Raw genomic sequence first — 230,686 nt, 5'->3', positions numbered from 1 at the left:
AGGAATTTGAAATGAATGTGAAGGCGGTGTCCGGAACCAGTGCCGGATCAATAGTAGGCTATATGCTTGCTGCCGGGCTTAAAAGTCACGAAATGGCAGACATCGCCAAAAAGCATAAGTTTTACTCGGCTTTTAAAATGTCGCTTTCAAAAATCGGCTTGGTGAGCATGGAGAACCTAACTACGATTTTCAAGAAATTTATCGATGTCGAGGAATTTGAAAATCTTAAAACGCCATTTTATGTCGCGGTATCCAATCTAAGAACTGGCGATGTGGAATATATTCACAATGGAAATATTCACAATGCCGTAGTGGCTTCCTGTTCTATTCCAATGATCTTTTCTCCGGTGAAAATCAAAAATGAATTATACGCTGACGGAGGCTTGACAGATAATCTGCCAATTAAACCCCTTGAGGATTTTGAATATGATATAATTGGTGTAAACATCATGGGCGATGGATCCGGTAAAACGCCGGATTCCTTTGCAAAATTGGTGGATCGAACGATTGATATTGTAGCATGGCAAAACACAAAACACGCACTGAATAAATGCAGATACCCCATAAATATTATTGAAGCTCAGAAATATGGTATTTTTGATTTTAAGAAAGTCGATGAACTGGTAGAATTGGGTTATAATGAAGCTTTGAAAATATTTAAAAAGGAACCTGATTTTGTCTGATTTGTTGGCCTATTAAAGATTAATCCTCTTGCATATTTCTTATGAATAGGCTTTTATCCATTTGCGTGCTGATCGCAGTATTTTCCTGCAACAAGGAATATAACAAAGTTCCGAATGACCTTGATTTACCAATTATTTCAGGTGAAGAAGCCTGGCAGGACATCGCGAACAACAAAGTAAGAGTTTATTATTTTTTATCCCCTGAATGTCCTCTTTGTCAAAATTATGCCGTAGCCATGAGGGAATTGAAGAATAATTTTCCTCAGATAGAATTCGTTGGCATCGTGCCGGGAAAAGAATACAATAGCGAACAAGTAAGGAAATACCTAATTCGTTTTGGATTGGAATTTAATACTTATTTCGATCCTGACTTTGAGCTAAGTAATGCCCTTGGTGCAGAAATAACGCCGGAGGCTTTTTTATTGGATCAGAATGGCAATGTGCGCTATTCCGGAGCTATTGATAACTGGGCTATTTCACTAGGCCAAAAAAGAACCGTAATTACAGAAAGATATCTTGAAGATGCCATTGTGGCGACGCTTGAGAATCGCGAGATTAAAATTAAATCTACCAGCGCTGTGGGATGCTTTATTCAATGAAAAATTACCCTTCTTTTCTAATCATCTGTTTGTTTTTTCTTTCCTGTTCAGAAATTGGAAAAGATAAGAGAGGGGCTGATCAGGAAAAGGTTGAAAAAATAGCTCAAGTCATTGAAAACCCAACTTTCAGCGAACATATTGCCCCTTTTTTTTATAATAATTGCATGCCTTGTCATAGGCCGGGGGAAGCAGGTCCTTTTTCATTGATTACCTATAAGGATATTAAAAAAAGATCAGAGACCATTCAGTTTGTAGTCGAAACACGCTATATGCCACCCTGGCCTGCTGATCCAAACTACAGACATTTTCTGGGTGAGAAATATCTGGAGGAAGAGGAAATTCAAACCCTAGTCAACTGGATAGACAATGGAATGCCAATTGGAGACAGTACTGCAATTCCCGAACCACCAACATTTCCGACAGGCAGTCAATTGGGTGAACCCGATCTCGTTATTGAAATGGAGGATTCATTTTTAATAAAAGGCATCAATGTGGATCATTTCGTTTTTATTAAAATACCTTTTGAGCTTGAAAAAGACACTTTTGTGAGATTAATGGAATTTGTGCCGGGCAACAGACAACTGGCTCATCACATGAATGGCCATCTGATTAATTATACTTCACACAAAAAATCAGATCATTTTGCAGGTGAAAAAATCGTTTTTCCCGACTCGCTGGGAACACGCAATGCCTATAAAGTGATGGGTCTTCTTAACGATGATGGGACCATGCCTGAGATACGCACCTTGGTTTGCAATTATTTACCCGGTGTTTCTCCTGTAGCCTATCCGGAGGAGATCGGAGGTTTTAAAGTCAGTAAAAAAGCCGCATTTTTTATGCAGGACATGCATTATGGGCCAACGGCGGTGGATCAATGGGATAAATCAAAGATCAATATCTTTTTTTCCAGAAAAAAACCCGAAAGAATTCCGCATGAAACGCAAATGGGCACGCTGGGAATATCTCCTGTAGAACCCGAACTGATCATACCACCGGATACCATAATGACTTTTTATACAAAATATCAGGTGCCGCAGGATATTTCACTTCTTATGGTGAATCCCCACATGCATTTGCTTGGTCGAAAGTTTAAAGCCTATGCAGTAACATTAAAAAAAGATACCATTCCGCTAGTAAAAATTGATAGTTGGGATTTTCGCTGGCAGTTTTATTACAAATTTCCTAAAATGATAAAAATTCCGGCTGGGGCTACCTTAGTTGCCGAGGGATTGTTCGACAATACAGCGGATAATCCTTTTAATCCCTTTTTTCCTCCACGAGAAATCAGGGAGCCGGATCATAGCATGAAAACCACAGATGAGATGTTTCAATTTATATTTACTTATTTACCTTATCGCGAAGGAGATGAAAATATCAGTCTGGAAGTAAATAATATTTAAACTAATAATAATTACTTATGTCACTTACCGATTCTAACATGATGCCTTTGAAAACAGGGGCTCCTGAATTTGAAATCATAAATACCCTGGATCAAAAAAAATACACATTTGAAAGTTTAAAAGGAGATAAGGGTACACTTGTATATTTTATCTGTAATCATTGCCCTTATGTTATTCATGTGATTAATGAATTGGTAAAAATTTCAAAAGTGTACGAAAAAAGGGGAATAAAAACCATCGCGATATCTTCCAATGATATCGAAAAATACCCTGAAGATTCGCCGGAGAAAATGAAGCAATTTGCTGAAGTGCATCGATTTGCATTTCCCTATCTCTTTGATGAAACACAGCAGGTGGCCAAAGCTTATTATGCCGCATGTACCCCTGATTTATATTTATTTGATGCTAATGATAAATGCTTTTATCGCGGCAGATTGGATGAAGCAAGACCGGGCAATGATAAACCGGTGGATGGCAAAGATTTGAGAAATGCTTTGGAGCAGCTACTCAATGGCAAGACTCCGCCAATGGATCAGTTTCCAAGTGCCGGATGTAATATCAAATGGAAATAAATCAGGATTTCAACTCATTCAGAGCAACTTTGAGCTCAGAAAAAGCCAGCTGACATAACTGATCCAACTCAGTAATTTTCTCTTCGATTTTAGCGATATCTGTGCCTTCATTGGCATAATCTTCCAATGCAATGGTAATTTCTTTACCATTTTTAATTCCCATGAATGTCATGGAGGGTTTCATTTTATGAGATATTCTGGCAACCATGTTATAGTCCTTATTTTCAAAGGAGCTTTTCATTTCCTCTAAGAAAGAAGGTGTTGAACTCAGAAAGAGCTCTACCATCTCCTGAACAAAATCCTTGTCGTTTGAACTGTATTGGTGCAAATAGGCTAAATCGGTTATTGCCATAATATTAGTTTTGTTCTTCTTCCATTTCTTTTAAATAGCGATACAATGTTGATTTACCAATGTTTAATTTTTTAGCAACCAACAATACATTATCATCGTATTTTTTTAGAAAATGGCGAATAATATTAAACGTGTAATCTCTTAAGCTCTGTTCTTCCAATAGGAAGTTTTCACTTTTATCAATACTTGTAAATGTAATATCTTCTGATTTAAGTTTTTCTCCATCTGACATTACAGCTGCCAATTCTATCACCGCTTTTAGCTCTCTCACATTTCCCGGCCATGAATAGGCCATTAATTTCTTTCTTGCACTTTCTTCAATATTAATTGAGCCCATGTTATTTTCTTTGGCAAATGAGTTAAGAAAATGTTTGGCCAGTATCAGAATGTCGGAACCTCTTTCGCGCAAGGTTGGCAGGGTAATCGGTAAACCGAGCAAGCGATAATAAAGGTCTTCCCTAAAATTTCCTTTTTTAATTTCCTCGGCCAGATTCCGATGCGTGGCAACCAATATTCTGACATTTAGCTTTATTGTTTTGCTTCCGCCAACCCGAGTTATTTCTCTTTCCTGTAACACCCTGAGCATTTTTGCCTGGAGATTGATATCCATTTCGCCGATCTCGTCAAGAAAGATGGTCCCACCATTGGCTTCTTCAAATTTTCCTTTTCTCTGAGTAATGGCACCCGTAAAGGCTCCTTTTTCATGACCGAATAACTCGCTTTCGATCAGGTCTTTGGGTACAGCTGCGATGTTTACAGCTACAAATGCTTTGTTTCGCAATGCCGAATTGTAATGAATGGCTTTGGCAACAACTTCTTTTCCCGTGCCCGTTTCTCCGCTGATAGAAACGGTTATGTTTGTATGAACAGCCTTTTCCAATAATTTAAAAATGGCCTGCATGGAAGGACTTTTGCCTATAATGCTTTTTTCAAACTCGTATTTATGCGCTATTTCTTCGCGTAAATGTTCGATTTCATGTTCGAGTTCATTGGTTTTTTTGGCCTTGTTAATGGAATTGAGCAGTCTGGTACGAAGGTCTTCTTCTTTGCTGATGTAATCGAAGGCGCCCTCTTTTATTAAGGCAACCGCAGTTTTAACATCTTCCTGTCCTGAAATGATGATGACAGGAATTTCCTTGTTATAGTAGTTTATTTTTTGAAGCAGTTCGCCCCCGCTAAAATCCGGAAGCGAGTAATCCAGGGTTATCAATGAGGGTTTTTCCGGTAGAGCATTGAGTAAATCTTTGCCATTTTCAAACATCCTAACCTCGTGCTCGGGATCTAATTTTAGGGTGTACTCCAATACTTTGGAAAAGCTGGGGTCATCCTCAACCGCAAATATTTTAAAGCCTTCAATGTTTTTCATAATGGGAAAGAAACACAAATTTTCCCATATTGGGAAGCTAATTCTATTTTTTTGGACTTATTTTATAAAATATAGAATGAATCAGAAACGCTGTTTAGAAATTCTTGTTTATTAGACATGCTAAAAATTGCCTGGTCCGAGGAGTACCATCATCCCTTACCCAAAAATCATCGATTTCCGATGGAGAAATATTCTCTCATTCCGGAGCAGTTAAAATACGAGGGTACAGTTTCGGATTCTAACTTTTTCATACCCAAACTGCTTTCTGAAAAAGATATTTTGGCCGTACATTACGATTCCTATTGGGAAAAATTAAAAAAACTGAAACTCAGCAAATCGGAACAAAGAAAAACCGGTTTCCCTCTCAGTGCAGAATTAGTAAGGCGGGAATTGATCATTACGCAGGGGACCCTTGATTGTGCCAAATACGCATTGAAATTTGGCTGTGCCTTTAATGTGGCAGGTGGGACGCATCATGCATACAGAGACAGGGGAGAGGGTTTTTGTTTGCTTAACGATGTAGCCGTCGCATCTCAATATTTACTTAATTCCAAGGTCTTGGGGAAAATTCTGGTCGTTGATTTAGATGTTCACCAGGGCAATGGAACGGCAAAAATATTTGAAAATGAAGAGCGGGTTTTCACCTTTAGCATTCATGGTGAAAAGAATTATCCCATGAAAAAAGAAGAATCGGATCTGGATATTGAATTGGCTGATGGTACCGGCGACAGGGAATACTTAAAGGCACTAAAAGAAAACCTTCCTAAACTCATCGACTCAGTTCAGCCGGAAATTATTTTTTTTCAAAGTGGAGTCGATATCCTTTCGACGGATAAACTGGGCAGATTGGGATTGTCCAAAGAGGGTTGTCGGCAAAGAGATAAATATGTCTTTGAACAGGCAAAAAGTAATGATATTCCAATTGTGGTTACGATGGGTGGCGGTTATTCAGAAAAAATTTCCGACATTGTGGATGCGCATGCCAACACCTATAGATTGGCGCAGGAAATTTATTTTTAATTGTTTTCACGACGCAGATATTATTTTTTTCGCTGGTTGGGCATGCCACTCATACTCATTGGGATCATGTTTTGGATCAAATTATTTGAATCCAAAATGGGATTATCCTTTTCGGATTACGGTGTGTTTCCGAGAAGCTTTTCAGGTTTAAAAGGGCTCTTTTTCGGCCAGTTCATTCACGGGGATTGGGAGCATCTGATATATAATTCCATACCTTTTCTACTTTCAACTGCTGCCTTGTTTTTTATGTATCCACGCGCTGCCATTAATTCATTTATGCTATGCTTTTTTGTACCCGGTGTGTTCGTTTGGCTGTTTGCAAGGGAGTCTTTCCATATCGGTTTGAGTGGTGTTAATTATGCCTTATTGGCTTTCCTTTTTATATCGGGAATCATACGAAGAGACCAGCGACGGCTTGCCATTTCAATGCTTGTCGTTTTCTTGTATGGATCCATGATCATTGGACTCTTTCCTGTTAAGGAAGGCGTTTCATTTGAAAGCCATATTTCAGGCTCAATTGTAGGTGTTATTCTGGCTATTGTTTTCAGAAAGTCGGATCCGAGGAAGAAATACAACTGGGAAATTGAGGAGGAGAATCGAACTGAGGAAATAGATAGGCATTTCGATAATTGAAAAAATTAAATTGAGACTTCAATCCCGAACCCCGCCCCCGCAATAAATGCGGGGAAATGCGGGGAAATACGGGATTAGAGTAACGAAAACTTTTGGGGTTTTACCGTTAATATTAAAACAAGGCCATAAACTCTTCCGTTATTCCAAGACTTGCTTGCCCTGAAGACCGAAAGTTCTTCATGGGTTCTTGGAATCTCGAAAAATTGGCTAAACATCAAGTCTCCAATTTTCGGCTACTATGGAATCTCGAAATATGATTTACAAAAGACTCAAATGTGTTTCTATTTCAGAGCGAAGTGCCTGTCATGAAGAGATGCAATCTTCTTTATGGAGGAAACTCTTTATTTGTTCTTATTAATTCATGAAATGAGACTCTTCCTAAAAAAATCATGACCCATTCAGACAAACTTTTACTCTGAAAGAGGAAAATCCCTTTAACTTATTAGCGAAATTACTCTTCGAACAAATCCTTTTCCGCATTTAAAGTCGGCATTTAAGCGGATTAGATGGCTGTAAAAATGTTGTTCTTAAATGGATTTGTCCCGAAACAAAAACTTCAAAAACCTTTTCCTTTCTTCTCCACTTGAATATAAATCTCCAATGGTATTGAAATAGGTTTTAATTAATCCCTTCTTCTTGCTATTTGGCTTTTTCTGTGTGTCTGCTCTCTGTGATTTTATTTTTTCAATGGCTTCATCCCTGAGTTTTTCAACATTCTGGAATTTTTCACCTTCGCTTTCTGACATGATGGAATCGGCTCTTTCAAAACGCTTTTTTGAGCTCTCCTTATAGCCAATTTGTTCTTCCAGCAATCCGAGATTATTCAGAGCAATGGCATCTTCGGGATCAAGCTCAATGCATTTCTCATAGTTTTCAATGGCTTCGAAAACCAATCCGGCTTTGGCTTGTACGAAAGCAAGACTTGAATAGCGGTATGGATTTTTATCATCCAGATCAAGTGCTTTTTGAAAGTCTTCAATGGCATTATCGAATTGTTTCAGATGTACCTTGGTCACTGCCCGCTCCGATAATAGTTCAGCATCTGTAGGAAGTAAATTGCACGCTCTGTCAAGGTCTTCCAATGACTTTTGGTGATCATCCAGTTTTCTGTGACTTATTCCCCTGGCGTAGAGTGCCTGTACTTCAAATGCGTTGAATGCAATATATTCGTTGAGCTCTGAGACGGCTTCTTTGAAATTGCCCTCTCTGAAATTTTGAATACCTCTGTTTAATTTGTCGTCCATGAAATTTTAACAATTCTAATAGAAAGGAGTTCTATTTTTGAATACGGAGTAGTGAATTCGGATTTCGGAGTACGGAATACGGAGTATGGAATATGGAATACGGAGTACGGATTTTTAATCTTCAATTACCTTCAATTTCACACTCCACGCCCCACACTTTATCAACTCAGCCCTTCAATCTGCCCATCTACCATATCGATGTGCAAAGCCTGAGGTTCTTTTGGCAGACCAGGCATACGCATAATATCTCCGGCAACGGCTACAATAAATCCTGCTCCTTCATTGATGATCAGTTCGCGAATCTCAATTTCAAAATTCCCATCATGTCCCGGATTTTTAGGATCATCCGTAAAAGAATATTGTGTTTTGGCAATGCAGATCGGAAAATGCTGCAATCCCAACCTGGCTATTCTCTTGGAGTTTAGAAATGCTTTTTTAGAAAGTACAGCTCTTTTTCCACCATAAACCTTTTGAACAATAGCATTGAGTTTATCCTGAATGGAATCGTCATTATTATAAGTAAATTCAACCCCTTTAGATGCATCATTTTCAATAACATTCACCACTTTTTCTGCGAGTTCAACGGCGCCCTTTCCCCCTTCTACAAAGCTGTTATTAATGGCAAGTACATGGCTTTTTTCATTGGCCCATCGTCGCATATAGTTCAATTCCTCGTCCGTATCAAAATAATATTGGTTAAAGGAAATAACGACTTTTTGGCCGAGTCTTTTGAGGTTATCCAGATGTTTTTCAAGATTTCTCAATCCTTTTTTGATCCCTTCGAGATTTGGTTTTTTTATTTCCTTTTCGTCTACTTCGCCGTGTAGTTTCAAGGCTTGCGAGGTAACCACCATCACCGTGGCTTTCGGATAAATTCCTCCCATTCTGCATTTGATATTGAGAAATTTTTCGGCACCCAAATCCGCACCAAAACCGGCTTCTGTAATGACATAATCGCTAAGTGACATGGCCATTTTTGTGGCGATCAGTGAATTGCAACCATGCGCGATATTGGCAAAGGGTCCTCCGTGAATTATGGCCGGTGTGTTTTCTGTGGTTTGAACGAGATTGGGTTCCAGCGCTTCTTTGAGTAAAACCACAATTGCACCGCCAATTTTTAAATCCTTTACTCTGAATGGTTCTCTGTTTGCATCGTAACCGAGAATTATCGAATCAATTCTCTTTCTGAGATCAATGTAATCTTTGGAAAGACAAAAAACTGCCATGATCTCCGAAGCAGGTGTAATGTCAAAACCGGACTCATTGGCCACACCATTGGTATTTCCACCTAGCCCGGATACAATAAAACGCAATGAACGATCATTAACATCGAGCACACGTTTCCAGACGATCTCCTTTAATTGCTTATCTGTGCCCTGATTTTGGAATTGATAATTATCGAGTAAGGCCGTAATGGTATTATGAGCAGAAGTAATTGCATGAAAATCACCCGTAAAATGAAGGTTAATCTCTTCCATGGGCAAAACTTGGGCATAGCCCCCACCTGCAGCACCGCCCTTCATCCCAAAACAAGGTCCGAGGGAAGGTTCTCTTAAAGCTACGATGGATTTTTTACCTATCTTATTTAAGCCTAAAGTCAATCCTACAGAAGTGGTGGTCTTTCCTATGCCCGCTTTGGTAGGCGTCATGGCAGTCACAAGAATCATGTTTGACTTTTTTACTTTATCCTCGTCAATTAAGTCCAGAGGTAGTTTGGCTTTATAATGGCCGAATGGTTTTACTTTCTCTGAAGGAATTTTGAGTTCCTTAGCAATTTCTGAAATATTTTTCAGCGTCGCCGACCGCGAAATTTCTATATCCGATTTCATTGCGTATATTGTTTAGGTCCCGATTTGTGTCGGTATATACAAATCAATGGAATTATATGTGAAATTAAAATAACTCAAAAGTTCTGCAATAAATTTAAGATAATCCATCTGATTAAAAATATGCAATCACAGGCCACCATTTTAAGATTTGGTCATAGCTAGTAATTGGTATATGCAATTCTCAAAGTCAAACCTTGAATTCTGTCAACTTCAGATATCCAATACCTGGTAGTGGGATTATCGCTAATTGCTAAATAGGGAAATATTTCAAGAGACCATGATCTGTTCTTATTTTTATCGGAATAATATTCCCATGTCATTCCCGTCTGAAATATGTACTCAACAAAATTTTCATTCAAACTAAACCCCACCCTTGAAAAAAAACCTCTTCTAAGTATTTTGTCGTTATTGTTTGGATGTTTTTTTCCATAGGCTGTGAATCCGGAAAAAGCAGATACTGCAATGTGAGTTTTAATCTTTGATGGACCTTGACGATTGCGGCTTTCGTATTCCAAGATTGCGGCTGTTCTTACTCCTCCACTTAAGGTAAAAAAGAACTGATTACCGATTCCTGCTTTAATGTGAGCATCGATAGGACCAATACCAAAAAATCCAATTCCTCCTCCAAAACGATCACCGTATTCTTCCAAATTAAGATCCACAATCGCATAAAAAAAACTTATATACTCATTTGGTTCCAAAACTTTTTGAATTCTATTGTGCTCAATAAGTATTTTGCCACCCATTTTACCTTGTAAAACTTTGGCTACAATCGTATCATTGTTTGCTAAAATCAGATGTTGTTTACGGACTTGAGAATATGAAAGATTGATTGCGAGAATGGAAACAATTAGAATAAGGAAAAACGATTTCATTGCAATGCAAACTCTTGAAACATGGATAATTAGTAATTATAATTGATGTAATAATAGAAATTCTATTCTTTAATTTTATTTATCAATTTAGATACAATATTTATTGCATGCTCTCTGGAATTCTCAATAAACCATTTATTGGTTTTTAATCCCCCGCATACAACCCCTGCTAAAAACACATTTTCCACATTGCTTTCCTGGGTTTTTTCATTGTAGACAGGTGTATGAAATTCATCATCATGAAATTTTATACCTATGGCCTCCATCAAACTGAAATTGGGTTGGTAACCGGTCATCGCAAGAACAAAATCATTATCAAATGTTAAAGGCCCATCGGGTGTAATTATATCAGCTTCATATTCCCGGATTTCTGTTATTTCAGAATTGAAATAGGCTTTTATTGAACCTTCTTTGATGCGGTTTTCAATATCGGGTTTTACCCAGTATTTTACCGAATCGAGGAGTCCTGTTTCTCTTATAACCATCGTGACTTCAGCTCCTTTTCTATAGGTCTCCAGCGCAACATCGACCGCCGAATTGGCGGCACCTACCACAATTACTTTTTGGCCAAAATAGGGATGAGGCTCATCGTAATAATGTTTTACTTTGGGGAGTTCTTCACCCGGAACGTTCATGAGATAAGGAAAATCGTAAAACCCTGTCGCCAGTATGATAGATTTGGAATGGTATTTATTTCTGTTGGTGAAAATCTCAAAATCTGAGGAAGATTTTTTCACAGCTTCCACTTTTTCATACAATTTGAGTTGGAGATTCCATGAAGAAGCCACTCTCCTGTAATATTCCAATGCTTCAAAACGATTTGGTTTATTACCATGGGATATAAAAGGCACTTCACCAATTTCCAATCGCTCTGAAGTTGAAAAGAAGGTCATATTAAGCGGATAGTTGTAAATAGAATTAACCAGACAACCTTTGTCGATGATCAAATACGTAAAACCCGCTTTTTTAGCCTCAATACCACATGCCAAACCAATGGGGCCGGCCCCAATTATAATTACATCATAGCTTTCAGTCATGTATCAGAAACGCTTTGGAATTAGAAATGTTAAAATTCAATTTTAGTATTTAGAGTAAAGGCTTTTCCCCTTTTCCGAGTGTTCAAAATCCTTAACATGGACCTTTAGAAAATTTACCAATTCATCTTTGCTGCTTGCCTCCTTCATAATCCGGTGAATATCCAATGATAAGTTCTCAGTATCCAGATTGTTTTTTTGCATTTTAACAATGCCCAGCATATTAAATTTATTGTTGATGAGTTCTTCTTCGTCAGAATAAAAACTTTCCTCTTCTTTTTCTCCGCTTGTGTTCGTATTACTTAAGTATACAGGATAAAATTCATCTTCAATATGATAATTCATGGCTTCATCCAGATCGCGAAAATATTTGGCTTTAAAGCCCAGTACTTCGAGGAATATTTTAACCGTATGTTCAAAACTTAAAAGGTGACGATGTTGCTCAAATTTTGGCACTAATAACTCACCACTTTGGCTTAGAAATTGAGCTGCAATACAAATATGAGCGGCTTCATAACCGGAAATAAAATAGCGTTTGATATTTAAGGGGCATGGAAGAGGTTTTTGCTGATTATACAAATGTTCATAGCCTTCCAAAAGACTTCCATTTGAAAAAAGCACATTTGGGAATCTCGCACTGCTGATATGCACTTTATCCTGATAAGAAGAGAGAATATTTTCCATCAACTTTTTACTTGCACCCATTATGCTAACGGGTTTATTTGCCTTGTCGGTCGATACGGAAAAGTAATTTTTTGGTGGCTTATTCATTAACAATTCCAAAAGCCTAATCTGATTTTGGACATTGTTTTCAAGAATAGAAAGCGTGCTGTTTAAATCACTTTCGGTACGCACGTGTTTTAGAGCAGCAAAGTTTGCGATGTAATCAAAGGCCTTATTTTCCTCATAAAATTTTTTAAATATCGGACTGCCAAAATCCAGAGATACAAAATCCAATTTGGTGTCATACCTGTTTTTTGCTTTGATCTGTCTTGAAAGCTTGGTCAATGAATTTTCATCGCGATCCACGATGCATATTTTTTGAACCGGATAGCGGAGCAATTCCAATACATAGTGAGATCCTATTGTGCCCGCTCCACCTATGACAAGAATTGATGCATCTTTTAATTTATCAAGAAGTTGATCTTTGTTTTTTTGAAGTTCACTTATAAAAATACTTCGGTCTCTTTCCAGAATTTTACTTATGATTCTTTCTTTCTGTGATTTGAGCATAGTTCAAAAATGCAGAAAGATTTTGAAATTGATTTAAACTTTAAATTCGTGAACAGACAATTTTTATTTTAATAAATAATCACTTAGCCTGATTATTTTCGCCCCATGAATTATTTGTCGGTTGATCGTATTTCAAAAAGTTTTGGCGAGCGCATTCTTTTTGAGAATGTGAGTATGGGCTTGAGCAAAGGCGATAAAATGGCACTGATCGCCCCCAATGGTGCAGGGAAATCAACCTTGTTAAAAATTTTAGCCGGAAAAGAGAGCGCCGATAGCGGGGAAGTGGCCTATCGTCAGAATTTAAAGGTATCCTTTCTCAATCAGGATCCGGAATTCAAAGGACATCTGAAATTGTCTGAATTTATAAAATCTGCTCATTCTGATACGTTGAGACTCATCGAGGCCTATCACAAAGCAGCCGAAAAACAGGCTGAAGACCCAAGTCCCGAAGAACAAAAAGAGTTTGAGAATTTATCCCATGAAATGGAGGAAAAAAATGCCTGGGATTACGATCGACAATTAAAATCACTGATCAATCTATTTGGATTGGATGATCTTGAAATGGAAATTTCTGCATTATCAGGAGGGCAAAAGAAAAGATTGGCTCTCGCTATGCTTTTACTTGATAATCCCGATCTGATAGTTCTGGATGAACCGACCAACCATTTGGATATAGAAATGATCGAATGGCTGGAAGAGTATTTATCGGCATCGCACATTACCCTCTTGATGGTTACTCACGACCGCTATTTCCTCGACAGGGTTTGCAATCAGATTTTGGAGCTCGAAGATCAAAAAGTCTATATCCACAAGGGTAATTATTCCTATTACCTGGAAAAGAAGGCATCGAGAGAAGAAGCGCAGGCTGCAGAAGTGGCTAAAGCCAAACAACTGATGAAAAAGGAACTGGACTGGATCCGTAGAATGCCAAAAGCACGTGGTACCAAGGCCAAATACAGAATCTATGCATTTGAGGCGACAAAAAACAAAGCCAAATCCGGTAAGAAAGAAGTGGACTTCAATCTCGAAGCCAAAATGCAAAGACTGGGAGGCAAAATTCTGGAATTGAAAAAAGTCTCCAAAGCATTTGATGATCTACAGATACTGAATGACTTCACCTACACCTTCAAAAAAGGAGAAAGGATTGGTGTGGTCGGGCCAAATGGAGTAGGGAAAAGTACATTTCTCAATTTGATAGCAGGAGAGCTGGAGGCAGAGTCCGGAAAAATCATTCCGGGACAGACACTCAGCATCGGCTATTATACCCAGAGAGGCATCCGCTTTAAAGAAGAAGATAAGATGATTGACATCATCACCAAAATTGCTGAAGTCATAGAAATGGCAGATGGAAGCAAAGTGTCCGCTTCGCAATTCCTGAATATGTTTCATTTTCCACCAAAACAACAGCAGACGCCTGTCAGCAAATTAAGTGGGGGAGAAAAAAGACGTTTGTATTTGCTTACCGTAATAATTAAAAATCCAAACTTTTTGATTCTCGATGAGCCCACCAATGATCTGGATATTTTAACATTGAACAGGCTTGAAGAATTTCTTCTCAATTTTAAGGGTTGTCTTTTGATGGTTTCTCACGACAGGTACTTTATGGATAAGCTGGTCGATCATTTATTTGTATTTGAGGGAGAAGGCAAAGTCAGAGACTTTAATGGTACCTATAGCGATTACCGAGAAGATTTACTCGAGAGAAAGGAAAATGAAGAAAAGGCCAAAGCAGAAAAAAAAGTAGAAAATGCCGGCGTAAAAGCTAAGGATTCTGAGAAATCAAAAAAGAAACGCAGTTATAAGGAGCAGATTGAATTTGAGGCTTTGGAGAAAGAAATTGAAAATCTGGAAGTGGAAAAAGCGGACCTGGAAACCAGGTTATCGTCAGGAATAGAGGATTATGAAAAGATCACCAAAATATCCGAGCGCATTGCTGAAATCATGGATTTATTGGACGAAAAAATGATGCGCTGGATGGAATTGGATGACCTGAATTAGAAGTGATACACTAATAGAACCCGTCACTCCAATAAAGTAATTGAGATTCCATGAATACCCTTCAGGTATCTTGGAATGACGTAAACGGTTGTGGTCGACTTATTAAAATTTAGCTGTACTCTATCAAAAGAACCCGTCACTCCAAGACGCGAGTTCTTGGAGTCTCCTATAAAGAAACTGAGATTCCAAGAACTCCCTAAAGGAGTCTTGGAATGACGGAAGCGGTTGTGGCTATACTGCAGCAAATCATCAATACTCTCACAAAAGAACTCGTCACTCCACCCTGTATTAAATACTGGGTTGGAGTCTCCAAAGATCCGAGATTCCAAGAACGCCTTACAGGAGTCTTGGAATGACGGAAGCATTTTTTAGTTCCAACTTAAAAAATCCTTGGATTTCAAGCCCAAATGGAGATTTTTGTAAAAAAGTGGGGAAAAGTGGTAAAAAGTGGTTGTAAAAACCATATTTATATCTATTTTTGTCATAGTGACATTGGACTAAATGTCCATATGCCTGATTACCAAGCACTATGGTTTATTTTGCAAGTGAATATGAAGTAAAGATCGATGCCAAAGGCAGAGTGGTTCTCCCCGCAAAGGTGAAAGCCAATCTTCCTCAGGAATCCGGCACTAACATTGTGCTGTCGCGCGGTTTTGAACCTTGCCTGGTGCTTCGCCCACAATCAGAATTCTTTAAAATACTCGAAAAACTACAGGGGCTGAATCAATTTGATGCAGCTAACAGAAACTTTCAAAGGAAAATGCTCAGTGGTTCTACCGATATGGAATTGGACTCCAATGGGCGCTTTCTTATTCCAAAAACCATGATGGCCTATGCACAGCTTGAAAAACAAGCAATAATCGTCGGTATGGGCGACCGTGTGGAAATATGGAATCCTAAAGTATACGACCGCTTCCTCAACGACGACCCCGAGGAATTTGCACGTATGGCACAGGAAATATTTGCCGAAGATCCCGATAAAAACTCTGAAAGTCTGAAATAATGGAATATCATCAGCCAGTCATGCTCCGTGAATGTGTCGAAGGACTGCAGTGCGGCGGCGGCGGCACCTTTGTAGACGTAACTTTCGGTGGTGGTGGTCATAGCAAAGCCATTCTTGAAGAAATGGATGGGGGTAGACTCTATGGTTTTGATCAGGATTCTGATGCTAAAAAGAATGCTTCTGAAATCGAGGATACTCGTTTCACTTTCGTGGACGCCAATTTTCAGCATCTTAAAAAATACCTAAGACTTTATAAAGTGAAAGAAGTAGATGGCATCCTAGCCGACCTCGGCGTATCAAGCCATCAATTTGATGTAGCAGACCGGGGATTTTCATTTCGGTTTCCTGAAGCAGAACTGGATATGCGAATGGATGCAAAGGCCGGCAATTCCGCGGCTGAAATTCTTAACAGCTATGAGTTCAACGATTTAAGGAGAATCCTAAGAGAATATGGTGAACTCAATAATGCGCATAGAATTGCAAAAGCCATTGTTGATGCCCGTGGTGAAAAAGAAATTAAAACAGTTTCGGACTTATTATCAATTATCGACCCGATATGTCCGATAAAAAAACAAAATAAATACCGCGCTCAGGTTTTTCAGGCCTTGCGAATGGAAGTGAATTCTGAAATAGACAGTTTAAAAGAATTATTGATCCAATCCGAAGAAGTATTGGTTTCCGGTGGCCGTATGGTTGTAATGTCCTATCACTCGCTGGAAGATCGATTGGTTAAGAATTTTTTCCGCAAAGGAAAATTTGAGGGCGAAGATGAGAAAGATCTTTATGGCAATGTGCTGAAACCCATGGATGAGGTCAACAGAAGACCAATAATACCGGGTGATAAAGAAATAGAAATGAATCCCAGAGCGCGAAGCGCAAAACTGAGAATCGCTAAAAAAAGATAATTATGGCTACGAATACTTTCAAAAATTCAAGTCGTACAAATTCCATCAGCATTTTTCAGATGCTTGAAAAGTGGATTGGAAGAGAGTCATTTATAAGTAATGGCATAACGGTAAATGTTGTCCCCATTGCAGCTTTTATGATCGGCATGGGTCTTTTCTACATAGGCATCACCCATAGTGCAGAACGAATGATCCGCGAATACGACCACTTGAAACAGGAAGTGGATGACCTGAGAACCGACTATACCACCCTCAAAGCCGATTACATGTACAGCAGTAAACAGTCGGAAGTGGCTCGCAGGGTAAAAAAGCTGGGACTAAAAGAAAGTCAGCAACCCCCATTTAAAATACAGCTGGGTAAAGAGTGAATATTAAAAAATCCATATTGCTAAGAGCTCGTGTTGCCTTTATAATGGTAGCACTTTTTGCATTTGCGATCATGTTCAGAATTCTGCACATACAGATTAAGGACGGTCAAAAGTGGAAAAAGATCTCTGCCAAAAATGCGGTGCAATACAAAACCATCAAGGCTACCAGAGGAAACATTTATTCGGACAATGGCAGCCTGCTTGCTACTTCTTTGCCTTTTTATAAAGTTGCCATAGACCCAACTGTAATTGAAGTTGAAATCTTCAATCAAAAAATAGATTCGCTTTCCATCTTACTCGCCAATTATTTCAAAGGTGGAACAGCGCTCGACTACAAAAAAAGAATCACCAATGCGCGACTGAAAAACCGTCAATACCTTTTGCTCAGCAGAAAACTGATCAATTATCAGGATAAAAAAATGATGTCGAAATGGCCTGTTTTCCGAAATGGAAGGCTCAAAGGCGGGGCCATATTCCAAAAAGTAGATCAGCGCTTTAAACCTTTTGATTATTTGGGTGAAAGAACCATCGGATACATCAATGAAAATAATAAAGGTGCCGGACTGGAATACAGTTTTAACAAATTACTGGCCGGCCAAAACGGTGAGGCTCTTTTCAGAAAAATGTCGGGAGGGAGTTGGAAACCTGTTTTTGACGGGAATGATATTAAAGTAAAACACGGTTTGGACATCAAAACTACCATAGATATCAATATCCAGGATGTGGCTGAAGCCAGTTTAATGTATCATTTAGAACAACACGGCGCCGATAAGGGCTGTGTCATCCTGATGGAGGTAAAAACAGGGGAAATCAAAGCCATGGCCAATCTTCAAAAACTTAAAAGTGGCCGATACGGGGAGACCTACAATTTTGCTGTGGGAAATCAGGGATTGACCGAACCCGGCTCAACCATTAAGCTCGCTTCCATGATGGCCCTTCTCGAAGAAGGTGCATTATCCATAAGCGATAGCATTGAAACCGGAAATGGTATTTATTCATTTTTTGACAATGCCAAACCAATGACCGATGCAAAAGAAGGCGGTTATGGGAAACTCACAGTAAGAGAGGCATTTGAGAAATCGTCTAATATTGGAATTTCGAGATTAGTTTATGATCATTTCATGAATGATCCACAACGCTTTATAGATTATCTCCATCAGTTTGGTTTATCCAAACCACTCGGATTTCAAATCATAGGTGAGGGCGTACCGAGAATAAAAACTCCCGAAGATCAAAGCTGGTCGGGAATTTCTCTTCCCTGGATGTCAATTGGTTATGAACTGGAGCTGGCACCCATTCACACACTGGCTTTTTACAATGCCGTAGCTAACGATGGCAAATTGATTCAGCCTATAATCGTAAAACAGGCTTTAAGGGCAGACAGGGTCATTGAAAACTATTCTTCAAAAACCATCCGAAAGAAAATTTGCTCTGATGAAACGCTAAAAAAATTGCGCACACTACTCGAAGGCGTGGTAGAAAATGGAACAGCCAAAAACATTAAACATGCAGACTACAAAATTGCCGGAAAAACGGGGACAGCACAGAAATTGAAAGACGGAAAATATGTGAAACAGTATTATACCTCATTCGCAGGTTATTTTCCTGCAGAAAACCCCAAATATAGCTGTATTGTCATCATAGATAATCCAAAAGGATTTAGAAGGTATGCAACTGATGTGGCTGCTCCGGTATTTAAAGAAATTGCCGATAAGATATATTCTCTGGACATTCAAATGCACGAAGAGATGGAAGAAGAAAACAATTTGACACCCGGGTATTTCCCGGTAATTCAAGCGGGCTACCAGGCTGATTTGCAGTTTTTGCTCAACAGATTGGGTGTTTCAAATCACGGATCCACAGATCAGGAATGGGTACAGGCAAAAGCAGTTCAAAACTCCATTAAATGGAAGGAGAGAAAGATAATTGAGGGACTTGTACCGGATGTGTATGGCATGACTCTCCGCGATGCCATTTATCTATTGGAAAACCGTGGTATGCGAGTTCGATTTGAGGGAAAAGGCAGGGTAAAAAGCCAAAGTATAAAAGCAGGAAAAAAAGCAATTGATGGAAGTGTAATTGAATTGAAACTAGGTTGAAAGCAAGTTTAAAAGACATATTGTACAAAGTTTCCCTTGTTGGAATATCAGGAGATACATCTGTCGGGATTGACGGTCTTACGCTAGATTCCAGAAAGGTTAAAAAAGGATTTCTTTTTGCCGCTTTAAAAGGAACACAAAGTGATGGACATGATTTTATCCAAAAAGCTATCGCCAATGGAGCCATTGCAATTCTTTGCGAGGATATGCCTGAAAAACTCTCGGAAAATACCACATATATCCAGGTTAATTCAGCTTCCAAAGCACTGGCAATTGTAGCCTCGAATTATTTTGGAAAGCCTTCTTCAAAACTAAAGCTGGTTGCTGTTACCGGCACCAACGGAAAAACTACCTGTGCTTCATTATCCTATCAATTATTCAGGAGTCTCGGATACAATGCGGGCTTACTATCCACGATCAAAATTCTAATTAATGAAGAAGAAATAGAGGCGACCCATACCACGCCGGATGTCATTAGAATAAATGAATTAATGGCTGAAATGGTTAAAAAAGGCTGCACACATTGTTTTATGGAAGCGAGTTCTCATGCACTCGTACAGGATAGAACTTTTGGCCTGGATATCGATATAGCTGTTTTTACAAATATTTCAAGAGATCACCTCGATTATCACAAGACTTTCGATGCCTACATAGAAGCCAAGAAAATTTTATTTGACAATCTCTCAACAAAAAGCGTTGCACTGATCAATAAAGATGATAAACGCGGAATGGTAATGGTTCAGAATTCCAGAGCGGATGTCAAAACTTTCAGTCTTCAAAGGATGGCTGATTTCAAAGCCAAAATTCTGTCCAATACATTCCAGGGATTAGAATTGGATATTGACGGACAGGTGGTATGGTTTGGACTTATCGGTGACTTCAATGCCTATAATTTACTTTGTATTTACGCCATTGCTGTACTTCTTGAAGAACAACCCGAAGATATTCTTGAAAACTTATCAAGTCTGAATAATGTAGAGGGTCGTTTTGAACGATTGATTTCCGAGGAAGGAATTTTTGCAATCGTAGATTATGCGCATACACCGGATGCCCTGGAAAATGTGTTAAATACCATTAAAAAGGTTCGAAACGGAAATGAAATGGTGATTACAGTGATTGGCTGCGGTGGCAATCGCGACAAGGGGAAACGGCCAATTATGGCCAATATCGCCTGTAAATTATCCGATAAGGTAATTTTTACTTCTGATAATCCACGTGATGAAGACCCTATGCTCATCATCAATGAAATGGAAAAAGGTGTGAGCCCGACTGATCTTAGAAAAACATTAAAACAAGTCGATCGATTTGAAGCCATTAAAACAGCATACAGCCTCGCAGAAAAAGGCGATATCATTTTGGTGGCCGGTAAAGGGCATGAAACCTATCAGGAAATAAAGGGTATTCGAAATCATTTCGATGACAGGGAAAGCTTAAAACAAATTTTTGAATTGAATAAAAGCAGAAACTAGTGCTTTATCATCTATTTGACTATATCGAGCAAAATTTTAACCTTCCGGGAGCCGGTCTCTTCCAGTTTATCTCCTTCAGAGCCTTTATGGCTGCTATGGGTTCATTGCTGATCGCGATGTTTTTTGGTAAGAGCCTTATAGGTGTATTGAGAAGAAAACAAGTAGGAGAATCCATACGTGATCTGGGTTTGGAAGGTCAGATTGAAAAGAAAGGTACACCAACCATGGGTGGAATAATTATCATCATGGCCATCGTTTTACCTTCCATTCTCTTTGCCAAGCTCGACAATATCTACATCCTGCTTTTATTGCTTTCAACGGTATTTATGGGGATGATTGGATTTATAGATGATTACATCAAAGTTTTCCAAAAAAACAAAGAAGGCCTTTCCGGAAAATTCAAGGTCATTGGACAGGTCACCCTCGGGTTAATCGTAGCACTTGTAATGTTTTACAACGATTCGGTAGTGGTTCGAGAATATATCAATGACATCGGTGAAGTGGTGTCTTTTTCTGAATCTACAGATTACAGAGATATCAAATCGAGTATCACGACCATTCCATTTGTAAAGCATAACCAATTAAATTATTGCAATATTCTGGGCTTCAGTGCAGATTGGGCATGTTTGATTTATATTCCCTTAGTGATTGTTGTAATTACCGCCGTTTCCAATGGCGCCAATATCACTGATGGACTGGACGGATTGGCAGCGGGAACTTCTGCCATTATTGGCTTGACTTTGGCCATTTTGGCCTATGTTTCGGGTAATGCCATATTCGCTGATTACCTGGATATTATGTTTATTCCTCACAGTGGTGAACTGGTAGTATTTTGTGCTGCTTTTGTTGGAGCTTGTGTTGGATTTCTTTGGTACAACTCACATCCCGCCCAGGTATTTATGGGAGATACGGGAAGTCTGGCGCTTGGAGGAATAATAGCAACCCTCGCTCTTGTAATTAGAAAAGAATTATTGATTCCAATTCTATGCGGAATTTTCCTTGTAGAAAATTTATCAGTGATTATTCAGGTCTTTTATTTCAAATACACCAGAAATAAATACGGAGAAGGACGCAGAATATTTAAAATGGCGCCTCTGCACCATCATTATCAGAAAATGGAAATGCATGAATCCAAAATCGTATCGCGATTCTGGATAGCAGGAATTCTGTTGGCAATTTTAACACTCGCAACCCTTAAGCTCAGATAATGACGAAGAGAATTACCATATTGGGCGCAGGTGAAAGCGGAATTGGTTCAGCAATTTTAGCCAAAAAACTGGGCTATAATGTTTTCGTATCGGATAAAGGAAGCATTTCTAAAGAATACAAAAATGAGCTTTTGGAATTGGAATTGGATTTTGAGGAAAATCAACATTCTGATTTTCAAATTCTTGAAAGTGAGATTATAGTAAAAAGCCCGGGTATTCCTGAAAATGTGGCAATTGTACAAAAGGCCAAAGAAAAAGGAATAGAAATTATCTCAGAGCCCGAATTTGCCAGCAGGCATTACAATGGAGAAATTATAGCAATCACAGGAACAAATGGCAAGACAACTACAACACTACTCACTTATCACCTTTTAAAAGAAGCAGGTCTCAATGTCGGATTGGCCGGCAATGTTGGAATAAGTTTCGCAAGACAAGTGGCCACAGAAGTGTTTGACATTTATGTCCTTGAGATAAGCAGTTTTCAACTTGATGGAGTTGTGGATTTTAAACCAAATATCGCCGTCTTGTTGAACATTACACCGGATCATCTCGATCGCTACGATGGCGTATTGCAAAACTATATCAACTCAAAATTCAGACTCATTAAAAACCTGGATCGCGCAAGTCATTTCATTTACAATTTTGATGATGATATAATCAAGTCAAATTACAAGGAAGGCCAACAATTTTTCAACTGGCCGATAAGTCTGAAAGAAGATAACAAAGCTGCTTTTATAGTAAATGAAAAGAAAATCGGATTTGATTGTCATGGAGGTTATCATTTGGATCTGCGTGAATCGCCATTGATTGGAAAGCACAATGTCTATAATACCATGGCCGCATTTATTGCCGCTCGTCTTTGCGGATTGAATTGGGAAGTCATAGAAAGGGGATTAAAATCATTTAAAAACGCAGAACACCGACTGGAGGAAGTGGCGGTTATTGATGGTATTAAATTTATTAATGACTCAAAAGCAACCAATGTAGACTCTACTTTTTATGCGCTTGAAGGACTTTCAGCTCCGATAATATGGATTGCCGGTGGGGTAGACAAAGGCAATGATTATAAGGTATTAAAGCCCTTTACTGAAAAAGTCAAGGCGCTACTTTGCCTTGGTCTTAAAAATTCAAAATTGAAAACGGCATTTAAATCCAAAATTGACAAAATCGAAGAATTTGACAATGTAAATAAAGTAGTGAAAAGGGCTTATAAAATGGCTAAAAACGGTGATACTGTATTGTTATCGCCGGCCTGTGCAAGCTTTGATCTTTTCAAAAATTATATAGACAGGGGGGATCAGTTTAAAAAAGCGGTTCATGAACTAAGAAAAAAAGAATTGAGCGCAAAATGAAAGAAGGATTAAAAATATGGGTTGATAAAAATGTCAAGGGCGATCCGGTGATCTGGTTTGTGACGATTATTCTTGCCTTGATGTCCATACTTACGGTATACAGCGCTACAGGAACTCTGGCCTACAGAAGTATGGGAGGCAACACAGAATATTACCTTTTCCGCCATACCTTCCTTGTTGTTTTGTGCTTTGGGGCTATGTGGTTGGCGCATAAACTCGATTACAGGTATTATAAAAAACTATCGCTGTTTGCATTGATAGCTTCAATTCCGCTTTTGCTTTACACATGGCAGTTCGGTGTGAATCTCAATGAAGCCTCAAGATGGATTCAAATTCCATTTATAAATACAACCATTCAGCCATCTGACCTGGCCAAACTCGCTTTGATCATTCATCTGGCCGGAATGCTTTCAAAACGTCAAAATAATATTGAGGATATTAAATCCTATTTCATACCAATGCTATTATGGTGTGGGTCCATATGTGGTTTAATAGCTCTAACCGATTTTTCTTCGGCAGTATTGCTTTTTCTGACTTGTCTTCTGATCATGTTTATAGGTAGGGTACCAATTAAATACCTGGCCATGCTCGTTTTGATCGGTACCCTGGTTGGCTCACTTGCATTTGCCTTTGGACAAAGGGGCAAAACAGTGGTGAGCAGAATTGAAAACTATCTGGATCCCGAGGAAGTATCCTATCAGGCGGAACAATCTTATATCGCAATTGCAACCGGAGGAATTGTTGGAAAAGGGCCCGGTCGAAGCGATCAAAGAAATTTTTTACCACATCCATATTCGGATTTCATTTATGCCATTGTCATCGAGGAATACGGTATTCTCGGTGGTTTCTTGATTGTGATTCTATTTCTCACACTATTATACAGAGGGATGGTGACTGCAGCTAATTCCAGTAGGGCATTCGAAGGATTATTAAGTACAGGCCTGAGTTTCTCTCTTGCCTTACAGGCATTGATAAATATGGCCGTTGCGGTGGGTTTAATTCCTGTAACCGGTCTTCCATTGCCCCTGGTAAGCATGGGAGGCACCTCTTTATTATTTACCGGACTTTCAATAGGAGTCATACTGAGTGTAAGCAGAGGTGATACTGCAGTTTTTGAAAATAAAAATGTCAAACGCGTCAATGCAGAATAATTCCGGACCATATCGCTTTTTATTTAGTGCCGGGGGCACAGGGGGCCATATCTTCCCTGCTATTTCTGTTGCCGATGCACTAAAGGAAAAATATCCCAATTCAGAATTTCTATTCATCGGAGCAAAAGACCGCATGGAAATGGAAAAAGTACCTGCAGCAGGTTATGAAATTGTAGGACTTAATATTTCGGGAATAGCGAGAAAAGCAAGTTTTAAACTACTAATCTGGCCTTTTAAATTGATAGGTAGTCTAATTCAGGCGATGAAAGTTATTCGAAAATTTAAGCCAAATATGGCCCTAGGATTTGGTGGATTTGCCAGTGGCCCGGCCATCTACATGGCGTCGCTACTGGGCGTAAAAAGCATTATACAGGAACAAAATTCATACGCAGGCATAACCAATCGCATACTTTCTGGAAAAGTGGAAAAAATATGTGTAGCCTATGATAATATGGATCAGTTTTTCCCATCAGGAAAGGTGGTAAAAACCGGAAATCCTGTAAGAAAAGATATTGCATTTTTTAAAGATTATCACGAAGAAGGTCTGTCGCACTTTGAGCTGGATGCTTCCTTTCCGGTATTATTTGTATTTGGTGGTAGCCAGGGTGCACTGGCTATCAATGAAGCCATTTACGCTAATCTGGATGATTTACTATCAGCTAATTTTCAAATAGTCTGGCAGTGCGGCAGAACCTTTTTCCCAAGAGCTCAGAAACTTATCGAAGAGCGAAATTTATCCAATAGGATAAAAGCATTTGAATTTATTCTGGATATGGAAAAAGCTTACCAGGCAGCAGATATTATTGTTGCAAGGGCTGGAGCAATATCTATTTCAGAATTGTGTCTTGTCGGTAAACCTGTGGTTTTTGTGCCATTGCCGAGCGCTGCTGAAGATCATCAAACCAAAAATGCTATGGCTTTGGTTGAAAAGGATGCTGCTCTAATGGTAAAGAATAGTGAGGCTAAAGAAAAACTGGGTGAAAATATTCTAAAAATTAAAAATGACCCCGATTTATCATTGAGACTTTCTCAAAGTATTAGGGAACTGGGTATCAACAATGCGACCGATTTGATTTTAAAAGAAGTCGATAAAATTCTCGCTGTATGAAGTTTGATAATATACATAGCGTCTATTTTCTGGGAATCGGTGGAATTGGTATGAGCGCATTGGCACTTTGGTTCAAATCGGCGGGTAAAAATGTAAGCGGATACGACAAAACACCCACCAGAATCACCGAAAATCTTGAGCAAAAAGGCATATCAGTGCATTTTGATGAAAACATAGATAAGATTCCCGATACGGTAAAAAAAGACACTGAAAATTCACTGGTAATTATAACTCCTGCCATTCCTTCAGATCATAGTGAAAAGTTGTGGTTTGAGGAAAAAGGAATCAAGCTGAGAAAACGTGCAGAAATACTGGGATTGATTTCTTCGGCCTTTCCATGCATAGCCGTAGCCGGAACGCATGGCAAAACCTCAGTTTCTTCAATGATTGCCCATTTACTAAAAAATTCAGGAAGAAATGTCACTGCTTTCGTCGGAGGATTGATGAAAAATTACCAAAGCAATGTCATTCTGGGAAATGCACAGGCGGAAACACATTGGGTAGTAGCAGAAGCCGATGAGTTTGATCGCTCTTTCCTTCACCTGCATCCTGACCTGGCCATTATAACTTCTGTTGAAGCGGATCACCTTGATATTTATGGAAAAGAAGATTCATTAAAGGAGTCGTTTAGAGAGTTTGCTTCGAGAATCAGAGGCAATGGAAAGCTTTATGTGCAATCAAAATTCGTCAATGACTTTAAGGATCTCAAGGGAATATCAATTTCAGATTACAATCTGGAAAACGCTACTATTCACGCAGAAGATCTCTTTGTAAGTCCGGATCAATTCAGCTTTACCTATGTGGATGATAAGGGAAAAATCGAAAACCTCGAATTATACATTCCCGGATTTCACAATGTTGAAAATGCATTGGCTGCGATTTCAGTATGTAAAAATTTCAGTTTAAGCGATGAAGAGATCAGAAAAGGAATCGCGAGCTATAAAGGGGTTAGCAGGCGTTTTGATTTGATTGTTAAAAGCGAGCAGATTATTTATATCGATGATTATGCGCATCATCCTACAGAAATATCGGCCTTATTGAAATCTGTTCGAAGAATTTATCCGGGGAAAAAGATTACGGCCATTTTCCAACCTCATCTTTATACCCGCACCAGGGATTTTGCCAAAGGTTTTAGTGAAAGTTTAAGTCTTGCGGATAGGGTAATTCTACTTCCTATATATCCGGCGCGGGAAAAACCAATCGAAGGTGTTGACTCAGCCATGCTTCTCGAAGAAATTCATACGGATGAAAAGGACGTGCTTACAAAAGATGAGGCTTTAAAAGAAGTGGAAAAATTAAACGATGGGATATTACTAACTGTAGGTGCCGGAGACATTGATCAATTAGTACCAAAAATAAAGACGGTATTGAATGGCTAAGATTAAATTAAATATCGACGGACTTAAGCGCAGTTTGAATCAACTTTTTCAAAAGCCTGTGAATTTGATATTGACCTTTTTATCAATGGTGGTTCTCATCAGTTTTGTTGGTAAAAAGCACAATACTCGATTGGTTGATGATGTCAAAATCACCATTCTGGATGAAGATGATAATTTTTTCCTCGATGATGTGGACATTTTTAATCTAATGACACTCGATGGAAGTGAATGGGTTGTGGGTCAGGAAATCGGGCTGGTGGACTTAAAAAAACTGGAGACTCGACTAAACAGAAATCCATATCTACGCAAGACCGAAATTTTTATAGATATGAAGGGGGTGATTAATGTAAAGGCATGGATGAAAAAACCATTGGCACGAATAATTCCAAAACGAGGAGCACAAGCTTACCTATGTGAAGATCATAGTCTAATGCCATTGAGTCAAAGGTATTCATCCAGAGTAATGCTATTGCGCGGGCAGGGAGTGGATTATATTATAAACGAAGACAGTCTCAAAAGCGAATTTGGAAAGCAACTCATCCGCTTTATTGAAACGGTTGATGCAGACCCTTTTTTGCAGGCACAAATTGCTGAAATAGAAATTGAAAAAGACAAGGAAATAATACTTTACCCACAGGTGACCAAACAATACATAGAATTTGGAGAGCTCAATGATTTTGAAGCGAAAATTGAAAAGCTCAATATTTTCTACAGTGATATTCTGCCTTACAAAGGTTGGAACACCTATGATAGAGTTAGTTTAAAATTTAAGAATCAAATAGTCTGTGAATAAAGATTACAATTATGGCACAAATGGAAGATAAAATCGTAGTTGGTCTGGATATAGGAACAACAAAAATCGTCGCGATAGTTGGGCGGCAAAATGAATATGGAAAACTCGAAATTCTCGGTATGGGTAAGTCTGTTTCGGAGGGTGTTATCCGCGGCATGGTTACCAATATCGACAGAACAGTTCACGCCATCAAAAGCGCAATTGAACAGGCTGAAGAGCAGGCGGGAATTGATATTCGGGTAGTTAATGTCGGCATTGCCGGTCAGCATATTCGTTCTTCAATCCATCATGGCGGTATGACACGTAAGGATGTAGAAACGGAAATCACGGTTCAGGATGTAAAATCTTTGACTCAGGATATGTACAAAACCGTGATTCCTCCCGGTAGTGAAATTATTCACGTAATGCCTCAAACCTACACAGTAGATTATGAGGAAGATATCGTAGACCCGGTAGGTATGACCGGAGCTAGGTTAGAAGCCGATTTTCATGTTATCACAGCACAGACTAATGCCATAAATAATATTAATAAATGTGTAAAACGAGCAGGCCTCGATATAGAAAACTTAATCCTCGAACCCATAGCTTCCAGCATGTCGGTTTTGAGCGAAGAAGAAAAAGAAGCAGGTGTAGCTCTCGTGGATATAGGTGGCGGTACCACAGACATCGCCATCTTCCACGAGAATATTATCAGACATACTGCTGTGATTCCTTTTGGTGGAAATATTATCACGCAGGATATTAAACACGGCTGTATGGTCATGCAAAATCAAGCCGAATTATTAAAAACCCGTTTTGGAAAGGCTTTAACCGATGAAGCCAATGATCTGGAGATTATATCCATTCCCGGTTTGAGAAACAGGCCACCAAAGGAAATATCCATTAAAAATCTGGCGGGAATTATTCAGGCCAGAATGGAGGAAATAACCGAATTGGTCCATTCTGAAATTATTTGTTCCGGTTACGATCAAAGACTGGCCGGTGGAATTGTCATCACTGGTGGCGGTTCACAACTTCAGAATATCAATCAATTGTTTGAATACATGACCGGTATGGATTGTCGTATCGGATATCCTAATGAGCATTTAGGAAAGAGTAAGATCGAATCTGTAAAAAGCCCAATGCATGCCACCGGTGTCGGACTGGTTCTGGCCGGTTTCAAAGCGTTGGATATGAGAGATAAATCGCACCAATTGGCAGAGAACAGGCAAAAAGATAGACCTGCATTTACCGATGGTGGTATTTTCAAGAAAATTATGGAGAAGACTAAAAAAATTCTCACGGATGACCTCGATGAGGACGTTCGCTATTAATCAAGCACCTAAAAATTTCAATTATGGCTGATCATTTTTCATTTGATATTCCCAAGCAGCACAAATCCATTATCAAGGTCATTGGCGTTGGTGGTGGGGGTAGTAATGCGGTGAGTCACATGTACAACCAGGGGATAAAAGACGTAGAATTTATTGTATGCAATACAGACATGCAGGCATTAAAAAGCAGTCCTGTACCGAGTAAAATTCAGATTGGGATGCACCTGACTGAAGGTCTCGGGGCAGGGGCCAATCCGGAAAAGGGAAGATTGGCTGCACAGGAAAGCAAAGAAGAGATTCGCGAACTTCTTAGTAATGGTACCAAAATGGTTTTCATTACGGCAGGAATGGGCGGAGGTACCGGTACAGGTGCAGCTCCTATTATTGCAGAAGTTTGCAGAGATCTGGGAATCCTGACCGTTGGTATTGTGACTAAACCCTTTGGTTTTGAAGGCAAAAAGAAGAAACTATTTGCCGAAGAAGGTATTTCATTGATAAAAAAACATTGCGATACGGTTCTGGTGATTCTAAATGACAAATTGCGTGAAATATCGGGTAATTTATCCATTCGGGATGCATTTGGACAAGCGGATAATGTTTTGACCAATGCAGCAAAAAGCATTGCTGAAATCATTACAGTTACTTCCGATATCAACGTGGATTTTGAAGATGTAAAAACGGTGATGCAAAATTCTGGCGCTGCAGTGATGGGCTCCAGCATTACAGGAGGCGAAAGCAGGGCGCGACGAGCTGCTGAAGAAGCCCTTTCCTCTCCTCTTCTAAACCAAACCGAAATACATGGGGCTAAGAAAATACTTCTTTCCATCCGCTTTGGTGAAGAAGCCGAACTAACCATGGATGAATTAAGTGAAATCACCGATTATATCGAAGAAAAAGCCGGTGATGAAGCTGAGGTTATTTTCGGACAAGGACTGGATTCTACTCTGGGGGAAAATATCTGTGTAACCGTGATTGCGACGGGTTTTGATGAAAATTCCAAACAATCCGGATCTTACGATTTTGAGGAAAAAAGGAAAGTCATCGACATGGATTCCGGAAAGGAAATAAATGCCGAAGATGAAGAACCGAAAGAAGAGGAAGAAAATAATTCCACAATTTATACCGATGATGAGGGTTTGGAAAATGATACACCCGCATCGAATCCGGCGAGGAGAACTCATGAATGGGATATTCAGCAAGGATCAATTCCCTTTGATGAAGAGCCAACTATTCGAAGACGAAGTCCCGAAGAAGTCGAACAAGAGAAACCCGGGGCACCTTATGCGGAGTCTGTTTCAAAGGATCGTTTGATCAGACAGGCATTGGAAAGACGCAAAAAGCTGGAAAATAAATCACTCAATGGCCAGAATGGTTTAGAACCCGATGAGTTTAAAGAGCGTCTCGAAAAACCCGCCTATCAAAGGAAAAAGGTAGAGTTTAAACCTGTACCCGAATCTTCTGAAAGGAAAATTTCGAGATATAATCTAAACGATGATAATGAACTTCTTGGAGACAACAAGTTCTTACATGACAATGTAGATTAATGCTCTGCTAAGATTTGATTTAATGTGCTTGGATAAAAGACTGCTTCTCTTGGAAGCAGTTTTTTTTTGTAATTAAATTACCTCAGCCAGGCAATCTACACAAACTTTAACGATATGATAGGCTTTGTCAGATGATTCTTCATCAAAGGGGCTGTCATCTTCTCCCGGATCAAGCGTGGCGGTGACAAAATTGTGCAAATACTTATTTGGTATATATGCAAGGGATAAGTCTTCATCGTCAAGCAATTCACTTGTTCTGGCCACCTGATCTATTTCATCCAATATTTCCTGTTGTCTTGTTTCACATTTATCAATGATTTTATTTGAAACCATGAACATATTGGGATTTTCAGTTGAAATAACATAATAAATGATCATCATAATGGTGATCACATCATTTCTCTGATCTTCATCATCCAGATCTTCCAGTTTCTCATTTAAAAAGGAATAAAGATCAGGCTGTTCCTTCTCAAATGTGTCTAGAAGCTTTTCGTATTTGGCATCGCTGAGTTCTTCAATATAATCTATTGCTTTTTCCAGCTTTTCGTCATTGATTCTCGCCATCTTAAAATGTTATTAATGAATTTGCTTGTTCCTTTAAAATTTGCTCGTACAACCTATTTATAAATTTCCCTTCTCTAAAATTTTTTTCAAGGGATGAAAGCCGTGGACGAAATGCTAAAACATTTGTCCCCATATAACTTAGAATATCGGATAAATGTGAAAGTGCCAAAGCGCCTCCCTGATCTCCAGCAGAAAGGCCGACAAGCGCCGCCTTTTTATTTTTCAGACTATTAGGGTACTCCAGTCCATCTATAAATGCTTTTAATACGCCCGGAAAAGAACCATTGTACTCGGCAACAATGAAAACAAATTTGTTAAATGAATCCACCCTTTCCTGAAACTGATTGAAATTTTCGTTCTTACCTGAATTTTCATATAAGGCAGAAAACAAAAAATCTTCGGGTAAACTTGACAGATCAAGAATTTCAGCTTTTACTCCTTTTTCTTCCAAAATAGATTGATAATACTCCGCCAATTGAATTGAATAGGAGTTATTTCTGTTGGTTCCCGATATGATTAAAATGTCAGACATAGAATTCGCTGTTCAAAACAAGTCAAAGAAATGAATAATACAAATCGGATAGAATTTATTTCAAAATACTTTTTTGAATAACGATTTGCGTAATCATATAATAACACATCGAAGTTCTATGTTCTCTTAGGTCTCAATTTTGGTTTAATTATTATTTTTTATCCGATATCTATAATTTCACGCTTCGAAAGAAACCCGAATGAATCGAAAACTGACAAATGCAATACGTTTTGTGATGGACGAACTCTTGCCTCCAGCTATCAGAGATAATAAATACTTTATGTATCCATTCTTTTATATCTGGTTTAAAGGACAAGGTTTGGATATGGCAATGAACTTTAAATCAAAGGTTTACAGCTTTACTGAAGAAGATTACGAAGAGCTGTACAAAACGCAGGTTTCACTGGCCAGAGACAGGGTGACAGACCTTAATGAGCCCAGTATTAAGTTCATGTTAGAAAACCTTGATCCCGAAGCAAAAACGATAATCGATATCGGCTGTGGAAATGGTTACTGGTTGAGCAGAATAGACAGAAGCAAATACGAGATTGCGGCTTGTGATATAAAAAATAATCTGAAACATGTGGATTGTCCCTTTCATGAAGGAAATCTTGAACATTTGCCTTTTGAAGACAATGCATTTGATATTGTAACCTGCCATCATACCCTTGAACATGTGATGGATTTACCCAAATCAATCAGAGAATTAAAAAGGGTGGCCAAAAGACAAGTGGTGATCGTCGTACCCAAGCAGAGGTATTTTTATTATACGCTTGATCAACATATCAATTTCTTTCCCTTTAAGGAAGTTCTTGAACATACAGTAGGAATTGAAAAACATACTTGTACCAAAGTTTGGGGAGATTGGGTGTACATTGGTTATCCTAAAGATTCCGATTTAGATAAATAGTCATTTTGAGCGAAAAAGAATTCCCATACGAATTATCACTGATCATTCCTTTTTACAATGAGAAGTCGCGTGTGCCCCTTCTTTTTGAAGGCTTGATCAATTTTTCTAAAAAATACAATCACAAATACGAAGTTATTCTCGTAAATGATGGGAGTAAGGATGGAGGAGAGGAATTAATAAAAAAACATGAGCATTTCAAGGAACTAGAAAGCTCAGAGCAGATTCGAATCATCAGCCTTCCCGGAAACTCAGGAAAAGGAGGCGCATTAAAAAAAGGTGTAGCTGATGCTGCGGGAAGATTCATTTTGACGGTTGATTTTGATATGGCTACCGATCCCATGACGATTGAGGATTGGAAAAAGTCAGAAGGCGGCAAATACCAGGAAAATGAAATCTGGATAGGGTCGAGGCCACATCCGAAATCGCAACTCAAGGAAAAACCATTAAGAAAATTTGTAGGTATCGTTTACAATGCGATCATCAGGTTATTTACCGGATTGCATATCAAAGACACGCAATGCGGATTTAAATTGTACCCTTCGGAAATCGGCAAATTGCTTTTTGAGGAAATGAGAATAAAAGGCTGGGCGCACGATGTGGAAATCCTAAGGCGTGCACATTTATTGGGAATACCGATAAAAGAACTTCCAGTAGTGTGGAAAGCCGTTGATGAAAGCAAGGTGAGCGTAGTCAGGGATTCGATAAAAATGTTTCTTCAAACCTGGCATATCGCCATTGGCTTGTTTATATATTGGGCTTTCATTGTTCCTGTAAAGAATTTTTCTAAAACGGCCTTCGGATATATAGAGACTGCCAAATTCCCGACTTATGATAAATTCAGAACCGAAGCGATTTACCGTTTTGTCTTTGTTGTGCTTTCCATATTTATCTTGTTTCTTATGCCATATTTGAGCAAGGATTATGGCATTTCAGGTGATGAATGGATACAAAATGATTATGGACAAAAGATATACAATTACTATTTCCTTGGCGACGATGCTGTCCTAAGCGAAGAAGAAAGATCTCAGGGATATGAGAAGATAAAATATTACAGCGGCGGCTTTGAATTGCTATCAGCCATTATTTACAATGCTATCGATGCGGAAAATATCTGGAGAGTTCGACATTTTCTAAATGCACTTTTTGGTGTTCTGGCTTTTGTGTTTACCGGATTGGTAGCCAGAGAAATTACCGGAAGTTGGCGAACAGCAGTATTTGCACTTCTAATGGTTATCCTGACCCCGCGTTTGTTTGCCCATTCAATGAATAATCCCAAGGATATTCCATTTGCGGCAGCCAGTATTTTCACGCTTTACTATATCATACGTTTTGTTAAAAGATTGCCAAAACCGGCTTTCAGGGACATGTTCTTTGTTTCCCTTGGCATTGCATTGGCCTTGAATATTCGTATTGGTGGATTATTACTTTTCGGATACATCGGGTTATTCTCCCTTATTCAAATGATATTGCTGAACCGAAAAAAGCAATTCGACTGGTCCAAGGATTTTGGTCGAATATTCAAATACGGCCTGATCATGGCTTTTTTCTCTTATTTTCTAGGAATTATTTCCTGGCCTTACGCTTTGCAATCGCCATTGACCAATCCTTTTGAGGCACTGAGTAAAATGACCAATTACGATACAATCGTTACAGTATTGTATAAGGGATTACAGATTAAATCCGATCAATTACCATGGTCTTATGAAATACACTGGATGGCCATAGCCAATCCATTGGTCATTTTAATTGGCCTGGGGCTTTTTGTGCTACTTTCTTTTAGACTTTTTAAAAAGTACAGCGCAATGGAACTGTTCATGGTAGCTTTCGCCATTGTATTTCCAATCTTTTATGCGATTTATCAGGATTCAACGGTGTACGATGGTTGGCGACATTTTCTATTTGTTTGGCCTCCCATTGTTGTCCTGGCAGCATTGGCATGGAATGAACTGGTCAGTATGCCTAAAAAAGCGGTTTCTTATGCTTCAGCAGCAGTTTTTGTTATAGGTTTGGCGCTTCCACTAAAATGGATGATAGCATCGCATCCCAATCAGATTGTCTACTTCAATGAAGCTTTTGGTGGTCTGGAAAATGCATTTGGAGAATACGAAACCGACTATTACATGAATTCTCTGAAACAGGGCGTAGACTGGCTGGTAGAAAATGAAAAGCTCGCCGAACGTAGTGATACGGTGATAATTGCTTCAAATTGTTACAAAGAAGTCAGGGAATATTTAAAGCTGGTATCTCCAAATTTACGATCAAGGTATTTGCGTTATGAAGACCGAATAAGTAAAGATTACGAATATGGGATATTTATTTCGCGTTTTACCGATAAGTCACTAATTGAAAATAACTGGCCACCTGAAGAACTTGTGTTGCACAATGTCGAAGAAAAAGGAGTAGTACTGACCACCGTATTTAAAAAGAAAATCGATTTGGATTTCAAGGCTTATCAGGCATTGAAAAATGGAAATGCACAAAAAGCAATTGAAGATTTTCGATCTTATTTAAAAACCGATTCTAAAAATGAAGTAGTTTGGCAATATCTGGGAGATGCTTATGCTTCTTTAGGAAATACTGACGAAGCACTAAAAGCTTATAATGAATGTCTTCAGTTGCACAAAGGAAATATGCAGGCATTGGAGAAAATGGGCAGGATATTTATGGAACAGAGAAAATACAATGCGGCCTTAAAAGTGTATCAACGAATGATTGAATATCATCCCGAGCAGGTGCAAGGTTATTATTACTCTGCCATTGCCCATTTAAATCAGGGAAATGCTGCTTTGGGTATTCAGTTTTTGAATAAATCAGTAGAGGTTCAACCGGCATTCCGTCAGGGTTATCTGACATTGGCCAATATATACAGACAACAAGGCAATGAAGCCCTGGCCAATCAATTTCAGCAAAAGGCACAGCAAATCGGGCAGTAGATAATCTTCGTTTACATTCAGTGAACTTTTTGTAGATAAAATTCCCCAGTGCACTTTATTTTACACATAGAGATATCTATAACATTGCATAGAAATCTTTTCCGCGCCTGGCATGTGTTTTTCTTTATGTACGTAAAAACAATATTATGAAAACGACAAAAAGTGATTTAATAAAAACATTATTTAGCTCAGTATTTTTTTCAATACTAATATTAGGATTTTCAGGAAAAATCTTCGCTCAGGAGAAAAGTGAAATGAAAAAATCGCTTAATCAGGCAAAAGAAGAGACCCTGGAAGAAATGAAGGTATTGCAAATCAAAATAGACGACGCTTTGGATGATCTAAAAAAACGTCTGGATATGAGCGAAGGAACAGCTACAAAAGCCTTAGAGGAGACCAAAGAGGAATTGATCCTAAGTAAAGAAAAACTCGAGGGATCAATGAAAGAGGCCAAAAGTGTAAATAATGATAATTGGGGTAATGTCAAAAAAGATTTTGACGAGGCCTATACTGTTTTGGAAAAGGATTTTGAGTCATTGCAAGCCAAAATGGAAGAATTGTTTGATGATTCGAAGTAAACTCCATTTAATCTAATGAAAAAAAGCTCTATCAATCTTGATAGAGCTTTTTTTATTTAAAGCATTTTAATCCTCAATATTTAATTTATACCAGTCGATATTTCTTGTAAAATACATGGTCAAAGCAAGAATTAGTGTCAAGCCTATACTGCCAAACAACAATGCATAATCCGCAATTTGTAAGGTGATAAACAGAAATGTATAAATCCCAGTCAGAGCCAGGACTAAGAGATAGCTCGATTTTTTGGCTTTAAAAACACTCAGGGAATACAAACTGATCATCGATACAATGGCTGCTGTGGACAAAATATAAGCCGTATTAAAATGCAAATGTTCGGAAAGCGAAACAAGCAAAATATAAAACAGGCACAATGATAGTCCGACCAAGGCGTACTGAAAAGGGTGAATTTTTCTTTTGTTTACAATTTCCACAAGAAAGAAAATCAAAAAAGTCAGGGCGATGGTCATGATACCGTATTTAGCCGACCTATTCGATTTTTGATAATCATCAGCCGGAATAATCAGGTCCACGCCAAAGGCGGAGGTATTTATTTCAGCTAAATAACTATTGTCAATCCAGGATTGGGGAAAGTTTCTATTTAGTTTTAGTACCCTCCAAATAGCTTCAAAGCCATTTTCATCCAGGATTCTCTCATCCGGCAGGAAGGTGCCTTTAAAACTCGGCGATTTCCAACTTGATTTTAATTTTACTATGCTAGTGCTTCCCAGAGGTGCAAAAGAGATATTTGTACTTCCCTGAAGACTGAGTTTTATAGCATAATGGATTTTAGCTTTGGATTTTTCTGAAATATTTAAGTTTTGAATATTAATTCCAGAAGGGATAATAGAATTGATTTTCGATCCTGAATTTACATTTAGAATTTTACCATTCCAGTCAAAGTCAATTTTGTTTTTTATGCCTCTCAGGTCAGATATTCCAATCGTTAAAAAGGCCTGCTTATAGAGTATGTCTTTTAAACCGGTTCGGTCTATTTGCTCAGGAATTTCGAAATAGCCTTCAATGGTTAATTCGGAAGAATAAACCGCTACTTCATAAATTCCCCTTCGAAGCAATTTGGGTTCTACGTTCCCGGTGATATTGAGTTCTTCGGGTAAAATATTCCAATATCGTGTAATGGATTCAATTTTATCTTCATTTTGATATTGATAAATCAAGGGAATAGTCAGGATTGGTCCGGATATTTTTTGAGAATTGGCCCATTTGGAATTAATATCTTCAGCTACCTCCCGATTAAGGTTTTCTCTTTCCCGAATTATATCAAATATCATGGAAAGTGGAATTAGGAGCAATAACATAAGTATGGTGATCGTCACCAATTTCAACATGACCGAATTTTTTATCCAGTTGTTGATTTTGTCAAAGATGGATTGTTCATTTTTCATTTTAATGAATAAAAGTACTTTGAAATACAAAGCGATTGTTGAAAAAAATAGTGTTTATTGTTTCAATTTCCGGCAAAAGGCGATCCGAAAATTCCTACGGCCAATTCGGCCCAAACCAATACAAATACAGCAAAAATGGCAATGAAGGCTATTATACGCAAGGATATTTTTCTCACTTTTCGCAATATCAAATCTGCTAATATTCCGAATCCGGAAAGCAGTAAAGCCATAACGATAAAATCATTAATTGACCAGTTGACTTCATCGCTCAATTGCATGGCGACCAGCGGGATAAGAAGCAAAAAGGCTACAATTCCCAAAACGATTTTTATTCTATTGATTCTCATAATTTGTAATTTATTTTAATAATTGTTCAATGGCATTGATATGTTTTTTAAATGTGTCTATACCCGATTTAGTGGCATAATATTTTGTATTTGGTTTTCTGTCGAGAAATTCTTTCCTGACTTTAATAAAATCCGCATTTTCCAGATTTTTCAAATGACTCGCCAGGTTTCCATCAGTTACATCCAGTAATTCCTTTAGCGAATTGAAATCCATATAATCATTGACTACCAGTGCAGACATAATTCCCAATCGAATCTTATTCTCAAATGCCTTATTTAAGTCTTTAAGTATATCTTTCATTACTTATAGCGGACCTGCATTATAATTCCATATAAAATATGCATTAGCCCAAAACCCAGGGACCAAAACAAAAGACCATGACCAATAAAGTTAATTGCAATAAGTCCGAGAATTATCTGGATTAAACCCAGACTGCGGATTTCATGCAATGTGAATTTACTGGCATTGACCAGGGCCAGGCCATAAAAGATCAATGTTAATGGAGCAAGTAAGGCTAAAAAGCCTTTAAAGAGTAGCATTAAACAAAGAATACCACCTGTCAGCAATGGAATAAACAAATTAACAATTAGCCTTTGAGTTTGGTAATCCCAGACTTTTTGATTTTGAGATTTTGTTTTTCTTACCGTGAAAAAGACAGCCGCTGATATAGCTGCAATTAGAGTGGCCAGCGCAATAAGTACAAGCGATTCCACATTTCGAATCGGGACAAGGCCTTCCAGCAGTTTTATTCCCAATTGCTGAGAATATACCATTTTATGGGCTGCATAAGCACCAATTAAGGCAATTACACCCGCTGAAATCCCGGACATTCCACTTAGTGAAACAAACCTGGAGGAGCGGTTCATAATCTCCTTAATGTCTTCGAGATCTTTTTTATATTTTTCTTCTTTCATAGAAAGTACTTTGAAATACAAAGTAAATATATAATTTTATTTAAAAACAAAAAAAAATAGACGTTTTGATTTTATTGGAGATATATTTTATCTAATGAATTTTTGTGACGTTATTTCTTCAAAGTCACATTAAAATTCGGGGCTTCCACAAGATGGAATGTGGCTGATGCCAATTTAATTTCACTTCCTTCTGTTTCAACATGCTTTAAAATAGTTGTAAATAGTCTTGTTTTGGTGATTCTGCGTTTTTTATATTCTACTACATAACGCAAAGTAAATTCAACCCAATTATCATTAGCAATTAAGGAGACCATTGGTTCAGTCTGCGCTTCCTCTAAACGATATTTTTGCTGTAACTCCATCCATCTTTCTTTTGACATAGTAGAAAGTTCACCTCCAACTTCCTTGCCTACTTTTTCAAATAATTCGGTGGCTTTATCGTAATTGCTGCCAAATTGAACAGGAATCTTTATTTCATCCCAAAGAAATGGGAACCCTCCTGAATAGTTAAAAACAGGCTCTTTAAATACAAAGCTATTAGCAATCATGACAATTCTTCCATTGTACAAATCTCCGTCAACCCACTGTCCGGTTTCCATGATTGTTGTCCTCAATACCCCAATGTCCATGACATCACCTTTTATCCCACCGAGTTGAACCCTATCTCCGGATTTGTAGAATCCACCAAAGAGTATTGCAAGCCATCCGGCAAATGAAGCAATCACCTCTTGAAGTGCGAATGCGATACCTGCACCTGCTACGCCTATAGCAACCGTCAGCCCTCCTAGTTTATCGCTAAAGACGATTGTTATTAATACTATTGTTAAAAAATAACCAATAAATCCACCGAATTTATTTGCCCTGTATCGGTTATCTATGTCTTTTATTTTTGAGAATAACTGTTTTTGAAGTGCTTTTACAATAATCCATATAACTGCTATACCTAAAAAAATTGTTGAAATTTTCCCTACAGTTGGGTCAAAAAGGAATTTTTGAATTTGTTCTTCCATATCAATTATTGTTTTACTAAGTATTGCATCAGCTTTTCCCCCTCGGGAAGCATCAGGGTGGAAGCTACCAATCCCACACCTTTCTGAAAATAGGACCTGATTCTGGCATCGCCCATTTCTGTCTCTATCACAAGGCAATGGTTAAACGTTTTTTCAGGTGTAATCAATTTTTCATCTGTTGAACGAATAACCGAGCTGCTTTTTTGGCCATCGGCTTCTGCCGTCCAGGATTTGCCTATTTCCAAAGGATGCGCTGCAATAAGGATGTGTTCTTTAGCCATTTTGGCATTGGCTAAACCATATACCAAGCCATTTTCACCATTTCTTAAATAGGACGTTTGTATAACATCAAATTGGTTTTCATCTCCTATTGAAGTTTGCAACACATAATAGCTCTTACCTTCAATAATTTCCTGTTCTTCCAGAATTTTAATTCTGGACTGGCTTCCCGATGCTGAAATAAAATCATCGCTGTATTGGTATATCCAGGTCTTGCCTTTTATTAGGGGTAATAATCATTTTTGGGCGAATACCTTTCCGGTAAAAAAGATTAAGAAAAATAGTAACAGAAGATTCTTCATAGCATTTGAAAAATCGAATTTAAATCTAAAATATAAATCCTATGCTATGCGGCGAGATATAATTTGCTATACCCCTTGTTTGTATTTTTTTAAGACTCGCAATGCTCGAAGCGTATTCCATCTGCTTGGTTTCCCGGCCTTTTCCATTACAAAATGCACTTTTCCCGGATGAGCAGCCTGCATATTCCATGTGCGGTTTTTGTTTCTTTTTATTAACAATTGGTCCAGGGCTTTTGCCATATTATTATCCCACTTGTGATCTGAATATTGAAAATAGTCAAGGGCCCGAAGTATATCGTATTTCCATCGGCTTGGATATGCTAATTTTAAAAAGTCTTTTTTAATAATTTTTCCACTATGATCGGATAGATAAAATTGATGTAACAAAATAAATGCTTCAGCACTTGTTTTGGCTTCAAGTATTTCTGTTTTGCGATAGTTAAATCCTGATTTTAGAAACTCATAGAATCCTTCAAGAACTGATATTGTGGTATGCAATGAGCTATGTCTGGCACCACTTCTTGTTGAAATGCAATTAAAACCTCCGTCGGGCATTTTCTCATTCAAAATGCTATCAACAATTGACTGCAATTTGATTTCATCCATTTTAAAATAGGAAGCATAGTTTAAAAACATGGCATTTACACAAACATCGCTGTGGGTGCTCGTTGATGGACCCAATGGAATTCCTCCATCTTGTGCTTTTCCCTGATCCATTACACTGGCTATGCTTTCTCTCGCAATTTTATTATTGGCAGCAAGATTTAGATTACGCAAATCCAGCAGTGTATAATGGCTGGAGATCCATTTTGGTTGGTAAAATGCTTCTCCCCAATAGCCTTTGGGATTGCGTTTATTTAAGAATTTTTCTCCCCAACCTTCATTTGCGATTCTATTTTGAAGATCCTTTCTTACATTTCCGAGTAAATCGCGATGTACCTGATACTGAATCGAGACATCTCCCTGCAGCAACCAATCGATGATTTCATTATTATTCATTGTATGACTTTTAAATCAATATTTCAAAACCGTATTTCTTCCAGTTCATCTTATTATTTTGATTCATGCCTGTTTGGAATTCAAAATCTACAAATAATTAGAATGGTAATAATAGCAAGGGGGGAACCTAAAAATCAAATGCACAATTTAAATGTTCAGTACCCCATGACTCGGAAATGCACAGGGCGCTTAAAAATGAGAATTGAAAATTAGTACGTAAGTATTATCAGATCTGATGAATTTGCTATAAATCCTTTAAAAAATGCACCAATTCATCTTCTTCCCAAAAGCCCACCTTCTTGTGAAATTGACGGGATTCCGTATCACTGAGCCATGTATCCGATCCTATTTGACTGCAAGCCATTTCCTTGCACCAGGATTCGCCACGCTCCATTAAAGCCTTGGCTATTCCCTTTTTTCTGAAATTATCTTCAACAAAAATCCCTTCAAGGTAACCTGTCGGACTGCCTTTTGCACCTTCTACATAGTCTTTGCGAATTGAAAATACAGCAAATCCGGCATAATTAGATTTTTGATCTTTGGCAATCCATATTTTTTGATCTTTGGAATTAAGCGATCCGGTAAGCAAGCCTTTTAATTCCAGTTCATTGCTGTCCTTAAAAAGCTTTATTGCCATTTTCAATAGCTCATCTAGATCTGATTCCCTGCAATTTGAAATGGAAAATTCGTCCATTATTCAGCTTTCTGATTTTATCTTTTTAATCATTCTAAGATATTCAAATGCATGGAAATCCAAAGTCTTATTTTTTTAGTTTTGAATTTAGTTCTTGGCTATTAAAATTGTATTCCTTTTTCAAAAATTACCCTTTCCTCCTCCACATTCTTTCTATATTTTTAGATTAAATGATCTATTATAATTTCACTCTTTTTGAAATCGGGAAAAACGATTCTAGCCCCCGCAGTTTTCAATTTCCCGTTCTGATGGTGATCAATCCCAATAAAATCTATTCCTAAATTCTTACAGGTTTTGAAATCCCATAAACCATCTCCAAAATAAATGATTCGTTCAATGGAATTTATATGGTTTTCATTTAATTGACGGATGGCATCGCTTAAAATATCTTCTCTTTTTTTAAAATGAGAACAGTTTGAGAATGCATATTCATTTATATCGATGCCAATGGCCTCTAATTTTATAAGCGCCGAATTCTTCCAGCTACCGGTGGCAATTCCTACAGCAATTCCCAAATCATCCTTGAGCAATTCGATAAATTCCAAAGCGCCATCTATTTCCTTAAATTGATCTTTACCATTAATAGCCTCGTGTTTTAACAATCGGGTAAATTCTGAAATCATATTATAATATTCTTGCTCTGTGGGATATCTAGACTGCTCTTTAAGAATTATCTCTTCATTTAATCCCCAGTCTGTTACGTTGTGAAATTCAGACCAATCGGAATTCGAAATATCAATACCAAAGACCTTTTTGAATGCTGATATAAAACATTTGTCATCCACTTTTGTGCTATCGCAAATTGTGCCATCTATGTCAAAAATTACGGCTGTCATTTGAATTTCATTACAATTGGAAGAGTATTCAATTATAAGAAATCCTCAACTTCCCGATAGGTGTTCATTTTAACGGTGAATTGTATGAGTAGTGGCAGATTGCGTGGTAGTTTCCTGTCAAACCGCTACGCTGTTTGAGTGGGCTAAAAACCTTAAAATTAAACACATCGCCTGCCATTACTTATACAAAATGTTGTGGGTAGTTTTTAATTTATTTATTTCTCATTTTCTGTCAGAATACCAGTAAGTAAGCATTTTATTTCCAATTAATTTAACAAATCTTTTGGGCAAAATATAATTAAGCAAAAGTAATATTGGAGCAATAAATCCAGAAACAAATAGTCTTAGCATGGACCTTAAGTTATACTCACCTTTTCTACCTGAAGTCAATACTGGATAAGTACTTAAAACAGAAAATTTCTTGTTCTTTTTCTTTCCATATTTTTTTAGTCTGATAACAAAATCAATTTCCTCATATGCATATAGATTTGAACTAAAGCCATTAATTTCTATAAATGCATCCTTTTTACATAAAATAAAAGCTCCACCTGAAAGCTTGAACAACCTATAAAATGGATTCATTCTCTCTAATCTAAGCTTGTTGAATAATGTACCATCAATAACTTCAATTGTTGTACCACATCCAATATATTTATTACTATCAATCACTAACAATAATTCCTTTATTAATCCCTTATTAGGGTATGAATCGGCATCTACAAAAATCAACCAGTCGCCCTCAGCAACTTCTGCTCCTTTATTTCTTGCTTTAGAAATTTGATTATCCGGTTCAAATACTACTTTTGCTCCATTATCCTCTGCAATTGCCCGTGTATTGTCTGTTGAATTATTGTCACAAACAATTACTTCCCAGTCCGATTGCTTCAATTCTATATCCGAAAAAACCTTAGTAAGATTCTTCAAAGTAGATTCAAGATATTTACTTTCATTATATGCTGGAATTATGATTGAAAATATCATTTCTAAATTATCATATTAAGTTAATTGCTCAGGCTCTTGGTTAAATTACCCACAACGGTTTGCATATGGCTTGTGGCGGTTTCGAAGAACTTACCTGCCTACCGTGAACGAACTTGGCTACGGAGCGAAAACCTTGCTGGCAGCCGTTCACCCACCATAAGCTATATGTGTTGTTGTGGGTATGTGCTATTATTTTTCATTGTCTTCAAACCATGGATATACATAGTCTTCAGTTGTCCTTAATTTCTCTTTTAGTTGTTCTTTATTCCAATCAATTCCTGAATATTCAGACCGTTCAAACAAGAGATTGTAAGCCGATTGATGAAAACCTAATTCATTGAGTGTTTTAAAATGTTCAATTGCCAAATCTTTAGTTAAAGGCTGATCAGGATATTCAATTTCGAGTAGCTGAAGTAGTGTGTCATTCACAAATTCCATATCTGCCCTATCAGAAATAGCTTCGGGAGTAAGGAAAGTCATGTACGTGGATTTAATGTCTTTTAATATTTCATAAACCACAGTGTCATTTTTTTCCTTTTGTCTTCGCAACCAAAACTCTCGATAATATTTGACATCAAGGTCTTTGTTATCAAAAGCTATTATCAGGCTGTCAATTAGATTGTATGGCTTGTTTTTAATATAAATTCCTTGAAGTATTAAAGGGTTGTCATTAAGTCGACTTCCAATTAAGTCCATGTATCCAAACTTTTTGAAAGTCTCATGAATTATTTTAAGGTTTTCAGGCTTACGAATCCAATCATTGGTTGTCCAATCTCCATGTTTTAGGTCAAAGAAGGTCGGTTGAGATTCTACATAATAGTCTCTTGTTTTCTTGTCGTTCTGTGAACAACTGAAAAGTGTCAGAATGCTTACTGTGAATATGTAGATTTTCATTGCATTACCCACAACGTCTGTATAAAGTGCATAAATCGATTACAAACGTCTACAAACGTTTAATTCCAGATAAATTTAATAAAAAGGAGCAAAGGATATTTTCATTTTTGGTTTTTTGATTTATTAGGGGCAAAAGGAGCGTATGGATTTTTAAAACGTTTAAAGCGTTTCTAATTTAAACTCAACTTAATCCAAGGCAAATGCCCGGGCATTTAACAACTATAAACCGAGCAATAACAAAATCCCAATTATCAAAAAAACGATCCAGCCCGGATGTTTGGCTTTAGTCGCTCCTAAAACAAAAAATCCTCCCAGAAACATGGCTAAACTTATTACTGAAACAAAAATTTGGGTTATGGCGGGACTAAATAGATGGATGTTAAGCGCAATATAAATTAGAATTACTCCCAGGCTAAATCCAAAGACTGAGCACATATGCCATGTCGCCCAGATGATTCGCAAATGCCTTTCTTTAAGTCCTTCGTTTACGATATTCGGTACGATTTGCCCCTTTTGTCTCTTTTCTTTGAAAATTAGGACTTCACCTAATATTGAATGCGCAATGCCCAATGGAAAACAGAGAATTCCTGCAAATAGAAAATAAAGGTTCATTGATCTAAATGAGTTGCATTATTTAATCTGAAAAACAAGGTGGGTTTTTCATTTTCCAATCTTTCTTCTACCATTGTCATGCCCAAACTTAAGGCAACATTTTGTGATTCTCTGTGAATAGAATCTGTAGCTGCGATGATGTATTTAAAACCCAGCTTATTAAATGCATAATCTATGATGGCTTCCGAGGCTTCTTTTGCAAATCCTTTCTTGGTGAAATCCTTTAAAAGTGCGTACATCAATTGTGGCTGATCTTCATCAAAAAAATGCCATAATCCTGCATAGCCAATGATGTTATTATTTTCTTTTGCTCTGATTTTCCATAAACCGTAATGGTCTCTTTTAAAATGTTCTTCATTTAAATCAATTATTTCTGCGGCTTTTTCTTCTGCAATTATTTCGTCATCCCATAAATACTTTCGAATGAAAGGATCCGTATTTATTCGGTGAAATAATGCTTTATCTGATCTTTCAAAAGGAATTAATTCCAGCCTTTTGGTTTTGATAATAGCCATGGCTTAACAACGGGCCGTTTTGCGTTTTTTGCCAACTCTTCCTTTTTCAATTACTTTATCAATATAGGCGCTGGCAAGGGGGACTTTGCAAGCAGTACCTCCGAGTTCAACCTCAACTTTGCCAATTGCTGCCGCCACTTCTTTTGACTTTTCAGTGAGGGCTGAAACATAAGTTCCTACGGAAATAACAAAGCCATTCATGGCATATTTTTCCCTGTTTTGAGCATTGTGAATTTCTTTTTCTACTCTTTCCAATAATTCAACATAGCACTCTATATCCAGATTTTCATCTTCATTGACCGCCGAATAATAGGCCAGGGTACTCCAACCGGCCGCGGCGATATTTTCTTTTTCGGAATTGATCCATTTTAATCCCAATTCAAAACCATATTTAGTTTCCGCTGCCACCCAGGGGACAGTGTATTCGCTCAGATAATACCAATAAGCCTTTGCCACCCAATCTTCCAATTGATCTTTACTGATTTGATTTTCATCGGCCATTAATCCGGCCAGGTACATGGCATCTGAGTTTCCGCTTGCATAGAGTTCAAGCGATAAATCATGATTCTTTTTGGTCTTTTTTAATATTTTCTTGAGATCCTGAACTTTGACGCCAAAGAAGGGCTCTTTAGCCCCATGCTTCATCAAGGTGTTCTTTGTTTGTTCATCTCCATAAGATGCCAGCTCTTTTAAAATTTCATTCGCAGTCATTTTTATCTGTGATTAAAACCTGCTTTAAATTATTGATTTTTTACAAAAACTTATTCGGCTTTGATGGGCTGCACATTGGTTCTGTAAAGCAGCCATTGTTCATTTTCTTTTTTCCAGGTTTCCACCAGAGCTGCTTTTGAACTTGAAGTACTGCCATCCGGCCCCAGATAGGTTTCAGTTACAATTCTTCGAACATGGCCCAGACCATTTGCGATATTTATTTCAATGAATTGTTGAGATCTGTCAGAAACTCGCCATCCTTCATCAAACCAATCTCTAATGCCTTCTACCCACATGACTTTATTATTGATTACATCACTGCCAATGGTCCAGCGGGTGAAATCTTCACTTAGAAATGAAGCATAAGCATTTGCCCCTTTTCCATTTACAGAAGTACTTTCTGAGAAATTTTCTATAGTCTTTATTATTTCTTTATGATCCGAATTCCATGGCTCCTGAGCCTGAATCATTGAGCAATAAAAACAGAGAAAGATCAGGGCTGAATTTTTTTTGATTTTAATCATGATTTTTGAATTTGGCTTAAAAACAGATCCTCCAATTAATAGAAGATGGCCATTAAATATAGCCTTTAATTATCCCGGTCTCCTACCGTTTATCAATTCCTCCACTTCGAAAAGCTGCGATAATCGCATTTATGGTCAAATGGATTTGATTTCGAAAATTTTTTCCGATTGTTTCCTTTTTAAAAATTCCGGGCTGGTCTTTAAAAATAAATTTCTGCACCAAATCGCCATTTCGTTTTCAAAATGCGCCATTTTACCCATGGTCCGGCTGATATTGACAATAAAATGTGCTTTGGCTTGTCTGATTTTCTGGTATTCGAAAAAGGCTTTTTCACTTTGATTATGTTTAAGACAATTGGCTAAAACAAAGGCATCCTCAACACCCTGGCAGGCTCCCTGACCCATATTGGGACTTGTAGCATGGGCAGCATCCCCGATTAGACAAACATTGTTTTTAAACCATTTTTTAACAGGTTTTAAATCGGATATAATAGATTTGTGAATGCTTTCTGTCGGGGTATTTTCAATGAGTGTTTTGACTAAGGGATGATATTTTACAAAATATAAGGCCAGCTGCTCTTTGGCGTATTCATCCGGATTTTGTTTAAATGTTTTAAGTGCATACCAATAGACTTTATTGTCTTGAATCTGAACAAATCCAATCCTATCGCCTTTTCCCCAGGCTTCATTTAGCTCGTTTTTGAATTTTTTGGATAAATTAAACTCAGCAATTCCCCGCCAACATATTTGATTAGTCCAACGAATCGTATTTTCAGAAAAGAGTTGATTTCGAACGATAGAATTTATTCCATCAGCTGCCAGCAATAATTCAGAATTATGCTCTTTCTTATTGTTAAAACGCAGCTTGAGGGTATCGTTTTGTTTGACGTCGATAAGCTCATACCCGGTTTTAAGGCTTTCGACCGGAATGTTATTTAACAATATCTCCTGTAAAATGCCGCGATGAATGGCAATGTTCTTTACCTTGTATTTTTGCTCGAAATGATTAAGATCAACAATTGAAATTGGCTTTAATTGGGAATCCGTGATTTTTATAAATGAAATGACATTGCCAGCTTGTTCTATCTGATTTTTAAGACCTAGCTTATCAAAAACCTGCATGGCATTATTTGCAAGGATTATTCCTGCACCCAATGGTTTTATTCTATCTGCCTGTTCAAAAACATTGACTTTAAAGCCATTTTGATTAAGAGCTATAGCGCTTGTTAAACCGGCAATTCCTGCCCCTATAATATCAATTGTCAACTTTTAAGAATTAATTATTTAAATTCTACTCTGATAAGTAAATAGTTCATAGTATCGACCCTCCTTCGCAATCAGTTGATCGTGGGTTCCTCTTTCGATTATTTCTCCATCTTCTATTATCAGTATCTGGTCGGCTTTTCTTATAGTGCTCAGTCGATGGGCGATGACAAATGTTGTTCTGTTTTTCATTAGTCTTTCCAAACTTTTCTGAATAAAGGTCTCGCTTTCCGTATCCAGATTGGAAGTGGCTTCATCGAGAATTATAATTTTGGGTTTGGCCAGTAATGCTCTTGCGATGGATATTCTTTGTCTTTGCCCTCCCGAAAGTTTTACGCCGCGCTCACCAATTACTGTATCCAGTCCATCTTCAAAACGATCGGTAAATTCATTTACATAAGCCCCTTGCACGGCTTCTTCCAGCTCCTCTACATTGGCATCGGGCCTTGGGAATAGAATATTTTCACGTATCGTACCCTCAAATAAAAAGTCATCCTGTAATACGACTCCCAGATGCTTTCTGTAAGATTCCAGGTCAACTTTTGACAAATCCCGGCCATCAATTGTGATTATTCCGCTCTCCGGGTTTAAAAAAGTAGCAGCTAAACCGGCAATGGTGGTTTTACCTGAACCTGAACTGCCAACAAGTGCTGTTACGGATCCTTCCGGTGCCTCAAAGCTGATGTTTTTAATGACTTCTTTATTCTCAATATAGCTGAAGGACACATTCTCAAAAATGATATCTCCTTTCAGCGATTGCAATTTTATCGGCCTATTTTTATCGACTTGTTCCGGGTTCATTTGCATGATCTCCTCCGTTCTGTCGAGTCCGGCAAATGCTTCGGTCAGCTGTGAGCCTATATTGCTCATTTGCACAATAGGAGCGATCATAAAACCCAGATAAAGGGTAAATGCAAGAAAATCACCGAAAGTCATATCGCCCTGAATAATAAAATATCCGCCAATTCCCATGATTCCTGTACTGGCCAATCCGAGCAAAAAAGTCGATGAGCTGGTTACAAAAGCTGTGGCTGTTAAACTGGCTTTTACATTTTCAAACAAGCGTCTGGCGCCATCTTCAAATATGGAGTTTTCCTGCTTTTCAGCATTAAATCCTTTGATGACTCTTACACCATTTAAAGTTTCAGTCAAACGGCCGGTCACTTCTGCGTTGAGCTTACCGCGATCTCTAAAAATCGGTCGGATTCTTCCAAAGGCTTTGAGCGCAATAAATGCAAAAATCCCTACAGGAACCAAGACAAAAAAGGTCATGGCCGCACTGATATTGATCAGAAGAAAAAGCGAAATTATAGCCGTCAGTGTACCACCGACCAATTGCACTAGCCCAGTACCAACCAAATTGCGAACTCCTTCCACATCGGTCATTATTCTGGAAACCAATTCCCCGGATTTATGATCGTCAAAATATCGAATGGGGAGGGAGAGCACCTTTTTTTGTACACGTACCCTCAGCTCGGAAATCAGGTATTGGGCTTCAACGCTTAAAATTCTTGTTAGGAGAAAAGAGGTGACTGCCTGAACAATGATCGCTGAAATTACCACCAATAGCAGGATTTTCAACATGGGGATATCCTTATTAACAATTACATCATCGATAAGATATTTGCTGGCTCCCGGAAGTACTAAGGATGCCAATCGACTGATTACGATAAGAACCAATCCTATGCCTATGGTTTTTCTTCTCGGCCATATTATTCTTTTAAATGCCCATCCAAATGTGACATTTTTCTTTTTTTCACTCATTGCGGCAATTTAATGATATTCAATTCAAAAGCTGAAATAAGTAGGAGCACATTTATTGATGGTTTGCGGCTTTTTCTATCATTCCTCAATACCGGTTTTGAAGCCATGTATTCGCGATAGAAAAATATTAAAAACAATTGATTCAATTAAGCCTGTTACAAATCCTATGATAAAGGCAATGGCCGGCATCCCAATTATAGCGCCAAACGCCAAAATCGTTCCAATGCTTAAGCCGGTTGTTTCATCAGTACTTATAAAATCAAATGTTACAAGGCTGTCTATAATAAATCCTCCAAATGAATAAATGATACCGGCGAACAAACCAATTTGAGAAAAGAGTATAGCCTGAAATACTGCAAAATCGAAGACCTTTATTTTTTGCGATTTTTTCATGATTTCCAATGGATAATTATTTCTTTCAATTATTTAATATCATCGGGAAAGTGCCCCTTATGTCTTCCTTTATCAAATTTCTTCTTATTAAAGTCAGATGATTTTCCTCTGGGAATGCTCAAACTTTTCCAGTTGTTCGAATACATTTTGCCGATAAATACAATTTGTCCGACGTGATAGGCATAATGTGCCAATTGTCTGTTGATGGCATCGACTATGCTGTGTTCCTGATTTCGAATATATATTTTGGTGTTAAAATTATCTACGTTAATGCTGTCCAGAGCATTAAATAGACAATGCCAGCCTTCTTCCCATCTTTGATTTAATTCTTCTTTGTTTTTAATCACCGACTCAAATTCCAGATCGCGCTGCCGCCATGTTTTTTCTCCATCCGAGTTTAAAAAATCCGTCCAGCGGGAAAGCATATTACCCCGGAGGTGATTGACTATAATGGCTATGGAATTGCTTTCTTCATTGTATTGTTTAAATAAATCTTCCTCGATCATTTGATCAAATGTTTTTTCGGCGAGGGACTTATAGTATTTGAATTGTGTTTTGATATTTATCAAATAGTTCTCAATCATGTGAAACCCATTTTAAAACAAAGTGTAAAACAAATAAGAAAGCAAATTACCACTTGCATGCGCCAACCAACCGGGTAAAATCGATCCATTGGCTTGTTTTTCATTCAACCAGGTGATGACCATTGCCACTGTAAAGGGGAAAATAAAAATTAAGAGCAGAAAAAGAATATTTTGAGTTATTGTAAGAAATAAAAGACTGTGAATCACACCAAAAAGAACGGCCTGGAGCAAATTTCCTTTGTGAAAACCAAGCATCGAAATAAATCTTTTTGCAATAAAACCTCGAAACAGTATTTCCTCTGCCAATGCGGTTTTAAATATTGCTGCCATTGCAATTAAAATAAAAGTATTCACCCCAATCCCCATGGCTTTAAATTTCCCGGTCATACTTTTGGGATTGTTCATGGCATCCGTTAGTTCCGGTGAGTTGTGAATTAAAAGGAGCAATAGCACCATCAGGGGAATTGAAAAAGCAAGCGCATAAATCAATGGCTTGATCGGACTTTTTATCAATCCGATATAATTGAGGAAACCGCTTTTATTCTTATAAAAAAACCTGTATCCGATATAGGGTATTAATGTAAATACAGCCAGCTGAAGGGCGGTTGAAATTATCTCATTAAGCATGATCAATCTGAGTTATTTTGAGCAATCCGGTTCCAGATGTCAAGGTAGATTTTCCATTCCCCATTTACTTTTTTCCAAACAATCACATACTTTCCTTTCCAAAAGCTGATTTCGCCATCCTTTCCTTTGGTTTTGCCTTCATAATAACCGTGATCTCTGGCTTCATCATCATAGATTCTAATTTCCAGAGGCATCACTTTATGATGAACAATTTTTGTATCCTCGGGCATTTTCCAATAATTAATGATCGCATCCCGGCCTTCAATAATATCCTTGTTATTGGGAAATATTTTACCATCCTCGGTATAAGAATTTGCTAAATTTTTTAAATCCTCATTGATTACATATTCGGAGAACAAAACTGAATTTTTAAGAATCTGATCGATTTCAGAAGAGTCGCCGATTAGAATTTGAGAATGTGCGGTTGTGGAAATTAGTCCCAGGATGAGGGTGATTATTAAATTTTTCATCTAATAAATCTAATCAAAAACTTAGTATGACAAATATTGAAATGCTCAAATATTCACAGTAATATGCTGTAAATGAATAAATTATTAAAACTGTAAAAAGACTTAGAGCGGTTGTTTTTAGCCAATAAATGATTTTAAAAACTCCATTTTACCCTTGTAAAAATGCTATTGACCAGGTTCTGGTATTTACCTTTAAATTTTACAAAATACAATTGGCCTACAAGATCGAGATCCCAATTTGAAGCTATGGAATAGGTCATACTCGGCATGATAAAAAGAAGATCGGCCTCAAAACCGTAAATAGCCGCTAATCCGGGTGAAATCAGGGGGGTCACAGGATAAGTAACCTGATAAAAGCCTGAATACCTTGTAAGCATCAGATTTTTTGCGCTAAAATTATTGCCGGCCAGGCTATTGGTATTTTCCAAACCGATGATACTACTTCTGCCATTGCTGTTGATTAAAAATGATCCGAGCATATAAATTCCATTTTTAAAGGAGTAATCAACACTTGCCGATAAACTCAAAACATCGACGGTGTCATAAATTTTTTCTCTGTTGAGGAAATAACTGGCCTCGCCTTTGAATCCGGCTGTTTTTAAATTACCCGCCCAACCTATGCCGGCCACATAATCATCGCGAAAAACACCTCCTAAAACCTGAATATCATAGGAACCCTTATTGAATTTGTACATCAAAGCAGCAATATGCTCATTTTCAGTTCTGCCCGGCGCATAAGCCAATTCAATTTTGTTTCCGCTACCAAAATAATTCTGTAATCGAATGGCATCATTTCCGGGGCGTTCTTCATAATCAAAATCGACAAAATTAAAAGCGTTAAAAATATCATTGGGGTTCCACACTACATTCATTCCCCAATTTATTCTTTGTCTCCCCGCTTTGGCTTCAAAATTTCCATCGACATATCCTATCCAGGCTCTGTCAAAAATACTATGCGCAAAGGCACCGGAATGTTCCATCCATATAAACGAAAGATCGAGATAGCCCGGATCCATATCAATCATCTCCTGATAAAATGGATTGAGTCTTACTGTTTCACCATAAAAAATTCGATTTCGCATTTCGACCCTTGCGCTTAGTTTAGAATTCAGATCGTATTGCAGATTCAACCTATTGTGTATGAAATTGTCAGTGATCAGTGAGTCTCCCGGCAAAAAATTGAGAATGCTCATTTGTTTCACATATCCTCTTAATGTAAATGGACTATTGCCGGATTGTGCAAATAATAATCCATTGAGAAATAAAAAGAAAATTATAAAAAGCTTATCGCCTTTCATCTGAGATTATTTGCCCGTCTTCCAGCGTTATAATTCTTGTGGCTTTATCCATAACCCTTTGATCATGCGTTGAGAAAATAAAGGTGGTATTTTCTTCGCGGTTAAGTTTATGCATTATGTCAAGGAGGTTATTCGTACTTTCAGAATCCAGATTGGCGGTAGGCTCATCGGCAAGAATAAACTTTGGTTTTGAAGCCAGAGCTCTTGCCACGGCCACCCTTTGTTGTTGGCCTCCGGAAAGCTCAAGAGGTTTTTTGTTTATTTTGTCTTCAAGGCCTACTTCTTTGAGCAATGAAGTGACGCGTTCATCTCTTTCTTCTTTAGGGGTTTTTTGCAAAAGCATTATAAATTCTGTGTTTTCCCTTGCAGTCAATACGGGAATAAGGTTATAGGACTGAAACACAAATCCAATATTTCTCAATCTAAATTCAATCAGCTGATTTTCCGACATTTGTCCCAGCTCGGTATCAGCAACTTTAATACTACCTTCTGTCGGCCGGTCCAATCCTCCGATAATGTTTAACAAGGTAGTTTTACCTGAACCAGAAGGGCCTACAACTGCTGTAAATTCACCTTCTTCAATAACCAGATCCACACCTTTCAATGCATGAACGGGGACTGCTCCCTGATAGATTTTTGTCAGGCCTTTAGTGCTTATTATTGCCATAATTATATTTTTCTTATTGCTTCTACCGGTTTTAATTTTAAAGCTTTTCTAGCAGGAAAAACGGCTGCAATCAATGCCATTATCAAAACCATAAATGCCACATCAACATACCTCGATGCATCGAGGGCGGGATAAATTGTACTTCCAAAGCCAAAATCATCATATACGGCGGCATTGACATTGATACCGACATTTCCAAAATATGAAATGCTCAGCCATGACAAAGCCAACCCAAGCGGACAGCCAATCATTGTCATGATCACGGTTTCAATCATTATCATCGAGAAAATCCTTCCTTTGGTCATACCAATGGACATCAGCATCCCTATTTCCCTGGTTCTTTCCAAAACAGCCATATACATGGTGTTGATAATACTAAATAGCAATGCCAGCAAAATGATACCGACGAGGACAAAAAGATATACATCCATCGCTTCTACCATATAGCGCATTCCGGATGCAATATCGAGCCATGGAAGCACCTCCAGATTGAAATATTTTTTTTGATATTTTGAAGCTAACGTTTCGGCCAGGTCATGATCATTGACTTTGACCGCAATTTCATGGCATTCCTCCTCAGTCATGTTCATCAGCCTTCGCATGTCATTAATTTTCACAAAGACATTCAATTTATCGTATTGCCCGTTATTTGATTTGTAAATACCGGCCACTCGAAAAGCCCCTGCTACTATTTCTCCGTTTATATCCTGAAAGGTGAGCACCATCTTTGACCTCAGGTTGACCTTAAATGTTTCTGCAATTTCCCGGCTGATTATAATCGGATTCCTTTTAATGCCTTCGAAATAAGCGCCTTCTTTAATTTTCTGATCCAGTTTAGTGACAATGGCTTCCTTTTCAGGATCGACTCCAGATACTTTTACCGAACCGTTTTTGTTGGCCGTACCCAGCATTGCCAATGCAATAACTCTTGCCGAGGACTGAATTACATTCGCATCTTCTGACAGGTCATTTTGAATTTCCACGGTATTGTGAATGATCTGTTCGGCTTTCATATCATCGCGAAAACCTTCCACATGAAATTGGAAGTGAGACATTTCCATTTCAATGACAGAATTCACTTTGGAAATCATCATTCCTTCTACGAAAGCTGAGGCAAATATTCCAGCCCATAGTCCCAGTCCGATTGCAGTTATTACAACAAAACTTCGAACTTTACTTCTCCATATATTTCGCCATGCAATATTGAAAATCATATCAGCTGTTCATTTCATCAATTGCTTTAGTGCCAAGTAGTTTAACAAAAGGATAAATACCAATAATAATTGCCACGATTGCAATTACAATGGCCTGCTGTATAAAAATAGCGGGGTCCATACTTGCATAAAGGACCGGTTCCATTCCGTATTCCTCGGCCATTTTTGCCACATCCTCTCCGTAGCGAATTGGGAAAATCACAAAGTAGTAACATACCGGAAATGCTCCGATAATTCCAATAATGGAACCGATTACAGAAATTATAAATACTTCAATAAATACAACTGTGGCTAACTTCACGCGTTTCATACCGACTGCAATTAAAACCCCAAATTCATGTCTTCTTTCAGCCATCATCATCAGCATTGTACCAAAAATTCCAAAAGAAATAACCATGTAGAGGATAAACATAAAGACATAGCCTTCAACACGATCGGTCTTTATCATATCAACCAGGTCCGGGAAAAGCTCCTTCCAATGCATAATCTCATAATCCTCGGAAATCTCTGATTTTAAAACCTGAGCCAACTCTACGCCTCGTGAAGCAGTTTCAGTTTTTATCACCAGATTGTTTATTAAGTTATCTGCACCAAATAATCGTTGGGCTTCGTTTAAAGGAAGAAACACCAATTGCTTGCTCAATTCCGGAGATCCGAATTTCACGATGCCTTTTACCGGGTATTTTCCTGCAGCACTTACACCTTGAAAACCCTGTCCAAGAAGTATGAGTGTGTCATTTGGTTCTAATTCCAGATAATCCGCAAGGCCATTTCCAATCAGAATAGACCGATCTTTATTGTTAAAATAATCGCCTGAACTGAGTCTTTGATCCAGTTGGGAGTATTGCTTTTCCAAATCGGGATCAATTCCTATAACCATTACCCCTTTGGTCATTTCCCTGGTTGCGCTTAGAGCAAAACTTTCAAGACGTGGAAGGAAAATGTCATTGTCGGAATAATGCTTCAAAATGTTTAGCAAGGAATCTCCAGGTTTAAAGCTGTAATCTATTGTTTTTTCATCCCAGTAATCTTTGCTGTGCACCTGAACAAAACCGGTAAAATCTCCTGCTGTAGTCTTGATCATATTATCATAAGTTCCTTCCTTCATACTCATCATCAGGCTTGATAGAATGACAGCAAAAAAGATAGATGCCAGGGTAATGGCAGTTCTGCGTTTATTACGCCAGATATTTCTCCAGGCCAGTTTTAAATAGAGCATCATTTTTACAACCTCTTCATATTTTGGGTAGTGAAAAAGTTGTCGGATATATCAATATCAAATTCGAGGTCATTGTAGATAATCACCGTTTTTTGGCCTTTCTTTTCCACAGGAATCATTTCCATACGGGACGGGAGTTTTTTGCCGTCAAAAATCTTAACCAATGAGCCCGTCATGATATTGACAAGGTATTCATCCTCATCATAATACTCAGTCCTCATCTGCATGTATTCTATTTTGTCTACCCAGATTTTGATCCTGCCCCAAACCACAGGAGCATCCGGTTTTGGAATTAATTCTATGACATAACAAGTGAAACCTTCAATAGTGGAATCCTTTAAATAACGGTGTTCATAATCTGTAACGATCGAGGATTGCTTAACCAAATCATCATTGGTAAAATCGGTACCCATCCAGGATTGCATCATCATGGAGGGCGGGAGTTTAATATTTCGGTCGATCGACGGAACCCAGTTCCAAATCTCCTTATCGCGTTTTAAAAAAACCGTTCCTTTATCCCTTGCCGGAGAATTGATCAAAGTAATTGAATAATCATCGCCTTTGGACCAAGAGGTGAGCGTCATTTCCCTGGTCCATTTTGGCCTTACAATTTCTATGGTCATGTTGGCCTTTGAGCTGTTTCCACGGATTTTTTCATCAACTCTTCTAATAATTTCTTTGGCATCCTGTGAGAAACCGGATGTGCAAAATATTAGGTTGAGAATAAAAAAAATGTTCAAGGTTTTCATTCACAATAATTTATTGGTTGATTGCTAATACTAAAGTAATGTAAAAATTTTAGGCCAATTATTGACTTAGATCAGGAATAGGAAATTTATGAAGACTTCCGTCTTCCATCCTCCATTTCCTATTTCTCCCAAATAGCATCCGTGTAATAATGCTTGCAATCGAATAAAAACTCTTTGTGTTTGAATCCCGAAGCATTGGCCAAATGTTCAATGTCTTCCTTACTATATTTTTGAGATATTTCTGTGTGTATGAATTCCCAGGCTTTAAAAGAATAGGTTCTGTCGGTTGCTCCTATAAACACCTCCTGATCTTTTTTACTCACAATATAGCTTCTGGCCTGTTTTTCAACGGGATCATAGGTCGGGTAATGCAAGAAATTTTCTCTTTGAAAATTTGCATCCAGTTCTTCGTTTATTCTATCTAATAAATTCAAATTAAATTCTCTGGTGGCACCCTGGGAATCGTTATAGGCTCTTCGAATGATATTTGGATCTTTGACCAAATCAAATCCTATCATCAGAAGATCTCCTTTATTGAGGTTTTTGGCTATTAGTCGTAAAAATTCAACATCCTTACCCTTTCTAAAATTGCCAATATTAGATCCTAGAAATAAGACAACTTTTCGATTTTTATCATTTATCTGCAAGTCATGCAGTTTCTCAAAATAATCACCCACTATTCCTTTAATTCGAATGTTTGGAATATCTTTCTTTACGTGTTTTTCTAAATATGCAATAACATGTTTTGAAATATCTATTGGCATATAAGTAAAATCAAGATCTTTCTTTACAAAGTTTTGAAGAAGCACCTTTGTTTTCGTCCCATCCCCGGCACCGAGTTCAATGAGCTCAAAGGTTTTATTCTGATCTGAGAAAATACCGGCAATTTTTTCACTTTGGGAATTAAAAATCTCGAATTCGGATCTGGTCAGATAATATTCCGGACTCGCCATTATAGCCTGAAATAATTTATCTCCCTTTTCATTGTAAAAATATTTGGAGGGCAGTCTTTTTGGATGATCAGATAAGCCGGAATGAACTTCCTGAGCAAATTGGGTTGATTTTTCCTTAGAATTAGCGATAAGCGTTTAAATATCTTTTGCAAGTCGGATTCCTGAGAATTGCCATTGCAAATTGGGTTGAAAGAAATTTCTGTAAGTTGGACGAATGTGGCTTTTAGAAGTTGCGCAGGAACCGCCTCTTAAAACCATTTGATTGATCATAAATTTACCATTGTATTCTCCAAGCGCCCCTTTGGCTTGTTTATAACCCGGATAGGCCAAATATGCACTGTTACACCATTCCCAGCAATCTCCGTAAAACTGATTATTCCCATCGGCCATCGGCTTGAATTCATTGCTTTCAACAAAATTTCCCTTATCTATATCCCCGTAATCCATGCAGGCTATTTCCCATTCGGCTTCATTTGGCAATCTTTGTCCTTTCCAGCGGGCAAATGCATCCGCTTCATAAAAGCTAACATGAGTCATGGGTGCGTACCAATCGATTTCCTGTTTGCCATACAATGTAAAATACAACCACTCACCACCTTCCTGAAACCAATATAGCGGTGCTGTTATATTATTGTTTTGAATCCAATCCCAGCCATCAGAAAGCCATAATTCAGGATTTTTATAAGCACCTTCAAGAATAAATTCCATGAACTCGGCATTATTGACAAGACGGTCAGCAATACTAAAGGCTTGAAGAAATACCTTGTGTTTGTTTCTTTCATTATCGAAGGCAAATTCATCTCCATTAAAACCAATTTCATATACTCCCTCATCAAATCTGTAATAGGAGATGGGTCTTGATTTTAAATTGGATTTTTGATAAGCCTCCTTGTAAGCCGGGTAAAGTGGGGCCTGATTTAATATATATTTTATATCACAAACAAGAAGCTCCTGATGCTGCTGTTCATGATTGAGTCCGACTTCAATAAAATGAACCAGCTCTTCATTCTCGATTCCCGCATCAATCAGTTTTACCATGTGATTATCCACATGGCTACGATAATTAAGGATTTCTTCAACACTTGGTCGGGTCATGGTGCCACGGGAAGGTCGAATCATTCTATCTCCGGCCGTATTGTAATAGCTGTTAAATAGAAAATTAAAATCCTTGTGAAATATTTTATAATCCGCTGAATATTCTGAAAGTATAAATTTTTCAAAAAACCAGGTGCTATGTGCCAAATGCCATTTTGGCGGGGAAACATCAACCACCGGCTGAGCAACATAATCCTCAGTTCTTAATGGCTTGCACAAGTCTTTGGTAAAATTTCTGATCTCCAGATATCTTTTGGAAGTAATCTGATATTTGTTCGAAGTAAGTTCCAATTGTTCTATTTAAACATAAAATAACTTTGAAAGATTGGCCAAAGCAAAATTTTTAATTCAATTAATTGATCAAATCAGTATAAAATGGCTTATTCATTTAATTTTGAATGAAATTGCACAATTTATATTGAGAAAATTCTGTTTTATAGCATTTGCCATCAGTTTGATATTTATAACTCAAAGCAAAGCGCAATCGCTTCCTGATGTAATCAATGATGCAGATTCAATACCCCATCCCAAAAATTTCATAAAGACATTGTTCAGCAAGGGTTTTATTGTAACCCCTGTTATTTTTTATACACCCGAAACCGAGTTTGGGGGTGGCTTGGTAAGTTTTTATTCATTTCGTTTGAGTCGCGATTCAGTTCAAAGGCCTTCCAGCATTCGCGCTGCCCTGGTGATGACAACAAGAGGTCAGTTCGTGTTTGATGTACCGTTTATGATTTCACTTGTTAAAAATAAATACGTACTCGACGGAAAAGTCAACCTGAGAGAGTTTCCCTATGATTATTACGGGATTGGGAATAATATCAATCTTGACTCCCTTGAAAGCTATACTTACACTACGGTCAATCTCGAATTGGATGTGTTAAGAAGATTAGGGAAAGGAATATTTCTAGGGCCAAGATTCAACTATGAAGATTACCAGGTCCCAAAGATCGAAGAAAATGGTTTGCTTCAAAATTCGGAGGTGCTCGGCAAAAATGGTGGAGTGATATTCGGTGTTGGCGCTTCTTTTTTAATTGACCGCAGAGAGAATATCTTTTTTCCTGAGAAAGGCTATTATTTTCAATTCAATTCAATTTACTACGATCCGGCTTTTGGAGGTGATTTTGAATTTTACGATCTGGAAATTGACGCCAGAAAATATTTTAGATTAAAGGAAGATATGGTCATTGCCACACAGGCCTATACGAGAAATGTATTTCAGGAAGCACCTTTTTTAAGATTGGCGCAGCTGGGTGGAAAGAGAATCATGCGCGGTTATTATGAAGGGGCCTACCAATCCAATCGCTATATCGCGATTCAATCCGAGTTTAGGTGGATTTTCTATAAGGGTTTTGGCATGGCTGCCTTTGCCGGTATAGGAGCTGTATCTGAAAGCATAAGAGATATCAATGAAGATCCGCGTTTTTCATACGGCGGAGGCCTTCGCTATAGATTTAATAAAAAAGAGAAAATATCAGTGCGATTTGACTACGGTTTTGGTAAAAACACCAACAATTTTTATTTCACAATAGGGGAGGCTTTTTAATTTAAAAACATTGAATAACTCTTGATATTCAACATAGAAGTATTTAATTCTAATTCTGAATTAATCATAAATTTGTGACTTAATCCAAATATTTTATGTCAGGACATAGTAAATGGGCAACGATAAAACGAGCCAAAGGTGCTAAGGACGCCAAAAGAGGGAAAATATTTACAAAACTTATAAAAGAAATACACGTGGCCACCAGAACAGGTGGTGATGATCCGGATGCCAATCCAAGATTGCGTTTGGCCGTTCAAAATGCCAAGGCCGCAAACATGCCCAAAGACAATATTGAAAGGGCAATTAAAAAAGCCTCAGGAGTGGATTCTGAGGATTATATTGAAACTACCTATGAAGGATATGCGCCAAACGGGGTAGCCGTAATGGTGGAATGCACAACGGATAACAATAACAGAACTGTACAAAATGTGCGATCCATATTTAATAAGTATGGCGGAAATCTCGGAACCAATGGTTCGGTAGATTATCTATTTGAAAGAAAAGGTGTATTCACTTTAAATCTTCCTGAAAATTTTGATGAAGATGAATTGACCCTGGAATTAATCGACGCCGGTGCTGAAGATGTTGATTTTAATGAAAACATGGCCATAGTCACTTGTGCCATGGAAGATTTTGGACAAATGCAGAAAAGTCTGGACGGATTAAATGTTGAAATTGAAAATGGAGAGCTTCAACGTATTCCAAGCACAACTGTGGAATTGAGCGATGAGGAAGTGAGTTCGGTCATCAAATTAATCGATGCCATGGAAGATGACGACGATGTCCAAAAGGTTTATCATAACCTTGAGATTTCAGAAGGCCAGGAGGGTCTGGTGTAAAAAAAAGCGGATAGTATAAACTACCCGCTTCTATTGAAATTCAATAAGATTTAAGGACTCATTCCTTACTCCGTATTGTTGACTGGTTACTGTTTATCCTACTTTCTCAATCAAGTCAGCAGTTCTTGCGGAATATCCCGCTTCGTTATCGTACCAGCCGACCACTTTGACCATTTTACCTTGTACTGCAGTTAATTGAGAATCAAAAATACAGGAATGAGGATTGCCGATAATATCTACCGAGACTATTGGATCTTCAGTGTATTCGATGATTCCTTTCATGGCTCCATTGGCTGCAGACTTTAATACGGCATTAACTTCTTCTGCAGTTGTTTCCTTGCTCACCATACAGGTAAGGTCGGTTAATGAACCATCAGGCGTTGGAACACGCAAAGCAATCCCGTCGAGTTTTCCTTTGAGATGAGGCAGAACTAAACCTACGGCTTTTGCGGCACCGGTTGAGGTTGGGATAATTGAAAGTGCAGCAGCTCTTGCACGTCTTAAATCTTTGTGCGGAGCATCCTGAATTCTCTGATCCGCTGTATAGGCGTGGATGGTACTGATAAATCCCTGCTCCATTCCAAAAGCATCATCGATAGCCTTGGCCATTGGTGCAAGACAGTTGGTTGTACATGAAGCATTCGACATAATGGTTTCAGAACCTGTCAAAGTAGAATCATTTACACCTAAAACAACCGTTGGTATGTTCCCTTTTGCCGGGGCAGAAATAACTACTTTTTTGGCGCCAGCCTTAATATGGCTTCCGGCTCCTGCTTCATCCACAAAGCGACCGGTAGATTCAAGAACCACATCAATATTATATTCTTTCCATGGCAATTGAGCAGGATCCTTTTCAGAAAGAATCTTAATTTGTTTTCCATTGACTTCAATGCCTTCGGCCCATGTTTTAACTGTCCCGTTAAATCTGCCGTGCACTGAATCGTATTTTAAAAGATGCGCCAAAGTTGCGTGATCGGTAAGGTCATTGATAGCGACAATTTCCGTTTTTCCACTTTCAAGTAAATTCTTAAATGTCAGTCTTCCTATTCGGCCAAATCCGTTGATGGCCACTCTAATTTTGCTCATGGTATTTGGTGTTTATTTCTAAGCCGCAAATGTACAATGTTCGATATCATAATACAATTGCAGAAAAAAATTGACAAGGATTACAATTCAAAAAATAAAATTGACGATTTTTTTTGTCTAAACGAAGTCTAAATTTATATTTGCAGTCCCAAAAACAAACGCTCCGTTCGTCTAGGGGTTAGGACGCCAGGTTTTCATCCTGGTAACAGGGGTTCGATTCCCCTACGGAGTACTTGTCCCGAACCGTTTTTGCGTTAAGCAAGAACGGTTTTTTTACTTAATCATACCTTAATATTTTTTTTCTGATCCCCTTTGATTTTAGCAAAATCTGGTTCCTGGACGGTCAGGTGCGAGATTCGAGATATGAGATTCGAGTTTCGCAATTTTTTATGAATTTTGAAAGAGAAATAATACTATACCTTCTTAACCCATTACTCGAATCTAGACAGCAGCTGACACTCATAACTGTTTTAATTCCATTTTCATTTTCACACAATTTTCTCAATCATCATTCCTGATCCATTCCTGAAAAAAATCCCGTGATTACTGATAATTTTATTTTTTGAAATTCAATGCGATACAATTAATCCTTGTTTTTTTAGCAGATCCATTTTTTTAATTTAAATAAGTATTTATCATATTACAGTGAAAATTTTCTAATCTATTTTAACCAGGTATTGAAGCTTTTACTTTTTCTGTTTAATTCACTATTTATTAACCTCATGACTCAGGCAGAACCACCGGCAGAGGTTATTTTCTACAATACAAGCATCGAGATTTCAAATTCAGGAAAAACGGTTTTAAACGAAATTCAAATTCAAATCAACAATGAATCCGGCCTTGATTATTCACAATTGGCTTTTAGCTATAAATCTGATGATAAACTTAAAATCAAATCAGCTCAAATTCTGGACATGCAGGGAAATGTTATGAAAGAATTAAAAAAATCAGATTATAAAAAAAGCTCTGATTATAATTCCGGCTCATTTTATGAAGACTCGGAAATGATAAAATTCGATCTTCACTATAACAGTTTCCCCTATCAGATCAAATACGTATACGAGAGGCAAACGAAGGAATATTACACTGTTTCAAATTGGTATCCCTACATTGACGATGAAATTGTACATCAAAATTATCAGTTAAAGTTAAGTCTGCCATTCGACTATAAAGTTAATATTAAAGTCCAGGGCAATTTTGATACATTAATAGAGAATGGCTCCGGTCAGATTTTTTACACCTGGAAATCAATCGAACCCCTTTCATACAAAGACGAAAAATATGCACCGGATTTTTATGATTATGCAGCGCATATAAGCATAATTCCGGAAGAGTTTGTTTATGATGTCAGCGGCTCTCAACGAACCTGGAAGGAATTTGGAGATTGGATATATGATTTGAATAAAAACCTTGATGAGCTTACATTTTCTGACAGTTATCAGGTCAAACTTTTAACAGATACTATCGACAATACCATTGATAAAATTCGGGTGCTGTATCATTACCTTCAGGACAATACCCGCTATATTAATATTCCGCTTGGAACAGGGGGCATGAAGCCATATCCGGCCAAATATGTTTGTGAAAATAAATACGGTGATTGCAAAGCACTTAGTATATATATGCAAGCGCTTTTAAAAGAAGCAGGTATCAAATCATATACTGTTGATATTATTGCCGGTGACCCTCATGAAGAATTGGATACCAGTATGCCCGGGCAATTTTTTAATCATGTTATTCTTTGTGTACCGGTAAATGGAGATACAATTTGGCTGGAAAACACAAGCCAAATCAACCCTTTTAATTATTTAGGTCCATTTACTCAAGGACGTTGGGCCTTATTAATTGACTCCGGAAATAGTCATTTGGTTAGGACCCCTTCTATGGATACCTCCGATGTACTTTGCAGTTCCACTTTACAATTTAAACTTCGAAATAATAAAGAAGCCAAAGTAGACCTGACTTATAATGTCAGAGGGGCAGTTTTTGGTTATTATAATTATGCCCATTCAAATATTTCAGAAGAGGATAATAAAAAACGAATATTGAGAGTCTTAAAATTTGATAAAGCGGAGATTGAAAAATTTTCAATTAACAAATACAATAGAGATGCCAGGTCAATAAAAATAGAAGCAGAGATAAATCAGAAGGATGCCTTTAAGAATTTTGCCAATAAAACGGTCATTTACCCTGAAAGTATTGGGTTCCCAAAAATGGAAAGTCCTGAAGAACGAGAACATCATCTGGAAATAGAATATCCAATTTTCAAAATTGACACATTCATTTATGATATTTCAAGTTTGAATTACACGGATATTAAGTTACCGGAAGACAAGTTTATCAAATCCGAATTCGGCAGGTATAAGTGTAATACCAAGCAATCGGGGAGTGAAATAGTACATATCAAATTACTTCAGATAAACAGAGGGAAATACCCAAAAATAAAATACTCTGATTTTTATTCATGGATTGAAAGTTCCAAAGATTTCGACAAGGATTTTAAAATTATATTAACCAATAATTAATACCATGCGACTCCTGTTTCTATCATTTCTTTTTTTATTTATAACTGCTAACATTAGTGCCCAACATTCACGTGTTTGGGGTCAAATCAACAAAGAAGATTGGGATCTTGAAGTATTTGAAGATGACTCTGATGCAGAAGCGATTGTCCTTTATGATGTTGCCCATTCAAAGTTTATCGACATAACAGAAGAGAAAGGAAGTTTCACGGTATATGGTTACAATATTGAATTTACCAGAAAGAAGAGAATAAAAATTCTGAAGCAATCCGGTATTGAAAGAGCTAACTTAAGTATTGGAGTATATGAGGCTAAGGGGGAAGGCGAGAAATTTCGATATCTAACAGCCCATGTTTACAATAGGGATGAAAAAGGTTCAATTCAAAAAACAGAACTCAATCAGGAATCAATTTACAAAGAGAAAATCAATGATAATTTCAGTCGCTATAAAGCGGCATGTCCGGATGTAAAAGTTGGAAGTATCGTTGAATATACTTACACACTTGAATCTCCTTATAAGTTTAATTTGTACGACTGGGAGTTTCAAACAGATATTCCGACATTATACAGTCAGTATCGAATTGACATGATTCCTTTTTATGAATACAATTTTATCGCCCAGGGTTTGGATAAATTTGACTATCACACCAGTTATCAGGCCGATACAAAAAGAAGCAGCAAGTATTACGGTGTAGATTTTTATGATGTGATAAATGTATATGGAATGTCAAATATCCCCGCTTTTAAAGAGGAATCATTTATTACAACTAAAGACGATTATCTCATGAAAATGGATTTTCAACTTTCAAAGTATCAGGCTTCTAAAACTACGAAAAAGGAAGTAATGAGTACCTGGCCAAAGTTGTGCAATGATTTAATTCAAAGTGAAAGATATGGCTCATACCTTAAGGATGCGCGATCAATAGCAAAAAAAATACTTGCAAAAGATATTGGTGAGCTCAGCTCTGATAAAAAAGAAAAAGCCCGTCAGATAATTGAATATGTAAAAATGAACTATACCTGGAATGGAAATTATTCCTATTCTTCAACCCAGAAGGCTAAGAACTTTTATAAAATTAGAAAGGGTTCTTCTGCCGATATCAATCTATTTACCGTCTCCTTATTGCGCGAGGCAGGCCTAAAATCTCGTCCGGTAATTTTAAGTACCAGAGGACATGGGAAAATAAAATTCAATTATCCATACATGAGTTTTTTTAATCATGTTATCGTATTTGTCATGGAAGAGGAGTTTAAGTATCTGGCTGATGCCAGTGAAAAACTCATAAGTTACAATCGAATTCCTGTCAATTGTATGAATTCAAGAGGATTGGTGGTTTCTGCAAATTCCGATGACTGGGTTGATCTGGAAATAAATGCGAACAGTCAGAATAAGATTGTTTTAAATTTAACTATCAACCCTGATAGTCTTAAATGTTCTGGAAATGTCACAATACAGGCTTTGGAGTATGCTGCTTTTTACAAAAGAGATAATTACAAAGATGATACGGATGAATTGAAAGATTTTTTAAAGAAGAATGGCTTTGAATCGGATAAAATAAAGAGTATAAATTTCGACAAATTGGAAATGCCATATGTCGTCGCAGCACAAGGTAATTCTGAAATTGAAAGTATTGAAGATGATTTGATTATAAAGCCCTTTTTGGATTTTCCTTATTTGGAAAACCCATTAAAACTAAAGACCAGAGATTATCCGATTGATTTTGCCTTGACAAGGGAAGATCAATTGGAATCTACAATTATAATTCCGGATAATTATAAACCCTATGAATTACCCCAAGCAGTAAGTATTGATAATAATTTGGTCAAGATTAATTTGGATTATAAGCAAGAAGGGTCACAGTTGATTGTTAATGGATTATATGCTTTCAAAAAAAGTATATATGAACCAAATGAATATTCCACGATTAAAGAATATTTTCAAACTATTGTAGATGAATTCAATAAGGAAATCGTTTTGGTTAAAAAATAGATTTCTAAATTAGCAGAAACCTGTCCCTATGTCTGAAAAATTTATTCTCAACAATGATCAGATCAATCAGAAAATCAAGCGAATGGCTTATGAAATCTATGAGGATAATTACAATGCCATACAAATCACAATTGTGGGAATAGAAGGGCAGGGCCTGGCTTTTGCCAAAGCGCTTCACAAGGAATTGGAAAAAATATTTCCTATAAATTATACTTTGATTCCGGCTGCAATTGATAAAAAGAATCCTTCGGCGTATAAACCCGGGTTGGAGAAATACAAAAAAAACATAGAAAAGAATGCTTTAGTCATAGTGGATGATGTCTTAAACTCCGGCAGAACCATCATGCATACCATACAGCCATTTTTAAGTTATAAACCCTCCAGTGTTCAGGTTGCAGTTTTGATCAACAGAGATCATAAAAGCTTTCCGGTGCAGGTAGACTTTACAGGTCTCAGCCTGGCCACAACCATTCAGGATCATGTGTCTGTCAACCTCAATAAAAAAGGCGCCTATAGCGCCTCATTAAAATAATTATTGGAAAAAGTCCTTCATCTTATGGAAGAAGCCTTTTTCATCCCTGCCGGGGGCAGGTTGGAAATTGGGAGAATGCTTTAAAGTATTCAACATCTCTTTTTCTTCCGGACTGAGGTCCTTTGGTGTCCATACATTCACATGGATCAATTGATCGCCCTGGCCATATCCGTTTATATCCGGAATCCCCTTTCCTCTCAATCGCAGTATTTTACCCGATTGGGTTCCCGCCTGTACATTCACTTTTACTTTTCCGTCAATTGTAGGTACTTCAACGGAGGTTCCCAATGCGGCATCAGGGAAATTCAAGTATAAATCGTAAATGACATTTGTACCATCTCGTTTTAAGTTTTTATCTTCTTCTTCTTCAATTAAGATCAAAAGATCACCGGGAATACCTCCACCGGGAGGTTCATTGCCTTTACCGCTCATGGAAAGTTGCATACCATCCACTACACCGGCCGGTATTTTAATTGAAACCACCTCTTCGGCACTTTTTAAACCCGAAGCGTCTACTCCATTGGGTCGTTTGTCAATTATCTTTCCCGAACCCTGACAGCTAGGACAGGTGCTCGCTGAAACCATTTGCCCCAACATGGTATTTACCACTTTTTTTACCTGGCCGCTTCCATTACAACTCGGACAGTTTTTAAAAGAAACGCCATCGGCTACAAGCATTCGCTTGACTTTCAGTTTCTTTTCAACCCCATGAGCAATCTCCTTGAGATTTAGTTTTAATTTAATTCTGAGATTACTTCCTTTTCTGCGTCTTCCGCCACCGGATCTTCCACCTCCAAAAAAGCTGTCAAATGGGCTTCCACCACCTCCGAAAATATCTCCGAATTGAGAAAAGATGTCCTCCATGCTCATGCCTCCGCCGCTGAATCCACCGCCTCCGGCGCCCATTCCGGCATGTCCGAATTGATCGTAACGAGATCTCTTTTCGTCGTTGCTCAATATTTCATAAGCCTCGGCAGCTTCTTTAAATTTTGCCTCTGCTTCTTCATTTCCGGGGTTTTTATCAGGGTGATATTTAATGGCTATTTTTCTATAAGCCTTTTTAATTTCATCCTTTGTGGCTTTCCGGTCTACACCTAATATCTCGTAAAAATCTCTTTTTGCCATTGCTTGTTCTTTATTGGCCAATTACCACTTTGGCGTATCGTATCACTTTATCATTGAGCGTATATCCTTCCTCTATCACATCGACGATCTTGCCTTTTTTCTTTTTTTCTTCGACAGGTATCTGAGTAATGGCCTCGTGCTTTTCTGTATCCAAAACCTCTCCTTTGGATTTCATTTTTTTGACACCCTTGCTCTCAAGCGTTTTTAAAAATTTATTATATATAAGATCGACTCCTTCTTTTATGGCTTTAAGATCTTTGGCTTCCTTAAAAGATTGTTCCGCCCGTTCAAAATCATCGACTATCGGAAGAATATCAACGAGTAACCTTTCATTTGCATTGCTGATCACTTCGTATTTTTCTTTATTGGTGCGTCTTCGGAAATTTTCAAATTCCGAGTAAAGCCTCAAATATTTGTCTTTATACTCATCGAGTTCTTTCTGAAGCTTTTCTTCCTTTGGGATGTCTTCTTTTTCGATTTCCTCCTCGTGAACGGCAAAATCCTCCTCATTGGTATTGTCTTCAAATAGCTCGTGTTTTTCCTTTTGAATGACCTCTTCGTGTTCTAACTCTTTCTTTTTTTTATTCTTCGCCATATTTGTTAAAAAATCTAATGATCTTGAGGGTGCAATATTTTTGCCAATCCCTAATCTGTGCCACTTTGACAGTCAATTGATAATATTCCACAATTCATCTTTTAATTTTTGAATATTGAATTGTGTTACGGATGATATAAAAATAACCGGAATATCCGCTTTTATTTCGGCCTCTAATTCTTCCATTAATTCCTGATCCAATAAATCGGATTTTGTAATAGCCAAAAGTCTCTTTTTGTCCAGAAGATCCGGATTGTATTGTTTGAGCTCATCTAATAGAACCTTATAATCTTCATTGACATCCATGCTATCTGCAGGAATCATAAACAGAAGAACAGAATTTCTTTCGATATGTCTTAAAAACCGTGTTCCCAGACCTTTTCCTTCTGCGGCACCTTCAATAATCCCAGGTATATCCGCCACTACAAAAGACTTATAATCACGGTATTCAACGACCCCTACATTTGGTGTAATGGTCGTAAAGGCATAATTGGCAATTTTTGGCTTGGCGGCAGAAATTACCGATAAGAGTGTTGATTTTCCGGCATTGGGAAATCCGACCAATCCTACATCGGCCAATAGTTTTAGTTCAAGAACAAACCATTCTTCCTGTCCGGATTGCCCCGGTTGTGAATAAAGCGGCGCCTGATTGGTAGAACTTTTGAAATTGGTATTTCCAAGACCGCCCATTCCGCCTTCTACAAGTATTTGCTCTTGGCCCTCTTCAGTTATTTCAAATAATACTTTTTCTGATTCGGCATGTTTTGCAACCGTTCCAAGCGGTACTTCGAGAATAATATCTTCACCTTGCTTTCCTGTTCTGTTTCCTCCTTCGCCATGGCCGCCATTACCTGCAATGACATGTTTGCGGTATTTCAAATGGAGTAGAGTCCACATTTGGGTATTCCCTCTCAGAATAATATGTCCACCACGGCCGCCATCGCCTCCATCAGGCCCTCCTTTAGGGACAAACTTTTCTTTTCTGAAGTGAGTTGAACCGGCTCCCCCCTGACCTGAACGGCCACAGATTTTTACATAATCTATAAAGTTGGGAGAAGACAATGCTTATTCCTTGTCTAACAGCGAAACAATATTGCCAAAAATCTCATCAATATCCCCAACACCATTTACAGAGTGCAGTCTGCCTTTTTTATCGTAATAGGGGAGAACATGTATGGTTTTATTGAAGTATTCGTTGATCCTTCTTTGAAGTTTATCTTCACCGTCATCGCTGCGATTTTCAAGGGTTCTCCTTTTGGCTATTCTTTTGCGAACCTCTTCTTCACTGACGTCGAGTGCTATGACTTTATTTATTTTTGACCCCTGTTCATCCATAAAGGCATCCAGGGCTTCTGCCTGAGGAACCGTTCTTGGAAAACCATCGAATAAAAAGCCGGCGGCTTCCGGATGTTTATCGACTTCTTCTTTAAGCATGGCTATGGTGATTTCATCAGGTACCAATTGCCCGCTATTCATTATTTCTTTAACCTTTTTACCTAATTCAGTATCGTTTTTGGTGTGCCAGCGAAACAGGTCTCCGGTCGAAATATGAACCATGCCATACTTTTCGATGAGTTTCTCACTTTGTGTTCCTTTTCCTGCTCCCGGTGGGCCAAAAATTATGATGTTCATCATCAGAAATTTGATTTAAAGTCGGCAAAATTACAAACAATAATGTGATTTGAGGATTTTATTTAATGGAATTGACATTTAGTGTTCGATAGCCATTATTTAATAATGATAAACCTCAATAAATACATACAAAAATCAATGTCATATGCTGAATACCACAACTTTTTTGAAAGTCTGGTATATGAAGAAAAAACCAATTGGCATGAACAAAGCGAAGAAATGATCAATTTCACAAAATTGAATTTTCAACGTTCAAAACGCATCCATAAGCAATTCAGGATAAAGAGTAGACTTTTGGAAGAAGTCAAAAAATTGGATAGAAGGATTACATGGCTGGTGATCACCGAACCATGGTGTGGAGATGCAGCCCAAAACCTACCGGCTTTTCATGAAGTAAGTCAATACAATGATTTTTTAAATTTGAGATTGGTTTTAAGAGATGAAAATCCTGAATTGATCGATATTTTTCTGACGAATGGTACCAGAAGTATTCCTAAAATTATCCAATTGGATGAAAATTTGAATATAATAGTTACCTGGGGACCGAGGCCTGAACCTCTTCAAAAAATGGTATTGGAATTTAAATTAAAACCATGGACCGAAAAGCAAAAATTCTATGAAGATGTGCAGAGTTGGTATAATAAGGATAAAAGTATGACCTTGCAGAACGAAATATTAGCCTTATTGCAAAATATTTAAATGTCTAAAAAAGCAATTATAGCAGGATCAACAGGATTAGTAGGTTCTCATCTACTTGATATTTTACTAGAAAAAGGTGATTACGAGAGAATTGTGACTTTTGTACGAAGACCCAGCGGCATGAGTCATCCGGTTTTAAGAGAACGTCTGGTTGCATTTAAGGATTTGGACTCCATGGAGTTTAATAATGAAGTGGACGATATTTATTGTTGTTTGGGTACAACCATGAAAAAAGCAGGCTCGAAAAAAAAATTTATACAAGTCGATTTTGATTACCCCTTGAAATTAGCTGAAATAGGATTGCAACATGGTGCAAAACGAATGTTCATCGTATCCTCGATGGGAGCCAATAGAAGGAGTATGTTTTTCTACAGCAGAGTTAAAGGTAAAATGGAAGAGGCTATATCCAAATTGCCATTTAAGACGATTGGAATATTTCGACCGGCATTGATACTCGGCGAAAGAAAAGAAACCAGATTAGGTGAAGAAATAGCAAAAAAAGTCACTTCAATCATAGACCCGATATTGCCCAAATCAATGTCAAAATACAAAGGTGTTCAGGCCAGGGACATTGCTAAAGCCATGATTGAATTCTCCAAACTGAATAAGGAGGGCGTACACATCATTGAAAGTGATAAAATAAGAAAAGGGATTTCTACTTGAGAAATTGCCGAAACATGTTGATCATGTCACTCGGATCGTCTTCCGTCACCTTATAGTTATCCGGAATATCAAAAGCACTCGATGAAATGCTTGTTTCATCTATCTCGCTGGCAATGAGGGTAATTTCACGGCCAGTTTGAGAGGTGGTGATTACCTTGAGAGGAAATCCTTCAAAGGCTCCAAAAAACATATCCGGGGTACTTTCTACCAAACTTTTAGGGAAGTCAATGTTAATTTCCTTTGTGACCCAAACTTCATTGGTAGTGGTTTTACCTTCTTCTGTACTTTTCACGATAAATTTTTCCACCGAATAGCCCAATATCTTATCCTTCTCATTGGTTGTTTTAATCTCGGAAGTGACTTCAGAAGCTTTTTTTGCCAATTTTGAATCTTTGCCTCTAGCCATTTTATAGGCAAGCTGACTTGATTTCATCAGCAAGTAACCTTCGTCTTTCTGACCGTCGAATATCATTCCTCCAAAGAGTGTAGATGAAAGGCCACCTTCAGTGGTAAATATTATCCTGTTTTTTTTGATTTTAAAATGGTATTTCTCCGGAGCAAGAGATTTCATTTTACCTGTTTCATCATTATTGATGATTACATCAAAATTAATTACCCCTTCAAAACGATCATCCTTTTGACAACTGCTATTGACCAGGATCAAAAGGAAAAACACGGGCCATACATAAACATGACCTGTAATTCTTTGAATGTGTTTATGAATTAATCTCTTGAGCAAAATTTGATTTGGATAATAAAAACGCTCCTAATTATTCTTAATTACCACCATTAGGCAACATAGCATTAAACATACTAAAGTCAAAATCCTGGATTCTGTAACCTGTTGGAATTTCAAATGCCGAAACATCGACAGGTTCTTTCCTGACATCGGCAACTTCAACCAGCATATTCGTATTATTTTGACTAGTGATGGCCTTCATCGGAAATCCTTCTACACCTTCAAGAAATATATTTCCAGTGAGATTTGCCAGGTTAGTAGGTTTAGAAATAGTGAATTGATCGGTTGTCCAAATGGTGATTACTGTACTTTTGCCTTGTTCTTTTGCAATATATTTGGTGCATTCATAACCCGCGATGGTTTCCTTCTCACCGGTATTGGTGATTTCAAATTTTGTAGCGTGCTCCTTGGAATTTTCATCAAAATCTGCAGATTTCAATTTAAATGCTGTCTGGAATGCATCTGAAATAACATATGCTGTCTTGTGATCGCCATCAAAAATAAAACCGCTCATCAATGACGTAATCTGACCGCCGCTAGTTTTACCTCGCATATTGTGACCCTTTATTTTCAATTGAATTGATTCGGGAAATGCTTTGGAGTACCTGTCAAATTCCTCTCCGGAAATTTTCACTTTGAACTGTATGGTACCTTCAAAATCCTGACTCATTACGCTTAGACTTAGGAAGGCGCCAAGAAGGATAAATACTAATTTTTTCATACTATATAATATTTGATTCTATTACTCCAGGCAATATTCATTCCAGGATTATAAACCCCGAAATTATGCCAAACAAGGCAATTAAAAAAAGAAATGATTAATATTTAAATAAATCGTACTACTTATTGCCAATTATATTTGATTCATTACACTTTGGAACACATACAAGTATATGCATTATTGTTTTGTTTCGATAAAATCTTCGTATGAAAATTGTTTTTTTCAGCAATAGATTTAAAAGTATGGAAGTCAATAAAAAGCCAGTCAAAAGAGTCGCCTTTAATGTTTTTATAGCTCATGGTGTATTTTACTTCTCCGTAATAATTCTCATGATTCAATTCAAAATTGCCAATTTCATCTTCAAACATGTATATGATATCAGACGAGTCAAAAATCAGAATACCATCATCATTTAGCAATTCAGTCACTTTTTGAAAGAATAATCCTAACTTATCAATCGTTCCGGTAATCCCGATCCCATTCATCAACATTAAAATGGTATCGTATTTTTCAGAAGTCAAATCGAAAAAATTGATCTTTCTCGCTTTTTCAAGGCTCCTTTTTTTCATCACTTCTACCGCGCCCTCTGAAATATCAATCGGATAAACATCTAAGCCTTTGGTTTTTAAATATTGGGAATGAGCACCGGCTCCTGCTCCCACATCCAATACTTTTCCTTTGCAATGCTTTAAGGCCATTCTTTCGACTTCCGGCATTTCCAAATAAGTTCTAAAGAACTGTTTGACCCATAAGTTATCTTCTTCTCCGAGACTGGAGGCGACTTTTATAAATTCTCTTTTATTTCCGGAGATATAATCTATAAGTGCAGCACCCAAAGGATCTTTTTTCAATATTTTGGACTTTTGATTCAGTAGACAAAAATGGATATTTTAACTCAAATGGCATTGGGAGGCGCGGTCTCATCGCAAATCTTAAAATCGGAAAATCCAAGAAGGGCGATTTTTTTGGGTGCGATTATAGCTGCAATTCCGGATTTGGATATGTTTCTGATGTTTAATGTCAGTGATTATGAAGAATTGATCTTGCATCGTTCATTTTCGCATGCCGTTCTTCCGTTTCTGCTATTGTCATTTCTAATAATATTCTTTAACCGCTATTTACCGATTGTAAAAAACACCAGCAATTTTCGACTCTTCATCTGTATTTTTCTCGTATTGCTCAGTCATGCTTTTCTCGATTGTTTGACCACCTGGGGCACCCAACTTTTCTGGCCACTCGATACGAGAATTGCCACACAAAGTATATATGTAATTGATCTTATATACTCTTTTAGCCTCGGTTCGGGATTGGCACTACTATTCGTATTTCAAAATAAAAACTGGGCCTTTAAAACCAATCGTTGGACATTGTTATTGTCTTGTACTTATTTAGCTATGCTTTTAGCTTACCAGGAATATTTTAAAGTTTTAATTAGAGAAGAAGCAAGATTTGATGAGGCTCTTAGGGTAGCCACGCAACCGGTACTTTTTGAACCTTTTAAATATAGAGCTGTAATTGAACATCCCGATACATTCTATGTATCGCATAGCGCAATAAGCGTATTTCAAACAGATGAGCTTGATTATTACACAATTCCAAAAAACAAATATTACTTTATTGAAATCTCGGAATTAATCGATTTGTATCCCTTATTTAATTTGAGCAGAGGTTATTTGAGTATTACAAAAAAAGATTCGAATTATTATGAAATCAATGATTTGAGATACGGACCACAAAATTGCCGATCGGAGAATTACAATTCGATTTTCAGCTATTATATTCGTGTAGAAAACGATTCAGTTATTTTTAGCCAAAATATGAGAACCTCAAAAAGACTGGAAAAAATGATGCGAAAAGTATTTCTGTAATTTCAGGGGATATAAAAGTCAAATACAATATCATTCATGCATTTAAAATGCCCTTTGGGGCACTTATTATAACCTATTTTTGAACAAGGTCTGCACGAAATTTTATTGTTTTCAAGCACAGTGAATTTCGTTTGATAAGGGTACATACCAAAAGATGGTATTGTATTCCCCCAGATGGAGAAAACATTCTTCTTAAAAGCCGCAGCAATATGCATCATTCCGGTGTCATGTGTAAAAACATGACTTGCTTTCCTAATTAAATCCGCACTTTGATTAATGGAAAACCTACCACAAGCGTTAAATACTTCAGTTTTTTTACCCAATTCCTTCAATCCTTCTTCATAGGAGGCATTTTCTTCTTTTCGTTCAAAAAACTCTTCTATAATTTTAGCATTGGATGCATCTTCCGGACCACCAATTAGAACTATGGGTTTGTTGATCTTGTCACAAAGTTCGATCATCCTTTCAACAGGCAATTTTTTTGTATTGAACTTGGCGCCAATTACAAAGGCAACGTATTTTTTTCGGTGGCTTTCAGGTAGCCATTCTTTTTCGATTTCATCTTTTTCATCGATAAAATATTCCAAACCCAAATTGTCGTTTTCAACACCCAACGCTTTTACCGTATCCATATATCGATCGACAATATGAACATTTGGAAGCTTATTGACTTTAAAGTTAACCAGAAGCCATTTTTTGAAATTGACCTTATTAAAAGTGTAAGTGGATTTAATCCCTAAAGCCAATTTTAATCGTTTGGTTCGGATATTATTGTGGAGGTCGATGAGTATATCAAAATTTTCTTTTTTTAGTTTTTTAACCAGGGTAGAGAATTTATCGTCTAAAAGGTGAATACCGTTTAAATAAGGGTTGGCAGAAAGAATATCTGAATATTGGGCCTTGGTGCAATAATGAATCTCGGCATTTAACTGATTTTTCAAAGTTCTTATGACCGGAGTTGTCAAAACGATATCTCCAATGGAAGAAAATCTCACAATTAGAATTTTCATCAATCAGGCCTTTGATTTCTTTTTTGAAAAATAGGACTCCACATCTTTTGTACTTAAGGTATTAAATGTTCTGTCTTTGGTCAGGCCACCTTTTCTTCCAACACAAACACCATAATGCATGTCTTTGTAACCTTTTATTTCATGTGCGTCCGGATTGATGCTCAACCATAATCCTTTTTCTATGGCATATGAAACCCACTCCCATGATAAATCCAAACGCCAGGGATTTGCATTAATTTCAATAATCACATCGTTTTCTGCACAGGCATCAATAATCATTTTATGATTGATGGGATATCCTTTTCGTTTTAATAACAACCTTCCCGTTGGATGGCCTAAAAAGGTAGTATATGGATTTTCTATTGCTTTGATTAGTCTTGCTGTAGCTTTTCTTTCATCCATACTTAATCCGGAATGAATACTTGCAACAATAAAATCAAAGGACTTAAGAACATCATCCGAATAATCCAGGGAGCCGTCATTTAAAATATCCGATTCAATGCCTTTAAATATTTTAAATGCTGACATTTTTTTATTTAGCTCATCAATTTCTTTATGCTGCAGAATAATACGACTTTCATCGAGCCCGTTGGCATAAAAGGCTGATTTTGAATGATCGCTGATTCCGAGGTATTCAAGGCCCATTTCTTTTGCAGCCCTGGCCATTTCCTCTAAGGTATTACGTCCATCAGAATAGGTGCTGTGATTGTGAATTGTTCCTTTGAGGTCCTGATCTTGTAAAAGTTCATTCAATTTACCTTCCTTCATCAATTCCCACTCATTCATTCCTTCCCTGAGTTCTGGAGGAATCCATTCTGCACCAAATGCAGTGTAGACTTCACTTTCTTCTTGAAAGGATGTCTTATTCAAAAACTCTCCAAAACTTTGCCCTTCGGCATTGCTTTTATTGAAATGATCAGCATCACTGTTTAAATAAATTAATCTATTACCAAAATCGGCTTTGTCTGCAAATAAAAATTCAATAGCCAGCTCTTTTTCTTTAATAATCCCTTTAAGAGAAAAAGGTCCGGAAGTTTTGAAATTCAGATCAATTCCCGGCATGGTTTCTAATTTATCCAGCAATTTATCGTAATCGGCAATAACCAGAAACTGCAATAATTCGACCACCTCAAGTAACCGCGCTGCCTCGCCTGCCAATTCGATTCTTTCCACTTCAGGCTTAAGTTCTTCAAGAATTATTTCTGCGATATTTTCAGCTTCTGCATAATATACTTTTCCACTTTGCTCTTTGGCAAATAGCAAATAATCCAGAATTGCTTTCTGTGTTTTATCGCCAAACCCTTTCCAATCGGCCAGTTTGCCTTCCTTTGCCGCATTTAGTAGCTCATCTTTATTTTGAATATGGTATTCCTTCCAAAGTACCCTTATTTTTTTAGGGCCAACACCTTTGACATCGAGCATTTCAACGATACCCTCAGGTGTTTTTTCTAATAGTTCATTGAGCTCCTTAAATGATCCATTTTCTAAGATACTCGCGAGTTTGTCATTCAGATTTTTACCAATACCATCTATATTTTGCCACTCTTCAGGTGCTGTTTCAGCAATAGAAACCGGAATTTTCTCAATATTGAAGGCCGCATTTTGATAGGATCTCACTTTAAATGGATTTGCTTCATGCAATTCCAATAGTTTTGCAGCTTTTTGAAGTATTTTAGAGATGCTCTTATTGTCCAAGTGTTTTCGTTATTTGGTGCAATATTTGGTAAAGATAATTATGTAAACTTGTTTCAAGAATTTGAAATTCACAATATGAAAATATTACAAAGTATAATCCTCACATCGCTTGTGTTTATTTTAATAGCCCCCTCTTGCAAAAAAGAAGAAGCAGAAGAGAAAAGCTTCGATTTTGATTTGTTAAAAGAGCAGGTTTGGTATTTTGCCGGTGAGGAAACAAGTGGAGATACAATTTATTACAGACCAGAGACGTATGATTTTCCGATGTCAAGAGGTAGAGAAGGGTTTAAATTAAAAGAAGAGGGCAAAGTATTATATCATGCGATAAGCCCTACAGATTTTCCTATGAAATTTGAAAATGCCAAATGGTCATTTGATGAAGGAGTTTTAACAATTGAAATTCCGGGCAATGAATACGCTCAGCCCAGAGTATTGCAGTATCGCATATTATCACTTGATAAAGAAAAACTTAAGGCCATCGCGATTTATTAATTACCTAAACAATTACTAATTTTGCCGAAGCCTCATGGAGAAACGCTGTATTCTCGACACCAGACAACTGAACATAACGCTTAGCCGGCTGTGTCAGGAACTAATTGAAAATTATTCCAATTTTGAGGATACCGTTATTTTGGGAATGCAACCCAGAGGAACTCTTTTCGCTTCCCGTATTCAAAAAAGAATTAAAGATTTATTAGATAAGGAAATTGCCCTTGGTCAATTGGATGTGACCTTTTACAGGGATGATTTCAGAAGAAAATCTGAGCCGATCAAGGCGAGCAGCACTGAAGTTCCATTTTTAATAGAAAATAAACACGTAATTCTTGTAGACGATGTATTGTTTACCGGCCGCTCGGTGAGAGCCGCACTAGATGCGATGATTGCTTTCGGGAGACCAAAATCTGTGGAGTTAATGATTCTAATAAATCGAAAAAACTCTCAGGAATTACCAATCAAACCGGATTATATTGGAAGAACAGTAAATACTTTGAACTCACAAAGAGTAAAAGTGCAATGGGATGAAAAGGATATTAAAAATAAAGTTTGGCTTATAGATTTAGAAGAAGAATAACATGACAAATCTGAGCGTCGATCATCTTTTAGGAATACACGAACTGAATAAAGAGGATCTACATTTAATTTTTGAAACTGCAGATAACTTTTTAGAAGTTATTAATCGACCTATCAAAAAAGTCCCATCGCTCAGAGATATTACCATTGCCAATGTATTCTTTGAAAATTCCACAAGAACCAGAATATCCTTTGAGCTTGCGGAAAAAAGGCTTTCGGCTGATGTGGTCAATTTTTCGGGTTCATCGAGTTCATTGAAGAAAGGGGAAACGCTTCTTGATACCGTTAACAATATTTTGGCAATGAAAGTGGATATGATTGTGATGCGACATTCCAGTCCCGGAGCATGTCATTTTCTTTCAAAAAATATTGATGCGGCAATAATAAATGCCGGCGACGGAACACATGAACATCCGACACAGGCACTTTTAGATGCCTATTCTATAAGAAAGTCTTTGGGTCAGATAAAAGGGAAAAAAGTGGCTATAATTGGAGACATTACACATTCAAGAGTGGCATTATCGAATATTTTCGCATTAAAAAAATTAGGTGCGGAAATAATGGTTTGTGGTCCGAATACTTTAATTCCAAGATATATTGAAAAACTAGGGGTTAAAAAGGAATTGGATTTAATAAAGGCCCTGGAATGGTGTGATGTTGCCAATGTTTTGCGAATTCAGCTGGAAAGACAAAAGGCAAAATATTTTCCTTCGCTTAGAGAATATTCACTCTATTACGGAATCAACAAAAATATTCTGGATCAGCTGGATAAGGAAATTCTGATAATGCACCCCGGACCCATCAACAGAGGAGTGGAAATTGACAGCGATGTTGCTGACTCGGATCACAGCATTATCCTCGACCAGGTAGAAAATGGGGTGGCAATAAGAATGGCTGTCTTGTATCTTTTGGCGGGAAAAGTCAAAAACTCTTAAAATTAAATTGTATTTAGCTGCCGCTGAACTTTATCTTTGCAATAAATCAAATACAAATAATGAAATACCTTAACTCTATCATTGAAACCATTGGAAATACACCTTTAATTAAATTAAATAAGGTCAACAGGGGAATAAAAGGGACCATTTTAGTCAAGGTTGAATATTTCAATCCGGGTAATTCAATGAAAGACAGAATGGCCATTAAAATGGTAGAAGATGCTGAAAAGGAAGGCAAATTAAAACCGGGAGGGACCATTATCGAGGGTACTTCAGGCAATACCGGGATGGGGCTGGCCCTTGCTGCCATTGCCAAAGGTTATAAATGTGTTTTTACATTAGCTGATAAACAATCCAAAGAGAAAATCGACATCCTTAAAGCCATGGGGGCGGAAGTTATTGTTTGTCCTACCAATGTGGAGCCTACTGACCCGCGATCGTATTACTCTGTTGCAAAAAAGCTCAATGAGGAAATTGAAAACTCTTTTTATCCTAATCAATACGATAACATGTCGAATACGAAAGCCCATTATGAAACTACCGGGCCTGAAATTTGGAAGGATACTGAGGGAAAGATTACACATTATGCCGCCGGAGTAGGTACTGGAGGATCCATGTGCGGAACAGCCCAATACTTAAAAGAGCAAAATAAAGAGGTGGTTACTGTTGGTATTGATACTTATGGATCGGTATTTAAAAAATACAAAGAGACCGGCGTATTTGATGAAAAAGAAGTTTATCCCTATTTAACCGAAGGTATCGGAGAGGATATTCTTCCAAAAAATGTTGACTTTTCTGTGATTGATCATTTTGTAAAAGTAACAGATAAGGACGGTGCAATTATGGCGAGAAGGCTGGCACGTGAAGAAGGATTGTTCATTGGGTGGTCTTGTGGTTCTGCAGTGGCCGGAGCCCTCGATTACGCTAAAGAAAATTTAAAAGAGGAGGATGTCATGGTAATTATACTACCAGACCATGGTACGAGATATCTGGGAAAAGTATATAGCGATGACTGGATGAAGGAAAGAGGATTTTTAGAAAACCGACAGTTTTCTAATGCAAGAGAAATCGCTGAGCGACAAGGTAAATTAATTACAGTATCCAAAGAAGATAAGGTTTCGGATGTCATCAATCTTCTTAATAAAAAGGCCATATCTCAAATTCCCGTTCAAAACGGACACAATGAAATCGTAGGGAGTATTGTGGATTCGCGACTTTTAAAGAAAATCATCTCCGACCCGGAACTAAAAAACAAAAAAGTAGAGGATGTGATGGAAGAACCCTTCCCATTTGTGGCTATGGATACCACTGTTGATACTTTATCTTCAATGATTAGTAAACACGGAGCATTACTGGTAAGAGATGAATCTAACACGGTACACATTATAACAGAAGCTGATCTTCTTGCAGAAGCGGTTAGAAACTAAAAAAAAGCGGAAGATTTAATTCCTCCGCTCATTTACTTATTTTTTATCTTTTAGTTTATCTGTATCAGGACTGACTATTTCGTTCCCGTCCTTGTCGAGTTCCTTGACAGGAAAGCCCAATTTTTCTAAATCTGTTTTTATAACTGATTTATCTCCCACAACAATGATATTCATTTTATCGGGGTCAAGGTATTTTTTGGCAAGCATATCCAGTTCCTCTTTCTTAATATTTTGTAAGATTTCATTTTGCTTCTGTGTGAAATCATCTTCCAGATTATATGTTATGATTCTTCGAAGAAAGGATGCTTTTTGATAAGGAGATTCATAGGACAACGCTTCTCTTTGACCAATGGAATTTTTCATAAATTCCAATTCCGAATCCGTCATTCCGTTTTGGTAATAGTTTGAAATCTCACTCATAAATTCATTCACTGAAGCAGCAGTTGCATCAAGTTTTACGCCTGCATAAGCCGTAAATGTTCCATCGTATTTATCTGCACTAAAACTGGAACGGGCTCCATAAGTATAACCTTTATCTTCTCTCAAATTCATGTTGATTCTTGAATTAAAGAAACCTCCTAAAGGGTAATTACTTAAAGTGGTTTTGTAATATTCACCCGTTGCATCGTAGGTCAGGCCGGTGTACTTTCCAATTCTGACCTGAGACTGAGCCGATTTTTCTTTATCAACCAAATACACTGTGGTATTCTCCTGTATTGGAATTTTAAATTCCTTGGGAATTTCAACCGCTTTGCCATTCCATTGTTGAAAACTATTCATTAAAGGAATGATTTCTTCTTTTTCTACCTGCCCCACAACTACAATGTTTGCTGTGGAAGGGGAGAAGACTCTTGCATAATATTGTTTGACATCAGCCAGACTAATATTTTCAACAGTTTCGGTAGTACCTATTGAAGGAATCCCCAATATGTTGTTCTGACCGTATAAAATTTTATTATAAACCTTCGTTGCTATTGCCGGAGCCTGTGTATTTTGATTGGCAATATATTCGAGTTGCTGCTTTTTTAAACGATTAAAATCTTCTTCTTTAAAACCCGGTTGAAATAAAATTTCATTGGCCAATTCCATTGTTTGACCCAGGTATTTTTTCAGAGTCCTTATATTGACAGTAATTTGATTATCTGAAGCCCTTACAGAGACTGAGCTTCCCAATAATTCCAGGGCTTTTGCCATGTCTTCCGCACTTCTGTTTTGCGTTGACTCGTTCATCAAGCTGGTCATAAGATTGGTTATTCCTGCCTTGGATGGATCCTTTGCTTCCAATCTTTGTCCACCTTCCAAAGTCAGAAGAATATTTACAACGGGAATTTCATTGCTGCTTGTGCCGATGATTGGAATATCATTTTGCAATGCATGACGCCAGGTTTCTGGAATGGTAATTACCGGATTTTCACCTGATGGAGGTCTAACACCTCTGTCAAAATCATCTTTGGGTTTATTATAGACTAAATCCGAATATTCATCCGGACCTGCTTTGTAATTCGATTTGTCAATTTCAAAATTGTCATCTGCGGCTATCAGGTCCTTGGCGCCTTCAGGATATACACTCAAAATAACGGAGGCTTTGCTTTTGATATATTTATTATAGGCATTCATTACATCCTCGGTTGTTAGATTTTGATATCTCTCGAGATCTTTTTGAATGTAATTTGGACTTTCTGTGAAAGTTGCGTATTGAGCGAGCTGAGATACTTTTCCACGAACAGTGGAAAGACCAAAAATCACCGATGATTCGCGCTGGGCAGCATATTTTCTTACATCCTCATCTTTCACACCCCTTTCTTCAAATTCCTTGAGTGATTCCCTGAAAACTTTTTCAATTTCTGCTAGCTGTGTACCCGGATTGGCGAGGGCCAACATGGTAAATTCACCTGAAAGTTCGTAACAGGGTTGAAAGGCCGATGCCTGTACAGCTTTTTGAGTTTTGATTAAGTTTTTATGAAGAATCGAAGTTTGTCCTCCACCAATAATACTCGCAAAACAATCAATGGCTGCTTCATCTTCATGATAAACCGGAACGGTAGGCCAGGTCATTCGAAGCATTGGAAATCTAATCTGATCTTCATAAGAAACATATCGGTCAGATTCAATCGTAGGAATCATCTTATCCATGTTTTTAACTTCGGGCCCCATTGGAATACTTCCAAAATATTTTTCTGTAAGTGCCAGTACATTTTTAGGATTCACATCACCGCCAACGGTTAAGGTGGCATTGTTGGGTCCGTACCAACGCATGAAAAATTTCTTTAGGTCGTTAACATCAACTCTGTTCAAATCTTCAATATATCCTATGGTCAACCATGAATATGGATGCCCATATGGATATAGATTTTTGGAGCTGTACTCTCCTGCAAGGCCATATGGCCTGTTGTCGTAGTTTTGGCCTCTTTCATTTTTTACAGTAGCGCGTTGGATTTCAAATTTTTCCTGAGTTACAGCGTCTAATAAATAGCCCATTCTGTCGGCTTCGAGCCATAGTCCAATCTCCAATTGATTAGAAGGTAATGTTTCAAAATAATTGGTTCTGTCTTTATTTGTGCTACCATTGAGAGTTCCACCTGATTCATTCACAATTTTAAAGTGTTCATCATCGCCGACATTTTCAGAGCCCTGAAACATCATGTGTTCAAAAAAATGTGCAAACCCGGATTTGCCAATTTCTTCTCTGGCAGAACCTACATGGTATGTTACATCTATATGAACGACCGGATCGGAATGATCCTCGTGTATGATCAGTGTTAATCCATTATCGAGAATATATTTCTCATAAGGGATGACAAGTTTGTCTGTAGATTGGGCGACTTTTTCTACCATTTTGGTATCAGCATTTGACTTAGACCCCATGGTAAAAATGGCTAAAGTGACTAGTGTTAATATTTTCTTCATTTTTATATAGTTCGTGTTTCAATTTCTAGATTTCTTTTAAAGCTCAGTACTTAAAATACTCTAAAGGTCAATAATGTTTGTCAGGAGTTTTTATTTGTGTTTTTACGGTTCAAAAAATCATGCATAATTTGAAAACAATGTTCTTTCAAATCTTTTTCAGTATAATTTTCAGGTGACACAGGTTCGAGAAACTGAATCCTGACTGTACCGGGTTTTATTGAAAATGGCCCGGATCTGGGCATTAAATTTATGGCATTTTCAATGACCATTGGTTGAATATTAACATTTAATTGTTTCGCCAATCTGAAAGCTCCATCATAAAATGGTTGCAAAAGGGTATCTCCACGGTTCATAGTGCCCTCCGGAAAAATCAAAATAGATATATTCTTTGCAATGGTTCTTCTCAATTCATCAAAACTCTTTTTGCGACTCTCCTGACTGCTCCTGTCTACAAGAACTACATTCATTCTGTAAATCCAGCCAAAAATCGGGAATTTGGTCATTTCAATTTTTCCCAGCGGCCGGCATTGTCCATTCATGGCAATTGCAAATGCGGGAGCATCCAAAAATGACGTATGATTGCTGATGACAATACTTGCATTGTTTTTGTCTATTTTTTCTCTGCCCTTTACCCGAAAATAAATGAAATTCATCCAGCTGAATAAATAGGACCATACTTTAAGGAAAAAGTAGGCTATATCTCCGCCAATCTTTAAACCAAAAATATAAGGGATTAGCAGTAATGGCAGAATAACAATCATCCAGAATGTAAAAACGATTGCAACCCAGACCATGTATATGTATTGAAGTATGCGCATCGCGCAAAAATAGATAAGAAAATGAATTTAGTTTTTTTAGAAAATGCTCGACAGGGAATCTATTCTAGGAGCTATATAATGGATGAAAACTGACGCAAGATCATCATTTTCTTGGGGCGATGATTTGCCAAGCTGAAATCATAGCATTAACTTCGAAAATCAAAAACACAAACAATATGAAAAGATTTTTAATTCTCACCATCTTAGTTCTTGGATCGTATATCATTAAGGCTCAAGGACTTGATCTTGCTCTTAATCAGATTACCATGTCTGACTTCGTAAATTTGAATAATACTCCAGTTAATGCTGAAGCGGTAATTAGAAATATTGGAAACGTGACTGTCAATTCATTTGACGTAGGAATGAGCGTTGATGGCGGCGCGGCTGTGGTATTTCCAATTTCAGGATTGACCTTGGCTCAGGGTGAAAATTATAATTTAACAAGATTAAATGCATGGAATCCCGAAATGTTGGGTCGATATACAATTACCATGTGGGTAACAAATATAAATGGTGGTTCAACGGATGTTAACAACCTAAACGATACTCTTTCGAAATCGGTTGAAGTTTATGATGAATTTGTAAGCAGAGATGCCTTTCACGAAGTATTTACTTCTTCTACCTGCGGTCCTTGTAATCCGGGCAATGTAAATACTGATAATGTATGGAATGGTAGTTCGCGTACACCTGTAATTATAAAGTATCAGATGTCATGGCCTGGAACGGGTGATCCTTATTATACCACTGAAGGAAATGCAAGAAGAAATTATTACAATGTTAATTCGGTTCCAAACATGCAAATTGATGGTGGTTGGAATGGCAATTCCAACTCTTACACCAATGCAATTTTAGAATCCTATTCAGATATTCCGGCATTTCTTGAAGTTGAAAGTAATTTTACCGTGACCGGAAAAACCGTTGATATTAATTTAGCCATCAAACCATTAAAAGACCTGAAAGGAAATAACAAATTACATTGTGCGATTATAGAAAAAACAACTTTTAACAATGTAAAAAGCAATGGAGAGACAGTATTTCATGATGTAATGAAAAAAATGGTGCCAAATGAGAATGGAACCTATGTCGGAAATATATATACCGGTCAGCCTTTGACATATGAATTGAGCTATACTTTTCAGGGTAATTATAGATTACCTTCAAATGCCACGAATCCTATAAATCATTCTACTGAACATTCGGTTGAGGAATTTACGGATCTAGGCGTAATTATTTGGGTTCAAAACGTTGGCTCTAAGGACGTATTCCATGCTTCTTACAGTACGGATAAACAAACCAATCTCGATTTGTCATTTGCATCAATTACAACAGCTGAAAATGTACTGGTAAATGAAAATGCCAATATTGAAGGTATAATTGTAAATAATCAGAATACACAAATCAATTCATTTGATGTAGTTTACAGAATTGATGGTGGAACAGAACAAAGAGAAAATGTAAGTGGGGTTTTGCTGTCAAAAGGTGACTCAATGACTTTTACACACTCTACTCAATGGATGCCAGCCAGTACCGGCTTGCATAAAGTTGAGGTCTGGATCGATAATATTAACGGTGCTGGTCAAAATACATCTGATGACCTCAGTGTCAATGATGAAGCACATAAATATGTTATTTCATCGACGACATTGGGCAATCTTCCGGTTTACGATATTGCAAAAACAGTTAATGTATATCCGAATCCAAGTAAGGGAATTGTACACATCAACTCAATATCGCATATGGCCAAATCAGTAGAGGTTTACACAATGACGGGCGAGTTGATTACTAAGAAATCAATGGGAACTAAGGGAATTTTTGATCTTGATCTCAGCAATGAAAATTCCGGACTCTATATATTGAGATTCCAAACCGCGGATGGCGTATTTAGTAAAAGAGTTGTAATTAAATAATAAGGAGATAATAATAAAACAAAAGCCGGCATTAGCCGGCTTTTTTTATTGTATTTCAAATTTGGAATAACTTCGATGGCCTATTTTTTCCCATTGACAGTTTTCGACTTTTGCAGCGGGTGGTCCCGTTTTACACCATTCTATTAAGACTTCAATATTATTTTCAGAACCCTGTGCTTCAATTAATACAGAGCCGTCACTTTGATTTTTTACAAAGCCATTTAAAGATAGCTGTCTGGCCTTCGCCTTTGTCGAGGCCCTGTAAAACACACCCTGGACTTTGCCTTCAACTACTATTCGGACGTTCATTAGTCCTGTTCGACTTCTTTTTGTCTTCTTTTTTTAGTTTTATTATCTTCTTTTGAAGGCACTCCATTGATTACATCTCTGATCTTTTTTTCAATTTCCTCCGCCAATTCAGGATTATCGATTAAAAGATTCTTCACAGCATCTCTTCCTTGACCAAGTTTGTTTCCCGCATAAGAAAACCAGGAACCCGATTTTTGTACGATATCCAGTTCTACTCCCATATCGAGAATCTCACCTTCTTTGGAAATACCCAATCCGTACATAATATCAAATTCAACAACTTTGAAAGGCGGGGCAACCTTATTCTTCACTACTTTTACTTTAGTCCTGTTTCCCAATACATTATCAGCAGCTTCCTTAATCTGACCTATCCTTCGAATGTCAAGTCGTACAGAGGCATAAAATTTAAGGGCGTTACCACCGGTTGTGGTTTCTGGATTACCAAACATTACCCCGATTTTTTCTCTTAATTGGTTTATAAAAACGCAGGTACAGCTTGTTTTGTGAATTGTTCCTGTCAATTTCCTTAAAGCCTGCGACATCAACCTGGCTTGAAGTCCCATTTTACTATCACCCATTTCTCCCTCTATTTCACCTTTGGGGACCAAAGCCGCCACGGAGTCAATAACAATAATATCGATGGCACCTGAACGAATCAAATGTTCTGCAATTTCCAACGCTTGCTCACCATTGTCGGGTTGAGAAACAAGTAAATTTTCCAGATCAATACCCAGTTTTTCAGCATAGGATTTGTCAAAAGCATGCTCAGCATCAATAAATGCAGCAAGACCACCTTTTTTTTGAGCCTCTGCAATCGCATGCATTGACAAAGTTGTTTTACCGGAAGATTCTGGTCCGTATATCTCAATTATACGCCCTCTCGGAAATCCTCCAACGCCTAAGGCAAGGTCTAATCCCAGAGATCCAGTTGATATTGCCGGAATATCTACAACGTTCTCGTCATTGAGACGCATGACAGTTCCTTTGCCATAGGTTTTCTCAAGTTTATCTATTGTTATTTGTAGTGCTTTAAGTTTTTCTGAATTTTCGGCCATTTTCCTGCTAATTTGAAGTGAAATTACAACTATATTGGAAATTTATTTATTTCGTTTTGCAAATAAGTCATATAAGTGTGCAGTCTATCTGCGCAGCCTGATGAAAATGAAAAAAGTTTGGTTTTTGTTCTTCATTTTTCTTGTCGCTTTGATTTCCGAACTATCCGCACAATTGGATAATTCAGGACTGTTTTATGATTTTAGAAATATGGATTCTTCTCAAGTAGGAGATCTGAATTTGGAGATCTACGGATTGGCTTTCAATAAAAATAATGAGTATTATGAGAAAACGGTGACAGGTTACACCTTATTTGGCCACCTTTTTAGACCTGAAATTTCATATCATCTTCATAAGGATTTCTATGTTAAAGTTGGGATTATTACGAGAAAGGATTTTGGAAACAATGATTTCACATTAACTCAACCTACATTTTTATTAAGATATGATTATAAGAAATTCAAATTTCTCTTTGGTACCATAAGGGGACCTCTTGAACATAATTACGTTGAACCATTATATGATTTTGAGAGAATCGTTTCGGATAATCCCGAAAATGGTTTACAGGTGCTTTTCAATTCCAAATATTTTGATGCTGATGGATGGATTTCCTGGAACAGAACCATTTACGACAGATCTCCTTTTCGGGAGGAGTTTAATGGCGGGGCTTCCGGAAGTGTTAAATTTGTTAATAATGAATCATATAAACTCAGCATTCCATTACAATGGGTTGTTACACATCTCGGAGGTCAAATTGATGATGATCCTCAACCTGCAAGAACTGTGTATAATTTGGGAAGTGGGTTAGATGTCTTTGCAAAAACAGGCGAAGGTTTTATCAATTCTCTAAGGTTCCAGGGATATTTTCTTACATTCAACTCTCTTGAATCTACCGAATTAATAATTCCCCCTTTTAAAGACGGTTATGGATATTATCTCAATTTGACCATTAATTCACATATGGGTTCTGTAATGTTGAGTTATTGGAATGGAGATGAGTTCAGTGCCTGGAATGGAGGTGCATTATATCAGTCTACCAGTCAAAATTGGAGGGAACCCTTTGCTTTGCAGAACCAGAGAGAAATAATCATTTTGAGACTCCTTAATGATATCAAGCTCAAAAATAATTTGAGAATCCTTCCAAGGATGGAACCTAATTACAATATCAGAGATAATAAATGGGGATTGTCATTCGGACTTTATGTGAGATTTCAGGAATATTTTAAACTTCTGAATATTAAACCAGGCAATAATTGAAATATATTTTTCTTTTCCTTGGCTTAATTCTTTTATTTTTTTTGGTCTCAAATTGGAATAATGTTCACTATGGATTGGTCCAGTTAAAAGGACAAATTAAAATTCTAATGGCAGCGCAGGAACTTGATGAAGTTCTTGTCTCCGATGAATTTCCCGATTCATTAAAAATTAAATTGAAAATCATAAGGGAGATAAAAGAGTTTTCAAATGAACATCTTGGATATGAAAAATCGGAGAATTACACTACGGTTTACGATCAAAAAGGGAAAGACATATTGTGGATTGTCACTGCATGCCCGGAATTTGAATTAAAAGCATATGAATGGCGATTTCCATTGTTCGGTACTTTCCCTTACAAGGGATTTTTTGATTTGGATGTGGCATTTCAGGAAGCAGAAAAGATAAAAGAAAAGGGATACGATACCAATATCCGTTCAGTAAGCGGATGGTCTACCTTGGGCTGGTTCAAAGACCCGATTTTATCAAGGATGCTTGAAAAATCCGAAGGCGATCTTGCTAACACAATAATACACGAATTGACTCACTCTGAAATTTTTATAAAAGACGAGATAGATATAAACGAAAATCTCGCAACATTTGTCGGTGATTATGGTGCTTTAAAATATCTAGAGCTGAAATATGGAAAAGATCACCGCATTTACTTTGAATATTTCAATGAACTTGAAGAAGAAAAAGAATTCACAGAATATGTAATTGAAGGTGCAAAGGCTTTGGACTCTTTGTATAATACATTTGATGAAAGTATTGATTCAACAATCAAATCAAGTTTAAAAAGGATATTTATTGATCGTTGGGTAACTGGAATTGACACTTTAAAATTCAAATCGTATAGAGGATTTAGAATCAGGGCGTTAAAAGATTTACCAAATAATACATTTTTTATGTCCTATCTGAGATATAACTCGATGCAAAACTCATTTGAACAGGAATATCTGGCTTCGGAATATCTTTCTTTTCAAGAATACGTTGACACATTAATTAACAGGTATGCTGAAAATTAATTTGGTACGGTTTTTAATGTATATGCTGTATGAGGGCTAAATTCATAATATTCTTATCTGTAGTTCTTTTTTGTGCACTTACTACAATGGCACAAAAGAAAATTACTTCAATTCCTTTTAAAAAAGGAGAAGAATTGAAATTCAGAGTACATTATGGATTGATCAATGCGGGAGAAGCCACTATTACGGTTGACGATAAATTGCATGAAATTGAAAATAATGAATGTTATCAGGTCAATGTATTCGGTAGAACCACAGGGCCCTTTGACTGGGTTTTACGTGTTCGCGATACCTGGAGAACTTTTATTGATAAAAATTCAGTAACGCCAGTAAAATTTTACCGGCATATCGAAGAAGGCAATTATTTTACGGAAGAGACCACTTATTTTGACCCTGATCGCAAAATTGCTACTGTAACTGAAAGAAAAAGGAATGGTTATAAAAAATTCAACAAGGAATACAGCATAGAAGAGTATACTCAAGATTTGATTTCGGGTTTTTATTATATACGGGCTTTGGATTTTAATAATCTGAGTCCCGGAGAATTGATTCCGGTTAATACTTTTTTTGAAGATACTTTTTATAAAGCTGAGGTGAAATATTTAGGCACCGAAGAAATTAAAACCAAATTTGGCAAAAAAAATACGCATGTATTCACGCCAATTATCCCAAATAATGAGCTTTTTGAGAATGGGGCAAATACGATTTTAGTTTATTATTCTGATGATAAAAACAAAATACCATTAAAAATAAAGGCTTCGATGTTCATTGGGGCTATTGAATGTGACTTAAGATCATACAAAGGACTAACCGAAAGACTCTGATTTATATTAATTAACAATTAATTAAATTTGATTCATTTAAATTCTCTTTAGTTTTAAACTTTAAATCAAATACTATCAAAAGCATCAAATTTTTATACTTATTCGTTATTCTTCTCTTATCTGTAAATCTTTCAATTTCAGCTAAGCAAAAAATCAAAGGAAAAATTGAAAATGCCCAGAATGAACAAATCATTCTGTATGAGTTTTTTGGATCTCAAACCTTACCTGTTGATACGGCAGAGATGACATCAGGAGAATTTACATTTGAATATTCTGAAAACATTCCAAGGGGCTTTTACAAAATTGGATTTGGTCAGGAGGGCGGTAAAATCTTGATTATTGCCGATGAGAATATCGAAATCAAAGGGAAAAAAGGTCAATTGGCGAAAGCAGAAATTCTGAACTCAAAAGAAAATGAGCTATTTATAGAATATCAGAAAATAGTATCAACAAGTAATTCGGGCATACAATCAATAAATCAAAGGGTATCAAAAGCCCGTTCGGATTTTGGGAATAATCAGGAACAGTTTGAAGCAGCGATTAATAAAATAAGGTCAGATTACGATACACTTGTAAAGTGGCAACACATCGAATTTAAAAAATTATACGAGGCGAATCCAAAAACATTCGTTGGAAAGATCAGTAATTATTTTGCAAGAGAAGAAGGAGAGGGCCCTGACCAATATTTGGGATTGAATGAATTGAATGATCCCGAATTGCTTAGAGGAGATATGTTTAAGACAAAATATCTGATTTATTATCAGCAATTTCTTGGTTCAAATTTTCAGGTTTTAAAAAATAAATCCCAGGAAATGATCAGAACAAAGATCGATGGTCCTTCAAAGGAAATTCTATATGCCGCAATAATCGAATCATTTGCACAATCCGACAAAGCATTTGCTGGAAAAATATCTAAAGCCTATCTCAATGAATTTCCAAATTCAGACATAGCTAAAGCTTATTTTTCATCATTTCCTCAGGGGCCACCCGACATTGGAGATGAAGCACCTGATATTTTGCTTGAAAATCCTCAGGGAGAACAAGTTGCATTGTCTTCTTTAAGAGGGCAGGTGGTACTGCTGGATTTTTGGGCTTCCTGGTGTGGACCTTGCCGAAGGGAAAATCCAAACGTAGTCAGGACTTATGAAGAATATAAAGATAAAGGCTTCACCATTTACAGTGTATCTCTGGACAACAGTAAGGACAAATGGGTAAATGCAATTCAAAAAGATAATCTGAGTTGGGAAAGTCATGTTTCAGATTTAAAAGGCTGGCGATCGCAGGCGGCCGCCTTATATGGTGTAAGGGGAATTCCTGCTACATTTTTATTGGATCAGAATGGTGTAATTATTGCAAAAAACCTCAGAGGATCCAGTCTGGAAAATAAGATAAAGGAAATATTAGGAGCAAACTAGTACAGCAATGAGTGACAAATCAAAGCATAAAATTCTGGTGGTTGAGGATGAGTCGGACATAGCAGAAATGCTTGAATACAATCTTGAAAAAGAAGGTTATAAGGTTAAAATCGCCGGAGATGGCAGGGAGGCCGTCGAAGTGGCTGCAAGTTTTATTCCTGATATTGTGCTTCTGGACATTATGATGCCTGTTATGGACGGGGTAGAGGCATGTCGGTTAATGCGCGAAAATCCGGACCTCAATGGCATGTACATTATATTTCTCACTGCCCGGGCAGAAGAATACTCAGAAATAGCTGCCTTTAATGTTGGAGCGGATGACTATATTGTAAAACCAATTAAACCACGGGCTTTGATGAGCCGGATCAAGGCGTTTTTCAGAAGAGAGGTCAAGGACAATAAGAAGAATGAGAAAATCACCATTGGTAAATTGGAAATTGATAAATCCAGCTATTTGGTAAGCATCGATGGACAATCCGTTGTTTTGCCAAAAAAGGAGTTTGAGCTGCTTTATTTTTTAGCTCAGAACCCAAATCAAGTATTTAGCAGAGACGATCTTTTAAAAAATATATGGGGAACCGATGTTTATGTTTTGGCTAGAACCGTTGATGTGCATATTCGAAAAGTAAGAGAGAAAATTGGAAGTGAATACATTTCTACTGTAAAAGGCGTGGGTTATAAATTTGATGAAAATATAAGCTGATGGATGTTAATTCGCGGGCAACAGCTTTCCTGCTTGCGGCGACTATTTCGCTTGTCACCACGGCATTTCTTTCCTTAATTGAAGGGACCTCTAGTGTCGCTTTATTGGTGGCTGGAGCCATTTCCTTTTCCTGTACATTCTTACTCTGTTATCTGACTTTGGAATTTTTAATCTTCAAAGAAATTAAAGATATCCATGAGGTCTTGAATGAATTAAAAAATGAAGAATCATTTGAAGATGAGATCGACCAGGATTCGAGAGCTCAAATAAACCCTTTAAAAAGAATCAATCAGAAAATTAAAAGCTTTGCATCCAATAAGCAGGCTGAAATTGAGGCATTGAAAAGGACCAATCGTTTTAGAAGGGAATTCCTGGCAGATGTATCGCATGAATTAAAGACTCCGATTTTTGCTGCACAAGGATTTATTTACACCCTGCTGGAAGGGGCGGTTGATGATAAAAGAATCAGGATGAAATTCCTGAAAAAGGCTGCAAAAAGTTTAGATGGTCTCGACAGATTGGTGAAAGATCTACTTACTGTTTCTCAAATGGAAATAGGAGCGATTACCATGCAAAAAGAAATATTTGATATTCGGGCCCTGGCTTTTGAAGTACTCGATCAATTGGAAAGAAAAGCCTCAAAACAGGGGACAAATATTGTGATCGATGAAGAAAATAAAAATCCGGTATTTGTGATTGCTGACAAAATGAGGATCAATCAGGTAATTACCAATCTTTTGGAAAATGCTATTAAATACGGCCGGGAAATTGAGGGATTTGTCCAAATAAGTTTTAGAAACAAACAGGATTTTGTTGAAGTGTCCGTAAGGGACAATGGTGCCGGTATTCCTCAGGAACATTTGAATAGAGTATTTGAAAGATTTTTTATGGTAGATAAAAGCCGCAATAAAAACACATCAAAGAAAGGTTCCGGACTCGGTCTTTCAATTGTAAAGCATATCATTGAGGCCCACGGATCTGAAATTCAAGTGGAAAGTAAACTGGGAATTGGAACAGTTTTTACTTTTAATCTGGAAAAAGCGCTAAAAGAGAAAGTCAAAAAAGAGAGTGTCGAAGAGATTTAAATTAGCCGATTCAATTGTATTTGAGAATGATCATTATTTTATAATAAATAAACCAATATCCTATTCGGTATTGGACGATCGCTCTGACTCCAATTTACCCTCCTTACTTGAACTTGCAAAAGAGTACAATTCAAATGCCCAGGTCTGTCATCGATTGGATAAGGAAACGAGTGGAATTCTGGTTTTTTCTAAATCGGCGGACGCGTATAAAAATCTTGCTTTACAATTGGAGCACAGAGAGGTTGCGAAAATATATCATGCCATTGTTCATGGAAGACATAAATTTGAAGAAAGAGTTGTAGAACTTAATTTGAGCCATTCATCCGGGATAACTAAAGTTGACAAGGCAGGTAAATTTTCCTCCACCATCATTGAGACTATTTCAGTACTTCATCAATTTACACTTGTAGAATGCATGCCGCTTACCGGACGAACCCATCAAATTCGCGCACATTTAGCATATTTAGATGCACCAATAGTCGGGGATGAAAAATATGGAGGCCAGGCCTTTTATTTGTCTTCAATCAAAAAGAAATTCTCCATTGGAAAATACGATGAAGAAAAACCGCTTTTAGCCAGAACAGCATTACATGCGTTTAAAATCAAGTTCATGGATTTAGATCGAAAGGATATTCTTGCTGAGGCTCCCTATCCCAAAGATTTCCAGGCCAGTTTGAAGCAGTTACTAAAGTCAAAATAAATTGAATTTATTCTTGAATTGTGGTTTTGGTTTTAATTAAAATGTCCCTACATTTGCACTCCGTTTTTTCGAAACGCGTAAATTTATTCGAGATTTGAATACTTTAAGTTACACAACGAAGTCACAGAGAAAAGAAGATGTCCAAAAGGATTGGGTCATTGTAGACGCTGATTCCCAGGTACTAGGAAGACTTGCTTCAAAAGTTGCCTCAATTATCAGAGGTAAGCACAAAGCGAGCTTCACACCGCATATAGATGGTGGTGATAATGTGATTGTGATCAATGCTGAAAAAATCAGATTGACCGGAAAGAAATTAGAAGATAAACAATACATCCGACACACTGGTTATCCGGGTGGACAGAGGATAAGTACTCCAAAAACTGTTTTGGCAAAAACGCCTGAAAAGGTTGTAGAACGAGCGGTGAGGGGAATGCTTCCTAAGAATAAATTGGGTCGCAAGATGTTTACCAATCTTTATGTGTATGCAGGAACGGAGCATCCGCATGAAGCGCAGAAACCAAAAACATTAGAACTTTAATCTATGAGCGTAATAAACTCACTCGGAAGAAGAAAAACCTCAATTGCCAGAATTTACATGAAAGAAGGCAAGGGGAAAATTGAAGTCAATAACAAAGATTATAAAGAATACTTTCCTACAGAAGTACTTCAATTAATTATCAACCAACCATTTGAACTTACAAATACCAAAGGGAATTACGACCTTCATGTAAATGTAAGAGGAGGTGGATTTAATGGTCAGGCTGAGGCCGTAAGACTCGCAATTTCTAAAGCACTAGTTGAAATTGATGAAGAAAACAGACCATTGTTAAAGAAAGATGGCTTACTTACCAGAGACCCAAGAATGGTTGAAAGAAAGAAATACGGTAAGAGAAAAGCAAGAAGAAGTTTCCAATTCAGTAAACGTTAATTCTTAAATGAAGGAAGTAACATATAAAGAACTTTTAGATGCAGGTGTACACTTTGGTCACCTGACAAGAAAATGGAATCCAAAAATGGCTCCGTACATTTTCATGGAGAGAAATGGGATTCATTTAATCGATCTAAATAAAACTCTGGCCAGCATGGAAGCTGCAGCCTTTGCCATAAAAAATGTAGTGAAATCCGGAAGGAAAGTAATGTTTGTAGCTACTAAAAAACAGGCACAGGACGTCGTTGAAACTGAAGCCAAAAGACTTAAAATGCCATACGTTACAGAAAGATGGTTAGGCGGAATGCTTACCAATTTTGTAACAGTGAGAAAGTCGCTTAAAAAAATGCAATCGATTGAAAAGCTCATGAAAGATGAAGCGTTTGAAAATCTTGCGAAAAGAGAGCGATTGATGAAAACCAGGGAGAAGGAAAAACTTAAAAGAGTTTTAGGTGGTATAGAAGATGTCACAAGACTTCCGGCAGCACTTTTTATAATTGATGTTAAGAAAGAGCATATTGCCGTAGCCGAAGCTCAGAAATTAAACATCCCGGTATTTGCAATGGTCGATACCAATTCGGATCCGGATGTGGCTGATTTTCCAATTCCTGCCAATGACGATGCTTTTAAATCTATCAATCTTATCATTTCTTACATAGCTTCTGCAATTGAAGATGGTTTGGATGAAAGAAAGAAAGAACGTGAGGAGCAAAAACTCAAGGAAGAGGAAGAGCAGAAGATAAAAGAGGATAAAGGCGAAGAAGTTGTTGAAGAAAAAGAATCAACAGCGAAAGAGTCTTAAACAAACCCTTGAAAATTCATAATAAGAAATTAAAACATTGGGTTTCGCGACTCAATGTTTTTTTGTTTAAATCATAAAAATTTAAAAAATGTCAGTTAGCGCTAAAGAAGTTAATGAATTAAGAAAAGCAACAGGTGCAGGGATGATGGACTGCAAGAAAGCACTTGTTGAATCAAATGGCGATTTTGATGCCGCAGTAGAAATATTAAGAAAGAAAGGGCAAAAAGTTGCAGCGAAAAGGGCCGATAAGGAATCTTCTGAAGGTTCGGTTTTTGTCAGCACCAGTTCGGATGGAAGCGAAGGTTTTATGATAGCCTTGAACTGCGAAACGGATTTTGTCGCAAAAAATGAAGAGTACGTAAAGCTCGGCGAAAACATCATCAATAAGGTCGCCTCTGAAAAGCCATCAAGTGTTGAAGAAATCATGGCTTTAAGCATTGGGGGTAGATCAGTCAATGAACATATTACTGACATGATTGGTAAAATCGGTGAGAAAATAGAGATCAGTGCCTTTGAACATGTAAAAGGAGAGAAGGTAGTGCCCTATATTCACCTGGGCAGCAAACTCGGTGTTTTAGTAGCTATGGAAAATACAAATGGCGCATCTGTTGAAGATGCTGCCAAGGATGTAGCTATGCAAATTGCTGCTATGAATCCGGTTGCTTTGGATAAAGACGGTGTTGATGCTGAAATTATTCAAAAAGAAATTGAAATCGGTAAAGAACAAGCCAAGGCCGAAGGTAAACCAGATAACTTATTGGAAAAAATTGCCATGGGTAAGCTCAATAAGTTTTACAAAGAAAATACGCTTTTAAACCAGGATTTTGTGAAAGATGGAAGCATGTCTGTTTCCAAATATCTTGATTCAGTTTCGAAAGGTTTAACTGTAACCGATTTTAAAAGAGTCTCAATCGGTTAATAATTTTTTGCTTAATGAAAAGCCTCTTATTATCGAAATTGTTCGTATAAGGGGCTTTTTTAATGGATCATTGATTTTCGCAGTTGATAGCCATCACTGCTGGGATTAAACAAAGGAATGATAATATCATTCTTAACTTTTGCTTTGAATTCAGCTTTTCCTCTCAAAACCATTTCCTTCCCATCTCTGAAAATTTCTATTTTCACCCTGTTTTCATTTCTAAAACCCCCTTTGGCCGGTAGAATTATTTCATTTAAATCAAATGTACTTATCTGTGTGTCATTATTAATGGATAAGATTATATCACCCTTTTCAAGGCCTACATTATTTTTTCCGGCTGAGGTGCAAACGTATTTTTCAATTTCAGGGAAATAGGTGAGATGTCCTCTTTTCATAAAGGATTTATGAATTTCTCCTTTTCTAAAAAATTGCCAGTCGATCAACTCAAAATAACTTTTTAAATGAAACTGATCGATTCCCAATACATATTTTTCCAATACAATTTTAAAATCCTTGCTGTGACCTTTTGCAATTAGACTTATAAAACGATCCGTTGGAAAAGCATCACTCTCATATGTTTTGTGAATATTTAAATATTCCTGAAGTAAGCCATTGTATCCATTGGATTCATTCAATAATACAATATCCATTATAAGTGCTGCGATTACTCCCCGATTACTTAAAACATCATAGGCCTTTAGATTATTCTTAATCTGAATTTTTCCTGATTGTGAACTAAAATCTTTCCCCAATTGAATCAAACTGTAACTGGGTTCTTTCAGACTCCTGCTGACTTTTTTTTGAATCGTTTGGGTGAAATAAGACTCTGAAATCAATTTATTTTTAATCAGACATATCAAGGACAGGTATTCGGTTACAGCTTCATAATACCAAAGGTGGATAGAGTGCTTGCCATTTTTAGGATCGAGATAGGCCCAGCTTGAATCATGACTGTGTATGGGGCTCAACCATCTGAATAATTGCCACATGCTGTTTTCTATAATTATGGTTTTTTGCTGGTATTCATCAAATGACTTGTCGACCATTACAGTTATGGAATTTTTGTAAACCGCCGAAACAGGAAGTTTATTTGATCTATCAAGGGATGCTTCCGAAATATTGAATTCAAAATTTTGCGGTAAATTCTTTCCCGTAGTTTTTTTAAAAGCCAGTACTATTTGTTCAATAATTGATTGAATTTCAAATTCATCTAATTTATTGAATCGACCAAGTAGATTTATGTGAAAGTCAATTGAGTCACTAATGGTTAATTGTTTGGCATAAGTACTGTATATAAACTCATCTATATCCAGGTACTCTTCAAAGTCAATTCTCTCAATAGTGGAACTGTCTTTAGAAATATCATCTTTAATGGCTATTCTATGACTTAACTCCGGTTTATCAAGAAAGGGATAAAAGAGGCTCGGGTAGATTAGTGCGCTCTTACCTGAAATAATTGTACTACGCAATGGCAGATTAATATATTCAGGAAATTTAGAGGCATCAATAAAGTATTCCCAAAAGGCAACCTTTTCTTGAGGAATAAACCTATCATCTGAGCTATTTACCTTAATTCTTTGATTGTTTGAATCGTAGGCTTTTGGCTTTGAAATAAAGGAGTGTTTTAAAAGTGGGAAATAGCAAAGTCTGGAATAGCGTCTGAATTGAATGGGGTCATTGCGAAATCCCTCAGGTGGAATGTAAGTGGCCTTGAATTTCGAACCCCTTGCATTGCTGAGGTTAACTTTTAGTTCATCGAATTGTGAATGCGCACTTTCAATCAAGAATAAACTCAATAATATTGTGCAAAGGACAAATAATACTTTTGTATTTGTCTTGAAAAGTGTCATTTAAGGATTCTATTCAGAACTAATGGTCACACCTTTCAAATGTATAGTTTTTTCTTTGTCTTTGGCCTTGAGTGGGATTAAATAATGAGAATAGTTTTTACCCTTTTCAGTTTTTTTATGAAGCGACCCATTAAAAATTGCTTCGGGGATAAAATCGAGATCTTTTATAAATTCCAATTCACTATTGCTGTCCAATGTATATAATTTTCGCTCTGATTTATACTTATTTAACAAATACGATTGGTTTTCGATATAGTCGTGATAGAACAACCAGGAGCCACCGGCTTTGCTTAAAATGATTTCATCAAACTGACGTTTTTCTTTATCGACCTGAATTAATTTTTGTTTATCTGGAAGATATACGTAAATGTCATTTTGCGTTGCAAAAAGGTCTATATCAATTTGTTTTTTTCTTTGTGAAAACGGGTAATAAATCAATGAATTATCCTGCTTAGTTAGCTGGAGAGCAAATTCTTTTTTAGTCTGCGAACTTTTTACAATTTGAAATTCACCCCTATTCAATGGCAGAGAATAATAGGCCAGTTTTTCATATGCCATGTTGCTGTTATTACCGGCATACATTCCATTTATAAAAAGGTTGTTGTTTCGAATCAAACAATTAATGGTTTGATTTTCACTTACTAAATAAAAAGAGGAATCATCTTCCGGTATGATTTTTTCAACTTTCCAATCTGTAAAAATGGAATCTACGATCAGATTTTCTTTATTGTAGAGAATTACCAGACTTTGTTTTTGAAAAGATGAATTGACCAGCCCGATTGAAAAGTTCTTTGAGATAAAACTGAAATTTTCCAGTTTGTAATTTTCATGTGAGAACACAAGATTATCTTCCGGATTTTCATTTTTTGAACTTCCGGCAAAAGTGAATGATGTTAGTATCAGGCCAAGACTTAAGAGTAAAAGTGATTTACGCATATAATCGATCGTAGGTAATAATTTCAATTTCGAATGAAAAGTTCAGATTCCATCTCAATTTTCTAATAAATAAATTTTCCCTTCATAATAATTCATTTACCTTTTACTAAAAAAATTTGAAAAGATGAATTAAAACCTATGGTTTTTAAATAGAAAATTCAGATATTACTGAATTGTATAACAACAAACAATAATTATTTTTTCTGCTGCATGCCTTTTGAAAAGCAACAAACAATTTCTGACCAGCTTTTTCAGTTAATTGATAATCTGAACGACAGCATTATTATCATTGACCTCAACGGAGAGGTATTGTATTGGAATAAAGGTGCAGAAAATATCTTTGCGATTCCACGTGAAGAAATGATAGGCAAAAGAGTTGAGGAAAGAAATCCCGATTTTAAAATTGAGAAGATAGCTGAGCGTTTACAGGAAGGTGAAATTTCAGAACTGCGATTAGACTGGAAACTCGAAAGAAGTGATGGGAAGGTGCTCTGGCTGGATGTCTTACTGACTCCAATGTTTGATGAGTACAACAAAGTGATTGCCATAGCAGGAGTATCCAAGGATATAACAGATCGCAAAAAAAATGAATTATTGCTAAATCGTTTAAATGAGGATTTACATCTTGCAGTAGACACTGCTGAATTGGGGATTTGGGAGATGGATCCTGAAACCAATAGAATAATTTGGAATGATGTGCTTTTAGATATCTATGGTATCAGTAGGGAGCAATTTGAGATAGATTATAATTTTTGGACCACACTTGTATTTCCCGAAGACTATGAATTGGCTTTGCAAGCCATGGGAAAAGTATTTCAGGGAGAGGAAGTTTTTAATATCGAGTTTCGCATAAAAAGACCGGACGGAGAAGTGAGATGGATCAATGGAAGTGCAAGGCCAATAAATGATGAAAAAGGAAGACTTGTAAAGATTATAGGAATTAATAGGGATTACACTGACATCAAAAGTCATCAAATATCACTTTCAGAAAAAAACGCTCAATTAAAGCAGGTCAATGAGGAAATGGATTATTTTGTTTACAGCACCTCACACAATTTAAGATCTCCATTGTCATCAACCTTGGGAATTGTAAATCTGTTACGGCACGATATTGACAATGAAACAAAATTGGCTTATCTGGAATTGATTGAAAAATCAATTGTAAGACTGGATGAAACCATCAGGGAAATAACGGATTATTTTCAAAACACCAGAAGTCCCATAGGAGTCAGGCAGGTCGATATCGAAGATATAATAGTAACCATCGAAAAAGATCTTGAAATGACATCCTTCGGTGAAAAAAATATTTTAAAGAAGAAAATAAATCTTGACAAACAAATAAGTGGCGATCCTATACGGATGAGGATTATCCTGTTAAACTTGATTTCCAATGCCTTTAAGTATAGCAAGAAAAGCGAAAGGATATGTCATTTTGAATGTACAGTCAAAAATAACAAACTGCAATTTATCATCGAAGACGAAGGTATTGGAATTCCAAAAGAAGAACTACAGAATATTTTTAAAATGTTTTACCGTGCTTCCAATTTTAGTTCGGGATCAGGATTGGGATTGTATATCGTCAAACACTCGGTGGAAAAGCTAAAGGGTAAGATAAAAGTAGAATCTGAATTGGGGAAAGGTTCCAGATTTACTATCGAAATTCCAATTAAATCAGTTTAATTCTTAACCTATATTATTTGGCATTCAACTAACACAATTGTGTGGTTGACTAATTAATTATTGAAAATGGTATTCAGAATTAAGTGGACTGAGTGCACCGAAGCTTGAGCTAGTAGAACTAGAAATGAATTAAGTCGAATATTGAAATAAAAGCTTGCCTTCTTTGCTTTCGCGTAGCTTTAGCGAAGCAAAGCGCCCTAAAGGGCTATGGCAAGCGAAGGTGGAGCCGGTGGGAGTCGAACCCACGTCCAGACAAGGAAATCCAAGGCCGTCTACATACATAGTTGTCAATTTAGTTTTACCATAAACCCGGATGACAACCTCCTAGTTTATGGCTAGTTGCGATATTTTCGCACTGACTTGGCAACATGGGTCAGCACTAGTCTTGCGTTTCGACACCCCAAAATCCCGCCAGCAAGGCGTAGGCAGGTGAGATGTGGCCTGATTCTGGTTTATTGCCAAAATCAATTAAGCCTCTATTCTGAATTCAATTCAGAATTAGGCGGCCATGGCGTAATTAGATTCGCCAAGTAAAAATCGAGTATATTGATTGCGGATGTACACTCTTCACCCGGTATGCAAGCATTGCATTTTGCCTTCCTGTCAAAACCGGTCGGCCCCAAAATATCAAAGAACTTTGCAAAGGTATGTAATTTGTTTTTCCCTAAGCTGATTTAATCAATTCAAAACTAATACAGCAAAAGTGGAAAAAATGTTCATAATTTATTCAGGCACCTTAGTCCTTTTTACTATTTTCGAAACATGGAAAATTTTGTTGTATCCGCTCGTAAATACCGACCTGTTAATTTCGAAGAAGTTGTCGGACAGGAGCACATAACAACAACCCTAAATAATGCGATTGAGCACAACCATTTAGCGCAGGCACTATTGTTTTGCGGACCCAGAGGTGTGGGTAAAACTACCTGTGCAAGAATCCTCGCCAGATTAATTAATGACTTTGATGAAAAAGGAGGGGAGGGAAATAGTACAGCATTGAATATTTATGAACTCGATGCCGCTTCCAATAATTCTGTTGATGATATTCGGAATTTAATCGATCAGGTTCGCTACCCACCTCAATTTGGAAAATACAAAGTTTACATCATTGATGAGGTTCACATGCTTAGCTCTCAGGCATTTAATGCATTTCTTAAAACGCTTGAAGAACCACCGCCCTATGCCATATTTATTTTAGCTACTACTGAAAAGCACAAAGTACTTCCAACTATATTATCAAGATGTCAGATTTTTGATTTCAACAGAATTGGAGTTAGTGATATTTCCGGGCATCTTCAAAATATTGCTGATAAAGAGAAAGTAAGCGCTGATGCAGAGGCATTGCATCTGATCGCTCAAAAAGCAGATGGTGCACTTCGTGATGCACTTTCATTGTTTGATCTTATGGTGACCTATTCATCTGATAGCAAAATATCCTATCAGGATGTGGTTTCTAATTTACATATTCTGGATTATGACTATTATTTTAAGATTACAGATGATATTTTAAGCTCGAATGTTGCTGGAATCCTCACTTCATTTGATGAAATCCTAAAAAAAGGATTTGATGAACATAATTTTATCCTTGGCCTTAGCGAACATTTTAGAAATCTGATAATGGCTCGAGATAAAAATACCATTTCCTTGCTTGATGTCACCGAAAAGCTCGCTGAAACCTATAAATCGCAAGGTCAAAAGGCCGATTATTCATTTCTAATGACAGCCCTTCACCTGGGCAATCAATGTGATCTAAATTTTAAATCTGCCAAAAACCAGAGATTGCATGTGGAAGTAGCGCTAATGAAGATGGCGCACATTCCGTTTCTACTTGATGGAGAGGCTTTGAAAGAAGAAGCCTCAAAAAAAAAAGTCCTGAGTCTAAGCCAGAATTAGACAATTCCTCAAATCAGGTCTTTGAAAATTTCTCTGAGTCTTACGGCAGTGAGCCCGATGAAAAAAACATTGACGAATTTCATTCTGATGATTCCAATTTGATGGAATCTACCAGTGAGAAGGACAAGGAAGATAAAAAGGAAAAGGAAAACAAAATATCGAAGCCTCAAGCACAAGAGAAAGTCAATGTTGAGAAGGAAAACATCCTTGGCTCTAAATCACAAATCAAAGCGAAAATAAAACCTATTGTTAACCTTAATGATTTTAATAACAAGACTGAAAAAGAGGAAGAAGAAGATGATTTCGATTTTGTAGATGAGAATTACACTGATAAGGATATTCGAAAAGCCATAACAGAATACACCAAAGTATTAAAAGCCAAAAATAAAATAGGCGAAGCCAAGCTTCTTCAAAAGGAATTTGAGTTTGAAAAAGGAAAACTTTACATAATAATCGACAGCCCTGTCGATGAAGCCAGATACAATGATATCAAATCGGATTTATTGTTATTTCTCAGAAAAAAGGTAAAAAATAAAAGCCTTCAGATGGAAATAAAACGGATTGAACTTGAAAAAGTAAAGACTGTTTATACTCCTCAGGAAAAGTTTGACTATCTGTCGCAAAAAAACCCCGCCTTGATAGAGCTAAAAAAGAGATTAGGTTTAGAATTTGAGTTTTAAAATCCTAAATTCACGCTCCATTTTGTTAAACACAATATCATTATAAGATGTCAGAAAAAATAACCATATCCAATGGTAAGTTAAACGTACCAGATAATCCTATAGTCCCATTTATAGAAGGTGATGGTACCGGTCCCGATATTTGGGCCTCATCAAAAAGAGTGTTGGATGCTGCTGTGGAAAAAGCCTATAGTGGAAAGCGAAAAATAGATTGGAAAGAAGTTTTCGCTGGAGAGAAATCTTTTAATAAAAACGGATCCTGGCTTCCGGAAGAGACACTAGAAGCATTCCGAACCTATTTAGTTGGTATTAAAGGACCTTTGACAACTCCGGTAGGTGGTGGAATCAGATCACTAAATGTTGCCTTAAGACAGGAATTAGATCTTTATGCTTGCGTAAGGCCGGTAAGATGGTTTGAAGGTGTGCCTTCACCGGTAAAGGATCCAAGCAAAACGGACATGGTCATTTTCAGGGAAAATACCGAAGATATTTACGCCGGTATTGAATACATGCACGGGACTCCGGAGGCTGAAAAAATTAAGAAGTTTTTGAAGGATGAGATGTCTGTAAATAAAATCAGATTCCCGGAGACTTCTTCAATTGGAATAAAACCTGTCTCCAAAGAAGGAACCGAAAGATTGGTAAAAGCAGCCATCGATTACGCTATTGCAGCAAAGAAACCTTCAGTAACTCTGGTGCACAAAGGAAATATTATGAAGTTTACCGAAGGCGCCTTTAAAAAATGGGGCTACGATATTGCTGAAAAAGATTATTCCGATAAGGTATTTACCTGGCAACAATACGATCAGATTGTTGAAAAAGAAGGGAAAAGTGCAGCAGACAAGGCGCAAAAAACAGCCACTGACGCAGGTAAAATATTAATCAAAGATTCAATAGCAGATGCATTTTTGCAACAAATTTTATTGAGACCTTCGGAATACTCAGTTATAGCCACATTGAATCTTAATGGAGATTATGTTTCTGATGCACTTGCTGCCATTGTAGGCGGAATAGGGATTGCACCTGGTGCAAATATCAATTATACCACCGGCGCAGCAATATTTGAAGCAACACATGGAACTGCACCAAAATACGCAGGTCAGGATAAAGTGAATCCCGGTTCTGTGATATTGTCAGGTGCATTGATGTTGGAGTATATGAACTGGAAAGAAGCAGCAGACCTGATTTACGCATCACTTGCAAAAACAATTGCTTCTAAAAAAGTGACTTATGATTTTCATAGATTGATGGAAGGGGCAACACTTCTAAAGTGTTCTGAATTTGGTACTGAAATCATTAAAAATTTATAATTAATACAATCAAGAATTAAAAAAAAGCTCATTGTTAATCAATGAGCTTTCTCATTTTTATATCTCCCTAATATTCGGATCAAACCATGAGGCGTATTTGACATAATTCCTGGCCGTTCTCTCAAATACATCTGACCTTTTACTATCTACATTTTTTAGAAATTTAGCCGGAATTCCTCCAAAAATGGACCCTTCTTTAACAATTGTATCTTCCAAAACAACGGAACCAGCAGCTACAATAGAATTTTGATGGATTATACTGCGGTCCATAACAATTGCCCCCATACCGATCAGAACATCATTTTCAATTTCACAACCGTGTACAATTGCATTGTGGCCTATTGACACTTTATCTCCAAGTATGGTTTGTGTTTTTTTATATGTACAATGCAATACTGCTCCATCTTGAATATTGCATTGTTTCCCAATTCTTATTGAATTTACATCTCCTCTAATGACCACATTGAACCAGATAGAACAATTATCTTCTATTTCTACATCTCCAACTATAGTGCAATTCGGAGCAAGGAAACAATTTTTACCAATTTTAGGAGTTTTTCCCTTTACGGGTAAAATTAATGCCATTTGCGCTTTTTTATTATTTTTGAGTTACAAAACAAAATTGTAGATAATCCTAAGATCGGATTTTAATGAAGAAATGAAAAGACAAGTCCTGAATTTGTCTTGAATCTACTTAAAATTCATTATTACTTAAATTAAGTCTAATAATGTCTGACATGAAACCAGATTATAAACCTGAAGAATACGGTTACGTAAAGGATGGGAAAGTTTTCAGAAAAGCTTTCTTAAAAAATAAGGACCTTGAAATAGGCATTGTCCGCGAAACCAAAGAAAAAAGCATCCAGTATTTTGTCGAACGATTTCTCAGTTTACAAGAAAAAGTTGAAGAATTAGAAAAATCTGTAGATGAAGCCACCAATAAAGGTTCGTTTTTGATGAAACTCCTTCACATGAAGGATAAAATGGCAACCTATAAGGGCATCGGTGATTTTGAAGCATTGATAGAACGTTTGGACAAAATAGAATCCAGGCTTCAGGAGAACATTGCTGAAAACAGAATTAAAAATCTCGAAATCAAGGAGGCACTTTTGAAAGATGCCCTCGCGCTTAAAGACAGTAAAGACTGGGAAGAAACAGCCGAAAAAATGAAAGAGTTGCGCCTTAATTGGGTAAGGACGGGGGCTGTAGTCGAAGATAAACAGGAAGAACTTGAACAGACCTTTCACAACACTGTAAATCATTTTTTTGAGGAAAAGAAGAAATACAATGAACAAAAGAGGAAAATCATTGCAGAAAGGTCAAAACAGTATAAATACTTAATCTCCCAGGTAAGGAAATTAATGTATGAGCAGGATAAGGATGTGATAATTAATAGGATTCAGGGAATTAAGAAAGATTGGGAAAGTATTGGTGAAATTCCGGAAAGGCTGATGAAATCACTGGAAGGTAAATTAGCCAAGAGCATACAAAATCTTAAAAATCCAAAACGAAGGAGACGAATTGGCCAGCATCAGGGAAATAATCGAAGAGATTTTCAAAACAGGCCAAATTATCGCGAAAGAGATAGCAGCCCCCGAAGGCAAGGTTATCAAAGCAATGAAAGGAATGAAGAAGAATTTAAAATACTACACGAACAAAAGTCTAAACTTTTAAGTATGGCGCTAGAACTAAAAGAGTTGCCAATTGACAAAAGTTTACCTTTGGCCAGAGAGCTTCAGGATAAATGGTTAAAATCTGGCAAATCATCAGCTCCTGAAATACGAAGTATTTATAATAAATTCAGGGAAACCATTGCCTTGATCTTTGAAAAAAATCACCTTGAAACTGAAATAAGGAAAAAACATACTGTTTTTTCCGGAAAAAGTAAGACAGAACAAAAAATTATTCGTATATCTACTTTAAAGGAAATGATCAGGAGAGATAAAGGTGAAATAAAATTATTTGAAGATAATCTTAATCAATCCGGGGTCATGGAAAATCAGGATAGACGCAGTCAGGACCTGATTTCTAAACTTAGAGGGCAAAAGTTCCGGTTAAAAATAAAAGAGTCGCTCTTGAATGAAATTGAGTAGAATTAGCGATCATTTTCAAAACAATTTTAAATAACGGAACAAATAAATTTAGCAAGCGTTGCTTAGTTGTAATTAAAATTTATTTTTGCGCTCAAATTTAAAGCCAGCAAAAGAATTACATATGTATTGGACGCTAGAACTTGCTTCTTATCTTGAAGATGCCCCATGGCCTGCAACCAAGGAAGAACTTATTGACTTTTCAATAAGATCAGGTGCACCTATGGAGGTGGTAGAAAACCTTCAGGAACTGGAAGATGATGGCCAACCTTTTGAAAGCATAGAGGAAATATGGCCTGATTACCCAACAAAAGATGACTTTTTCTTCAATGAAGACGAATACTAGCCTGTGTTTTGGCTGAATTAGAAATAATAAACCTAAGCTCCGGTTATGACGATGTCTTAATTAATGAACTGAGCTTATCCACTTCTCATCCCGGTACCTTTTGCATTTTAGGTAAAAATGGATCTGGGAAAACCACTTTATTAAAATGTATTGCTCAACAACAGCCCTATAGAGGATTAATTAAATGGGGAGGAATTGATTTGAAATCAATATCCGTTTCTGAAAGGGCAACAAATATTTCATATCTGCACCAAAAAAATTCAATATCAATTAATTTAAAAGTTAGTGAATTGGTTGTAATGGGCAGATACCGATTCAAATCCGTTTTTGGAAATTACAATTCAGAAGATTATAAAAAAGTTGATTTCTGGTTAGAAAGACTGGGTATACTTAGTTACAGAAATAGTTTTTTTCAGGAATTATCCGGGGGTGAACAGCAATTAGTGTGGATCTGTCAAAGCTTTATACAGGAAACACCGATTATTGTTCTGGATGAACCTACATCTCAACTGGATTTAGAAAACAAAAGAAAAGTTTTTGACCTTATTTCGGAGCAAAGCAAGCAGGATAAACTTGTTGTTCTTGTTACACATGATATAGAATATTTAAAAAATATTAAGGGAAGCTTTATAAATCTAACCTCAGGCGATCTAAGTTTGAAAGAAATCACCGAGGATGAGTTGACAAATCAAAGGGAAATACTCGAAGATCCTAAGCTTTTAAAATAGCTTCCGCCAATAGTAAATCTTCAGGATAGGTTATTTTGATATTCAATCTTCCACCTTCAACCAGATTAACTTCGAATCCCGCATTTTCCCAAACCCCGGCATCATCGGTAAAGGATTTATCTTTAGCGTTTGTGTAAGCTTTTACTATCTTTTTAATATCAAAGGTTTGAGGTGTTTGCATTAATTTATAGTTGTTTCTGTCCCGGGCAAATGACTTATTCCTATTCGTTTCCCTGATAGAGTCTTTTAAGGAAATGGCTGCTACTCCTGAACCTGTTTTTTCCGCGCTTTCATAGCAATCCTCAATAATTTTAAGACTTAGAAATGGTCTTACCGCATCGTGAATTGCAACTATTCCCTCTTGATCATCTATTAAGGCCAGGGCATTTTTTATAGAATCAAATCTGGAAATTCCACCTTTCACCAATGTAATTTGCTGATTTGGTAAATATTCATTCTTAATTTCTTGCCATGAATTAAAATACTCTTCCGGCAAAGTGAGAATGAGATTTATAGAAGAATTAAATGCAATAAATTTTTCAATTGTATGAACAATTATTGGCTTTGAACCAATTTTAATAAATTGTTTTGGTGATTCGGTGCCCATTCTTTGGCCCGTACCTCCCGCTGTAATTATTGCAAAATACACCGTTTAAAATTAGACGATAAGCATAGCATCGCCATAAGCCAGAAAACGATACTTCTCTTTTATGGCTACCTTATATGCTTCTCTGATTTGCTCGTATCCACCAAATGCACAAGCCATCATGTAAAGTGTTGACTCAGGCGTTTGAAAATTGGTCACCATGGCATTGGCAATTTTAAAATCATATGGAGGGAAAATAAATTTATCCGTCCAACCGGCATTGGTCTTTAATCGATTACTGGCCGATACTGAAGATTCAATGGCACGCATTGTTGTAGTACCTACTGCACATACCCTTTTTTTATCTTCTATTGCTTTATTGACAACATTACAGGTATGAACGGGAACTTCAAAATTTTCAGAATCCATTTTGTGTTTGGTCAAATCTTCAACATCAACTTCCCGAAAACTTCCAAGACCTACATGCATCGTAATTGGGACAATATCAATTCCTTTTATTTCAAATCTCTTTACAATTTGCTTAGTAAAGTGTAAACCGGCACTCGGTGCGGCCACCGCTCCCTTATTGGATGCGAATATTGTTTGGAAACGTTCTTTGTCTGTCTCAGAAGCTTCTCTATTTATATATTTTGGAAGAGGAGTAAGGCCCAGGGCGTTAATTGTTTTATAGAATTGTTCATCCTCTCCATCGTAAAGAAAACGTATCGTCCTTCCTCTTGAAGTTGTATTGTCGATCACCTCAGCGACCAATTCTCCTTCACCGAAATACAATTTGTTACCTACTCTTATTTTTCTGGCGGGATCAACTAATACATCCCAAAGTCTGGCTTCCTTGTTTAGTTCTCTTAAAAGGAACACTTCAATTTTGGCACCTGTTTTTTCCTTGTTTCCATATAATCTGGCAGGAAATACTTTAGTATTATTCATTACCATTACGTCACCGTCATCAAAGTAATCCAATATATCTTTGAAGACTTTGTGTTCAATTTTACCAGACTCTTTATGGACAACCATAAGTCGCGACTGATCTCTTTCATCAGCAGGATTTTGAGCAATGAGTTTTTCTGGCAAATCGAATTTAAATTCAGATAATTTCATAAGTATTTTTAAGGAATGAACCCGGTTAAAAAATGAGGTCGCAAATTTAACAAATTGAGTTAATAATTCTATATTTCCGTAATAGGTCAATTCACATGTTTCTATTTCTCCGTTTGAGTTACGAAAGTTTTCGATTTGCCTTTCAGGCTTTGAAGGCCAATTTGCTAAGAACCATTTTGTCTTTGTTAGGGGTTACTATTGGAATTTTTGCCATTATAACGGTATTCACCGTTGTAGATTCATTGGAAAAAAGTGTAAAGGAAAGTCTCAGTTTTTTAGGTGATAAAGTAATTTATATCGAAAAATGGCCCTATGAATTTAAACCAGGTGATCCCTGGTGGGATTTTCTAAAACGCCCCGTTGTTGAAATTGAAGAATTTGATCTTTTGGGAAAGCGTCTTCAAAATTCCAGCGCCATTTCATTTTTTGTAGTGCGTGGATCTGTCAATTCAAAATACAAAAACAGCAGCACTGATGAAGCCGCTTTGCTCGGTGTTACCTTTGAACAAAATAAAGTTTCAGATATACGTATTGATGAGGGACGGTATTTTACTCAAAGAGAAATTGATGCTGCTGTAAACGTGGCCATTATAGGATCAAAAATTAAGGAGCAATTATTTGGCGACCGGGAAGCACTGGGAAAGACCATTAAAGTTGTAAATCGAAAATTCTATGTAATAGGAGTTATGGAAAAACAGGGTGAAAATATCTTAAATGCCCCGAGCAATGATACAAATATTTTTATTCCACTTGGCTCTTTTACGAAAATTTTCAAAATCAAAGGTCGAGGAGGAACCATGCCCAGAATTGCAGTGAAGGGATTTGAAGATGATTTGGGATTAATTGAACTGGAGAATGAAATACGCGGTAACATGCGCAGAATTCGTGGTTTGAAGCCAAAGGAGAAAGACAATTTTGCGATTAACCGTCCTGAAATGCTGGCCAATATAGTAACCTCAGTATTTGATGTAATTGGGATTGGCGGTTGGATTATCGGTGGCTTTTCAATTTTGGTAGGCGGTTTTGGTATTGCCAATATTATGTTTGTATCTGTAAAAGAACGAACTAATCTAATTGGAATTCAAAAATCACTGGGAGCAAAGAATTTCTTTATATTATTTCAATTTTTATTTGAAGCTCTCTTTTTGAGCATAATTGGCGGAGCTGCGGGATTGTTACTGGTTTATCTGGTCACTTTTGCACCAACAGGTGCATTGAATCTCACGCTTTCGTTTAAAAACATAGTCCTCGGCCTGGGAGTAGCGGGAATTGTAGGTGTTTTTTCAGGAATTTTCCCTGCAGTGGTCGCAGCACGGCTTGATCCTGTAATCGCAATTAGGTCAAAGTAAATTAATTTATTCGTATATAATTTCTGCTTCTTTCCTTTAGCAATTGCAAAAGTATTTGCCAGAGATCTTCGTATTGCATTATTTCCAATTCTTCGAAAGCTTCTGCTCTACCTTTAAAGCGTTTGAGTTTCTTTAAATAATTCTGAGATTTTTCTACCGTAACCTTGTAATTAAATCCTGTTTGATGTGCTACCTGCAACAATCGCAAGAAACTTTGCAATCTTTCATTTCCCGAACGACTAATTTGCTTTCCAATATACTTTTTCATCTCATCCATTCTTATGTGCAGCTCTTCAAAGTCATTTTCCTTTAAGAGGTGGAAAAAATGGATTATTAATATGGCAGCATTGTATCCGAACATGTTTTTATTGAATTCCGGGATTTTACCTAAAAAGCTTTGAATTTGAAATTTAGGCTTATGATCCGGTCTTACGAATGCAAAATAACCTTGGTATATGTACCATCTTTCACGGGCCAGTTCTGATTGAATTCTAAAAAATACATTGGATTTGACTTCATCCAATACTTCTCCGGCCTTATTAAAATTCCCGGTGCGCATACAGAGAATGAAATAGTTCTCCATAAATGTAAACCAGTTATTATTATCCTTATTGAAGTATTTAAGGCTTTTCTTAACATGTTTTTTGCCTTCTTCAAATTCCTTGAGATTCAAACAGGCTATGATCTTATTTAAAGCTATTTCAGATCGCTTTGTCTGGAGTACAGAATTAGAATCTTTTGAATAACTTTTCTCTGTGTCATTGCACAATTTTAAAAGTGATTCAAAATCTGAGCTCAAGGCGTAATAATTTGATTTAAGTCTGAATTCTGTTAATAATAAATTCGGTGTATTGTATTTTTTTCTTAAATCTTCAATTTCCTTTACCCAGATTTTGAATTTGTTAACAAATCGTCTTTTATTGACAAGGGATTTTAGAATGTTGCACATCGAGGCGTACAATAAATACTCAGCTCTTTTCTCTGCCGCGCTAATTTTTTCATAGCGAATAACCATGTTGTTGACCGTTTCAAATTTGGATAGGTTTCCGGAATAAGAAATTTGATTTCGCCAAAGGCTATAGGATTCCAAAAGTTCAGCAGTAAAATGATATTTCTCTGCTAATTTTATTGTCCTCATTAACAACCATTCAGCATTTTCTTTATCACCTTCTCGCAGCAATATTTTTATCTGCAAAAGATTTTTTCTTACCTCATACTCTACCTGTGAAAATTGAGGGTGTTTGTCATTGTCATAATTTAAAAAAAAGAGGTTGTGAAAGAGGGCGTCTTTTAATTTTGACCTTAATTTAATGTAATTTTTGTCAGCAGTATCTGTATTAAATATTTTTTGAGCGGCGTGTCTTTCATCTTTGTACTGAGCAGTTTTTAGCCCTGTATAGAGGTCGTGAACCCTGAGATCATCGGATTTTGCATTCTGACTGCTAAGAATAACTGCATTCCTTTTACCCTTTTTTCCTATTATATTAATTAACTGCTGTAAATCCATCTTAATTTTCTGAAAGGTTCAGCCCGAAAATTAGTTAAACATACATTATTTACAAACTTGCTGTTCTATTGCATGGAACTATTGTATATAAGTGTGTTTTTTAAAATATTGATAATCAATTGATTGGAAAAAAATAATGGTTTTTTTCTGATGATAATTTATCAGAAAAGAGGTCAATAAAAAAAGTTATCCACGGTGCAGATAACTTTTCTGGATGATTACTATCGTGTAAACTAAAAAATCGAAATTCTTTCACAGCGATGTGCTGATCCATATTTCAGATGTTAAACTTAACATTTTCTTTCAAATCCACATAAAAATAATTTTGTTTTTTTGAAATTAATTATGGAATGAATTAAATATAAATAGCTGTTTTTCAATGCTGTCGAATATTTTTTGAGACTTTATTGTTGGGGCTTATACTTGCAGTAGATTCGATAAACTTATCCATTCGAATTTATTTGTAATTCTGAATTTGGTTTTTCTTAGCTTTCTTCTTGGGAAATATTTTGGAGGTTTTTTTAAAGTGTCACGTCGTTTGAAACAAAGAATTTTTCTTTTTTTTATTACATGCTTCTTTTTGGTTGTAGGCCAAAACATTCTTGAGGCTCAGAATGAATTAATTCCAAGAAAGAGTTCAAATGGAAAATACGGGTTTATCGATAAGAGCGAATCGTTTATAATCAGCCCTAAATTTGATAAGGCATTTTCGTTTAAGGTAGGAAAGGCCAAAATTATAACCAATGGGAAGTGGGGATTAATAAATATAGATGGTGAGTACATTGTAAAACCTAAGCTTAACTATATCGGCTGGAGCAATGATGGTTATTATCAATGGAACAAAAACAACCTCTCATTAAGTAATAACCTGATCCCTCCAAAGAAGATTTTTTATCATGATGAAAATGGACTCTTGGCATATTTAAAAGATAAACATTGGGGTTTGATTTCAGCATCTGGACGGCTGTTCAAAAATGAATGGGATAGTCTTGAGTATGGCCAAGGTGGGCATTTTGCAGTGTATAGAAACGATAAGAACTGGACCTGGATAGATATAAATAATAAGGCTCCAAAAGAACAATACTATGATGAGGTTATTCCTTTGAGCAATGCCCTGATTGCAGCTAAGAACAGTTCTGAAAGGGCTTATAAACTATTTAATTATGAAGGGACTATACAATCTGATAGTGTTTATAGAATCGTTGAAAGTTTAAATTCGGAATATATAAAAGTAAAAAATCAGATGCTTTGGTATCAGTTGGATTCAAGAGCAAATCCGATAGATGAAAATGGATATGAAGAGATCAGGTATGTAATAGGAAACAATACTATGCAGTATCTACCATCCAGCCCGTGGATTGAGTCAGACGCTGATTTTAAAACAAACAAGAATCTAAATTTTGAAATTAAAAATGAATTGGCAGATGATTTATTCATAATTGAAGAAGGCCCGAATTATTTTATCTGGAATTGTAAATCATTAAAAAAGTTTAATATCTCTGATGGTGATTCAATTGTTTTTAGCAAACCCTATGTTAAAATTTACCATTCAAAAGCTCCTCAATTTCAATTGCTCTCAAAAACGCTTAATATTCTTTCAGATGATATATTGGATTACAAAACAATAAATGAAAGCAATTTAATACTCTATAAAACTAAAAATGAAAAGTGGACCCTAAGGGACTTATCTGCAAATTCTGCAATTGTATCAAACATAGATTCGAGTTTTTTCAAATTTTCTGAAAATGAAATAAAACTATGTCGAAGCGGGAAATACGGAACATTTGATTTAGTTAATAAAAAATGGATTCTCGACCCTGTTTATAAAAATGTAATTAAGATCAACGATACATTGAATTGTAGCCTGGATTCCGATTCTATTAAGTTTTTCGGTAAAACCGGGTTTCTTAATTCAATGGGTCAAATCGATTCGGTAATTTCTGTAAATGATTCGGTAATCGCCTTAAAAAATAAATCAAACAAGTGGACGCTTCACAATTTGAAGTTAAATAAAATAATAAATGAGGAATTCCAAGACATTTCAATAAATGGGCCTTTCTCCATAATTCTTAAAAAGCAAAGTGCTTGGGTATTGTACAATTCCGATAATTGGAAAAAGATATTACTAAATTCTTATGATAGCATAAGCTCATTCCAAAACGGCTATTTTGTAATTAAAAAAAATTCCAAACTAGGCATTATTGATACCAATGGTAATTTTACTTTTCAATTGAGTGATTACTACAATGATCTCTATTCTTATGACACGAAAAGATGGCAGGTTTATAGAAACGGTCTATCCGGAATTGTTGATCATAATGGTGTTTTGAAGATTTCAACCCAGTTCGAGAATTTCGACAGTCAGGTATTCAATTATATCCCATTTAAGTTTCGCTCTAAATGGGGCCTCCTGGATCAAAAAGAAAGATTTATCCTCCAACCTTTAAATGATAGCCTAGAAGTGCTTTCTGAAAATTTTGTTCAGGTTTGGAAAAATCAATTGACTGGGATTAAAAACTTGAATGACAAAACTTTAATACCAATAGAGTTTCAAGCTATTATTCCAACTAAATTCGGTTCGTTTATAGTTAAAAAATCAGATAAATATGGATACTACGACGAAAATGCACAACAGATCAGGCCGGTATCCTATGATGAAATAAAGCAGCTTGATGTCGATCTAATAGCTTTGAAAAAGAACGATTACTGGCAGCTGATTAATTCTAAAGGTGAATTGGTAATTGACAAAAAGTTTGCAGCTATTTACAAATGCAATGACAGACTTTTTTATAAAGAAAAGAAGGCCTGGATTATGAAGTCCCTGGATTAATTTTTTAATATTTTGATCTCTTGACCAATCGACAAAGAGAGATTATTTAATTGATTCCATTCAACAAGTTCCTCCACCTTAACATCGTATTTTTTGGAAATGGAATACAAGGTTTCTCCGGCACTCACAGTGTGAATAAAAGATGTATTTTCGGACTTTAATTCTTGATTTGAATCTGATGTGTTTTTTTCTAAATTTTCCTTAATTGAAATTTCCTCAGCTTCTGTTTCAATATTTTTTTCCACAGGTAATGCGCTAGTATCCTTTTCTAATTTTTTATTTAATGAATCAGTTAAGATCTCGTTTGCTTTGTCTTCAGATAAGTTTACTTCAGGTGTATCTGATTGAATTGACTTAAGCGAATCGCTCTGTTGTTCAATTACTTTAATAGTGTTTTTTACTTTTACATATTCGATTTCTGCATCCTTAGGCATTTTCTTTCTCAAATACAAAATTCTGCCTGTTTTTGGTTCTTCGCCTAATTTAAGCCGGTTTTTTCTTACCAATGATTTTTTCTTAACACCGTATTTTTGAGAAATTTCCCATAAACTTTCTCCTTCTTTAGTTATATGTCTGCTGATTTTACTTCTGCTATTCTTTGGTTGTAGATAATAAACCATATTGGAAACAATTTCTTCGCCAGGAATCATATCGTTGTATTTTAACAATTGGTCTTTGGTAATTCCGCCACGTAAGGCAAGCGTAACCGGACTATCACCTGAATTGGATAAAATTGCTTTCTTATTATTTATTTTCAGAATTATTCTAATGGTAGGATTGACGACGCGTCGATTAGCTATTCTCGTTATTTCCTGCGGATCGCTTTCTTCCAGCTCGATAGTAATGGTCTCAAGATTTTGATTTTTGTTATCGGCGAGTCTGGATTCTCCCGGAATCATTACATAATAGGATTCACGGTAGGATGGAAGTCTGCTTCTGTTTAACCAGATATTATTTTGCTCCAATATATCGAGACTTACAAAATTATTATTGGCGATATCGCTCAATTTCTCTCCGCTATTAACTAATACAGGTCTTAATTCTTCAATTTCAAAAGCAGGCTTTCTTTTTAGAATATCTTCATAAGCAATAATGTGCGCTAGAAATTTCATTACATACCAATAGGTATCTTTGTCTATAGTCATTTTTTCTGCACCAAAAAGAGATTGATCAACAGATCTTTGAGTACCCCCAAGACCCATTTGATATGATTGACAGGTATAAACCCAATTTTTAAGGTAGAAGTAATTTTTTTTCAAATATTTTGCTGCTCCCTTAGTGGAATAAATGATGTGTTTCCGTTCATCGGCATCATTTTCTACAAATAAACCGACTTCTCTGGCTGTAAAATCTTTGAATTGCCAAAAACCGACTGCATTTGAACTTGAAACGGCGTCCGCGCTAAAGCCACTTTCCTGAATGCATAAATATTTAAACTCATCCGGAACACCTTCTTCATAAAATATTTTACTAATGATTGGAAAATATAGATGTGCTTTATCAGCTACTTTCTGAATGTATTTGTCATTTTTATGCAACTCGTCAACGTGATCCTGAAGGATTTTTTGTGCCCCACTCGTAATTTTTAGTTTCATATTTCCCAGTTCCATATGTGATGGAACCTGCGGGATTTGTGAAAAGGACTTACACAAAATAAAAACTAAAACAATAGTTAATGTCTTCTTCATTTTTTTCTTAATATCATCAGGCCGTCTCGAATGGAAAGGAGCACATTTTCTACATTATTATCAGCCTGAACCAAGTCATTGAATTCCTGTAAGGCTTTAGTGCTTTTATCTGCTTTCTGATCGGTTATTTTACCACTCCACAATACATTATCAGCTATAATTAGTCCGTTTTTTGACAGCCTGGGCATGCATAATTCGTAATAATTTTTATAATTGACTTTATCGGCATCAATAAAAATTAAATCAAACTCTTCTTTAAGTTCAGGAATAATTTCAATGGCGTTTCCATTTAAATAATTGACAGAATCGGCAATTCCGGCTTCTTTGAAATATTTTTCCACCATTGCTTTTAATTCAATATTCTTGTCGATAGTATAAATTTTCCCTCCTTCCGCCAATCCCTCTGCCAGGCAAATAGTGGCATAGCCGGTATAGGTTCCTATTTCCAGAATGCGTCTGGGTTTCTGTATTTTTGATATGAAAGAAAGGAAACGACCCTGCACTTTGCCTGAAAGCATCCTGGGCATCATTACTTTTAAATTAGTTTCGCGGTCCAGATTTTTAAGTAAATCACCTTCACTGCTCGTATGCGCATCTATGTAAGTGAGAAGTTCCTGGGAAAATAGTTCCATTTAGTTTTTAGGAAGAAATGTCAGAATATTGAATTTATCTTCAATGAGATATTTATTGGCAATTTCAAGAAGTGTATCTGAATCAATTGTTTTAATTTTTTCAAATATTTCATTTAGGTCTTCAATTCTATCCATATCAATCAGACTACGTCCCATCATGAGCATAAAACTCACGTTATTTTCTTCGGCAATTGCAATTTGACCCATCAGTTGTTCTTTGGCCATGTGCAATTGTTTAATTCCAAGCCTATTTTCTCTTAGTCGTTTCAATTCTTTGAAAATCAGCTTTTTACTTTTTTCCAATTGCGATCTTTCAGTGCTGAAAGAAATATTTAGATGACCTGTGTCGGTATAAGTATTAAGACTTGCATCGATATTATACACCAAACCGTATTTTTCCCTGAGGCTTAAATTCAATCTGGAATTAAGCGCAGGTCCTCCTAAAATATTAATTAGAAGAAAAAGCGGAAGTCTTTCTTCATTTGAGTAGGAGAGTGCTTCCTGTCCTATCACGCAATATGTTTGGCTTATATTTTTTTGTTCCTCCTTGATTTTTACTTCACTTGATAAAAAAGCGGGTCTTTTTGGAAAATTTATTTTTTCAGGAATTTCATTAAAATACTTTTCAAAATATCGCTTAACCAGAATCGGTGAAATACTGCTTACAACACTAATTACCGTTTTATGAGTATTTAAATTTTTCCCAATGAAATTTACAATATCGGACTGGCGAAAATTCTTTATGGTATCAGGATAGCCAAGGATATTATGCGCAAGGGGATGACCTCGGAACAAGAGCTCTTCAAAGTCATCATGGATAGAATCTTCGGGGCTGTCATAATACATACCCATTTCTTCAAGAATGACACTTTTTTCTTTGTTGATTTCTTTTTCGGGGAAAACCGAATGAAATGAGATATCTTTTAATAGTTCTATCGATTTTTCAAAATGACTATCAAGTGTACTGGCGTAAAAACATATTTTCTCTTTGGTAGTGTAAGCATTAATTTCACCGCCAAGTGATTCCAGTCTGTTGATTATATGAAATGCTTTTCTTTTTCTTGTTCCTTTGAAAGCCATATGCTCCCAAAAATGCGCCATCCCACATTCCAATTCATTTTCATCGCGGCTACCAACATCGAAAAATATACCGCAATGCGAGACTTTAGTGTTTCTGACCTTTTTATGAATCAGTCGAATTCCATTTTTTAATGTATAAATATCAATCTCCATCGCGGTTTGCCCAATTTTCACAAAGATAAACTTAATTTCACATCGATAAATCCATTATTTGAAAGAACAATATTGTGCAAAAGGATTTAAAACGCATTTTAATTATTCAGACAGCCTTTATTGGCGATGTGATTCTTGCTACCCCACTAATTGAAGCTTTGTCAGAAAAGTTTCCTGATGCCAAAATTGATTTTATTTTGCGAAAAGGAAATGAAAATCTTTTAAGGAATCATCCGGAGCTCAATGAGGTTATTGTTTGGGACAAGAAAAGAAAATATCAATCTTTATTTGAGGTTATTAAATCAGTAAATAAAAAGGGCAAATACGATCTCCTTATCAATTTGCAAAGGTTTTTTACCACCGGTTTAATGTCTGCGCTAATCCATGCCGATCTTAAAATTGGATTTGATAAAAATCCTTTGTCTTTTTTTATGGATACCAGGATCAAACACGATATTGGAAACTCCAGACATGAAGTACAACGAAATTTTGAATTGTTAATTCCTTTGGGAATTACGGATACGGATCAATTCAAAGTCAGACTTTATCCGGACGAGGATGACCATGTGAAAGTTAAAGACTACTTAAATGATTCCTATATAACAATTTCTCCTGCATCTGTTTGGTATACAAAGCAATTGACTAAAGAAAAATGGATTGAACTCATAATTTCACTTCCGGATGAAATCGGTATTTATTTATTGGGAGGTCCTGATGACCGGCAAATTTGTGATGAAATAATATCAAAAGTAAATCGCGGGAATATTTTGTCCTTTGCAGGCCAAACCAGTTTTTTACAAACAGCTGTTTTAATGAAACATGCCGTATTAAACTACACGAATGATTCAGCCCCAATGCATATTGCGAGCTCTCAAAATGCAAAAACATGTGCTGTATTTTGTTCGACAGTTCCTGATTTTGGATTTGGACCATTATCCGAATTCAACCGGATTGTACAGGTAGAAGGACTGGAATGTAAACCATGTGGATTGCACGGTTTTAGGGCCTGCCCCAAAGGACATTTCAGGTGTGCAAAGGATCTTGAAATAAAAAATCTTTTGAATGCTTATTACGATGCGCTAAATTTCAATTTTGAATAGAATAAACAAGCCTAGATGAAGTATAAGGATATAGATTCCAAACTCTTTATAAAAAACAGAGAAAGGTTCAGAAAAGAAATTAAAAAAGACAGCGTAGCTATTTTTCACTCCAATGATATAATGCCTACCAACGCTGACGGCACACTTCCTTTTAAACAAAATAATGATATTTTTTGGATGTGTGGAATAGATCAGGAAGAATCCATTTTATTAGTGGCTCCAGATGCGCCCTATTCCTATTATAAGGAAGCTCTATTTCTTAGAGAAACCAATGAAGAAATAGCTATTTGGGAAGGTCACAAACTAACGAAAGAGGAAGCAAAGAAAATCTCAGGTATCGAAAATGTATTCTGGATTTCAGAATTCGACACAATTTTCAAAGATGTGGCGACCAATAGTGAGAACATTTATTTGAATACCAACGAACACTTGAGAGCCAAAGTTCTTGTGGAAACAAGGGAAAGAAGATTTATAGATAAATGTCAAAAGGACTATCCACTGCATAAGTATGAAAGACTGGCGCCGATCATGCACAAATTACGATCAGTAAAAGATCCAATTGAGATTGAAATAATGCGTGAGGCTTGTTCAATTACAGAAAAAGCATTTAGAAGGATTTTGAAATTTGTAAAACCAGGAGTAAATGAGTTTGAGGTAGAGGCGGAGATTTTTCATGAGTTTTTGAGAAATGGATCAAGGGGGCCTGCCTATTCTTCGATCATCGCTGGTGGCTTTAGCAGTTGCGTATTGCACTATGTAGAAAATGATAAACCGCTAAACGATGGAGATATTTTATTGATGGATTTTGGTGCTGAATATGCCAATTACGCTTCTGATATGACCAGATGTATCCCCGTTAATGGTAGGTTCACAGAAAGACAGAAGCAAATTTATAATTCAGTATTAAAGGTGATGAAAGAAGCTAAAGAATTGTTAGTCCCGGGTAACAACTGGATTGACTATCACAAGGAAGTTGGAAAAATAATGGAATCTGAATTAATAAGTTTGGGACTGCTTGATGCTACTGCAGTTAAGAATCAAGATCCTGAATACCCATTGTATAAGAAATATTTTATGCATGGAACTTCTCACTTCATTGGACTTGATGTTCACGATGTAGGCAATAAATACCACCCTTTTAAAGAGGGAATGGCATTTACATGCGAACCGGGAATTTACCTAAGGGATGAAAGTCTTGGCATAAGAATTGAGAACGATATAATTGTGTCAAAAGATGGCCCAATTGACTTGATGGCTTCAATACCGATTGAAGTTGAGGAAATTGAGGACCTTATGAATGAAAAATAAAATAGTAGCTTATATTTGTTTGTAAGGTTTTTAATAAAAAAGAGACAACTTTTTTTAGTCTTTCACTTATAATAGATTATAAAAAGAGTTTAAATTAATTTGATTGATAAATATGAAGGACAGATTTCTTCTTATAATATTTACTGCATTCATCATTACAAGCAATTCATTGGCTCAGTCATCAGTTGGTGAATTCTTTGCTAAAGGTAAATCAGCTCTTGATCAGAGCGATTATATAACAGCAATTGCTGAATTCACGCATGTATTAAGTATTGACCCTGAAAATGGTGAGGCCTATTTTCTTAGAGCGAAAGCAAAAGATGAGTTGGCCAAGCAAATTGGTTTTTCTGACACTGAATTATGTCATGATCTGGTAAATGCATTGAATTATGGAAGATTGGAAGCCATGGATCTTCTTGAAGAAAATTGTATGGGTTTCTGTTTTACTATGAAAAATGCCTTTTTTACTCCAGAAAATGTATTTTGTGCTGATCTTTCGAGCAGTGTTCTTACCGAACTTCCACATAATCTTGAAGAGCTTACTCAATTGGTAAAATTGAATTTATATAATAACAAAATTGTATCGCTCTCAGATGATATTGCAAGTTTGGGGGAATTAGTTGATTTAGATTTGAGTAGTAACAAACTGACAAGTATCAATCCAAAAATTAAAGAAATAGAGTATCTGCACTGGCTTAATTTGAATAAAAATGAACTTAGAGATTTACCCTCAGAATTTGGTGAATTAAAAAATCTTAAGGCTTTGTATTTGAGAAACAATTATTTTGAATCTGTTCCTGTATCGATTTCCCGTTTAAATAATCTTAAAATATTGGACCTGTCAGTTAATCAGTTGACAACTCTTCCCATTGAAATTGCTAATCTTAAAAATTTGGATGAACTGATTTTGGTTGGTAATAAAATACCCCCTTCAGAACAGAAGAAAATCCAGGCATTGCTCCCAAATACAAAAATTTACTTCGATAAAGAAAATTAGTAAGTGGATATACGAAATTCATCCAAAGCTCCCGAGCCGGTTGGCCTTTATCCTCATGCCCGAAAAGTAGGGAATTTGTTATTTCTATCAGGTGTAGGACCAAGATCAAGGGGCACAAAGGAAATTCCGGGTGTTGAACTTGATCAAAACGGGAAAATTACATCCTATGATATTCGAAAACAGTGCATATCCGTATTTGAAAATGTAAAATTAATATTAGAAGATTGCGGTAGTTCCTGGAATCAACTCGTAGATGTGACCGTTTTTTTAACCAATATGGACAGCGATTTCAAGATATACAATGAGGTATATGCTGAATATTTCAAATCGAATCAGCCTTGCAGAACTACAATAGAAATAAATAAGCTTCCTACCCCTATTGCTATTGAGCTGAAGTGTATTGCGACAATAGACTAACAGGATATTTTTTGCAATGAATCAAGTTTGGGAATAATTTCCCCAAGATTTCTGATCTTTTGAAATTCTTTACACGCTCTTTTATTTTCTCCTTTTTTTAACCAGCACAATGCAAGCACAAAATGAGCCTCTGAATCATTGGGGTTCAGGAATGTTGCCCAGCGACTGGCTATCAAAGATGAATCCACCTGATTGAGCGTATAATAAATCTTTGATTTCTCAAGAAACACATCGAAGTCTGATGGCGGATGATTTTTTGGATTTATAATGGCCAAATACGCTTTGCCATAAAAATCTACATAATTGCCTACAATTAGCTTGGTAGCTCTTTCATAATGCTTTAAAGAAGAGTTGTAGTCACCTAAATCATAATTGTAGATATGCCCCAATTCCTTGTGAGCAGTTAAATTATTTGGATTGGCAATTAAAAGGTTGTTTAAAACAGAAATAGCAACGTCTGTTTTGCCAAGATTTCTGTAACAATTCGAAATTCTTGTGTAAATACTTGCATTTATTTTTGATTTGTTCTCTAGTATCAACTCCAAATGATAAAGCGCTGAATCATAATTTTTGACCAACATTTGCTCACTGGAAATGGAATCAGAAAATTGAAAATACTGATTTTTTAATTGAAGGACTTCTTTAGTTGTAGAGCTGTAATGTATTGAATTTAATAAGTTAATTGCGTTTCTAAATTCATTCCTTGCAAATGCCTTTTTTGATTTTGAAATCAGGTCACTTCTTTCCCTCATTCTATTTTCATAATTTTTTTCAAGTCTGGATTCATTCAATTCCGTTAATACCTGGAAAAGAATAATGCCAAGGCCAAAAAAGCCTAAAGTCACCGCATTGTAGTATTTCTTCTTTGTTTTGGATTTCCTGTAATTGGATTGAGTCGCAGTTCTTCTTCTGGAATAGGATTGACTTGCTCTATAGCTGGTATAAACCGGATTTTTTGGCTTGTTGTATTGATATCTCAGAATGGCATCGTACCTTCTTTTTCTTGACTCATCTGAAAGAATCTGATAGGCATGATTGATTCTCTTGAATTTTTCTTCGGTACCTGAATCTTGCTTATTTATATCCGGATGATATTTAAGCGCTAATTTTTTAAAGCTCTTTTTAACCTCCTGTATTTCTGAAAAAACAGGTAATTCTAATATGGAGTATAGATTAGCCAAATTGTTATTTCCTATACTAAACAGAACTCTGCAGCAATGAGTTTATTCCTCGGCTTTAATAACTTTTAATCCAACTGAATATAGCTCAGGAAGCGAGTCTACACGCATATAATGAACAATATTAAAATAATATTTTCCGGTGTAAGGAAATTTAAAGTTTCTCAAAGAAACGAACTGATGATCATATCTATCTCCAAAACCACTTCCATAGGGTTTACCGGATTTTTTATCCATTAATATTAATTCCTGTAATCCTGAACTTATAGTACCACCGCTACTGTCTTTTAAGGTATAATTGAGGTACATATTATAATAAGGATAATCAAGGCCATTTCTTAAGGTATATACAATATTGTAAACACCAGTAGTATCTTTTACATCAAAGTCAAAAAGGATATTGTGCTGCGAAGCCCATTTCCCACTACTGAGGTCAACGTTATTCTGATAAACCGTATTTTCACCACAGGCACTCAGAAATACTATAATTACTAAACCGAAATAGCAGCTTTTAATTTTCATTCTTTTTTTGTTGGAAGCGTTTATGCTTATTTCTTTTTTTCTTTTTCTTATTCGATTTGTATTTCCTGTCCAATGCCTCTAAATCGTTGCTGTTTGTATCTGCGTCAAGACTTTTTCTTTTTTGATCATCACTGATGTCGGAATCAGTCAATTGATCTGGGTATATACCATTTGAATTTTGTTTTTGAATTTCAACAACTCTTTCTATATCTACTGAATGCCAGATATTTTCGCCTTTGTATCCGAAATACATGATTTTGCGAAAAATATCAGTTCTCATGAGAGTTGCCTCACCTTTTTTAGTTTTTAGTGCTTTGTCCACCTTTGGAATGTCCTTGAGTACGGCCATGTAGGTGTCCAGTTCGTAATTCAGACAACATTTCAGTCTACCGCATTGTCCGGAAAGTTTACTGGGGTTCAATGAGAGGTTTTGATACCTTGCTGCGCTGGTGCTTACTGCTTTCAAATCACTAAGCCAGGTCGAACAGCACAATTCTCTTCCGCATGAACCAATACCACCCAGTCTTCCGGCTTCATGCCTCAAGCTGATTTGCCTCATTTCAACCCTGATTTTAAATTCAGCTGCCAATTTTTTGATCAATTCTCTAAAATCAACCCGGTCTTCTGAAGAATAAAAGAAGGTCGCCTTGGTATTATCAGCCTGAAATTCTATATCTGATAATTTCATATTCAGTTTGAGGTTCTGAATTATTTCCCTGCTTCGGAAAAGGCAAGATATTTCCCTGTTTTTAGCTTGCTCAAATTTCTCAAGATCTTTTGAACTCGCCTTCCGGTAAATACTTCGAATATCCTTTTCTTTTATCTTGTGTTTTTTTATTTGCAACCTTACCAATTCTCCCTGTAAGGAAACTCTTCCTATGTGATGGCCATTGGGGACATCTACTACAACCCAATCGGAAGGGTAGAGGTCTATTTTATTTTCATTTTTAAAGTATTCTTTGAATCCATTTTTGAACCGAACTTCAACATATGGATAGGAAGGACCAACATTGGGAATATCCATTTGGTTTAACCAGTCGAATACATTGAATTTGTTGCAACCGTCGGATGAACAATAGCCATTGCTTTTGCAACCAGCCGGTTTGATATCACCTTTTTTCCCCAATGCACAATTTGAACAGCCCATGGATTTTAAAACGAGAGGTTTAGCAAATCATTTCCTATATCGCTGCGAAAGTATTTTTTATCAAAATCGATGGTTTCAGCGCCGGTATTTGCCTTGTTGAGCGCATCATTTATATTACTGGCCAAAGCAGTGATGGCTATAACTCGTCCACCTGAAGTGATAACAATTCCCTTATCATCAAAAGAAGTTCCAGCATGAAACGGCAATACATCCTCAAGCAAATCGATATTTCTGATTTTTTTTCCCTTTTGGTAGTGTTCAGGATATCCACCTGAAACTAACATAACCGTAGAGGCACAACGTTCATCAATATCGATTTTATAGTTGCTAAGTGTTCCATTAAAACAAGCTTCAAATAATTCAAGAATATCACTTTTTATTCTTGGTAATACAACTTCAGTTTCCGGATCACCCAATCTGCAATTGTATTCTATGACATAGGGTTCTCCATCTACATTGATCAGTCCAAAAAATATGAATCCCTTATAATTAAATTTCTCTTCTTCTATACCCTTTATCGTTGGTTTTATTATTTTTTCAGTGACTTTATTTAAGAAAATTTCATCGGCAAAAAGAACAGGAGAAATGGCACCCATGCCTCCGGTATTAAGACCTGTATCTCCCTCGCCAATTCTTTTATAATCTTTAGCTTCAGGCAATACCACATAACTCTTTCCATCGGTTAAAACGAAAACACTTAACTCAATTCCACTCAGAAAATCTTCAATTACCAATTTTGAGCCCGCTTCACCGAATTTCTTGTCGATAAGAATTTCATGAATTGCCCTTTTGGCCTTTTCAATGTTCTCTTCAATAATTACACCTTTGCCGGCAGCGAGTCCATCAACTTTTAAAACATAGGGGGCTTTTTTTGTATCCAGATAATCAAGCGCATCCTGGTATTCTTGAGAAGTAAAAGTTTTAAAATCGGCAGTAGGCACATTGTATTTGCGCATAAATTCATTGGCAAAATCCTTGCTGCCTTCCAACTGCGCGGCTCTTTTATCCGGACCTAGTATTTTAATTTGTTTTAATTCTTCATCGCTGTGAAAATAATCCACAATTCCGTCGACAAGTGGCTGTTCCGGACCTACAACTACTAGTTCAATATCATTCTTTAAACAGAAATTCTTTATTTCTTTAAAATCCTTTAAAACGACATTCGTACTAATGCTTGCCGTACCTGCGTTGCCCGGTGATGTATATATTTTATCACATTTTTCACTGCGGGAAATTTTCCATACCAAAGCATGTTCTCTTCCTCCTCCACCTATTACCAGAATATTCATGTGAAATTATTAGTTAGAAGAAACTAAATAATGAAATTTAAAATTAATGTGCTACTTCTGAAAGGAATTTGACTCTCATAAGTCTTATCTCTTCCTCTGTAAAATCTTCATCGCCCAATTCATTGAGAGCTGTCTCAATATCATCAGTTTCCGAATTCATAAAATAATCAAATATTTCTTCCTGCAGGTCTTCATCTAAAAGGTCCTCTATGTAGTAATCCAAATTAAGTTTTGTACCACCCTGACATATTTTTTCGATTTCAAGCAATAAATCATCCATACTCATATGGATCGCGGTGGCAATTTCTTCCAAATCAACTTTTTTATCGGTCTGTTCTATGATAAATCGCTTGACTTTTGATTGAGCTCCTGATGTTTTCACCAATACACCTTCAGGAATTTCGATATCATTTTCCTCCAGGTATTTTTTAATAAGCTCCAGAAAAGATTTTCCAAATTTTCTTGCTTTGCTCTGGCCAATTCCATTTATCATCACCAGTTCATCGTAAGTTGTCGGAAATGTGGTCGCCATTTCCTCCAGTTGGGGATCCTGGAATATTACGTATGGAGGCAACTCTTTTCTTTTAGCTAAGCTTTTTCGTTCTGCTTTTAAAAGATCAAATAAAACAGCGTCATGTCCTTTGGTATTTACCTGAGGATCTGAACTTTCCGAATCAGCATCTGAAAAATCCCGATCTTTGGAGAATGTGACAGGGAAAGATTTCTTGAGAAAAGCTCTACCTGATTCTGATACTTTAATTACGCCTACTGTTTCTATGTCTTTTTCAATGAAGCCTTGAACAAGACATTGTCGTATCATAGACTTGATTGTATCGTATTCAAAATCTTTCAATTTTTCAAATTGTGAAAGCTTATTGTGATCATAACTCAATACATATTGATTATTGCTTCCTTTCAAAATATTTGCGATATGACCAATTCCAAAGCGCTCTTCTGTATCGAGAATTGTGCTGATGATATGCACTACTTCTTCTTCAGCCTGAAACTGCTCTTTTGGATTATTGCAATTGTCACAATAGCCGCAATCATTAGGGAAATTCTCACCAAAATAATGGAGAAGCATTTTTCTACGACATACCGAAGACTCTGAAAAGTGAATTACTTCTTCGAGCAATACTTTAGCATTCTCTTTCTCAGATACTGTTTTATCCTTATTGAATTTTTCAAGTTTAAGAACATCCTTATAACTGTAAAACATCAAACAGTGGCCTTCAAGACCATCTCTTCCACCTCTTCCGGTTTCCTGATAATAACTTTCCAGTGATTTTGGGGCGTCATAGTGAACAACAAATCTTATATCGGGCTTGTCAATGCCCATACCGAATGCAATGGTCGCAACGATTACGTCTACATCTTCATTTAAAAAATCATCTTGATTTTTTTCCCTGATAGAAGAATCCATCCCCGCGTGATAAGGCCGGGATTTAATACCGTTCACTTTTAAAAATTCCGCAATTTCTTCTACCTTTTTCCTACTCCAGCAATAAACAATTCCCGACTTTCCCTTATGTTTTTTGACAAACTTTATAAGCTGTTTTCTCGAATCTTTTTTTGGTCTTATTTCATAATATAGATTTTCTCGGTTGAATGAGGTTTTAAAGATATTAGCGTCCTCCATTTGGAGATTTCTGATAATATCCAATTGAACTTTTGGCGTTGCTGTGGCAGTTAGGGCTATAACGTTTAAATCTCCCAGTTGAGCAATTATTTCTTTTATTCTTCGATATTCCGGACGAAAATCATGACCCCATTCCGAGATACAATGTGCCTCATCAACGGCCACAAAAGAAATATTTACCTGTTTAAAAAAAATGACATTATCTTCTTTGGAAAGAGACTCCGGTGCCACGTAGAGCAGTTTTACTTCCCCATTTAAAGTCTGTTTTTTGACTTTGTTCATTTCACTTCTGGAAAGTGTCGAGTTAAGCACTTTGGCATTTATACCTATGGCATTCATTTGATCAACCTGATTTTTCATGAGTGCGATCAACGGGGATATTACTACTGCAGTACCTTCTAAAAGTACAGCGGGCAATTGATAACACAGGGATTTCCCTGCACCGGTAGGCATTATTACCAGCGTATTATTGCCAGCGAGAAGATTGTCTATAATACTTTCCTGCTTCCCTCTGAAGGAGTCATAACCAAATACTTCTTTTAATTTAGATTTAATATCAAGAGCTGTGTTAATCATAAAAGAACAGACTTAGAAAACGGGTGCAAAAATCGCTTTTTTTTATTGAATAATCTCATTATCAAGCAGATCAATGCCTAATTTGTTTGGATGAATTTCACTTTTAATAATACAAATCAGGTTCAATGGTGAATGGTAGATTGACAAGTGACTTAATATTTAAATTATAATACCTTTGTGATGCCAGATATTATAACAAGCATATCTAAGATAAGAAAAAAAACGATTTAGTGACTCAGATAAATAATAATTTCTTGATAGTGATGGCAGGTGGTGTAGGGAGTCGTTTTTGGCCCTTTAGCCGCTCTAAAGAGCCCAAACAATTTCTTGACATTTTGGGAACCGGAAAAACACTCATACAGCAAACGATTGATCGTTTTGATGGAATAATTCCAAGAGAAAATATTTATGTAGTCACAAATGAAGATTACAAGGAGATTGTAAAAAGTCAGTTAAGGTTTTTAAAAGATGATCAAATCCTCCTTGAACCTGTAGGAAGAAATACTGCACCTTGCATTGCTTACGGTGTTAGTAAAATTTCAACGTTAAATCAGCAAGCAAATATAATAGTCTGCCCCTCTGATCACGTGATACTTGATACGACAGAGTTTCAAAGAGTGATAAATGAAGGCATGAATTATGTTTCAAATAATGATTCTCTTCTAACACTGGGGATTCATCCTTCAAGACCCGATACCGGCTATGGATATATTCAGTTTCATCACGATGAGAATACAATTAAAAAAGTAAAGACATTTACAGAAAAGCCTGATGCAGATCTGGCCAAAACATTTGTCGAAAGCGGCGATTTTTTATGGAATTCCGGAATTTTTATCTGGAATATCAATTCAATAGAATCTGCATTGGAAAAGTATCTTCCGGAAGTCTCAGAATTATTTTTCAGTGATAAGACCAAATATTACACAAAAAATGAGAATGACTTTATAAGAAGTGTTTACTCACAATGCAGAAATATCAGCATTGATTATGGCATTATGGAGAAAGCATCTAATGTATATGTTTTTCCATCTGATTTTGGTTGGACTGATTTGGGAACTTGGAAATCTCTTTTTGAAACAAAAAAGAAGGACGACAATAAAAATGTAATTGACGGGAAAGTGCTGTTAAATGAAACCAACAATTGCATAATAAAATCGGATGGTGACAAATTAATGGTAGTCGACGGGCTGGACAACTATATAGTTGTTCAACATGGAGATGTGGTAATGATTTGTAGAAAAGAGTATGAGCAGCAGGTAAAAAACTTTGTTACCGATATAAAGCAAAACAAAGACCTCTCAAAATTTATTTAGTCCTTTGCTTTAAGGCTTCATATAGTATTACACCTGAGGCCACGGAAACGTTTAAGGAACCTATTCTTCCCACCATCGGAATTGCAGTTATATCATCAGAAATACTTAAAATCTCTTTTGAAATTCCGGTGTCTTCCGCTCCCATTACAATGCAAATAGGACCTTTTAGATCTGTATCACTCAATACAAATTCTGATTTTTCTGTGCAGGAAATAATTCTAAGCCCTCGGTTTTTCAGGTGCAAAATCGCAGATTCTAATTTTGCTTCCCTGCAAACCGGAATATGATTCAAAGCGCCAGCGCTTGTTTTAATAGCATCACCGTTAATCATTGCTCCTCCTTTAACAGGAATTACAATTGCATCAACTCCCATTGCTTCAGCACTTCGTGAAATCGCTCCGAAATTTCGGACATCGGTGACATTATCAAGTGCAAGGATTATTGGGTCTTTGCCGGCCTCAAATGAACTGTCAATGATGGCATCCAATGAATGGTATGAAATCAAAGCAAGGAAAGCGATTATTCCCTGATGAGGTTTAGAAACCCACTGATTCATTTTTTGAATTGGCACCTCAGAAATTGGAATTCTTCTTTTGCGGGCTTCATCTAAAATGGATCGAATCTTTTCTTTCCCAATGCCTTTTTGAATCAGAATTTTTTCTAATTCCTTTCCTGCATTCAATGCCTCTTCAACCGGATTAACCCCAAATACTAAGGGAACATTTGATTTTTGAGGTCTTCGGTTAAAATTCATACTAATTAAATATTGATCGAAGAGAACCTTTGTAAAGCTTCCTGGTATTTAGCGGCCTCTTCTTCACTGGCATTCTGTGATAGAGTCCTTTGAACAACATTAAGCATATACAAATTGGCTTGAATTTCCTGTCTGTCATTAACATTTTCATTAACAAGAAATTCGATCATTTCTATGGCCTTATCACCCATTTTCATCGCCATTTCAGTCGTGCCTTCTACTTCTACTTCATAAAAAAGAGGTAAAAATTGAGCAGAATATACGCTAAATGGAAATACCTCATCCGGTAAAACGCTCCAGCATCTCTCAATTACTTCCCTTGCTCTTTCTTTATCATTGGCTCTTCGCAACAAGGCATCGGCCAATCTGTAAAAACTTTGTCTTGAGTTCATCGCAAATTTTTGATACTCTTCATTATAGTATAAGTCAGGATTGTCCATTCCCCTAAAGGCAAACTTGTTCATTATGTTGTCGTACATAACTTCAATATTAACTCTGCCATTCTGCTGTTTTGGTGAACTTACCGGTATTAATCTATAGGCGAGCCCTTCCAACAACATATAATTCCTCAAATCCAGATTTGTGGTAATCAATGACGTAGCATTAAAATATACGGGTCTTTCCCAGCCGTTTTTATTTACATTATTGATAATATCCATTATCATTAAATCGGCTTTAAGAATGTGATTGCCTTTGATGTTCCACCGCATTATATCTACAATTTCATCCTTCATATCGCCTGGAATCCAATTGCTTTTGCTTGCGCTTGTTTCTGAGCTTAAATCACCACCCAATAAGGCTTCTTTATTGACTCTCATTCCAAGGTTTTTACCTGGTAATATATTGATTCTGTCACCACTTGGTAAGCGTCGGTTAACCAGCGCATCTTCAGTTTTTATGGCCTCTAAAAGCTTGTCTATATTAAGCGCTGTTTTTTCCCAACGCTGATCCGGTACTATTTGTAAATAGTCGTTGATGCCACTTAAATACTGATTGGTAGTAAATGTTATTGGGAATGGCTCGGATTCATAAACCTTTCTTTTCATTTGATCGATATACCAGTCTATGCTGAAATAACTCATTACACAAACACGCACATCGGTTCGGAATCCTTCAACTTCCTGAACATACCAAAGTGGGAAAGTGTCATTATCACCTCCGGTAAATAAAATTGCGTTTGGTGCACAGGAAGCCAATAAATTTCTGGCCTGGTCAACTGAATGATACCTTCCGCTTCTGTCGTGATCATCCCAACCATCTGCGACCATGACTCCGGGTACTATCAAACAAAGTACAAATGCTGTTATTCCCGCAACTTTATTGTTTTTAATGTAATTTTTAATCAAATCGTACACTGCCAACATGCCCAAGCCTATCCAAATACAAAATGTATAAAATGAGCCGGCACTTGTATAATCTCTTTCTCTCGGTTCAATGGGAGGTTGGTTTAGATAAAGAATAATTGCTATCCCTGTAAAGAAAAAGAGTAGTGCTACTACTGAAAAGTCCTTTTTATTCCTTTTGTATTGGTAGAACATGCCCAATAGGCCCAGAATCAATGGAAGAAAATAAAAACTGTTATTGGCTTTATTGTTTTTGATTTCGGTGGGAAGTTTGGACTGATCACCGAGCCTCATTTCGTCAATAAATGAAATTCCTGATTTCCAGTTGCCATGCATTTTTCCTCCGTGGCCCTGAATATCATTTTGCCTTCCTGCAAAATTCCACATAAAGTATCGCCAATACATGTGACCGAGTTGATATTTCCAAAGAAACTCAATATTGTCACCCATAGTTGGCCTTTCACCTTTTCTAAGATTCATCCAATTTTCATAGGCGCGAATTCTGTCTCCTCGTCTATCTGCAACCCGGCAAAAGAGCATTTCATCTCTGGGGTTAAACTCCTGTTCGATTTTTTGATCATAGATTTCATAACCATTCTCTGTTTTATGATACAGGTCTGAAGTTTTGATGGTTCTGACGGGGTTGGCCGAGTAAATCGGTCCTTTAAAAAGTGGCCTATCACCGTATTGTTCTCTTTTTAGATATTTCAAAAAGCTTATGACATCATCCGGTGCATTTTCGTTAATGGGCGGATTGTAATTTGACCGAATTGCTATGATTCCATAACTGCTAAAACCCAGAATGACAAAAATAAAGGCCAGCAAAGCGGTATTAAGTACAGCTTTATTTTTTTGAATAGAATAAAACAAACCGTAAATCAATGCAGCTATAAAGGCAATGAAAAAGAAAAGTACACCTGACCCAAAAGGGAGGTTTAGTCCGTTAACAAAGGCTATTTCTATTTTACTTGCAATTGTGGGAAGTCCTTTGATAATTATTTCAAGAACAATCAAAATTGCCACTGCTGAAATTCCCAAAGTAGCTATAATTCCGCGCGCATTGGGTTTGTAATATTTAAAGTAAATAACAAGTGCAATTGCCGGAATTGTCAATAAATTTAAAAGGTGTACTCCTGTGGACAGGCCCATTGTGTATGCGATCAGAAGCAACCAGCGATTTGCTGCTGCTCTTTCTTCAATTAATTCCCATTTTAATATTGCCCAAAATGCAAAAGCAGTAAAAAATGAAGACATGGCATACACTTCTGCTTCTCCAGCAGAAAACCAAAATGTATCTGAAAATGTAAGTGCCAAAGATCCAATAAGTCCTGCTCCCATTAATAAATAAAGATCGGCGCCTTTAGGATCTTCAGTTTTGAGTAATTTTCTTCCAAGAAGCGTAATTGCCCAAAAAGTGAAAAGGACCGTAAGTGCACTTGAGACTACAGATAACATATTTACCCAGAAAGCAACCTGAAGAACATCTCCGAAAGCTAAAAGAGAAAAGAACCGGCCCACGAGGAGATAAAATGGCGCTCCGGGAGGATGGGGTACCATTAGTTTATAGGAAACGGATATGAATTCGCCACAATCCCAAAAACTTGCTGTTGGTTCTACAGTGATTGTATAAACAATAAAACTTATTAAAAAGGCGATCCATCCGCCTATGTTGTTCAATCTGGAAAATGATAACATTCTTTTTCTTTTAAAGCCGCGAATTTAGTAATAAAAAATCTTTATGCTTGGTTATTTGCAAGCCTTAAAACGATTGATTTTTGTGATTATTTAAATTATCCCCGAAGTTTATCGAGAAGTTGGTTCAAATGTTCGGCTTCGGATTCTGAAATTGTTTGAATAGAAGTTTGAAGTTTGTCGATTTCTACATCCATTTCTGCGAGCAAGGAAAGTCCTTTATCTGATATTTTAACATCTACCTGCCGCCTGTCTTCACTGGAAACTGTTCGTGTTATTAAGGATTTTGCGCGTAATTTTTCAACCAAACGCGAAACATTTGACATTTTGTCGAGCATTCTTTCATTGATCAATTGAATTGATGCAGGATTGGGATGCTGTCCTCGAAGTATTCGCAAAACATTGTATTGTTCATGCGATAAATTGTGCTCTGCAAAAAATTTTTTATGCCTGGCTGCAATCCAGTTGCCTGTATAAATCAAATTTAAAAGTGCTTTTTGAAACTGACTTGGAAATTTGTACTGCTTTATTTCATCTTCTAGTTTTGCCATTTATACAGTTGTATTTAATGTATATACAAATAAAGATTTAAATTTTTTTAGCCTTTCTTGACTATTTTTTTTGTCGCTATTGTTTCCCGTTTTGAAATCAGGCTTAAAAAATAAACACCCGGATTTAGAAATGAAAAATCGACTTCAAATCTACTGTTCTGCCCTAATCCACTAAGCTTTTGTCTGTGAATCTCTTTTCCGATTATGTTAAAGAGCACAATTTCAGTTGGACTAACATTTTCGATGTGAATTTCCAAAGTAGCTTTATCAAACAATGGATTAGGAAATACGCCAATGGAATTTTGATTGCCCTGGCCTATTGCCGAGTAACTCAACAAGAGAAAAAAAGAAGAAATCAGTATAAAGGCATTTTTTGACATCAGCCTTTTAATCTACTAATTTTTCAATTATTCGACTATATTTTGGTTGCATTATTGTTTTAAATTATGCCGGGATCATTTTTTTAAACTCAGAAGGTATTCCTCCAATGCCTTTTTTTCATTTTTGTCGAGTTTTTTACCAAAAGCAGGCATCATGCCCTTGCCATTGTTAATAATCGCCCACCTTTGTTCTTTATCTAAGCTTGTTGTTGAAATATCCGGAGATTCATATCTCATTTTATCTCCCTGCTCTCCGTGACAGCGAAGACAATGCTGTTGATACAATGCCAATCCATGTACTTTAATTTGATAATTATCATCCTCTACGTTTTCAATTAAACCCTCCGGGCTCGGATGGGTAAAAGTCAGGCTATGTGTTTCTGCAATACCATAGACATAAATGAGGATTACAACTGAGAGTACTAAAAACAATTTTTTTTCTTTCCGAATTCCGATCACGGCCAATGGAATTGAAGCGAGTACCAATACAATTTTTACCATCATATATAATTCCGGATGCCCACCTTTTATTAGCATATAAACGCCGGTAGCGAGAAATAATACACTTATTATCATTTCAGGAATTTTAACCAACCTGGAGAATTTCTTCAAAGTTTCCTTGTGGTTAGCAATAAGCATTAAAGCTTTAAAAAGATAAATAATCAGGAAAAGCGATACTGAAATCTTATGTGTGAGGCTGAGATAGAAATACATTCTGTTTTTTTTAGCAAATATAAAAAAGGGCACTTCAAAAGAAATGCCCTTAAGATAGGTTACATATTAATTTGCTCTAATCAATGTTCACATTGCTTAGATTTAGAAATTGAAATTTATTATTACTGTCTAAATCAATTCCGATTACTTGTTCCTTTTGAATGTTACCTCTCAAAATCTCTTTTGACAATTCATTGAGTATTTGTTTTTGAAGCACTCTTTTCAATGGTCTTGCTCCAAATTGCGGATCAAAACCAAGCTCTGCTAATTTATCAAGTGCTTTATCGCTGGCCTCAATTTCAATTCCATTTTTTTCCATCAATTTTTTAATTGATGTGAATTGTATTTCAACAATTTTTCTGATTTCAGACTTTGAAAGTGGTGTAAACATTATTGTTTCATCAATTCTGTTTAAAAATTCAGGACGAAGCGATTTTTTAAGAAGCTGAAATACCTGTTCCCTGGTATCTAAAATGGTGTCAACCTCATTGGATGCATTCATTTTTTCAAAATTTTCCTGAATTATATGTGAACCGATATTTGAAGTCATTATTATGATACAATTTTTGAAATTTGCAATACGACCTTTATTGTCGGTTAATCTACCATCATCAAGGACTTGTAAAAGAATATTAAATACATCGGGATGTGCTTTTTCAATTTCATCTAACAAAATGACCGAATAAGGTTTTCTACGTACTGCTTCGGTTAATTGTCCGCCTTCATCATAACCAACATATCCCGGAGGCGCACCAATAAGGCGACTAACCGCATGTCTTTCCTGATATTCAGACATATCAATCCTCACCATTGCCTTGTCATCGTTAAACAAATATTCTGCTAATGCTTTGGCTAGTTCTGTCTTTCCCACACCGGTTGTACCTAAAAATATAAAGGAACCAATTGGTTTATTAGGATCGTGCAAACCAGCGCGACTCCTTCGCACGGCATCCGAAACTGCTGCAATTGCTTCTTTTTGTCCGGCTACTCTTTTTCCAAGTTCTTCTTCAAGTTTTATCAGTTTTTCTCTGTCGCTTTGAAGCATTTTGTTCACAGGAATTCCGGTCCAACGGGCCACTACTTCAGCCACATCTTCGGAGCTGATTTCTTCTTTTAGCATAGGACTGTTGCTTTGATTTTTAGCCATTTGAGCTTTCAGTTTTTCCAATTCCTGTTCGGCTTCTACGACTTTTCCATATCGGATTTCAGCTACTTTTCCCAAATCCCCACTTCGTTCAGCTTGTTCAGCTTGAATCTTTAATTCCTCTATTCGCTCTTTATTTTTTTGAATTCCTTGAATAAGCTCTTTTTCGCTTTTCCATTTGGCTCTAAGTGCATTTCGTTTGCTTTCCAATTCAGCCAGGTCCTTAGCTATTACGGCTTCTTTATCCTTGTCTTTTTCTCTTCGAATGGCCTCTCTTTCAATTTCAAGTTGCATTATTTTTCTTTGAACTTCATCGAGTTCTTCAGGCAATGAATCTATTTCTATTCTGAGTTTCGCAGCGGCTTCATCCATTAAATCAATGGCTTTGTCCGGTAGAAAACGATCAGAAATATAGCGATCCGAAAGTTCGACCGCGGTAATAATCGCATCATCTTTAACCCTGACACCGTGATGTAATTCGTATTTATCTTTAATTCCCCTGAGAATAGAAATTGCATCCTGTGTACTTGGTTCATCGACCATAACAGTTTGAAAACGGCGTTCCAGTGCCTTGTCTTTTTCGATGTACTTTTGGTATTCTTTTAAAGTTGTAGCACCAATTGCATGTAATTCGCCTCTAGCCAATGCAGGTTTTAGCAAATTTGCCGCGTCCATAGCGCTTTCTCCTCCTGCTCCTGCTCCAATTAACGTATGAATTTCATCTATAAAAAGAATTATTTCACCATCTGAATCCACCACTTCTTTGATAACAGTTTTCAACCTCTCTTCGAATTCACCTTTGTATTTGGCTCCGGCAACTAATAGACCCATATCCAATGAGATCAATGTTTTTGTTTTGAGATTTTCAGGTACGTCCCCATCTACAATACGCTGTGCTAGTCCTTCAACTATGGCAGTTTTTCCCACGCCTGGTTCTCCGAGCAAAATGGGATTATTTTTTGTTCTTCTGGTTAAAATTTGTAGTACACGTCTTATTTCGTCATCTCTACCAATCACGGGGTCAATTTTTCCTGAGGCAGCCAGTTCATTCAAATTTTTTGAATAGCGACTCAATGACTGGTATTTTGATTCTGCATTTTGATCTTTAACGGTATCACCGCCACGCAATTCCTGAATGACTTTCTTTAGAGTTTTTTCAGTTAATCCAAATGACTTCATCAATTTGGATATTTCTTCCGAACCGGAAGCTAGTGCAATTAATATATGCTCAACTGTTACAAATTCATCTTTTAATGATTTTGAGATTTTTGTTGCGCTTTGCAAACAGGCTGCTGAATTGTTTGATAAATAAGGGCTTCCTCCTTCAACTGAAGGGTATGATTTTATTATTTTTTCAATTTCTTGAAGAAATCTATTTCTGTCGACCTCAGTTTTTTTGAATATAAATGAGCTTATATTTTCTTCGGAATCAATTACTCCTAAAAGTAAATGAGCAGGTTCAATCGCCTGTTGTGAGTGCTCAGAAGCAATCTCCGTTGCCTTGCTAAGAGCTTCCTGTGCTTTGATTGTGTAATTTTTAAAATTCATTGTTATTTACCTCCAATAGGAGGCATCAATTTTATTTCCAATTGAGAATTAGAGACAAAATGACCGAAAATGAACACATATAATAAAAACAAAGGACAAAATGACCTGAAAAACCAAGCAAGCGATGCTCGGATGGAGCGAAGAAAATTCATTCGAAACATATCCGGATTGACCTTGGCGGCAGGCCTTGGTATATCTTGTTCTGAGGTTTCCAGAGACAAAATAAAGTCTGTTAATATAAATTATAATAAAAAATACTATTGGAAATTATTAACCACATGGCCTCCCAATTTTCCAATTTTAGGCGAGGGCTGTCAACTATTTGCAGATTGGGTTAATGAAATGTCGGGTGGAAGAATGGAGATTAGAATATTTGGAGGAGGAGAGATCGTACCAGCCCTTGAGGTTTTTGATGCTGTAAGTAATGGTATAGCTGAAATAGGAAATGGCTCGCCTTATTACTGGTCGGGGAAAATACCTGCAGCACAAATTTTTGCGGCGGTTCCATTTGGAATGAATACTCAGCAATTTAATGCATGGATATCGCAATCTGAGGGAGCGGAATTGTGGGAGGAATTGTATAAGCCCTTTAACCTAATCCCGGTGCTATCTGGTAATACCGGTATGCAAATGGGGGGATGGTTCAATAAGGAACTCAATGCAGTTGATGATTTGGCAGGCTTAAAAATGAGAATACCCGGATTGGGAGGCAAGGTGTTTAGTAATTCCGGAGGGACATCGGTTTTAGTCGCCGGTGGTGAAATTTTTACCAATTTAGAACGCGGAGTTATTGATGCCACCGAATGGATAGGGCCCTATCACGATTACTTAATGGGTTTTCACAAAATTGCGAAATATTATTACTATCCGGGCTGGCATGAAACAGCTACTAGTTTTGAGACCATTTTAAATTCAGAAAAATATAATTCCTTGCCGACAGATTTGAAAGCAATCATTAAACACGGATTGGGAAAATTAAACAATTGGGTACTTTCAGCATTTGATATGCGTAATGCTGAGCATCTCAAAAAAATAAAAGAGGAAGGAAAAGTATTGATAAGGCCATTCCCCGATATTGTAATTGAGCATTTAAGAAAAAATACAGCTATAGTATTGGACGAACTCAGTACGGAGAATAATGATTTTAAACGTATATATAATTCATATTACTCTTTTAAAAAGCACATTTCCGAATGGACCAACATATCTGAAAAGGCTTATTTTGAAAGGATTTACAATTAAAGAAAGCATCCAAAATGCAAAATTTGAAATGTCAATATGTCGATGTAATTAAAAAAGAGATTTATCCTGCCCGGGTATCTTTCAATAATTCGTCGATCTGCTCAATTGAAAAAATAAATGAAGCTCCGAAGCTTTATTTAGTTCCCGGATTGATAGATGCGCATATTCATATAGAGAGTTCAATGCTGGTGCCATCAAGATTTGCTTCTGAGGCTTTAAAACACGGTACAATAGCAACGGTATCTGATCCGCATGAAATAGCAAATGTTTGCGGGGAAGAAGGAATTGATTTTATGATTAAGGACGGGAAAACTGCGCCCTTTTATTTCTATTTTGGGGCTCCATCATGCGTTCCTGCAACCGAATTTGAAACATCGGGTGCTATAATCAATAGCTCAATGATATTGGAGCTTCTTAAAAAGGATGAAATTTATTATTTATCGGAAATGATGAATTATCCCGGTGTCATTTTGAAAGATGCAGAAGTTTTAAAAAAAATTAATTATGCTCATCAGTTGGGAATGAAAATTGACGGTCATGCCCCGGGCTTAAGAGGTGAAGATTTGATAAAATATTTTGAGGCCGGTATTTCGACTGATCATGAATGCTTTAGTTATGAAGAAGCTAAAGAAAAAGCTGAACTTGGAATGAAGATATTAATCCGGGAGGGGAGCGCTGCAAAAAATTACCCGGCTTTAAAAAAGATGATATCAGATTACCCGAATAAGGTAATGTTTTGCTCAGATGATAAACATCCGGATGATTTATTAGTTGGACATATTAACAAATTAGCTGCCAGAGCTATTTCCGATGGGTTTGATTTTTGGGATGTCATCAGGGCATGCACAAAAAATCCTTATGAACATTATAATCTAAAACATGGATTGGCTCAAATCAATGACCCGGCAAATTTTATTTTATTTAAGGATCTAAAGGATTTCGAAGTAGATAGGGTTTACTACAAAGGGGAACTTCTTGTGAAAAATGGAGAGGCAAATTTCAACTTGTCAAAAGTAAAGCCAATCAATAATTTTTTCTCCTATCCCTTGAAAGCGAAAGACTTTAAAGTAAAGCTGGGATCAAGGAAAATTAAAGTTATAAAAGCAAGAGATGGTGAATTAATTACTGGACAATTAACACATGATATAAATTCAGAAGATTTTGAAGCTGATATTGATAATGACATACTAAAAATAGCCGTAATCAACAGATATAGAAAATCAGACCCCGCCATTGCATGGATAAAAAACTTTGGTTTAAAGAAAGGGGCGCTCGCTTCAACTGTTGCTCATGATTGTCATAATATAATTTGCGTGGGAACATCGGATGAAAATATTTCAATTGTCAGCAATGAAATGATGCAACTCAAGGGTGGAATATGCGTATTTGATGGAGAAGAATGTCATTCTTTGCAATTGCCAGTTGCGGGATTGATGAGTGACAGAGAGGCTTTTGAAGTTGGAAATGCTTATAAAAATTTGGATAGAATAGCAAAAAATTTAGGCTCAGAACTAAAGGCTCCATTTATGACTTTATCTTTTATGGCATTGTTGGTTATTCCGGAATTAAAGTTGTCAGATAAAGGTTTATTTAATGGGAAAGAATTTAAATTTGAAAATCTTGATGCCTCATAATGAATTGATATTTTTGCATTTCGAAAAATTGAATTATGACTAAAACATTCGATCGTGTTTATGATGCTTTTGCCAGGATGATATATGCTATCATCATTGCAGATGGTGTAATTGATAAAAATGAAAAAAGAATCATTGAGGATCATGTAGAAGGAAAAGAGATTGAGGAATATCTTGAAAAATACATTAATTCTGATGAGGAATATTTAATTATAGAGTCTTATCAAAATTTAATCAATGCTTGCAGAGATTATGGGCAATCTGATGAGTATTCGGAACTCATTGGAATATTACATGAAATTAAAGGTGTAAGTGGTGTCATTGATGAAGATGATGCCGAAATTCTTGATTCGATTATATCCAATTTAAAGCATAAGTTAAAAGCTGCCTAGAAACAAAAAATGCAAAATTTAGTTAGTCCTGCGGAAGCAGTAAAGGTCATAGAATCAGGCGACAGAGTTTTTATTCATTCAGCATGTGCTGCACCTAAACTGTTAATTCAAGCAATGACGGACAGGGCTGACGAATTAAAAAATGTAGAAATCGTACAATTACATACTGAAGGCCCGGCGCCATATACGGATGAGAAAGTCAAGGATTCCTTTCGTGTAAATGCCCTTTTCATTGGAGGCAATGTAAGACGGGCCGTTTGGGAAGGACGGGCGGATTATATTCCAATTTTTCTCAGCGAAGTTCCCATTTTGTTTCGAAGCAGGCGATTGCCATTGAACGTTGCAATGGTACAGGTATCACCACCGGATCGCCATGGATTTTGTTCACTTGGAATTTCAGTAGATGCTACCAGAGCTGCTGTTGAAGTGGCTGATCATGTAATTGCACAGATAAATCCTCAAATGCCGAGAACACATGGTGATGGATTGGTGCACATTTCAAAGTTCGATTCCATGGTTGAATCTAATGAAGCGATTCCCGAGATTTTTCCTGCTGAACAAACGGCCGTTGAAATTGCAATTGCAAAACTTATCTCACAGAACCTGGTAGAGGACAGAGCAACTTTACAAATGGGTATTGGAGCCATTCCGGATGCTGTTTTGGCCCAATTAGGTGGACATAAAGATTTGGGAATTCATACGGAAATGTTTGCCGAAGGAGTTATTGACTTGGTTGAAAAGGGAGTAATTACAGGAAAATATAAGAAAGTTCATCCCGGCATAATAGTGACAGGATTTCTTATGGGGACCAGAAGGTTATATGATTTTGTGGATGATAACCCATTGGTTAGAGCACTTGATATAGAATACGTGAATGATGTACATATTATTCGAAGAAACCCACGCGTAACTGCAATAAACTCGGCTATTGAAGTAGATTTGACTGGTCAGGTTTCGTCCGATTCTATCGGGACAAGATTTTATTCAGGAGTTGGAGGCCAAATGGATTTTATACGTGGAGCATCACTCTCTCAGGGTGGAAAGCCGATAATCGCTTTGCCATCAGTAACCAGCAAAGGTGTAAGTAGAATTTCAAAATTTCTAAACCAGGGTGCCGGAGTCGTGACCACCAGAGCTCACGTTCATTATGTGGTTACAGAGTATGGGATAGCAGAACTTTATGGTAAAAACATAAGACAAAGGGCAAAAAATTTAATTGAAATCGCCCATCCGGATCATCGTGAAGACTTGAATAAATATGCTTTTGAAGTTTTAAAAGTGCATTAAAAAACCCTGTCAATTAAATTAACAGGGTCTTTTAGATTTTTAAAATGAATTATTTCTTAGCTACAAGATTTATGGATAAATTAAAATCATCATAAATCAAATTATCACCTAAATCGCTAAAAAAACTCCCCGAGCCATAGCGAACATCAAAGTCTGACCTATCAATATCAAAAGTAGCGTTTGCTGTTATTACATCGCCTTCAATTTTTACCACTGCAGGAATTGTGATTTCTTTAGTCGTTTCTTTTATAGTGATATCACCGGTAAAGTGATGGCTTGCATTACTTTCTTTTACAGCTTTAACACTTTTTATCTTGAAAGTAGCATTAGGATATTTTTCAACCCCAAAAAAGTCATCGCTCTTTAAATGCCCAACCAGTTTTGCATTGTATTCAGCGGATTCAATATCAATATTTGTTATTGAACTCATATCAACTATAAAATTTCCGCCGGTAATCTTTCCATTTTCAGCCAAGAGTTTACCTTCTTTCAAATTGATAAAACCGGTATGTTCTCCTGTTACTTTTTTACCCAACCATTTTACTTGAGAATCACTAACATCTGCTTTATAGGTTTGTGCTTGTAATGAAGACAATGCTCCGATTGCCAACATTAATACGATCATTTTTTTCATTGATAAATAAATTTTTTGTAAATATATGTATATACATTTAATGTCCATACTTTTAATTTAAAAAATTATGACTTTTGCTTCAATTGTCTTTTAAACAACAATTAATCATTTTGGATTTGACTTAAGACAATAAAAATGAAACTGCCTCCTCTGGCTTGTGAGTTCGCATTAAATATTCGAATTGAGATTGACCGAGAAAATTCTGATTCTCCATGGATTGCATTTGTTCCCAAATTGGGGCATAGTACAATTCAACATCAACAATGGCAATTTTCTTTTGGTGTAAGCCCAATTGCCTCCAGGTAAAAATTTCGAAGAATTCATCCATTGTTCCAATCCCTCCGGGTAATATCAGGAATCCATCCGCATGATCTGACATGATTTGTTTTCTTTCATGCATACTGGAAACTTCAATAAGCTCCTGCACTTCGCGATTAGCCAACTCTTTTTCAACCATGAATGATGGAATGACTCCCATTACATAGCCTTTATTATTTAGAACCGATTGCGAAAGAGCTCCCATTAGGCCAACCTTGCCTCCTCCGTATATTAATCCTATACCATTTTGAGCCAGGATTTCTCCGGTTTTAATTGCGGTTTTCCTGAACAGTTCATTGTCACCTTCATGAGAACCACAGAAGACAGCAATTTTTTTCATGAAATTGATTAACTGGCTTTAACTTTGAGATTTGTTTCAATTTCCTTCATGGTTTCGGCAAATTTTTTGTCCGTATCCATGATGTCATTGACAGTTTGAATTGCGTGAATTACCGTGCTGTGATCTCTGCCACCAAAATGGTAACCTATTACTTTTAAAGAGTGGTTCGTGTATTCTTTGGCAAAATACATAGCCACCTGTCGCGCAATTACAATTTCTTTTTTTCTGGTTTTAGCCCTTAAACTTTCCGGACTTACCTTGAAATAGTCTGAAATGTATTTTTGGATGTAATCTATACCAACTTCAGTTTCAATATCCTGTACAATATTTTGAAGCGTTTGTTTTGCAAGTTCAAGATCGATCTCTTTTTTGTTTAAAGAGGATTGAGCAATTAATGAAATAAGTACACCTTCCAGTTCTCTGACATTGGTATCCACGGAATAGGCCAAATATTCTATGACATTATCAGGGATGAAAGTCCCTTCAGCTTCCATTTTTCTATGAATAATTGCTACTCTGGTTTCGAAGTCAGGACTTTGAAGGTCAGCAGTTAATCCCCATTTAAATCGAGACAATAATCTTTCCTGCAATCCTTTAAGATCCTTCGGTGGACAATCGCTCGTCATTATAATTTGCTTGCCACTCTGATGTAGCTGATTGAATATGTGAAAAAAGATATCTTGTGTTTTTTCTTTGCCCGACATAAACTGAACATCATCCAGAATGAGCGTATCCAGGTTTAGATAAAAAGCGGAAAAATCCTGAACCTTATTATTCCTAAGAGCGTCAATAAATTGATTTGTGAATTTTTCAGAAGAAACATACAAAATAGAACTTCCTTCCTGAGCATCTTTTATCTTATTACCAATAGCCTGAATCAGGTGGGTTTTTCCCAGGCCAACACCGCCATAAACAAACAGTGGATTAAAGCTGGTAATACCCGGTTTGTCAGCAACCGCTAAGCCAGCTGCTCTTGCAAGCCTGTTGCAATCACCTTCAATGAAATTATCAAATGAATAATTTCTGTTGAGGGGTGAATCATAATAGAAGTTTTGTAAATGTTCGGTACTTGGACCAAAGCCTTTGAGTTGGTTTCCCTCATCGGGCCTTCTTCCGTTGGTAGAAATGTTCAAAGTTTTCGGACTTTCTTTTTCATTTCCTTTATCCACCACAATGGAATATTCCAATCTTGCATTGTCTCCTAATTCCTTTACGATAGCTTTTTTGAGAATTTGAACATAATGCTCTTCAAGATATTCGTAAAAAAAAGGGCTCGGGACCTGAATGGTTAAAACACTTTGAGATAATTTTATAGGTTTAATCGGCGCAAACCAAGTTTTAAAACTTTGATCGTTTACATTTTCCCTTATGCTGTTAAGACAATTATCCCAAATTTTAATACAATCTGTAACCATTCAAGAAGACCTAATTTAATGACTTGGATCTATTCTGTTATTCCCGATTTTTTTTCAGGCGGATGACAAAGCTGACAAAAAAAAGAATAACAAAAAAATGGCAAAAAACTTGACATTTTCGTTTTATAGCTCAGCAGGCGATTTGGTCAAAAACAAATTGAAATATCCCCATATAGTTATATGATTTATTAGAAGAATTAAATTTTGACCTTTGATCTATGAACTTAATGTTATGCAAATTATCCTGGGAAATTTAATTCTTATGAAATAATTGATTTAACTTAAATTTTAAGAAATGATCTTTAATTTAGAATTTCAGATCTCATAATTTTCGTCGAAATCTCAATAAAATATGTCTGTTAAATCAAGTGGCTCCGCAGATGAATTTGAAAAGTTAAGTTCAGATGAGTGGTGGTATAAAATTGATAAGGATTTAAAAGGAAAACCAAGGGAAATACTAAACCGAAATCTGGTTGAAGATTTAATTACAGAGCCTTTTTATCATTTTGATCAGGATAGTGCAAACAATAAATTATTTGAATATCAAGAAAGAGACCAAATTTTTCTTGACGGGGAAGCCTGGTTGTTGGGCCAGAAATTTTTTATAGCCGAGGGGAATGAAAAAGATGTGTCAGAACTAATAAGTGAATCAATAGGAGGGGATTGTAATTTAATAGAGCTCAGTTTTGAAAATGAATTTGAGTATTCTTTGATTTCAAAGGTTCTTGATAACTTCAAGGGGAAATTAATTCTAAGTTCAAATAATTCATCCAGTCTTCTAAGGGCTTATGATTTCTTGTGCGCAAAACTGAATAATGAGATTATATTGGATCCTGATTATTTATCCGCCATTGCAAAAGGGGATTTTAAGACGTTTTTAAGTTCGAAAACTTTTCATGATTCAATTATTGCCCTCAATTCAAATTTTCTTATAAGAAAAGGGGGCAATGAAATCCATGAAGGAATATATATTCTTTCCCTTTTAAATCTATTAATAGAAAGTTCATTGGAATTGAATATCCGGCCAAAGTATTTACTCAGGTTAAATACTGGTAGTAATTTCTTTCTTCAGATTGCAAAATTCAGGGTAATAAGAAAATTGGCTTCTATCATATTAAAGGAGTGGGGAATTGATTCGATTCCAATTATTGAAGCACAAAGTACCGAATGGAATAAATCTGTGTACGACCGCTTTACAAATATTTTGCGATTGAGTTCTGAAAGTTTTGCAGCGATTTCCGGAGGTGTGGACATACTAAATATTTCAGGTTTTGAAAAAGCACTTGATATTGAAAATGCTTTTACCTTTAGAAACGCCAGAAATATTTCTCACCTACTTAAACATGAAAGTCATTTGGATAAAGTAAATGATCAGGCTGCCGGATCTTACTATGTAGAAAAGTTAAGTGCTGATTATTCTGAAAAAGTTTGGGAAGGTTTTCAGGAAATTGAATCTAAAGGAGGATTGATTAAGTATAATTCCGATTTCAGCGTCGAAAAAATATTGGCCGAAGTCAAAACAAATGTTGAATCGCAATTTGGAAATAAACGGATAAAAATGGTGGGTACAAATTCATACCCCAATCCTCTCGATGAATTGACCAAAGAAAATATTCAAAACCGAACCAAAGAGAGACTGGCTTATAAATTTGAAAAATTAAGGGCAAGCGTAGATCTGAGAAATTTGGAGCGACAAAGAAAAAGACCTAAAGTGTTGTTGTTAAAATTGGGAAATTCAGAAATGCGTTTTGCCAGAGCGGGCTTTTCTACTAATTTTCTTGAATGCGCGGGGTTGGAAATAGATGAAAGCGATAAAATCGATAATAGATTAACAAATTTCGATATTACAGTCATATGTTCTGGAGACGATGAGTACATGGAATCCGGAACTTCCTGGGCAGAAGAAATTAAGACAGTTAAGCCGAAGATTAAATTAATCCTTGCCGGTAATCCTGAAAATAAGAAAGACCTTGAAAAAGCTGGAGTGGATTTCTTTATTCACATCAAAGCCCCGCTTGAAAATACATTAGTAGAAATTTTAAAATCCCTTGGAATTGAATAAGCCTGATTTTACGAGAGTATCAATAGATCACGTTCGAGCTGACAAGAATAAAGATTCTTTTCATGTGAATGAAGAATGGTTGTCGCCTGAAGGAATACCAATTCCACAATCTTTCGCAAAAGAAGAAATTGCAAAGCTGAATCACATCGGATATGGAGCAGGGGTAGAGCCGTATCTGAGAGGTCCTTATTCTACAATGTATGTGCTAAGACCCTGGACCATTCGTCAATATGCAGGGTTTTCAACAGCGGAAGAATCAAATGCCTTTTACAGAAGGAATCTTGCCGCAGGTCAAAAGGGCCTTTCGGTTGCATTTGATCTTGCCACGCATAGAGGCTATGATTCGGATCATGAAAGGGTTTCGGGAGATGTAGGAAAGGCAGGTGTTGCTATAGATTCTGTTGAGGACATGAAGATCCTTTTTGATCAAATACCTCTGGATAAAATGTCTGTTTCTATGACCATGAATGGTGCAGTGATCCCGATCATGGCATTTTTTATTGTTGCTGGAGAAGAAAGTGGGGTGGATGTTTCAAAACTTTCGGGCACCATACAGAATGATATTTTAAAAGAATTCATGGTTAGAAATACTTTTATCTATCCACCCATTCCTTCAATGCGACTGATCGGGGATATTTTTGAATACACAGCTAAAAATATGCCTCGTTTCAATTCTATAAGTGTTAGCGGTTATCACATGCATGAAGCAGGCGCTACTGCAGATCTTGAGCTAGCTTACACCTTGGCAGATGGACTCGAATATTTGCGAACTGGTATAAAAGCGGGGCTAAAAATTGATGAATTTGCTCCCAGGATATCTTTTTTCTGGGCCATTGGAATGAATCCCTTTATGGAAATGGCCAAAATGAGAGCAGGTCGTTTACTGTGGTCTAAAATTGTTAAAAAATTCAATCCTTCAAATCCAAAATCCATGGCTTTGAGAACGCATAGTCAAACCTCCGGATGGAGCTTGACAGAGCAGGATCCATTTAATAATGTGGCAAGAACATGTATTGAAGCCATGGCTGCGGCATTTGGACATACTCAATCACTACATACCAACGCGCTGGATGAAGCAATCGCCTTACCTACTGATTTTTCAGCCAGGATTGCGAGGAATACTCAAATATTTTTACAGGAAGAAACGGGCATTACAAATGTTGTTGATCCATGGGGGGGGTCTTATTATGTTGAATACCTTACAGACCGGCTGGCTAAAAAAGCCTGGAATCTAATAGAGGAAGTAGAAGAATTGGGTGGAATGGCAAAGGCCATTGAAACCGGAATTCCCAAAATGAGAATTGAAGAAGCTGCAGCAAAAAAGCAGGCAAGAATTGATTCTAAAAAGGATAGAATAATTGGATTGAATTGCTATAAAACTGACGAGAAGCTACAAATTGAACTTTTGGAGGTCGATAATAGCAGGGTGCGCCAGAAGCAAATTCAACGTCTGAATTCAATTAAAGAAAGTAGGAATAAAGAAAAAGTAGGTCAGGCTCTAAGCAAAATCACTTTAGCTGCAAAAGGTGAAATACAAGCAAATTTATTGTCTTTGGCAGTTGAAGCTGCAAGAGAGAGGGCAACTTTAGGCGAAATTTCGTATGCCATGGAAATAGCATACGATCGTCATAAACCATTAACTAAAACCATATCAGGGGTGTATTCAAAAGAACTAGAGAACAATGAATCGTTCAAAAAACTGAGAAAAAGAACTGAAGAATTTATAGAATTTGATGGCAGAAGGCCCAGAATTCTTATTGCCAAAATGGGTCAGGATGGACATGATCGAGGTGCCAAGGTAATTGCTACTAGTTTTGCCGATCTAGGATTTGATGTAGATATAGGTTCATTATTTTCAACACCACTAGAGGTAGCTCGACAGGCTGTAGAAAATGACGTCCATATAATTGGTGCATCAAGCCTGGCAGGAGGTCATAAAACACTAATTCCCGAATTGATTAAAGAACTAAAGAAATTAAAACGTTCGGATATACTCGTAGTGGCAGGAGGAGTAATACCTCAGGCCGATTATAAATATCTTTATGATCATGGAGTAACCGATGTATTTGGTCCGGGAACTGTAATTTCAGAAGCTGCCAACAAAATAATTGATAAATTAATGTCTGAATCCTAATTAAATGAATGGTATTGGTATTTATCGCTTTCTTATTTTAGTTGTACTGTTGAGTATATGCATTTTTGACTCTGCAGTGTCAAAAAATGACAAAATCAAAAAGGCATTTCAGGAAATAGCTTATTTACATATCGTTGGAGATAATTTTGAAGCTATAGATGAACTTGAAAAGCTCAACAAACGCATTGAAAAAAAATCAAAGCAATTATTTGTAGATCAATGTTATTGGAATCTGATGATGGCGCGTTGTCATGCAGCACTGGGTCAGTTTTCAAAAGCCGAAGATTATCTTAATGCCGGTAAATCGCTGTACAAAAAAGAACTTCCCGCGGGTGGAAGGGAAGAAATTCGAGTGTTGCGCTATTTAGGTGAATATTATATGGATAATCAGCATTATTTAAATGTTGAAAATTATCTAAATAAGGCCATGCATTTGGCGGAAAAACAAAATCCTGTTGATTCATTCCTTATTTATGAGTTGCAGTTGGAAAAGCTGGAAGCGCGGATGGCAAAAGGACAATTGTTGGATATTAAGCCCTTGTATGATTCCCTTTACGACTATTACGCTTCGCGTGCGGTTAAAAAGATTACTTATTTCGATGAAAAGAAAGGCAAATACAAAACAATAAAACTTAAGAAACACGAATATTTAGCCCGGGTATCAAGGGTAGCTGATTTTAAAAATTTATTGGCTGAATATTTCATTGAAAGAGGCGATTATACTACAGCAGATACTTTACTTGAAAGCAATCACAGCTACATTAAAAGTAATCTCAGCAAGACAACAAACGTATTTATAGATCATTTGATTAACCAGGCCAATTATTATGATGGAATAGGAGATTATAGGGATTCTTATTTAAGATGGGATGATGTTATCAATATTTCCAGAAGATCCGGTGATGATAATTACGTTAAAGACAGCCCAGAAGTACTAAGTGCCTATGAATCCATGATTTTAGTTTTGTTGAAAGATGGACGCTTTGCTCTGGCCAGAGAAATGATCAGATCTTTTGAAAACTCTCTTAGTACAGTATTGCGTTATAGAAATATTTATCAAAATAAAATTGATCATCTCAAGGTGCTGATGGCGGCTTTTGAGCAGAACTGGCCATTGGCAAAACGCGATCTTCAAAACATTATAAGAGACACAGTCACCGTTCCCACCGATCATCCTGAAAGAATAAAATATTTAGAAACCTATTACAAGATCAGCCTCAAACTGGAAGAGCTGGATCAGGCAGATAAGTACTTAAAAGAGCTGCTTTATACCTCTTCGCACAGTTTCGGAGAAACGAGCCCAATTTATTACAGGTTGCAATTAATATCGGCAGATTTTCATTTGAACACTGAGAGGAGAAATAAAGCACTTAAACAAGAACTCGAAAGATCGTATTTGAATGGTGTTAGAAAAATCTGGTATCCTACACACAAAGACTTTCACGACTACCAGAAATATTACATTTCATATTTGGAATCCAACGACAGAAATCAGGAAGCAATGGCCGAGCTAGATACTGTTTTAAACTATTTTGAAGAAAGAAATATTAAAAATTTTAATTATGCCATTCAATTGGATGAAATGGCCCGATTTCAATACAATTTGGGCTTTTACAATCAAATGGCCAATAGTCTTGACAGCGCAGCTAAATTATACGATGAATTAAAAAAAGAAAAGACCTTTGAGTATGCCAATCATCTTTTGAACAGGTCTCGTTTGTATTTTGTAAGCGGACGATTTAACGATGCCGAGGATTATTTCCGGGACGCAATTCGCAGAGCTGAAAAGTCAGAAAGTGATAATCCCTTTGTATCATTTGCAAGGATAGAAAATGAACTGGCACAATTGTATATCATCGTAGGTGAATACTCAAAAGCTGAAAAATTAATCGCTGAAGAAATAGCATTCGTCAAAGAACATTTAAGTGAAAATTCCCCACTTCTTATTGAACCTTACAATAATAAGGCAAGATTATTTTTGTTGAGCGGAGATTATACAGATGCTGAGGCATTTAACAAAAAAGCAATTGATATTAGCCAATCAACATTTGGAAAAAATTCCCTGAAACACAGTAAAAGTCTTGAGGTGCAAAAACTCATTGCATTGGAGAAAGGTGACTTTGAAAAGGCTGCTGAAATCACTGAGTTTGTAAAGCGAATGCAAATAAATTTACTGGGAGAAAAGCACATACTCGTTGCTAATTCAATAGCTGATCTTGCTGTAATTAAATATAATATGGGTGAAGGCGCAGGAAAATCCATCAGCGAATTGAACCGGGCGGCAAGCATTATTGATGAGGTTTTGGGATCAGGAAGTCCGCAATATGCCAATATTTTAAAACAGAAAGCATATTTATTTATCCGTGAAGGAAATATTGTAAAAGCTGAACCAATTCTCGATTCAGCTTATACTATTTGGTTAGAAAAAGTTGGTGATAAAAGCATTGAGGCGGCAGACCTGGAGGTTTTAAGAGGAGAACTCTTGATCAGACAAAAAATGTTTGATGAAGCAGAAGAAAATTATAAAGATGCCATGCGGGTCTACAAAAAGATTTTTAATGATGATCATCCAAAATATGTAAGAGCACTCAGTCTGCTTTCGAGAGTATTTTATATTAAAAAGGATTATGCCACCTGTATTAAATATTTGTCCGAATCCATGGATAAGTATTTAAACTTTATTGACCGGTTTTTCCCATCTATGAGCGAAAGGGAAAAAAACAAGTATTGGTCTTTTGTTAAAGGTGATTTTGAATTTTTTAATACTGTTGCCATGGAGGTTTATGAGGAGGAACCTAAACTGATAGGGGATGCTTATGGCTTTTCACTTGTAACTAAAGCAATACTTTTAAATTCCACCTTAAAAGTTAGACAGAGTATTTCAAATAGCGGAAATGCAGAATTAATCAGCAAGTACAACGATTGGATTTCAAGAAAAGAGGAATTGTCTTCGGCAGTTTCGATGAATGAATTGGACCTCCAGGAAAGCGGGATTGATATTGAAAATTTAAAAGAACAGGTAGAAAATCTGGAGAAGGAATTAAGCCACATGTCTGATATATTTTCTGCCAACTTAAATCAATCGCGATTGGATTGGAAGGATGTCAGAAAAAATCTTGAGGACCGCGAAGCGGCGATTGAGATAATAAGATTTAGAAAATACCATGAATCCTTTACCGATACTATAATTTATGCAGCATTGATTGTAACAAAGGAGACCAAAAAAGCACCGGAACTCATTGTTTTGGAAAATGGTCTTGAAATGGAAAACAAATATTTCAAAGGCTATAAAAACAGAATTAAGTTCAAATTAAAAGATCCTGTGAGCTACAATATATTTTGGGAACCTATAGATAAACATTTACAAGAAGTTGATAAAATCTATTTATCAGTTGATGGAGTTTATAATCAAATTAATGTAGAAACACTTCAAAAACCTGATGGTCAGTATCTCATTGATGATAAAAACATTATCCTTCTCTCAAATACAAAGGAAATTGTACTTAAGAAAGGAAGATTGGCACTCAGAGGTAAAAACAACGCGGTACTTTTTGGAAATCCTGTTTATCATTCTTCTGACGGCTCGCTTTCCCCACTACCGGGAGCCGAAAAAGAAGTTGAATTTATTTACGATTTCCTGAAATCCAACAACTGGGATTGCGCTGTTAAATACAGCGAACAAGCCACTGAAATGGCAGTAAAAAGCTTAAGAAGTCCTAAAGTTTTTCATGTGGCAACTCACGGTTTTTTTGTTCCCGATGTTAAATCGCAAAAAGAGTTGGAATTAGAGGAACTGGGTTTAAAACAAAGATTTGACAATACGCTTCTCAAATCCGGATTGGTCCTGGATTATGGTGGCGATTTATTGGATAAAGTAAAGCCAATAAATTTCAACCGGGAAAATGGACTACTAACGGCCTATGAAGCGATGAATTTGAATTTGGATGAAACCGACCTTGTTGTATTGAGCGCTTGTGAAACTGGCCTTGGTGATGTAGCTGCAGGTGAAGGCGTTTACGGTCTTCAAAGATCACTAATTGTGGCGGGAGCCAGATCGGTGATAATGTCACTTTTTAAGGTTTCAGATGAAGCCACACAAAAACTGATGCTATTGTTTTATGAAAAGTGGCTCAGTGGAATGGATAAACGAACCGCATTTATTGAGGCCAAAAGAGAAATGAAAAAGGACTACCCCGAACCTTTATATTGGGGTGCATTTGTCATGATTGGTTTTGATTGATTTAATAAGAAATAAGTTTCGATCTTCGAATTGAATCTTTTGCTGAAGGATTTAATTGATAATTTCCTTCATATATCCCTTTGCTTTCCCAGTCTCCATAGATTGAATTGGGGAAAACGATAAATTTTCTACCAAATGTCGAACGGAGTGAATCCGTCAAAGCGTTTCTATGAACGGTTCCTTTATTATCAAACAATTCACTAAAATCAGACATATTATCACCCATATAAAGGACAACATCATAATTCTGCAGGACTCTTTTTCGTCTTATTTCCTTACCGCTACTAGTTGTTTTTAAGAAAACAAAAGAAGAATCTGCATTGGGCAAGCCCAGTTTTTGTAAATTATTTATGGTTGCTGTTTTCTCCGATTCACTGCGGTTTGAAATGTAAAATATTTCAATGCCCATTTCCTTAACCCGTGTAAAAAAATCTATGGCTCCGGGAATTGCTTTTGCCTTTTCTAATAGAACCCATTCCTTCCATGATTTTTTTGAGTATTCCTGGTTTTTTTCAATCAGCATTGCATTATAAAATGAATTATCAATTACAGTTTCATCAAGGTCACTTATAATAGCTAATGGCTTTTCGTTATGCGCCTCAAGATCTTTTAGATTATCCAAAGCAATATTATAGGCCTGATAGCATAGAGCGCGATGTTCTGCGGAATGCTGTTGCCATAATACAGATTGAACAGAATAATCTCTTAGCCTGAGATCAGTATTGGGATTAGTCTTATCAATAGAGTTTGAACATGCTGAAAGTAGAATGAATACTACAATATTCAGAGCGAAGCTTAAGTGTTGATGGATCATTGATAGATTTAAAAATAGAATGAATAAAAGCCCCTGATATTGTTGTTGTTAATACCCTCGATTCTTACTCTGCCTTTGACGTTCTTTAATATTTTTTCAATTTCTCTTGCTTGTTTTACACTATTGCCATTAATAGCCGTAATAATAAAACCTTCTTTTAAACCGAGATCTCTGAATAATCCCGAGCTGATACTATTAATTCTGATTCCACTATTGATTCGCAACTGTTTGGCCAAATAATTGGGAATTTCTTCCAATTCTGCACCCAAAAATTCAGATTCAAAGACAATTCTTCGGATTAGATCTGTAGTGCCTTCAACATTGGTTAGGGTTAGTTCTTTCTCAATTAGTTCGGAATTTCGCTTATATACCAATTTGATCTTATCGCCTGGCCGGTAATAACTCAATTGTTCATCAAATTCAGATTCCGTATCTACAATATTATCATCAATTTTAAGGATAATGTCCCCGGCTTCTAAACCGATTTTATCAGCAGGAAAATTCTTCTCCACATGATTAATAACAACACCATCCAGATTTTCAAGATTTAATTTATCTGCAACTTTCTCTGTTACAGGCTGAATTTCAATACCTAAAGTTGCTTTTTGAACTCTTCCATATTGTATCAGGTCATCTGCTACTTTTTTTGCAATATCTACGGGTACAGCAAATCCATAGCCTGAAAATGCCCCTGAAGGTGATAAAATAGCGGTATTTATGCCAACCAATTCTCCACTCAGGTTTACCAATGCACCTCCGCTGTTCCCGGGATTGATGGCAGCATCCGTTTGGATAAAAAAGTCTATAGGAAATCTATTGGACAGTTTATTGAGGTCTCTTCCTTTTGCACTAACAATTCCCGCAGTAACTGTTGAGGTTAAGTTAAATGGATTTCCCACTGCCAAAACCCAATCGCCAACCTGCAATTCTTTCGAACTACCAATTTTAATGGCTGGCAAATTTTTCTCTTCGATTTTTATTACAGCGATATCAGTTCCCGGATCCGTACCTATTACTTCAGCTTCGTAATTTCTCTTTCCGATATTTACCATAATCTTTTGTGAATTATCAATGACATGGTTGTTAGTTATGATATAGCCATCTTTTGAATAGATAACTCCCGATCCGGAAGAGATCACTTCTTGCGTTCTTCTCGTAGAACCGCCGTTAAAAAACCAGTCTAAAAGATTAATGGTCTCGTATTCGTGAGAAAAAATAGTTTTTATATAGACAACACTTGGCGTGCTGCTATTCGAGGCTTCCCTGAAATTAACATCCGGAATAGCTCTTGAATATGATTGCTCGGTATTATATACCGGTTTTTCTTCAACTATTTGTTTAGAATTATAAGGGCTTTGCTCTTCTGAAAAATATTCTGAATAAATAAATGCTCCTCCAAGCCCGGATAGTGAAGAAATTAAAACCGTAATTAGTGTTTTTTTCATTTTTCAATTTTGCTCACGATCATTGCAATATTAATAAGTCTTTGAAAACCTAAGAAGTTCTGTATCTTTTAAAATTCTAATGGGCATAAAAAGTTGGCTAAGTATTCCTTTTGCAAAGTACGTTGTTAATCAACAACGTAAATGGGCACAAAAACCTGCGATGCATCAAAAACGAACTTTTGAGAATCTCATTGTCCAGGGAAGAGAAACTTTGTTTGGTGAAGATCACGGCTTTAAACATATCAGAAGCGTAAAAGAGTTTCAAGAACGGGTACCCTTAAGGGATTATGAACAATTAAGGCCATACATTGACAAGATCCGTGCGGGGGAAAGTGATGTGCTTTGGAAAGGTCGTCCGATTTATTTTGCCAAAACTTCCGGTACAACTTCGGGCTCAAAATATATTCCAATTACCAAAAGTTCCATTCCCAATCATATTAATTCTGCAAGAAACGCTCTTCTCAGCTACATTAGAGAATCAGAAAACAGCTCATTTGTTGACGGGCAAATGATTTTTTTATCGGGAAGTCCTGAGTTAAATATGGAAGGTGATATTCCAACCGGAAGGTTATCCGGAATTGTCAACCATCATATACCACAATATCTTAGAAGAAACCAGAAACCAAGCTACGAGACAAATTGTATAGAGGATTGGGAAGCTAAGTTGGATAAAATAATTGAGGAAACGGGTGAGGCTGATATGCGACTTATTTCAGGAATTCCTCCCTGGATTCAAATGTATTTTGATAGGTTAATTGAAAAATATAAGCGGCCAATTTCAGAAATTTTCCCAAATCTTTCTCTGATCGTTCATGGGGGTGTCAATTTCAAACCTTATAGCAATAAATTGTTCGAAAGTATTGGAAAGGAAATTGATGCCATTGAAACCTATCCGGCATCAGAAGGATTTTTTGCTTTTCAGGACAGCCAGAATGAAGAGGGCTTGCTGCTCCAGTTAAATTCGGGGATATTCTATGAATTTGTGCCACTCGAAGAAATTCAGAATGAAAACCCTAAAAGATATTGCATTGAAGACGTGGAACTTGATAAAAACTATGCAATAATAATAAATAGCAATGCCGGTTTATGGGCTTATTTGATTGGCGATACTGTCAAATTTGTTTCAAAATCACCATACAGAATCGTTGTAACGGGTAGGGTCAAACATTTTATATCAGCTTTTGGCGAACATGTAATTGCAGAAGAAGTGGAAAAGGCTTTGAACGAGACGATTAAAAAATTCACGGAATGCGAGATAGTTGAATTCACAGTTGCTCCAAAAATTAATCCTGAAAAGGGTCTCAGTTGTCATGAATGGTTTATTTCCTTCTCAAAACAACCAAACAATATTACTTCTTTCGAAAAGGAATTAAATTTGCAACTTTGCCGACTAAATTCATACTACGATGATCTCATCCAGGGCAATATTCTTAAGAATCTTGAAGTTGCAATTTTGCAACCCGATGCGTTTATCAGATTTATGAAAAAAAATGGAAAACTGGGAGGTCAGAATAAAGTCCCGCGATTATCAAATGACAGAAAATTTGCAGATGGTCTTACAGAATTTGCGCTAAATCAAAAATGAATCTAAATCTATTTCCAAGAAATATCGGAATTTTAGGATCTACCGGATCTATAGGAACACAGGCTCTGGAGGTGGTGCGAAATTATCCGGGGAAATTTAATATCAATGTCCTGACTGCAAATAATAACGCAGAACTATTAATTAGTCAGGCTTTGGAATTCCAGCCGGAGCATGTTGTAATTGCCAATAAAGATAAATACCAACAAGTCAAAAATGCATTAAAAAAAGAATTTGTTAACGTTCATTCCGGTGAAGACGCCATCTCTGATGTAGTTCAGATCAATGAACTCGATGTGGTTTTAACGGCCTTGGTTGGCTATGCCGGCTTAAGACCAACCATAAAGGCACTGGAAAAAGGTAAACACATTGCACTGGCCAATAAGGAAACCTTAGTTGTTGCCGGAGAATTGATAAAAAAATTAGCGGATAAATATGACTGTGAGATTTACCCTGTAGACTCAGAACACTCTGCTATTTTTCAATGCATGATCGGAGAAGAGGAAGAGAATATCGAAAAAATATATTTGACAGCCTCAGGAGGACCATTTAGAGGAAAGAAAAGAGAGCAACTGGAAAATGTAAGTATTCAAGAGGCACTGAACCATCCAAATTGGAATATGGGCTCGAAGATTACCATAGATTCTGCCACTTTAATGAATAAAGGTCTGGAGGTTATAGAAGCAAAGTGGCTTTTTGGTTTACATGAAGATCAGGTAGAAGTTGTGGTTCACCCGCAATCGGTTATTCACAGCATGGTACAATTCAAGGACAGCTCGATCAAGGCACAATTGGGTATTCCTGATATGCGTATTCCAATACAATACGCCTTGAGCCACCCTTTAAGACTGGAATCTGATGTGCCAAGATTTAATTTCAAGAATTACCCCATGTTTACTTTTGAAGAACCGGATTTTGATACTTTTAAAAATCTAAAGCTGGCATTCGAGGCCTTAAAAAAAGCGGGTATTGTGCCTTGTGTTTTGAACGCAGCAAACGAAATTGCTGTTGAGGGGTTTTTAAATAATAAAATTGGATTTTTAGCAATGTCAGACTTAATAGAGCATTGCATGAATAAAATAACATACATTGCTCATCCAAATTATGAGGATTATGTTAGTGCAGATAGGGAAACAAGAATTATAGCAAAGGAATATTTAAATAGATGGAAGGATTAATTATGACGGGCCAGCTGTTGCTGGGACTGTCCATTTTAGTAGGATTACACGAATTGGGACACCTTATAGCTGCCAAGGTTTTTGGGATGAGAGTGGAAAAGTATTCCATTGGTTTTCCACCAAAAATTTGGGGAATAAAATACGGCGAAACCGAATATTCAATCGGTGCTATTCCATTGGGGGGCTTTGTAAAAATTGCCGGGATGGTGGATGAATCTCTCGATACAGATAAAATGGAATCACATCCCGAACCATGGGAATTCAGGGCTAAACCCGCCTGGCAGAGATTAATCGTGATGCTCGGTGGAATAATCGTCAATGTAATTACAGGTATCGTAATTTTTGCTATGCTGAAATTTAGCTATGGCGAAACTTTTATTTCCAAAGATGAGGTCAATAAGCATGGAATATATGCCCATTCTTTAGCCGAGGAGATAGGATTAAAAACAGGAGATAAAATCGTTAAAATAAATGGAGAAGACTTTGATGATTTTGCGGAAGTTCAGGGTAGTAAAGTTTTATTGGAGTCAAATGCCTTTTTCACTGTATTGCGCGACGGAAGCGAAGTCATTGTGGAAGTACCTGACGATTTTATTTCGAAGAAAATAGAAAGTGACGAACCCTTTATTTCTCCTCTTGAGCCATTTATTGTAGGTGAAGTTTTGAAAGGAAGCGTTGCGGATAAAGGGGGATTACAAACAGGAGATAAAATTATTTCTGTAAATGGTATTGAAGTAAATTATTTTCAGACTTTAGTAGATGTTCTTTCGGAGAACAAAGGAAATACCGTCAACGCAAAAATTTCAAGAAATGGTGAAAATCTTGAAAAAGAATTTGAAGTTGGGGAAGATGGTAAGTTGGGATTTTATTCAGAATCATTACTTCAAAAATCAACTGTAGAATATGGCTTTTTCGAAAGCATTCCAAAAGGTGCTGGAATGGCTTTTACCGTGGTTTATGATAACATAAAAGGATTTGGCAAAATTTTTAGCGGGGATGTGGCAGCCGATAAGGCAATTTCAGGCCCTATTGGAATTGCCAAGTTTTTTGGAGGTCAGTGGATTTGGCAAAAATTCTGGTATATAACGGGCCTCTTATCCATGGTTTTGGCCTTTATGAATTTACTTCCAATTCCCGCTCTTGATGGTGGACATGTTGTATTTCTTCTATTTGAAATAGTATCCGGAAGGGCGCCTTCATTGAAATTTCTGGAAGTGGCTCAAAAAATTGGTATGGTAATTCTTCTTGGAATTATGGGCTTTGCCATATTCAATGATATTATAAAAGTGATTTTTTAATCGCGAAAGATTTCAAACTCAACCCGGCGGTTTAGGTGTCGGTCTTCATCACTTTTCTCAATTTTAACAATTGGTTTGTCAAATCCGTATCCAATGGCCTCAATTCGATTGGATTCTATTCGGCCATTTTCTATGATGTAATTTTTAATTGCATTTGCCCTGGAATGTGACAAACGGTGATTTGCTTCTGAATCGCCCTGAGAATCAGTATGTCCTGATATTCTCAGGTTAAAATCCGGATGATCCAATAAAAATTCTATTACCTTATAAATATCATCCTCCATAGATGGCAATATGGTTGAATCTCCTTGAAGAAATTCAATGGATTCAAATTTGAGTTTGCTAGAGATGGGATTGGTTGAAAATAGACGTTCTGTATCTCCGTCTAATTCAAAAATTTCTTCGATTCTAAAAAAATCTTCGCCCTGAATGACTAAAAGATATGTTCCGTTATTGATCAAATCAAATTCAAAGCTGCCATCGGGTCTCAGATATTTAGGGGCTATGGCAATACCTTTTTCAAGATCGATGACTGATGCGATTCCTTTTAAGGGAAGACCTGTAGCCGTATCCAATACGGTACCTTTAAACTTGGTTGTAGCTTTAGGTTGAGCCCCCATAGGCAATGGAAAAGAATGAAGATCCAAATTGTCAATATCATCCGCTTCTGAGCGAGCGTAATAGAGATGTTCAGATTTACTATCGATAGTAAAATAATATTCACTGCCTTCACCATTTACTAAAGGTCCTATATTCTTTGGTTCTGAAAACTTGTGTTCGCTTCCCAATCTTGTTTTATAAATATCAAAGCTTCCGAAATTAACTATTTGACCATTGGAACTAAAGTACAATACATTCTCCTTGGGGTGAAAATATGGACTTACTTCACTTTTCCTCGTATTGATTTTTGGCCCTATATTTTTTGCCGGCATCCATTTTCCCTCTTTGTCTTTTATGGAATAATAAATATCAGATAAACCAAACCCTCCCAGTCTGTCAGATGAAAAAAAGAGTGTATCTCCGGAATGCGATAAGGTAGGTTGGGAATCCCATGCTTTGCTGTTAATGGTAACGCCTAAATTTTTTATGTAGCCCCAGGTGGAATCTTCTCTTTTCCTCGCCTGAAATATATCGCAGTCGCCGTAGCAATCGGGGCAATCGCATTTTACAAATAGCAATGTTTTTTCGTCCCTTGAAAGAAAAGGTGAACCTTCATTGTATTGAGAATTAATATCGGTCAATGGTTCCGCCCATACCCAGTGATCGTTCCACTTTTCAGTGACATAGAGGTCTTCATCCTGCCGGTATCCAAAAGCTTCCTTAACTTCATTTCGTCTGGAAGAAAAAATAAGAACATCTCCCTTTAAGTTGATGGTTGGGCCATAATCTGAAGCGAGTGAGTTGACGTCTTCGCCCATATTCAAATAAATATCAGGAGGGTGTAAGGTATCTGTTGATTCGTCTGTACCGACGAGGTCATAATAATATTGAATCGGAACGTAGTACTCTTTGTCAAGTACCGTTAGAGAATCGTAAAAAATTCGCACTTTTTGAACGCTGTCTCTTTTATGTCTTAATACATAGCGATAAACCACTTTTGCATCTTCCAGTCTGCCCGTATTTTCATACAATTGCCCCAATCGCCACATCATATCCGTGTTCTTATAAAAATTTTGTATGCCAAATTGACTGATATATTTTTCCAGCTCCCTGATCAGTTTTGATATTTTATTTTTCTTTTGAAGCCTAAGTATTTTTTTGACTTTGCCTTTTTTATAATAATAGGGGATGTTGCCAATATTTGAGAATTCAAAAGGTTGATAAAACTCTGAAGACTGGGATTGAGCCACTACATCTCTATTTTTTGGGCCTTCAGGCATAGAAAAGGTAGTGGTTAAGGCGACTCCACAAATCAATAAGATAATACAGTAAAATTTTCCGGAAAATGATCTCAAATTGAAATTGTCATAAAAGTGGCCAATAAACCTCTTTTTCAAATTTAATACATTTTCTCTTAGTCCCTTTTTTGGCATAGCTATTGCACCAAAATATAATTCAATTTATGAAAGTAAAATGCAGATCAATATTGATACATTTTACTGCCAATATGGCAATTTCTCATGCATGATATGAAAAAACCAGATAATACAGTTTCAAATAAATATGTTTTAGCAGAATTAATTGACGATGACGGAGATTTTATACCATTAATTTCTCCCGAAGATGATACCGATCCGGATGACGTTCAGGAGATTGATGCCTTACCAATATTACCCGTTAGAAATACTGTTTTATTTCCGGGAATGGTTATACCCATCACGGTTGGACGTGAAAAGTCAATTAAACTTGTTAAAAAAGTCTATAAACAAGACAGGACCATAGGGGTAATCACTCAAAAAAACAATAAAACCGACGATCCAGATTTCAATGATCTTTACAGAATTGGTACCGTTGCACATATTGTAAAAATGCTGGTTTTACCCGATGGGAATACAACCATTATAATCAGAGGAAAAAGAAGGTTTGAACTTTTGGACCCTATCAGTACCAATCCTTTTTTCTCAGCCAAAGTGAGAACCCTTGCAGAAAGGTTTCCCAATAAAAACAGCAAGAAAATTTCGGCTTTAATTTCTTCAATTCAGGAAGCGGCCAAAAAAATTCTGAAATTAAATCCAGAAATTCCAAAGGAGGCGCAGGTCGCCTTGGACAATATTGAAAATCCGGGATTTTTAATTCACTTTTTAAGTTCGAATATTAGTGCAGAGGTGTCTGAAAAGCAGAAACTTCTCGAAATTGAAGATGGGGTTGACCGGGCAACATTACTGCTCGAATACATGTTGAAGGAAGTAAAAATGCTGGAACTGAAGCATGAAATTCAAACCAAAGTTAGTACCGATATAGACCAACAGCAAAGGGATTATTTCCTGCGTCAACAAATAAAAGTGTTGCAGGACGAACTTGGATATGAAACACCTGACCAGGAGGTTGAAAAACTTAGAGTTAAGAGTAAAGAAAAAAAATGGGCTAAAGAAGTTGAGTCTCATTTCAATAAGGAACTGGACAAGTTGTTGAGAATGAACCCACAGGCAGCTGAATATCCGGTTACGATGAATTATGCTGAACTCATGTTGGATTTGCCCTGGGAGGAATATTCAAAGGACAATTTTGATCTTAAGAGGGCCAAAAAAATACTTGATGAAGATCATTATGGATTGCAGAAAGTAAAAAACAGAATCCTTGAATACCTGGCGGTATTAAAACTTAAGAACGACATGAAAGCTCCAATTTTATGTCTTTACGGTCCTCCGGGAGTAGGTAAAACCTCATTGGGAAGATCGATTGCCAAAGCACTTGGCCGAAAATATGTGAGAATGTCATTGGGGGGAATAAGAGATGAAGCAGAAATTAGAGGACACAGAAAAACCTATGTAGGTGCCATGCCCGGAAGGATTATTCAAAATATTAAAAAAGTAGGTTCAAGTAATCCAGTTTTTATTCTTGATGAAATCGACAAAGTAGGAGCAGATTTCAGAGGCGATCCTTCTTCGGCCTTGCTTGAAGTTTTAGATCCGGAGCAGAATGCCACATTTGTCGATAATTACCTGGAAGTGGAGTACGATCTGTCAAAAATTCTATTTGTGGCTACTTCAAATTCACTTGAGAGTATTCAGCCTGCACTTCGTGACCGAATGGAAATAATTGAAATAACCGGTTATACCCTTGAGGAGAAAGTACAAATAGCTAAAAAACATTTATTGCCAAAGCAGAGGAAATCGCATGGCTTAAAGGCAGCTCAATTTAGCATGAATAATGAGGCCATCACTAAGGTGATCGAAGGCTACACCAGAGAATCAGGTGTTAGGGAGCTAGAAAGAAAAATCGGAGAATTGGCCAGAAGCACGGCAAAATCCGTAGCAATGGAGGAAGATTTTGATTCAAAACTGAGTGGAAAAAATGTGATCGAAATTTTAGGTACAGAAATATTTGATAAGGAGATTTACGATAATAATGAAATAGCTGGAATTGTTACAGGTCTCGCCTGGACACCTTACGGCGGTACAATTCTTAACATAGAGTCAAGCTTGAGCCGGGGTAAAGGAAAATTAACCCTTTCAGGTCAGTTGGGGGATGTAATGAAGGAATCTGCCATGGCGGCGATTTCCTATTTAAAAGCTCATGCCCCTGAATTGGGAATTGATTATCGCATTTTTGATCAGTTTGATCTTCATATTCACGTACCCGCCGGAGCAGTTCCTAAAGATGGACCCAGTGCGGGAATTACGCTATTCACTTCAATAGCTTCTTTATTTACTCAAAGAAAGGTTAAAAATAAATTGGCAATGACAGGCGAAATCACCTTGAGTGGTAAAGTATTACCGGTAGGCGGAATTAAAGAAAAAATCTTAGCGGCTAAAAGAGCCGGAGTAAAAGATATTATTCTGTGTGAGCGCAATAAAAAGGATTTTGAAGATATTGAAAATGAAATGATCAAAGGGATAAATATTCACTATGTGAGCGATGTGAAATCTGTATTGGATATCGCACTTCTAAAAACCAAAGTCCAAAATCCTATAGATTTGCAGGTCTTAAATTCAAAGGATCAGCAGAGCTAGTTTCAATTTAAGTGTAATATTAGCGTTGAGACTAAAAGTCTAAAATTTGAACAGACTACAATTAATTATTTTAATCTTAATTTGTCATGGAGCTTTATTTGCTCAAATAGGTGGTTCTCAAAGCCTTGACTTTGCAAATACAGCTGTAAATGCCGGAGTTTTTGCCATAGGAGGAGTTGATGTAAGTCATAGAGATCTGGACAATAATCATTTTTGGCAAAACCCCGCTTCCCTAGATACAGGATTTAACAATTTCATATCCTACAATTACAATGCTAATTATGTAGACATTCAAAATCACACACTCAGCTATACAAGAAGCAAAGAAAAGATTGGCAATTTTGCCTTTGGCCTGTCTTACTGGAATTATGGGGAGATGCAGGAAACCGATGAAAATGGCAATGAGATCGGGGAATTCAGGGCTTCTGATTTGATTGTAAATATTGCCTATGGAAGACGGTTTGAAAATTTTTCCTATGGATTGAATATGAAAATAGCCAATTCCACAATAGCCTCTTTTAATTCCACGGCCTTATTGTTTGACCTTGGAGGTCAGTTTATCCATCCTAAAGAGGATTTTATTATAGGTATGGTTTTTAGAAATATTGGAATGCCTCTTAGTAAATTTACCTCGGATACAGAATTTGTTTTGCCTTTCGATCTTAGAATTGGAAGTTCATACAAACCAAAACACATGCCTCTGCGTTTTTCTGCCACATTGCACAGGTTGTATCGTTATGATATAGTTTATGATGATCCTAATATATTTACGGGTTTTGATGAAAATGGCGAACCAATTCGGGAAGAACCAAATACCCTTGACAAATTAACAAGACACTTGATTATTGGAACCGAACTATTGATTACCAAGGGATTCAATATTCAGGCGGGGTATAATTTCATGAGGAGAACCGAATTGCAAATTGTAGAAAGAAAAGCTTTGGTAGGGTTTTCTTTTGGTATGCTATTAAAAGTGAAATCAGTGCAGTTTGCATTGGCAAGATCTGTGGATCATATTTCAGGAGCCACTACCAAATTGACCTTAACTAGTGATCTTAATTTTATCACTAAAAACAGAATTTAATGGAAAATAAATATTTAACTCCTTCCGAAATAGTGAAGGAACTCGACAAATATATAATTGGGCAGGATGATGCAAAACGAAATGTAGCCATTGCATTGAGAAATCGGTGGAGACGTTTGAATGCTGATGAGGATATAAAGCAGGAAATAGTCCCTAATAATATATTAATGATTGGCACAACAGGTGTAGGGAAAACCGAAATAGCCAGACGTCTTGCATCAATAGCGGATGCTCCATTTACAAAAGTTGAAGCCTCAAAATTTACTGAAGTAGGTTATGTAGGAAGGGATGTTGAAAGCATGGTGAGAGATTTAGTTGAGCATTCGGTCAAATTGGTCAAAATTAGAAAGAAGGCCGAGGTTGAAGAAAAAGCCAAAGATGCAGTTGAAGAAACGATATTAAATATTTTGATTCCGCCGATAAAAAGTAAATCGGTTCAAATGCAGGTCAATGACGACAGCACTGATAACTCAGAGATGTCGGAAGAAGAACTCAATCAAAAGACAAGGGAAAGATTCAGAGATAAGCTAAGAAAAGGTGAGCTGGATGAAAGAAAAATTGAAATTGATGTTCAGCAAAGCATGATGCCCGGTGTGGGCGTAGTTGGAGGAGGAATGGATGAAGTATCAATGATGAACATTCAGGAAATGATAGGCGGTATGATGCCGAAAAAAAATAAAAAGCGCAAGATGAGCATCAAAGATGCGCGCAAAGTTCTTTTAGATGAAGAAACTTCAAAACTCATTGATATGGATGAGGTAAAAGAAGAGGCCATCCGCAAAGCTGAAAATACAGGTATTATTTTCATTGATGAAGTTGATAAAATCGCCAAAGGTGGCGGTGGAGCCCAGGGTGGCCCCGATGTAAGTAGGGAAGGAGTTCAACGCGATCTTTTACCAATTGTTGAAGGGTCTACGGTAAATACCAAATACGGTATTATTAACACTGATCATATATTATTTATTGCCGCCGGTGCATTCCACGTGTCCAAACCTTCGGATCTTATTCCGGAACTTCAGGGAAGATTTCCCATTCGAGTAGAGCTTGAGAGTCTAACGGAAAAAGATTTCATCAGGATAATTAAAGAGCCAAAAAATGCCTTGACGAAGCAATATGAAGCACTTTTAAAAGCCGAAGATGTAGAGCTAAAGTTTAGCGATGAGTCTTTAAATGAAATTGCTGCTATAGCCTTTAAAATTAATTCTGAAGTTGAAAATATAGGTGCAAGACGATTGCACACAGTAATGAGCAAATTACTCAATGAAATCCTGTTTGAAGTTCCCGATAATATCACACCTGGAACAAGCCTTTCCATCAGCAAGGAAATGGTTCACGAAAAGCTGGATAGTCTGATAAAAAATAAAGATTTAAGTCAATACATTTTATAATTGATTCAAATTGTAAAAATACTAAGCTTAATAAAGCTTAATTTCTATTTTTGCCACTTAATAAAAACGAGCTAAATGAAAATAGCAATTGTTGGAACGGGATATGTAGGTTTGGTGACCGGTACATGTTTTTCAGAAGTAGGTATAGATGTGACTTGCATCGATATAGATGAAAGGAAAATTGAGAATCTAAAAGAGGGTATTTTACCGATTTACGAGCCCGGATTAAAAGAAATGGTTCACCGTAACCTGGAAAAGAAAAGATTGCATTTTTCAACTGACCTGGCCACAAGTATTCAGGGAGCTGAAGCGGTTTTTATAGCTGTTGGTACGCCACCTGATGAAGATGGAAGCGCTGATCTTAAACATGTGCTTAAAGTGGCTTCTGAAGTTGGTAAAAATATGAATGATTATATGGTGGTAGTAACCAAAAGCACGGTTCCGGTTGGAACTGCTGAAAAAGTTCACGAAGCCATAAAAAATGAACTGGATAAAAGAGATGGTGACTTTGAATTTGACGTCGCATCAAATCCTGAATTTCTTAAGGAAGGCGCCGCTGTAAACGATTTTTTAAAGCCCGACAGAATTGTAATTGGAATTTCCAGTGATAAAGCCAAAAACATAATGGAGAAGCTATATCATCCTTTTACATTAAATGGTCATCCTACCATATTTATGGATATTCCTTCTGCTGAAATGACCAAATATGCAGCTAATTCCATGTTGGCTACCAAAATTAGTTTTATGAATGACATCGCTAATTTATGCGAATTATTGGGTGCTGACGTCAATTTGGTAAGAAAAGGTATTGGGAGTGACCCAAGAATAGGTAATCAGTTTATTTATCCGGGTATTGGTTATGGTGGATCCTGTTTTCCAAAAGATGTGAAAGCTCTGATTAAAACTGCCAATGAGAATGGATATTCTTTAAAAGTTCTTCAGGCTGTAGAAGATGTCAATGATGCTCAAAAAAGTGTTTTATATCAAAAAATTAAGAAGAGATTCAAAGGAGATTTAAAAGGTAAAAAAATTGCTGTTTGGGGACTATCCTTCAAACCTAAGACCGATGATATGAGAGAAGCGCCCTCTCTTGTTTTAATCGATTTACTTTTAAAAGCCGGTTGCGAAGTACATGCCTACGATCCGGTTGCCGTAGAGGAGGCGAAAAGGCATTTAAATAATGATGTGCATTATGGCGATGACATGTATGAAGTATTAAAAGATGCCGATTGTCTGGCTATTTTTACTGAGTGGTCGGAATTTAGATCTCCGGATTTAAAACAGGTTTCTGAGCTTTTAAAGAATAAATTGATCTTTGACGGCCGAAATATTTATACTTATAGCCAGATGAAAGATTCGGGCTTTGAATATTATGGCATTGGATTTAAACCAATTATGGCTTAATTAATGAGAAAACGGATTTTAATTACCGGCGGAGCGGGTTTTCTTGGATCTCACCTATGTGAGAAACTTCTAAATGAAGGCAATGAAGTAATTTGCCTCGATAATTATTTTACGGGCTCCAAGGAGAATATAGTCCATCTCAGAGACAATCCATTTTTTGAAGTTATAAGACAGGATGTTATTCATCCTTATTATGCAGAAGTTGATCAGATTTATAATCTGGCTTGTCCGGCATCACCGGTTCACTACCAATATAATCCTATCAAAACCATAAAAACCTCAGTAATGGGCGCTATAAATACCCTTGGTTTGGCTAAAAGAACTAAGGCGAGGGTACTTCAGGCCAGTACTTCTGAAGTGTATGGAGATCCAAAAGTTCACCCTCAGGAAGAATCATATTGGGGGAATGTCAATCCGATTGGACCAAGAGCGTGTTACGATGAAGGAAAACGCTGTGCTGAAACGCTCTTTATGAATTATCATACTCAAAATGGCGTGGACATTCGCATCATTAGAATTTTTAATACTTATGGTCCGAGGATGAATGAAAATGATGGGCGGGTGGTTTCAAATTTTATTGTTCAGGCACTTAAAGGACAAGACATTACGATTTACGGTGAGGGATTGCAGACCCGAAGTTTTTGTTATGTAGATGACCTCGTGAACGGTATGTACAAACTGATGAATAGCAAAGAATCATTGCACATGCCAATAAACATTGGAAACCCGAATGAATTTACTATAAAACAATTGGCAGAAAAGGTGATTGATATTACCGGTTCTTCTTCAAAACTCGTATATAAACCTCTGCCTGCAGACGATCCAATGCAGAGACAGCCAAACATTGATAAGGCAAGAGAAAAGTTATCATGGGAGCCAAGCATAATGCTGGATGAAGGACTCAAAAACACGGTCGCTTACTTTGAGAAAAAAATAAGCTCATAGTTTGGCAATAAACTGAAATTTTAATGTGTTTCTTCTGTTCCCTTCGGTTCTGTTCAAACCTGTTCCAATTGATTCTACGTCATTGCGTAATGTCCTTGCCCATTTAAACCACAAATCAAATTTTTTCCCGGCTTTATATTTAATTAAAATGTAGTTTCTGATTCCCCTACCGAAATACGCAGGTGCGGATAAACTGTACAAAACATCTTTTTCCAATACATACATTCTACTTTGATAGTCACTGCTATTGAATATGGCAATTCTGAAATCTGTTCTGAATCGTTTGTATTCTATTCTCAGATCCTGTGTAAATGCCGCACCATCTGAACGTTCTAAAGTTATTATTTGCTTTTTTTGAATGCGGGTTCTAAAAGAGATCATTTCATTAAGGGAATTGGATAATTGCAAAATCCATTCATTATTGTGGCGATCAAGTAGCTTAGCAGTATTTTCGCTATAAGTATTTATCTCTTTTTTTTCAGTTTTATACTGAAGGTAAATCGAACTGTTTCTGCTAATTCGCTTTTCCAATCTCAAAAATATTTCATTTCCCTTTGAAGGGGCTTTAGCCAAATAACTTATCCAGGGAAAACTGAAAAGATCATAATAGCCATTCAACTTCCAGGTTCTTCCAATCTTTTTTGAAATACCCGTATAGAAACCACTTTCATTTATTGGATGGGTGCCTTCTGAGAATGTTGAGCCTCGAATGGTATGGAAATTTTTATCAAAATGTCTGAAATGAAAAGCCAGGTCTGTACTTGAGTTTAGCGCCGTGATTAAGCCATGAACCATAGCAATACTTCCGGAAGAGGAAATGGCACTTTCTCCAAATAAATTCATATTCAAAAAATTTATATCGTAGTCCATTCCAATGTTTTGATTTATCCTACCATTGAATTTGTATTTATTTCTTAAAAGTTCTTGTGATTTGTAATTGTTGTCAAAGATTTGTTGGGCATAAGTCAATCCTAATTGTGTTGATTTCTTAGTCCAGCTCATATTGCACCCAAAAACTTGCTCCAGAGAAGTTTTTCTTCGTGTGTAATAGGTCTCGGTATTGTGAATTCCACTTGTGGATATGGAAGTGATATGAGATGTATTAAGACTATCCGATTCAAAAATACTTGCATCTATGTAGTTGTAGGAATAAAATGGACTAATGAGGATTTTGTTTATTAAAAAACTTCCTGCAAATCCACGTTGAAAACCACTTTCCATTACAGAGCTATATGGGCTGATTCCCGTACTTAATCGCTTCGTTGAAAGAATGGTTTGAGCACTTTTACCTGATCCAAAACCCGAAGCAAAAATAAGTCCTTGCCCAAACTGCATTCGGTAGTCACCCATTGCAATTTTAGTCATCAGACCAATATTTTCTCTGTAGAGATGTGCAGAAGCGTAATCAAAACCCAGCTGTTTTCTTGCCGGATCCAATTTGAATACTTCACCTGCATCTTTTTCAAAGGTGAAGCCCATGCTGTAATCACCATAGCGCGTTATCCTGTAGCGCATTAAATACTTATTCGGGTCACCTAAAAATCCTTGTTTTTCTTCTGATTTCCTGAATCCTTCAGATGTTTCAATTTGTCTTTCAACTCTATTGAGAAAGTAATGCCTATCGCTTGTTTTAAGCCTTTTTGCAAAGTTACGGCCATCAACATTTGTGTTTTTTACTTCGACAAAGTATTTGAGTTTATCAATCAATTCAGGTTCAATTGAAGGAACGGCCTGCAATTCGTATATGGATAGAAAACTTCCAAACTCAGAGCGATAATTAATAATATTTTGAATTTGAATTTGACTTAACAAATACAACTGCTCGAGCTCCTTTTTACCCGCTTTATTTAAATCTATTGGGTTTTGATAAATAAGAAGGAGTTGATCATAGAAATCAAGGTTTTCCGCTCGCTCATCTTCCAAAGGAAAAAGGTCATGAAGGAATTGTTCAAAATCAATAGTTTCCTGAGCTACAACTTTTCCAAAACATAGAATCAGGAAAATGACTATACCGGTCACTTTAATTTTACCGATTGATGACATAGCAAATATTTATAGCATGGCTGAAGCCCAGATTTTGATGATAATCTATGGACTGATTATAGCTCCAGCGTCTGCCAATCAGCGAAAACCCCATGGCGGGATTCATGTTTTTGGAATCAATACCCGTTCGAAAAGTCAAATTTCTTAATACGAAATATTCCAATCCGCTTCGGACTACCATTCCTTTATCCAATTGAATTTCTGACTCTGAATACATAAATAGCTTCTCGCTGGCTTCATATTTTCCGGATATTTTTATCTGTGTGGGGAAATATTCTTTCTTTTCATTGCCAATACCTGCCTGGTTAAGATTGGTCAGGAGCATGGAAAAATCGAATTTTGGAAAAATAGAACTCGAAGCGGCGAGGTTGAACAAGAGACCTGAGTAAATACCATTTTCGCTAATATTTATCTGACGATATTCTGTGGAAAACCCAAAACTGAAATTTTCGGTTTTTCTCCCCAATGAAAGCATTATCGCTTGTTGCTTAAAAAAACTTGTGCCTGTATTAAATAGGCCCAAACCTATGCTGGCATGTTTATTGGGTAATTTTGCACAGAATGAGATAATATCAAGTTCAGGGATACCGTAAGGCAAGTAGTAAAATGAAGAAAATTCTTTATTTTTTGAATAATCAAGTAAAGCAGGATTGTTGAAAACAGAGTAAATGTCTCTTTGGGTATTACTTATTCCACCTAAGGAGATAGCGGAAGTACCCATCACCTGTGCCAGATTTTTTGAAGTGATGAAGACTCCCAAACTTATAAAAACTATGTAAATTGATCTGCCGATAAATTCTGTGTTTTAATGTGAACCTAGATAAAATTATCTGTCGTAATTTTGATATTTGATGAGAACTGATTTTCAATACCTAAAGACCCTGATCCTTACCGTAATATTCTTTAGCGGATTTAATTCCACGGCCCAGGAAAAAGACATTTATGCAAAGGGTGATTATAAAAATGGTCATAAAAGCGGCTATTGGGAATATTTTGATGAAGATGGCCAATTGCAAAGTGCCGGTAATTATCTAAAGGGGAATAAAGACGGTATCTGGAACAATTATCTTCCCGGTAATATACTTTTTGAAGAAATGGAGTATAAGGATGGTAAGGTAAATGGATGGTATAAATCATATTATACCAATGGTATTATCCGGTCTGAATTGTATTATAAAAACGCTGTGGTGGACTCAATTCAAAGAACATATTATCCTTCAGGTACGCTTGAGAAAGAGATTCAGCTCAGTCAAAATTACTATGATGGATTGACCAAAGAATACGCTAAATCAGGTGATCTAATTTCCATAAAATCCTATTCGAATGGCTTGCTTGATGGCAAACAACAATCATTTTGGCCGGGGCAGAAAATCAAGGAAATCGTGCACTATCAGGCCGACATAAAAGACGGCGAATACGAAGGCTATTATGAGAATGGCCAATTGCGATTGAAAGGGAATTTTGTGAAAGGAAAAATGGAAGGTAAATGGTACGGTTTCCACTCCAATGGAATCCTTGAAATAATCTCGGCTTATAAAGCAGGTATGAAGCATGGACAGTTTGACTATTTCTACGAAAATGCCCAACTGATTCAATCGGAATTTTATGAAATGGGCAAACTGATCAAAATTGGATCATTTTATGATATGCGGGGCAAGAAACTCAAAAAGGGGAAATTTAATAAAGGGAATGGCTTTCGCTATCTCTATTATCCCGAAGGAGAGTTTATGGCACTCATCAATTATGTAAATGGTCTTGAACAGGGAATTGCCACAACGTTTTTCGATAATGGCGGAATTAAAACGGAAGGATCTTATGATCAAGGTATACAAAACGGTTTATGGCTTGAATATTATCCCAATGGAGGAATTTTTTCTATAGCTGAATACAAAAATGGAAACTTAGAAGGAGAGTACCTCGAGTTTTACGAAGACAGTACCCTTGCTCTTCGCACGGTATATCGTTCAAATGAACTAAACGGTGTTTTTGAAGAATACGATGAATTTGGAAAACTGATCAGTGTTGCCACTTATGAAAAGGATGAATTGCAGGGACCCTATTACGAATTCTACGGCAACGGTGAACTTGCCACTCAAGGTTTTTACAAGGAGGATGAAGCCTTTGGACAATGGGAAGGCTATTTTGAAAATGGCCAAAACCAATATTCCGGACAATTTGAAAATGATGAAAAAAACGGTTTGTGGAAGAACTATGATACGAGTGGGAATATAATTGAAATCGGATATTACATCGATGACTTCAGAGAGGGCATTTGGGAGGGTTATTTTGATTCAGGAGAAATGGAATATACAGGAGATTACAGAACAGGTCTGGAGCATGGCTATTGGCAGTATTTTGATTCCACGGGAAACAAGAAGCGCAATGGGTTTTTCATTTTGGGTTTAAAAGATAGTACCTGGAACTATTACTATGATGGCAAAATTCAGTACACTGAAAATTATAAAATTGGTAAACTCACCGGTATTTCTGATTTCCAAAGCAGTTTGGGCAACACCCATAAAATGGGAAAATTGGATGGAGACGGAAACGGGAATATCACCTATTATTACCCGGATGGTGGAATTTTCAGCGAAGGAAGTTTTCAAAATGGATTAAAATCAGGCATTTGGAAAATATACAGTGAAAACGATTCCCTTTTGTCTGAAGGAGAGTTTAAAGAAGGTCAAAAATCAGGACTTTGGAGTTTTTACAGTAAGAATGGAATAATAGAAGCCAAAGGCAGATATACAGAAGGCAAGCCTGTTGGACTGTGGAAATATTTTGATGAAGAGGGAAAGCTAATCAATGAAGAAACCTTTTAATACAATTCTTCTATTCATTATCTGCCCATTGATTTTGAATGCTCAAAAGGTAGATAGTTTATATTACGTTTCCGGACAGCTCAAAGCATTTGGAAAAATGCTTAATGGCAATAAAGAGGGGAAATGGACTTTGCTCTATCCAAATGGAAATCTCAATTCAATCGAAAATTACAGTAAGGGGAAACTTCATGGAAAATCTATGAGATATAATTTTCAAGAAGAATTAATTTCTGAAGAGAATTGGGAAGAGGGGCTAAAAGCCGGTCATTCAACCGAATATTATGATGGCAGCCAAATAAAACGAAGCGGTGACTATAAAGAGGGGCTATACGATGGAAAATGGTCTGCTTTTTACGAGAATGGAAATAAAAAATCAGTTGGATTTTACAAATATGGGATGCCTCATGGCTATTGGATATTTTATTTGGAAAATGGAGATATTGATAAGGAAGGTGAATTTAAAATGGGTGAACAAAGCGGTAAATGGAAAATTTACTCCAATGGAAAGCTGGATTCCGAAGGAGAGCTTTTAATGGGTGAAATGGTGGGAGAGTGGAAATTTTTTAAGAAGAATGGCAAATTGAAAGAAATCCTGGATTTCAATTCAAATAGCGATTAAATAATTTGTCGATATAACTTAATTACCTCCAATAGATATTCGAATTCGGCCATATGGTCATTTTTCTATAGAAACCGTTAAAAAAGCCTTCGATTGTAGGTTGACCGTTGATGTAGCTAAAATTAAAGTATCTGTAAACATCAAGACCAATTATAAAGTTGGCCCATTCTTCTTTTCCATTTTCATTGAACTTTACAATAAAAGCTGTATATGACATGGTATTGTCAATGCCCCTTGCATTGCTCTGATTAAAGGCAAATTGCCTGCCTACTGTTCCGATTAAAAAGATTGAATTATCAGGACTGGCAAAGATTTTATTGGGTAATTCAAATGGGCTTCCACCTACATTTCGAATCCACTGCAGCACATTATTGCTATCGGTTTTTGAGATAAAGAATGGATTTCTAAAATCCTGTGAAGAAAGAATTACAGAATCCGGCAATTTTTCCAATTGTTTGTCTTTTATTAATTGCAGTCTGTAAATGTTGTCAGCAGTATCTATTGCAATTGAAGCCACTTGTTCATTGGCAAGCTTTTCAGTTGCAGTATGGCCGATAACAAAAGATACAAGGCCAAAAACCATTATTTTAATTATATCCGGCAATATTAATAAAATAAAGCGTATATGGAATATAAGGTTTTATTTAGCAGTTTTCAAGGAATATTACATAGAGGTCAATTATGGGTCAAAACGCTTTAAGAATTAAAATTGCAATCATTTTTCTTTTGTATTTGGTTTCCTGTAAACCGAAGCCCGATTTTAACAGAATCTATGGAGAGCAGCCTGAGGATCAAAATTTAAGTATAGATACCTCATTAATATTTTCTGAATTTGGAGTAGCATTAAAAGACATAGAAGCGCGAATCAATTCTGATTTAGGTAAAGAGCTATACAAAGATGAAAAGTATGTAAAGCGAGGTGCTGTAAACATGAAAATAAATGTAGAAAGAACAGGTCAGATCAAATTAAATGGTTCTGATAATCAATTATTTTACAAAGTGCCAGTAAAGGTCAATGGAAAAATTCTAATAAATGAATCCATTCTGGGTGTAAAAATTAGAGCTGAGCCCGGATTTGAGCTGGAATTGGTATTAAACCTTGCTTCAAAAATTAGATTCTTTAATTCGTTTAAATATGGCATATCAACAGAAATAATCAATATTGAATGGCCCAATAAACCGGTCATTCAAGCAGGTCCAATAAAAGTGGATTTGAGTACGGCCATAGAATCTGTATTGATTGCTAATGAGAAATTTCTTTCTGACATTATCAGCAGAACGGCAAAATCTGAAATCAATTTGAAGGAATTGGTACTAAAAACAACGGAGGAAATTCCCAAATACAATTTTATCAAAACCAAAGATATTGACCTGTGGATGGAATTGGAACCTCAAAGCCTGATTATTGAATCTACTCCGAGGATAAGTAATGATTCAATTAAAGTAAAGGCCGGATTGCGCACTTTGATGAATATAAATTCAAAAAGAGTGGACAGTTCATTTATCGACACAAAAAATTTAAAACTGTACGCTGTAGATGACATTCCGGATAAATTCAATATAGAGCTAAAAGTTAATATCGATTATTTAAGCTTGGATACACTGATTAAAAAGCAAATTGATAGAAAAGCAGTTTTGAAATCCTTACCGGAAGAAATTCAAGTTAATAATTTTAAAACAGGTAAATGGAATAATGAGAATGTTTACCTCAATGCGGATGTAGATGGAAAAATCAAAGGATTGATAAGCACTAGAGGACAATTGGCTTATGATAGTCTTAGCAAATCCATTTTTCTCGACAATATGAAATCAAATTTTTATAGCGATAATTTCTTATGGTCATTGCTTTATAAATTATATTTCCCTGGTTTAAAGTCACAAATACAGGAAAAGATTAACTGGCCGCTCGAACCTTTATTTCTTAAGGTTCAGAACTCAGTTATGAAATTATTTGCAAAACTGTCCGGTGATAGCAAATTAAAATTGGAATTAATGAACCTCGATTTTGAAATCAAGGATTTCAACTTGAAAAAAAATGAAGTTGAAATATTAATCAGAATTGAAGGACAGTCTAATTTTAAATTCAATGTATAAAAAAAGCCCCTGTAAAGGGGCTTAATTTTTTACCAGATTTTTGCTCTTTCATCGTCCGGCCGATAGAGTTGATCGCCTTCTTCAACATTAAATGCCTGATAAAATTCCGGCATATTTGAAAGAACGCCATTTACCCTGTACATCCCGGGTGAATGAGAATCGGTCATTATTCTCTGCATTAGAGCGTCATCTGTATATTTAATTCGCCATACTTGTGCCCAGCTAAGGAAAAAACGCTGATTACCGGTAAAACCATCAATCATTTCAGGTTGGCCATTTCTTTCATAATACTTTTGTAAAGCATCATATGCAATGCTCAAACCTCCCAGATCGGCGATGTTTTCGCCCAGAGTTAGATTACCGTTAATGTGAACTGTATCCAATACAGTAAAATTCGAATAGTGATCAACAAGTACCTGTGTTTTCGCATCGAATTTTTCTCTGTCTTCATCCGTCCACCAATTATTTAACATGCCTGTTTCATCGTATTTGCTTCCCTGATCGTCAAAACCGTGGGTAAGTTCATGACCGATTACTGCACCAATTCCACCATAATTAATGGCTGCATCGGCTTTAAAATCAAAAAACGGGAAGGCTAAAATTCCTGCCGGAAATACGATTTCATTCATGGTTGGATTATAATAAGCATTTACGGTTGGAGGTGACATAAACCACTCATCTCTGTCAATCTCCTTGCCTAATTTCTCGTAGTTTTCTCTCTGCTGAAATTTACTTGCACTTATCACATTTTGAAAATAGGTATCAGGACTTATTTCAACGCTTGAATAATCAGTCCATTTATCGGGATAGCCTATTTTTTTGACAAAGGTTGATAATTTGACAAGGGCTTTTTCCTTTGTTTCTTCGCTCATCCAATCCAGGGTTTGAATTCTTTCCTTAAAAGCGGCCTGTATATCATTAATCATGGTCATGGCCACATCTTTAGCTTCAGGTGGAAAATATTCTTTTACATATACCTGCCCAACTGCTTCTCCCATTAAACCGTTTATTGTAAGCATTACACGTTTCCATCTCGGTTCCATTTCAGGCACACCTCTTAAAATGGTGCTGTAAAAGTGAAAGTCTTCCTGAGCAATATCGTTATTTAGAAATTCTGCATGTTCAGAAATGGCATTCCATTTCAGGTAGTTTTTCCAATCTTCCAAAGGAATTGTTGCCAGGGCTTCATTTAATCCAGTGTAAAATTCAGGTTGACCGACAACGATTTCTTTCACTTCGCTTAAACCCAGTGAGTTTAAGAAATTAGTCAAAGGAAAATTACTCAATTCCGAATCGAAATCGCTAAGAAGGAATTTGTTGTAATTGTTCTCTGCATCTCTCAAATCTTGTCTTTTTCTGGAATTTTCAGCCAGTGTTTTTTCCAATTCATAGACTTTTAATGCGGCTTCTTCAGCATTAGCCTGATCGTACCCGGTAAACTCAAGCATTTTTGCAATATGCTTTTTGTATTCTTCCTGGATCATTGTTGATCTTTCATCCGTCTTGAAGTAATAATCCCTGTCGGGAAGACCCAATCCTCCCTGATAGAAATTCAAAATATAGGCTTCGGGATTTTTTTCATCCTGACCAACCCACATCCCAAACATTGTTCCTACAGTTTCAGATCGTAGATATGCAGCTGCATCTATTAGTTCTTCTTTTGAATTAATACCAGCAATTTTGTCCAGTTGAGCTTGCAAGGGAGAAATACCCAGTTCTTCAATTTTCAGGGAATCCATTCCACTGTCATAAAAATCCCCGACCTTATCGGTAATGCTTCCTTCTTCTGCAGTAGAATCATTCGCTGCTGCTTCAACTATTTTACGAAGGTTTTTTCTGTTGTTCTCTGCGAGAATATTAAAACTTCCCCATGAAGATTTTGAAGCGGGTATGTCATTGCTGTCCAGCCATGCTCCATTTGCGTAAATAAAGAAATCATCTTGCGGACGAACAGTGGTATCCATATTGGACACATCAATGTATTTCATTGTGGTTTCTTCAGTTTCCTTTTCACCTGTCTGACAGGAAATCATCCAAAATGCCAATGGTATTATAAATACTATTTTTCTAAGTTTTGTCATCGTTATTATTGTTAATCAAATATTAAGAAGGCGAAATTACAAATTAGGGCATAAAAAAAGGCGGGACATGCCCGCCTTTTTGTTAATCAGTAATAAAAAGGTTTATTCGATTATTATTTTCTGAGAGAATTCTTCAGAGTCACTAACAAACCTGATTATATACATTCCGCTGCTCAAGTCAGAAAGATCAAGAACATTTGTTGTACTGTTGATCTCGAAAGATTTCAAGTTTTGTCCGATCATAGATTGGATCACAACATTATTCACAGCATTCTCTCTAACTTTTACTATCAACTGACCTTCAGTAGGATTAGGATAGAAGCTTACATTTCTGGCAATTGCAGATGCATCCAGTGATGTATTATCTATTCTAACCAATCTGATATCAAATGGTCCGTTAGCTGCAAAAGCACCTTGTCCAAGCACTGAGGCTTCAACCGTCCAAATCACATCAACTGAGTCTCCAGGAGGAATACCCAAGTTGGCTAACTCGGTATCAATCGCTCCGGATGTCAATGTCAATTGAGAATCCATTCCACCATTATCAGAAGCAAAGTCCAGTAATGGGTTTGTGAACGTTCCGCCTTGAACATCAAGATACCAGTTGTACATAGGTGTAGCAGAAGGTGTAACAGTAGTTGCATCCCAGTCAATTACAACAGGAGTCGCATTTCCATCTTCAACTTCCAATCTTGTTTGATCAGGAGGAGAAGTTAGATTAAATGGACTGAATGAATATGTTACCGGTGTTCTCAAAGAATCCGGTTGGAAATACATATCGTCAAGGTAGAATACCTGTTGTGCCGGAGGATTACCTGCATCTCCTTGTGGGTAAATATTAATGCCACCCAACTGAGTAGTTCCACCATTAAATGTCCACGCTTCTGAAAGAACAAGTGTATTGTCAATCCAAACCTGGAATGAATCATTATCAAGGTCAACATAATTTCTTACGTCAAACCACTGATCGTGAGGGAATGTAAAGGTGGCCGCAGGTGATACAAGGTCAATTGTACCTGTGCCTCCCGGATCAAATTCAACATTACCTATTGGCCATCTTGTACCAGGAGCTTCAGTTTCCTGTAAGTTGTAATAAGCACCATTTCCTGTAGCAATGTACATGCTGAATCCAACTCCCCATGTTCCTGTAGTTTGATCTCCTAATTTGAAGACTAAGTCCTGGTTAGGAGCACCGTCAATAAGAAGTGATTTTGTTCCACTGTTGGCTTGTGCTGTAGAAACCGGTGCATCTAGTGTAGCACCTGGCCAGAATTCCCATTCCGGATCACTGGCAACTATCAGGTCACCTGCATTGTATGCTTCAAAATCTCTTGAACCTGAAGCAGGAGTTAATCCACTTCTAATCAAATCCAAATCAAATGAAGCAGTTGCATCAAGCACGGCTCCAGGAGCACTTGCTCTAACTGTCCATGAAGTGAATGCAGTATCACCAATATTAAATCCTAAAGAAGCTAAAAGAGCATCTATAGTAATATAATCTAAAGTTAAACTTGTACTGGTACCCGCAGATATTGTAGCCAAAGGATTGGAGAAATTTCCACCCTGTGCATCCAATAACCAATCATAATTCACAGTTGCCGCCGGAGTAGGAGTAGTAGCATTCCATGAGATATTCACGGTTTGTGTACCCGCGCCAGTTACATCTAAAACAGTACCATCAGCAGGAGCAATTAGTGTAAATGGAGTCAGTGATGTTGAAACAACTGGACCAAAATTGGCTCTCACCATGAATGATCCGTTAAATGCAGGGTTTCCAATTGATTCAATTGTATTCCATGCACCATAGCCTCCAAAATAGGTAGTATTTGGATTGAAATAAGAAGTTGTCAATCCAACTGCAATGTTCGTTGTAGTTGACTGGTTCACACCTATGAGATAATCACCAGGTGTTAAAATCACACCGCCTACATCAAAAGTATAAAAACCAATTGCAGTTAATCCGGATATGGTAGGACTACCATATACATCACCTGTTCCGTTTAACTGGCCAACAAATAATTCAAAGGTTTTTCCCGTTGGGTCACCACCTAGATAAATTGTAATGGACGACAGGGTATCAGTGGTATTTACAGTATAAATATTACCAAAACGTCCTGTTCCACCGGTGAAACCAAGGTTTACGTTTGATGTGGTAGAATTTTCTCTTGCATAAATAGAATCACCTACAGCAGCTGTAGTAAATGAAAGCGATCCGCTGTTATTTGAAGTATCAGCGTCAGGTTCAACTGAAGTTACTGTAAAGTTTGCTGTGTAAGCAGTAGATGTTGTAGCGGCTATAGTATTGGTTGTGATTAAATCATTACCACCTGAAAGCAAGACCGGAATAGATCCTGTCACTGCTCCACCCGGAGTAATAGTACCATTAACAGTAACACCTGTAAGAGAATCTGCTCCAAGATTTGTTACAAATACTTCCAAGCCGATATTATTTCCATTGGCCTGGCTTGTTGGAACATCAGTATAGTTACCGGCAATACCAGAACCACGTGAATCCACAACTGCAGCATCACCGCCCGCAGGAGTTGGTACAAAAGTTACTTCGATTTCAAAGGTTCCACTTGTAGCTGACCATCCATCTACCTGTACCCAAACAGTGTCTCCACCATTAGAAGAATAACTTGCAGTAGATAAGAAGTTTGAACCACTTACATCATCGTTACAGGCAATTTCAGTCAAGGTTCCTGTACACCCTCCACTTGAAGTATATAATCCTAACTGAGTGTCATCATTGATTAATACAGCAAGGTCAGTGTTTACAGTGTATGTACCTCCACCACTTTCTACATAATAATACCAAACCGTTGAATCCAGTGCAGCATCAAACCAACATGCGGGAAGTGGTTCTCCAACTTCTACAGTTGCTTCTCTGTTATCTCCGATGATCGGTGCAGCACCAACTGTAATTTCTATGGCATTACAGATATCGTCGTTTGCAGGAGGAACTTTACTTGGATTACTTTTAAAGACATGCGCGTCTAAATTTGCCTGCTTAGCACTCATGTCTACCGACTGCGTAAGGCTAAACACATTAGACTCGTCTTTACTTTGTTGCTTGGTCTTATTATTTGTTCCGGCGAAAGCCGTGGTAAACAAATAAAAACACATTCCAGTCAACAAAAATATTTTTGTAATTGATCTTGTCATTTGTTTTTAATTTAATTTGAAAAATTTTTCGGAGAACTAAGATATGAAGTCTTTTCTGATGCAACAAAAAAGTGAAATAGAAAATTTTATTTAAAAGCAAGTATGATTCTAACTGACAAGCAAATTCTCAAAGAAATTGAAGACAAAAATATTATCATTGAACCGTTCAATATCCAGCACCTGGGAACCAATTCATATGATGTTCATTTGGGTAAATATTTGGGAACCTATGAAAATCGCGTTCTAGACGCCAGAAAGCACAATAAAATTCAAATTTTTGAGATCCCTGAAGAAGGTTTTATACTTCAAAACGATACATTATACCTTGGTGTAACCGCAGAGTATACAGAATCACATGCACATGTTCCTTTTTTAGAAGGAAAATCAAGCGTGGGGCGCCTGGGGATAGATATTCATGCAACTGCGGGTAAAGGCGATGTGGGTTTTTGCAATTCCTGGACTCTGGAAATATCTGTAAAACAACCGGTTAGAGTTTACAGTGGTATGCCTATTGGCCAATTAATTTATTTTACCGTGGAAGGCGATGTAAATAATTATTACAACAAGAAGAAAAATGCAAAATATATCGAAAAAACTGTATTTCCTGTTGAGTCTATGATGTGGAAAAACAAATGGTAGTTGATATATTATTTTCCTTTGGAGATATTTTTAGCGAATTTTAAGTTTTAAGAAGTGAAATGACCATAAATTTGGTTAAAATTGAGTTCATGTATTTGAGAACGCTTACTTTAATAATTACTATTGTGTTTCTGGGACTGAGCACCTATGCTCAGGAAGAAAACACCACGGAAAATCAGGAAAATTCAGACGAAAAGGAAAGTGTGGTTTTTGAGAAGCTTTATGATGAACCATATGACATCTACAAACTATGGTTAAAATTCCAGCCTCTGTATTTCGACATGTTCCTGTCAAATATCAATGCGGGTTATGGCTTTGAAGCCCAATTCATAGAATACGAGAAATTTGATTTGCATTTGTCCTTGCGAAAACCCTATTCATCATCTACTGATGTTTATAGAAAAGCTGCTGAATTGAACAATGATTTTAAAACAACGCTGCAATCGGCCTATTTTGTTGAGATCGGAGGGACGTATCATGCTTATGACGATGTGAAAGACGGTATTGCAAAGATTGTATTACGCAATGAATTTAATTCGGAAAAAGCGAGAAAACGGGAAGCGTTGAAACCAGTAGAATTTGTAAAAGTAGCTGCAAAAGTCAGGGAAATAATCGGTGCCAGAGCAGGTTTTATGGCCTATTCCAGCACAGTAAACTATTCAGATCTTGCTTTCAGACAAAAAATCGAATCACTCGAAGGCAGCGACGGCTCATTGATTACTGATTTTGTAGATAACAGGCTTTACGGCAATGTTAGTGCCATGGGTTTTTATATTGGCGGTTCTTATTCACAATTCAGAAATGTGATCATTAAACCTGAAAATTATTCAAATCTCGGTAATGATATTCTTGTAACTGCCTATGCTGACCTAATTATAATGCCTTCCTTTAATTTCACTAATGTATTTTATCAGGATGTGAGTTATGATGTATCCAAATTTGACACAAACCCTATAGGATTTAGAGTAGGTCTGGAAGGAAAGTTCAATCAAAAATTCACCTATAGCTACGGTTTTGAAGCAGGGATTAGGCCTTCTGTAGCTAAAAGAGGTACATTTCTTTTATTTAAAGTTTCCTTTCCTGTTTTTGCCACAAGCTTAAAAATGGAAAAGGAAGCGTTTGAATCGGTCGGTGATAATTGATCTTTAGCATCGCCATGTCAATTATTCCTTAAACTTCAATAAATGTATTTATACAGGAACATCAGGCAATTAATAAATGCTTCGAAGCAAGCCTTTGAAATAAAAAAAGGCAGGGACCTGGCCAGACTTGAATCCATTGAAAACGCTTTTATTATATGTGATAAAGATGGTATAAAGGATTTTGGCCAAATGGCAGAATTGGATAAAGATTTGTCATTTACAAAAGAAATAGACTGTAAGGATTCTTATGTAATTCCTTCATTTGTAGATTCCCATACGCATTTGGTATTCCCTAAAACAAGAGAGGAAGAGTTTGTAGACCGAATCAATGGTTTGAGCTATGTGGAAATAGCCAAACGCGGAGGAGGCATTCTCAATACAGCCAAACACACCGCAAAAATTTCCGAGGAAGACTTGTTCGAGTCCACCTGGCTAAGGCTTAGGGAAATAATTAAAATGGGAACTGGAGCTGTGGAAATAAAAAGCGGATATGGTTTGAGTTTAGAATCCGAACTAAAATTGCTTAGAGTCGCTAAAAGGATACAAGAGGCCTCGCCTATAAAAGTAAAAACCACATTTCTCGGTGCTCATGCGGTTCCAAAAGAAATGGAACAGGAGGCTTATGTTAAAACAGTAATAGAAGAAATGCTTCCGGCTGTAGCTGAGGAAAAACTGGCAGACTATTGCGATGTGTTTTGCGACAGAGGCTTTTTTACTGAAAAGGAAACCGATGCTATATTAAATGCTGCATCCAAATATGGCTTAAAAGCAAAAATTCACGCCAATGAGTTGGATTTTTCTGGTGGCATTCAGGTAGGCGTTAAAAATAAGGCAGTGAGTGTAGATCATCTTGAATGCACGGGAGATGCCGAAATTGAAGCTTTGAGAAATTCAAATACTATTGCTACTCTATTGCCTTCCACAGCATTTTTTCTTGAAATGGAATACCCTCCTGCAAGAAAAATGATTGAAGAAAATCTTGCAATAAGTCTGGCCTCCGATTACAATCCCGGAAGTTCACCATCGGGGAATATGAATTTTATCTGGTCACTTGCATGTATAAAGATGAAAATGTTGCCGGAAGAAGCTTTAAATGCGGCCACTGTAAATGCTGCACATGCCATGGAAATAGGAGAAACCCATGGCGGAATATACATCAACGAGCCGGCCAATTTTATAATTACAGAAAAAATTGAGAACCTTAGTTTTATGCCTTATAATTTTGGCAGACCTGCAATTAAAAAAGTAGTCCTAAATGGAGAAATAGTATAAAATGAAACAAGTACTGATAGAATGCGTCCCGAATTTTTCTGAAGGGCGCGATTTGAATATTATCAAGCAAATCACCAATGAAATAGAAAGTGTAGAGGGGGTAAAACTTCTCGATGTTGATCCCGGGAAAGCAACCAATCGCACGGTGGTTACATTTGTTGGAAACCCTGAGGCTGTTAAAAACGCCGCATTGCTGGCCATGTTAAAGGCAAAGGAATTAATAGATATGTCCAAACACAACGGAGAACACCCGCGTTTTGGTGCTACAGATGTATGTCCTTTGATTCCGGTTGCAAACATTAGCATGGAAGAAACAGTTGAGCATGCCAGAGATCTTGCAAAAAGAGCAGGTGAGCAATTGGATTACCCCATATACTGTTATGAAAATGCAGCATTATCTCCTTCCAGAAAGAATCTGGCCAAAGTACGGGCAGGTGAATACGAAGGTCTTGAAGCACGTTTAAAAAAAGAAGAGCATAAACCGGATTTCGGTCCTGCCGTCTTCAGACCAAAATCAGGTGCAACAGCGATTGGCGCAAGAGATTTTCTAATCGCCTATAATTTCAACTTGAACACGACTTCACCCAGAAGAGCCAATTCAATTGCATTTGATGTGCGTGAAGCAGGAAGAGTAAAACGAAAAGGCGATCCAGTTAGCGGAGAAATTGTAAGAGATAAAGATGGCAACCCGGAAAGAGTCGCCGGAACTTGCAAAGCTACAAAAGGCATAGGTTGGTATATTGAGGAATACGGAATAGCTCAGGTATCAATGAATTTGACCAATATAAATGTATCGCCGGTACATATTGTATTTGATGAGATTGTTAAAAGTGCAACTTCAAGGGGCATACGAGTGACAGGATCTGAATTGGTAGGCCTGGTGCCTAAGAAAGTGATGATCGATGCCGGAAAACACTATTTGAAGAAACAACAAAGATCTACCGGTGTATCGGAAGCTGTACTTATTAAAATAGCTGTTAAGTCGCTTGGCCTTGATGATTTGAAACCCTTTGATCCAAGAAAAAAAATCATTGAATACCAAATCGAAGATACCAATTCAGCGCCGCTTGTAAATTTGAAACTCAATGAATTTGCAGATGAAACTGCCTCGGAAAGCATTGCTCCCGGAGGTGGTTCTGTATCAGCTTATTTAGGTGCTTTGGGCGCATCATTGGGAACGATGGTGGCCAATCTCTCTTCTCATAAAAGGGGTTGGGATGAAAGATGGGAGGAATTTTCCAATTGGGCAGAAAAAGGCCAAAATATCAAGGATCGGCTGATCAGACTTGTAGATGAAGATACGAATGCCTTTAATAGAATAATAGCTGCGGTTAGAATGCCTAAAGACAGCACTGAGGAAAAAACCTTAAGGAAGGCGGCCATGCAGGAAGCAACGAAGTACGCAATAGAAATCCCGCTTGAAACCATGCGCGTTTCAATGGAAGCTATAGAATTAGCAAGAGAGATGGCCAAAATTGGCAATCCAAATTCGGCTTCCGATGCAGGAGTCGGCGCATTGAGTGGAAGAGCTGCAGTTCGTGGTGCTTATTTAAATGTCAAGATTAATTCCAAGGATCTTGATGATAAAGTGTTTCTAAAGAAAACACTCAAGGAAGCCGCTGAAATAGACACCAGGGCTGAAAAAATTGAAAATGAGGTAATGAATTTTCTCGATGGAAAATTAAATTAGGCCTGATTTTCAGTGTTTTTTACATGAAGTACCAATTCCTGGACTACTTCCTGAATTCTATTGGCCATAACCTGATCATCGGTAGCATTGCGTATGCTTTCGGCCATTCCACCAATCATATCAATATAGAATTTTTTCATATCCAGCACACTCATGTCCTTCGTCCATAAATCAATTCTCAGAGTATTACTGAGTTTATCATCCCATAAGCCAATAGCGATGGCTTTTGTATCGCTGGAGGAATCTTCCGGTCTGTCACTGGCATCCCATTCGATTTTCTCCGGAATCCGGTCCTCATCAAGTTTGATTTTAAATTTTATTTCTGAATTCATTTATCGCTATTTTGCTGCGAAATTAGAATTATTTATTTGATCCTCTTCCATGATTAAAAATTTCTATCTTTTATTGCTGTCTTTGCTCATCTTTTTTAGCAGTTCCTGTAAAAAAGAAATTCACACGATTGCTTTCTATAATTTGGAAAACCTATTTGATACTCTCGACAATCCAAAAATTAACGACAATGAATTTCTACCTGATTCCGAAAAACAGTGGAATACAGCAAAGTACTATAATAAGCTCGATAGTCTGGCAAAAGTGATATCGCTGATGGGTGCTTCAGGAGGGCCGGAAATACTGGGACTGTGTGAAATGGAAAATCGCATGGTGCTGGAAGATTTAAGCAATAGATCATCTTTAAAAAACCTGTCATATCAAATTGCACATATAGAATCACGGGATCGCCGCGGAATAGACGTGGCTTTATTTTTTAAACCGGACTATGTCCTCGATACAGCCATAGCTCTTGAGGTGGAGATTGAAGATGAGCCGGATTTTCGAACAAGGAATATATTATACGTTCGCTTAATAGGAAAGAGAAAGGAAGTATTTCATTTTTATGTGAACCACTGGCCTTCGCGTTATGGCGGCAGAGAGGAATCCAATTATAAGAGGATAGCAGCGAGCAATAGCCTCAAAGGACATTTATTTCAAATTTTGGAAAATGACCCTAAAGCAAATATTATTATTATGGGTGATTTCAATGATGAAACCACGGACGCGAGTTTGCAGAACCTGAAAGGCACCGTAATAAATACTTTTGCAGCCCTTGATTCCGCAGAAAAGGGCTCTTACAGATACAGGGACAATTGGAACATGCTCGATCAGATTCTGATTTCTCCATCACTGCTTGATGGAAAAAATCCTGATTATGTTCAAGGTTCTGCAGGAATTTTTGAAAGAGACTGGTTAAAGCAAAAGGGTGAAAATAACCGATACAAAGGTTATCCTTTAAGAACCTGGGGTGGCAGCTTATATCTGGGTGGATTCAGTGATCACTTCCCGGTATTTATTAAGGTCGAAAAATAACTACAGCCCTTCAAGGACCCATTGCTGAAACTGGGCATAATCAGCCTGGGCATTTTCAGTTCTATCGCAATTGAGATCATTGGCCACCTGATCAATCTCTTCAATTCTTGTATCCGGATTGGGATGAGTGCTTAGAAATTCAGGAGGGCTTCCCGATCCCAATTCTTCGAGTTTCTGAAAAAATCCAGCCACACCATCACAGGAATATGGTGTTTCACTGTTGTATTTTACAGCGAATTCATCGGCTTCCGATTCAGCTTCACGACTAAAAGCCAATCCTGCCAGGCTTCCAGCAATTTGACCGGCAATCTGTGTCAATTGACTAGACTGTTCTCCTGCCAGTATACTGAGAATAATGGATAAGCCGTATTGTTTTTCTATTTGTTTAATTGAATGCCTTCTCTCGGCATGGGCAATCTCATGGCCTAGTACGCCGGCCAAATGATCTTCAACTTCTAAAAACCGGATTAAACCGGCATATACATAGATAAATCCTCCGGGGGTCGCAAAAGCATTTAAAGTGCTGGTATCAGCAATTATTTTTATATCCTCATAAGGGAAATCGTATTCATCATCCAAAACAACATCCGAGGCATTTGTAATGGGCGCAAGTATATTATTTCGCAAATAGTTGTATGCATTTTTTTGTGCATCGGTTACTTCCGGCATTATTGGAAATTGTGCAGGATCACTTTCAATTTCATCTCTTACCTGCATACCTAATTCCAAATCCTGATTTGGTCCCCCGAGAATCGAGCCTGGAGTATCATCTTCGTCTTTACAGGAGCTCCAGAGAAATATTGAGCCCAATAATAAAACAACTATTAATTTGCTGATTTTCATTTTAATCTAGTTTCATTTCAGGTATATTACCTTCAACCATTAATTTACCCTCCGTTGCATTTTTAATTTCTTCAACGCTTACACCTGGTGCCCTCTCGATTAATTTAAATCCTCTATCGGGTAAAACTTCAAGGACGGCCAGGTTGGTAACAATTTTTTTAACACAATTTACGCCTGTAAGGGGCAAGGTGCACTCTTTAAGTAATTTAGACTCTCCGGCGCGGTTGGTATGCTGCATGGCAACAATGATGTTTTCCGCGGAAGCTACCAAATCCATTGCGCCACCCATGCCCTTAACCATTTTGCCCGGAATTTTCCAATTGGCAATATCCCCGTTTTCAGATACTTCCATAGCTCCCAATATGGTCAAATGAACATGGCCACCTCTTATCATGGCAAAGCTTTCAGATGAACTAAACAAAGAGGATCCTTTGAGCATGGTGACCGTTTGTTTACCGGCATTGATCAGGTCGGCATCCACATCTTCTTCAAATGGAAAAGGGCCGATTCCCAGAAGTCCATTTTCCGACTGTAAAACCACTTCCATGCCGTCCGGGATATAATTGGCCACAAGCGTGGGAATACCTATGCCGAGATTTACATAATAACCGTTTTTCACCTCCCGGGAGATGCGCTTTGCAATTCCGTGTTTATCAAGACTCATGATTATTTCCTTTCGGTTATGGTTCGTTGTTCTATTCTTTTTTCATAATTCTTACCCTGAAAAATCCGCTGTACGTAAATTCCGGGCGTATGTATGTAATTGGGATCCAATTCTCCGGCAGGGACGAGTTCTTCAACCTCAGCGATACAAATATTTCCGGCTGCAGCCATCATTGGGTTAAAATTTCTGGCTGTCCCTTTGAATATCAGGTTGCCGGCAGTATCGCCTTTCCAGGCTTTCACAAGTGAAAAATCGGCTTTAAGCCAGGATTCCAGTATGTGCATTTTTCCGTTGAAATTGCGGGTTTCCTTTCCTTCTGCCACTTCCGTACCATAACCTGCCGGTGTAAAAAATGCGGGAATTCCGGCACCTCCGGCTCTCACTCTTTCTGCCAAAGAACCCTGAGGAATCAAATCTACTTCTAGTTCACCGGAGAGCAGTTGTCTTTCAAATTCAGCGTTTTCACCAACATAAGATGAAATCATTTTCTTTACCTGCCTTGTCTGAAGAAGCAATCCTATTCCAAAACCATCCACACCTGCATTATTGCTAATAACCGTGAGGTCTTTGACACCGGTTTTTAAAAGCGCAGCAATGCTGTTTTCCGGAATGCCGCATAGCCCAAATCCACCCATCATCAATGTACAACCTGATGGGATGTCTTTTACTGCTTCATCTGCATTGGAAACCGTTTTATTGATCATGTTTTATTGATTTTTTTAATTCTTTCCTTAACGGTTTTCATATCCGTATCGAGTTGAATCTTTAATTCCTGAATATCGGAAAATTTTTTTTCAATGCGAATAAAATCCAGAAATCGAACGATCAGTGTTTCACCGTAAATTTCCTGATTGAAATCAAATATGTGAACCTCCATTTGTTTTTTCTTGCCGTCTACGGTAGGGCGCATGCCTATATTCAACATGCCATAAAATTCCGAGCCATAAAATTCAACCTCTACGGCATATACGCTATCACAGGGAATTAATTTATAATCTTCCTTTATCTCTACATTGGCCGTTGGAAAACCCATTTCCTTGCCTCTTGAATCACCGTGCACTACTTTTCCGCGAATCTCGTATGGCCTCCCTAAAAAATCATTGGCGACTGAAATATTGTGATTCAAAAGCGAATTGCGAATTTTTGTAGAGCTTATCCCGATATCATCGATATCCTGTCTTGATATTTCCTCTACGGTAAAACCAAATTTTTCGGCATTTTCATTTAAATATTCAAAGCTTCCTTCGCGGTTTCTTCCAAAGTGATGATCATAGCCAATGATCAATTTCTTTGTTCCTATTGTCTTTACAAGTATGTCATTGACAAATTGAAAGGAGCTCAATTTAGAAAAGGCTTTGGTAAAAGGGATCACAACCAGATAATCCAGTCCAAAAGAACGGAGGAGTTCAATTTTCTCATCGATGGTACTCAATAATTTGAGCTGACTATTATTCTGGTCGAGCACCAGTCTTGGATGTGGCCAAAAGGTAATCAAAACCGAATAGCCATTGTCCTTTTTAGCCGTTTCGGAAATTCTTTGCAATATCTTCTGATGGCCAATATGAACCCCATCAAATGTACCGCTGGTAACCACGGCATTTGGGATTTTTTCGATATGCTCGAGTCCGTAAAAGACTTTCATTAAGGCCTGAATATTTTTATAAAATCTTCCAGCTCATAGGCATCTTTTAATTGATAATCTCCGATGGCTGTTCTGGTCAATTGTTTCAAATATGCGCCTGTTTTTAGGATATTACCAAAATCCTGAGCCAGACTCCGAATATAAGTGCCCTTTGAACATTTTACTTCAAATTGAACTTCCGGTAAATCAACTTTTGTCAATTTAAATTCTTCAATGTTAACTTTTCGGGCATCCAGAACTATGTTTTCTCCCTGACGGGCCTTTTTATATGCGCGTTTACCTTCGTGCTTGATCGCAGAGAAGAGGGGAGGCCTTTGATCAATTTCCCCTGTCAATTCCTTTACCGCTTTATCCAGATCTTCACTAGTAATATGGCTGAAATCGCTTTCTGAATCAAAATCTGTTTCAAGATCGTAGGACGGCGTGGTTTTGCCAATCTCAAAAATTCCCGTATAGGTTTTATTCAATATCTGTAATTCATTGATCTGCTTGGTTGCCGGCCCTATTGCTATTATAAGCAAGCCATCAGCCAATGGGTCAAGCGTGCCGGCATGGCCTACTTTTTTTTGTTTTACGGTAAAACGGATTTTTTTAACTACATCAAAGGAGGTCCAGGTCAGGGGTTTATTTATCAATACCAATTCTCCTTTGGCAAAATCAAATTGATCCGGAGAATTTTTCATAGCAGTTGAAAAATCAGGAAAATGCCGCCTACAATAAAACAGTAAAAGGCAAAGTATTTAAGCTTACTCCTTTTAACCAGGGCAATCATCCAGGTGCAGGCAAAAAGTCCGGCGATAAAAGCCGCAACAAAGCCTATACCCAATATCAGAAAAGAATCTTCCTGAGCCATAAGAGTGCCGTCGAGCAGGTCTTTTGAAATTTTACCAATTATAAGGGGGACCACCATTAAAAAAGAAAATCTTGCTGCTTTGGAGCGATCAATACCCAGCAGGACTGAGGTAGAAATTGTTGCCCCTGAACGCGAAATTCCGGGCAATATCGCTATGGCCTGAGAAACACCTATGATAAGGGCATGCAGATAGGATACAGATTTCTCCGTATTCTTTGCCTTATCGGCCAGAAAAAGAAGCAAGCCGGTCAGAATCAGCATGGCGGATACAAGTAAAATATTTCCGGAAAATAAATTTTCGATGAAGTCTTCAAAAACAAGACCTACAAAAACTGCGGGAAACATGGAAATGATAATTTTTACTGAAAATTTAAATTCTTCATTGTTGTTGAATTTAAACAAACCGGCAAAAATTTCAGAAATGTCTTTTCTGAATACAACTATTGTGCTGAGAGCTGTGGCGCCATGAACGATTACTGTGAAAAGCAGGCTTTCTTCAGGAATTTCTGAACCTCCCAAAAGAAATTTCCCCAATTCAAGGTGCCCACTACTGCTGATGGGCAAAAATTCCGTGAGACCCTGAATTATTCCCAGAATCAGGGCTTCAAACCATGTCATTTATCTGATTTGGGTTTTTTAAGGATAGCATAAAACTGAAATGCAAATCCTATCAGTACAATGACAGGTCCCAAAGTAAGGCCGAGGAATCCAAAACCGAATTCTTCATTATCCAAACTCATCAGGATCATTCCAAGAATTAGTATACCCAAGCCGATAAGCATTAGGATGTAATTATTTTTACCAAAAGGTAATTGATTGTTATCACTCATGATTTAGTACAATTCGTCTAATGACATTTTAAGATATTTATTAATGGCTCTGAATGAGCTGCTAAAGCCTATGACCATTCCAACGATCAAAATTGAAGAAAAAACTATAATTAAACTCTCCTGATCGTATAACATTTTAAGATCTTCTATTTCCCGGTAGGAATAATAAAGCAGTACAATGATTAAAAGCGAGGCAATAAACCCGCTGAAGAGCCCGTGTAAACTGGCTCGTAACAGAAAAGGCCTTTGGATAAACCAGGGTTTTGCACCAACTAATTGCATGCTTCGGATAAGAAATCGTTGAGAAAATAATGCGAGTTTTATGGTATTATTAATGAGAATCACTGAGGTGAATAAAAACAATAAGAAGAGAACAAATAGAATTATTCCGGCTTTTTGAATATTGCTATTGATATCCTTAACCAGATTTTCAACATAATGCGCTTCAAACACACCACTAATTCCCTCCAGGTCCTTTTTTATGCGTTTCATTTTCGCTTCTTCAATGTATTCAGGTTTTACATTGATTATAAAAGCATCGTGAAGCGGATTATTATCCAGGATTGAAAAAAAATCTTCTCCTGTGTCGTCGATAAATGACTGAGCAGCTTCTTCTTTAGAAATAAATTGGATGGCGGGTTGATTTTCTTTTACCGCTAAAAATGCTTTGGATAGCAATTCCTGCTTGATTTTGCTCCGCTGATTTTCTGTAACTGTTTTATGAAGGTAGACTTGAATTTCAACATTTTCCCTTACGATCTGAGAAAATTTACCGGCGTGCACCATTATTATTCCGAAAGCACCAAGTATTAAAAGTGCTAAGGTAATACCTGTCATTACACTTATGGCAGGATAGCTTCCCAGTCTTATTTTTTTCTTGGTTTTCGAATTATTTGTCAAGTTCTCTGTAATTGAGTGACAAATTTAGCAATCTGTTGATAAAAGAATATAAAGATTATCGAAGTCTTAAATTATCGAGCCCTTTGATGATAATTTTATCCCTGATTGGACTCAATTTGGCGATGTCCATTTGGTTGGTTTCCAGTGCAAAATATTTTCCGCTAAAATACATGTAAAGTTTTTTGGAATCATCTCTATTTAGCTCAATCAGCTCATAAGGTGATTTGCTAAAGTCTCCATAGAGGAAGAGCTTATTATTATAATACTGGTAGTGAAATTTATAATCATTTGAAGTTTTAATTTCTACTTCCACTTTATTCGTCTCTCTTTTGTCTGTATTAATTAAGTCGTCTTTATCATTATCCAAATCGGATTTGGAAATACCGGTATCAGATAAGGGTTCCGGTGCTTTTGGGGTAATAATATTTAAGGCTTTATTTTCAGTTTTCAATCTAGCAGGATTTTCACTGATCACTTCTTTTTCGATGATCCTACCGGAAACCATCTCTTCGCTTTTGTCCTTTTCTCCGTTTAGGATAGCTTCATTCTCAATATCGTTTGTTGATTCCGATTCAGGGATTATTTCATTGATAATTTCATCGGAATTTTCAGGGGTAGTTTCAGCTATTTCTGTGAGTTCCTCTTTTAAAGGAATCATATTTTCCTCCTCCATTGGCCAAAATGTGCTAAAAAATACTATACCACTTATTAGGGCAACTGAGGCAATACCTGCAGTATAGTACGAAGAGTATGGAGATGGGATTTTCACATTGTTCAATCTTGCTTTCAATGCGGCTTTCCTCTCCATTTTTAAGGCGGAAATAACATCTTTCTGAAACGAAACTTCTTCTTTTAATTCGCTGTTATTGTCCATTTCGTTTTCGAATGAACGCAACTCTTCTGAAGTCATTTCGCCGGAGATGTATTTCTCAATTTGTAAATCCCTTTGTGATAAATTGTCCATTTATTAATCTAAAAAGTCGCTTGCTTTATATTTTTTCTTAACTTTTTCGTCAAGCGCTTTTTTGCATTTATATTTTTTTGTTTTTGCTGTTTCGGCATTGGCAAATCCCAGTTTTTCTGCAATTACTGCCATGCTCATTCCGTCAAAATAATAATAGGTTAAAACCTTTCTACAGGTTTCGCCCAATTCTGCAATACACTCATTGATGGCATTTTTCCGTTCTTCACTATCCCAACTCATAGTGGAAACACCTTCCTGCTGCTCATGACTCAATCTCGATTTTCGATCGAGCTCTTTTAGCCACAAATTATTGCAAATGCTGTAAATATAAGTACTGACTTTTGATGTCAGGACAAATTCGGGTTTCATGGCCTTTTGCCAAAAAACAATCAAAGCATCCTGGTAAATATCCTTCGCTTCATCTTCTGTGCCACTGTTTTTGGTCACCAATTTCACCATCATGTTGTAGTATTTTGCATACAACTTGTCGATGGTTTCTTCTTCTCCGCGACGGATGCTTTCGATGATTTCCTGATCTTTCATATCAGGACTTTATCCTCGAATTCGTTTTTATATACTTCATACTTACAATTGGTAACCACATAGAACGTGTTTTTTTACAATTGAGTTTCTTCCGTTTTACTGTTCGAATCGCTAAGTAAAAAAGCTTTTATAAAATCTTCAAGATCTCCGTCCATCACATTTTGCACATCGCTTCTTTCAATGCCGGTTCTTACGTCTTTTACAAGTTTGTAAGGGTGCATGACATAACTTCTTATCTGGGATCCAAAATCTATCTTTTTCTTATTCCCCTCTATTTTAGCGCGTTCTTCATTTTGTTTTTCGATTTCTGCCTGATACAATTTTGACTTTAACAATTGCAGTGCTTTCTCTTTGTTTTGAAGTTGCGAACGTTCCTGCTGACATTCAATGACAATTCCCGAAGGCGCATGCCTCAGTCGAACAGCGGTTTCCACTTTATTTACATTTTGGCCACCGGCTCCTCCCGATCTGTACGTTTCCCAGGTAATATCGGCCGGATTTATTTCAATATTGATGGAATCATCGACCACAGGGTAAACATAAACCGAAGCAAAACTTGTATGTCTTCTTCCCCCCGAATCAAAAGGAGAGATTCTGACTAATCGATGTACGCCATTTTCTGATTTCAAATAGCCATAGGCAAAATCGCCGTCAAATTCCAGGGTAGCGGATTTGCAACCTGCCACATCGCCCGGTTGATAATCTACTTCTTTCACTTTATAGCCGTTTTTTTCTCCCCACATGATGTACATTCTGAGTAGCATTTCGGCCCAGTCATTACTTTCAGTACCACCGGCTCCGGGATTTATTTCGAGTGCTGCGTTCAAACGGTCTTCATCCCTGCTTAGCATTCGTTTTAATTCCAGATTCTCAAGCTTTTTGGCCACTTTTTTATGCAGAACATCTACTTCCTGCTCATCGCCTTCGCCCTCCTCCAGAAATTCAAATAAAGTTTCCAGGTCTTCTATGCCTGTTTTGATAGCTTCAAATGACTCGGTCCAAACTTTGATCGACTGAATTTCCTTGAGTACTGCTTCTGCTTTTTTTGGATCTTCCCAAAAATCGGGTTGTGCTGTAATCAGTTCTTTTTCTTCTACTTCAGCTTTTTTCTGATCGTAGTCAAAGATACCTCCCCAAGGCCGTGAAGCGCGCCTTTACATCCTTCAATTGTTCTGATGTCATAATGAATTTTTCTGCAAAAGTACTTCAGAAATTTTATAGTCTGATTCTAATTATAAAATATAATTCCAATTGAATTTATCCTCTTGGGTACCTCTTTTAATGCCTTCAAGTGTGGCCAGCACCTTATTGGAAAATGTCCTGTTTTCAAGAGCTGGTAATTCATAGCGCTTATCTTCATATCCTATACTCGCAATATGCGCAATTGTAGCTGCAGTACCTGTGCCAAAAGCTTCCTGAACCCGTCCTTCTTTTAATGCATCTACCAATTCTGAAACCTGTATTCTTCGTTCTTCAACTTTCATCCCCCAATCTCTGGCAAGTGTAAGTACGGAATCCCTGGTCACACCTTCCAAAATAGTATCACCGGTTGGTGCGGTATAAAGTGTATCTGATGCAACAAACATAAGATTCATAGTTCCGGATTCTTCTATAAATTTATGCTCTTTTCCATCGGTCCAAATCAATTGTTGATAGCCTTCTTTTTGTGCTATTCTCGCTGGAAATAAACTTGCAGCGTAATTCCCGGCAGCTTTTGCCGCCCCGGTTCCACCTTCCACCGCTCTTGTATATTTTGTTTCAATTTTAACATTGACGGGCTTTGCATAATAGGCACCTACAGGGCAGGTGAAAATCATAAACAGATAGTTATCCGAAGGTTTGATTCCTATGTATTCATCAATGGCAAACATAAAGGGCCTGATATACAATGAAGTGTTTTCCTTTGAAGGGATCCATTCGCGATCGAGATCGACTAAAGACCTTATCCCTTCAAAAAACAACTCTTCTGAAATGGCTGGCATACACATACGCTCGGCTGAACGATTCATCCTTTGAAAATTCTTGTGAGGACGAAAAATGCTGATTTTCCCGTCGCTCATTTTGTAGGCTTTCATCCCTTCAAAAATGGATTGTCCGTAATGAAGTGCAGAATTTGCCGGACTTAAACTTATATTTCGATAGGGTTCAATACGAAAATTCCCCCATTGGCCTTCTTTGTATTCGGCAAGAAACATGTGATCAGAGTAAACTTTTCCAAAGGGTACATTGTCAAAGTCGACAGAGGAAATCTTTGTTTTTTCAGTTTTTTGAATTTGAATTTCAAAGGTATTAATCATGCTGCTTGTGTTAATCGTTTAAAAATGTGCTGAATAATTTACAAATACTTTAACTTTTTTCAAATATCTATTCTCTGGGTTTCCATGCTGTTTCTTCAGCTTTTACTTCCTTCGATATCTTTCGCGACATTACAAAAAGATAGTCAGAGAGCCTGTTTAGATATTTTTTAATAATGGGTTTTACTTCTTCCAATTCGGCCAGGGATATCACTTGTCGTTCTGCTCTTCGGCATATACAACGGCAAATATGACAAATTGAAACCGAACTATGGCCTCCCGGTAAAATGAAGTTTTTCATCGGCTCCAGGCTTTCTTCCATTTTGTCAATTTCTTTTTCAAGAAACAAAATGTCTTCGTCTTTAATTTCGGGCAAGGGGAATTTGCTATTACCTGGTTCCGATGCCAAATGCGAACCTATAGTGAATAAAACCTCCTGGATCTTTTTCAATTCATTGATCCTGTCTTTATTGGCGTCTTGATCTCTTAAAAGTCCCAGATAAGAATTGAGTTCGTCCAATGTTCCGTAAGCGTCAATTCGAATATTGTTTTTGCTTAGTCGCGTACCTCCTAAAAGAGAGGTGGTGCCGTCATCTCCTTTTTTTGTATAAATTTTCATCAATGGCTTAATTTAACTGCCTTATTTTCTTCATCACTTTCTATCAATCCGTCTCGCAACCTTACTACCCTGTGCGCGTATTCTGCAATATCTTCCTCATGCGTAACCATTATAATGGTATTGCCTTTTTCATGGAGGTTATTAAATAATTCCATTATTCCATAAGATGTTTTAGAATCCAGATTTCCTGTTGGTTCATCTGCCAAAATAATACTCGGATCATTGACCAGGGCCCTGGCAATGGCCACCCTTTGTCTTTGCCCCCCGGAAAGCTCATTGGGTTTATGATCGGATCTGTCCGATAGCTCTACCTTTTCAAGTGCTTCCATGGCACGCTCCTTTCTTTCCTTTTTAGCTAAACCGGCATAGATAAGAGGTAGTTCTACATTTTCTAAAGCACTGGAGCGCGGAAGGAGATTAAAAGTTTGAAAAACAAAGCCTATTTCCTTATTTCTAATTTCTGCTAAGTCATTTTCGGAAAGATGAGAGACATCATTTTCATTTAAAATATATTTTCCATCAGTCGGCGAATCAAGACATCCGATAATGTTCATCAATGTGGATTTGCCGGAACCCGAAGGCCCCATAAATGCCACATATTCACCTCTGTCTATATCTATGGAAATGGATCTCAATGCATTTACCGTTTGGGTTCCCATGTGGTAGATTTTAGAGATCTCGTATGTGCTTATAATTTTTGACAATGCCCGGAAATTTACGCAAAATAATAGGACGGCGGATAAGAAGCAAAAATAGTATTTACCAATTATCGTCTAAAGCATGTTCCTGAAGAATTTTTTGATATTCGGTAAAAAAGTCGCGGTATTCTTCGGCTTGCAATTTGTTTTTTAAGTCTTCCAGCTCTTTTTCAGCAAAACTTTCGAGGCCAATTTTTGCAGCCTGCAATACATAGGCTTTCTCCAATGCTTCATTTTCAGGATAGACCATTAAGTCATTGACCAATTCATAATAGATTTCGGTATCGTCTTTCCCATTCGCCTTCATCAGGTCTATTTTAAGAAGCATAACATTGGGATCATAACCCAAGCTCTGAACGGCGATTTCTGCATATCTCAAAAATTCAGACGTATTAGCCTGAGTTTTATTTTGCCAGGCTTTATAAAGTGGATAATAGAGCGATGTCTCCTCTGCCTTGTCTAGATAAGAATTAAATTTTTCGATATGATTTTCCAGATAGAGATAGCTCAAATACAATTCATCCAATTCTGAGCTGTTTTGCAGATTCTTCTTTTGTTGCAAGTAAAAAGATTCGATAGTATTAAGATCCTCATTTTCAATAAGATGCTTCAAAACAAGCGCAGAGGTTTTTAATCTTAAATAATTATTTTTAAAGCTATTGGGCATTTGTGCAAATTCTTCAATTGCAAATTCCTCTTTAAACAATTTGAAATTCACATAGGCCATTAATTCATTTGAAGTGTCTATATCTTCAAATGACTTTTCATTATTGACCACAGCGCTCCATTCCTTATGTGTAGAATCCCCAAGAAGCTTTTTTACATAGGATTTGCTCAGTAGCATCTGAAGTTTTTGTAGGTCTTCATTCTCGGTATAAATGGCCAATAATTTATTTGGGGAATTCTCATAAACGGCTCTTTCAGCCCGCTCCATAAAGGGTTCGGCCAAGCCATACAGTTCTTTGGCCATGAGCAAAGTTCCCACGAGATCAGAAACATAGGCGGAGGTCATTCCACTGAAATTGATTGCATTTTCAAAATCTGACAAGGCATCGGCTATATTGTTTTTGAAATAGTAATCCATGCCTCTTAGCAAATAAAGGTCCCTGAAATATTCATCGCTTAGGTTAAATTTTAACAATTGTTCGATGTCTTTCCTGAGTATGCTGCGACTGGTTAAAAGCTTGTTGATATTCAGATTGTAGAAATAGGAATACTCTGCAAATTCAATGATGGAGTCTTTGAGAATATCAATATTCACGGTATCGGTAAATGGAATTCTTGCTTTATTGTAAATGGAAATTCGATTGGTGATTTCAGTAATGTCATTCTTGCTAAGCTCTGGGAGCGAATCGGGGTTGAAATATGAGGCTTTGCTCAGCATGGCGCTCAAGTTTCTCTCCCTGCTCAAATCATCGGTTTGATTGAAATAGATAAAAGCCGAATCATACAGTTTGGATTTGGTGTAAAGCAATGCGAGATTATTGGTAATGGAGTTTGATTGGGGGAATTTGGAAATACCTTCCTGTAAGCTAAAAACAGCATCGAAAAATTTGTCATTTTGCTCAAACTGTGCTGAGAGGTCAATGAAATGAACGGGTTCAGGATTTTTAAAGATCGAATTTTTTAAACTCAAAACAGTGCCTTGCCGATTACCCTCCTTTTTATAGATATCTGCCTGATTCATGGTGGTCCGGCTGTTGTTGAAAGCAAAAACACTGGCTTCCTCATAGAATACCTGGGCCATTTTAACATCCCCATTGACCAGATAATTATCAGCCATTCCGGAATAAATTATACCCATCGACTGATAATAGGGAAACATCCCGCTTCGCATAAACATGGCCACCATTATGACAATTCCTCCGATAAAGGCCGTCAATATTGGAAATCGTTCGGGGCGGTAAACCACCTTGTAGGCTTTTACTTTTTGCTGTAGTAAATCACCAAAATTGACAATCAGATAGAAAAAGAATATGGTACCCATACCCAACTGGGAATAGAGCGTGGCATCTTCGATGATCTCCACAATGGCGTCATGTCCGGAGAAGTAGGCAAAGCTCAGGAATGAAAGTGTAAAGAGGCTGAGGGTAGAATACACAATCAAAAGGACTGTTCGGGATTCAAACAATTTTACCGAATCAAAGCGTTTTTGAAAACCGTAATACCCTGCAATTATGGCAAAGAGCAACATCAGCTGAAATGGGGTATAAATAATGTCCCAATCTATTTTGCCGATGGTTTTGGCATAGCTCAAGCTGACATTGCCCAGATACAAGAGCGATAAAATAATAAAATTCACAATTCTCGCCCGGCTAAATTGATTGGAGGAATAGCTGATCATGGCAAAGAATATATGAATCGGTTCATGTCCGATAAGAATGATAAATACCACAGATATTACGATGCAGGCGGGAAAAGCAAAATTGCTCAACTGAAAAAGCAATTCATTGCCCTGCCCAAATATTAAAATTATAATCCAAAGCAGGCCCCAGGCAAGGGCTGATAACAGAAAATGGAATTTAAATGATTTTTCAAAATGATAATTGTGAAGATAAAACACGAAACCGGCGAGTAGAGCGCAGAGGGCATAAAGAAAATAATCCTCATAGCCGGACATTATGCCGAACTCCTGTATTTTGAAATAAACCAAAAAAAGGATGATCAGGGAAACACCAATATAAAACAACCATCCGGAAATCCGAACGACCATGGTGCTGAGCACAACTATGCAAAGGAAAAAGCTAATCTGAAATAATTGACCGGTACGGATGGGCATTTCAAATTCACCGGCATAATACTTCTGGAAATTGATCAGACTGTTGATTCCGGGTGAAAAATCTCCATAGGGATTGATGTAATTAAAGAGTTTAACTTTAGCTATATCCGGGACCAGTCTTGTTTCAAGAGGAAATACAAATGATCCTTCGTATGTAAGGGCATATATAAAGAGTGCAAAAGTTATTCCTGTGAGAGCAAGAATAATCTGAAAAAGACTTCGATCAAATATTGGCCAATCGGGCCGCGTAAAAAAATGTTTCATTAATTAATTATCGAGCACTTTTGGTACCCTGAAATAATTGCTGTCTTTCTTTGGGGCATTTTTTAAAGCCTCTTCGTGACTCAGCTCATGTTTAACCTCATCTTCTCTGACAACGCTCACTTCATGCGACATATTGGTTAAAGGTTCAATGCCATTGGTATCTACTTCTTCAAGCTTATCGATCCATTCGATGATCTGATTTAATTCCAACAACATTTTTTCCCTGGACTTTTCATCAAAACTTAGTCTTGACAAATGTGCAATTTTATCTACTGTACTTTTATCTATTTTCACTTTCGAGTTCTTTTTTAAGTCTGTCAGAGATTATCTTAAAACATTCTTTTTTTAATCGTTCAACCTCCTCCTGAGAGTTTGCCCCCGGTTTCAATGGACGGTGATAAATAATTTTTAGTTTTCTCCGATTGATAATCCAGGTGTTATCCGGCAAAAATATCCAATTAAAAGGAATAGTTACAGGAATGATTTCAGTATTGCTTTCTACGGCCATTCTGAAGGGGCCGTCTTTAAATGCCGCCAATTCAGGCCCGGGGCTCAGGATGCCACCTTCCGGATATACAACCAGGCCAATACCTTGATTTAAAGTATCCACCGCTCTTAATAAGGTTTTGTAGGCATTGGTTTTGCTTTCTCTGTTTACGGTTATATAAAGATTGCGAAACATGTAACCGAAAACCGGAATTTCTCCCAGCGATTTTTTACCGATGAATTTGTAATAGCCCGGAGTGAGATAGGATATCAAGGGGATATCAAAATACGAAAAATGATTAGGGGTATAAATGTATTTTTTTTTGGGTTCAATTTTAGCTTCAAATACCGCTTCAATTGAAATCAGGCCACATTTCATTATCACCCATGCCCAAATTTTTGTTAAATTATGAGCGAGGCGGTGCCATTTTTTATTTTGAAGGAATACATAGTAGAAAGGGAAAAGCATGAAGAAGGTAATGACGAATATGATGATCATCCATATTGTATAAAGCTTTTTCATGATGTGGCGAAATAAAGATTTTCCTTTGAAAATCTTAAAAATCACTAACCTTTTAATATCAGGTTCGTAACTTTAAATTTATCTGGCATAAAGTATTGAGAGTTTTTTATATTTTTGATACCATCCAGCTATTAGGCTTATGAGAAAATATTACTTCTTAATAGTATTGGCGCTTATTGTGGCAAATACAAATGCACAAGTTACCATTAGTAACGGAGCCAATATCTTCCTCAGTACAGGTTCTATATTTAGCACCGACATGGACGTGACCCTTAGCGGGAATGCTGTGATCACCAATAACGGCGACTTCGATGCCGGAAGTATGATACTCAATAATACGGGCATATTCAATAATAACAATGGAGCCAGCTTCGATCTATTAAGTAATATAAGATTAAATAACACTTCACAATTTATAAACAACACAGGTGCCACGGCCTTGATTACTGACACTACCTTTGTTTCATCCACACTGGCCAATACAGGAGATTTCGGATCGAGATATTATGATATTTTATCAGGAGGTACTGCCCAAAACGGTGGGGTATTTCAAATTCAGAACTCTTTTATAGCAGCAGGTGGAGCAACCGTAGTGACCAATACAGGTGAATTGGCCTTTGTAGGAAATGACGATAATAAAAGAATTAATACCGATGCCATTGGCGCCAATCTCGATGTTGGTAATGTAACCTTTAATGCTTCCAACCCGGCCAGGAATATAATTCTCGAATCGGTACTAAGAATAAATAATACTGCCGATTTCAATTCAGGTTTGGTTTCATATCAAGATCCTACACAGGATTCTTTGGTGGTTTTGAGTGGTGGCCTTGTAACGATGGACTCCGCAACGGGGAACGGAATTATGACCGATGCGCTTTACAGATATCCTGGTTCTGTAGGAGAGTTTATGCGCTTTCCGGTGGGAGATGCAAGTCCGAAATTCCGACCATTCTGGGTAATGTCTGCTCAGTACGGTGGAGCACCGCCAAAGATTGCTGTAGAATACTTAGGAAATAAAACCATTGCTGACACCAATGCAATTGGTTATAACACCACATATAACACAAACTCATGGGGCTTTTATGAAATTGAAGGCAATTTTGATTCGTCAAGGGTCCAGGTGCAATATGGCTCGGGTGACGGGGTAGATACAGTAGAATCCATTATTGCCCAGGGTTACTCGATTGCAGCAGGGGATACAATTTTCTTTAATCTTGGTCAGGGAAATAGTAGTACAAACGGAATTGGTGGAATAGTTCAGAGTAAAATTCCTGCTAATGGCGATAATTCTGTGATAATGATTGGTCAAAGCACTGAACTTAGAGTAAGAGTACTGGCCTATTTGGAAGGGGCACAAAATTCAGGTGGTGGAGCTGTTTTTGATACTGCCATATATGGTACAGGTCAATTGACAAATAGATTTGTTTACCCCGGTACAACCAGTCAACCAATGTTTCCAGGGAAAGTTATCCCAAATGCACCTTTGGGTGCCATTGATAGCATAAGGCTTATTTTAAGAGATGTAGGAAATAATGATATAGATACAGCCAGTGCATGGTTGATGTCAGATGGCTCTATTAGAGATTATTTAACTGGTGAATTGAATTATGCCGTGTTTAATAGTGCACCTAATGGTCCCTCTTATTATGTTGTTTTGGATCATAGAAACCATTTAAAAGTACGGTCTTCCAGTACAGTAACTCCTTTAAATACCGGCCCGGGTGTATTGGTGGATTTTACGGACCCTACTGAAATATTTGGAGGTGGCGGAATCAAACTAATTAGTCCGGTAACCGCCATGATTGCAGGTGGAAATTCAAATGGAGATTTTGCTGTTAATGCAATTGATTATTATCAGGTCGCGATTTCAAACAATCTTTCCGAAACGGGTTATAGGAATACTAATGTTACTTTTAATAGCTTAAATGCCGGCAATGTAGATGCGGCAGATTTAAGCAAAGTTCAGGCCAATAGCCAGGTAATTTATTTTTCAACAGCGCAATAAAAGATGAAAAGAACTTTTTACTTCATAATTCTGATCTGCTTTTCGCAAAGTATTATTGCGCAAAGTCATTATGAGCTCACTTTTGATGCTGAAAAGGAAGCAAATAATCTCAAAATTGATTATTTTATACAAAAAACAAGCGGTACTGATTTTAAAATTGGCGCAGCAAATTTCCCACTTCAAAAATCCAATGATGTCGATCTAGACTGGTCACAAATTCAGGTTAATCCGAATTTTACCGGACCCTTCTCAACAGCGTACAGTCCAATGTCCTATGAACCGCCGATGATTCATGTCTCAAAATTTATCAATTATACGCAATTAACAGATTTTGGAGCTTCCGGAAACGGATTTACAGTGACCAGCGCAAAAACACAAATTGCAAGTTTTTTAGTACCAATGAATGGGCAATGTCCTGAAGCTACACTGGGCTGGGAAACAAATTGGGGTTCTATTACTGAATTTGCTACAAACGGAGATATCGTTTCAATAAAATCAGGTGCAATTTTTTCAGATCCTTTAATTAAAGATTTTAGATTCTTTGATGTTCCAAGTCAACCACAAATTTATCAGGCAGGCACAGGGGTGCTCAATGCTTGTGCGGGCAAATCTGTCACTTTGGAAACCTCCGCCAGCAATTTTGATATGCAATGGTTTAAGGATGGCATAGAACTGGGGGGTGCAATGGATTCTGTATTACTTGCCAATGCCTCCGGAATTTACACGGTCCAACTAAAAAATTGCAATGTGTTTGAAATGTCTGATCCGGTGGAAGTAGATATAATACCATTGCCCCAAAAAGCAATCATTACAGAAAATGACGGCATTCTTTATTCTTCTGTTGGGGGAAATATTCAGTGGTATCACAATGGTCAACCTATAGCTGGTGCGAACTCTGAGGATTTAATTCCCTCGAACAGTGGAATTTACACCGTAAAGTCTTTTAATTCCTGCGGTGAAATATTCTCCAATCCTTATAATTATGCGCCTCTGGGTGTGGATTTAGCACAAAATGGTACATATTTGCACGTCTTTCCGAATCCTTATATAGGAAAAACCAACATCGAGGTGACCTTATCAAAGGAAACGGAATTAACCATTGAAGTTTACGATTTAAAAGGTAATTTGGTGAGTCTGGTTGATGAAGGTGTATTTGATTCGGGTAAGCATCAATTGAGGTTTAGTGCTCAGGAATTGGGATATGCCGCCGGTACTTATGTTTTAAAAGTGAGAACAAACGAAAAGGAATTGATACACAATCTCATTGAATTAAAATAACCAAATCCATAATTTATATCGCTGTAGAATTAAAAATGGTATTGTATTAAGCTTTAAATTGAATTTATGTTGAGAAGACTACTCTTCTTCATTTTTGTATTTTTTTACAGCTTTGGTTCTTTCGCTCAAAGTTTTGAATTGAGCGCTACGCAGTCCTTAAATAGCTCTAAAGACTCTCTTCTTATTTCGGTATTCGTTAGGTCTACGACCGTTCCTCAGGAGTTAGGATCTTCTAGTATTACCATTAGTACAGATTCATCTATACTTGATATAACAAGTATTGCTTTAGATTCAATTAATACAACTTTTAACAGTGCTCCTTCTTATGATCCTATGGAAGTTGGTGTAGGATCTGATTCTACATTTATAGTCTTAAGTGTTAGACCGGATTTGTTTCCACCTGTAGCTCCGGGAAATAATGTTTTAACGACACCCACATTTGTTGCACGCTTAAGACTTTTGATAAAAGACAAATGCGTAAACAGCGATATTGGATGGAATGGTTTTCCTGCAGGTTCTGTGGTAGGAACCTATGGAGGTGCTTTTGATACCGATCCGGATACCATAGCTTTATTTTCACAGGCCTTTCTATTGAGGGATTCGATTGGGGGTACGGTCAATGTTGTTCCGGCCTCGGATACCTTGTGCCAGGGAACGGATGTCCTTATCGAACTCGACATTGACGGAGAAAATGGCTTTGTAGTTGACTTCACAAACGGTACGGATAACTATACAGTTTCAAATGATGGACTTGACACTTCCTTGTATGCCATTAATGCCACTCTAACAGGAGTACAGACCTTTACAATAACTCAAGTTACAGATACAAATGGCTGTATAGAAACGACCCTTGCTAATTTTACAGATGATGATGTGTTTTTAGATGAGAACGTTACACCGGCCAATGCAGGAGTGGATGATTCCATTTGTGGAACTCCTAGGCAAGTTATATTGAATGGAAATGTACCATTAATTGGAGTTGGTACCTGGACACAAATTGCAAGCCCTACCGGTGGAATAACTTCATTTAGTCCGGATGCAAACCAGGCCAATGCAACGGCTTCTGCTGATTCAGTTGAGCAATACACCTATCAATGGAGAATCGCATCACCTTTAGAAGGGGCAATTGCCAGTGGTGCAGCTTGCCCGGCTGATTCTGATGATGTTGATATTTATTTTTACAGGGAACCGGACACTGCTAATGTGGGAATTACACCTTTTGATACCTGTGTAAATACGGGTCTTCCAATTTTGATTGGATTGAATGCTATTGAAGCTGATTCAGGAATGTCCTTATGGACAGTAAGCGGATTTCCTGCCGGACCGGCACCTGTATTTGCAAATGATACAGTTTATAATACTGATGTGTCACTTGCGAGTTACGGTAATTATTTTCTTGATTGGACAATTTCAAATGGTAATTGTCCTGATAATACAGGAACTTTACAAATAAATGTCGCACAAGAACCCGATCCTGCTGTTATTACCACTGCAGGTCCAATTATTACCTGCGACTCAGTAATTCCGATTTCGGCTCAAAACCCGATAGTAGGTAGTGGACTTTGGATACCGAATCCAGGAGGTGGGGCTACATTTGATGTGCCAACAAATAATAATACCAATGCAAACCTTCCAACCTATTTTGTGGATTCGACATTTCAAGTGATATGGCAAGTCACAACTTTAGTTCCTGCTGGTGTTTGTGATCCTAAGTATGATACACTTTTTGTAACCAGAACTGCCCAACCAAATACAACACATTCCATTACAGGAAATGCAACTCCAGATTGTGGCCTTTCGTTCATATATACTCTGGATAATACTACCCCGGGTTCAATTTATGATTGGTTGTTGCCATCAGGTTATAATATTACGGATTCTACTCTGGCTCCAGATCTTTCAAGTATTGAAGTCACATTGGATGATCCTGTTTTTTCAGGTAGTTTTATTGTAAGTGAAATTACTGCTGGAGGTTGTGTTGGCCCAATTGATACTTTCATTGTTTCACCAATTAACTGTATTTTCCAGGCTAACTTTTATGTCAATAATATTATTAGCGATACGGCAGTTTGTGTCAGTGACCCCGTTGATTTTGTAAGCAATTCTTCAGGCGTTGATGGAACTACTATTTATAGCTGGGAATCAAGCTTGGGAGTCGATCCTGTACTTCCTTTTACCGAATTCGTTGGTGTAGGAGCTCTTGGAGATACTTTTTCAACTTCTTTTGGAGTGGCAGGCACCTATATAATAGGCTTGGAAATTAGTTCTCCGGGAGCGCCTGATTCCTATCTTGATACTATCGAAGTAGTAGATGCCCCGGTTTTAAGTTTTAGTTCAGTAGGTCCTACAACTGTTTGTTATGGCGACTCTGCATTTTTCAGATTACAAGTAACAGGCGGCTTACCACCATATTCTGTTACACTTTTTAATGGAACAAGTTCCTTTGTATTTAATAATCTTGATGGTGACGATACAGTGGGTATTCCATTTACTTCTTCGGTAACAATGAGTACAACCGCCTTAAGTGATCAATTGGCTTGTGGTAGTGCTGTATTTGCCACGACAGATATTATAATAAATGTAAATCCCAATCCATCAGCATCATTAAGTTTGCTTAGTCCTGCACCATTTTGCGATACAGATAGTGTAGAATTTCAAATTGATTTCCTTTCTGGAACAGGTCCTTTTAATGTCAATGTTTTAAAAAATGGAGTTCTGGAGACAGCATTGACCGGTGTTTCAGGACCTAGTTCGACTTTTTTCCTACCTAATACAGCTCCTGCTCTATATAATTTCAGTCTTGATACAATTACAGATTTCAATTCTTGTGACACTGTTGGTGGAACTACACTTCCAATCAGTTTAAGTACTGTGCCGGGAATTGATAGTGTTGTATTTGAACAGGATACAACAATTTGCGAAGGAGAAGATATAACAAATACAATTACAGTAAGCAGCGCAGCTTCACCTCCATATACTTATGTCTATGAAGGCAATACCATTTCAGGTCCGAATCCTTTTAGCATTATAATTAATAATATAATTGCAGATACCACTGTCACTCTTGATACAGTTAGAACAGCTGCAGGATGTGAGTATATAGCAAATTTAACTGCCACCACCACCGTTAACCCATTGCCTACAGCTACAATTTCCGGACAAGCCTGGATTTGTGAAGGTGATGCCACACCAATAACCTTTTCTGGAAGTCTCGCCAGCGATACCATTTATTACAGTGCTAATGGTGTAGCTCAAGGTACGCAAATTGGACCTGGAGCAGTTCCTGTTAGTCCGGTTGTTACAACGAATTATACCATTGACTCAATAATCGATGCCAACGGATGTCAGGTTGTTGATCCGGATGCCAATATCATAGGTAACCCTGTTCAGGTTTTTGTTAATCCTGCCATTACCAGCGCTGTGATTTCAGAGGGAAGTGTAATTTGTGAAGGTGAAACGGATTTCATTGTTGTAGACATCGTAGGAGGAACAGGCCAGTATTCATTATCGTTGGATACGGTAACGGGTGGTCCATTTCTATTGAACAATTATAATTCGGGAGATTCTATTCCGATTATTACAGGGGCTACATTGACCACTACTTTACTTTCTGTTACGGACGACAGTACATGTAGCTATGCTATTCCAACAAATACCACTACAACTGTAAATCCTTTAGCCACAGCCACAATTAACGTTGTTGCCGGGAGTGATACCATTTGTTCGGATGGAAGTTCTTTGGCCAATATTGAAATTACCTTAAGCGGTACAGGTGGCCCTTACGATGTTATAGTTTCCGATGGTTCTACCGACACTACATTCATGGGCTTATCTGATGGCTTAAATACTGTTTCTTTAAGTCCTTCAAGCGGAAGTGCATTTGACAGCGTGGAGTATGTCATCGTAAACGTCTTAGATAATAATTCAAATTGTCCGGTGGATTCATCCTCTGCAAATATTTCAGGTTCGGCTAAATTCTATCTAATTCAACCTTATGTTGGCACAATTACACCTTCGCGAACTACGAATGACCTTTGTTTTGGCGAAAGTGTAACACTAAGTGCCAGCAACACCGCCGGATATGCAAATCTCCAATGGCTATATGGTGGAAACCCGATTGCCGGTGAAACCGCCTCTTCTATCACAGTAGATTATACCGGTGTATTTACATTGGAAGCAGGTATTTCTGCATGTATAGCTACTTCAGACACCGTAGCTGTCCTTGTGGCACCTCAAATTAACACAACTATTTCAGTAGAACCGGAAAGTGATACAGTCTTCTGCGAAGGTGAAACGGCTTTATTAAAAGTACCTGCTGTACAAGGGAATGCAGTTTCGGGAACTTCAACAGGTTCTTATGTACAAACGAATTTCAGAGGAATTCCAGCTTCTGATCCGAGAACGGTTGAAGCCTGGATAAAAACGACTTCAAGCAATGCCGGTATTATTGGATATGGCACAGGAGCCAGTTCCGGAGGTGGTATATTGATGCATGTAAATAATACAAATCTTGGCGCCGGCTCACTTGGCCGTCTCAGGGTTTCTGTCAGAGATGGTTATGTGGTAGGTACTACCCCAATTGCTGATGGCAATTACCATCATGTTGCTTTTACCTTCGATGGTTCTGATGCAACTGATATTAAACTTTATGTCGATGGTCAACCTGATTTGGTTGCATTCTCTTCGGCGCAGGCAATAAATACAGATACTACCATAGGTATAGATTTGAGAATTGGCCCGGCAATAACCGGTATCATTGCTACTCCACCGGATTTAGATGGTTTGATAGATGAAGTGAGATTCTGGAATGTAGCATTGGATGACTCAACAATTTTTAACAATTACAATACGCCATTGTCGGTTACTCCGGGGCTAATTAATTCAGGACTGGTTGGCTTATGGAATTTTGAAGATACTACTTCAAATACGGTGAAAGATGAAACAGGCGGATCTACTCCCGGGAGTTTTGTAAATGGTGCCGAATTCAGACTTGATAGTGGATTTTACGCGCCTAGTCCTACACCAACTTACGAATGGTTCATAGATGGAAATAGCATCGTCCTTGGGACATCTCATTTTTACTTTGCTGATTCAAGTGGAGACTACACGGTGCAGGTTAGCAATGATAATTGCAACAGCTTATCCGCTCCGTTTTCCATCAGAGAATCTATACAAAATCCTTCCATTGCAGCCGGCGGGCCTACCAATATTTGTTTTGGAGATAATGTTTTACTGACTGCCACCGGACAAACCGCTCTTGAAGACAGTACTGTTTGGCATTATGCTTCCAATCCTATTGCCGGTGCCACGACTAATACCTTTACAGCAGATGCTTCAGGAGCTTATTCTATTGTATTTTACGATAAAGGCTGCGCAGATACCAGTAATGTAATCATCGTTGATGTCGCTGCTGAAATCGATACTTCATTAACCATTACCGGCGATACCATACTTTGCGATGGCGATACAACCATTTTATCCGTGCCCTTATATGGTGGGAATAATTTAAATGGTTTTGCAAAACCGGACGTAATTCGAAATGTGGCTGATCCTGATAGTGTTTCATTCATTCACCAGACAGGTAAATTCACATTGCAATACTGGCATAAACTTGATAACCCAGGTGCTCTTGATACAATTAACGCAGCCCTTGGAAATGCTTTCAATGGTGATCCCGGATTTTTTATTGGATATCAGAAAGGGAATGTTGGTGGTTTAGATGTTGGCGCTGCACCACAAATAAAAATGCATCTTGATCCTGATGGAGCAAATGACTTTGTCTTTTATACTAATCAAGCTGGAGGTGTAATTAGCAATAGTGATAATAATTGGCATCAAATTACTGTAGTTGTGGATAGTAATATGTTTGAATTTTATTTAGATGGCAACAAGATATCAAACACAGCAATTTTTAATACTGTCAGTTATGCAGGATCAATACCAGCAACAAATGAATTGACAATTGGAGATGCAAATTCATATTCTGGTGGGTTTGCTGAGTTAACAACAAGAGGTGGAGTTGACGAAGTTCGAATTTGGAATATTCCATTAGACTCCGCCACCATTGCCAATAATTGGAATAGACCTTTGAATGGCAATGAACCCGGATTGGTGGCTTTATTCGATCTGGATGAAGATACGTCTTTAAATGCCGGCGATAATGTCAATGATCTGAGCGTAAATGCCTATACCGGAATATTAAATGGAGGAGCCATAATCAGCAACTCGACTAATTCCATGCCTTCTGATTCTTTAGTGTATCAGTGGTTCAGAGATGGAACACCAATCGCAGGGGCCACCTCAAATCAATTGATTGTGGTTACCACAGGCGATTATCATGTTGAAATTTCCACGGCAGATTTGCTTTGTACCGAAAGCTCAAGAACAGTAGATATCGATTTATTCTCAGTTGATCCACAGGTCAATGTGCTGACGACCAACCCTGCATGTTTCGGCGATACCGTTCAATTACAGGCTGTCAATAATACCGGGGCCATTGATTCTGTAAGATGGTTTTATGGAAATTACCTAATTGACAGTGTCAGTAATCCTTATGGCGCTACATTAACAGGAAATTATACTGTAGAAGTATATAATAATGTGTGTTCCGATACGAGTTCAGTAGCTGTGGATATTGCCAAAGCAATAGATACATCTCTTTATGTCAGAGGCGATTCAGTACTCTGTGAGGATGACACTCTAATATTAGTAGCGCCAAAATACGGCAGCAGTTCTCTAAAATTAAATGATAATACCAGCAGGTTAGGAAACATTGGTAATAACAATGATTTTAATTTCATTCATGAAACAGCCAGTTTTAGTACAGAGTTTTGGGTAAAATTAGACGCAACATCCGGTGTTCAGGTTTTCACGGGTAATGCTAATTTCACTGGAGATATTGGCTTCAATGTTGCTGCTCAATTCAATGTTTCAAATCAGGGATTTATAAGGCTTAGAATGTTTAACGGCGGAACCCCGTTTAACTATAGCTCGAGTCTGGTTTGGAATACTACAAATTTTGATAGTTGGAACCATGTAGCTGTATCTGTTGATAATGGTGTAGCATCTTTTTATTTCAATGGAAGTTTTGTAAATCAAGTTTCATCGGCCTTTACCCCTGTAGCCGGGCCAGCTTCATCCAGTTTGGCCATTGGTGGTATTGCTCCAAATAGTTTTGCAGGAAAAATAGATGAACTCCGTATTTGGAAATTCCCAATTTCATCTGGTGAGATAACAAATAATTATCAAAGACCTTTAAATTATAATAATGATATAGTAACGGTATTCGGTATAGATGAGGATTCAACATTAACAGCAGGTGATAATATAAGTGATAATTCAGGTGTATTGACTGGAACCTTAATTAATAATGCATCGACAAGTGCTGATATTCCTCCTTATCTGCCTTCAAATGAATTAACCTACCAATGGTATCAGGACGGTTTTATAATTGCCGGAGCAATTGGAGATTCTTTGGTGATAAACACCACTGATTTCATCGACTCGGCAGATTACTTTGTAGAAATAGATAATACTTTAGGCTGTGGCCCACTTGCAAGTAGAACCATAAGGATTAAAGAAAATCTTATTTCAGATACACTATTTGCCGCACCTACAGAATTTTGTTTTGGAACGGATTCGGCCAGGGTATGGGTAGAGTTGGATGTTTATGATTCGGTGGAAATCTACAACCTTCAAAGTCTGACTCCGTTGGCCTCTTTAACGAACACAACAGATACTTTCTATTCCAGTAACACAGATACGATTTATGGGGTAGTATATAATTCTATCGATGGAAAATTATGTACTCAAAATACAGATACCATAATAATAACAGCTTTTATAAACCCAATACTTGATATTACCAGAGATACCATCATCATATGTTATGATTCAACGGCCGTTTTATTTAGTCCTGATGCCATGGATACCATAATTGAAGGTTCCGGAACGGTCACCACTTATGCCTGGTCTCCAAATTATAATTTATCCGATTCCTCGATATTAAATGCGGTTTATTCTGCTAATCCCGATACGGTACTGCCATTTATATTGACCATTACCGATGATAATGGTTGTTTTGACAGTGATACGGTTGTGGCAGAAACCAACCCTCAAATTCAGGTCTCACTTCAGGCCGATACCACCATTTGTTTTGATACACAATTGGATCTTGGAAATGGTAACATAATTAGCGGTGGAAAAGCGCCGGGTACTTTTACGTATCTCTGGGATAATGACACTCTATTTTTAAATCAGGCAGATACAAGTAATCTCAATGCGGTAATAAATGGAGATAGCGCAGGAGTAAATACCTATGGTTTATTAGTCACTGATGTGCAAACCGGATGTATTGGTTTGGATACCCTTGTAGTAACGGTCAATGATAGCATTGATTTTACGGCACTTAATTTAATAGATACCATTTGCTTTAATACCCCGAGTATCCTTATAGGTGGTGCACCAACTGCGCAAGGTGGTTCCGGAGTCATTTCAACTTATGCCTGGACACCGGCTACCAATCTGGATGATTCTTCCTTAGCCAATCCGACTTTTATAAATCCGTCAATTGCCGGAACATATACATACAATGTAATTGCCATCGACAATATTAATTGTAGAGATACCAGTAATGATGTTACGGTGGAAGTTGCACCTGAAATAATTGTAGACGCCGGTAGCGATACCGTGGCCTGTTTTGGAGATAGCACCATTACTATAGGTGGCAGCCCAACAGCTTCAGGAGGTTTTGGAGCATTTACCTATGAATGGACAACTTTAGGTGGAATTCCTGCGGCAGGGACTTTTCTGGATGATATTAATTTGGCTAATCCGACGATTCAGTATGGTGCCCCACTACCGGATACATTATTGCTGGTCGTGACCGTATCAGATTCTTCAAGTACTGCACCAAGTAAAATTCTGTGTAATAATTCAGATACAATCCAAGTTATTTTCAATCCGGAAATAGTTGCAGATCCGGGTAATACTGACTTCACATGTTTTGGATTTGATACATTGCTTAATGGATCAGCAACAGGTGGTTCTAGTTCAGGTTATACTTTCCAATGGATAGGAGATATTGCTAAGGTTAATGATCCAACAAATCCTAATAGCAATTTTACAGGGGACGCTTCCGGCTTGTATAATCTAAATTTAATTGCTTTTGATATTACTTATCCTCAATGTTCCGATACTTCTGGTTTATTGATTTTGGAGGTTAATGACACTATAGATATCAATGCAGGAAATGATACAGTTTTATGTTTCCAGCAGTCAACTGAATTGGGTGGTCTTATTTTACCATCAGGTGATACAACAGGTTCAGGTGGTTCGGGAACAGGATTTTCTTATCTATGGACTGGATTAGGAGGTACATCAACCTTTTTCCTTTCAAATACCACAATAAAGAATCCAATATTTAATCAAGGAGCTTCTCTGGACACTTTGTTTTCTTATCAAGTACTTATAACAGATAATACTCATTTAACGTGTTTCGAACAGGATACAATAAATATTACTGTTAATCAACAAATTATTGTTGACCCGAATGTGAATGATTCACTTTGTATTGGTGACACATTAGTATTGGGCGGAAGTCCTGTTGCTAACCAAGGCTTTGGTGGATTTACTTATTTGTGGAGTTCTAAACTGGGTAATACAATTCAAAATGTAACAGACGAAAACCCATTGTTTATCTCAACAGTTCATGGAATTGATTCAGTGAAAGTTATTGTCACAGACGCTAGAACGTGTATAGATAGTGCTTCAATTACTGTTGAAGTGGATTCTTTGCCAAATATTTCGTTCATTCCATCAATGGGATTTGATATTTGTCGTGGTGAAGATACAACCCTAATAGCTCTTTCGAGCACCGGAAATCAACCGGGGGATCCTTTGACTTATACATGGAATAATGGTGATGTGGGTACAACCACTGTTGTTCAACCAAATGCGGATACTATTTATGAAGTTACAGTGGTGAATTTGATCAACGGTTGTACTAATTCAGACACAATTAATATTGTAGTAAATCCTTTGCCAAATAATCAAATAAGAGAAGGAGTTACCATTTTAGGTGATACATTAAGAACCTGTTCCACTCCCAATATTCTTGCGCTCCAAATCATAAATGATTCAAGTACAAATGCAACTAGTTTTTGGTCACTTTTAGATCCTCCTGGACCTACGACTATTCCCGCAACAAGTACACCTAGCATTTCGATTTTTAAAAACCAACTTCAGCCAACAGGAAATACAATTGCCAACATAACTACTGATACTGAAGGATGCGTTAATTATGATACATTGTTCATAACTACGAACAATCTACCGAATGCAACTTTTCTGGTTTCTGATTCAATACTTTGTTTTGGTGATTCTATTACTTTACAAGTTACAGGTGTTCCAAACCCTCCAGCTCCGGCATTTACATTTGTAAGAAATACACCAACTGCTGGGTCAATATACTCTGGAACTGATTCCACAGTGTCATTTGTCATTGGTTCAAACACCCCTGTTATACCTTCATTGAATAGCTCAGTTACTTTTGAGTTTGAAGTTTTAATAAATACAGGTTGCCAAATATCATTATTGAGAAATGTATTAGTGAATCCAAACCCTGATTTAGAATTAGTGGCTTCAGATTCCTTATGTAACGGTGCGGATGCTTTATTGAGCATAAATAATCTTAATCCTCTTCCTCAAGCACCTTTAGATAGCTTCATCTGGAATATTACAGTTCTTGATACATCTCAGGTATTGATTACTAGTACAATGGATACAATTATCAATGTAGTGGCTTATGATACTAATGGTTGTGTAGGGTCTGTACAAGATACCATATTTACCAAGGCTTTGCCTGATGTAAGTCTAAATACAGCAGGACCTCTTCAATTTTGCGATGGAGATACAGCACATATTTTTGCACCTAATAATCCCAATTATATTTATGAATGGAAGGATATAGCAGTTCCACCTGCAGTAATATTACCTACAACAATCAATTTATTGGTCGCGGATACAACGGGTCAATATTTTGTGACTGTTACAACTGATGGCTTGGCTTGTACAGATAGTTCCCTAATAGTATCAGTACTTGAAAATCCATTACCTGTAATTACTTTGGATACTTTCCCTATTAGCTCGGAATTTTGTTTTGGTGATTCTGTAAGGCTTAGAGAAACCAATTCCTATCCGGTGGCCTTCTATACCTGGACCGAGGCAAGCCTTGGAACTGTGGCCACGGGGACCAATTTTATTTGGGTCAGTGATTCGGGACAGTTTAAAGTCATCGTAACTGATGCCAATGGCTGTATTGACAGTTCAGCGGTTCAGGAATTTTTTGAATTGCCGCTGAGTACCGATTCTATTCTGGGTGATGACACGGTTTGCGCATTAAGTACGACCACTTATACCAGCCATACCGGAAACAATGGAACCTGGATTTTAAATCAAACTTTTGGTACCATACAGGGTGCACCTCTGGTAGGGCCGAATTACGTGCTCAATAATGCTAATTCTGCTACCATTGATTGGGCTACAGCCAATAATGCACAGCTATTTTTTACACCAGATGCCACATTGGTAGATTGCCCCACAGAAGACACCTTTGATGTGGTCATTGTGGCCAACCCGGTTGCCAGCATTGTAGGGCCAAATTCGGGTTGTGTAGGCGATATTCTGAGTTTTTCTCCACTAAATGCAGGAGATACTTATGCCTGGAATATTGCACCATCATTTGGAAATATTACCAACCTCGTGGACTCAATTACTCTGGCATTGGATACACAAGTGCCTTTAGGCCAGGGTCAGGATACGGCGAGTCTTCAAATGATTCAAACAGCTGCAACGGGTTGTACGGATACAGCATTGCTGCTAATTACAAAATACGATACAGTGAATGCTGATTTTCTCGCACCGGGACAGGATACCGGAGTATGTCAGTTCGATATTGATACCTTTACAATACAAAACATAAAACCTGGTGTCAATTATACATTTACTATTACTTCTGGCGCAGCATTACTTAATAATATTACCAATGGCCAAATTAGCATAGCCTGGAACTTTGTTGGATCGGCAACAGTAAGAAGCATTGCAGTAAACGGTGACTGTTCTGATACGGTCTTCCATTCGTTTAGCATCCAAACTACACCGGTAGACAGCTTTGATTATTTTATTGATAATGTCTTACAAACAAGCCCAATAACTAGTGTTTGCGTTAGTACGGATAGTGTAACCTATCGTTTACGAACACCAAATTTCACCAATGATTTCACATGGACGCTTCAAAGTCCGGGCGGAGCGGCAACGGCTCTGGGTCCTTTAAATACAACATTCTTGTCCATAGGAATTAATGCTCCGGGTTCATATATTTTAACGATGGTGGAAGAAACGGGTAATGGCTGTTCAATTACCTTACAGGAAACAGTGACCATTGATCCTGTGCCTACCTTTAATGTACAAATTTTTGATACGGTAATATGTGAAACAAATTCATTACAACTCTATTCGGTAACTGGTAATTTTAATTTTGTAACCCTAGGTTGGTCTACATCTCAACCAGGTCCAACAATGTTTGTAAATAATAGTCCGAATGACTCCACAATTCAAGTTCAATGGGGTCCTCCCGGAATAGATAAGTGGATTGTGCCAATCTACAGTCAGGGATTATGTACGGTAAATGGAGATACAATTTTTATGGACGTAGAACAATTACCTAACCCATATATAACGCCAAATGATACAACTTTCAATAATGGTTTGGATACTACATTCTGTGAAAACTTAAGGACCTTCTTTATTGCAAACCCAAGAGATACCGGAGCAACATATCAATGGTATAATAATGGAGTCGCCATTAGTAATTCAGATACTTCAAGGCTTAGAATTACGGAATCAGGAACATACAGTTTTAGTATCATTACTTCAGGAAGTGGTTGCATAGACTCTACGGATAAAGGCGTCATTGCAAATGTATTACCCATACCCGATGCAGAAATAACAGGAGATACCTTGTGGTGCGGTTCCGGAGACAGTATTGAATTGAGTTCGGTTAATACGGCATCAAGCTATCAATGGTTTATAGACTCTGCCTTTAATGCCCTACCGAACAGCAATTTTAGAGATTATACGGTTGGTACATTTGGTACTTATTTCGTTGTACTTACCAATGCCGGAGGAAATGGTTGTACTGATACTTCTTCTGCCTTTATAATTTCTCCTTTGGCACCAGCTGTTTCATTATTCCAATTTGATTCCATTAGCAGTTTCTGTAACAATGAAATTGTACCTCTGAATGGTAATAATGCGGGTCGATTGCTCGATTTCGAGTGGATTACCAACGGACAGGGCCAGATTGTGGATCCATTTACCGACACGACCACCTATATCCCAAGTGATTTGGATTCAGGTGCAGTATCTTTTGAGTTTATCGTTACCAATTTCTGTAATGAAGACATCTCCATCGATACAGCAGATCTTAGAGTCTCTCCTGATGCGAGCTATACGCCTTCATCATTGGTGGTAGAATTGAACGAAACGGTCACATTTAATGTCGACAATGAGGATGCTACATTGTATTCCTGGGTATTCCAGCCGGGCGCAACAGGATCAGGCCCAACAGGATTACATACATATACTCAGGCCGGAGACTACTTGTCGTTCTTAATTGCTGTTAATGAATATAATTGTGAAGATTCCTTTGCTGTGCCAATTCATGTGACCAGGAACCAATTAATTTATGTGCCGAATGTATTTTCGCCAAATGCAACGAATCCGGATAATCAAACAATGAGAGTCTATGGTACAAATATTTCTGCAACACAATTTGAAATAACAATTTTCAACAGATGGGGAATAAAAGTGTTTGAAAGCACGGATTTAACTGAAATGAAGATCAACGGATGGAACGGTTCTCAAAACGGAAATGGTCCGGAGCTTCCATCTGGAGTATATACTTATTATATTAAAGGTCAGTTTTTCGATGGCAAAGCTTTCCAGCAGGTTGGAACCGTTAATTTGATTAAATAGTCTATGAGAAAAATATTACTGCTGATAATAACTTTTTGCGTCCTTAATTTAGTGTCTAAAGCACAAGATGCGACCTTTTCGCAGTACTATGCCTCATCGGTATTCTTAAATCCTGCCCTGGTAGGTAATTATGAAAGTCTGACCTTTAATTCCTCATTCAGATCGCAATGGCAAAGCATAGTTGAGCCTTATACGACCAGCCAGATATCGCTGATTGCACCTCTTAAAGGGGGCCGTTATCACAAAACAAAAATAGGTGGGATTGGAGCTACTGTATTTAACGATGTTGCCGGAAATGGAAATTTCAAAACAACCGGTATAATGGGCTCTTTTGCCTATAATAAGTCTCTTGACAGAAAAAATCTAAAAGTTTTATCCTTTGGTGGGCAGGTTGGATTGATCCAAAAACAAGTAGATTTTTCAAATTTAGAGTGGGGAAGCCAATACAATCCTTTTGTAGGTTTTGATGGTACGGTTAATCCGAATGAAGTGGGTTTTGATAATCAAATCATGTATCCGAATGTAAATCTCGGATTTATGTTTTACTACAATCCTACTCAAACTTACCTTTTCACCGGCATGAGTTCCTATTCAGGGTTAGTTGTTAGCAATGTTATACAACCCAATGAATCATTTATAAAAGATACTAAATCCTCTCTTCCGTTATTGATTAAATATCACGGTGGATTTGAAGTACATATGAGTTCTAAGGTGGATGTATCGCCAAATATTCTTATTCAGTATCAGGACAGGAACTATCAAATAAACGGAGGTCTTTATGTAACCTACAGATTATTTAATACACCCTTGGGTGTCCTGGCCAAAACAGATCTTGTATTCGGAGGCTGGTACCGTTACGGAGACGCGGCAATATTGAGCATTGGGCTTGATAACAGGTATTACACCATTGGATTTAGCTACGATTATAACACATCTCAACTTAGTACTCTGGCTACCGGAACAGGTGCTTATGAGATTACTTTGACACTTCGCAAAGTAAAAGAAGCAAGAAGAAGAAGATTCTCTACGCCAAAAATTTAAAAATTAATTAATTTCGGGTTATGAAACAGATCCGAATATCATTAATTGCTTCAATTCTTCTTACAGTACTTTTCTCTTTTAGACTTTCTGCACAAAATCTGGACATTGACAAAAAGTACATGTCGAGCAATGTAAAATTTGCAGAAAAATACATGGAAAGAGGAGAACCCTATGAAGCCTTAAAGTATTACGCCAAGGAATCTGAAGAAAACCCAGATAACCACTATGCCAATTTCCAATTGGGGAATTTGTATTATGAATTGTTTGATTACAAACAATCCCAAAGATTTTACAGCTATGTTGTACTTCGCGGTGGTTATAGGGATTTTCCCTTATCTAAATATTGGTATGGGGTCACATTGAAGATGAACGGTGAATACGTAAAAGCCAAGGAAGTGCTTACTGAATTCATCAATGAATTCTCCCCCGGGAATCCCAAAGAATCAATCATTCTCGACAAAGCCAAACTGGAATTTGAAGGAGCCAGGATAGCCATGAAGGAAATGAAAAAGAAAGAAAGAAATTATGAATTTGAGATTTTAAACAGACCGGCAAATAGCGGTGCAGATGAATATGCCCCTACAATAATTAACGATTCCTCATTTATTATGACCACTGATCGCAAAGGGGTAATGCAGGATATAAAAGATAAAGAGAATGGAATATTCTATTCAGATAATTACCGGGTGAGTTTTGATACCAGAAATAATCGATGGGTGGCAAGCAAGAAAATGAAATTGCTAAGCCAGATTAATACCTATAAAAGTGACGGTCCCGGTAGTTTTACAGCCGATGGCAATAAGTACTATTACACCAGTTGTGCGAATGTGGAAGAGGGTTGCGAAATCTTTGTTTCGACCAAAAGTAGAGGCGGATGGTCCGAAGGGGTAAAACTCAATGAAAATATCAATCAACCAAAATCGGAAAACAAACAACCATTTGTAACTCCAAAAGGGGATACGCTCTTTTTTGTTTCAGAGAGGTCCGATGGTGTTGGTATGCAGGACATTTGGTATAGCATAAGACAAGGAAAAGGTGAAAACTGGGGAAAAGCCATTAATCTGGGGCCAAATGTAAACACACCTTTTATCGATATGTCGCCATCTTATTATCCCGGAGAAAACACCTTATTTTTTGCCTCCGATGGAAGAAGTGGTTTTGGTGGTATGGATATGTATATGGCAAAAGGTGAAAACTTCGAATTTGTAAAAGATTTGGGAATGCCATTTAACTCCAGTAGAAATGATTTCTACATGGTTTTGGGTGAGCAAAGAGGTTTTTTCGCTTCTGACAGAATTGAAGGTGGCATGGGTAAAACCGATGTCTACACTTTTATTTTCCCTTCAAAAAAAGAATTTATAAGACTGGTTGCTTCTGAGTATGTGAATGACTTTAGAGAGTATACAGCGCTTACCAAACTAAAATATGGAGAAGGCGCAAGCAATGTAGCCGTAAATGTAGATGTTAAACTGGTCGACGAAAAAGGAAATGTTCTTAAAACGACCCGTTCCGATTCCCGCGGTTTTGCGCGTTTTGAAAATATTCCAACAGATAAAAATTACAGAATAGTAATTGATACAGAGGATCCAAAACTCAAAGTTGATATGCAGTATTTTGTTGATGATATTGAAGTAGTGGATAATTTGAGCCTTGTCTATAAGAAAGACATGCCGGTGGCAAAACTTGAAATGGAAAGAAAAGGATCTGAATTTTCATATTCTGACTTTAAGGGATTTGCATTATTGGGAAAAATGAAGGTTGAAAATGCCGATGATCCTGCGATTGGAATTCCACTGGTTTTATTGAACGACGAAGGTCAGGTTGTTAAGAAAATCCGAACAAACACCAGGGGTTTGATGCGATTTGAGAATCTGGCATCAGATAAAAACTATCGCGTGGAAATAGACACCGAAGACCCCAATTACGATCCTTCTATGAAAGTGATGTTCGATGACCTGCAATTGAAACGATATGATGAAGTGGCTGAAAATGTGAAATTCGAGAATATATATTTTGGCTTTGGTAGCAAGGAAATCGACCCCGAATCGGCAAAAGTCCTGGATAAATTGGCAACCTATTATAAGCAAAACCCCAATATACAGGTGGACATTAGTGCTTATACGGATACCGTTGGAAATGAGGAGTTTAATAGAAAATTATCTGAAGAAAGAGCCAATGCGGTGCTTAACTATCTCAGGGACAAAAATATAGATGAGGCCTCTCTGGTTTTATTTCCTATGGGAGAAGATAAAGCGGGTGCAAGTATGCCAGCAGGTGCAGCAGATACGGATGATAAGGGAAACAGATATAGCAGAAGAGTTGAATTTTTCATAGTGCAATCGCCGGAAGACAAATCCACCAGACTCTGACCTGATTTTAAGCTATTTTAAATTTAATATCTACTATTTTTAATATTTTACGATATTTGGGATATTACTTTTTGAATAGAATGAGAAAACAGGTATTTGCAGTAATTGCTTTTTTCCTTTGTTCCTTTATAATTGTTAATCTGTCTCAAGCCCAGGATAAGAAAAAACCATCTCAGAATGTCAAAATTGCTGACTCTTATTTTGAGAACCAGGAATACTATCTTGCAGCTGACTACTACGGTAAAGAATTAGAGGAGAATCCAAATAATATTTATGCCAACTATCAATTGGCAGAATGCTATCGGTATTATTATGATTACGAAAATGCCGAAAAGCAATATTCAAAAACACTAGCCATGGGTGATGATGAGGTGCCTTTGGTTGGCTTTTGGTATGCGATGATGCTAAAGAGTAACGGAAAATACGAATTGTCGAAGCTTCAGTTTGATTCATTCTTATCCAATTTTAAAGCAGTAAGTCCCGAAGACAGGATGATTAAAGAAGATGCAGAGCTGGAACGTAATGGCTGTATTCTGGCCTTAAAAGAACTTAAAAAACCCATTCGTAATTACGAATTTGTCAATCTTCCAAGCCCCGTTAATACAGCCAACTCCGAATATGCACCAAACTTTTATGAAGGTGATACCTCAATCGTTTTTGCATCCGCAAGACAGGGAACAAAAGGAAAGGACAAGGATACGCGGCTTGGCGAAGAATTCAGCGATTTATTTCGATTTAAACTGCAAGGGCGAGAGTGGTCCGAATACTCCGATGATGACGAATTTAGTAATGTTAACACAGTTAGAAATGATGGTGCAGGTGTGTTTACAAAGGATTTAAAAAAATTCTATTATACCTCATGTATTGAAAAAGACTACCCTTGTGCGATATATGTGTCCACTTTGGTTGATGGAAAATGGACCGAAGGGGTGAGATTAAATGATAATATCAACCGAAGAGGTTACGAAACAAAACAACCCACCTTAACAGCCGGTGGCGATACCATGATCTTTGTTTCGGATCGTCCGGATGGCAGAGGGCAAAACGATCTTTGGTTTAGCCGAAAAAGAGGAGATGAAAGTTGGCTACCCGCAAGAAATATGGGCAATTTGAATACAAAATTTCAAGACATTGCACCATTTTATGATGAGGATGATTCAACATTGTTTTTCGCAAGTAATGGCAGACAGGGTTTCGGCGGTCTTGATATTTACAAAGCTCAGGGTGCAAAATTTGAAAGGGTCACGAATATGGGATTGCCTTTTAACACCAACAGAGATGAATTCTATCTGTCAGTTGGTAAAGATAAAGGATTGCTTTCTTCAAACAGAGAAGGAGGAAAAGGGAATGATGATATTTATTATTTCAATATAGAAAGCAAGGAATTGCTCCTGGCAGAATTCACCAAAGACGATCTAACCAAAGAGGGTAATTTCTCACTCATCACGAATTTATTTTACGAACCTGGAGGAGAACCGGCCGTCGATATTCCGGTCTTGCTAACTGATGCCAATGGAAATACTCTTTTAAAAGCGATGTCGGATGAATTAGGATCAATGTCATTTGATGATCTTTCGCCGGATCAGAGCTATAAACTCGTTTTAGAGAATAACGATGAAAATGTTTATGCTGATGTAATTTACAAAGGCAAGGGAGGTGAATTCAATATCAATGCGGAAAGAGAAGGAGCCATTTTAGCAACGATTACCAAAGAGATCATTGAGCAATTTAATTCCATGTCTATTTTATCAAAATTGAGTTATGCCAATTCCGGAGATCCAGCTGCCGATGTCTCTGTAGTATTGGTGGATGACAATGGGTTAATTCTCAAAAGAGGAAAAACCAACATGGAGGGTATCGCACGATTCCAGGAACTGGATTCTGATAAAGACTATAGAATTTTGATTGATGAAGATGATCCAAGATTAACTGCAGACATCAAATTTCAGATTGACGATGTGAGAATAAAATGGATGAGTCAGAAAACGACAGAAAGGGTTGTCTTTGAAAATATTTATTTTGATTTCAATGATTACAACATCAGAAAAGAAGCAAAAAAGACCCTGGATGATTTGGCCTCTTATCTAAAATCCACTGAAAAAGTTCAGGTAGAGGTATACGCCAATACCGATAATTTGGGAACCGACGAGTACAATCAGGAATTGGCTAAAAAGAGAGGATTGTCTGTAATCGAATACCTGGAGGAAAAGGGCGTAAACAGAAGTTCGATCGTCATTAATGCGGTTGGAGCGAATAAACCCATCGCTTCTAATGAAACTCCTATAGGTAGACAATTAAATAGAAGAGTTGAATTTTACGTGGTTGGGGGCTCGGGTTACAATTCACCGGTCATGACTTACATCGTGGAACCAAAGCAAAGCCTTGAGCAGGTAGCCAATGAATTTAATATGACGCCCGAAGAATTAAAGAAATTAAACAATATTAGTAGCGATACGGATCTTAGGGCCTTCATACCTTTGAGAGTAAGAAAAACAGGTGATAATGGCCTTATCGCTCCGATTTCCATGGCTTCTGCTTCCAGCGATAAATATAAAGGTATGGAAGAACCGGGACGTCATTCTGCCGCTGTTGTTCAAACCTCAGGGTCCTCAAATATATCAGGTTCATCAAAAGCATTACCCGATCTCCCAACTGGGCAATCTTATCATATCGTAAAACCTATGGAGACGCTATTTAGAATTGCTTACAGTTATGGAATGACGGTAAGGGAAATTAAAGAATTGAATAATATTAGCTCTGAAATTATTCAAATTGGCGATGCCATAAAGGTGATAGATAAATCAGGCAATAAAATTGCTGCAGGTCCCGGAACCTATGTTGTAAAAGACGGAGATACTTTATACGATATTGCCGTTGCACATAACACAACGGTTAAAAAACTCATTGAAATAAATAATCTTGACAGCCCCGTCCTCTATCAAACCATGGTGCTCAGGGTAGAATAAAATTAATCAAAAGGCAAATACACGCTTAATTTGCCATTGGAATTCACATGGTATTGTTTTGAATTGGATTGGAGTAATTCCAATCCATTTTTGTTCAGAATCGAATCAAATTTGATATTGCTGAGTGACCGGCCTTCACGATCAAACAATAACCATTGATTTGATTTTTTAATGGCCAGATTTCGGGAATTTAGTATTTTATATTCCTGAGGGTTTTTTGCAATTATTTTGGATTGATAATCCAGCCAAATCAATCCATTTTCTGTATTCACAATTACACTTTTGTCAAAAACATTCACGAACTCCTTTATTGTTAGACTTTTATCAATAACCAGATTGCCATTTTCCTTAAAAACTTCCCAAATACCATCGCTCTCTAATGCGAAGTGCTTGTCCGTAAGAAATTGAATATTATCATAATCCCTATCCAGAATTTCTTTGCCTTTCACATCCATTAAGCCCCATTTCCCTTTTTGCCTAATAGCAAAAAAATTTGAGCTACTCATTACAAATATGGAATCAATTTTATCTTCATATATTAAATCTCCGTCTGCCTGATACAAGTACTGCTTTTTCTCGTCTTTAACAATAAATAGTTTGCCTTGTCTGATTATTGGATAAGAACTGTTAAGGATAACCTTGTTCTTTTCATCAACCAATACATAGTCGTCTTTTTTAGCTATAAAGAGATTATTTCTATAGCCGGGCTGCCATTCCAGATTGCTGTATTCAACAGGAATAAGAGAATTTTCACTTATATCTATTAATCCAAAATTATCAGCTTTTTCAACCATGATTTTTTCATTTGAAATGAATTCAATTGAGGAATATTCCGGGTCAATTAAATAGATTGAGTTCTCAAAATCATAAACAGCCCATTTCCCCTCTTTTTTTACACGGCATGAATTGATATTATCTTTAAAATTAATATCAG

Annotated in this window: 191 protein-coding genes, 1 tRNA gene, 1 other RNA gene and 1 pseudogene (2 of these 194 only partly in view); 92 read left to right on the top strand and 102 right to left on the bottom strand. The window is 37.1% G+C overall.

The annotated features are described in order from the left end of the window. The 4 genes in view from HZR84_04920 to HZR84_04905 are tightly spaced (at most 41 nt apart) and all read left to right on the top strand, a layout consistent with a single transcriptional unit that may run on beyond the window. On the top strand, window positions 1-683 hold the 3' portion of the coding sequence (locus HZR84_04920; protein QNL21306.1) for a patatin-like phospholipase family protein. 82 nt of this gene lie to the left of the window's left edge; 683 of the gene's 765 nt are visible here — the last part of the coding sequence; its start codon lies off the left edge, out of view; the stop codon is at window positions 681-683. Window positions 684-724: 41 nt separating this feature from the next. Then, complete coding sequence (locus HZR84_04915) at window positions 725-1,282, top strand: redoxin domain-containing protein (GenBank protein QNL21305.1); 558 nt, start codon at window positions 725-727, stop codon at window positions 1,280-1,282. Then, window positions 1,279-2,682, top strand: coding sequence for a hypothetical protein (locus HZR84_04910; protein ID QNL21304.1), 1,404 nt, complete (start codon window positions 1,279-1,281; stop codon window positions 2,680-2,682). Before HZR84_04915 ends, HZR84_04910 begins: the two co-directional genes overlap by 4 nt. Before the next feature lie 17 nt (window positions 2,683-2,699). Then, window positions 2,700-3,254 (top strand): thioredoxin family protein, encoded by a 555-nt coding sequence (locus HZR84_04905; protein QNL21303.1) that lies wholly within the window; start codon window positions 2,700-2,702, stop codon window positions 3,252-3,254. A 1-nt stretch (window position 3,255) separates the two neighbouring features. Here the strand turns inward: HZR84_04905 and HZR84_04900 are convergent, their stop codons facing one another. Together HZR84_04900 and HZR84_04895 are read right to left on the bottom strand one after the other, a co-directional pair. Beyond that, window positions 3,256-3,606, bottom strand: coding sequence for an Hpt domain-containing protein (locus HZR84_04900; GenBank protein QNL21302.1), 351 nt, complete (start codon window positions 3,604-3,606; stop codon window positions 3,256-3,258). Window positions 3,607-3,610: 4 nt separating this feature from the next. Next, entirely contained in the window at window positions 3,611-4,972 is a 1,362-nt protein-coding gene (locus tag HZR84_04895; protein QNL21301.1) for a sigma-54-dependent Fis family transcriptional regulator, read from the bottom strand. A gap of 117 nt (window positions 4,973-5,089) precedes the next feature. Here HZR84_04895 and HZR84_04890 point away from each other — a divergent pair, with 117 nt between their 5' ends. Together HZR84_04890 and HZR84_04885 are read left to right on the top strand one after the other, a co-directional pair. Continuing rightward, window positions 5,090-5,992, top strand: coding sequence for a histone deacetylase (locus HZR84_04890; GenBank protein ID QNL21300.1), 903 nt, complete (start codon window positions 5,090-5,092; stop codon window positions 5,990-5,992). Between the two features lie 96 nt (window positions 5,993-6,088). Continuing rightward, a complete protein-coding gene (locus HZR84_04885) occupies window positions 6,089-6,625 on the top strand; it encodes a rhomboid family intramembrane serine protease (GenBank protein ID QNL21299.1) in 537 nt (178 codons plus the stop codon). A 527-nt stretch (window positions 6,626-7,152) separates the two neighbouring features. Here HZR84_04885 and HZR84_04880 read toward each other — a convergent pair. The 5 genes from HZR84_04880 to HZR84_04860 form a co-directional block, all read right to left on the bottom strand. Then, a complete protein-coding gene (locus HZR84_04880) occupies window positions 7,153-7,869 on the bottom strand; it encodes a tetratricopeptide repeat protein (protein QNL21298.1) in 717 nt (238 codons plus the stop codon). Window positions 7,870-8,030: 161 nt separating this feature from the next. After that, window positions 8,031-9,698, bottom strand: a complete 1,668-nt coding sequence (locus HZR84_04875) for a formate--tetrahydrofolate ligase (GenBank protein ID QNL21297.1) — start codon at window positions 9,696-9,698, stop codon at window positions 8,031-8,033. A gap of 158 nt (window positions 9,699-9,856) precedes the next feature. Beyond that, window positions 9,857-10,573, bottom strand: coding sequence for a hypothetical protein (locus tag HZR84_04870; protein QNL21296.1), 717 nt, complete (start codon window positions 10,571-10,573; stop codon window positions 9,857-9,859). Window positions 10,574-10,635: 62 nt separating this feature from the next. Beyond that, window positions 10,636-11,610, bottom strand: a complete 975-nt coding sequence (gene ypdA, locus HZR84_04865; GenBank protein QNL21295.1) for a YpdA family putative bacillithiol disulfide reductase — start codon at window positions 11,608-11,610, stop codon at window positions 10,636-10,638. A 42-nt stretch (window positions 11,611-11,652) separates the two neighbouring features. Beyond that, entirely contained in the window at window positions 11,653-12,840 is a 1,188-nt protein-coding gene (locus tag HZR84_04860) for a polysaccharide biosynthesis protein (GenBank protein ID QNL21294.1), read from the bottom strand. A gap of 105 nt (window positions 12,841-12,945) precedes the next feature. Between HZR84_04860 and HZR84_04855 the strand changes: the two genes are divergently transcribed. The 14 genes from HZR84_04855 to ftsZ all read left to right on the top strand — a co-directional run bounded on the left by HZR84_04855 (window position 12,946) and on the right by ftsZ (window position 30,530). After that, on the top strand, window positions 12,946-14,838 hold the full coding sequence (locus HZR84_04855) for an ABC-F family ATP-binding cassette domain-containing protein (GenBank protein QNL21293.1): 1,893 nt from the start codon (window positions 12,946-12,948) through the stop codon (window positions 14,836-14,838). Between the two features lie 529 nt (window positions 14,839-15,367). Continuing rightward, the gene (mraZ, locus tag HZR84_04850; GenBank protein ID QNL21292.1) at window positions 15,368-15,841 is read left to right on the top strand and encodes a division/cell wall cluster transcriptional repressor MraZ; all 474 of its coding nucleotides are present in this window, start codon (window positions 15,368-15,370) and stop codon (window positions 15,839-15,841) included. Continuing rightward, the gene (gene rsmH / locus HZR84_04845; GenBank protein QNL21291.1) at window positions 15,841-16,746 is read left to right on the top strand and encodes a 16S rRNA (cytosine(1402)-N(4))-methyltransferase RsmH; all 906 of its coding nucleotides are present in this window, start codon (window positions 15,841-15,843) and stop codon (window positions 16,744-16,746) included. Before mraZ ends, rsmH begins: the two co-directional genes overlap by 1 nt. Window positions 16,747-16,748: 2 nt before the next feature. Continuing rightward, window positions 16,749-17,114, top strand: coding sequence for a hypothetical protein (locus HZR84_04840; protein ID QNL21290.1), 366 nt, complete (start codon window positions 16,749-16,751; stop codon window positions 17,112-17,114). Further along, window positions 17,111-19,213 carry a transpeptidase family protein gene (locus tag HZR84_04835; GenBank protein ID QNL21289.1) on the top strand — a complete coding sequence of 701 codons (2,103 nt, stop codon included), beginning with the start codon at window positions 17,111-17,113 and terminating at the stop codon, window positions 19,211-19,213. Before HZR84_04840 ends, HZR84_04835 begins: the two co-directional genes overlap by 4 nt. Next, complete coding sequence (locus HZR84_04830; GenBank protein ID QNL21288.1) at window positions 19,210-20,682, top strand: UDP-N-acetylmuramoyl-L-alanyl-D-glutamate--2,6-diaminopimelate ligase; 1,473 nt, start codon at window positions 19,210-19,212, stop codon at window positions 20,680-20,682. The genes HZR84_04835 and HZR84_04830 overlap by 4 nt, the downstream gene beginning before the upstream one ends. Continuing rightward, window positions 20,682-21,890: a phospho-N-acetylmuramoyl-pentapeptide-transferase gene (locus HZR84_04825; GenBank protein QNL21287.1), complete on the top strand. Its 1,209-nt coding sequence runs from the start codon at window positions 20,682-20,684 to the stop codon at window positions 21,888-21,890. The genes HZR84_04830 and HZR84_04825 overlap by 1 nt, the downstream gene beginning before the upstream one ends. Then, window positions 21,890-23,242 carry a UDP-N-acetylmuramoyl-L-alanine--D-glutamate ligase gene (gene murD / locus HZR84_04820; protein ID QNL21286.1) on the top strand — a complete coding sequence of 451 codons (1,353 nt, stop codon included), beginning with the start codon at window positions 21,890-21,892 and terminating at the stop codon, window positions 23,240-23,242. The genes HZR84_04825 and murD overlap by 1 nt, the downstream gene beginning before the upstream one ends. Next, window positions 23,239-24,393 (top strand): cell division protein FtsW, encoded by a 1,155-nt coding sequence (locus HZR84_04815; GenBank protein QNL21285.1) that lies wholly within the window; start codon window positions 23,239-23,241, stop codon window positions 24,391-24,393. The genes murD and HZR84_04815 overlap by 4 nt, the downstream gene beginning before the upstream one ends. Then, a complete protein-coding gene (murG, locus tag HZR84_04810; GenBank protein ID QNL23191.1) occupies window positions 24,383-25,501 on the top strand; it encodes an undecaprenyldiphospho-muramoylpentapeptide beta-N-acetylglucosaminyltransferase in 1,119 nt (372 codons plus the stop codon). The genes HZR84_04815 and murG overlap by 11 nt, the downstream gene beginning before the upstream one ends. After that, entirely contained in the window at window positions 25,498-26,880 is a 1,383-nt protein-coding gene (locus HZR84_04805) for a UDP-N-acetylmuramate--L-alanine ligase (protein QNL21284.1), read from the top strand. The genes murG and HZR84_04805 overlap by 4 nt, the downstream gene beginning before the upstream one ends. Then, on the top strand, window positions 26,873-27,673 hold the full coding sequence (locus tag HZR84_04800) for a cell division protein FtsQ (GenBank protein ID QNL21283.1): 801 nt from the start codon (window positions 26,873-26,875) through the stop codon (window positions 27,671-27,673). The genes HZR84_04805 and HZR84_04800 overlap by 8 nt, the downstream gene beginning before the upstream one ends. 20 nt (window positions 27,674-27,693) lie before the next feature. Then, window positions 27,694-28,986, top strand: a complete 1,293-nt coding sequence (gene ftsA, locus HZR84_04795) for a cell division protein FtsA (protein QNL21282.1) — start codon at window positions 27,694-27,696, stop codon at window positions 28,984-28,986. Between the two features lie 23 nt (window positions 28,987-29,009). After that, a complete protein-coding gene (gene ftsZ, locus HZR84_04790) occupies window positions 29,010-30,530 on the top strand; it encodes a cell division protein FtsZ (GenBank protein ID QNL21281.1) in 1,521 nt (506 codons plus the stop codon). Between the two features lie 72 nt (window positions 30,531-30,602). Here the strand turns inward: ftsZ and HZR84_04785 are convergent, their stop codons facing one another. Together HZR84_04785 and HZR84_04780 are read right to left on the bottom strand one after the other, a co-directional pair. Beyond that, complete coding sequence (locus HZR84_04785) at window positions 30,603-31,094, bottom strand: hypothetical protein (GenBank protein QNL21280.1); 492 nt, start codon at window positions 31,092-31,094, stop codon at window positions 30,603-30,605. A gap of 1 nt (window position 31,095) precedes the next feature. Beyond that, window positions 31,096-31,626 carry an NAD(P)H-dependent oxidoreductase gene (locus HZR84_04780; protein QNL21279.1) on the bottom strand — a complete coding sequence of 177 codons (531 nt, stop codon included), beginning with the start codon at window positions 31,624-31,626 and terminating at the stop codon, window positions 31,096-31,098. 199 nt (window positions 31,627-31,825) lie between these two features. On the opposite strand from HZR84_04780, the gene HZR84_04775 reads away from it, so the two are divergent. From HZR84_04775 to HZR84_04765, 3 genes are all read left to right on the top strand, one after another. Next, window positions 31,826-32,536 carry a class I SAM-dependent methyltransferase gene (locus HZR84_04775; GenBank protein QNL21278.1) on the top strand — a complete coding sequence of 237 codons (711 nt, stop codon included), beginning with the start codon at window positions 31,826-31,828 and terminating at the stop codon, window positions 32,534-32,536. A gap of 5 nt (window positions 32,537-32,541) precedes the next feature. Further along, a complete protein-coding gene (locus tag HZR84_04770; GenBank protein ID QNL21277.1) occupies window positions 32,542-35,469 on the top strand; it encodes a glycosyltransferase in 2,928 nt (975 codons plus the stop codon). A gap of 146 nt (window positions 35,470-35,615) precedes the next feature. After that, complete coding sequence (locus HZR84_04765) at window positions 35,616-36,047, top strand: hypothetical protein (protein QNL21276.1); 432 nt, start codon at window positions 35,616-35,618, stop codon at window positions 36,045-36,047. A 66-nt stretch (window positions 36,048-36,113) separates the two neighbouring features. Here HZR84_04765 and creD read toward each other — a convergent pair whose 3' ends face one another. The 28 genes from creD to HZR84_04625 form a co-directional block, all read right to left on the bottom strand. Continuing rightward, window positions 36,114-37,451 (bottom strand): cell envelope integrity protein CreD, encoded by a 1,338-nt coding sequence (creD, locus tag HZR84_04760; GenBank protein QNL21275.1) that lies wholly within the window; start codon window positions 37,449-37,451, stop codon window positions 36,114-36,116. A gap of 62 nt (window positions 37,452-37,513) precedes the next feature. Continuing rightward, window positions 37,514-37,798, bottom strand: coding sequence for a hypothetical protein (locus tag HZR84_04755; GenBank protein ID QNL21274.1), 285 nt, complete (start codon window positions 37,796-37,798; stop codon window positions 37,514-37,516). A 10-nt stretch (window positions 37,799-37,808) separates the two neighbouring features. Beyond that, a complete protein-coding gene (locus tag HZR84_04750) occupies window positions 37,809-38,099 on the bottom strand; it encodes a transcriptional regulator (protein ID QNL21273.1) in 291 nt (96 codons plus the stop codon). Then, window positions 38,099-38,713, bottom strand: coding sequence for a hypothetical protein (locus HZR84_04745; GenBank protein ID QNL21272.1), 615 nt, complete (start codon window positions 38,711-38,713; stop codon window positions 38,099-38,101). Before HZR84_04745 ends, HZR84_04750 begins: the two co-directional genes overlap by 1 nt. Window positions 38,714-38,823: 110 nt before the next feature. Then, entirely contained in the window at window positions 38,824-39,723 is a 900-nt protein-coding gene (locus tag HZR84_04740; protein QNL21271.1) for a mechanosensitive ion channel family protein, read from the bottom strand. A gap of 5 nt (window positions 39,724-39,728) precedes the next feature. Next, complete coding sequence (locus tag HZR84_04735; GenBank protein QNL21270.1) at window positions 39,729-40,109, bottom strand: hypothetical protein; 381 nt, start codon at window positions 40,107-40,109, stop codon at window positions 39,729-39,731. A 261-nt stretch (window positions 40,110-40,370) separates the two neighbouring features. After that, the gene (locus tag HZR84_04730) at window positions 40,371-41,303 is read right to left on the bottom strand and encodes a hypothetical protein (protein QNL21269.1); all 933 of its coding nucleotides are present in this window, start codon (window positions 41,301-41,303) and stop codon (window positions 40,371-40,373) included. A 244-nt stretch (window positions 41,304-41,547) separates the two neighbouring features. Beyond that, complete coding sequence (locus HZR84_04725) at window positions 41,548-41,997, bottom strand: GNAT family N-acetyltransferase (protein ID QNL21268.1); 450 nt, start codon at window positions 41,995-41,997, stop codon at window positions 41,548-41,550. Between the two features lie 161 nt (window positions 41,998-42,158). Then, window positions 42,159-42,833 carry an HAD hydrolase-like protein gene (locus HZR84_04720; GenBank protein QNL21267.1) on the bottom strand — a complete coding sequence of 225 codons (675 nt, stop codon included), beginning with the start codon at window positions 42,831-42,833 and terminating at the stop codon, window positions 42,159-42,161. A gap of 222 nt (window positions 42,834-43,055) precedes the next feature. Beyond that, a complete protein-coding gene (locus HZR84_04715) occupies window positions 43,056-43,814 on the bottom strand; it encodes a glycosyltransferase family 2 protein (protein QNL21266.1) in 759 nt (252 codons plus the stop codon). A gap of 189 nt (window positions 43,815-44,003) precedes the next feature. After that, entirely contained in the window at window positions 44,004-44,708 is a 705-nt protein-coding gene (locus HZR84_04710; protein QNL21265.1) for a hypothetical protein, read from the bottom strand. A 219-nt stretch (window positions 44,709-44,927) separates the two neighbouring features. Next, window positions 44,928-45,320, bottom strand: a complete 393-nt coding sequence (locus HZR84_04705; GenBank protein QNL21264.1) for a hypothetical protein — start codon at window positions 45,318-45,320, stop codon at window positions 44,928-44,930. After that, entirely contained in the window at window positions 45,317-45,835 is a 519-nt protein-coding gene (locus HZR84_04700) for a GNAT family N-acetyltransferase (protein QNL21263.1), read from the bottom strand. Before HZR84_04700 ends, HZR84_04705 begins: the two co-directional genes overlap by 4 nt. A gap of 3 nt (window positions 45,836-45,838) precedes the next feature. Continuing rightward, window positions 45,839-46,546, bottom strand: coding sequence for a DNA alkylation repair protein (locus tag HZR84_04695; protein ID QNL21262.1), 708 nt, complete (start codon window positions 46,544-46,546; stop codon window positions 45,839-45,841). Window positions 46,547-46,596: 50 nt separating this feature from the next. Further along, window positions 46,597-47,070 carry a DUF4440 domain-containing protein gene (locus HZR84_04690; GenBank protein ID QNL21261.1) on the bottom strand — a complete coding sequence of 158 codons (474 nt, stop codon included), beginning with the start codon at window positions 47,068-47,070 and terminating at the stop codon, window positions 46,597-46,599. Between the two features lie 135 nt (window positions 47,071-47,205). Further along, complete coding sequence (locus HZR84_04685; GenBank protein ID QNL21260.1) at window positions 47,206-48,336, bottom strand: FAD-dependent monooxygenase; 1,131 nt, start codon at window positions 48,334-48,336, stop codon at window positions 47,206-47,208. A gap of 18 nt (window positions 48,337-48,354) precedes the next feature. Further along, window positions 48,355-50,097: an ABC transporter ATP-binding protein gene (locus tag HZR84_04680; protein ID QNL21259.1), complete on the bottom strand. Its 1,743-nt coding sequence runs from the start codon at window positions 50,095-50,097 to the stop codon at window positions 48,355-48,357. 78 nt (window positions 50,098-50,175) lie between these two features. Further along, a complete protein-coding gene (locus HZR84_04675) occupies window positions 50,176-50,490 on the bottom strand; it encodes a hypothetical protein (protein QNL21258.1) in 315 nt (104 codons plus the stop codon). 29 nt (window positions 50,491-50,519) lie between these two features. After that, window positions 50,520-51,074, bottom strand: a complete 555-nt coding sequence (locus HZR84_04670) for a DUF1572 family protein (protein QNL21257.1) — start codon at window positions 51,072-51,074, stop codon at window positions 50,520-50,522. Window positions 51,075-51,086: 12 nt separating this feature from the next. Next, on the bottom strand, window positions 51,087-51,701 hold the full coding sequence (locus HZR84_04665; GenBank protein QNL21256.1) for a CPBP family intramembrane metalloprotease: 615 nt from the start codon (window positions 51,699-51,701) through the stop codon (window positions 51,087-51,089). Window positions 51,702-51,703: 2 nt separating this feature from the next. Further along, a complete protein-coding gene (locus HZR84_04660) occupies window positions 51,704-52,171 on the bottom strand; it encodes a DUF4440 domain-containing protein (protein QNL21255.1) in 468 nt (155 codons plus the stop codon). A gap of 134 nt (window positions 52,172-52,305) precedes the next feature. Further along, the gene (locus HZR84_04655; protein QNL21254.1) at window positions 52,306-53,469 is read right to left on the bottom strand and encodes a hypothetical protein; all 1,164 of its coding nucleotides are present in this window, start codon (window positions 53,467-53,469) and stop codon (window positions 52,306-52,308) included. Beyond that, window positions 53,456-54,136 (bottom strand): ABC transporter ATP-binding protein, encoded by a 681-nt coding sequence (locus HZR84_04650; protein QNL21253.1) that lies wholly within the window; start codon window positions 54,134-54,136, stop codon window positions 53,456-53,458. The genes HZR84_04655 and HZR84_04650 overlap by 14 nt, the downstream gene beginning before the upstream one ends. 2 nt (window positions 54,137-54,138) lie before the next feature. After that, a complete protein-coding gene (locus HZR84_04645) occupies window positions 54,139-55,350 on the bottom strand; it encodes an ABC transporter permease (protein ID QNL21252.1) in 1,212 nt (403 codons plus the stop codon). Between the two features lies 1 nt (window position 55,351). Continuing rightward, on the bottom strand, window positions 55,352-56,572 hold the full coding sequence (locus tag HZR84_04640; GenBank protein ID QNL21251.1) for an ABC transporter permease: 1,221 nt from the start codon (window positions 56,570-56,572) through the stop codon (window positions 55,352-55,354). A 2-nt stretch (window positions 56,573-56,574) separates the two neighbouring features. Then, a complete protein-coding gene (locus HZR84_04635; GenBank protein QNL21250.1) occupies window positions 56,575-57,318 on the bottom strand; it encodes an outer membrane lipoprotein-sorting protein in 744 nt (247 codons plus the stop codon). A gap of 119 nt (window positions 57,319-57,437) precedes the next feature. Next, complete coding sequence (egtD, locus tag HZR84_04630) at window positions 57,438-58,400, bottom strand: L-histidine N(alpha)-methyltransferase (protein QNL23190.1); 963 nt, start codon at window positions 58,398-58,400, stop codon at window positions 57,438-57,440. 6 nt (window positions 58,401-58,406) lie between these two features. Continuing rightward, window positions 58,407-59,657 (bottom strand): ergothioneine biosynthesis protein EgtB, encoded by a 1,251-nt coding sequence (locus tag HZR84_04625; GenBank protein ID QNL21249.1) that lies wholly within the window; start codon window positions 59,655-59,657, stop codon window positions 58,407-58,409. A gap of 103 nt (window positions 59,658-59,760) precedes the next feature. Here HZR84_04625 and HZR84_04620 point away from each other — a divergent pair, with 103 nt between their 5' ends. Further along, the gene (locus tag HZR84_04620) at window positions 59,761-60,912 is read left to right on the top strand and encodes a BamA/TamA family outer membrane protein (GenBank protein ID QNL21248.1); all 1,152 of its coding nucleotides are present in this window, start codon (window positions 59,761-59,763) and stop codon (window positions 60,910-60,912) included. A 95-nt stretch (window positions 60,913-61,007) separates the two neighbouring features. Further along, entirely contained in the window at window positions 61,008-61,751 is a 744-nt protein-coding gene (locus tag HZR84_04615) for a YebC/PmpR family DNA-binding transcriptional regulator (protein ID QNL21247.1), read from the top strand. Between the two features lie 93 nt (window positions 61,752-61,844). Here HZR84_04615 and gap read toward each other — a convergent pair whose 3' ends face one another. Then, window positions 61,845-62,837: a type I glyceraldehyde-3-phosphate dehydrogenase gene (gene gap / locus HZR84_04610; GenBank protein ID QNL21246.1), complete on the bottom strand. Its 993-nt coding sequence runs from the start codon at window positions 62,835-62,837 to the stop codon at window positions 61,845-61,847. Window positions 62,838-62,997: 160 nt separating this feature from the next. Here gap and HZR84_04605 point away from each other — a divergent pair. The 4 genes from HZR84_04605 to HZR84_04590 all read left to right on the top strand — a co-directional run bounded on the left by HZR84_04605 (window position 62,998) and on the right by HZR84_04590 (window position 67,881). Beyond that, window positions 62,998-63,069 (top strand) — tRNA-Glu (locus HZR84_04605). A 490-nt stretch (window positions 63,070-63,559) separates the two neighbouring features. Continuing rightward, window positions 63,560-65,362: a hypothetical protein gene (locus HZR84_04600; GenBank protein ID QNL21245.1), complete on the top strand. Its 1,803-nt coding sequence runs from the start codon at window positions 63,560-63,562 to the stop codon at window positions 65,360-65,362. A 4-nt stretch (window positions 65,363-65,366) separates the two neighbouring features. Beyond that, window positions 65,367-67,349 carry a DUF3857 domain-containing protein gene (locus HZR84_04595; GenBank protein QNL21244.1) on the top strand — a complete coding sequence of 661 codons (1,983 nt, stop codon included), beginning with the start codon at window positions 65,367-65,369 and terminating at the stop codon, window positions 67,347-67,349. Between the two features lie 28 nt (window positions 67,350-67,377). Next, window positions 67,378-67,881 carry a phosphoribosyltransferase gene (locus HZR84_04590; protein ID QNL21243.1) on the top strand — a complete coding sequence of 168 codons (504 nt, stop codon included), beginning with the start codon at window positions 67,378-67,380 and terminating at the stop codon, window positions 67,879-67,881. Here HZR84_04590 and dnaJ read toward each other — a convergent pair whose 3' ends face one another. The 4 genes from dnaJ to HZR84_04570 form a co-directional block, all read right to left on the bottom strand. After that, window positions 67,882-69,006, bottom strand: a complete 1,125-nt coding sequence (dnaJ, locus tag HZR84_04585) for a molecular chaperone DnaJ (protein ID QNL21242.1) — start codon at window positions 69,004-69,006, stop codon at window positions 67,882-67,884. Window positions 69,007-69,016: 10 nt separating this feature from the next. After that, entirely contained in the window at window positions 69,017-69,601 is a 585-nt protein-coding gene (locus HZR84_04580; protein ID QNL21241.1) for a nucleotide exchange factor GrpE, read from the bottom strand. Window positions 69,602-69,673: 72 nt separating this feature from the next. Then, window positions 69,674-70,663 carry a GTPase ObgE gene (gene obgE, locus HZR84_04575; GenBank protein QNL21240.1) on the bottom strand — a complete coding sequence of 330 codons (990 nt, stop codon included), beginning with the start codon at window positions 70,661-70,663 and terminating at the stop codon, window positions 69,674-69,676. Between the two features lie 3 nt (window positions 70,664-70,666). After that, window positions 70,667-71,236 (bottom strand): adenylate kinase, encoded by a 570-nt coding sequence (locus HZR84_04570; GenBank protein ID QNL21239.1) that lies wholly within the window; start codon window positions 71,234-71,236, stop codon window positions 70,667-70,669. Window positions 71,237-71,338: 102 nt separating this feature from the next. On the opposite strand from HZR84_04570, the gene HZR84_04565 reads away from it, so the two are divergent. Continuing rightward, window positions 71,339-71,932 (top strand): thioredoxin family protein, encoded by a 594-nt coding sequence (locus HZR84_04565; protein ID QNL21238.1) that lies wholly within the window; start codon window positions 71,339-71,341, stop codon window positions 71,930-71,932. Further along, window positions 71,933-72,595, top strand: coding sequence for an NAD-dependent epimerase/dehydratase family protein (locus tag HZR84_04560; protein ID QNL21237.1), 663 nt, complete (start codon window positions 71,933-71,935; stop codon window positions 72,593-72,595). On the opposite strand, the gene HZR84_04555 is transcribed toward HZR84_04560, so the two are convergent. The 3 genes from HZR84_04555 to HZR84_04545 all read right to left on the bottom strand — a co-directional run bounded on the left by HZR84_04555 (window position 72,588) and on the right by HZR84_04545 (window position 74,906). Further along, entirely contained in the window at window positions 72,588-73,334 is a 747-nt protein-coding gene (locus HZR84_04555) for a DUF4412 domain-containing protein (GenBank protein QNL21236.1), read from the bottom strand. The genes HZR84_04560 and HZR84_04555 overlap by 8 nt on opposite strands. A 37-nt stretch (window positions 73,335-73,371) precedes the next feature. Further along, window positions 73,372-74,055, bottom strand: coding sequence for a DUF4412 domain-containing protein (locus HZR84_04550; GenBank protein QNL21235.1), 684 nt, complete (start codon window positions 74,053-74,055; stop codon window positions 73,372-73,374). A gap of 146 nt (window positions 74,056-74,201) precedes the next feature. Beyond that, a complete protein-coding gene (locus tag HZR84_04545; GenBank protein QNL21234.1) occupies window positions 74,202-74,906 on the bottom strand; it encodes a class I SAM-dependent methyltransferase in 705 nt (234 codons plus the stop codon). A 30-nt stretch (window positions 74,907-74,936) separates the two neighbouring features. On the opposite strand from HZR84_04545, the gene HZR84_04540 reads away from it, so the two are divergent. Then, on the top strand, window positions 74,937-75,923 hold the full coding sequence (locus HZR84_04540; GenBank protein QNL21233.1) for a metal-dependent hydrolase: 987 nt from the start codon (window positions 74,937-74,939) through the stop codon (window positions 75,921-75,923). 2 nt (window positions 75,924-75,925) lie between these two features. On the opposite strand, the gene HZR84_04535 is transcribed toward HZR84_04540, so the two are convergent. Both HZR84_04535 and HZR84_04530 read right to left on the bottom strand, forming a co-directional pair. Further along, a complete protein-coding gene (locus HZR84_04535; protein QNL21232.1) occupies window positions 75,926-76,933 on the bottom strand; it encodes a glycosyltransferase family 9 protein in 1,008 nt (335 codons plus the stop codon). A gap of 3 nt (window positions 76,934-76,936) precedes the next feature. Beyond that, the gene (locus HZR84_04530) at window positions 76,937-78,628 is read right to left on the bottom strand and encodes a PHP domain-containing protein (protein ID QNL21231.1); all 1,692 of its coding nucleotides are present in this window, start codon (window positions 78,626-78,628) and stop codon (window positions 76,937-76,939) included. Window positions 78,629-78,703: 75 nt separating this feature from the next. On the opposite strand from HZR84_04530, the gene HZR84_04525 reads away from it, so the two are divergent. From HZR84_04525 to HZR84_04510, 4 genes are read left to right on the top strand one after another with little or no spacing between them, the layout of a single operon-like run. Beyond that, window positions 78,704-79,120 (top strand): hypothetical protein, encoded by a 417-nt coding sequence (locus tag HZR84_04525; GenBank protein ID QNL21230.1) that lies wholly within the window; start codon window positions 78,704-78,706, stop codon window positions 79,118-79,120. 34 nt (window positions 79,121-79,154) lie between these two features. Further along, complete coding sequence (gene pyrR / locus HZR84_04520) at window positions 79,155-79,700, top strand: bifunctional pyr operon transcriptional regulator/uracil phosphoribosyltransferase PyrR (GenBank protein ID QNL21229.1); 546 nt, start codon at window positions 79,155-79,157, stop codon at window positions 79,698-79,700. A 1-nt stretch (window position 79,701) separates the two neighbouring features. Further along, a complete protein-coding gene (locus HZR84_04515) occupies window positions 79,702-80,634 on the top strand; it encodes an aspartate carbamoyltransferase catalytic subunit (GenBank protein QNL21228.1) in 933 nt (310 codons plus the stop codon). A 59-nt stretch (window positions 80,635-80,693) separates the two neighbouring features. Beyond that, window positions 80,694-82,061, top strand: coding sequence for a cystathionine beta-synthase (locus HZR84_04510; protein ID QNL21227.1), 1,368 nt, complete (start codon window positions 80,694-80,696; stop codon window positions 82,059-82,061). A 36-nt stretch (window positions 82,062-82,097) separates the two neighbouring features. On the opposite strand, the gene HZR84_04505 is transcribed toward HZR84_04510, so the two are convergent. Both HZR84_04505 and HZR84_04500 read right to left on the bottom strand, forming a co-directional pair. Then, window positions 82,098-84,968 carry an insulinase family protein gene (locus HZR84_04505; protein ID QNL21226.1) on the bottom strand — a complete coding sequence of 957 codons (2,871 nt, stop codon included), beginning with the start codon at window positions 84,966-84,968 and terminating at the stop codon, window positions 82,098-82,100. An 80-nt stretch (window positions 84,969-85,048) separates the two neighbouring features. Further along, complete coding sequence (locus HZR84_04500; GenBank protein QNL21225.1) at window positions 85,049-85,762, bottom strand: 1-acyl-sn-glycerol-3-phosphate acyltransferase; 714 nt, start codon at window positions 85,760-85,762, stop codon at window positions 85,049-85,051. Window positions 85,763-85,962: 200 nt separating this feature from the next. On the opposite strand from HZR84_04500, the gene HZR84_04495 reads away from it, so the two are divergent. After that, the gene (locus tag HZR84_04495) at window positions 85,963-87,693 is read left to right on the top strand and encodes a T9SS type A sorting domain-containing protein (protein QNL21224.1); all 1,731 of its coding nucleotides are present in this window, start codon (window positions 85,963-85,965) and stop codon (window positions 87,691-87,693) included. A gap of 45 nt (window positions 87,694-87,738) precedes the next feature. Here HZR84_04495 and HZR84_04490 read toward each other — a convergent pair whose 3' ends face one another. Continuing rightward, on the bottom strand, window positions 87,739-88,002 hold the full coding sequence (locus HZR84_04490; GenBank protein ID QNL21223.1) for an acylphosphatase: 264 nt from the start codon (window positions 88,000-88,002) through the stop codon (window positions 87,739-87,741). Then, a complete protein-coding gene (gene recA, locus HZR84_04485; GenBank protein QNL21222.1) occupies window positions 88,002-89,057 on the bottom strand; it encodes a recombinase RecA in 1,056 nt (351 codons plus the stop codon). Before recA ends, HZR84_04490 begins: the two co-directional genes overlap by 1 nt. A 106-nt stretch (window positions 89,058-89,163) precedes the next feature. Here recA and HZR84_04480 point away from each other — a divergent pair, with 106 nt between their 5' ends. From HZR84_04480 to HZR84_04425, 12 genes and pseudogenes are all read left to right on the top strand, one after another. After that, entirely contained in the window at window positions 89,164-90,312 is a 1,149-nt protein-coding gene (locus HZR84_04480) for a hypothetical protein (GenBank protein QNL21221.1), read from the top strand. Window positions 90,313-90,419: 107 nt separating this feature from the next. Next, window positions 90,420-91,334: an aminopeptidase gene (locus HZR84_04475; GenBank protein ID QNL21220.1), complete on the top strand. Its 915-nt coding sequence runs from the start codon at window positions 90,420-90,422 to the stop codon at window positions 91,332-91,334. An 86-nt stretch (window positions 91,335-91,420) separates the two neighbouring features. Continuing rightward, window positions 91,421-92,158 (top strand): DUF3108 domain-containing protein, encoded by a 738-nt coding sequence (locus HZR84_04470; GenBank protein ID QNL21219.1) that lies wholly within the window; start codon window positions 91,421-91,423, stop codon window positions 92,156-92,158. A 20-nt stretch (window positions 92,159-92,178) separates the two neighbouring features. Beyond that, window positions 92,179-92,583: pseudogene (locus HZR84_04465) on the top strand (DUF4369 domain-containing protein). Between the two features lie 306 nt (window positions 92,584-92,889). Next, window positions 92,890-93,573, top strand: coding sequence for a TlpA family protein disulfide reductase (locus HZR84_04460; GenBank protein QNL23189.1), 684 nt, complete (start codon window positions 92,890-92,892; stop codon window positions 93,571-93,573). A 7-nt stretch (window positions 93,574-93,580) separates the two neighbouring features. Further along, a complete protein-coding gene (locus tag HZR84_04455; GenBank protein ID QNL21218.1) occupies window positions 93,581-94,276 on the top strand; it encodes a response regulator transcription factor in 696 nt (231 codons plus the stop codon). Then, complete coding sequence (locus HZR84_04450) at window positions 94,276-95,361, top strand: GHKL domain-containing protein (GenBank protein ID QNL21217.1); 1,086 nt, start codon at window positions 94,276-94,278, stop codon at window positions 95,359-95,361. The genes HZR84_04455 and HZR84_04450 overlap by 1 nt, the downstream gene beginning before the upstream one ends. Beyond that, window positions 95,345-96,061 carry an RluA family pseudouridine synthase gene (locus HZR84_04445; GenBank protein ID QNL21216.1) on the top strand — a complete coding sequence of 239 codons (717 nt, stop codon included), beginning with the start codon at window positions 95,345-95,347 and terminating at the stop codon, window positions 96,059-96,061. The genes HZR84_04450 and HZR84_04445 overlap by 17 nt, the downstream gene beginning before the upstream one ends. Window positions 96,062-96,155: 94 nt before the next feature. After that, window positions 96,156-96,599 carry a 50S ribosomal protein L13 gene (gene rplM, locus HZR84_04440; GenBank protein QNL21215.1) on the top strand — a complete coding sequence of 148 codons (444 nt, stop codon included), beginning with the start codon at window positions 96,156-96,158 and terminating at the stop codon, window positions 96,597-96,599. Window positions 96,600-96,602: 3 nt separating this feature from the next. Continuing rightward, entirely contained in the window at window positions 96,603-96,989 is a 387-nt protein-coding gene (gene rpsI, locus HZR84_04435) for a 30S ribosomal protein S9 (GenBank protein QNL21214.1), read from the top strand. A 7-nt stretch (window positions 96,990-96,996) separates the two neighbouring features. Further along, window positions 96,997-97,791 carry a 30S ribosomal protein S2 gene (gene rpsB / locus HZR84_04430; protein QNL21213.1) on the top strand — a complete coding sequence of 265 codons (795 nt, stop codon included), beginning with the start codon at window positions 96,997-96,999 and terminating at the stop codon, window positions 97,789-97,791. An 88-nt stretch (window positions 97,792-97,879) separates the two neighbouring features. Beyond that, window positions 97,880-98,710 (top strand): elongation factor Ts, encoded by an 831-nt coding sequence (locus HZR84_04425; GenBank protein QNL21212.1) that lies wholly within the window; start codon window positions 97,880-97,882, stop codon window positions 98,708-98,710. A gap of 59 nt (window positions 98,711-98,769) precedes the next feature. Here HZR84_04425 and HZR84_04420 read toward each other — a convergent pair whose 3' ends face one another. Together HZR84_04420 and HZR84_04415 are read right to left on the bottom strand one after the other, a co-directional pair. Next, complete coding sequence (locus HZR84_04420) at window positions 98,770-100,560, bottom strand: hypothetical protein (protein QNL21211.1); 1,791 nt, start codon at window positions 100,558-100,560, stop codon at window positions 98,770-98,772. 9 nt (window positions 100,561-100,569) lie between these two features. Then, window positions 100,570-101,523, bottom strand: coding sequence for a hypothetical protein (locus HZR84_04415; GenBank protein QNL21210.1), 954 nt, complete (start codon window positions 101,521-101,523; stop codon window positions 100,570-100,572). Between the two features lie 183 nt (window positions 101,524-101,706). On the opposite strand from HZR84_04415, the gene HZR84_04410 reads away from it, so the two are divergent. Beyond that, window positions 101,707-103,176, top strand: a complete 1,470-nt coding sequence (locus tag HZR84_04410) for a PAS domain S-box protein (protein QNL21209.1) — start codon at window positions 101,707-101,709, stop codon at window positions 103,174-103,176. Window positions 103,177-103,394: 218 nt separating this feature from the next. Here the strand turns inward: HZR84_04410 and ssrA are convergent. Then, window positions 103,395-103,797: a transfer-messenger RNA gene (gene ssrA, locus HZR84_04405) on the bottom strand. 141 nt (window positions 103,798-103,938) lie between these two features. On the opposite strand from ssrA, the gene dnaX reads away from it, so the two are divergent. From dnaX to icd, 3 genes are all read left to right on the top strand, one after another. After that, the gene (dnaX, locus tag HZR84_04400) at window positions 103,939-105,066 is read left to right on the top strand and encodes a DNA polymerase III subunit gamma/tau (GenBank protein ID QNL21208.1); all 1,128 of its coding nucleotides are present in this window, start codon (window positions 103,939-103,941) and stop codon (window positions 105,064-105,066) included. Between the two features lie 101 nt (window positions 105,067-105,167). Next, window positions 105,168-105,746, top strand: a complete 579-nt coding sequence (locus tag HZR84_04395) for a hypothetical protein (protein QNL21207.1) — start codon at window positions 105,168-105,170, stop codon at window positions 105,744-105,746. Window positions 105,747-105,793: 47 nt separating this feature from the next. Beyond that, the gene (gene icd / locus HZR84_04390; GenBank protein ID QNL21206.1) at window positions 105,794-107,056 is read left to right on the top strand and encodes an NADP-dependent isocitrate dehydrogenase; all 1,263 of its coding nucleotides are present in this window, start codon (window positions 105,794-105,796) and stop codon (window positions 107,054-107,056) included. A 57-nt stretch (window positions 107,057-107,113) separates the two neighbouring features. On the opposite strand, the gene HZR84_04385 is transcribed toward icd, so the two are convergent. Next, the gene (locus HZR84_04385; GenBank protein ID QNL21205.1) at window positions 107,114-107,641 is read right to left on the bottom strand and encodes a gamma carbonic anhydrase family protein; all 528 of its coding nucleotides are present in this window, start codon (window positions 107,639-107,641) and stop codon (window positions 107,114-107,116) included. 152 nt (window positions 107,642-107,793) lie between these two features. Here HZR84_04385 and HZR84_04380 point away from each other — a divergent pair, with 152 nt between their 5' ends. The 3 genes from HZR84_04380 (at window position 107,794) to HZR84_04370 (ending at window position 110,220) form a co-directional block, all read left to right on the top strand. Further along, the gene (locus HZR84_04380; protein QNL21204.1) at window positions 107,794-109,149 is read left to right on the top strand and encodes a DUF349 domain-containing protein; all 1,356 of its coding nucleotides are present in this window, start codon (window positions 107,794-107,796) and stop codon (window positions 109,147-109,149) included. 121 nt (window positions 109,150-109,270) lie between these two features. Beyond that, window positions 109,271-109,492, top strand: coding sequence for a DUF2795 domain-containing protein (locus tag HZR84_04375; protein QNL21203.1), 222 nt, complete (start codon window positions 109,271-109,273; stop codon window positions 109,490-109,492). Window positions 109,493-109,500: 8 nt separating this feature from the next. After that, a complete protein-coding gene (locus HZR84_04370) occupies window positions 109,501-110,220 on the top strand; it encodes an ABC transporter ATP-binding protein (protein ID QNL21202.1) in 720 nt (239 codons plus the stop codon). On the opposite strand, the gene HZR84_04365 is transcribed toward HZR84_04370, so the two are convergent. After that, a complete protein-coding gene (locus HZR84_04365) occupies window positions 110,204-110,827 on the bottom strand; it encodes a 2-C-methyl-D-erythritol 4-phosphate cytidylyltransferase (protein ID QNL23188.1) in 624 nt (207 codons plus the stop codon). The two genes, HZR84_04370 and HZR84_04365, sit on opposite strands and share 17 nt — an antisense overlap. 51 nt (window positions 110,828-110,878) lie before the next feature. After that, window positions 110,879-111,925 carry a tRNA preQ1(34) S-adenosylmethionine ribosyltransferase-isomerase QueA gene (gene queA / locus HZR84_04360; GenBank protein ID QNL21201.1) on the bottom strand — a complete coding sequence of 349 codons (1,047 nt, stop codon included), beginning with the start codon at window positions 111,923-111,925 and terminating at the stop codon, window positions 110,879-110,881. Between the two features lie 95 nt (window positions 111,926-112,020). On the opposite strand from queA, the gene HZR84_04355 reads away from it, so the two are divergent. Continuing rightward, on the top strand, window positions 112,021-113,274 hold the full coding sequence (locus HZR84_04355) for an ABC transporter permease (protein ID QNL21200.1): 1,254 nt from the start codon (window positions 112,021-112,023) through the stop codon (window positions 113,272-113,274). A gap of 1 nt (window position 113,275) precedes the next feature. Here the strand turns inward: HZR84_04355 and HZR84_04350 are convergent, their stop codons facing one another. Beyond that, on the bottom strand, window positions 113,276-114,781 hold the full coding sequence (locus HZR84_04350) for a hypothetical protein (GenBank protein ID QNL21199.1): 1,506 nt from the start codon (window positions 114,779-114,781) through the stop codon (window positions 113,276-113,278). Between the two features lie 580 nt (window positions 114,782-115,361). Between HZR84_04350 and HZR84_04345 the strand changes: the two genes are divergently transcribed. Next, entirely contained in the window at window positions 115,362-117,611 is a 2,250-nt protein-coding gene (locus tag HZR84_04345) for a WG repeat-containing protein (protein ID QNL21198.1), read from the top strand. Here HZR84_04345 and HZR84_04340 read toward each other — a convergent pair. From HZR84_04340 to HZR84_04330, 3 genes are read right to left on the bottom strand one after another with little or no spacing between them, the layout of a single operon-like run. Further along, window positions 117,608-119,299, bottom strand: a complete 1,692-nt coding sequence (locus HZR84_04340) for a LysM peptidoglycan-binding domain-containing protein (protein QNL21197.1) — start codon at window positions 119,297-119,299, stop codon at window positions 117,608-117,610. The genes HZR84_04345 and HZR84_04340 overlap by 4 nt on opposite strands. Beyond that, window positions 119,296-119,931, bottom strand: coding sequence for a class I SAM-dependent methyltransferase (locus HZR84_04335; protein ID QNL21196.1), 636 nt, complete (start codon window positions 119,929-119,931; stop codon window positions 119,296-119,298). Before HZR84_04335 ends, HZR84_04340 begins: the two co-directional genes overlap by 4 nt. Then, window positions 119,932-121,164, bottom strand: a complete 1,233-nt coding sequence (locus HZR84_04330; protein ID QNL23187.1) for an insulinase family protein — start codon at window positions 121,162-121,164, stop codon at window positions 119,932-119,934. Window positions 121,165-121,238: 74 nt separating this feature from the next. Here HZR84_04330 and HZR84_04325 point away from each other — a divergent pair, with 74 nt between their 5' ends. The 4 genes from HZR84_04325 to HZR84_04310 all read left to right on the top strand — a co-directional run bounded on the left by HZR84_04325 (window position 121,239) and on the right by HZR84_04310 (window position 124,986). Further along, window positions 121,239-122,264 (top strand): glycosyltransferase family 9 protein, encoded by a 1,026-nt coding sequence (locus HZR84_04325; GenBank protein QNL21195.1) that lies wholly within the window; start codon window positions 121,239-121,241, stop codon window positions 122,262-122,264. Window positions 122,265-122,279: 15 nt separating this feature from the next. Beyond that, a complete protein-coding gene (locus HZR84_04320) occupies window positions 122,280-123,572 on the top strand; it encodes an aminopeptidase P family protein (protein QNL21194.1) in 1,293 nt (430 codons plus the stop codon). A gap of 112 nt (window positions 123,573-123,684) precedes the next feature. Beyond that, window positions 123,685-124,569 (top strand): hypothetical protein, encoded by an 885-nt coding sequence (locus HZR84_04315; GenBank protein ID QNL21193.1) that lies wholly within the window; start codon window positions 123,685-123,687, stop codon window positions 124,567-124,569. 3 nt (window positions 124,570-124,572) lie between these two features. Then, window positions 124,573-124,986, top strand: a complete 414-nt coding sequence (locus HZR84_04310; protein QNL21192.1) for a RidA family protein — start codon at window positions 124,573-124,575, stop codon at window positions 124,984-124,986. On the opposite strand, the gene HZR84_04305 is transcribed toward HZR84_04310, so the two are convergent. The 5 genes from HZR84_04305 to recQ are packed head-to-tail and all read right to left on the bottom strand — an operon-like array spanning window position 124,983 to window position 131,337. Beyond that, window positions 124,983-126,167, bottom strand: a complete 1,185-nt coding sequence (locus HZR84_04305) for a DnaJ domain-containing protein (protein QNL21191.1) — start codon at window positions 126,165-126,167, stop codon at window positions 124,983-124,985. The genes HZR84_04310 and HZR84_04305 overlap by 4 nt on opposite strands. Window positions 126,168-126,209: 42 nt before the next feature. Then, window positions 126,210-126,686, bottom strand: a complete 477-nt coding sequence (locus tag HZR84_04300) for a gliding motility lipoprotein GldH (GenBank protein ID QNL21190.1) — start codon at window positions 126,684-126,686, stop codon at window positions 126,210-126,212. Beyond that, a complete protein-coding gene (locus HZR84_04295; protein QNL21189.1) occupies window positions 126,676-127,833 on the bottom strand; it encodes a Signal peptidase-like protein in 1,158 nt (385 codons plus the stop codon). Before HZR84_04295 ends, HZR84_04300 begins: the two co-directional genes overlap by 11 nt. A 5-nt stretch (window positions 127,834-127,838) precedes the next feature. After that, a complete protein-coding gene (purD, locus tag HZR84_04290; protein QNL21188.1) occupies window positions 127,839-129,122 on the bottom strand; it encodes a phosphoribosylamine--glycine ligase in 1,284 nt (427 codons plus the stop codon). Between the two features lie 43 nt (window positions 129,123-129,165). Then, entirely contained in the window at window positions 129,166-131,337 is a 2,172-nt protein-coding gene (gene recQ / locus HZR84_04285) for a DNA helicase RecQ (protein QNL21187.1), read from the bottom strand. A gap of 263 nt (window positions 131,338-131,600) precedes the next feature. On the opposite strand from recQ, the gene HZR84_04280 reads away from it, so the two are divergent. Continuing rightward, on the top strand, window positions 131,601-132,650 hold the full coding sequence (locus HZR84_04280; GenBank protein QNL23186.1) for a mannose-1-phosphate guanylyltransferase: 1,050 nt from the start codon (window positions 131,601-131,603) through the stop codon (window positions 132,648-132,650). Here HZR84_04280 and rlmB read toward each other — a convergent pair. The 6 genes from rlmB to clpB form a co-directional block, all read right to left on the bottom strand. Beyond that, the gene (gene rlmB / locus HZR84_04275) at window positions 132,643-133,404 is read right to left on the bottom strand and encodes a 23S rRNA (guanosine(2251)-2'-O)-methyltransferase RlmB (GenBank protein ID QNL21186.1); all 762 of its coding nucleotides are present in this window, start codon (window positions 133,402-133,404) and stop codon (window positions 132,643-132,645) included. The two genes, HZR84_04280 and rlmB, sit on opposite strands and share 8 nt — an antisense overlap. A 5-nt stretch (window positions 133,405-133,409) precedes the next feature. Continuing rightward, window positions 133,410-136,442, bottom strand: a complete 3,033-nt coding sequence (locus HZR84_04270) for a DUF2723 domain-containing protein (protein ID QNL21185.1) — start codon at window positions 136,440-136,442, stop codon at window positions 133,410-133,412. Window positions 136,443-136,537: 95 nt separating this feature from the next. After that, on the bottom strand, window positions 136,538-136,990 hold the full coding sequence (locus tag HZR84_04265; protein QNL21184.1) for a MarR family transcriptional regulator: 453 nt from the start codon (window positions 136,988-136,990) through the stop codon (window positions 136,538-136,540). 47 nt (window positions 136,991-137,037) lie between these two features. After that, entirely contained in the window at window positions 137,038-137,370 is a 333-nt protein-coding gene (locus tag HZR84_04260; GenBank protein QNL21183.1) for a T9SS type A sorting domain-containing protein, read from the bottom strand. A 75-nt stretch (window positions 137,371-137,445) separates the two neighbouring features. Continuing rightward, on the bottom strand, window positions 137,446-138,084 hold the full coding sequence (locus HZR84_04255) for a c-type cytochrome (protein QNL21182.1): 639 nt from the start codon (window positions 138,082-138,084) through the stop codon (window positions 137,446-137,448). Window positions 138,085-138,160: 76 nt separating this feature from the next. Continuing rightward, window positions 138,161-140,776, bottom strand: a complete 2,616-nt coding sequence (gene clpB / locus HZR84_04250) for an ATP-dependent chaperone ClpB (protein QNL21181.1) — start codon at window positions 140,774-140,776, stop codon at window positions 138,161-138,163. A 132-nt stretch (window positions 140,777-140,908) separates the two neighbouring features. Here clpB and HZR84_04245 point away from each other — a divergent pair, with 132 nt between their 5' ends. The 4 genes from HZR84_04245 to HZR84_04230 are packed head-to-tail and all read left to right on the top strand — an operon-like array spanning window position 140,909 to window position 145,331. After that, window positions 140,909-142,018 carry a TRAP transporter substrate-binding protein gene (locus HZR84_04245; GenBank protein QNL23185.1) on the top strand — a complete coding sequence of 370 codons (1,110 nt, stop codon included), beginning with the start codon at window positions 140,909-140,911 and terminating at the stop codon, window positions 142,016-142,018. A 14-nt stretch (window positions 142,019-142,032) separates the two neighbouring features. Then, a complete protein-coding gene (gene ade / locus HZR84_04240) occupies window positions 142,033-143,652 on the top strand; it encodes an adenine deaminase (protein ID QNL21180.1) in 1,620 nt (539 codons plus the stop codon). 35 nt (window positions 143,653-143,687) lie between these two features. Next, window positions 143,688-144,044 carry a hypothetical protein gene (locus HZR84_04235; protein ID QNL21179.1) on the top strand — a complete coding sequence of 119 codons (357 nt, stop codon included), beginning with the start codon at window positions 143,688-143,690 and terminating at the stop codon, window positions 144,042-144,044. A 9-nt stretch (window positions 144,045-144,053) separates the two neighbouring features. Then, the gene (locus HZR84_04230) at window positions 144,054-145,331 is read left to right on the top strand and encodes an acetyl-CoA hydrolase/transferase family protein (protein ID QNL21178.1); all 1,278 of its coding nucleotides are present in this window, start codon (window positions 144,054-144,056) and stop codon (window positions 145,329-145,331) included. Window positions 145,332-145,380: 49 nt separating this feature from the next. On the opposite strand, the gene HZR84_04225 is transcribed toward HZR84_04230, so the two are convergent. The 3 genes from HZR84_04225 to dnaA form a co-directional block, all read right to left on the bottom strand. Continuing rightward, entirely contained in the window at window positions 145,381-145,965 is a 585-nt protein-coding gene (locus tag HZR84_04225; GenBank protein QNL21177.1) for a YceI family protein, read from the bottom strand. 121 nt (window positions 145,966-146,086) lie between these two features. Next, window positions 146,087-146,623, bottom strand: coding sequence for a TIGR00730 family Rossman fold protein (locus HZR84_04220; protein QNL21176.1), 537 nt, complete (start codon window positions 146,621-146,623; stop codon window positions 146,087-146,089). An 8-nt stretch (window positions 146,624-146,631) separates the two neighbouring features. Next, a complete protein-coding gene (gene dnaA / locus HZR84_04215; protein ID QNL21175.1) occupies window positions 146,632-148,038 on the bottom strand; it encodes a chromosomal replication initiator protein DnaA in 1,407 nt (468 codons plus the stop codon). A gap of 352 nt (window positions 148,039-148,390) precedes the next feature. On the opposite strand from dnaA, the gene HZR84_04210 reads away from it, so the two are divergent. The 3 genes from HZR84_04210 to HZR84_04200 are packed head-to-tail and all read left to right on the top strand — an operon-like array spanning window position 148,391 to window position 156,474. Next, window positions 148,391-150,100, top strand: coding sequence for a hypothetical protein (locus HZR84_04210; protein QNL21174.1), 1,710 nt, complete (start codon window positions 148,391-148,393; stop codon window positions 150,098-150,100). Beyond that, window positions 150,093-152,234: a methylmalonyl-CoA mutase gene (gene scpA / locus HZR84_04205; protein QNL21173.1), complete on the top strand. Its 2,142-nt coding sequence runs from the start codon at window positions 150,093-150,095 to the stop codon at window positions 152,232-152,234. Before HZR84_04210 ends, scpA begins: the two co-directional genes overlap by 8 nt. A gap of 4 nt (window positions 152,235-152,238) precedes the next feature. Then, window positions 152,239-156,474, top strand: coding sequence for a CHAT domain-containing protein (locus HZR84_04200; protein QNL21172.1), 4,236 nt, complete (start codon window positions 152,239-152,241; stop codon window positions 156,472-156,474). Between the two features lies 1 nt (window position 156,475). On the opposite strand, the gene HZR84_04195 is transcribed toward HZR84_04200, so the two are convergent. Together HZR84_04195 and HZR84_04190 are read right to left on the bottom strand one after the other, a co-directional pair. Beyond that, entirely contained in the window at window positions 156,476-157,288 is an 813-nt protein-coding gene (locus HZR84_04195) for a 5'-nucleotidase, lipoprotein e(P4) family (GenBank protein ID QNL21171.1), read from the bottom strand. Window positions 157,289-157,296: 8 nt separating this feature from the next. Further along, window positions 157,297-158,733: a trypsin-like peptidase domain-containing protein gene (locus HZR84_04190; protein QNL21170.1), complete on the bottom strand. Its 1,437-nt coding sequence runs from the start codon at window positions 158,731-158,733 to the stop codon at window positions 157,297-157,299. A gap of 79 nt (window positions 158,734-158,812) precedes the next feature. Between HZR84_04190 and HZR84_04185 the strand changes: the two genes are divergently transcribed. Genes HZR84_04185 through rseP form a run of 3 tightly spaced genes read left to right on the top strand, consistent with a single transcriptional unit; the run spans window position 158,813 to window position 162,791 of the window. Further along, window positions 158,813-160,318, top strand: a complete 1,506-nt coding sequence (locus tag HZR84_04185; GenBank protein QNL21169.1) for a GH3 auxin-responsive promoter family protein — start codon at window positions 158,813-158,815, stop codon at window positions 160,316-160,318. Beyond that, window positions 160,315-161,493 carry a 1-deoxy-D-xylulose-5-phosphate reductoisomerase gene (locus HZR84_04180; GenBank protein QNL21168.1) on the top strand — a complete coding sequence of 393 codons (1,179 nt, stop codon included), beginning with the start codon at window positions 160,315-160,317 and terminating at the stop codon, window positions 161,491-161,493. Before HZR84_04185 ends, HZR84_04180 begins: the two co-directional genes overlap by 4 nt. After that, window positions 161,481-162,791 (top strand): RIP metalloprotease RseP, encoded by a 1,311-nt coding sequence (gene rseP, locus HZR84_04175; protein QNL21167.1) that lies wholly within the window; start codon window positions 161,481-161,483, stop codon window positions 162,789-162,791. Before HZR84_04180 ends, rseP begins: the two co-directional genes overlap by 13 nt. Here the strand turns inward: rseP and HZR84_04170 are convergent. After that, window positions 162,788-164,671, bottom strand: a complete 1,884-nt coding sequence (locus HZR84_04170) for an OmpA family protein (GenBank protein ID QNL23184.1) — start codon at window positions 164,669-164,671, stop codon at window positions 162,788-162,790. The two genes, rseP and HZR84_04170, sit on opposite strands and share 4 nt — an antisense overlap. A gap of 249 nt (window positions 164,672-164,920) precedes the next feature. Here HZR84_04170 and lon point away from each other — a divergent pair, with 249 nt between their 5' ends. The 5 genes from lon to HZR84_04145 all read left to right on the top strand — a co-directional run bounded on the left by lon (window position 164,921) and on the right by HZR84_04145 (window position 172,225). Beyond that, window positions 164,921-167,404 carry an endopeptidase La gene (gene lon / locus HZR84_04165; GenBank protein ID QNL21166.1) on the top strand — a complete coding sequence of 828 codons (2,484 nt, stop codon included), beginning with the start codon at window positions 164,921-164,923 and terminating at the stop codon, window positions 167,402-167,404. A gap of 46 nt (window positions 167,405-167,450) precedes the next feature. Continuing rightward, window positions 167,451-168,488 (top strand): type IX secretion system protein PorQ, encoded by a 1,038-nt coding sequence (gene porQ / locus HZR84_04160; protein QNL21165.1) that lies wholly within the window; start codon window positions 167,451-167,453, stop codon window positions 168,486-168,488. After that, window positions 168,488-169,876, top strand: coding sequence for an ATP-dependent protease ATPase subunit HslU (gene hslU / locus HZR84_04155; protein ID QNL21164.1), 1,389 nt, complete (start codon window positions 168,488-168,490; stop codon window positions 169,874-169,876). The genes porQ and hslU overlap by 1 nt, the downstream gene beginning before the upstream one ends. Before the next feature lie 75 nt (window positions 169,877-169,951). Continuing rightward, entirely contained in the window at window positions 169,952-171,280 is a 1,329-nt protein-coding gene (locus tag HZR84_04150) for a UDP-glucose/GDP-mannose dehydrogenase family protein (GenBank protein QNL21163.1), read from the top strand. Window positions 171,281-171,283: 3 nt separating this feature from the next. Then, entirely contained in the window at window positions 171,284-172,225 is a 942-nt protein-coding gene (locus HZR84_04145; GenBank protein QNL21162.1) for an SDR family oxidoreductase, read from the top strand. Here the strand turns inward: HZR84_04145 and HZR84_04140 are convergent. After that, the gene (locus HZR84_04140; GenBank protein QNL21161.1) at window positions 172,220-174,268 is read right to left on the bottom strand and encodes a helix-hairpin-helix domain-containing protein; all 2,049 of its coding nucleotides are present in this window, start codon (window positions 174,266-174,268) and stop codon (window positions 172,220-172,222) included. The genes HZR84_04145 and HZR84_04140 overlap by 6 nt on opposite strands. Next, window positions 174,252-175,028, bottom strand: coding sequence for a hypothetical protein (locus HZR84_04135; GenBank protein ID QNL21160.1), 777 nt, complete (start codon window positions 175,026-175,028; stop codon window positions 174,252-174,254). The genes HZR84_04140 and HZR84_04135 overlap by 17 nt, the downstream gene beginning before the upstream one ends. Window positions 175,029-175,119: 91 nt before the next feature. On the opposite strand from HZR84_04135, the gene HZR84_04130 reads away from it, so the two are divergent. Together HZR84_04130 and HZR84_04125 are read left to right on the top strand one after the other, a co-directional pair. After that, window positions 175,120-177,090 carry a hypothetical protein gene (locus HZR84_04130; GenBank protein ID QNL21159.1) on the top strand — a complete coding sequence of 657 codons (1,971 nt, stop codon included), beginning with the start codon at window positions 175,120-175,122 and terminating at the stop codon, window positions 177,088-177,090. After that, complete coding sequence (locus HZR84_04125) at window positions 177,074-177,709, top strand: toxin-antitoxin system YwqK family antitoxin (GenBank protein QNL21158.1); 636 nt, start codon at window positions 177,074-177,076, stop codon at window positions 177,707-177,709. The genes HZR84_04130 and HZR84_04125 overlap by 17 nt, the downstream gene beginning before the upstream one ends. 22 nt (window positions 177,710-177,731) lie before the next feature. Here HZR84_04125 and HZR84_04120 read toward each other — a convergent pair whose 3' ends face one another. Continuing rightward, entirely contained in the window at window positions 177,732-178,313 is a 582-nt protein-coding gene (locus HZR84_04120; GenBank protein QNL21157.1) for a hypothetical protein, read from the bottom strand. A 77-nt stretch (window positions 178,314-178,390) separates the two neighbouring features. Here HZR84_04120 and HZR84_04115 point away from each other — a divergent pair, with 77 nt between their 5' ends. Continuing rightward, window positions 178,391-179,803, top strand: a complete 1,413-nt coding sequence (locus HZR84_04115) for a DUF4403 family protein (protein ID QNL21156.1) — start codon at window positions 178,391-178,393, stop codon at window positions 179,801-179,803. 29 nt (window positions 179,804-179,832) lie between these two features. Here HZR84_04115 and HZR84_04110 read toward each other — a convergent pair whose 3' ends face one another. Continuing rightward, the gene (locus HZR84_04110; protein QNL21155.1) at window positions 179,833-181,884 is read right to left on the bottom strand and encodes a M13 family metallopeptidase; all 2,052 of its coding nucleotides are present in this window, start codon (window positions 181,882-181,884) and stop codon (window positions 179,833-179,835) included. A gap of 102 nt (window positions 181,885-181,986) precedes the next feature. After that, complete coding sequence (locus tag HZR84_04105; GenBank protein QNL21154.1) at window positions 181,987-185,049, bottom strand: SusE domain-containing protein; 3,063 nt, start codon at window positions 185,047-185,049, stop codon at window positions 181,987-181,989. Between the two features lie 102 nt (window positions 185,050-185,151). Between HZR84_04105 and HZR84_04100 the strand changes: the two genes are divergently transcribed. The 4 genes from HZR84_04100 (at window position 185,152) to ftcD (ending at window position 189,792) form a co-directional block, all read left to right on the top strand. Further along, window positions 185,152-185,688 carry a dCTP deaminase gene (locus tag HZR84_04100; protein ID QNL21153.1) on the top strand — a complete coding sequence of 179 codons (537 nt, stop codon included), beginning with the start codon at window positions 185,152-185,154 and terminating at the stop codon, window positions 185,686-185,688. Between the two features lie 89 nt (window positions 185,689-185,777). Beyond that, entirely contained in the window at window positions 185,778-186,830 is a 1,053-nt protein-coding gene (locus HZR84_04095; GenBank protein ID QNL21152.1) for a hypothetical protein, read from the top strand. A 42-nt stretch (window positions 186,831-186,872) separates the two neighbouring features. Then, window positions 186,873-188,102, top strand: a complete 1,230-nt coding sequence (locus HZR84_04090) for an imidazolonepropionase (protein QNL21151.1) — start codon at window positions 186,873-186,875, stop codon at window positions 188,100-188,102. 1 nt (window position 188,103) lies between these two features. Continuing rightward, on the top strand, window positions 188,104-189,792 hold the full coding sequence (gene ftcD / locus HZR84_04085; protein QNL21150.1) for a glutamate formimidoyltransferase: 1,689 nt from the start codon (window positions 188,104-188,106) through the stop codon (window positions 189,790-189,792). Here ftcD and gldC read toward each other — a convergent pair. After that, window positions 189,789-190,124 carry a gliding motility protein GldC gene (gene gldC, locus HZR84_04080; protein QNL21149.1) on the bottom strand — a complete coding sequence of 112 codons (336 nt, stop codon included), beginning with the start codon at window positions 190,122-190,124 and terminating at the stop codon, window positions 189,789-189,791. The genes ftcD and gldC overlap by 4 nt on opposite strands. Before the next feature lie 49 nt (window positions 190,125-190,173). Here gldC and HZR84_04075 point away from each other — a divergent pair, with 49 nt between their 5' ends. Then, window positions 190,174-191,157 carry a hypothetical protein gene (locus HZR84_04075; GenBank protein QNL21148.1) on the top strand — a complete coding sequence of 328 codons (984 nt, stop codon included), beginning with the start codon at window positions 190,174-190,176 and terminating at the stop codon, window positions 191,155-191,157. Here HZR84_04075 and HZR84_04070 read toward each other — a convergent pair whose 3' ends face one another. The 17 genes from HZR84_04070 to HZR84_03990 form a co-directional block, all read right to left on the bottom strand. Beyond that, a complete protein-coding gene (locus HZR84_04070; GenBank protein ID QNL21147.1) occupies window positions 191,158-192,000 on the bottom strand; it encodes a M48 family metalloprotease in 843 nt (280 codons plus the stop codon). Between the two features lies 1 nt (window position 192,001). Further along, window positions 192,002-192,664: a 3-oxoacid CoA-transferase subunit B gene (locus HZR84_04065; GenBank protein QNL21146.1), complete on the bottom strand. Its 663-nt coding sequence runs from the start codon at window positions 192,662-192,664 to the stop codon at window positions 192,002-192,004. Window positions 192,665-192,666: 2 nt separating this feature from the next. Then, a complete protein-coding gene (locus tag HZR84_04060) occupies window positions 192,667-193,368 on the bottom strand; it encodes a CoA transferase subunit A (protein QNL21145.1) in 702 nt (233 codons plus the stop codon). Then, complete coding sequence (locus HZR84_04055; GenBank protein ID QNL21144.1) at window positions 193,365-194,306, bottom strand: bifunctional riboflavin kinase/FAD synthetase; 942 nt, start codon at window positions 194,304-194,306, stop codon at window positions 193,365-193,367. Before HZR84_04055 ends, HZR84_04060 begins: the two co-directional genes overlap by 4 nt. Next, entirely contained in the window at window positions 194,306-194,989 is a 684-nt protein-coding gene (gene truB, locus HZR84_04050; protein QNL21143.1) for a tRNA pseudouridine(55) synthase TruB, read from the bottom strand. Before truB ends, HZR84_04055 begins: the two co-directional genes overlap by 1 nt. After that, a complete protein-coding gene (locus HZR84_04045) occupies window positions 194,986-195,777 on the bottom strand; it encodes an undecaprenyl-diphosphate phosphatase (protein ID QNL21142.1) in 792 nt (263 codons plus the stop codon). Before HZR84_04045 ends, truB begins: the two co-directional genes overlap by 4 nt. Beyond that, entirely contained in the window at window positions 195,774-195,989 is a 216-nt protein-coding gene (locus HZR84_04040; protein ID QNL21141.1) for a DUF3098 domain-containing protein, read from the bottom strand. The genes HZR84_04045 and HZR84_04040 overlap by 4 nt, the downstream gene beginning before the upstream one ends. A 3-nt stretch (window positions 195,990-195,992) precedes the next feature. Next, window positions 195,993-196,826: an ABC transporter permease gene (locus HZR84_04035; GenBank protein ID QNL23183.1), complete on the bottom strand. Its 834-nt coding sequence runs from the start codon at window positions 196,824-196,826 to the stop codon at window positions 195,993-195,995. Window positions 196,827-196,944: 118 nt separating this feature from the next. After that, the gene (locus HZR84_04030; GenBank protein QNL21140.1) at window positions 196,945-197,853 is read right to left on the bottom strand and encodes a hypothetical protein; all 909 of its coding nucleotides are present in this window, start codon (window positions 197,851-197,853) and stop codon (window positions 196,945-196,947) included. Window positions 197,854-197,856: 3 nt separating this feature from the next. Continuing rightward, a complete protein-coding gene (locus HZR84_04025; protein ID QNL21139.1) occupies window positions 197,857-198,396 on the bottom strand; it encodes a sigma-70 family RNA polymerase sigma factor in 540 nt (179 codons plus the stop codon). A gap of 74 nt (window positions 198,397-198,470) precedes the next feature. Further along, window positions 198,471-199,578, bottom strand: a protein-coding gene (gene prfB / locus HZR84_04020) for a peptide chain release factor 2 (protein ID QNL21138.1) whose coding sequence is annotated in 2 segments (ribosomal slippage) — window positions 198,471-199,517 and window positions 199,519-199,578 — 1,107 coding nt in all. Because the reading frame shifts where the segments join, the coding sequence is not laid out codon by codon here. A 50-nt stretch (window positions 199,579-199,628) separates the two neighbouring features. After that, window positions 199,629-200,693: a branched-chain amino acid aminotransferase gene (locus HZR84_04015; protein QNL21137.1), complete on the bottom strand. Its 1,065-nt coding sequence runs from the start codon at window positions 200,691-200,693 to the stop codon at window positions 199,629-199,631. A gap of 67 nt (window positions 200,694-200,760) precedes the next feature. Continuing rightward, entirely contained in the window at window positions 200,761-201,309 is a 549-nt protein-coding gene (locus HZR84_04010) for a cob(I)yrinic acid a,c-diamide adenosyltransferase (protein ID QNL21136.1), read from the bottom strand. After that, window positions 201,309-201,968, bottom strand: a complete 660-nt coding sequence (locus HZR84_04005; GenBank protein QNL23182.1) for an ABC transporter ATP-binding protein — start codon at window positions 201,966-201,968, stop codon at window positions 201,309-201,311. Before HZR84_04005 ends, HZR84_04010 begins: the two co-directional genes overlap by 1 nt. Window positions 201,969-202,068: 100 nt before the next feature. After that, window positions 202,069-205,050: a hypothetical protein gene (locus HZR84_04000; protein ID QNL21135.1), complete on the bottom strand. Its 2,982-nt coding sequence runs from the start codon at window positions 205,048-205,050 to the stop codon at window positions 202,069-202,071. Window positions 205,051-205,053: 3 nt separating this feature from the next. Beyond that, window positions 205,054-205,344: an Asp-tRNA(Asn)/Glu-tRNA(Gln) amidotransferase subunit GatC gene (gene gatC, locus HZR84_03995; protein QNL21134.1), complete on the bottom strand. Its 291-nt coding sequence runs from the start codon at window positions 205,342-205,344 to the stop codon at window positions 205,054-205,056. Then, complete coding sequence (locus tag HZR84_03990; protein ID QNL21133.1) at window positions 205,331-206,059, bottom strand: 1-acyl-sn-glycerol-3-phosphate acyltransferase; 729 nt, start codon at window positions 206,057-206,059, stop codon at window positions 205,331-205,333. Before HZR84_03990 ends, gatC begins: the two co-directional genes overlap by 14 nt. Before the next feature lie 139 nt (window positions 206,060-206,198). Between HZR84_03990 and HZR84_03985 the strand changes: the two genes are divergently transcribed. From HZR84_03985 to HZR84_03960, 6 genes are all read left to right on the top strand, one after another. After that, a complete protein-coding gene (locus HZR84_03985; GenBank protein QNL21132.1) occupies window positions 206,199-208,064 on the top strand; it encodes a hypothetical protein in 1,866 nt (621 codons plus the stop codon). A 3-nt stretch (window positions 208,065-208,067) separates the two neighbouring features. Further along, on the top strand, window positions 208,068-209,342 hold the full coding sequence (locus tag HZR84_03980) for a T9SS type A sorting domain-containing protein (GenBank protein ID QNL21131.1): 1,275 nt from the start codon (window positions 208,068-208,070) through the stop codon (window positions 209,340-209,342). Window positions 209,343-209,408: 66 nt separating this feature from the next. After that, entirely contained in the window at window positions 209,409-223,376 is a 13,968-nt protein-coding gene (locus HZR84_03975; protein ID QNL21130.1) for a gliding motility-associated C-terminal domain-containing protein, read from the top strand. 3 nt (window positions 223,377-223,379) lie between these two features. Next, window positions 223,380-224,417: a PorP/SprF family type IX secretion system membrane protein gene (locus HZR84_03970; protein ID QNL21129.1), complete on the top strand. Its 1,038-nt coding sequence runs from the start codon at window positions 223,380-223,382 to the stop codon at window positions 224,415-224,417. Between the two features lie 20 nt (window positions 224,418-224,437). Continuing rightward, on the top strand, window positions 224,438-226,786 hold the full coding sequence (locus tag HZR84_03965) for an OmpA family protein (protein ID QNL21128.1): 2,349 nt from the start codon (window positions 224,438-224,440) through the stop codon (window positions 226,784-226,786). An 80-nt stretch (window positions 226,787-226,866) separates the two neighbouring features. Further along, window positions 226,867-229,752, top strand: coding sequence for a LysM peptidoglycan-binding domain-containing protein (locus HZR84_03960; protein QNL21127.1), 2,886 nt, complete (start codon window positions 226,867-226,869; stop codon window positions 229,750-229,752). A gap of 2 nt (window positions 229,753-229,754) precedes the next feature. On the opposite strand, the gene HZR84_03955 is transcribed toward HZR84_03960, so the two are convergent. Continuing rightward, window positions 229,755-230,686 carry the 3' portion of a WG repeat-containing protein gene (locus HZR84_03955; protein ID QNL21126.1) on the bottom strand. The gene runs 1,084 nt beyond the window's last position, so only the last 932 of its 2,016 coding nucleotides appear in the window; the start codon falls outside the window, past its right edge; it ends in the stop codon at window positions 229,755-229,757.

The sequence above is a fragment of the Hyphobacterium sp. CCMP332 genome (genome assembly GCA_014323545.1).
Lineage (GTDB): Bacteria > Bacteroidota > Bacteroidia > Cytophagales > CCMP332 > CCMP332.
This window is presented reverse-complemented; position numbering and strand designations above follow the sequence as displayed.

Coding starts and splice junctions, on each gene's coding strand:
- HZR84_04915 (QNL21305.1), top strand. CDS start 725: ATGAATAGGCTTTTATCCATTTGCGTGCTGATCGCAGTATTTTCCTGC.
- HZR84_04910 (QNL21304.1), top strand. CDS start 1,279: ATGAAAAATTACCCTTCTTTTCTAATCATCTGTTTGTTTTTTCTTTCC.
- HZR84_04905 (QNL21303.1), top strand. CDS start 2,700: ATGTCACTTACCGATTCTAACATGATGCCTTTGAAAACAGGGGCTCCT.
- HZR84_04900 (QNL21302.1), bottom strand. CDS start 3,606: ATGGCAATAACCGATTTAGCCTATTTGCACCAATACAGTTCAAACGAC.
- HZR84_04895 (QNL21301.1), bottom strand. CDS start 4,972: ATGAAAAACATTGAAGGCTTTAAAATATTTGCGGTTGAGGATGACCCC.
- HZR84_04890 (QNL21300.1), top strand. CDS start 5,090: ATGCTAAAAATTGCCTGGTCCGAGGAGTACCATCATCCCTTACCCAAA.
- HZR84_04885 (QNL21299.1), top strand. CDS start 6,089: ATGGGATTATCCTTTTCGGATTACGGTGTGTTTCCGAGAAGCTTTTCA.
- HZR84_04880 (QNL21298.1), bottom strand. CDS start 7,869: ATGGACGACAAATTAAACAGAGGTATTCAAAATTTCAGAGAGGGCAAT.
- HZR84_04875 (QNL21297.1), bottom strand. CDS start 9,698: ATGAAATCGGATATAGAAATTTCGCGGTCGGCGACGCTGAAAAATATT.
- HZR84_04870 (QNL21296.1), bottom strand. CDS start 10,573: ATGAAATCGTTTTTCCTTATTCTAATTGTTTCCATTCTCGCAATCAAT.
- ypdA (QNL21295.1), bottom strand. CDS start 11,610: ATGACTGAAAGCTATGATGTAATTATAATTGGGGCCGGCCCCATTGGT.
- HZR84_04860 (QNL21294.1), bottom strand. CDS start 12,840: ATGCTCAAATCACAGAAAGAAAGAATCATAAGTAAAATTCTGGAAAGA.
- HZR84_04855 (QNL21293.1), top strand. CDS start 12,946: ATGAATTATTTGTCGGTTGATCGTATTTCAAAAAGTTTTGGCGAGCGC.
- mraZ (QNL21292.1), top strand. CDS start 15,368: ATGGTTTATTTTGCAAGTGAATATGAAGTAAAGATCGATGCCAAAGGC.
- rsmH (QNL21291.1), top strand. CDS start 15,841: ATGGAATATCATCAGCCAGTCATGCTCCGTGAATGTGTCGAAGGACTG.
- HZR84_04840 (QNL21290.1), top strand. CDS start 16,749: ATGGCTACGAATACTTTCAAAAATTCAAGTCGTACAAATTCCATCAGC.
- murD (QNL21286.1), top strand. CDS start 21,890: ATGACGAAGAGAATTACCATATTGGGCGCAGGTGAAAGCGGAATTGGT.
- HZR84_04815 (QNL21285.1), top strand. CDS start 23,239: ATGAAAGAAGGATTAAAAATATGGGTTGATAAAAATGTCAAGGGCGAT.
- murG (QNL23191.1), top strand. CDS start 24,383: ATGCAGAATAATTCCGGACCATATCGCTTTTTATTTAGTGCCGGGGGC.
- HZR84_04805 (QNL21284.1), top strand. CDS start 25,498: ATGAAGTTTGATAATATACATAGCGTCTATTTTCTGGGAATCGGTGGA.
- HZR84_04800 (QNL21283.1), top strand. CDS start 26,873: ATGGCTAAGATTAAATTAAATATCGACGGACTTAAGCGCAGTTTGAAT.
- ftsA (QNL21282.1), top strand. CDS start 27,694: ATGGAAGATAAAATCGTAGTTGGTCTGGATATAGGAACAACAAAAATC.
- ftsZ (QNL21281.1), top strand. CDS start 29,010: ATGGCTGATCATTTTTCATTTGATATTCCCAAGCAGCACAAATCCATT.
- HZR84_04785 (QNL21280.1), bottom strand. CDS start 31,094: ATGGCGAGAATCAATGACGAAAAGCTGGAAAAAGCAATAGATTATATT.
- HZR84_04780 (QNL21279.1), bottom strand. CDS start 31,626: ATGTCTGACATTTTAATCATATCGGGAACCAACAGAAATAACTCCTAT.
- HZR84_04775 (QNL21278.1), top strand. CDS start 31,826: ATGAATCGAAAACTGACAAATGCAATACGTTTTGTGATGGACGAACTC.
- HZR84_04765 (QNL21276.1), top strand. CDS start 35,616: ATGAAAACGACAAAAAGTGATTTAATAAAAACATTATTTAGCTCAGTA.
- creD (QNL21275.1), bottom strand. CDS start 37,451: ATGAAAAATGAACAATCCATCTTTGACAAAATCAACAACTGGATAAAA.
- HZR84_04755 (QNL21274.1), bottom strand. CDS start 37,798: ATGAGAATCAATAGAATAAAAATCGTTTTGGGAATTGTAGCCTTTTTG.
- HZR84_04750 (QNL21273.1), bottom strand. CDS start 38,099: ATGAAAGATATACTTAAAGACTTAAATAAGGCATTTGAGAATAAGATT.
- HZR84_04745 (QNL21272.1), bottom strand. CDS start 38,713: ATGAAAGAAGAAAAATATAAAAAAGATCTCGAAGACATTAAGGAGATT.
- HZR84_04740 (QNL21271.1), bottom strand. CDS start 39,723: ATGGAAGAACAAATTCAAAAATTCCTTTTTGACCCAACTGTAGGGAAA.
- HZR84_04730 (QNL21269.1), bottom strand. CDS start 41,303: ATGAATAATAATGAAATCATCGATTGGTTGCTGCAGGGAGATGTCTCG.
- HZR84_04725 (QNL21268.1), bottom strand. CDS start 41,997: ATGGACGAATTTTCCATTTCAAATTGCAGGGAATCAGATCTAGATGAG.
- HZR84_04720 (QNL21267.1), bottom strand. CDS start 42,833: ATGACAGCCGTAATTTTTGACATAGATGGCACAATTTGCGATAGCACA.
- HZR84_04715 (QNL21266.1), bottom strand. CDS start 43,814: ATGATATTTTCAATCATAATTCCAGCATATAATGAAAGTAAATATCTT.
- HZR84_04710 (QNL21265.1), bottom strand. CDS start 44,708: ATGAAAATCTACATATTCACAGTAAGCATTCTGACACTTTTCAGTTGT.
- HZR84_04705 (QNL21264.1), bottom strand. CDS start 45,320: ATGAACCTTTATTTTCTATTTGCAGGAATTCTCTGTTTTCCATTGGGC.
- HZR84_04700 (QNL21263.1), bottom strand. CDS start 45,835: ATGGCTATTATCAAAACCAAAAGGCTGGAATTAATTCCTTTTGAAAGA.
- HZR84_04695 (QNL21262.1), bottom strand. CDS start 46,546: ATGACTGCGAATGAAATTTTAAAAGAGCTGGCATCTTATGGAGATGAA.
- HZR84_04690 (QNL21261.1), bottom strand. CDS start 47,070: ATGATTAAAATCAAAAAAAATTCAGCCCTGATCTTTCTCTGTTTTTAT.
- HZR84_04680 (QNL21259.1), bottom strand. CDS start 50,097: ATGAGTGAAAAAAAGAAAAATGTCACATTTGGATGGGCATTTAAAAGA.
- HZR84_04675 (QNL21258.1), bottom strand. CDS start 50,490: ATGAAAAAATCGCAAAAAATAAAGGTCTTCGATTTTGCAGTATTTCAG.
- HZR84_04670 (QNL21257.1), bottom strand. CDS start 51,074: ATGATTGAGAACTATTTGATAAATATCAAAACACAATTCAAATACTAT.
- HZR84_04665 (QNL21256.1), bottom strand. CDS start 51,701: ATGCTTAATGAGATAATTTCAACCGCCCTTCAGCTGGCTGTATTTACA.
- HZR84_04660 (QNL21255.1), bottom strand. CDS start 52,171: ATGAAAAATTTAATAATCACCCTCATCCTGGGACTAATTTCCACAACC.
- HZR84_04655 (QNL21254.1), bottom strand. CDS start 53,469: ATGAAAGGCGATAAGCTTTTTATAATTTTCTTTTTATTTCTCAATGGA.
- HZR84_04650 (QNL21253.1), bottom strand. CDS start 54,136: ATGGCAATAATAAGCACTAAAGGCCTGACAAAAATCTATCAGGGAGCA.
- HZR84_04645 (QNL21252.1), bottom strand. CDS start 55,350: ATGATTTTCAATATTGCATGGCGAAATATATGGAGAAGTAAAGTTCGA.
- HZR84_04640 (QNL21251.1), bottom strand. CDS start 56,572: ATGATGCTCTATTTAAAACTGGCCTGGAGAAATATCTGGCGTAATAAA.
- HZR84_04635 (QNL21250.1), bottom strand. CDS start 57,318: ATGAAAACCTTGAACATTTTTTTTATTCTCAACCTAATATTTTGCACA.
- HZR84_04615 (QNL21247.1), top strand. CDS start 61,008: ATGTCAGGACATAGTAAATGGGCAACGATAAAACGAGCCAAAGGTGCT.
- gap (QNL21246.1), bottom strand. CDS start 62,837: ATGAGCAAAATTAGAGTGGCCATCAACGGATTTGGCCGAATAGGAAGA.
- HZR84_04600 (QNL21245.1), top strand. CDS start 63,560: ATGACTCAGGCAGAACCACCGGCAGAGGTTATTTTCTACAATACAAGC.
- HZR84_04595 (QNL21244.1), top strand. CDS start 65,367: ATGCGACTCCTGTTTCTATCATTTCTTTTTTTATTTATAACTGCTAAC.
- HZR84_04590 (QNL21243.1), top strand. CDS start 67,378: ATGTCTGAAAAATTTATTCTCAACAATGATCAGATCAATCAGAAAATC.
- dnaJ (QNL21242.1), bottom strand. CDS start 69,006: ATGGCAAAAAGAGATTTTTACGAGATATTAGGTGTAGACCGGAAAGCC.
- HZR84_04580 (QNL21241.1), bottom strand. CDS start 69,601: ATGGCGAAGAATAAAAAAAAGAAAGAGTTAGAACACGAAGAGGTCATT.
- HZR84_04570 (QNL21239.1), bottom strand. CDS start 71,236: ATGATGAACATCATAATTTTTGGCCCACCGGGAGCAGGAAAAGGAACA.
- HZR84_04565 (QNL21238.1), top strand. CDS start 71,339: ATGATAAACCTCAATAAATACATACAAAAATCAATGTCATATGCTGAA.
- HZR84_04560 (QNL21237.1), top strand. CDS start 71,933: ATGTCTAAAAAAGCAATTATAGCAGGATCAACAGGATTAGTAGGTTCT.
- HZR84_04550 (QNL21235.1), bottom strand. CDS start 74,055: ATGAAAAAATTAGTATTTATCCTTCTTGGCGCCTTCCTAAGTCTAAGC.
- HZR84_04540 (QNL21233.1), top strand. CDS start 74,937: ATGGATATTTTAACTCAAATGGCATTGGGAGGCGCGGTCTCATCGCAA.
- HZR84_04535 (QNL21232.1), bottom strand. CDS start 76,933: ATGAAAATTCTAATTGTGAGATTTTCTTCCATTGGAGATATCGTTTTG.
- HZR84_04525 (QNL21230.1), top strand. CDS start 78,704: ATGAAAATATTACAAAGTATAATCCTCACATCGCTTGTGTTTATTTTA.
- pyrR (QNL21229.1), top strand. CDS start 79,155: ATGGAGAAACGCTGTATTCTCGACACCAGACAACTGAACATAACGCTT.
- HZR84_04515 (QNL21228.1), top strand. CDS start 79,702: ATGACAAATCTGAGCGTCGATCATCTTTTAGGAATACACGAACTGAAT.
- HZR84_04510 (QNL21227.1), top strand. CDS start 80,694: ATGAAATACCTTAACTCTATCATTGAAACCATTGGAAATACACCTTTA.
- HZR84_04505 (QNL21226.1), bottom strand. CDS start 84,968: ATGAAGAAAATATTAACACTAGTCACTTTAGCCATTTTTACCATGGGG.
- HZR84_04500 (QNL21225.1), bottom strand. CDS start 85,762: ATGGTCTGGGTTGCAATCGTTTTTACATTCTGGATGATTGTTATTCTG.
- HZR84_04495 (QNL21224.1), top strand. CDS start 85,963: ATGAAAAGATTTTTAATTCTCACCATCTTAGTTCTTGGATCGTATATC.
- HZR84_04490 (QNL21223.1), bottom strand. CDS start 88,002: ATGAACGTCCGAATAGTAGTTGAAGGCAAAGTCCAGGGTGTGTTTTAC.
- recA (QNL21222.1), bottom strand. CDS start 89,057: ATGGCCGAAAATTCAGAAAAACTTAAAGCACTACAAATAACAATAGAT.
- HZR84_04480 (QNL21221.1), top strand. CDS start 89,164: ATGAAAAAAGTTTGGTTTTTGTTCTTCATTTTTCTTGTCGCTTTGATT.
- HZR84_04475 (QNL21220.1), top strand. CDS start 90,420: ATGGCAGCGCAGGAACTTGATGAAGTTCTTGTCTCCGATGAATTTCCC.
- HZR84_04470 (QNL21219.1), top strand. CDS start 91,421: ATGGCACAAAAGAAAATTACTTCAATTCCTTTTAAAAAAGGAGAAGAA.
- HZR84_04460 (QNL23189.1), top strand. CDS start 92,890: ATGTTTAAGACAAAATATCTGATTTATTATCAGCAATTTCTTGGTTCA.
- HZR84_04455 (QNL21218.1), top strand. CDS start 93,581: ATGAGTGACAAATCAAAGCATAAAATTCTGGTGGTTGAGGATGAGTCG.
- HZR84_04450 (QNL21217.1), top strand. CDS start 94,276: ATGGATGTTAATTCGCGGGCAACAGCTTTCCTGCTTGCGGCGACTATT.
- rpsI (QNL21214.1), top strand. CDS start 96,603: ATGAGCGTAATAAACTCACTCGGAAGAAGAAAAACCTCAATTGCCAGA.
- rpsB (QNL21213.1), top strand. CDS start 96,997: ATGAAGGAAGTAACATATAAAGAACTTTTAGATGCAGGTGTACACTTT.
- HZR84_04425 (QNL21212.1), top strand. CDS start 97,880: ATGTCAGTTAGCGCTAAAGAAGTTAATGAATTAAGAAAAGCAACAGGT.
- HZR84_04420 (QNL21211.1), bottom strand. CDS start 100,560: ATGACACTTTTCAAGACAAATACAAAAGTATTATTTGTCCTTTGCACA.
- HZR84_04410 (QNL21209.1), top strand. CDS start 101,707: ATGCCTTTTGAAAAGCAACAAACAATTTCTGACCAGCTTTTTCAGTTA.
- dnaX (QNL21208.1), top strand. CDS start 103,939: ATGGAAAATTTTGTTGTATCCGCTCGTAAATACCGACCTGTTAATTTC.
- HZR84_04395 (QNL21207.1), top strand. CDS start 105,168: ATGGAATCTACCAGTGAGAAGGACAAGGAAGATAAAAAGGAAAAGGAA.
- icd (QNL21206.1), top strand. CDS start 105,794: ATGTCAGAAAAAATAACCATATCCAATGGTAAGTTAAACGTACCAGAT.
- HZR84_04385 (QNL21205.1), bottom strand. CDS start 107,641: ATGGCATTAATTTTACCCGTAAAGGGAAAAACTCCTAAAATTGGTAAA.
- HZR84_04380 (QNL21204.1), top strand. CDS start 107,794: ATGAAACCAGATTATAAACCTGAAGAATACGGTTACGTAAAGGATGGG.
- HZR84_04375 (QNL21203.1), top strand. CDS start 109,271: ATGTATTGGACGCTAGAACTTGCTTCTTATCTTGAAGATGCCCCATGG.
- HZR84_04365 (QNL23188.1), bottom strand. CDS start 110,827: ATGGGCACCGAATCACCAAAACAATTTATTAAAATTGGTTCAAAGCCA.
- queA (QNL21201.1), bottom strand. CDS start 111,925: ATGAAATTATCTGAATTTAAATTCGATTTGCCAGAAAAACTCATTGCT.
- HZR84_04355 (QNL21200.1), top strand. CDS start 112,021: ATGTTTCTATTTCTCCGTTTGAGTTACGAAAGTTTTCGATTTGCCTTT.
- HZR84_04350 (QNL21199.1), bottom strand. CDS start 114,781: ATGGATTTACAGCAGTTAATTAATATAATAGGAAAAAAGGGTAAAAGG.
- HZR84_04340 (QNL21197.1), bottom strand. CDS start 119,299: ATGAAGAAGACATTAACTATTGTTTTAGTTTTTATTTTGTGTAAGTCC.
- HZR84_04335 (QNL21196.1), bottom strand. CDS start 119,931: ATGGAACTATTTTCCCAGGAACTTCTCACTTACATAGATGCGCATACG.
- HZR84_04330 (QNL23187.1), bottom strand. CDS start 121,164: ATGGAGATTGATATTTATACATTAAAAAATGGAATTCGACTGATTCAT.
- HZR84_04320 (QNL21194.1), top strand. CDS start 122,280: ATGAAGTATAAGGATATAGATTCCAAACTCTTTATAAAAAACAGAGAA.
- HZR84_04315 (QNL21193.1), top strand. CDS start 123,685: ATGAAGGACAGATTTCTTCTTATAATATTTACTGCATTCATCATTACA.
- HZR84_04300 (QNL21190.1), bottom strand. CDS start 126,686: ATGAAAATTAAAAGCTGCTATTTCGGTTTAGTAATTATAGTATTTCTG.
- HZR84_04295 (QNL21189.1), bottom strand. CDS start 127,833: ATGGGCTGTTCAAATTGTGCATTGGGGAAAAAAGGTGATATCAAACCG.
- purD (QNL21188.1), bottom strand. CDS start 129,122: ATGAATATTCTGGTAATAGGTGGAGGAGGAAGAGAACATGCTTTGGTA.
- recQ (QNL21187.1), bottom strand. CDS start 131,337: ATGATTAACACAGCTCTTGATATTAAATCTAAATTAAAAGAAGTATTT.
- HZR84_04280 (QNL23186.1), top strand. CDS start 131,601: ATGGCAGGTGGTGTAGGGAGTCGTTTTTGGCCCTTTAGCCGCTCTAAA.
- rlmB (QNL21186.1), bottom strand. CDS start 133,404: ATGAATTTTAACCGAAGACCTCAAAAATCAAATGTTCCCTTAGTATTT.
- HZR84_04270 (QNL21185.1), bottom strand. CDS start 136,442: ATGTTATCATTTTCCAGATTGAACAACATAGGCGGATGGATCGCCTTT.
- HZR84_04265 (QNL21184.1), bottom strand. CDS start 136,990: ATGGCAAAACTAGAAGATGAAATAAAGCAGTACAAATTTCCAAGTCAG.
- HZR84_04260 (QNL21183.1), bottom strand. CDS start 137,370: ATGTCAAAAAATGCCTTTATACTGATTTCTTCTTTTTTTCTCTTGTTG.
- HZR84_04255 (QNL21182.1), bottom strand. CDS start 138,084: ATGTATTTCTATCTCAGCCTCACACATAAGATTTCAGTATCGCTTTTC.
- clpB (QNL21181.1), bottom strand. CDS start 140,776: ATGAATTTTAAAAATTACACAATCAAAGCACAGGAAGCTCTTAGCAAG.
- HZR84_04245 (QNL23185.1), top strand. CDS start 140,909: ATGGAGCGAAGAAAATTCATTCGAAACATATCCGGATTGACCTTGGCG.
- ade (QNL21180.1), top strand. CDS start 142,033: ATGCAAAATTTGAAATGTCAATATGTCGATGTAATTAAAAAAGAGATT.
- HZR84_04235 (QNL21179.1), top strand. CDS start 143,688: ATGACTAAAACATTCGATCGTGTTTATGATGCTTTTGCCAGGATGATA.
- HZR84_04230 (QNL21178.1), top strand. CDS start 144,054: ATGCAAAATTTAGTTAGTCCTGCGGAAGCAGTAAAGGTCATAGAATCA.
- HZR84_04225 (QNL21177.1), bottom strand. CDS start 145,965: ATGAAAAAAATGATCGTATTAATGTTGGCAATCGGAGCATTGTCTTCA.
- HZR84_04220 (QNL21176.1), bottom strand. CDS start 146,623: ATGAAAAAAATTGCTGTCTTCTGTGGTTCTCATGAAGGTGACAATGAA.
- dnaA (QNL21175.1), bottom strand. CDS start 148,038: ATGGTTACAGATTGTATTAAAATTTGGGATAATTGTCTTAACAGCATA.
- HZR84_04210 (QNL21174.1), top strand. CDS start 148,391: ATGTCTGTTAAATCAAGTGGCTCCGCAGATGAATTTGAAAAGTTAAGT.
- HZR84_04200 (QNL21172.1), top strand. CDS start 152,239: ATGAATGGTATTGGTATTTATCGCTTTCTTATTTTAGTTGTACTGTTG.
- HZR84_04195 (QNL21171.1), bottom strand. CDS start 157,288: ATGATCCATCAACACTTAAGCTTCGCTCTGAATATTGTAGTATTCATT.
- HZR84_04190 (QNL21170.1), bottom strand. CDS start 158,733: ATGAAAAAAACACTAATTACGGTTTTAATTTCTTCACTATCCGGGCTT.
- HZR84_04185 (QNL21169.1), top strand. CDS start 158,813: ATGGGCATAAAAAGTTGGCTAAGTATTCCTTTTGCAAAGTACGTTGTT.
- HZR84_04180 (QNL21168.1), top strand. CDS start 160,315: ATGAATCTAAATCTATTTCCAAGAAATATCGGAATTTTAGGATCTACC.
- rseP (QNL21167.1), top strand. CDS start 161,481: ATGGAAGGATTAATTATGACGGGCCAGCTGTTGCTGGGACTGTCCATT.
- HZR84_04170 (QNL23184.1), bottom strand. CDS start 164,671: ATGCCTGAAGGCCCAAAAAATAGAGATGTAGTGGCTCAATCCCAGTCT.
- lon (QNL21166.1), top strand. CDS start 164,921: ATGAAAAAACCAGATAATACAGTTTCAAATAAATATGTTTTAGCAGAA.
- hslU (QNL21164.1), top strand. CDS start 168,488: ATGGAAAATAAATATTTAACTCCTTCCGAAATAGTGAAGGAACTCGAC.
- HZR84_04150 (QNL21163.1), top strand. CDS start 169,952: ATGAAAATAGCAATTGTTGGAACGGGATATGTAGGTTTGGTGACCGGT.
- HZR84_04145 (QNL21162.1), top strand. CDS start 171,284: ATGAGAAAACGGATTTTAATTACCGGCGGAGCGGGTTTTCTTGGATCT.
- HZR84_04140 (QNL21161.1), bottom strand. CDS start 174,268: ATGTCATCAATCGGTAAAATTAAAGTGACCGGTATAGTCATTTTCCTG.
- HZR84_04130 (QNL21159.1), top strand. CDS start 175,120: ATGAGAACTGATTTTCAATACCTAAAGACCCTGATCCTTACCGTAATA.
- HZR84_04125 (QNL21158.1), top strand. CDS start 177,074: ATGAAGAAACCTTTTAATACAATTCTTCTATTCATTATCTGCCCATTG.
- HZR84_04115 (QNL21156.1), top strand. CDS start 178,391: ATGGGTCAAAACGCTTTAAGAATTAAAATTGCAATCATTTTTCTTTTG.
- HZR84_04110 (QNL21155.1), bottom strand. CDS start 181,884: ATGACAAAACTTAGAAAAATAGTATTTATAATACCATTGGCATTTTGG.
- HZR84_04105 (QNL21154.1), bottom strand. CDS start 185,049: ATGACAAGATCAATTACAAAAATATTTTTGTTGACTGGAATGTGTTTT.
- HZR84_04100 (QNL21153.1), top strand. CDS start 185,152: ATGATTCTAACTGACAAGCAAATTCTCAAAGAAATTGAAGACAAAAAT.
- HZR84_04095 (QNL21152.1), top strand. CDS start 185,778: ATGTATTTGAGAACGCTTACTTTAATAATTACTATTGTGTTTCTGGGA.
- HZR84_04090 (QNL21151.1), top strand. CDS start 186,873: ATGTATTTATACAGGAACATCAGGCAATTAATAAATGCTTCGAAGCAA.
- ftcD (QNL21150.1), top strand. CDS start 188,104: ATGAAACAAGTACTGATAGAATGCGTCCCGAATTTTTCTGAAGGGCGC.
- gldC (QNL21149.1), bottom strand. CDS start 190,124: ATGAATTCAGAAATAAAATTTAAAATCAAACTTGATGAGGACCGGATT.
- HZR84_04075 (QNL21148.1), top strand. CDS start 190,174: ATGATTAAAAATTTCTATCTTTTATTGCTGTCTTTGCTCATCTTTTTT.
- HZR84_04070 (QNL21147.1), bottom strand. CDS start 192,000: ATGAAAATCAGCAAATTAATAGTTGTTTTATTATTGGGCTCAATATTT.
- HZR84_04065 (QNL21146.1), bottom strand. CDS start 192,664: ATGAGTCTTGATAAACACGGAATTGCAAAGCGCATCTCCCGGGAGGTG.
- HZR84_04060 (QNL21145.1), bottom strand. CDS start 193,368: ATGATCAATAAAACGGTTTCCAATGCAGATGAAGCAGTAAAAGACATC.
- HZR84_04055 (QNL21144.1), bottom strand. CDS start 194,306: ATGAAAGTCTTTTACGGACTCGAGCATATCGAAAAAATCCCAAATGCC.
- truB (QNL21143.1), bottom strand. CDS start 194,989: ATGAAAAATTCTCCGGATCAATTTGATTTTGCCAAAGGAGAATTGGTA.
- HZR84_04045 (QNL21142.1), bottom strand. CDS start 195,777: ATGACATGGTTTGAAGCCCTGATTCTGGGAATAATTCAGGGTCTCACG.
- HZR84_04040 (QNL21141.1), bottom strand. CDS start 195,989: ATGAGTGATAACAATCAATTACCTTTTGGTAAAAATAATTACATCCTA.
- HZR84_04035 (QNL23183.1), bottom strand. CDS start 196,826: ATGACAGGTATTACCTTAGCACTTTTAATACTTGGTGCTTTCGGAATA.
- HZR84_04030 (QNL21140.1), bottom strand. CDS start 197,853: ATGGACAATTTATCACAAAGGGATTTACAAATTGAGAAATACATCTCC.
- HZR84_04025 (QNL21139.1), bottom strand. CDS start 198,396: ATGAAAGATCAGGAAATCATCGAAAGCATCCGTCGCGGAGAAGAAGAA.
- HZR84_04015 (QNL21137.1), bottom strand. CDS start 200,693: ATGATTAATACCTTTGAAATTCAAATTCAAAAAACTGAAAAAACAAAG.
- HZR84_04010 (QNL21136.1), bottom strand. CDS start 201,309: ATGAAAATTTATACAAAAAAAGGAGATGACGGCACCACCTCTCTTTTA.
- HZR84_04005 (QNL23182.1), bottom strand. CDS start 201,968: ATGGGAACCCAAACGGTAAATGCATTGAGATCCATTTCCATAGATATA.
- HZR84_04000 (QNL21135.1), bottom strand. CDS start 205,050: ATGAAACATTTTTTTACGCGGCCCGATTGGCCAATATTTGATCGAAGT.
- HZR84_03990 (QNL21133.1), bottom strand. CDS start 206,059: ATGAAAAAGCTTTATACAATATGGATGATCATCATATTCGTCATTACC.
- HZR84_03985 (QNL21132.1), top strand. CDS start 206,199: ATGAGAAAATATTACTTCTTAATAGTATTGGCGCTTATTGTGGCAAAT.
- HZR84_03980 (QNL21131.1), top strand. CDS start 208,068: ATGAAAAGAACTTTTTACTTCATAATTCTGATCTGCTTTTCGCAAAGT.
- HZR84_03975 (QNL21130.1), top strand. CDS start 209,409: ATGTTGAGAAGACTACTCTTCTTCATTTTTGTATTTTTTTACAGCTTT.
- HZR84_03970 (QNL21129.1), top strand. CDS start 223,380: ATGAGAAAAATATTACTGCTGATAATAACTTTTTGCGTCCTTAATTTA.
- HZR84_03965 (QNL21128.1), top strand. CDS start 224,438: ATGAAACAGATCCGAATATCATTAATTGCTTCAATTCTTCTTACAGTA.
- HZR84_03960 (QNL21127.1), top strand. CDS start 226,867: ATGAGAAAACAGGTATTTGCAGTAATTGCTTTTTTCCTTTGTTCCTTT.